We start from the raw sequence: 230,386 nt of genomic DNA on the forward strand, positions 1-230,386 counted from the left end.
CCGGCGTTGATACCGAGGCGGCTCTATCCTTCTCCACGGAGGCGCTGATCCAGACCGTGATTGTGTTTGCCGCCATCTACGTTCTAATTATGATCATGAATTATACATTCATCAAAAGACAGAGCATTCTGTCCCTCTTCCGAGCCGTATCCACGACCGAGAACCAAATTAAGAAAATGTCCTTCGCCGAAATGTTATTCGGACTGCTCGGCATCGGACTCATACTTTTTGGTTATTATGTCTCGACCAAGCTGTTCAGCGGAGATTTCACCAACATGAACGAGTTGTTCATGGCCATGATCCTGATCCTGGGATCGGTTATCATCGGGACTTATCTGTTCTATAAAGGGTCGGTCAGCTTCCTATTCAACGCGATCCGGAAGAGCAAGGGCGGTTACTTGTCCCTGAACGATGTGCTGTCCCTCTCCTCCATCATGTTCCGCATGAAATCGAATGCGCTGCTGCTGACCATCATTACGACCGTATCCGCACTCGCGATCGGACTATTGTCACTCAGCTATATCTCGTACTATTCTGCGGAGAAATCGGCCGAGCAGAGCGTGCCCAACCATTTTGCGGTTGCGGACCAGAAGGATCTTGCGGCTTTCATTCAAGCGCTTACCGATGAAGACATCGAATTTAAGCAGACAAACCGCGACGTGATTCAAGTGAATGCCGATCTATCCAAGATTATCGGCGCCAGCCTGGAGATCTCTGGTCAAGTGGATTCCAGCTCCATGATCATCCCGGTAATCAGTGATGCCAGCGTCGAAGGCAAGGATGTTTCCCCCGAGGAGACGTTGTTCACGGGATACAGTGACGCGATCCAGCAATTTATGGCCATTCAGACCACAGGGGAAATTGAACTCATAAGCTCCAAACAAAGCTTTAAGCAGAAGCTAATCGGCTTGGACAAGGAAGCCTACGTATCCCATTATTTTGTAAACGGCGGGCTGCCGACGGCGATTGTGGACCAGACCGTATTTGATAAGCTGGTTCAGGATCTGGATCCGAAGATCCAGAAGAAGACCAATGTCTATCACGGCATTGATATTGTGGATCCAAACGCTGTGGATCAGGCCAATCAAATCTTTAAGAGCGTAGGCATTAACGAGGGAACAGGGAACCTCTCTCAGACGGAACTGGTCTTCAACCAGAAGAGCAATATGGGTTTAATCATGTTCATTGTGGCATTCCTGGGACTTACCTTCCTGATTACTTCAGGATGTATCCTGTACTTTAAGCAGATGGATGAAGGTGAAGAGGAGAAGCCGAATTATACCATTCTCCGGAAGCTGGGCTTCACGCAAGGAAACCTGCTGAAGGGGATTCAGATCAAGCAGCTGTTCAACTTCGGCATTCCGCTGGTCGTCGGATTGTCCCACAGTTACTTCGCCGTTAAGTCCGGCTGGTTCTTCTTCGGAAACGAGCTCTGGCTGCCCATGGTCATGGTTATGCTGCTGTATACGGCACTGTATTCCATATTCGGGTTGTTATCGGTCATGTTCTATAAACGGGTAATTAAAGAAGCGTTATAAACGAGGTGCATGGGTGGGCCCAGGAAGATTCGGGTACCATCCATGCATTTTTCGTGTGCAGGGAGATGTCATTAGCAACCTGGGAGCAACGAAGCTGTACGAGATTTCAACCGTGGAACACCTTCAAGGGTGACAAAAACCGCGGATTACCATTCTAAGGGGGTACAGCTCTTCTGCAGCTTGCGAATATACGCAATCTGACCGATATGATAGGCATTGTGCGTAGCAGCATTGCCCACAATCTCCCACCACTTGGCCGGTTCCGGAAATCCATCCACTTCCTGCTCTAGCTTGGCCGCTGACAACAGCTCCTGCCATTGCAGCAAAACCTCAAGCAATCGGTCTCTTAGCTCGGCGAAGGTTGCGTTATCCGGAATGATAAAGCTTTTATGGTTGTCTCCAATAGAAGGAACGGCATCGACCCGCGATTCGCGGTACCGCGTCTGCCACGTTTCATTCCAATACAGCAGATGCTGTATGATCTCGACAATGCTGTGACTATCGTTGGCAGGTGTCCAGAACGCTTCATCCTCGGTCAGATGTTTCACGGATTGCTGGAACGGGATATGCCAGCTGGGATCATTTGCGTTCGCTAACAGTTGATTCATTAGAACATCATTTGCATGCGCCATGGGTCATTCACTCCTTCATAGCCTGATAATGAGCAGCATCACAAACCATGACTAATTTTACTATAGGTTGAAGTCCTGTGATTCGCAGAAAATGATTAAAATCATTCTTTCTCGACTAGCCTGTCAGCAGAGGCGTCTACCTCATCGTTGTTCGCTCGTTGATCGATAGAATTCGGTTTACCGTTAAACCTATAAAATTGCTTTTTTTATTTTTTTGGAATCTCATATAACATTTCAGTGTGCTAATCCATCTAATCTTATAGAGGGCCCTCAAAAGGAGATGAAATCGTGCAAGATATGGAACTGGAAGTCAAGAGAGCACAGCGGGGAGATCGTGAAGCTTTTATCCGGCTCTTCCGGAGGCTGGAACCCGAGCTGTACCGCTTGGCAAAGTCCATTGTAAGACGCGATGAAGATATTGCGGACGCATTTCAAGAAACGACGCTGAAAGCTTATAGATCTTTGGCAACATTGCAAAAACCACAGTATTTCAAAACTTGGGTGATCCGGATCTTGATCAATGAATGCAATCAGCTGCTTCGGAATCAGGAAAAAACCGTGACCATGGCTGAAGTGCCTGAAGCGACAAGGTCCGCTGATTATTACGAAGATAGTCACAAGCTCGATCTTCATGAAGCGGTGGAGAGCTTGGACGAATCGCTTCGCATCGTGATCCATTTGTTTTATTTTCAAGATTTGCCCATCAAACAGATCTCAAGCGTGTTGGATATTTCTGAGGGAGCGGTTAGAGCACGCCTTCACAGAGCGCGCGGGATCCTAGCGGATCGGGTAAAGCATACTCGGGAGGGGAAGCTGTCTTATGAACCCAATTGATCTGAATAAAGAGCTACGGGAGGCCGGAAAACAATGGAACACCACGGTTCCGGAAATCATCCGACGCCGGCAGGATGAGGTCTATGCTTCCTTGGCTGAACTTCCCATGCAGACCGAGACCGATCAGAAACGCCGCTCCAAAAAGGTGCGCAGAATTGTAGGAGCCGTAGCCGCGGCCGCCTTCATCGGGGTAATCAGCAGCGCTTATGTATCGCCGATCATGGCCGAGTCGCTCAAGAAAATACCGGTGATCGGCAGCATTTTCAAATTGACCGACGACCTGGGACTGCAAACGGCGGAAGAACGTGGCCTGGTAGCTATGACGGACGCCAAGGTCACCCATGAAGGAGTGACGCTTAGCATCCCTGAGGTCTCATATGACGGTATTCGTTTGTCCATGGCTGTCAAACGGGAAGGTGAAGGATTTGCTGGAGACATAGTGAATGCCGATAGCATAATGGATAACAAATCAGTCAGAGGCTCCATAAACGATGTTGAAGTGCTTATCAACGGCCAGTCTATTTATGACAAATCTTACCCCGGTAAGCTGGGTTTGAGCGGCAAACCGACATCAGATCCGAATGTGGTAATGTACGAACTGTTTGATTACTCCTACTTGACCGATGGAAAAGTTCCTATCCCCGATCAGTTTCAGTTAGAGGTCAGGATCTCGCTTGATGGTATTGAAGAACCATTTGCCATGAAGATTCCGGTCCACAAGAACAACGAGCAATTAGTAATCTCTTCAGGAGAGACAAGGGAATGGGGTAGTCTCAGATTAACCCTTGAGCAGGTTAACTTTACGCCGATTACAACGGTAGTTCGAATAAATGTCGAGCAGACAGACTCAGCAAAAAGCCTCCGTAACAATATCCTGCTATACGAGGTTTCGGATGATCAAGGCCGGGTGCTCGGTGCGATAGGCGCTATGGGAACTTTCAACGATAACAGTCTCAAGCATCAGCGAGATGAGCTGCTGTTTGAACGCTTTGCAGACGCTCCAGCTTATATCACGCTAAAGCCGTTTCTACCCGAATACCAGGATCCTTCGGCGAAAAGCGGTCCATTTAAAATCGATAAGCATGGTGAGATTGTCAAAACCTACTTAAAGGACCTGGAGATCACGGTGCCTGTGGATCAGACCATTCTGAAAAAACTGTACGGCCAGCAGTGACCGCTGGAGTACATCACAAGCAATAGTAGAAAAAAATAAAACAACAATTTAAACAAGGAGATCATTATTATGAAAAAAGCATATAAAGTTCTATCTACCGCTGCACTTGCAGCCACCATGTTAGGCGGGGCTGCCTGGGGTAACGCTGAAGCAGCCGCAACCAAAACAGCAGTCACCAAAACGGCAGTTCAAAAAACGGAAAACAGCAAACAAGCTGTGATTGCTAGCGCGACTCAAGGGGAAATTACACTTAGCGCAACTAAGGCCATTCACGACGGCAACCACATTCAAATTATAATTGAACGGAGCGGAAAAGAGCTTTCCGGTGAAATAACTGGGAAATATGATCCTGAACTCGAAGACGTGATTTATGCCGAAGGCGCCATCAATAACTTGGAGGTTCTAATTGACGGCAAGCCTCTCCATAGTCTTGGCAACGCCCTTGCGGACAGACCAGACTTGCGCTGGGGAACTGTGGGCAATGACGCCATCCAGATCTCGCTATCCGACGCTTCCTGGCTTGGAAAGAATATTAAGCCTCTGCCAGACAAGTTCAAGCTCACCGCTAACGTTTATCTGGAAGGAACCAAAAAACCTTTTAAATTGAACATTCCTATCCAAAAATCGGCGGAGAAACCAGTTGTGCTGCAGCCGAATGTAACCAAAACATCGGGTAAAATGACCATAACGCTCAAGAAGGCGGCACTTATGTCCACTTCTTCCCGAGTGCAGCTGATCTTAAAGGGATATGAGAAAAATCGCGAAGAGTATCAAAGCATCTCTTACGATTTTGTGGATGACCAAGGGAACAAGCTGGAGATGATAAGCGCAAGAGGCACGGACGAGAACAATAAGAATGACGACATGTATTACGACTTCATTCTGGAAAAATTGGATAAAGACGTAAAATCCATCACCTTGAAGCCTTACAAGCCTGAATTTATAGAAGGCAATTCCGGCCCATACAAACTAGACAGTGACGGCAATGTTATCAAACACTATATTGAAGATCTGGAGATGACGTTTTCCGTAAAGTAGTACCGTCATTTTAAGTTCTGCTGCTCATGCAAAAGAAGTACCCCGCAGGCTGACACAACCTGCGGGGTATTTTGATTAAGACTGTAGTCCAAAAAAGACCACAGAAGCTGAAAAAGTTTTAATTTAATGGTCTCACCTTGAGTGGTGTCAAAATCCTTGAGCTGCCTCTGCAGCCTGCCGCAGTCCCTGCTCAATAATCTCCTCACTCTTGTCGCGGAACTGATTATGCCCTTCAATCACAAGGGTTGTCATATTCGTAATGCCGAATACGTTCAGGTGATTCTTAACGAAGCTTACCGCCATCTCCGACGTGTCTCCTTCCGCATATACGCCGCCTCTGGCATTCAATAAGGCCGCCTTTTTATCGGATAAGAGCCCCACCAATCCTTGCTCCGTGTACTGGAAGGTTTTGCGCGGATGGTGCATGTAGTCCAGGTACGAATGCAAAACAGCCGGGACGGTCAGGTTCCATAGCGGGAACGCAAACACCACCTTGTCTGCGGCTATGAACTGCTCCAGATATTTGGTGACTATATCACTCATAGCCTTTTCTTCAGGTGTGAGTTCCATGCCCATAGCAGACTTAAAGTTCCCGTTAATCATCACTTCATCCAGATAAGGAATATGCTCCTTATACAGATCCACTTCAATTACGGTATCCTTCGGATGGGCCACCCGATAGCTCTCCAGAAACGCGTCATATAGTCTTCCCGTTACGGACCCTTGGCGGTTATTGGCTTTGATAAATAAGGTTGTTGTCATGTAAATCTCCTCCATAATGTATGATGATGTTGCATGAAATGCTTAATTTGGGTTTTCCAACATAATCCCCTTGGACTCTCTTTGACCGAACTGAACATAATAGAACAGCATGATGGCTATCAACAGCACAGCCAAAGCTAGATAGATATTGCTATAGAGGTTCCCCTCCGTGTAGAAGTGGACCGGATTCCAGTGGATGCCGGACTGGATATCCAGCATCTTGCCGTACACGCCCGAGGCCATGCCTGCCGATATAAAATTCAGCATCTGCATCAGTCCCATCCCGACTCCCGCTTGTTCCTTGTGCAGGCTGAGCGAAACCGAATTGGACAACGCAATCATGACAAACGTCTGCCCCACATGTCCGAGAATCAAGAAGACCGCGATCAGAACAGGCGTTATGGCAATGAAAGTAGACAGCAGCGCAAAGCATGAAAGCAATAATCCGACGGCCACTAGGAAGAGATACGTATTCCCCCTCCCATCCGCAAGCCTTCCCCCTGCTTTACCCAACAAGGCCGACGCGATTGCGGCCGGTACCATGACAAAACCAACCCACCCCGGCGAGAGCCCCTGGACCTCCGACAACAACATCGGACTTAGAAAATGCAGGGAGAACCCGATGCCGCTAACGATGAACATCACGATTAATCGGAGGGTATAGTTTTTGTTCCGGAATAATCCCGGATCTACGAACGGTACGGCAGCCGTACGAATACGTATGATAAGCAGCCCCATAGCCAGCAGCCCAAGAAGAGGCTGCCACCAGGATCCGTTCGTGACGCCGAGCAGGAGAAAGGTGACCGCAGCCGCTAACAGTCCGCCTCCCAACCAATCGAATTGGCCGGAGGACTGAAGTTCTTCTTCCTTCAAGTATTTTCGATATAACGGAATCGTGATTAAGATCAGCAGCGGAATACAGAATAACCAGCGCCAATCCGCAATACTGGCTACAAGTGAAGACACGATGGGACCCAGCGCACTGCCGATGGACAATCCCACGAATGCCGTGGCCATAGCCGATCCCCTTCGCTCGGGCGCAATGTAGCGTATCGGAATTAACATCGCCGTTGCCGGAATCGCCGCGGCTCCGACGGCCTGCAGACATCTGCTGACCAGCACCATCCAGAACACTTGCGAGAACAGGCCGACGAGCGATCCGACCGCGAACAGGAGCAGTCCGATCGTAATCAGATTTCGAAGTTGAATCCGTTCCGTGAGCTTCCCATACAGGACCGTTCCAACGCCATAGATCAAGGAATATGAAGAGCTGACCCAGCTGACTTGAGCCGTCGTCAGGCCGAATTCCTCCCGCATATCCGGCAGCACGAAGTTAAACATCAAGCCGCTCATCGCGGACAGACATAATGTGAACATCACAACGCGCATTAATCTCTGTGTTTCCATCTCCTGAACCACCTCTCATTGGCTTCTTTTATAAAATCGGTATACAACATTTATGACTGTCAGTACTTACTGACAATCCGTTTGAAAAAAATACTAGGGGGTTAATGCCCTAGCAAAAATCCGCACGCTTTCCTCGATAAAGGCATCAAGCGTCACGGAAGAGAAGAGTTCCTCCGAGTCCAATTCATTCATAAACGCTCCGAAGTTCATCATCATGAACGAAATGGCCCGCAGCTCCGGATCGCCTGCGATCACTTTGCCCTTCTCGGTCATCACGGTAAAATACTTCGTCAATACATCCATGTATTGCTTGGGATGTTTGCTGGTAATCTCCCGCAGGCCCGGCAAGTTATCGTTCTCCTTCACGCTGATCGTGATCAGCTTCCGATTCCGAATCATCAGCTCATGGTACGTCCGGCTGATAAGAAGCAGGTCTTCGCTTAAATCTCCTACCAGCTTCTCTTCAAACAGCTTTGTCATTTCTTGACCATAATGATACCGTTCAAAGGCTGTTTCCAAGAGGTTCTGCTTGCTCCCGAATTTACGAAACAAGGTTTTCTCGCTTAAGCCGGCAGCCGTAGCGATTTCCAGCGTGGTTACTCCGTTGTAGCCCTTCCGAGAGATGAGGTCGATCGCGGCAAGCAGCAGCTTATCATCCGTGCTCAGGTTGTCACTATGCTCCATGAAGACCCTCCCTCTCCCCTTAGGAATGTCAGTACTTACTGTCATTTGTTGAACCCATCATATTCCTCTTCGAATGCTCTGTCAAGCATTTAACAAAAAATAGGCCAATCCTATTTCCCGAAGTAGTTTACAGGACCTACAAACTTGCTGTAGCATATTGACGCCCGAGCGCCTGCAGCCGTTCCGCAATCGCATGCTCGATATCGCGATCCAGCGGAAGGTGTTCCGAGGAATACGGTGCCAGCAGCGGATGATCACCGATCATTACCGCGTGCAGCGCATGCTGGAACATCGTAATATCGTTGGCATCGTTGCCGAAGGCAACATACTCGCCCTCCTTCACACCCAGCTGCTGAAGCCCGCTCCATTTATGTATCCCCTTAGGGCTGATATCCAGCACATTTTCCCCTCCATGCACGTGAACAACGACATCCAGTTGTCTCAGCCTCTCCTCGACTTCCGCCATATGGTCCGAGGTCAGCATCAATATTTTCACAACCGAATTCAGCTCCTGGAGCGCCACGTTCTTGGCCAGCTTGTGCGGGTCTAAATTCAGCAGAATCGGATGATCTGCAGGACCCCTATAGGCATAGTCCCATTCTCCATCGATCAAATAGCTCACGTTATACGTTGTTAACAGCTGAAGAAGGCTCGGAAGCACCTCGCTGTCAAAGCCCGCCGTGGAGACCCGCTTTCCCCCTGCCGACACCATCGAACCGTTGCCTCCGATCATCGGGTAGTGATGAACGCGCTCATGAAGGACGGGAAGTAAGTCGCGAATCGGCCGGGCGGAAGCAAAAATAACCTCATGCCCTTGGGCCACCAGCTCCTCCAATGCCTTCAACAACTCGTCCGAAACCGGCTGCCCTTTAAAACAGATCGTTCCGTCCAGATCGAATACAAATTTCATGCCCATGCCCTCCTGTATCTTCTCATTGCTCTTATCATAGCAGTTGATCGTATAATGAGAAGGACATTTGTCCAGGAGAGAAAGGAGCAACCCCAAGACCCATGAAACTACTTCATGACGCACCATTGATGAAAGCCAAGCTGGAACAATTTCAATTCGAGAACATGCTGGACCTGAGCAGGCCTGTGCCTTTTACATTGCAGCAATACGAGCCCGACGAGATCATCCTGCATGAAGGCTTCGCCATGAATTCCCTTCTGTTCCTTGTGCAAGGGAAGATTAAAGTGACCTCCAGCATCGAAACCGGCAAATCGCTTCTTCTGCGCTTTGGCCATCCTTTTTCCATCATCGGGGATATTGAATTGATTCGAAGCGTTCCGGTCCAATCGCAGATTGAAGCCGTTAACGAATGCCTCTTTATCGGGCTGTCCTTTGACTATATTAAGCAACATGAAATGACAAACGCCCGCTTTACATCCACCTTGCTGGATCACCTGAGCTACAAACTCCAGACGTGCACGACCGCTTCCCGCGTCAATTTGTTGGCATCGGTCGAGAACCGGTTTGCCAGCTATCTTATGTCCACCATGTCGCCGGGATCCAGCCCTTCCTTCGGAATGGAGCTGAAGACCGACCATATCGGGGAGATCGCCAGCTTGCTTGGTACCACACACCGGCATTTGAACAGGGTCATGCATGCTTTTGTACAAAAAGGGATCCTGGAGCGAAACGGACAGACCATCCGCATTCTGGACTGGAACGCGATGGAGACGGCATCGAATGGGATCCGCTATGAGTAGATCGCCCGGCCTAAACTTTTTCCTCAAGTTCTTGTAACGAATCGGCCCTGACCCGGTCATATAGGCAAGGAGGTGAATATGTGACGGATTTGCGCCAGGTCTATCATCAGCACTTTCAAGACGTGTATCGGTTCCTGCTGTCGCTTAGCAGAGATGAGCATGTTGCGGAAGAGCTCACACAGGAGACGTTTTTCAAAGCGCTGAAGCATATCGATTCGTTTCAAGGTACGTGCAAACTAAGCGTTTGGCTCTGCCAAATCGCTAAACATACATACTTCTCCTATCTTGAAAAACAAAAGCGGTATGAGCCGGCTTCGCAGGTCGAGCACAGCAGCGGTCTGGATATCGAATGGCAAACCGTCGATAAAGCAGAGGCTTTCCGAATCCACCAGATTCTGCACTTGATGGACGAGCCGTATAAAGAGGTGTTCACGCTGCGGGTGTTCGGAGAGTTGTCTTTTGGCGAAATCAGCCAGCTGTTCGAAAAAAACGAGAGCTGGGCAAGAGTCACCTTCTTTCGAGCCAAGCAAAAAATTCAAAGCCTGTACAAGGAGGAGAATCGACCGTGAGCCGAGTTTCATGTGATATTATTCAGGATTTGCTGCCCTTGTACTATGATCATGTGTGCAGCGCAGACACCAAGGCCCTGGTAGAAGAGCATTTGGCCGATTGCCCGGATTGCCGGGAAGTGCTAAGCCACATAAGCTCCCCTATGCCGCTGCCAGCTCAAACGATTGATCAAAACCATGATGAGGGAGCCGGATTGCGGCAAGTTGCCGCCCAATGGTCGCGCACCAAGTGGATCGCGTTTACCAAAGGTTTGTTGCTCACTTGTCTAGCCGTTGGACTCCTGTTCCTGGTATATGTAGGCCTGTTCAAATGGAACATTACCAACGTACCTACCCGCGTTATGCAAGTATCCGATATTAGCCAGCTGAAGGATGGACGCATTGTCTATCATGTGAAGATGACCGACGGTTTCAACGTCAATCAGGCTAGCGGTCACTCCGATGCTAACGGAAATTTGTACATCACACCCAAGCGCCCCATTATCAAGTCCAAAAAGTTCGCGGATCTGGGACTTTCTAACATGTACTATTTCAACGATATTAAAGAGCGGAATGCCTATGAGAAGAGCTTTGGCGATGGTGTTCAAATCAAGGCCCTCTACCTGGGAACGCCCGATGACCGAATTCTGATCTGGGAACAAGGCATGGAGCTGCCTCCGGCAAGCGAGTCCGTCGAGTTGCAGTTTAAAAGTGATGAGAATGAAAACAAGAGACCGCCAGGGCAGCCATCTGGGCCCTGAAGCGGTCTCTTGACCTTTAAACCGTCGTAACGGATCTACGCAATAATCTCCACTCGATCCATGCGTAGACCAAGCCGAACGTACCGAACAGAATAACGGCGGTACTGACATGGAGTTCATATTCCTGTATGAATCGAGCATCATAGCATTCGTAGAACAGGAACCCCCCACCCCGGCCCACATCACGGCATACAGCAGAGCATACAGGAGAAGTGAAGCTCTAACCCATCGCATGCTGCCGATTAGCCACGATAACGGAAGCACGATCACCGGATATACGAGCGATGACAGTAAGATCGGGATGATCACCAACACGAACCCCAAATTACGAAGGCCGTAATATTCCGTCGTTGCAATCTTATATCCTTCGATATACTCCATGCCTACGATCGCACCGGTAAATAGCAATATAAATACGAACCACAGCACAAAATATCTGGCAACCCGCAAGGTGTACACCGCCTTGTCCGTTTATGTCATAAACGATGCGGGCCGAAAAAAGTTCCGTGTAATTCCATTCCATATGAATCAAAGTACTCCAGCTTACTCCGCAGGTTCACCCGCGGCTTCCCAGCGGTCGATTTCCTTGCGCACCCGAGGGGCGACTTCGGTTCCCAGCAGTTCAATGGCTCTCATGACTTCGTCGTGAGGCATTGTTCCCACGGGCACGTGAAGCATGAAGCGGGTAATGCCCACATGCTTGCGCAGTTGAATGATTTTTTGGGCGACCGTCTCCGGGTCTCCGACATAGAGCGCACCTTCGAAGCTTCGAGCCGCATCGAATCTTGCGCGGTCATAGAATCCCCAGCCCCGCTCCCGTCCCAATACATTCATGCTGGCTTGGGTGGATGGGAAGAACTTGTCCGCTGCCATCTCCGTATCTTCCGCAATAAATCCATGGGAATGCGAGCCGATCGGCAGCTTTGATACATCATGTCCCGCGTGAGCGGCCGCTTCTTTATACAGCTTAACCAGCGGCGCGAACTGCAGGGGACTTCCGCCGATAATCGCCAGTACCAGCGGCAGACCGAGCAGGCCAGCGCGCACAACCGATTCCGAATTGCCTCCGCTGCCAATCCATACCGGCAGCGGATTCTGAACCGGGCGCGGATAGACGCCTAAGTTATGAATCGCAGGGCGATGCCCGCCCTGCCAGGTTACTTTTTCCGACTCGCGGATTTTGAGCAGCAGCTCCAGCTTCTCCTCGAACAGCTCATCATAATGGCTCAGATCGTAGCCGAATAACGGGAATGATTCGATGAATGAACCTCTGCCCGCCATAATCTCGGCACGCCCGTTCGAGATGGCATCCAAGGTGGCAAAATCCTGAAACACCCGCACCGGATCAGCGGAGGACAGCACCGTAACCGCACTCGTCAGCCGAATCCACTTCGTCTGGGACGCAGCCGCGGCGAGCACAACCGCAGGCGATGATGCCGCATAATCCTTACGATGATGCTCACCTACCCCATATACATCCAAACCCACCTGATCAGCCAGGACGATTTCCTCAACAACCTCACGCAGCCGCTGAGCGTGGCTTATCACTTCGCCTGTCTTTACATCCGGCCAAGTCTCTACGAACGAGCTAACCCCAATCTCCATCATAATTTCCTCCTATTATGCTTTGCCGCGAGGCAGAACCGTGGCAAAAAAGGTTATCGTTGTTTCATGCCATCGGGCAGTCAACATCGTTATCTATCATTCAATTATCTTTATATTGAACTTTTAGCTCGGGTTTTTCAAGTTACAAGTTAACTGATAACTCGAATTCAACGGATTCCATGCATAAATAATACAAGAATGGCCGGGATCCACGCGGATTCCGGCCATTCATTCTACCTTGTAACATTGTAAGTGAGACTAACTTATTGTTTGGCTGCCAAGTATTCCTCTAGACGATCCCAGGTTTGCGTTACGCCCTCTTCCATCCCCATATCCAGCACGGTTTTAAGAGCCTCCGGAGAATCGTACACTGCCCGGTTGATCAGCTTGGTCTTCCCATCCTGCTCCACAAAGGTCATCGTAGAAATAGGAGCAGGCATTCCCTCTGCAATGGTACCTTCCGCATCGGAGAAATAATCGATAAGGACAATTTTCTCCGGCTCTTCGATCTCCTGGTACACCGATTTGCCCCAGGATTCCATTCCGTAGAAATCGCCCTGGTTCTTATCCAAACACTTCATGCAGTAATGCCACGAGCCGCCTGGACGGAAATCCATGTTGGATACGGTAACCTCCCATCCGCGAGGCCCCCACCATTGCTTCAGATGCTCTCCATCCGTAAATACCTTGTATACCAGTTCTCTTGGTGCATTAAATACACGTTCCAATACAAGTACTTGCCCTTCAACCCGCGTAATCATTTGGTTTGTCATTATAAATTCCTCCTCATATTAGGTGTTAATCCTGTTTCTTACCTGTTCCTTCCGATTGCAGTGTCTCCAAGTATTTATCCAAGTTGTCAAAGCGCTCGTTCCATATGCTCCGGTAATTATCAAGCCAATGGTCCAATTCCTGAAACGGCTCCGACCGCAGCTTGTAGCTCCGCCGGTTGGCCTCCGCCCTTACCTCTACCAAGCCGGCTTCCAGCAGCACCTTCAGATGCTTGGAGGCTTGTGGCTGCCGAATGTCAAGACGTTCAGCGATTTCTCCTACCGTTAAAGAACCCTTCAGCAGGAGACTCACAATACGAAAACGGTTCGGTTCGGCCAAAGCGTTAAATGTTGTTAGTTCCATCTTGTAGTGATGACGGGTACAGACCCGCTGCTATAGCGTGTACGGTGATTGTCAGTTCTCTCTGTCCACGTCACCATCATCACCTCTTTTTTGCTGATTTATTGGTGTGCCGTATTTCCTGATAACAATATACCACGATGAGAATATTCCTGTAAAGGAATATTTAAGTTATTTTTTGATTTTTTTCACAACACAAAAAAAAAGCAATAAACGCGGGTCTTTTACTCGACCACGTCTATTGCTTCTTGTCATTTATCCTTCGTATTCCTTACTTAAAGAACACCTTGTCTATATTATATTTGGCCTTAAATTCATTAATGATATAGGTCTCATAGATCTCTCTATGAACGGCGTCTTCAATGATGCAGACCTCGATTCTTGTAACCTCATCCCGATGCTCCTTGATCGGAGAGACGCTATCTTCGAAATGCTTCTTGATCCGCGGTCTGAGCTTTCTTGCTTTGCCAACGAACAGGAGCTCCTCCTTGCTGTTGTAGAACATGAAGATCCCGCCCCGATCTCTTGGAATCAGGTGAAAATCTGTAAATCCGTAAATGTGGCTCAACTCCGGAGCAGCCTGCTTGGTAATGGTAACGTCCACCTTGGGAATGGTTATATTGATCACGACTAACGCTCACTTCCTCAATCATTTATTGATCTAAATCGTATCACTAATCTGCTAATTTGCCCATGCGGGAAATTCAAAATCACCCTTCTCTGGGCATCCGCATAGGATGGAAACTAGGTATGACTAATAACGATGGGGGTCTTTTTTATATGAGCATTCAACATTCCGGACACCAGGAACAAACCTTATATCAAGCCGAACCCAACATGACGCACAACATCAAATCGGTTCGCGATCATATTCACCATCTATGCGGGCAGCATGCGAATCAGCTGGTTCGTGTCGAAACGCTCGACGGTGATGTTTTTGAAGGAACGATCATGCATTGCGAGAAGGGAGTTCTGTATTTGAGTCTGTCCGGGTACGAAAACCAGCGCGGCTTCGGTCCCGGTTACTATAATAATGTCATTCTCCCCTTAGTTCTCTTCGAATTGCTTGTCATTACGCTGCTGTATACCTAGAATTTGGGGACTGTATCCATGCTTGCCTTAGTTTGCAGCTTCAAGAGCAATTGCCAACCTATATAAACCCGATTAAGGAGTGAACCCAATATGGCATTTATGCCGCCGCAAGGACCTCAGGGACCACAGCAAGGGCCCTTATCCCCACCTCCAACCACGATCCCCCAACAACCTTTGGCCAGTGTCTTTGCTGTTGACCCGGGAGCGATCACAGGATGTTTGTTTCGCTTCACCTATATTTGGCCGAGATTTGGGCCTGGCTTCTGGTTTTTTCCGACCTTCGTCGGCCGCACCTCAGTCGCCGGTTTCCGATGGACGGGAAGAAGATGGGTCTTCTCGGGATTCGATTTAAGAAGGATCGAGTCGTTTACCTGTTACTAACCCTTATCATCATCAAGGGCTGAAGTCAGCAGGTACGATCAATAACCCCGGTGATCCACCTGCTCATCAAGAGAGTGCCCCTGCGGCGCTCTCGAGCTGCTCTTGCATCATGGACAAGCTTCCCTTAGCAGAGGCTTCCTCTTCAGGGTACCCATTTTCCCCAAAAAATAAAGTTCTTGATTATCCTCCGGCAACATTAAATAATATGTAACAGTCCCTCTTTAAATCCGATAATGAAGATTGGGATATACCATTAATAAACACAGCAGAAAGGTTGACTTGAACACCATGGAACTATCGCAGCACGCCACTGGGAAACAAAGCGCCAAAGAGCCCTTTCCCATCTCTATACTGTCTTTAACCGTTGGCGCTTTTGCTATTGGCATGACGGAATTTGTCATCATGGGAATACTCCCTAATGTCGCAGATGACCTGAATGTCAGCATCGCATCGGCCGGGCAGCTGATTACAATGTACGCCCTCGGGGTAGCCGTAGGAGCCCCTATTTTAACGGTTCTAACCCACCAAATACCGCAAAAAAAGCTGCTTCTGCTGCTCATGGGCCTATTTATTCTGGGTAACGGCATTTCGGTATTTGCTCCGAGCTATGCCGTTCTTATGGGTGCCCGAATGCTGACCGCGCTGACGCACGGCACTTTCTTCGGCGTGGGAGCTGTCATTGCTTCGAACCTCGTGCGACCGGACAAGCGTGCCGGGGCGGTATCCATCATGATGGCCGGATTAACGATAGCCAATATCATCGGGGTTCCGATCGGCACCTTCATCGGCCAGACGATGGGCTGGCGCGCTTCATTCGCCGCAATTGCCGTTATGGGGGTGTTGGCATTGATCGGCATCCTGATCTTCATTCCGAAGCTACGGCAGGAACAAGCGTCAAGCATCACGCAGCAAATTACAGCCCTTATCAGGCCACAACTCCTTCTCTTCCTGCTGATTGGGGCGCTTGGCAACGCCGGCCTGTTCGCCGTCTTCACTTATATCGCGCCGCTGCTGATTAAGATCACCGGCTTTGCCGAACCAAGCGTCACCTGGATTCTGATCCTGTTCGGTATCGGCGTAACCGTCGGTAATATCATCGGCGGCAGGCTGGCCGACTGGAAGCTGCTGCCCTCCATTCTGGGTGTTTATTTTGCGACAGCTGTCATTCTAACCATCCTCACCGTGACGATCCATAACCCGGTCACCGCCGTGCTGACCATCGTGTTGTGGGGAGCTGCCTCTTTCGCCGTTATGCCGGGAATGCAGGTGCGAGTCATGAGTCTGGCCCAGTCCGCTCCCGCTCTCGCCTCTACGGCAACCCACTCTGCAGGCAATCTCGGAAATGCAGCAGGGGCCTTTATCGGAGGGTTGGTCATTACCCATCTAAGCTTAACGGCCCTGCCTTGGGTGGGCGCTGGTTTGGTGGGACTCGCATTCATTCTGGGAGCAGCTTGTTATATGTATGAACGCAAGGCCGTAACGGTTAATGCTTAGTCTGTCCCGATAGATACAAAACTCTCGTTGCCACACGAGGCACGAACCATGTTGAAAAGGCGTAACCGGCCATTGCACCCCGGTTACGCCTTATATTTATATATTCGTTGATTCTTCTGCGATTACAGAGCTTTGATCTCCAGCAGCTCGTACTTAACGATACCCATCGGCGCATCCACGTTGACCTGATCGCCTACTGCTTTGCCCATCAGCGCTTTACCAAGTGGACTTTCATAGGAGACTTTATTGTTCAATACGTCGGCTTCTGCCGGTCCTACGACTTGATATTCAAGCTTCTCCGCAAACTCGATGTCGTTCAGAACGACATTCGAACCAACATTCACCGTTTTCGAGCTCACTTGATTGGCGTCGACAATCCGTGCGTTGTTGAGTGTTTTTTCCAGGATGATGATGCGCGTTTCCATAAACGCCTGGTCGTTCTTGGCCGAATGGTACTCGCTATTCTCCTTCAAGTCACCATAGCTGATCGCGAGCTTGATCCGTTCCGCTAACTCTTTGCGTTTCACATACTTGAGGTCATCAAGTTCTTCCTGGAGTTTATCATAGCCCTCCTGGGTCAAGATCAGTTCTTCTGCCATGTTCATCACATCCACTTTTTAATTTCTTACTTCTAGTGTACTCTTTATTTCGAAAATAAGCGAAAACTTTCTGAAAATCGATGGATGGAAAATTTGGTAGTTAAAACCACTGGCGGGCCGCTACCCGAATTGAACCACTTGGACAGTTATATATGATGGATTATTTTGAACAAATCAAGATCGTTATATACCCTAAAGAGAACCATAATAGCCCCTGATTTCTCCGCAAGGAGAACCAGGGGCTATGCAAGGTAGATGGAATGTCGTAGCCTATCGGCACATGCATCCGTCGGCTATGATATTCACCGCCAATACCTTACGAACCCGCTTCGATATCAGCCTTCAACGCATCATACTGCTCCATCAGCTCGCCCATGATCGGATGCTCACCGGCAATGCCGGTATATTGGGAAGCCGTGTCGCTTGCACCGATATCCCGGACGGATGCTTGCAGCTCCACACTCTCCGGATCTTCCGGAACATCGAACATCAGAGCCGCTGCCATGGATTTCGCCAAGCTCTTGTACGCAAGCCCGCTTTCGAAAGCCAGCATGGCTGGCGACACCAGGCGGTCGCCCGGAGACAGCTTCCGGATCGGGGAGCGACCGACGCGGGACACCTCGTCGGTCAGCGCCGGATTGCGGAACCGCTCCAGGATGGTATCGATATACGCTCCATGCTCGGAAGGATTGAAGCCGTGTTTATGCACGAGCGCAGCTCCCGTCTCCTCCAGTACCGCGCGGACATGACTCGCTACCTCTTCGTCCTTCATGGCGTCCTGGATCGTCTCGTAGCCCTTAAGAAAGCCCACGTACGCTGCTGAGCAGTGTCCGGTATTTACCGTGAACAGCTTCCGTTCAATATACGGCTCCAGGCGATCCACATAGTGAATGCCCTCCACAGGGATATAGTCCTTAAACATCTGCGAGCGGTCCACCGCCCACTCATAGAACGGCTCCACCACGACCTTCAGACGGTCCTCATGCTGCTGCAGCGGCACAATCCGGTCTACGGCCGCATCCGGAAAAGCAACCCGCTGATCAACCTTCTGCTTCGTCTCATCATCAAGCTTCCCATAGACGAGCTCTTTCAGCTGCGTGCTGCCGCCGATGGCATTCTCGCATGCAATAATATGAAGGGGGGCGGCCGACTCCGCTTGCAACCGGAGCTTCAGCCCCTCGGCAATGGTATCGGCGATGAACTTCAGAATGTTCACGCCTACCGCTGTTGTCACGAGATCCGCTTCCGCTACTGCACGTGCAGCAGCTTCCGGCTCCGAGGCGCTATGGAGTGCCGTGATGCCTTTAACGATCGTGGTCTCCTGTCCTTCGCTGGCCAAGGTTACGGGATACTCCCCGCGCGCTTTCAGCTCCGACACCAACTCTTCGTTCACGTCGATAAAACAAACCTCGTAACCGGCTTGTGACAGCAAGAGCCCTATAAAACCGCGTCCGATGTTCCCTGCTCCAAAATGGACTGCTTTCATGCGCCCATTCCTCCTTCGAAGATGGCCAGAATCTCCTCTTCGCTGGAAGCGTTCATCACCTTCTCAATGCTCTCGTCGTCCGTGAAGATCATGGCCACATTCGTCAGAATCTCCATGTGGTCACCACCGGCAGCCGCGATACCAATGACAATAAACGCCGGCTCATCTCCTCCGAAATCTACCCCTTCCGGGAAGCGAACGATGGACAGTCCCGTTGAGATTACCATGCCTTTAGCCTCTTTGGTGCCGTGGGGAATCGCGAGTCCTCCGCCCATATAAGTGGAGGCAATCTCTTCGCGTTCCAGCATTTTATCTACGTAATCTTCGGATACATGGCCTGCCTGCACTAGCAGATTCCCCGCCATGCGGATGGCTTCGCTCTTGCTATCAGCCTTTGCGTTCAGTACGACTTTATCTTTGGACAGTATGTTACTCATGTTGGTCTCCTTCTTTCTATGGTCTGTGATTGAAAAAATGCTGAAGCTCTTCCGCTAAATAGGATCGGATTTCTTCCTCGCTGCCCCGCTCCATCAGCACAATCAGCTCGGAGTGAAGCAGCATGGCGCTAATTTCACTGAGCACCTCCAAGCTCTCCTTCGGAAGCTGCTTCGGTGCCAGCATCAGCAGTATGACACCCGCCTCCGCCCCGTCCTCCATCGGCGCTCGATGCGTCAGCCGGAACAAGGTTAGCGACGGCCAGGTAATATGGCGGCTGCGCGTATGGAACAAGGCCAGCGTCGTATCCGGAATGAGCTGGGTGCCCATCCGTTCGCGCTCAAGCAAACGCTCCTTCACCTTCTCCGCATCACGAACAGCCCCGCGCTCAACCACCTTAGTCAAAGCTTCGCTCAAGGTGCCCTGCAAATCATCCTGCCGATTATCCAGGTGGTACACATGAAAGCCATCCAGTAGCGATACAATCTCGTTCATCAGGGCTGCCTGCATGCGCAGACGCTCGAATGATGCAACCTTACGCTCTTCCTCGATGCGCTTACTGGCAGCCATGCCCGCAGCCGGTTTCAGGGATGTGCTCTGAATAAATTGCAGCAGCGCCTCTTTATCATCCGCCGTGAGCAGCGGACTTAATCTCACATACCGATCCTTCGGCAGCGGAAGATCAATAGTCGAAATAATAAGGTCATATTGCTCCTTCGGTATCCGGGCCGCTTCATACCACGAGACGTTGCCGAGCACCTCAATCTGCGGCATCTCCTTATTCAGCCGGGTCCCGAGAAGCCTAGAGGAGCTAAGACCGCTGGAACATACCAGGATGGCCTTCAGATGATGTCCCAGCTGGTTCAGCCGTTCGCTGGAAGCACCGAAATGCATAACCAGAAACCCGATTTCTTCATCCGGGACCATCATGTCCAGCTTCATGTCATCAACTGAACGACGGACGATTCCGAACAGCTCCTCATAATCCTTCCGAATCGGGCTCAGCAAGGGATTCCGGATTCGGGTCCCTTCCCGAATCCGTTTCATGGCAGCCCCGATGTGCTCCACCAGACCTGCCCGCAGCGTGCGGTCTTCCTGGAACGGAATGCCTGTGCGCCCCTGAACCCGTTCGATAAGACGCTGAGCGATTTCCACCATCTCTACATCCGTGTGAGCCAGTTCGCTGATCTCGGACATGTCCTTCGCTGATTCGAATAAATGAGCAATATATTTCATTTCAGGATCGTGAATATCTATCTTCAAGATTTGGCCTAGACGACTCGCAAAATCCTGTGCCTCCTCCACCGACGAGGAGGATTTAACATATGCCGTAATATCCGTTGTCTCAATGCTCCGCCCCTGCTTGATCCTGTTTACGGAAACCGATAACGCTATGAGCATCGCGGTATATGCACCTTCGCTAAGCCCCTCCGTCCAATCCCAGTTCATATCCCATAAACATTTCTCTACATCCAGCAGCACTGGTTTATCAATCATGGAGAGCAGACGTGCGGTCACCGGCTCATTATGATCACGATATCCATCCCCGACAAGATCAGAATAATCCAAATATTCCTCGACAAGCCGACAAATCGCCGACCGCCTCACGCCTTCCGATCCTTCAATCTCGATACCATAGCCTCTCCGGCGAATTAGGGTTAGGTTAAACCGCTTCATCCATGGCTCCAGCTCATCCAGGTCATTACTGATGGTCGGCACGGTGACCTTTAAACTATGGGCCAAAGCAAACAGTTTGACGGGCTCATTCGCCTCAAGCAGGGCGCAGAGCATGAGGATTTTGCGCTCCTCCACGGAATAATCGGCCGGCTTCCCTGTAAGCAGGCGTTTCCGCAGCTGAGCCATGTCCTCAGGCGTCTCCCCTTCCAGCCGGATGCCCGTGCCCGACTTTTTATGAAGCAGAACGCCTGTGCCCTGCAATTCCTTCTCAATCTCCTCCATTTCCCGGTGAACCGTCCTGACGCTGACCCCGACCTCAGCGGCTATTTCTGCAGCCGTCATGCCCTCGTTCCTGCTCATCAGGAGCAGAAGGATTTGTCGTTGGCGGGCAGTGATGTGTCTCAGACGCATGGCCCCCTTCTTCATGAAATGAAAGACAACGCCGGCGTTGCTACGCCAGCGTGTCATATGGTTTTAGGCTTATGTTAGTCTTTGAGTCGTTCCACCAGCTCATCATATCTCGGACTCTTCAAGAAGTTGTCGATGGAGATATGCTCCGCGTTCGGATTCTTCGCGATGGCCCGCTCGGTGAGTGTCTTCTGGGTAATGACGATATCCGCGTCATCCGGTATTTCACTTACCGCCGAGTTCACAACCGTAATATCGACGCCCGCCTGCTGCAATTTCTTTCTTAATACCGAAGCGCCCATCGCACTGGAGCCCATGCCGGCATCGCAAGCAAACACGATTTTGTTCACATTCTCTTTGTCCAGATTAGCTACAGCCGCCGAAGCAGGAGCGACCTGATCATTCATGCCGCCGGTTTTCATTTCTCTCATCTTGGCGGAAGCTTCTTCAAGATTCGGCTCTTCGTCGGTCTTTTTGCCTGTTTTGAGCAGTAATGCCGCTACAGCAAAGGAGACAATCGTTGCAACAAGAACACCGGCCAGGACCGATATCAAGCCGCCTTTAGGCGCCATGGCGAAGTAAGCAATGATGCTGCCCGGCGACGCTGGGCCCACCAAACCGGCTCCAAGAATCTGGAAGGTGAATGTTCCGGCAACGCCACCCGCGATGGCAGCCAAGATCAGAACCGGCTTCATCAGAATATACGGGAAGTAGATCTCATGAATACCGCCCAGGAAGTGAATGACAACTGCCCCCGGTGCGGAAGACTTGGCAGAGCCGCGTCCGAAGAACCAATAGGCGAGAAGAATGCCCAGTCCCGGGCCTGGATTCGACTCCAGCATATACAGGACCGATTGACCGATCCGCGCCGACTCCTCTGTGGCGATCGGACTGAAGATCCCGTGGTTGATCGCATTGTTAAGGAACAATACTTTTGCAGGCTCAACGATAATGTTGACCAGCGGCAGCAGATTCGCATTGACCAATATGTCAACACCGGCTGACAACGCTTGGGTAATCCCTTGTACAAGCGGCCCGATTCCGGTGTATGCAACCAATGTCAGCGCGCCGCCAATGATCCCGAGCGAGAAGTTATTCACCAACATTTCGAAGCCGGATTTGATTTTGCCTTCAATCAGCTTGTCGAACTGCTTTAATACCCATGCAGCCAGCGGACCGACGATCATCGCGCCGAGGAACATCGGAATCTCCGCCCCGACGATAACGCCGACCGTGGTAACCGCACCGATCACCGCTCCGCGCTTGCCATGGATCATCTGCCCGCCCGTGTAACCGATCAAGAGCGGGAGCAGGTACTTGATCATCGGGTCAACCAGCGCTCCCAGATTCTCATTCGGGAACCAACCGGTCGGGATGAACAGAGCCGTAATCAGACCCCAAGCAATAAACGCACCGATATTCGGCATCACCATACCGCTAAGGAGACGGCCGAGCTGCTGTACCCTTACGCGAATGCCTTTGGAAGCGTTTGTATTTGTCTCGTTGGACATCGTATAGACCTCCTAGTCATATTTGAAAATAAAACGGAATGTAGTTGTGTGTCGCTTTCATCTGACATCTCTATGTTAAGTCAGCCCGGCAAAAGGCTCAACGAAAGGAAAAGCGGGTTTCGTCAAGAATATTGTTGACAACTTTTAAAAGGATCATGTCGTTTTTATGAAAATACCGCCGCACCGCGGTTTCATTCGTAGGGCAAGCCTGTCCATTGATCCTCAATATTCCAAACTTTCAAGCCGAAGCGTGGTAATTTCACGGGTCACGTACATCTCCGTCATAAGTTCACAACAATCCTTCGGTAAACTAAACCTCATAACGGATAACATTGTGAATCCGAACTTAAACGATGGAGGTTTTCCCACCAAATGAACACACAAGCAAGAAACCACATCGGACTATCGATGTTCACTATCATGCTGTTAGCTTTGCTCGGTGTACCCCGTGTCATTGCCCATGATTTACAATGGGTTGATCCCCACGGGTTCATCAATCGGCTGCTTGTCTTTATTCCCCCGATCGTCTGGATTCTTTATGTTCTTGGTAAGCGGCATAGCGTTAAACATCCTTTTGTTCCCTTAATGGTCATCGGCGTCGTCTATGGATTGCTCTTGGGCATTACCCATCAGCTCTTGTGGAATGTGACATTCGAAACGCCGCCGGCTCTGGGCGGCAATCTGGCGGATCTACCCGCAACAGCGGGCAGCTTTCTGACCAGAGCCTTCGCCTTCATCAGCAGCGTCGTGACGGGTACGGTGGTTGGCATCATCTCAGGCATTGTTGCCACGATGCTGCATCCGCTGGTGAAGGGGCGATCAAGACGCTAGCCATGAACGGCCGATACAAAAAAGAAACGTCGAGCATCTCTCGGCGCTTCTTTTGCTTCAGCATCCTTTATTCTTCTATACAAAATGAGATAACACGAACACAGCCGGCGAGTTCCAATAGATGGCCACCTCGTTGGTAGAATAGCTCTCCATCACATCGGCAAAAGATGCTGCGGGCGCCTTGCCTGCCAAGTGCTCACGCGCATAGTCATCGTGAAGCCCCTTGTTCGGTCCGCCGGAGACGAGGCCCGGCACCGGCTCCTCCACGCCATCGCCTTCGGAAGGACGATGATGGGGGTGCAGGATGGGCTTTGTTCCATACCCGGTCACATAACTCATCCCCGTGACGTTAGCCCCGAACACATAGTGGATATGCTCGTGAACATGCCGATCATAATCTTCGGAACCTGACAGTCTTCCCGCCACCAGCAGAAGCATCGCGTGATTCAATACCACCATATTGCTGCCCCAAATATATTGATCCGGCAGCAGCGAGATCCCATAACCGTCCCGATCACTGACAGCGGCAAGTTCATCCGCACGCTGAAGCAGACCCGCCATCAGTTCCCGTGCCAGTGCGGGCTCCTCTTCCCGCTCCGACATCAGATAGGCGAAGGTTCCATAGCCGCCCATGTCCGCCCAACCCAATTCGTATTTCCCGAATGAGTCCTGCCTGGCTAATGCTTGAAAAGCCTCATGGTACCGCGCCTCGCCCGTTGCGCGGTATAACTCTGCCGCGGCCCAGTACCGTTCATCCGCATCCTGACCGTCGCCGTATTCACCTGTAGCGATATCTGGCGGATTGCGGAATCCCGGCATGTTGGGATGCGCCTCCAGCCATGTCCAAGCACGTTCTGCTGCCTGCAGACAGCTTGCGGCGAAGGCTTCATCATAGGGGGAATAGATCCGCGATGACATCGCCATGACTCCGGCAAAACAACCGGTTGCCGTTGCAGAGATCGGTGACAGATACAGCGGAGCCGTATCGTCCTCCGGCATAACATCTCCCGCCGGAAACCGCAGGGTCGTGAGTTTATGGAACACACCTCCCGATTCCTCCTCCTGCAAACGCTGCATCCATTCCAGCTCATACCGGCATTCATGAAGCACATCCGGCATGCGGCCGTCGCTTTCCGGCAGTGGCAGCTGCTGCGAGAACGCCTCTGGATAAAACTCAAAAGCCAGCAGCAGGTCGGCTACCGCTTTGGCACCGGGAACGACATACTTGCCATAGTCACCGGCATCATGCCATCCTCCCCAGGCATCCACCTGCCGCGATTCGTCTCCATGGACGATGGCGGGCGTAAGATGACAGGCTCCGTGTTGCCAGGGTCCGGCATGCAGCTCATCCAGTTTCGTCCCGCAGCGGAAATAATAAAACGCTTTCAACAATGCGCGGTGCGCATCCTCGTATACCTCGTCAGCTATGACAAAAGGCATCGACGCTTGCCCATATTCCGTCTCAATTCGATACGTGCCGGGCACTGCCCATGCGGTGAAATCCCCCCGGCTTACCGTCTGCCCGCTGGCCACATCCTCGATGGCGGGTGATGTATGGCCCTGCCAAACCACCTCGCCATTCAACGCATGGACGATATGAAACCGTCCACCCTGACCGGCAATGACGGCAACCTTGGCATCCTGGCTGCGATAGCCTAGCTGGTTGACCGCAATGCTGTTATGCTGTCCATGCTCATTGTTCATGCTCCCCTGTTCATCCCTTTCCGATTGTCGTTTCGAAACTTCCACGCTTTACAACTTCGATAACGATTGCCAATCCCCTCTCATCCGCTCTATAAAATGCAATGCAAAATGAAGAAAGCCCTTCCTGCCCATGAGGAAGAGCTTGTCTGGTGTGTATTCATCTTTGTTTCATTTGAGCTCTCACAATCACGTTTAGCCATCGGCTTGCGTCTGCAAAATATAACCTTTTCCACGGATGCTCTCAATGTCCAGAACGTCTCTCGTCTTCTTACGGACCCGATAAATCAGTGCATTCAACTCCTCCGAGCTCACATCGGGCACTTCATCCGTTCCGTAGCTTCGCTCGGGCCAAACGTATGCCTTGAGCTGATCCTTGGACACAAACTGCCCTTGGTGGTTGATCAGCAGCTCCATGCATTTGTACTCTTTTTCCGAAAAAGCGTACACATCCTCGCCGTATACCAGCTCCTGCTTGAACGGATTCAACCTAAGCCCGCCTGAAGCCTCGACCGCAGCCAGCTGTTTGATAAGCGGTGTAATGTCCATCGTCTCATCCATGCTGAGGATGGAGAAGGACAACACGATCAGATCTCCAGCGAGTACAATGGTATCTCCATGCTGGAGGGGAATTTCGTCATGGGGAGCCAACCGTTCCTGATTGACGAAGGTACCATGCTTGCTGTTCAGATCCTTAATGCTGAACTTCCCGTTTCGATACAGCAGCGCTGCATGCCGCCGGGACACAAAGATATTATCAAACGCGATATCCGGATCAAAATGCTGGCCCTTGCGGCCAAGCACCGTTATGGGTTTGGTCAAAGCTATAACGTCCCCACGTTCGTAGGGATTCCCCCGCTCCACCATCAAAAAGGAGGATTTGTCCATCATGCTCCCTCCCGTTCTTATATGCTGCTCATTGTGTTTATCAGTTCGCTATTATGCAATTGTTATGATCCAGCTATTGAGTATGCGCCCAAAATCACTAAGATTTATGGAAGAAGGATTTAATATAGAGAACTTAGATAGAGATAAATATAAATCTACTACTGCATATTGTATACGATTTTGGGGGATTGGATCATGCGAAAACTAAAAAGATGGAAGAAAATCATACTGTTTTTTCTCGTGTTGTTTGGATTTCTGTTTGTAAATAATACATCCCTGTTCACCAAAGACCGTGACGCCGAGCCGCTGCTGCTGGCGCATCGGGGGCTTGGCCAAACCTTCTCGATGGAAGGCATTCAAGCTGACACTTGCACCGCCTCCCGCATCTATGTGCCGGAGCATGCTTACCTGGAGAACACCATCCCGTCCATGAAAGCCGCATTCGAAGCAGGCGCCGATATCGTCGAGTTGGATATCAAGCCAACCAAGGACGGACAGTTCGCCGTGTTCCACGACTGGACCCTGGAATGCCGCACCAACGTGGAGGGCTCGGTCAAGGATTATACCATGGAGCAGCTAAAAAACATAGACATCGGGTATGGTTACACCGCCGATCAGGGAGCCACATATCCTTTTCGGGGAAAAGGAATCGGGCTGATTCCGTCGTTAGACGAGGTATTAGAGGCATTTCCTGACGGTTCATTCCTGATCCATATCAAAAGCACCGACCCCGAAGAGGGAAAACTCCTGGCAGAGTATCTGTCCGGACTGCCGATGAAGCGTCTCAGCCAGCTGACCGTATATGGGGATGACGAACCGATCCAAGCATTAAAATCACAGCTCCCCTCCCTACGCGTCATGTCGATGGGCACGCTGAAGAGCTGTCTGGCATCCTACGCCGGAGCCGGCTGGAGCGGTTACCTCCCATCGGTCTGCCGCAACACCCAGCTGCATATCCCGGAGAAATACGCCCGTTACTTGTGGGGATGGCCGGATAAATTCCTGAACCGGATGGACAGCATCAATACACGGGTCATCCTCGTCGCCGGGGATGGCGGCTGGTCGGAAGGGTTCGACTCCGTGTCGGATTTGGAGCGACTGCCGGAAGACTACAGCGGCGGCATTTGGACGAATCGGGTCGACGTTATCGCCCCGGAGCTGACCATCAAGAAGAATGAATAATCGAAGGGAAAGCCCCTCCGCCCCGCTGCGGGGCTTTTTTTATTTTCACGTGGTGTAGGGCAAAGTTTTTGGGACGTTTTTACCGATTATTATTAATAGGGGTCTTTTAGCCTAATTTCATACTAGAATCATTGAATATATAGGAGTTGATATTTTGGCCAGGGAAACAGAGAAAAAAGGAATGGCGTGGTTTAAGAGTGCCCGCTCGAACCAGAACCAGCCCGAGAAGAACAGTACCGAACAAGAGGATATTGCTGCAACGGCAGAAGAAGAGGCGGCTTATTCCGCGGAGCCAGAACTGCCCGCTGCAGAAGGAAACAAACCTCAATTCTCCAAGGATAATCAGGACAAGATCGGCCTTGATGTCATTGTTTCGATCGAGAACATGCTGAAGGAACGGCAGCTGCTGGCCTATAAGAATAGAGGCCTGGAGGATCAGCTCTTTACCGCGAACGAGACGATCAACCGGTATAAGCATGAGCAGATCAAAAGAGATCAGCTGGTTCAGGAGAAGAACAAGGAAATCCGCGAACTCGAGAACGTGCTGACGAACAAACAGATGGCCTACGATCAGCTGCTGGAGGATTACAAGGAATACCAGTTAACGTCGAACCTGGCGTATGAGAAGCTCTCCAATCAGCTCGAAACCGAGACCGCCAAGTACAACAAGCTCTATGAGGAGTCTAACAACACCCAATATCAGAACATGCTCAATATCAACTCGCTTGAAGAGAAGGTCCGGGAGCTGGAGATTGCCAACCAGAAGTACGCGGAGCAATACCAGAATATCCTGGATGATAAAGCCAAGCTGATGCAGACCATCAATGATTTTACCGAGAAGATGTCCTTCTCCTTCTCACCGAAAACCACGGCTTCCAATACACCATCGGAATAATCTTACCCGCATGAACAGCTAGAGAAAGGGGGGCCATCATGTCAGGATCCTACGGCAGAATCATAGAGCTGCTGGCGATCGAGAGGGATACCGAAACATTCGGTCTACGAATCAAGCTATCCCTAATAGAATCGGCGGAGCCATTATGGTTAACCGATAACGAGACCATAGCGAATATAGCAGCCGTGACGGAGTTCGATGGGGTTCATAAACACCGAATATCCTTACATACCGCATGGGATGCAAACAAACAGCAATACATAGGTTCCATTACGCGTACATATCGTGATCATAGTGAACGGTTTTCATTTGCCTGCTCCGTTCCGTTCAGGAACGAATTAGAATCAATCAAGAAGATCCGGCATGCAGATGACTTGCATACGCTGCCTTTCCTCTCCACGCATCGATCCGAAGCGGATCAGCCCGAAAAGATGCCAGCCGCCGAAGGGGACCTGAAAACCAATCGTTTCGCAAGGAAACGGCGCCATCTTCCGCTTAAGCTGGTAAGCGCCATCATGATGAGCTTGATTTTTGTTGTATTATTAAGTTCATTTAATTACTCGTATCCCGGTGACATTAAGCCTTATTCTGCAGTAACGGCCACTGCGGAAGCAGAGACCGTTATCCAATTGCTTGCCGAGAACCGGAGCGCCATCATCGCGAAACCCGTGGCAGCCTCAAAGGAGGAAGCAGCGGAGAGCAGACCGAAGGAGAGTAAACCGAAGGATAACAAACCCTCTGCTTCCATTCCACAGCTGGAGCTGGAGGAGTTCATCTCGTTTAGCCTGCCCAAAGGGTATGTAGCCCTTACATTTGATGATGGGCCTTCCAAGCACTCTATCGATATTATGAATGTCTTAAAAAAACACGAGGTTGGCGGAACATTCTTCTTTGTTGGCACCAATGTAAAAAAACATCCCGACTATGTCAGGGCCATCCATGCGAACGGATACTCTGTCGGCAGCCATTCCATGACTCATAGCCAGCTGACAAGCCTTACCTATGAACAGCAGCAGGCAGAGTTGACCCGCGTGTCCGACCTCATCGAGCATATTACCGACGAGAAGCTGGTACTCTTCCGTCCGCCCTACGGTGCCTTTGACGATCGGACCGAGGCGTTAAGCCAACAGCAAGGCAGTAAGATGGTGCTCTGGAACCGGGATCCCGAGGATTGGCTGACCCGCGACGAGGATAAAATCCTCGAGTATGTCCAGCATATCGAAGCTTCCGGCTCCATCATCCTCCTGCATGAATCGCAGGCGGTTGTGGACGCCTTGCCGAAGATTATTAAGCACCTGCAGGATCAGGGACTCACGATCGTCAGTTTGCAATAGCCAACCTATCCTTTAAGAGAATGCCGTATCCGTTGTTCTGCAAACATCGGATACGGCATTTTTATGGATAAACGAACGATGGGGCCTCAGAAGCTAAATTTATTCGTTCGGTCTTCTTAAAGGCTTTAGGAACGCAAGCGTAGAATAGTATGTTCGAGGTGAACCTATGACAACCCGGATTTCCCGCAAGAAGGCCATTCTTGCGATCATCGCCCTTCTTGCTCTAATCGGCGTCGTCTTCATCGCCTACGCTATCATCCATAGCAAGGAGAACCCCGACGTGACAGCAGCGTTTATTGAAGAGCATATGACCAACGATAACGGTACCATTGCTACCTATCTCAAGCCCGCTTCTTCTCAGAACCCGGACATCGTTGCCGGTAGAGAAGCGTTATCCGAGTCGCTCGGACTTTGGATGCAGTATGCTGTCTTATCCGGCGATCGAGCCCGGTTCGATGATAGCGCCCAGCTTCTTGCAACCTACTTCCTCCATAAGGGTCAGGAAACTTATATCCGGTGGAAGCTCAGACCAGACGGTCAATCCGAGGTAACGACCAATGCCCTGGGCGATGATCTCCGAATCCTCGATGCCCTGCTGAAGGCGTACAAACTCTGGGACCGGGACGAATACCTTCAATTGGCGAAGGAGATCGGCTCATCATTGGAAGCACCTGCCCAAACCCAAGGATATTTCGTGGATTATCATGATTTTGAACGGAATGCATCGGCAGCCGTGTTAAGCCTGGTCTACGCTGACATATCGGCACTGCGCGAAATGCAGAATAACGGAATCCTGTCCCGTCAGGAGTATAAACAGTATCAGGACCTACTCTCCCACATGCCTTCTGACGGCATCTTCTATCCCAAAACCTATCAAATTCGCTCCGGTCAATATGAGTATGACGCATCGGTCAATCTAATCGACCAGCTGATCGTTGGCATCCATCTGGCGGAGATGGATCATCCGCCGAAGGAGCTCATACAATTCTTGAAGGGAGAATTCCAGAAGAATCAGAAGCTGGCAGGGCGCTACAACCGGAAGACAAGAAAGCCTGACGCGGCATACGAGTCACCTGCCGTCTACGGACTGGCTATTATCCTGGCGTCAAAAACGAATGAACTCCCTTGGGCCCGGGAGCTGCATGATCGAATGATCCAATTCCGAGGCCAAGATCCCGTTTATCCGGGAGGGTATGTGTTTGATGGGAATACGCATGCTTTTGATAACCTGTTTCCTCTACTCGCGGAGACGCTGCTAGAACCAACCGTGAAATAATCCGTCGTCGCTGCAATCTTTGGTCTCTTTACAGACTCTCGATGAGCATATACACACCCGTAAAGATCAAAATGATATAGGTGAATATCTGGAATACTCTCTGGTTAATGACAATGAATAGTCGCTGTCCGATCAACAGCCCGACGAACACCAGGGGAAGCGCAATTCCGCTCGATACCCAGACGGTCTTGCTCGTTCCCGCCACGATCACCTGAATGATCAAACTCAGGGAATAGATGAACAAATAGAAGGCGAGTGTCGTCCCTCTGAGCTTTGCCTTCTGCGTGTCGGTGCCCGAGAAATATAACAGCAGGGGCGGACCCGGCATTCCAATGCTGGTCGTTAGAGAGCCTGAGAGCCCCCCTACCGCCAGATCCCTGCCATGGCTCTGACGGATTCTGAATTTTAGCATCAGCATGACGGTTAATGCCAATATGATCAGACTAACGCCTAACTTCAGATAACGAATATCGATAAAGGAAAAAATAACGATGCCGAGAGGGAGTCCTGCCGCACTTCCGATCACCAATCGCTTGAGGATGCCGTAGTCGATGTCCTTGCGTATCCTCGCGATTAAGGCAGCCGAGATGACAAGAGAAAGAATTAAATTAATCTGAATAGCCTCGTTAGGCTGGAATAAGAGCAGCAGAAACGGCGTAGCCAGGATAGAGAACCCAAATCCGGTGCTGGTCTGAAGAATGGACGCCACGAAAATAATGACCGCAAACAGTATAATATCCACGCTGCACCTGCTTTCTTCACGTATTGCGGGAGACTCCTATTTGAGGCAACCCCATCCTACCATTGTAACATAATGGAATCATCGGCACGGGTAAGTCGGGGTACTTAATTTGTGCATGTTGTGCACCAAATGTAAGACGCGTGCCTTGGTTAGATGAGAACAACCCTCCAGGTTTGGAGGGTTGTTGTTACCATATATACACGATGATATTCGATATGCACATTATATCTTTTTAACAAATTCCGATTTCAATTTCATAGCTCCGAATCCGTCGATTTTGCAATCGATATCGTGATCGCCATCGACTAATCGTATATTTTTCACCTTTGTGCCGATTTTCAATACAGAGGAGCTGCCTTTTACTTTAAGATCTTTGATTACCGTTACAGAATCGCCGTCGGCCAACACATTGCCGTTCGCGTCTTTGATGACCTTCGTATCTGCATCATGCTCTCCTTCGGACTCCAAGGTCCATTCATGAGCGCATTCCGGGCAAACCAGGAGGTTCCCATCCTCATATGTATATTCAGAATTACATTTCGGGCAATTCGGCAAAGTAGACATCGTTTCGTATTCTCCATTCGTTTTATACTAACTATACCCTATATTAGAAACCTATGCTGGCCAATACCCATACTTCGGTTACCGAGGATTAAGCCTTTCCGCAGACACCGTAGAAAAACATATGAACCATTCCCTCCAGGAAGCCTTCCATATCATCACTTTGCTGGGCCATAGCCAGAATCGATTCAAGGGCACCCGGATCGGGTGCCCTCTCTTATATATTCCATTCGTCCTCTTCCAAAACCCACCTACCCCGTTATGATCGACTTCGCCTTCTCCAACGCCGAAACAACCTTGTCACACCACACATCAAACTCTTCATCTTCCCGTTGATGTTCTGGATGGGACAAGATATAGTTCACCGTTTGCCTGATTCCTTGATCCGCCCGGGTGGTTGCCACGAATTCAGGGACAAGCCGCTTGAGCTTGGCGTTATCAAACACAACGGTATTCGCTTTGTCCCCCAACAATGAACCTCTAAAGTCCTGCGTGCTGGTTGCATCCAAGAATTCCGAAGACACGTGCACCGCATTCAGCTGTACGCCCAGGGCATCCGCAATGATTTGGTAGATCTGATTCCAGGTGAGCGACTCGTCAGAGGTAATATGCACCGACTCCCCGATGGCATGAATGTTGCCCATCAGACCGATGAATCCTTTTGCAAAATCGCTGTTGTGCGTCAACGTCCACAGAGACGTCCCATCCCCGTGAATAATGACCGGTTTATTCTCCAGCATCCGCTTCACAACCTGCCAGCTTCCTTGGCTGCCGTGCACGCCGAGTGGAATGGACCGCTCATCATACGTATGGCTAGGCCTTACGATAGTTACCGGGAAGCCATGTTCCCGATACTGCTTCATCAGATAATCTTCGCAAGCGATTTTATTTCTGGAATAGGCCCAGTATGGATTGGATAAAGGCGTGCCTTCCGTAATGCGATAATCGGATAGTGGCGTCTGATAAGCGGAAGCGGAGCTGATGAATATAAACTGCTTGGTTTTTCCATTGAACAGACGATAATCTCTCTCCAGATGGGCCGGTTCGAAGGCTATAAAGTCGGCCACAATATCAAAATCGAGCGGCTCAATAAGTTTCGCCACTTGGTCTTCGTCATGAATATCGGCCTGCAAAATATGTGCGCCCTCGGGCAATGTGTCGTTTCGGTTCCCTCGGTTGAGCAGGTATAGCTCGCATCCCTGTTCCAGCAGCTGCTTCGTAATCGCCGAGCTGATCGTTCCGGTTCCTCCAATAAACAACGCTTTCATAAACTGCACCTCCGCTAGCAATAATGAGAAGACCTGCAACTTGACCTTCTAACCTTTACGATAGCATGGGGACGGTTGCCATTACAATTTCCAAAAAGGGTTGACCAGCAGCAAGTTAGTTATTTGCACACCGCCAATGCAGCCTCCAAACGACTCCTATGTATCGAGTAAGGTTTACGTGCCCCTTCTTTACGCAATACGCCATCAGATACCAGCTGATTGAGTATCGGCGTTACGGTTTCTCGTATGCTGCCTGTCATGGTTGCCAGCTCCTGATGGGTAAGCTCGATCTGTAGCGGGGCCCAATCCTCTGCAGCCTTCGAATCTGGTGAGAATTTGGCAGCCAGCTTGTTCAGCAAGAATAGCAGACGTTGTCGCACGCTCCCGTAAGCCATATACTCCAGTAGTTCTTCCATCTCTTTGAGCCTGCCAGTTATGAGTTCAATGTACTTGAATGCCAGATCCGGCTGTTCGCTGATCAACCTTCGGAATTGACGGCTCTCGATTTCACAAATGACGGAGTCTTCCATCGTGACGGCAAACATGGCAGATCCCGTATGAAAGGATGTCATTTCCCCAAACAGATGCCCCGCGCCCAAAATATCAAGCGTCAACTCCTTCCCTCCTGCCGTCAGCTTATAGAGCCGCACCTTTCCGGATTTTACGATGTACAGTACCTTCGGCTCCATATGAGGAGAGGCCACCACGGTTCCTTTGTTACGGATTTCAAGTGGTGTCACATGGTTCAATTGCAGCAGCTCCTCTTCGCTCAGTCCATGAAACAGATCCAGTCGTGACAGATATTTAATCATCTCCATGCCATGTTTCTCCCTTTCGCTATGTATTCTGGACTACATACTCTAATGTTTTGTGGCATGTAAACTAATCCTCGACAGGATGAGCCGCCAGAGAAAACAAAGGAGTGAGGATCACATGGAACCACTTTGGGTAATTTTATTTCAATGTGTATTGATTGGTATGTTTGCACTTTCCGCGTCGTTCAAATTTCTCCGCACCCGCTCGATGGTGCAGCACTGGAGCGAATACCGATACCCCCTCTGGGGGATGTTCGTTGTTGCCGGTCTGGAGTCAGCGGGGATTGTCTTTATGATATCAGCATTCTGGATTCCAGAGAACAAGCTCTACGCTGCTTCTCTATTTGCGGTTCTAATGGTGGGAGCCATTCATGCCCATCTGGTTCGAGCCAGGCATAAACCCTTCATGGCCCTGAATGCTCTGCTCATGCTTGTATTGTCGGTTACCCTTCTTCTTCAGTAGTCGCTCCGAATAAGAAACTAGTCGTATAAGGCTTTCTGTAATCTGCACCGTAAAAAGAGGCTGCACATGCTGTCTGCAAACAGACGTGTGCAAGCCTCTTCCTCTTTCCCTATATGGCGATTCATTCTTTTATTTCACCCATTTATGCAGCAGTGGCCCTTCCTCTCCAAAGACAGGATCCAGATCCGGTACAGGCACGCTTCGGATTTCGTTGATCGCCTGCGCCCGATCCGTCGGGTTCCGCTCCCTCATATTCGGCGTATTCCCTTCGGGATAGGCACCAATCACTTCAAAATCAGGGGTGCTGGTGAGTTTCATATGTGCAGTGCCTGCCGGCAAGACAATCACATCGCCTGTGGCAAGCTCCAGCCGTTCTCCCGCATCGCCGCCCACCAGGACGGTCGCGCTTCCGGACCGCACACCCAGGACTTCGTGCGTGTTGCTGTGATAATGATGGTAATCGTATACGCCGCCTGCCCAGCTCCCGCTCCAATGATGCCGGTTAAAGGCAGCCTCCAAGCCGCTCGGGTCATCCGCGAATACTCCATTGTACACAATGACCGGCAGATCGGGATTATTGGGAACCTCTCCATCGTCCTTCACGAAAAATGATCTGACATGTACCTCCACGGTCATCCGCTCCTTTCTACTCATTGATGCACTCGTAGTACCAGTACCCGGGGCGAGCCGTTTTCAAACCGAGTTGTTCAACATTGCCTCCGCAATCATCAGAAAATCCTCTCGTTTGATCTCGAAATGCCCATAACGAAAGGCATTCCCCCAATTTCACATGCGATTCCGATACTACTCCAATCTAATAACGGGTCCGCTCTTTTAATTGCTCCAACACATCCTGATAGTCCACGACCTGACGTTCCATCATACACGCTGCTGCTCCAAGGCTTGTTTCAACCGCTCTAGCTGCCGGACATGATGCCGATAATGCATCTCGATGAGCAAAAACCACTCTAGGGCATGCAATCCTCCGAAACTCGGATGGGGAACGGTATCCTGCAGGGATGCCTCTCCAAGCATTGGCTCGGTTTGTCTCATTCGTTGGACGACAGTATCCAAACCTCGAATCAACTGCTCTTTCGTTGCAGGCTGCTCCGGGGTATATTGGGGAGACGGCGGAACCTGAATACGGATGGGAGGGAAACTGCCCTGTTCGAATATCGCCATACCTACTTCCGTTTTTCCCGCTGAAGAGACTGCTGCATCCTCAATCGGGTTTAAACATAACTCAATATTTCGCAGATGCATGGATAACGCGGATTGAATCAAGTGCTGATACATTTGCCCGATCGACCACTCGTCCTCTGCTTGTCTGTACTTTAATTCCTCCATGCTGAAACCATCCAGCTCCTGTAGATACACCTGCACCGTCTCTTCAAACCGCTGCAATGCTTCCGTTGCATTCATATCAACCACTCCCTTACATCGTCTTTGTACCGAATATACAAAAACGCTACTGACAACGTCATGTCAGTAGCGTTTTAACATCTTTTCCGCTTCATCGCGGATCCGGTCACGGAAGGATTCCGGCTCAAGGACGACGACATTCGATCCCCAGCCAAGCACCCACTGCAGGATCTCCTCCAGCTGGCGAACGCGGAAGCTCACAAGCAATCCGTCCTCGCATTCTTCTAATGTCTCCATGTAATAGTTGTCGGATTCCTTAACTCGATCCGCAATATCGGGATTTGCCAGAACTTGCACCCGCAGGTTACGGTCATCCGAAGGTCGATAGTCTTCCAAGTCAAAATTCGGCGGCATCTCAAAACGCTCCTCAAGGACCTTCAATTCCTTCATGCGGGACAACCTAAAATGGCGGATTCCCTGCCGCAGGTCACACCATGCAATTAGTGTCCATGCGCCTTGGAGAAACGCTAGACCATAAGGAGCTGCCGAGCGAAAACTCTTCCTGTTGCCGTTAGAATCGGGCATTTTTTTCACATAATTGAATTCGACCTTACGCTCCTGCAGGATGGCTCGGCGAACGATTTCAACATAATCCTTCTCTTCTCCTAAACTTACCCTGTTGCCCGGTGAGAGCAGCCGCATGGTCTTCCGAACCCGCGAAGCATCTGCGCGGACAGGCTCCGGCAGAATGGACTCTATCTTCTTACTCGAAGTCCGAGCCTTCAGACCATATTCCGGGTCAAAGCGTTGTTCGACGAAATCCGTTCCAATGAGCAGAGTCACAGCCTCTTCCACCGTGAACATGACTGGCGGAAGGAAATATCCCTCCATTAATGAGTATCCTTGCCCGGGAGCTCCCATCACGGGTACGCCCGATTCGCTAAGGGCCTGAATATCCCGGTAGATGGTCCGGACACTCGTCTCGAATATAGATGCCAAATCTTCAGCCCGAACAACCTTTCGCTGCTGCAGCTCAAGCACGATAGCCAGCATCCGGTCTGTCTTGTTCATGCTGCTGTACCTCCCGTTCCATTATTAAAGCCGGTGCTCTATTATTCTGCAAACAGCGAAACCGAGCAAGAAGGACAGCTCACACCTCTCCCCAGTACACCTTCGTCTCATAATCAAAAAACACGCAGCCAGCCTGCTCATTCCGTTCAAATATCGTGCGCAGTTCGTTCATCATTGGATCGTAGTTCGGATGTCCCGGCAGCGGAGCGTAAGATGACGAGTGCAAGCGGCCGCACAATCCCTCGTAATCAAATGTCTGCCGATTGAAGAACTTCGCCTCCCTCATGTCCCCTCCCCGAAAAAAAGCAGCCAGCGTTTCACGCGAAATGTTCTTCTGATCCACTTCCTGATAATCGGTGCCATAGGTAAGGAGCAGCTGCTCATACGCTTCCAGGAACGGCGTTCCCTGCGTGAGCCTGGAATTCCATATCAGCGCAACCTTTCCGCCCGGTCTCAGGATCCGCCGGAACTCCGATTGGGCGGCATCACGGTCAAACCAATGAAAGGCCTGGGCGCTCACGATATGATCCACTGATTGATCAGGCAGTCCCGTCACTTCGGCTGAACCCGAGACCATTCGAAAGCCGGGTTCGCCTTCAAGGTCCGACTCGGCAGCTTCCCGCATCGCCTGATTCGGCTCCACAGCGGTCACGCAACTTCCCCGCTTCAGCAGCAGCTTCGAGAAAATCCCCGTCCCGGCGCCAATATCGGCAATCTCGCCGTCCATTCCTACCGTATCAAACAAATAATCCATGACCTCTTGCGGATAACTCGGGCGATACTTCGTATACGAATCGACGCGATTCGAAAACCGTTCCTTGCTGTTCATCCTAACCACGCTCCCATCCAAGATCTAAGTGAAATCCAGACAATGACATTATTGTTCCACTAGATGAAACCTTATTTCATTTTTAATTCCATTTTATAGCAACACTCGCTTATTAGCCAGCATTTATTGTCTAACAGCCTAACCAGATGGGCGAAACTCTCGTGCGAGCACTTGCAATACAGATAACCCCACATTCACCTGGGCAGGCAAACCGGGGTTCTCTGGGATTGCAGGACTGGTACGGACGTCTGTCAAGCTGAGTCGTAATTGTCGTTGCCGAACCTGCCGGCGCAGTTGTATCTAAGGCTCATACTCACTCAGTTTCCCTTCATAGATCAGTTGCAGGCGCTCGCTTTGACGGAAATCGTCCGGCGTCACCAAGGCCGGCAGCTTATCCCATAGCCTGACTCCGGACCGCTGCAGAATCTCCGCCACGAATTGCGAACAAAAGTAGGAGTTGCTGAATTCGATCGGTTCCTTTAGCGCGATGCCCAGGACGCCCAATATATTATAAAAATACTTTTTGTCCTTTCGGATAAAAGCCTGCAGAACCCGCTTCATCTTCGCGATGTCGCGTTCCGATACCTGAAGCTCATAGATGACACACGTCGTGTTGGGATATTTACTGAACGTTCCTGTCTTCAAATCCTCCTTCACGAACCCGCCGTTCAGAGGATTGTTCGGATTCTTTCTCCCGAAGCTATATAGCTCCGACAGCTCCCGATTAAAGGAGATCGAAGCATGGTTGTAAGGCGCCCTCGTGTAGCCCTGAATGACTTTTGTAAAGAGCGTTCCGGTATTGGTAAGCAATATAAAGACCGATTGATCCTCTACCATTTACGAAATTTCCCCTTATCCGTATTGAATTATTCCTTCATAATAACATATGATTCCTTTAGTAGAACAAGAATGATACCCGTGATAAGTTGGTGATGATAGGCATATGGACAGCTCGCTTTTAACCTTAATTCTAATATTCTCCGTCTTGTCGGTCATCCAGCTGCTCTATTATGTGATGAGCAAGACGCAGCCGAATATCGACTATACGGAAGTCGGATTTCGCATCAAAACCTGGTGGGGCATGCTGGTCATCTTCTGCTTGGCCACGCTTCTGAATCCTGTGGTTTCCCTGCTATCCCTTATGGTGTTAACCTTCTTTACGCTCAAAGAATATTTCTCGATGATCAAAACACGAAAAGCCGATCGTCGTTTGTTTCTATGGGCGTATTTAACCATACCCGTCCAATTCTATTGGATCTACATCGAATGGTACGGGATGTTTATCGTGTTTATTCCGATCTATGTATTCCTGGTGCTGCCGCTTCCGCGGTTGATTAACAAAGGCACCGTCGGCTTTATGCGCAGCGTCAGCTCCACCCAATGGGGTCTGATGCTCATGGTGTTCGGTCTCAGCCACCTGGCCTATTTCCAATTCGCCACGCCTCAGTATGGAGCAGGGCTGGTGCTGTTTCTCGTCGTCTTAACGCAGCTAAACGATGTGGTGCACACAATCGCTTCACTCTATTTTGGGAGAAGGAGAATCGTGCCCACCTCGAACCCGAATCTGACCTGGGAAGGCTTTGCCTGCGCGTTTATCGCAACCACCGCAAGCTCCTATCTCATCTATCCCTATCTGACGCCGCTTAGCCCGACGTTTGGCCTTCTGTCCGGTATGCTGATCAGCCTCGCCGGATTCTTCGGCAGCTTGACGGTTTCGGTGCTGAAGCGCGATTTGTTAATCGGGGATGACGGGCGGTTCGATGCCTTGAAGAAAAGCTATCTGAGCCGGGTCGACAGCCTGACCTATACCTCACCAATCTTTTTTCATTTCATCCGTTACTTTTACGACTTTATGTAGAAGTGCCAGACAACCCTCAGGTGCAGCACGGGGCGATACAACCTTTAGAAGCCATAACCATGCGAGCTAGGCTCAACTTGGTTATGGCTTTTTACAATGCATGAAATCCTATTAGTGCGAATCCCCCTGAATCCTTGTTCCAGAATCCATGGGCACCCCCTGCCAAATCGCTTTATCCGCCTAAAATATAGAAAGTGGAACCAAAACAGAGACTGCTCTCGAAAAGCATCTATGTATTCGTTTTCTTGCTCTATAGAGCGGTTTTACATTTAGGAGTCCATTACGATAGTTTATTACATAGAGCGTTATATGGGTTTATATGGAATGAAAGGTTTTAATTGGATTATATTATCCCTTAATACCTAGATTTTCCCCCTTGACATTGCCTGTTATAGAAAAAGCGCATACCTAATCTAAAGTCCAATAGAGTAGGCGCACCATACTGGTCTTCATCACAAAGAGAGACGAAGAAGAGAGGAGTGAGGAGTTTGCAGTACTTTTTTTATGGATTAGCCGGCGTATTTCTCGTGTTTCAAACCCTGTATACCTTCATCCCGCTGCTGTGCAGCAAGGTGAAGAAGCTAAATCCCGATCTCGCCGAAAAATCAATCTCTGTGCTCGTCCCCGCTTACAACGAGGAGCTGACGATTCGAAATTGCATCGATGCCATGGCGGGCTTGCGCTACAGCAACTATGAGATCATGATCATCAACGACGGCTCCAAGGACGGAACCTTATCCGCCCTAGACGAGCTTCTGGATTTGGAGCCGAGCACCAGATCGGCCGACAGCAAGCTGAACTACAAGCCGATAAAAGGATTCTATCGCTCGAATCTCTACCGCCATATTTACGTTATCGATAAGATGAATGGCGGAAAAGCGGATTCGCTGAATGCCGGAATCGATCATGCCGCCTCCGATATCGTCATCACCCTGGATGCGGACAGCATGCTGGAAGCCGACTCGCTCAAGTATGTGAATCAATATTTTCACGATAACGACATCATTGCGCTGGGCGGTACCGTCAAAATTGTACAGGGCGCCGCGCGGGACAAGAACGGGGCCATCGTTGAGAAGTTTCGCGGAAGAGGGCTCATCAAGAGCCAGATCATCAATTATACGCACGGCTTCTACGTCCGCAAACTCACGCAATCGTATTTTAATTCCATCGTGGTGATTTCAGGCGCGTTTGGCGCCTTCTATAAAGACGTTCTCGTTCATGTTGAGGGCTTCCGCAGCACGGTCGGGGAGGATATCGACATTACGCTGAAAATCCACGAGTACATCAAAGCCAATCAGTTGAAGAAAAAACTCGTCTACGCTCCCGAAGCGGTATGCTACACCGAATGTCCGGAGAATCTACCCAACTTCTATAAGCAGCGCATCCGCTGGCAAAAGGCCTTTATTGATTGCATCCTCATCTATTGGTCCAGGCTGTCCCGAAAATTCAGCGTCAGCGTGAGCCTGTTCTTTGCGATTGACGGATTTATGCTGGGGACACTCTCCGCGTTTACTACGATTTTTTATCTGGGGCAGACCCTGATCGTTGGCGGAAACCTCCTGCATGCCATCATCTTCCTGCTGATGAGCGTGCTGCTGAATGCGGCACAGATCATAATCGCCCTGTACTTATGCCGTAAATATGGCAGTACCTATACATTTTCCGATTATATGAAGATGTTCTTGTTCAGCCAAGCGGAGCTGTTAACCTACCGAAATTTGCTGCTGTACATTAACATTGCGGGGACATTCAAATATTTTGACAATGATGAAGGCTGGGGCTTCGTGGAGCGCAAAGGCGTGGCCGCCATCAGCCAGAACATCGCCACAGGATCGAATTAACTTATGGTGAAGGAGGCTGCCTGAAACAGCATGGTTCCCAATAAAAGAATTATCTATGTCGATATCCTAAGAATCCTATCCATTGTTGCCGTCATCATCCTGCACTACACAGCGGAGGTACTGACCAGCACGAATGATTTCCATTCCTCCTCCTGGTGGATCAGCAACGGGTTCAACTCCATATCCCGCTTCGCCGTGCCGGTCTTCTTCATGATCAGCGGGGCGATGATCCTGCGCACGAAGATTACCTCCTACCGGGAGTTCTATGCAAAGCGCGTCGTACCGCTGCTCATTCCCCTTCTGACCTGGTCGCTCATCTATGGCTTGTACAATCAATACTATTTAATGCGAAGCAAGCTGAATGCTTATGAGTTCGTTGCTGACTTCGGGTATCGGCTGCTGACCGACCGGAATTATGTGCATCTGTGGTTCCTGTACGCCATTATTGCCATCTACATGACGGTGCCGCTGATGAGCAAATTCATCAAATCCTGCAGCGAGAAGGATCTCCGGTATTATCTGCTCCTCTGGTTCATCGTCAGTATCGCCTATCGCTTCATCTCGGATGCCGTATTCCGTGCAACGGATCAATACATCAACATTCCGATCATGAACATCCCGTTCTTCATGGGCTTCCTCGGCTATTTTATCCTAGGGTACTATCTCTTCCACTTTGAGCTGCCGCTCAAAACCAAGAGCATTCTATACAATCTGGGCATCATCTCGTTTTTTATCACGCCGGTGGCCACCTATTTTGTCTCGCTGCGCAGCGGTGTCCTGGATGAGATGTTCTACGGCAACTATTCCGTCACCACCTTCTTCATGGCTGTCGGTTTGTTTATCTTCTTTAAGGAGAAGGAAGCCCGAATCAGCAATCAAGTGAACCATAAAATCCAGAAATTGATCAGCTCGGTCTCCCGGGCGAGCTTCAGCATCTATCTGATTCACCTGCTGGTCGAGATGATGTTATCCGGCCGAACCGAGGTCGAGGCCACGTTTCTGGAAGCCTCCCTCAGTCTGATCGTGAATATCTCCATCATCTTCGCCATCAGCTACATCACCGTCAAGGTGCTGAACCTAAGCAAGACGGCAACCTACATTCTATTCGGCGGGCGGGGTTAAAGGACGATGCGGATAACGATATATACGAAAATATTCATTGTGGTGCTGCTTGTCGGTATGGGTCTCTATTTCTATCAGATCTCCGCCGCGGAGGACCGGAAAATCACGGCAGTCTACGTGGAAGCCTGGCAGGATTACCGACACATCAAGTTATCGGAGAAAGGCGTGGACATCGCGTTTATCGCTTTTGCCAAGATTAAGGGAACGGATCTCTATTTCCATGAAGACAGCACAACCAACAACCAGATCAAAGAAAACATCAAACAGTTGAAAGCGGCGAATCCGAAGACCCAAATGGTCCTGGCTATAGGTGGTTACGGCGCAGACGGCTTCTCCGACGCTTCGCTGGACGGCAACCGGTACCTCTTCACCGAGAGCATCATCAATCTGGTCAAGGAGCTGGATCTGGACGGCGTGGATATCGACTGGGAGTATCCGGCGTTTCATGCCTGGAATACGCAGAAAGCGCGCCCGGAGGATACGAAGAATTTCACCAGTCTGATGAAGGAGCTGCGCGAGAAGCTGTACAGGCTGCCTCACAAGAACAAGAAATATCTGCTGACGTTTGCCTCCGGAACCCAGGACTGGTATTTCCAAAACGTCGAGGTCAAAAAAGTGGAGAAATACGTGGATTACATCAACGTCATGACCTACGACCTGACAGGCAAGTGGTCCGACACCACCGGCTTTAACTCCAATCTGTATGTGGACAGCCAGGGGAAATCCAAGCATTCCATTGATGGAATTATCTCGATGTACCTGGACCATGATATCGACAGCCAGAAGCTGCTGCTTGGCGTCCCTGCTTATTCGTACGGCTGGAAAAACGTGAAAGAAGCCAAGGGCACCAAAGACGGACTCTTCGCTCCCGGAACGCCCATCGACATCGACAAGGTGAACCTCAATTATAAGCAGATCGAGAAAGCCTACCTGAACAAAAACGGCTTCACGCGTTATTACGACAACAAAGCGAAGGCCGCCTACCTCTATGACGGCCATACCTTCATCAGTTACGAGGATCAAGAAGCCTTGAAGGAGAAGGTGGCCTACATCCAGAGTAAGAATCTCGGAGGAGCGATGGTCTGGCAGTACTCTCAGGACGCGGAGGATGGCATCGTGAAGTATCTGACGGAGCATTTGAATGAGAGACAGCAAGACGACGACAAGCGGTAACATTCAAAACCTTTTCTAAGCTATCCTGGACAGCATCCTTACTGGGGTATGCGCCTGGCGTCACCACACCCCTACCGCAAAAAGCCGATGATCATCGCAGTCGAATGCGGATCATCGGCTTTTTAATATTTTCTATCAGACTCCCTCGAGTGCCTAATACGGTCGTTTTAAGAGCTTGCCTGCCAATCATATTATCGTCTCTTCAGGATTCCCAGATACTCGATCCAAGGCCCCACGTCATTCCGGTAACGCTCGGCCAACACCCGCACAATTTGAGAGGTATGCGTTAAATCGTGCACCACCCACGTCGACAGCAGCTCTCTCAACTTCACCACACCGAATGCCGGGTGCAGGCCCGTCCGTTCGAGATTAGGCCCGGATTCCATTAGATCCTTTAGTTTAGCCAGGTTTTGAGCACGGATAACCTTAAATGCATGCAGCTTTTGATCGATAGATCCCCCTCCAGGTTCGTTTAAGTGAGCGTAACGGTCAAAGGGCGGAAACGGCTTGCCCTCCCCTTCCTGCAGCATAAACTCCAGCCGCGGTATCCAATTGGTCCGCTCACCTTCGATTAGGTGCTCAATCACTTCCATGGCATTCCAGGTGCCTTCCCCTTCATGGCTCCTAAGCCACCCATCCGATAAACCGGATAACATGTGCTCCAAGGTGACGGGGGTTCGCTCCAGAATCTCAACGGCTTCCTTGATATCAAAATTCATAACCCTCAGCTCCCATCCGTTCCGTATTCACCATGCCACTTCCTATAGAAACCGGAATCGTCTCGATTTAATAACGTAATCGACTTATTCTTAGTTCCACATGAATTCGTATCCTATTTTTACATTGATCACTTTTCACCCGTAATTCTAACAGCCTCTATGTGACTGTATCGATTAAAGTAAAGAGCTTTGTCCTTTTTGATCCATCTAATTACGATATGGCAGAAGATAAAGAACCATAACAGTCCTGTAAGGAAAGCCACTCCAATTGCAAAAAGGTTGGCTAGAAGATCTTCACCCATATGATTAGAAAATATCTCCGATAAAGCTGAACACAATAAAGGCAAATAGACAATGGCGTAACGTCGGCTCAAACTTCCTATCCAATTCCCCTTTTCCGGAAGTAATCTCATGCGAACGATCTTAGAACCCACCGTATTTCCTTTCCAAATCACAGGGATAACGACCATTAACACAAAGAAAACAATGGCAAAGATGATCTCGTCAACAAGTAATCCTGGACTCTTCAGCAACCCGAATATAATGCCGGTTATCACTCTGGCAATCATAATATTAAGAAGAACCTCCATGAGCTGGGCACCAAAGGTTGCTTTTCTCTGGTTGTGAAAGAAGTGGCTTTGCTCACTAAGCGTTTCCCGCGATGGTATTAACACCAAAAACATGGGGGCGAGTATAAAGCCAAGTAAAGTCCCAACCGTATTCGTCAACAAATCATCTACATCAAATATACGGTAGGGGCATTCATAAAAGCCAAACAAAGCGGTTCGTTGGGTTATTTCAAAGAAAAGCGAAACCCCAAAGCCAATAAGAGCAGCATGAAACCATTTCGCTTTCCCCTTAAAAAAATACCTCAGAAACACACCTAATGGAAACAAAAGCAAAACATTAAAAAACATTTGATAAAAGGCCCGCGTTGTTAACAAATGGATATAACTCGAAGGGGCCGTCCAATGAAATCCGCTTTCGCGTTTAATATCCCGTATAAATTGAAAAGGGCGATATTGAGTGAAAATCGTGCCGGGATCCATTGAAGCACAATTATTCCGAGCGCTGGGGAGTGGAAAAATCACTAAGAAGAAAGCACTTAATCCATAAAAGATAAAACTTAAGATAAGTAATGTTCTCCAAAAGCTAAAGTACCCATGTTTACGATACTGATAAACCGCCCAAGGGAGCGTCAGAAAGGATGCTAATACAAAACAAATGGATAAAGCAATGAAAACAGGCATTACATAGGCTTGCATTTCATTCTCCCTTTCTAGAAGCAGCTAGTCTTTAGTGATTATATAAGTATTTCCAAAAGATTGATCTGGCCATACTTTATAATCCAGTTCATCAAAGGGCACAGAGACGTAAATGATTTGATCTGTGAATAAAAATCGATATTGACTTGGTGTTAACACCAAGTTGTACGATAATAGGGCAAACCAAGCGCTGCTGCAGAAAGAGGTGCCAACATGGGAGACACATATTCCATCAAACAAGTATCTAAACGAACCGGCTTGACTGAGGATGCCATTCGCCATTACGAGAAGATCGGTCTCCTTCCTCCTCCCGCAAGGAAAGATAATGGCCATCGTGTATATCACATAGAGGATGCCGAAATGATGGAACTCATCACATGCCTGAAGAAGACAGGAATGTCACTGGAGGATATGAAAGCCTATGTGCATCTTCCCTTTAAGGAAAATATTCAATCCGTTCCGGAGCTGAACGCCATGCTCCAGAATTACCGTCAGAAAATTACCGAGCAAATTTCGGACCTGCAGCGCATTCTGCGGTTCATCGATGACAAGTTGATCCATAATCAGTCCCTGCTAAATCCCGATAGGGCGACCAGCGAAGAATCTTAAGTATAGGAGAATGACACATGACACATAAAAGAAATCATCGAGTCGCCTTGATCACGGGTGCAAGCTCCGGCATTGGCTTGGAGCTAACCAAGCGATTGTTATCCGAAGGCTGGCAAGTCCTCGCTTTGATCCGTTCTGCCTTTCCATCCGGTGATTCCCTTGTACAAGACTGCATTATGTCGCAGCAGCTGAGAATATACACGGCCGATTTGTCGGATTTCACGGATCTCCAAACCTCGCTGAATCAGATCAAGAAACACGAGGAGCATATCGACCTGCTGTTTAATAACGCAGGTGTTTCCTTTGGCCAATTATCCTACTCCAAACAAGGGCGCGAGATGCATTTTGAAGTAAACTCCGTGGTGCCTTATATCATCTTGATGGAAATGAAAGAGCTCCTAGCGAGAGGCAGCTTCAAAACGGTAATCAATACGTCCTCCAATGCGCTGCTGTATCTCAAACAGTTCGATTACAATACGTTGGCTTCCCCTACCGTGTTCAAAAAGCTGGTTGGGCCTTACGCTGCAAGTAAATTAGCGCTATCGTTGTGGACTCAGGAGATCGCCAATTCCATACAGAAGGATGGCATTATGATCCGGAGTGTCTGTCCGGGAGCAAATAAAACAACCATCACCAACAACGCCGGGATGCCAAAATTTATGATCCCGATCCGCCACCTGTTCTTCTCTCATCCCAGTGAGGGAGCTTCACGTCTGTATGAAGCAGCGCTAGGCAGTTCCCCACAATCGACGGGAGTCTTTCTCAACAAGAGGAAAGTAACGCCTTTGAAATTCTCGAGCCAGGGTATGGAGGTGCTTGGCATGGTAGAGCGGATCTATAGGCAGGAGTTTACCGCCCTTTCTTTACCCATGCAGCAGAGTTAATGGTGTTCAACCCATCTCATGAAGGCCCTGTTATCGGGTTTGCTGCCATTCCTCGATGAAACGGATCGTGTTGCGTGCGTGATAATCAGCCAAATTTGATGCAAATGCCTGATCCGGGAATCCACGGTGAAGCAGCTTCAAGCCGCCCGAGGTTAATGAGATATAGTGATGCAGACGGTAAAACAACATCCGATTCAAATCAAGCCCGGTTTGGTGGAAGTAAGGGTAATGCTTCCCGAATCGCAGCTCAAGAAACGTATGCTCATGCTCGATGTCAAAGTATTGCGCACCTTCAATATCAATGAGATAGGGCTCTAAACGGTCTGTAACCAGGATATGGTCAGGGCCCAACTCGCCGTGGATAAAGCCATAACGCCGACGGGAATCGATCCTGGATTCAAGCTCATGCAATATAGCGAGCAGCCTGTCGTGATTGTTCCGGATACTCTCGTTATGAAGGATGATGTAGGACAGCTGTTCCCTAGCATTTTCCAACTGCACAAGATGGCATCGCTCCCGTTGATTCCAGCTTTGATCAGGCTTACCATAGTTCTGTCTTTGGTTTGCATGCATCCGTGCGATCATGTTGCCCACCCGATCAAAGACCTCATCCCGAACCCGATGATCCGGATGCTGAAAGTAGGCTTCCGCCTTCTGTCCCTCCATATATTCAACTAATGCATAGTCAAACGGGTATCGCTCCCGTTCCGTGTGAAGATCATATAGAGCAGGCGTCGAAATACCATGCTCCTTTAACCATCTGTTATTGATTTCGAACGAATGCCCGCCAAAGGATCGTTCATGTACACTTTCGTTCCCTATTTCTTCCTGAAAATAATTCTTCGTCAAGTCCCACACATACAACACGCAGGAGAATCCGTTTTGACACTGGATCTTATAGACAACCTTTTGCGCCCCGCCATGCATCCTCGTGACATCCGCCACAACATAACCGGTACCCAAAACCTTTCCGACATACTCCTGTACATCTGTTTCATCGAGGTGACAAGTCCAACTCATGAGACCACGCTCCATTTCATTTGGTTTTGCCGGCTTCCCCACTCTATGGCATTTCCGGGCAAAAATATAGACTGTTTCTTTCGGCTCTGCTATGATGTTGAATAAGGTCTCGAATAAAATACCCATACGATGAATAGCCCTTGGACACCGGTCCAAGGGCTTTTTTGATGTATTTTATATAAAAAAAGGACCAAGCAAGGTAATTCTTGCTTGGCCTTTTTGCGGGATCTCGGATCACGTCCGATACGCGATAAATGCTCGCTATTGAAACGTTCCGCTATTCTTACGTGCCGCAGAAGGTTCGGTAAGGACGCGACAACTCCGGCACGATAGCATATTCCGCTTGTTCCGGCGAATGCGCATATGGATCGGACAGCGCATGAAGCAGCTGCTCCATCACGCTGTAGTCCCCCTCCTGCTCCGCTGCTTCCAGCGCTTCCTCCACCCGATGGTTCCGGGGAATGACCGCAGGATTGCTGCTGCGCATTAGTTGATGGGATTGTTCCTTCGATTCCTGCTGGCTGCCAAGTCTCGCCTGCCAGCGCTCATACCAGGAAGCCAATTCGGGTGTGCCGTTTAGAGGCGTATCCTCCAGCTTGTCAAACGTTAACGCACGGAAGGTATTGGTATAATCCGCCTGGTGATTTTTCATCATCTTGAGGAGATCTTCGATCAGGGATTCGTCATCCTCCTCTTCTTGGAAGATCCCCAGCTTGGCTCTCATGCCTGCAAGCCACTGCTCGTGATACAGATCGGTAAAACTCCCAATCGCACCCTCGGCCAGCTTGACGGCCTGTTCCTCTTCTTCATGCAGCAGTGGCAGCAGGGATTCGGCCAATCTTGCGAGATTCCAAGCCGCAATATACGGCTGGTTCACATAGGCATAGCGGCCTTGTGAATCGATGGAGCTGAATACCGTATTCGGGTCAAAGTTATCCATGAAGGCACAAGGGCCATAATCAATCGTTTCGCCGCTGAGGGTCATATTATCGGTGTTCATCACCCCATGGATAAATCCGACGAGCTGCCACTTGGCGATTAGAGCGGCCTGACGCTTGATGACCTCCTGAAGCAGGACGAGATAACGGTTGGCACCGTCACCAACGTCAGCCTCCGGGTAATGCCGCTGCAGGGTGTAGTCTGCCAGAATCCGCAGATCCTCGGTTGTACCCGCTCCCCTTACGTATTGAAAAGTCCCCACTCTCACATGACTCGAGGCCACGCGGGTCAGAATCGCACCCGGCAGCTCCCTCTCACGAGTGACAGGCTGGCCGGTGGACACCACCGCGAGGCTGCGGGTAGTCGGTATCCCCAGCGCATGCATGGCCTCGCTGATGATATATTCGCGCAGCATCGGACCCAGAGCCGCCCGACCATCTCCTCCACGGGAGTACGGGGTCCGGCCCGAGCCTTTAAGCTGAATATCCATACGCTCATCCTGCGGCGTGATTTGTTCACCCAACAGAATCGCACGGCCGTCGCCCAGCATCGTAAAATAACCGAATTGGTGCCCGGCATAAGCCTGTGCGAGCGGTGATGCCCCCTCGGGTATCTCGTTGCCTGCGAGCATCGCTGCACCCTCTGGGCTCTTCAGTCCCTCGGCGTTTAAACCCAGGGCTGCCGCCAACGGCTCATTAAGGATTACCAGCTTCGGTGAGCGCACAGGCGTGGGATCTTGTTTGGTAAAAAAGGACTCCGGCAGCTTGGCATAACTGTTCTCAAAGTTCCAACCTATATCGATCATGGCTTTCTTATTGGTCATGGGATCTCCTTCTTCAAGCAGTATGATGATGACAGTATCTACTTATTATTTAAACACAAGTCGCTCTTTGTAGGGTTTACTGAAGGAAATTTATTATTCGACTGTTTCAAAGGCCATATCCTTTCTGATATCTTAAAAAAATCGCTGTCGAGAATGCCCCGACAGCGATGTTGACCGTACCCATCCAGATATTAATCCCGATTCGCCAGCTTCGCCAGCAACCGGATAATTTCGATATACAACCACACGAGCGTAACCAACAAACCGAAAGAGCCGTACCATTCCATATATTTGGGTGCACCTTGCTGTGCTCCCTCTTCGATAAAGTTAAAATCGAGTATGAAATTCAGGGCTGCAATAATGATGATGACAACCGAAATTCCGATGCCGATCGGAGTGCTGTCGTGCAGGTAAGGCACCGCCACACCGAACATGCCCAGAACGAAGCTAAACAGGTATACAAGTGCAACGCCGATGGTTGCTGCAATAATACCCTTTTTGAAGCCTGCGGTTGCCCGGATCAGACCTGTTTTATAAGCGAGCAGCATACCGAGGAATATGCACATTGTCAGTAAAGCCGCTTGTAATGTAATTCCATAATACAGATATTCATAATGAGCCGATAATGCACCGAGGAAAAACCCCTCCACGATCGCATAGATCGGTGCCAAGTAAGGGGCTGCCTTCGGCACAAAGCTGATGATCAGCGCCAGAACAAAGCCGCCTATCGCTCCCCCGATCATGAACGGGAATACATCATACCCGTTAAAATACATAGCCCATGAAATGACCGCTGCCCCGATCAGCAGCGCGAGCAGCATGAACGATTTATTCACCGTTCCGCCAATCGTCATCGTTTCCTGACCGTTGTAATACCCACTCTTCTCAAATGTTTCTTCGTTTAGTGTCGGATTTCCACTGCGCCCTATCAATTAAATGCCTCCCTAACTTTCTTTTTTGTATCCATTTTAGCATAGGTTGGAATATTTTAGGATACAAAAAATATAGCATCACGGGTGAATTGGAATTGGGATCAATTCAATAACTCTATTGATGAAGCTGATAAAATCCATAGATCTGAAAATCATGAAGATCTTCTTCTGCAATCCACACCATTAGTCTTTTTTGTGCTACGCATCGAACTTCCTTTTTGTTCCCGCAAACATCCATGAATGCAAGGATGGCTTCGTCCACTAGGTAATTTACATTAACGATAAACAAATTGACGTGAAGGCTCCCGACGATGCTATTCATCAGACGATAAATCTCCTCACGAAGCCTTTGATTGATCTCCTCAGCTTCACGCTCAATAGCTGGAAGCAATACATAATCGATTACTAAGCGCTCCCCATAGAAGTATGCCTCATTCTTATCATCCAAAGATTCTAATAATACATTCAGATACTGCATTCTTTGTCCACCTGATCCTTTAGCTAAAGTTAAAGTTGGAGACACTTGGATTAATAAGGTTATTTTAGTGTATATAAGCACTATTCACAATAAAATATTGAATATTATATTCTGTTTGTTCCCATACTACTTCTTTAATCTGAAATAGAGGTGGTTAAAGATGCTCCTAAAAATGATAGGCGAACGAATCAAGCAGCTCAGAAAAAAACAGGGAATGACACAGGAGGAACTAGCAGAAAAGGCTGGGATAAACGCCTCTTACATAGGAACGGTAGAACGCGGGGAACGAAATATATCCATTGAAACACTGGAAAAGATCATCGAGGGATTAGGAGTATCGTCAGCAGCTATGTTCCAGTTCCACGAGACAGATAGTCTGGATACCGCAAGTGAGAAGGCAGAGGTCCTAGAATCCATCAGCTCGCTACTTTATTCTCGTACATTGTCTGAAAGCAAGCTGCTCTTTCGTGTACTTAAAGACATCGTGGATACACTGGATCATCGGGAGAACTAATCAACCCCCATCTTTACATATACAAAGAAAAAGCATCTCCCACGGTAGGAGATGCTTCATTCATTTTATGCTTATGTTATTGTTTCAAGCCGCCAACGAAAGCCTCGAAATTCGCAGCAAGGCGGGTTATTTTGTAATCATTAGCCTTGTCCACATGGATGACTTCAGGCTCCCCGTCATTTCCGGATGAACGGTAGTCTAGCATCACGACCTCGGACTGGGAAGGACAATCGCAAATGACCACACCAATCTCAGGATATCCGCCATGCTCTATCATATAGCGGCTGCCCAAGCTTCCGCACAATGATTTTTTCTTCTCTCGTCCAATGCCCAAAATACCTGTAATTTCAATATAATCCTGGGCTCCATCTCCGATAGGAAACTTCCGGTTGCGGGGAATCCCGCCATTATGTAATTTCATTGCTTGGATATAAGAGGCGGGAAGTTTGAAGACCAGTGCTTCCTCCACGGATTCAATCAATTCATCCGTAGGCGGAGCCGACACGTATTGGTCAACCTCAAGCGCGCCATCATCCCAGAAATTCAGCACATTGGGGTCCGTATAAGACACCGCATTGGGTTCCTTAGCAGGTTGCGGAGCGGTTTTGTTCCGAATCCACTCCAGAAACTCCAACGTATCCTCGTCGCCGGGATCCAGGTGATCGGCCACTTCAAATGCTTTGCGAGCATCTTCATACCGCTCCAAATAGTAATAAGCAAGGCCTATGCGGTAATGCCATAAGGGATCGTCCTTGCCCTCTTCTTGAATGGCCAGGAATTGCTCAACCGCCTCTTCATAACGTTCAAGATTATTCAACGCTCTGCCCAAGTGACTGATCAGCACATAATCGCGATCTTCCGCAGGAATCTCCGTAATCGCATCTACGATCTCTTCAAATTCATCCTCTTCATGCCACTCTTCCAGCTGCTCTATTAGCTCCTCACTCATCGTTTCACGCCTCCCACACTAATCATCCTTTCTGAGATTATACCATTCCGGCATGTCACTCTCCAGCATAGTGAAGCTAGCGGTGCATACTATGCCCTTGTACGTGACTATGCTCTATTTGGATCTGCTTTACGATCCCTTCTGGTTAGAATGTATAAATTTCAATATCAAAACCAGATTCACAGTATAATAAATGAGCATACTGTAGATGTACGGTGAGAGCCGGTATATATAGGTATTCGAATATAGCGTAGAAGAGGTTGAAGATGAGTAAGAAACACTTTACGGATTATCAATTAAGCGAATCGATTGTTAAAGCGCTGAATAGCTTGGGCTATGAGACACCGACGGAGGTACAACAGGAAGTCATTCCGGTTGCGCTTGAGAAAAGGGACCTGGTGGTCAAATCACAAACAGGTAGCGGCAAAACAGCTGCTTATGGGATCCCGCTCTGCGAGCTAGTGGATTGGAATGAGAATAAGCCGCAGGCATTAATCCTGACGCCAACCCGCGAACTGGCGTTACAGGTCAACGAAGATATCACGAATATTGGGCGTTTTAAGCGGATCAAAGCAACACCTCTTTTTGGGAAACATCCTTTTCACATACAAAAAGCCGAGTTAAAGCAAAGAACGCACATGGTTGTGGGTACGCCGGGACGTGTGCTGGACCATATGGAACGCGGATCGCTCTCACTGGAGCGGATTGCTTATCTCGTCATTGACGAAGCGGATGAGATGCTGAATATGGGCTTTATTGAGCAGGTTCAGTCGATTATTCAACGGCTGCCGCGTGACAGGGTCACCATGTTATTCTCCGCTACGTTTCCTGAGGATGTGGCCAATTTGGCCCACAAATATATGAACCATCCTGCCCACATTGAGATTCAAGCAAGCGGTATAACAACTGCCACGATAGAACACGAGCTTATTCAGGTGATGGAGACGAGGAAACTCGCCCTTCTTCAGGATCTGCTCATTGTTGAGAGTCCGGAGAGCTGTATCGTGTTCTGCCGTACGCAAGAGCATGTGGATAATCTATTCAGATCATTGGCTGATCTTGGCTACCCATGTGATCGTATTCACGGTGGAATGGAGCAGGAAGAGCGTTTCGAGGTCATGAATGCGTTCAGAAGAGGGCAATTCCGTTACTTGATAGCGACGGATGTAGCCGCCAGAGGTATCGATATCACGAATATCACTCATGTGATTAATTACGATATCCCGCTTGAGAAGGAAAGCTATGTTCATCGCACGGGACGTACGGGACGAGCAGGCAAAACCGGTAAAGCGATTACTTTCGTCACACCAAGGGACGATAGAAGATTAGCCGACATTGAAGAGTATATTGGGTTTCCCATACCAGTAGTGAAAGCTCCCTCCAAAGAAGAAGTCGATCACCAGCGAGAAGCTTTCGGGCACAAACTAAGAATCCAACCCGAGCTGAAAAAGGATAAGCGTGAGCAATTAAACAAACAAATTATGAAGCTTAACTTCAATGGCGGCAAGAAAAAGAAGCTTAGAGCCGTAGACTTTGTCGGAACGATTGCCAAGCTTGAAGGGGTAACCGCCGACGATATTGGGATTATTACGATCCACGATTTTGTGACGGATGTTGAGATTCTGAATGGCAAGGGACCTCTCGTGCTTGAAATGATGAAAAACACGACGGTAAAAGGCAAACTGTTAAAGGTGCGCCAAGGGAATAAATAAAACTTGTAGGAACACTGACATAACGCCGTCAGTCATCGCAGCTCATAATAGCTATAACAACCATCATAACGGGTTATAGGAGGAAATAAAAACTATGAGCACACATCCAACTTTACGAGGATTTGCGACCATCAGTTACTGGGCGGACGATATGGAAGCGGCAAAGGCTTGGTATTCGGATCTGCTGGGTATAACACCTTATTTCGAACGTTCGGGACCCGATGGTCAACTGGCCTATGCCGAATTTCGAGTTGGAGACTACCAGCACGAGCTGGGTCTCATTGATCGCCGTTTTGCCCCTGCACAACCAATGTCCGGCCCCGGCGGAGCGATCATGTACTGGCATGTCGATGATATAGAAGCCACCTTCAGCCAATTGAAATCCATGGGTGCTAAAGAGTACGAGCCGCTCGTACATCGGGGGGAAGGCTTCATCACGGCATCTGTTACAGATCCATTCGGCAACGTGCTCGGTATGATGTACAATGCTCACTATCTAGAGATGCTGAATTCACGAAGCCAGGGGTGACCCAAAAAACATGGAAATCGATAAGACGGTACACGTGCAGACTCGGCAGGATTGGCGGAAGTGGTTAAGCGATAATCACCGTGCTGAAGATTATTGTTGGTCGATCATTACCGATCCTTCCGTAAATTATCTGGATTTGGTTGAGGAAGCCTTATGTTTTGGCTGGATTGACAGCACACGTAAAAAAATGGATGCCACGCATACAGCACAACGATTCTCACCCAGGAAGAAAAACAGCAACTGGTCAGAGCTCAATAAAGAGCGTGTCCGACGGTTAGAGCGATTAGGCCTCATGACTGAAGCAGGAAAGAAAGTACTGCCTGATATGAGGACCGAAGCTTTTGTAATTCAAGAATCTATATTGATGGAGTTGCAGCAGGATGAAGGGCTGTATCACAACTTCAAAGCCCTGCCAGAGGTGTATGTTAGAGTCAGGATCGACAACATCCAGTCTGTGCAGAGCGACGCAGGTCTGTATCATACACGATTGGATAAATTTATAGAACATACTCGTATGAATAAAATGTATGGAAAATGGAATGATGATGGTCGTCTTTTAGGGAAGTAAACCTCTCAAAGCCGAAACTATGCTTCACCTTCTATGTTACTTCACGCTCCAGCCCCAAAAGGAGCAGCGTAAGCTGCTCCTTATTCATCATGACCTCCCATTGCATCCACTTTTACACCACATACTCCGCCATAATCTGCTCAATATCGAATGGAGTAACCCCATTTTCCACCGAAAAGATCGTTTCGGCCTGATCCGCTGTATCTACCGACTCTCCTCTTGCCTTGGCATGCAGTTTGAAAAGATCATACAGGTCAGGTTTCCGTAGGGTTGTCATGGCTTTGCCCATCAAGACCATCCCCTTCTGATTCCCTTCTACGTTGTTGTAGTAATGTGGATGTCTCGTCAGGGACAGATCGGTCCAGATAACCGTACGTTCCACCAAATCCAAGATAACAGGAATAGCGATCTGCGTATCTGCCGCGACATCGATTTTATTAGCCACCTTCGAGGGCTCGAATATTTCACCGGAACCGGGTTTCTTGCGCATCATCCAGCCCACAAAGCACTCCGGCAGGTTGCAGTACGGTTGATTCGTAAACGAATGAAGAGTCGCTACAATATAACGCCCCCGATATTGGACGATGGATGGAATATGCAAATCAATGAACTCGCATGCTCCTTGAGGAGCCGACACGATATCTCCGCTGTGCACAGCCTTGTAATTGGATGACCGCAGATTCGTATAAGAGATATGCTCGACGTACTGCCAATCTTGATCATACATGACGGCGGACAAGTCAATATCCACACGGCCCGTAGGCTCCCCGTCAACGTGTCCTTCCTTCCACCAGCTGAAGAAACGAATGGTATCCCCTTCCGTCATCGGCACGCGGCTTCCCCGAACCAACGTATGCAGGGCTTTGCTTGCCGATCTCTGGGAGAACGGCACGTGATAGTCCTTCAAGCGCTCGTCGACATAGGCCTTTCCTAAGGGCGGCAGTGCGGCAAACCGCTGGATCAACGCCTGCTCGCATACCTGCACGATGTTCCGGCATGCCGCTTCATCAATCTGCGGGAGCGTATGGGGTACGGCAAAGGCTTTCGCCACATTTCCTTTTGGAAAAAAGACGCGCAGCTCTTGAGGCTCACGGCGGCGGGCAAAATGCTCCTTCACTTGCAGCAATACCGGCGTCGATACTTGACTCGCGACTTCGCCAAAAGCCAGTGCAACATACTCCGTATGTTCGGTGGATCGCAATAACTGATCCAATCTGCGGGCAAATTCCCCCGGACGCTGCATCAACAGATCAATCAAATTCCAGACCTGGTTGTACTGAAAAGCAAGCTCCACACTCCCGTTATACGTGGTAAAGGGCTTACGATTGCGTAAAATATCAAAAGCTTCCTCGCAGCGTATATACCGATGCTTATATTCGGATGGATGCAGAATTTCACCCAAACGAATCCAACGGTCCTTAAATTTGAGCATATCCTCCGTTATCGGATGGCAGCGTTCCAGCAATCCGAGCAGCAGTCGTCTTTCACGCCGCTTAAATTTACGAAACCGCGTGGCTTCCGCCAGACTGGCATCTCCGTCTGACCACGCCACCGCCAGACGAAGGACATCGGTTGCGGTTTTGAAATAACGCCCGATCAGCTCGACATTCCCCTTGTCATGCTTCATTAATGAGGCTGCCACGAATCCCGCATTCTCCTTGAACGGAATCTCGGGAGGAAGAATGGCTTCCAGTTCATCGGGATTTGCATGCTCGATAACGGTCTCAATATCCTCTTTATCTGTCTGGGAGATGGAGCCTTTAGCCTGGATAAGCTGACGTATCATGGCATAGAAGTCCGCTTTGCTCCCCAGGTCAATAACCTTCAGTTTGACTTCGTCCTGCAGCGGAGGTCTCTCCTCAAGCTCATACTCAGGCAAATCCCATGTAAGATAATGATAGATGGCATTCAGATAGAGCTCCGCATCTTCCTCATCCATCACCTGCTTCGGGAAAGCAGGATACATCGGCTCATATTTCACATGCGCACCTACCAGCACCCTTAAATCGTCAATTAGTGGTTGATAAAGCGCTTCAAACTGCTCCTCGGATAAGGTACGGATCGCGTGTAATAGTGGATATGAGAACGCAAATCCAAGGTGTTCGATGTTTTTTATGGCCGTCGCCAAATAAGCTTTCGAGAGCCGACCCGGCCCTTGGCCTTCGCTTACAATCAATTTGTTCGCTCTCCGCAAATAAATGGTATTCATCATCATAAAAGAGTCCAGGAGAGCCATATCCCTAATGTCATTAAAGGAATAATAGAAGGAAGGAATATGATAGCCTGGACGCCTCCTCTCTTGAATAAAACTCCTTCAGGAAAGCTGCGACCCTAGGTTCGCCAATTGAAATAGAAGGAAGGATCGCAATAGCCTGAAGGCCAAAGATTCAAAGTCCATGACCTCAAATCTTTGATGAACCCATCATCCCATACCCGATAGCCGGCCAACAGGGCGAAAGTATTACGACTTTGGAAAATGAGGAATGATTTCACTCTCATTCGTGATAAAAAAAAGCGACGGCCGCAGGTCCCGGCAATCGCTTTTTGGGTAAATTGTTATTTATATTTATGAGAACTGCCAGAAGCCCGCTATCAGGTCCTGAACGTCATTCGTGGTGATTTTGGCGTAAATATACAGAGCTCCAAAACCAAAAGGATAACTGCTGTCCTCTCGGAGCAGCGTCTCGGGATACCCTTCCTCGTCTACCTGCAACAAAAAGGAGAACCCTTCCTCCCTCAGCCTCTCCGAATAATAATCTTCATCTTGAACCAGTCTCGGACTCCCGCCGAATTTGACCAGGAAAGACTGATCGATCGACTGGAAGTCGCTGCATGACTCTGGATGCGAAATAAGATGTTTGATTAGGCCCGGGTGCGCAACATGATCGTTCAAGCTCTCGTCGGTCATCGGATGCTCCATCACCTTGATTGAGCAATCGGGGTATTGATTGTGCTCCACGTATTCCTCATAGTCATTAGGGATGAAAATGGAGATCATAGATGCTGGCTTGAACGGATGAACGAGACTTAAATAAAAGTAATAGTTCTGGTCGCCATCATGGATCGTATCCGCTTTGTCGTCGAAATAGGCCGGGGCATTGCCGCCGATCCAGCCCGCGGCATGTTCGGATGAACATGGGCTTGCGGAATAAAGTATACTTTCTGTTCTCTCTTCTAAAATGTTCCTGAAATGATTCATAGCCATTTTCCTGAATCCCTGACGTTTACGGATTCATCCCCTTTCTAAGTATTGCTGGATCTAAGCGTCACGAAACTAAATGGCAGGCTATCCACACAGTGGTAAGAACCGTCATCCCGATCGTAAATATCCCCGCCTTTCAAAAAGGCAACTTTATCGAAGTAAAGCATATGACGATAGACAATGAGTTTAAATTTGAGGTTGCAGGTGCCTCCGACTTTTCTCTCGATTATATCCGTCAGTGCAAAGAAGTCGATATACCCGATTTCATATTCATTCTGCGATAGCTCAAGCCGCAACTGGTCTCCTGTCAGAAAGCGAACGAGTTCATCGGTCAATTTATATTTTTTCAGCGCATACTTCTTGTTCTCTAAACTATGATATTCAGCCGGCTCCAGCGATTTCAATAGTACGCCAAGGCGGTATCTTTATTACTCACAGCAATCGTATAAGGTCGTTCCCCGTCTTTTTCCGCTATCGTCACGTCCGCGCCTCGCTCAATTAAATGCTTAACCATGGCAAGATTCCCCATCCGCGCAGCAATCGTTAACGGAGTCGCTCGATAAGGATAGACCATATCGGGCTGATTATAATTGATGTCCGCCCCATAATCGAGTAGATAATCGAGGGTCTTATAACCATGGTCCGACACGGCTTGGCGCAGTACAACGCTGCCATGCAGCTTGATATCCAACCCCAGCTCATGAATGAACGGATCTTATCCACTTCGGCGCCACGACAGCTGCCTTGGTGCCGATACGATGTACATGATCACTCCTCCTGTTTTCTTCTATTATTCCACAATTTTCAAATCATGACGAGAACCCCTTCTCACACCACCCTTTCCCAACATTTATGACACGTGTCATACGGATCTCTTTACAGGTGTGAATGTTGCGCCGGTCGGATCGTTCCTACAATAGTGACAAGAGAACTTAGAAGAAAGAAGGAATGGGAGATGGAACAACGAAAGGACAGAATCCGCCTGCTGGATATTTTGCGGGGCTTCGCGATCCTGGGAACGCTCGGGACGAATATTTGGATTTTTGCGCATGCGGGGGACCTCAGCTACATTACCACCTTTGATCATTCCGGTTGGTGGGGAGCGAATGACTTACTTCGCATGATTGTCTTATTCCTTGTGAACGGGAAACTGCTCGGACTGCTGACCATCATGTTCGGCGTCGGTCTGGAAATGAAGTATCGGCAGGCCAAGCGCAAGGGAAAGCCGTGGCCTGGCGTTTATTTGTGGACCGTCCTGTTTCTGGTCTTCGAAGGCCTGCTGCATTTTATATTGGTCATGGAGTATGACATCTTAATGAGCTATGGAGTAACCGCCATCATTGCAGCCTTCATCGTAAAGGGCGGCGACCGGCTCATCGCACGTACGATGAACGTAATCGGCAGCGTCTTCGCTATTGCGATTCTGGCCCTCGCGGGACTAATGCTGGCGAGCGGCGCAAGCGTATCGTTGGGCAGTTTTGACGATGTTGTTGCCCTTTATCAGGAAGGCACCTGGATGGAGCAAGTCCAATATCGGCTGGCGAACTTCCTTCCGCTGCGAATGGAAGCCATCCTGGTGATACCGACTAACGTGTTTCTGTTCCTGCTCGGGATTCGCTTCATGCGCTCAGGCGTATTCTCCCCGGACGAGAACGGCAAAAGCCTGCGGAAAAGGCTATTTAGGCTGGGGATATATGTGGGCGTACCGCTCAACCTGCTTATTTTTGTGCCTGGCGGCGCTTTCGATCTGCCGGTGCGCTATTTATTCGCCCCGCTGATGTCCATGGGGTATATAGCAATTTTGGCGAGAATGATACAATATACGAAGTTGGAATGGCTGTGGCGCCTTCTGGAGAACGCCGGGAAAATGTCGCTGAGCTGCTACGTGCTCCAGAACATCATGGCATCCGCGGTATTCTACGGCTGGGGCTTGGGCCTTGCCGGCGAGCTGAATTCGGCCGCCATTATCGCCGTCTGGCTGGTAATATCCGCGTTTCAGCTGGGCATGGCATCCCTGTGGCTTCGCGGCTTCAAGCTGGGACCCATGGAAACCGTCCGTAAACAGGCGGTAGGTTTCTTCGAATCAAGATAGCCGGATTGGAGGCTAGATATGTTCTATAAGCTGTATCCGAGGGATCAGATTAAAAGTTATTTGCTCATCGATGTCGTACTGACCGTATTCTTATGCTACCAGGTGTTTCGTTTGGATACGGCGCTGGGACTGTGGGGCAGCCTCTTGCTGCTCCTGCTGTTCCTTGTTTCGTTCTATATCGCCCTGTGGCGCCGGGACGGCTGGCTGCTCGCTGCCGTGCTGACAGGCCTGTTCGCCATTGGCGTACTCGCGGTATATACGGGGCCGACCACCCTGATGTTCGGGATTATTTTTGCCGACTTGCTGGGCCGGTCCAAGTCCAAGGTGCATATCGCCATCGGCAGCGGGGCCATTGCCCTATCATTCCTGCTCGTGTTCGTTTTCCGAAAGGATCCCCTGCTCGAAACGTCCAATGCCATTTACCTTCCGATCATGATCATTCAATCGGTATATCCGATCGTCATCTACATTAAGGAGAAAGCGAAAAGCCTGCAGGGGGAGCTGGATGAAGCCAACGAGCAGATTGCAAAGTATATCCAGCAGGAGGAGCGGCAGCGTATCGCCAGGGATCTCCACGATACCTTGGGACAGACCCTCATGATGATCAAAATGAAGAGCGAGCTGGCAACGAAATGGGTGGATAAGGATGCTGCCCAAGCCAAGCGAGAGCTAAGCGAGATTCTCGATACCACCCGAACGGCCCTGAAGCAAGTAAGGGAGCTGGTATCCGATATGAAGTTCATCTCGCTGGCAAGCGAGCTGGAGCATTCGGCCAAACTGCTGCATACAGCAGGAATTTCGCTGAGCATCGAGAATCCGGAGAAACTCCCGCTGTTATCCAGCGTGGAGGAAACGATGCTTGCGCTGTGCGTCCGGGAAGCCATGACCAATATCATCAAGCATAGCCGTGCCAAGCGGTGCACGATCAGACTGGAAACGAAGGACCATGCCTTCGGAATCCATATTGCGGATGACGGCGTAGGGCTGGCGGGGAACGGCGACGGAAACGGCATCCCGTCGATCATGGAGCGGATGAAGACGCTTGGCGGCTCTTTCGCCATCGCCCCATCGCCTGAGGGAGGCACCAGGGTATCCTTGAATCTCCCGCTTCGCCGCCATGAAAAGGAGGACGCTTCATGATTCGAATCGTTATTGCGGAAGATCAGAAAATGCTTCGCGGTGCATTCGCCTCATTGCTTCATTTCGAAGATGACATCGAGGTCGTTGCCGAGGTGCCCGACGGGCAGCGAGCCTGGGACGCGATCCGGCAGCATCAGCCTGACGTGTGCCTGCTCGACATCGAGATGCCTCATATCAACGGCCTGGAATTGGCCGAATCCATACGACAAGCAGGTCTGCCCTGCAAAATCATGATCGTTACAACCTTTGCGCGCCCGGGTTATTTGCAAAAAGCTATGGATGCTCAAGTAGAGGGATATCTGTTAAAGGATGAGCCGATCGATTTCCTGATCGAATCCATTCGGCGGGTCATGAAGGGCGAGCGGATTGTGAGCACCGATCTGGCGGCCGCGCTCTTCATGAAGGAGGAGAATCCGCTCAGCGAAAGGGAAATCGAAATGCTTCGCTTAACCAAGGAAGGCATGACCACCGGCGACATCAGCAAAGCCCTGTTCCTGACGAGAGGCACCGTTCGCAACTACCTCTCCTCCGCCATACAGAAGCTGGAGGCGGATTCCCGGCAGCAGGCCGTGGCGATCGCCGAGGAGAAAGGGTGGCTGTAAACATCCTCGGACACAGCTCAAATGGTACCGATAAGCATGCTCCCGCTATTGCAGCGCTGCTGTTTTTGCTTGAACCCCGTACCGGTTAGTAGCGTTATGTAAGTCAGCGAAAAGCTCGAAAGGTAATAAAGTATACATTCTTTAGATAAAAAAACAACGCAGCCTCATTAGCTGCGTTGTTTTTTATTGAGTACACACTTACAAAAGCAATGCGAGTCTGTGTCCCAATCTATCCATCTTCCCCGACTGGGTAAGCATAGAAAATATAACGCTCCGGCGCATTTCCTACAAAGCGAAACGGATAGCAGGTCGAAATGACCAGCACCTCGGTTCCCATAGAACGAATCACCGATGTATCGTCTTTATCTACAATATCCGTACTTTTAATCTCATATTCAAAGGTACCGTAAGGTAGCTTTACGATAAAATGATCCCCTACCGACAACTTGTCGAAATCCCGAAAAACGGTGTCCCGGTGCCCAGACAGCAAAATCTGCTCGTTATCCATTGGAAAAGCGGTACCGCTGTAATGCCCGACGCCTCTCTCGAGCATCTCTTCATCCGTACCTTCGATGATCGGAAGTTCTGCTTCCAGCTTTGGGATTTGAAGCATTCCGATCACATCGTTCGGTTTTGGATCGAACTTGGATTTGTCGATCACTTGATCACGATAGGATATAGGATCCGCACGCCGTTCTTTCGAAGCATCTATTGTATTTGACTGGCGAATCAGTTCGTTTGCTTCCGCCATAGCTTCCTTCAAGTTTGCCTGGTGTTCGACATACTGAATGACAGCGAAAGTCACGATCCCCATACCTGCGAGCAGCAACAGCATACCTACTATTCTTCGCATGTTCTCTCCTTCCAGTCTGCATTAATATATCAATTGATGACTGCCGGATAGCCAATAAGAGTTTGATTATCCTCTATATTTTTACAATGTTATCTTACTGTTTCTTATCTATAAAATCCAGCTGAAGGCCATACTTCTGCTGCACAATAAGCCAAAAGTAATATGTCCCCCCTGCAGGATTTCCCCCTCTCTGTACTAAGGATTTGCTCCACCTGAATCTATATTAGGTTGGGGCTTCGTCCAATTGCTAACCTCCCACTGGAAACGCAATTCCAGCGTTATCTATTGAAGTCATACGGTGACCAACAGCCTAAACAAACTGCCTATTTAAGCACGGCAACATTGTAGTTTTTTGTCGAATCATGGTATGGGCCAAACGTCCATTTTTTGCTGGTTATATATGGTACCACGGGAATATTGTCGATAAATGGTTGCTAGCTTATACTTGACGGGAAATTGTATAAATTTGGAGGTGAAAAGGAGTGGTGCCGGAAACAGGAGATGAGCATATCGCACTAAAGCTCCGGTGATCCGAAAACATAACGATTGGAGGGAGACAAAATTGCATTCTACCCGCTCGGCAGGAAAAACCGTATTGAAACGGATTTTCATTCAATTTTCCATCTTATTAGTTATTCTTGGCGGGTTACAGCCTGTAATGACAGTACCTGTGGAGGCTGCAGGAGGAATAACCATTAATGGCACCGATTCCTATGCAACGGTTAGGGCTGCCGATGGCACCTCATGGTTGTACCAATTTGACGGCCAGTCGCTATCGGGAACCCCGATCGGGACAGTACCTCTGAACTCCGTTTTCGATGGGATTGGTTTAGATCGAAATCAAGGTGTTTTTTATGGACTTAGGTACAGTACCGGAGAGATCCATAAAATTACGCCGGATGGAACCAGTACCCTGGCGGCAACGAACTCCGGGTGGACGGTAGTCGGTGCCGGAGGGGTTAGCCCAGACGGTTCAACGTTCACCTATAATGTTCAAAGGGACGTCTCAGGGACCATTGAGCGCGAGATTCGGAATCTCGATTTGAGCTCTGGACAGATAACCACGCTTACAAGTTTAGATACGGATATACGGGATCTCGTATACGATCAGGAAGGAAATATCTATTATATTCAGACTGGTGACGAATCCTTTGTCAGACTTAATCCGAAAACACTGGATAAGCACGCGCTCGGTGAGTTTAGGCTTTCGGACGGAACGAATCCGATCACTTGGGGCAGCGGCATCAGTATTTTACCGGATGGGAAATTGCTGATTTCGGATGCATCAGGGGCCATGTATATTGGAAATCCTGAAAATAACCTTTTGACATTAATTGGGCAGGTTCCGGATATTAATTTGCTCTGGGATCTTACGTCAGGAGCTTATCCTACATATGCACCGAAACTGACCGTTGAAAAATGGATTAACGGTACTGAAAAGAGCAATGAGATTTCACCCGGGCAAGAATATTCATACTCGCTGAGAGTAATAAACAGCGGAAATGTATCGGCGAGCGGAGCCGTTCTAAAAGATCAGCTGCCAGACGATACGGAATATGTAGCGGACAGCACGACTTTGAATGGCAAAGCAGTCGCTGATCTTAACGGAACAAGTCCTCTATTTGCAAATGAAGGCATGTTGGTTAAGTCGCCTAATCCGTCTGCCATGAACGGTTCCCTATTGGTTGGGGAAGACGGGGCTGCCGTTGTTACATTCCGCGTGAAAGCCAAGGACAATACAGCGGTTGGCACCAAGATCACAAATACAGCCACCGTGTCTTCAAATGAATCGGGAACCATTCAATCCGATGAAGTCGTTTCGACGGTTACGACCGGAACAACTCCTCCAGCCACGTGCCCAGCGCCGGTAGCGTTGATCAATGGCAGCTTTGAGGAGCCGGTGTATGCGGCTAACGATCCCAGATTCCCGGCCGGCCCAGGCTATTTTTCGGTCCAAGGTCAATACGTACCCGGCTGGAAGACAACCGATTCTACGGGATCCTTCGAAATATTTAACAAAGGTTTAATGGATCAAATCCAGCCTGGTTCTCCTAACGATCAACAAGGCCTTAAGAATGCTGTTCCCCATGGGAAGCAAATGGCGGAATTGAATAGCAAAGAGCCTGCACAGCTATATCAGGATGTGAAGACGACTCCCGGGCAAACGATCTATTGGAGGATAGCGCATAAAGGAAGACTCGGCGTGGATACCATGGCTGTCAAAATAGGTTCGGCCAATGTGGATCCGAAGGTTCTTCCGATTGTCGACCAACTAACGACGGGTAAGGACGCTTGGAAATATTATACCGGTACCTACGTCGTTCCGACCGGCCAAACGATGACACGCTTTGGGTTCGAAGCCGTCTCATCCACGGGCGGCAACCCGGCAGCAGGTAACTTCATCGATGATATTTTCCTCGGAACAGAACCTTGCGTCATTGCAGATAAAACAGTATCTCCACAGGGAGAGGCATCTGCCGGTCAAGAATTAACGTATGAAGTGACGGTTAAGAACAACGGCGGCGACGCCGCAGCAAATGTAATTTTTGAAGACAGCATTCCTGTTGGAACTGAATTTGTTCAAGGCTCTATTGTGGTGGATGGCCAACCGGTTAACGACTCCCACTATGATAGCAGCAGCGACATGATCGTGATCGATTTGGGTGAGGTGCCGAATGCCGCCCAATTGCCTCAAGGAAAAACCATTCAATTTAAGGTGAAGGTGTTGTCCGGGTATGAGGGCATCGTCACGACAAACAAGGCCATTATCAAATATGAAAACCTTTTGACAAACAAATCAGAAGAGGTAGCTACAAATGAAGTGAGTACGTCAATAACCGGCGAAGCCAATGTGTGCCCGGCTCCGGTAGCGATGATTAACGGCAGTTTTGAGCAAGGCGCTGTCAAAGGATCTGCTGTTAATACGTCCGGGCTTTACTATTATGAATCCGAAGTACCTGGATGGAAGACCACGGACGATGCTAACGGTTATCCAGTCATTGAGCTATGGGACTGGGCACGAAATAATCCTTCGGTTGTAAAGAACTGGCCGGCTCCCCCTGATGGCGGGAAATGGGCAGAACTCAATGCTTTCGAAAACGGGATGCTGTATCAGGATGTGAAGACAACCCCTGGGCAAACCATATATTGGCGCCTATCCCATATGGGGCGGAATGGGGTTGACACGATGCAGCTTCGTATTGGGGCAGCAACGGCTAACCCTTACGATGCCGAAGTCCAACGACAAATGACGGATGATAAAACCGCGTGGGGTACCTATACGGGTACTTATAAAGTCCCTGCTGGGCAAAAGGTCACTCGCTTCGGCTTTGAGGCGGTGAGCACAGCAAGCGCGAGCATAGGTGCAGGCAACTTCATCGATGACATCTTCCTTGGCACGGCACCGTGTGTAACGGCCAACAAGACCGCATCTCCACAAGAAGTGAGTGCCGGCGATGAAGTAACCTACGCGATTCAGATCAAGAACGAAGGCGGAGACATCGCAGCCGATGCAAGTGTGACGGATCTGATTCCTGCAGGAACGGAATACGTCCCTGGTTCCATGAAATTGATCCAAGGCTCGACCACCAAGGACCTGACGGATGCGGACGATGCCGACGAAGGTCGCCTTGAAGGCAGCCAGGTCAGCATTAAGTTAGGCGATTTAGCGAATACGAGCCAATTGGCAGATGGCGTTACCGTGCAATTTAAAGTCAAGGTCTTAGCGAACGCTGCCAATCAGCAAATTAAAAACAAAGCGCTAATCAGCTACGACAACTTATTAACAGGCGACACGGAAGAGAAGGAAACGAACGAAACCACAACACCGGTCCGTCTCAATCCTCCTGTTCTGGAGTCCGACAAATCGGCAGTCCTTCAAACCAAGGCCGCTGGAAACACGGACCCTGACCATCCTGAACCAGGCGATACGCTGCGGTACACGATTCAGGCACGGAATACGGTCCTTAACAGCTTCGTCAGCAGTTTGGTCATCTCCGACGATCTGCCGGCTGGACTGCAATATGTACCGGGCAGCCTGAAGGTAGACGGCGTCTCCGTCACGGATGACGAGAGCGATCAAGACGGTGGTCTGTATAATGGCGACCAGGTAGTCGGCCTTTTCGGGGATATCACGGATACCGAGTGGCACACGCTTGAATTCGAAGCGGTCATTGCGACGGGCCAAGCCGGCAAGAATATTCGCAATACCGCCGTCGCCGGCGGCGAGAATGTAAGCACGCCGAGCAATGCCGAGGAAGTTGTTCAGGTCTATCCGCGCCATCCGGTTGTGGAATCGGAGAAGATCGCCGAAAACCTGGATACGGGTAAAACCCATTTTGAAGTCGGGGATACGGTGGTCTACACCATTCGGGCAAGAACGGTGACGGAAGATTCGTATATCTCGAATTTGAAGATTACGGATACGCTGCCGGAAGGACTGGAATACGTGCCGAACACCCTAACCGTGGACGGCAAAACCGCCACCGATGAGGAAGGCGACGATAACGGTCATTATGTCACCGGGGATGTATACGGTGTAACCGGCGCGGTGTATGGCGGATTCGGCGACATCTGGGATAAGGAGTGGCATGTGCTTCAATTCCATGCGACGATCCAAACCGGACAAGCCGGCAAGGATATTCGAAATATTGCCGACGTCAGCGGCGACAATTTCGACGAGCCAAGTAGGCCGGAAGAAGAAGTCAAGGTCTATCCGCGAGAGCCGATTGTCGTATCCGAGAAGTCCGCAACAAATCTTGAAGCGGGCAAGGATACGTTTGAAGTCGGAGATACGGTTACCTATGTGATCCGGACAAGAACGGTAATAGAGGACACGTACATGGCCAATCTGGCCATCACCGATACGCTGCCGGCTGGTCTGGAATATATTCCGGGCAGTTTGAAGGTCGACGGCGTTTCGGTAACCGATGACAAGGATAGCGACCAAGGCCACTATGCCTCAGGTCGGGTAGTCGGTAACGTCGGGGATGTATGGGATACGAAATGGCATACGCTCGAGTTCCGGGCGAAAATCGTAGCAAACGCAGGGGAATCGATCCGAAATACCGGAGAGATTACCGGAGACAACATCGATCAGCCAAGCCGTCCAACGGATGAGATTGTGGTTGAGGAAGGCGATACGCCGCCGGTGGACCCACCGGTTGATCCGCCAGTCGACCCACCAGTCAATCCGCCGGTAGATCCGGATCCACCAGTTACACCGCCTGTAACACCACCGACTCCGCCTTCCCCAGTCATCGAGTCACGGAAGACATCGCGGGATCTAAGTGGTGGCATCATCGGGGTTGGCGATAAGATGGAGTATACAATCTCCGCACGCAATACCGTTGCCGGCAGCTATGTATCGAACCTTGTGATTGCCGATATCCTGCCGGAAGGACTGGCATATGTAGCAGGCAGCCTGAAGGTGGACGGTATTTCCGTAACCGATAACTCTGATGGCGACAAAGGTCAATATGTTAACGGCAAAGTGAGCGGTAACTTTGGACGGATTGCTGATACCGAATGGCATACGATTACGTTCCAGGCAACCATCAAGGCGGGACAAGCCGGCAAATCGATCGTAAACATCGGTGAAGTCACAGGGGATAATGTGACCAGTCCGGAGAAGCCATCGAATGTCATTGAAGTGACAGACAACGAGAACAATGGTGGAAATACTACGAACCCGGGTGGAACGGGAGATTCCGATGGAGACTCGAATGAAGATCCTAACGGAAATCCGAACGAAGATTCGGATGGCGATTCCAACGGGAACCCGAATGAGGACTCGAATGGAGACTCCAACGGGGATTCGAATACCGGGGCACAAACACCGGAAGATCATGACGATTCAACATTAGGCGTATCGGATTCGACTCCACGAGATCCGGCTGAGTCCGGAGATCCGGCAACGAACGAGCCTAACGGAAATAAATTACCGAATACGGCTACGAATATGTACAGCTACATGTTAGCCGGAGCTATTATGCTTCTTGCAGGATTGCTTTTGTTAAGAAAAAGAAAAGTATAAACAACCAACAGCTGCCCCCCAAGTGAACACGACTTGGGGGGCAGCTGTTATTTTGAGGCGATTTTCCTTAAATGAGCTGAAACGCCCATCCTCTACGAATACGACTCTCCCATATTTAAACCATTTTTAAACGGAACTGCCCGTTCGTTTTAACCTTGATCCGTTACGATTAGAAGAAACTGGAGCAATAAGGGAGAGAACGTATGCGAGTATTGGAAATGTTGTTGATAACATCCAGCGTTTTGGTGCTGATGGTCTTACTATTTCGTAACACAATCAACCGGATGACAGGGGCTATAGCCGGCGTCGCTTGTGGCTCACTGTTAGCAGCGCAACTGCTGTTTGAGGGCTATAGGTGGCAGATGATTCCGGCCTATATCGTCGCTGCTTTGCTCCTCACCTTCGTCTTATTTAGACGCAAAAAGGTAGGAAAACCGCTTCGTTACACGATTTTGGCTCTATCCGTTGTTTTGCTGGGCGTATCGGTTGCCTTATCGGTATTGCTGCCGGTCTTTCATTTACCCAAGCCTTCAGGCGAGTTCAGTGTGGGAACGGAAACATTCCATTTTATCGATGCCGACCGGGAAGAAACGTTTACCGAGCAGAAGGGCGACAAGCGAGAGATGGTCGTTCAGGTATGGTACCCTGCTGCGGAATCTGGACGGAGCGCCGAGAAAAATTCAGTGTTCCCTAAGGACAGAGGGCTCTTCCATGCCTATATGCAAGCTTATTCCGGATATCTGGGCCTTCCCGCTCCCGCCCTCGACTACTGGAAATACAGCAAGGCCAATACATCTATCCATACCGATTTGCATCCCGCGGACAATCCGTATCCAGTGGTACTGCTGTCACACGGCATGGGGGTCGGCAGAATTTTGCATACGTCGCAGGCTGAACATCTTGCCAGCCACGGCTATATCGTATTCGCAGTCGATCATACTTATAGTACCGTTATGACCGCATTTCCGGACGGACGCATGACCGGATTCCTTACGGAGCAGTCTCAAGAGCGATTATTTGAAGACAGCCGCGCCATTTTAGATGTGTGGAACAAGGATGCAGCATTTATTGTGGATCAGCTAGAGAAGCTGCACTCAGGGGCCGTCGCCAGCAAATTCGAAGGAATGCTGGATATGGACAACATCGGGATGCTGGGTCATTCCTTCGGTGGAGCAGCAGCTTTTGAAGCCGTTTATTCCAACCCGCGAATCAAGGCCGGCGTGAATATGGATGGCACGTTGTTCATAACGAAGAACCGTGACGACATGAAGAAACCGTTTATGTTCATGGAATCCGAAGATTTTAAGAATGTCAACGAGCAGCAGGCGAAGTACCGCAAAACACCCGCCACGGTTGCTGAGCTCAAGGAGCTCCGGTTAACGAGAGAACAATTTGACACCATACTGGCGAATCGGGAAGCGGAACTGAAGCTGATGGACCGTTTATCGCAGCAAGGGTATGGACGAACCATTTATATTGAAGGAGCCGGACATTATAACTTCACCGATCTCCAGCTGTACTCTCCGCTTATCGGACTGACTGGCATGACCGGAAGCTTGAATGGAGCAAGGGGCGCAGAAATCGTCAATCGCTATCTTTTGGAGTTTTTCAACCAGCATTTACGCGGAATCGAGAGTAAGCTTCTAGCCGGTCCCACGGAGGAGTATCCGGAAGTGAAATATCCGAATTCGGTTTTTCAAGGTGATTAAATCCATAAGTATGAGTCGATGACCCGCATAAGGCACTTTGGAAAAAGTGATCCCTTGCGGGTCATTTTTGTTCAAAAATCAGACATCCTCCCGCTCTATGTCCAGTTTTTGTCTATTTGCCTCATATATAATGAGAATCGATTTTTAATTATTAGGAGGTAGATTATGAACGCGTCATTCAAAAAGTACGCTGCCGAGTTCATTGGAACTTTGGTGCTTGTTCTGTTCGGCTGCGGCAGTGCCGCTACGGCGGGAGGAGAGCTCGGCCATTTGGGGATTGCATTGGCATTCGGGCTGTCTATCGTAGCGATGGCCTACGTCATCGGTCCGATTTCGGGATGTCATATCAATCCGGCGGTTTCACTTGCCATGCTTATTAAACGTAAGCTAACCGGTACCGACTTCATCGGGTACGTTGTTTCGCAAATCGCCGGTGCCATTGCGGGCGCCGCTATTCTGTACGCCATCATCGTCTCCGCGGGTATGCCCACAACGGGGCTCGGTCAGAATGGTTTCGGCCCTGGGTATGGGATCGGGATTTCAACCACTATGGCATTCGTTGTCGAAATCATTTTAACCTTCGTATTTATTTATACGATCCTGGGCGTAACTTCTACGGAGAGCAACGGAAACGTAACCGGCCTTGTGATCGGACTGACACTCGCTTTCGTACATATTTTAGGAATAGCCTTAACGGGAACATCCGTTAACCCTGCAAGAAGCCTGGGACCCGCACTTCTGCTTGGCGGGCAGGCCTTATCCCAAGTGTGGGTGTTTCTTATCGCCCCGCTTGCCGGCTCAGCGCTGGCCGTTGCCGTATACCAGCTGCTGAATAGCAAACCTAAGGGGAAACAGTCGTGACTTGTAAACTATAAGGGACGCCTGCATGCGTTCCCAATTCCATGAATAGACGGCAATACGAAAAGAAGCCGACATGCGCCCATAAATGGTGCGATGTCGGCTTTAAATTTAGCGTCCAAACTCCTTATCGAATATCTTATCGTGAGCCTCCGCGACTTTCGGAGCTACCGAGTTGATGGCTGTCACTAGAATGTGCTTCCCGCCAACAGGTCCGAAGGCTCTCGTCTCGAATCCGTAAGTGCCGCCGGCATGCCCCCAATAGGATTGCCCGTCCGATGTTTTCCCTTCATAAATCCCTAGTCCTACTTTACCTATAGGTGAATCTACAGCTGTGAGCATCTGGTCCATCATCTCTTGATTCAGAAGCTCTCCGCCCAACAGCGCACTGAAGAAGGTGGTCAAATCTTTGACTGTTGAAACCATGCCACCGGCAGCATTTGCCCAAGATTGATTCATTTCGGTCAAATCATACATATGGCCTGTTCTGTCCATGTTGTATCCTCTGGCATGTTTACCCGGAATATAGGAACTGTTTTCCATGACGAATGTCTCCGTTAGCCCGAGCGGCTCGATAAACCGTTTCCTGATCTGCTCCGCATACGTATCCCCGGTGACCTTCTTAATAATCTGACCGGCTAGCAATGTATTGGTGTTGGAGTAATTCCAGCCTTTCCCTGGCGCATATGCAGGCGGCTTTGCAAGGGCCAAGCGGATGAGTTCGTCTACGGCATAATAACGGAACGGATTGTTAGGCAGGGTCATATCTCGCATATCATGATCTGTATAGCTTGCAAGCCCGCTTGTGTGGTTCAATAACTGACGAATCGTAATTTGGTTGCCGTCATACCCGTTACCCTGTACAACCCCCGGCAGCCATTGTTCGACCGAATCATCCAGGCTTAATTGTTTCTCCTCAGCCAACTGCAATACAACGGCAGCAGTAAACGTCTTCGTAATGCTCCCAATCCGGAATGAAAAGTCCGGCTCAACGGGGCCTGGCACCTCGTAGCTGGCTGTACCGGTGGCATAAGACCAACGTTTCCCGTCTTTTAACCCGCCTCCCACGACACTCGGGACTTGTTTATTGGTTACCACCTGATCCATGACCTGTTTGACTTCTTCCCTTCGCTTGCTTTTCTTTTCCTCCTCCGTGAGTTCTTTTTTGGTTTCTACTGCGAATTCCGACGCTAAAATATCATTAATATATTTATCCGCATCGCCCAGTACATTGATATTGATCGAAATGGTATGCTGACCGCCTTCGGTTCCGCCTGCAAAGTTGGTAAATCCGGGAATGCCGCCGCCATGTCCCCATACAATGGTCCCATCCGGCAGCTTTGTTTGGTGTATGCCCAGTCCATACTTTCCAAGAAAGGAGTCGGCTGTGCTGGTCAACATCTCCTTCAGCATCTCCGGTGTCAGCAGCTTGCCGCCCAACAAGGCTCGGAAAAACGTGGTCATATCTTCCCCGGTCGAGATCATTTCTCCGGCGGCATTCGTAAACGATGGGTTCAGCGTCGTAATATCCACTAATTGATCCCCTGTGTTCAGGTAGCCACGAGCATTTTTTTTCGGAATATCCACCGAGCTGCCAGGGAGAAACGTTTCTTTTAGTTGAAGCGGTTCAATAATTCTTTTCTTAATCTGCTCATTATACGTTTCCCCGGTCACTTTCTGAATAATGAGCCCCATAATAACGGTATTCGTGTTTGAATATGACCAGCCTGTTACGGGCTTTTCCTTCAAGGCCAGGTCGATTAACTGTTTGGCTGTATAATTATCACCTGGATTTGCGAGTAATTGAGTCCTGAGATCGGGAGTTAAATAATCTGGAAGTCCACTTGTATGATTCAACAATTGGCGAATCTTAATCTTACTTCCGTCATACCCATTGCCGCGCACAAGCCCCGGAAGCCATTTCTCCACCGTATCATCGAGGCTTAGCTTCTTTTCGCCGGCAAGCTGCAAGGCAACCGTAGCAACAAATGTCTTCGTTGTACTTCCGATCCGGAAAGCGGAGTCGGCGTCTGCTTTATGGTTCCTTTCGATATTCGCTTCACCTGAGGCATATGACCAGCTCGCCGTTCCTTTCTTCACAGTAACAATAACGCCCGGAATATGGTCGGCATTGGCAGCCTTATCGATTGCTTGTTGGGTTGGCGTCTTAACTGCCGCATGTACAGCTCCATATGCCGGGAATACCAGGGAACCCGCCAATATAGCTGTTAATGTAAGCACAGCTCCTTTGTGTGTGGTGAATGATTTCATCATGCATCGCTCCTATTATTTTGGAATGTTGTGTTGCTTCACTCCTTCACCCTACCCCCTAAGCTGTTAAATCGGACAGTGATAAAACCGCCAAGCTTGGGTATGACATCGTGTTTGGATCTGTCACATATTCTGTATGACAAAGTGTCAACTGTTCATGTGACGTGCTGGCTGCAGCCAAGTTCCAACAACCTCCTCCATTGCTTGACGGATCGAGAAGTTATGGTGCATGATAGGTCTGAATTATCTGGAAATTGGTTTGCAAATACATACAAGCAGGTGTGCATAATCCGTGTTCTCCATAATGAAAAAATGGTTCTGGTATGATGGGTTACTTGTGGCCCTACGAACGCTGTGGCTGGTTATTATCGTAAGCACTGCTTTTGTCAATCCGTCATTGATCGATGCGCCGGTTGGGGTTGTACTTTCGCTTGCTTTGACCGTTTACCTCATTCCGCTAACGGTACGCTACAAAAAAGAAGAACGATATCTTGCAGTCGAAGTCGCAACAGCGGGCTTGTTCCATCTCTATTTAGCCTACGCTGCGCCGGAACTGTTATGGTCTTTCATTCTATTCGTGATGATTATCAGCTTAATCAGCAGTCGAAAAAGCTATGTGTGGACCGGAATCCTCTGTGGAATCATATTCCCGATCTTGAACGGTTGGATTGCGGATCGCCTTCCGTACGAGTTTATCGTTAACTGCAGCCTTGGATTTGCCATCGGCTTCGCGTTTAATATATTAATTCAGTCCCATAAGCAATCCCGAATTATTCAAGAGCAGAAGGTGCTGCTGGAGCAGCATATTAAGCGGATCGAGGAGCTTACGCTGATGGAGGAGCGCAGCCGCCTGTCACACGAGCTGCATGACACGATTGGTCATTCGCTTACCTCGCTCATCGTCGGCGTTGAATCACTGCGATCGTCCGTGCCGGATTCGCAAACCGAGAGGATCGATTCGCTCGTCGATATCGCACAGCACAGTCTGGATGATATTCGAAAGCATCTGCACAAGCTCTCTCATACCACGTTAAGCCATACGTTAAGCGAATCGCTGTGGCAGTTAAGCGAAGAGTTTATGAAATCGACAGGTATAACCGTCCATTTCCGTGTGATCGGCAGTGAGACGCTCGTTATGCAAAAAATAAACTTTAGTCTATATCGATGCCTTCAGGAGTCTCTGACCAATGCCGTTCGGCACGGCCAAGCGAGCGTGATAACCGTTCAGCTGCATTTCGATAGTCAGCAGCTTCGGTTACAGATCGAAGATAACGGGATTGGAATGGAAAACATCCAATTCGGATTTGGGCTCCAAGGGATGAAGGAACGCCTTGAGCTATTTAACGGCACGCTGTCCGTCCATTCCGGTGCCGGGCAAGGCACTATCGTCATATGTAATATTCCGCTGCAGACTGCGCCAGTCCATGACACGATCCGCCTGCTGATCGTTGATGATCAGGCGATCATCACGGACAGCTTAAAGCATAATTTGGAACAGCATGCTGAGTTTATCGTCGTGGGTAAGGCTGGGGACGGGCGCGAAGCATTGGAGCATTGCGAGCGGTCCCAACCGGATATCGTGCTCATGGATGTTCGTATGCAGGGAATGGGCGGGCTTGAAGCTTTAAATGAAATGAAACATCGATGGCCTGAGATGAAGGTTGTGCTTATGACGACGTTCGAGGATTCCTTGCAGGCAGCAACTGCATTGGAGCGCGGGGCGGATGGCTACATGCTGAAGTCGATTCATCCGCGGGAAATGAAGGAAGCCTTGAAACTTATTTATAATGGGGGAACCTGGATCGACCAATCGGTTGCAACGCAAGTCTTCGAAGAGATGAAGCGTCAACGTGAGCAGCTGGAAAGAATTGGTTCAAATCAAGAAAACTACCCGTACGGCCTTACGAAACGCGAGATGGAGATTCTGGAGAATCTATCGAGCGGACTGCGTTACAAGTCGATCGCCGCCAAGCTATTTTTATCGGAGGGAACGATCCGCAATTACTGCTCGATTCTCTACTCCAAGCTTGGCGTTAACAATCGCGAAGAAGCCATACAAATGGCGCGATCCGAGAATATCGTATAGGCGCTATTTGCGGGTTATGTTCACCAGTGCAGAAATCCCGGCAACAAAGAAAGCCGGAGCTTCAATGCTCCGGCTTTCTTTGTATCGTATAAAATTACAATTACCTCGTTTCGCTGCGCACGTAAAAAGTTACCTCGGTTCCTTTACCCAACGTGCTTTTGATATGAAGTCCTGTGCCGAAGTGCCGCTTCAAGCGCTGATGCGTATTGATCAGGCCGACTCCTGAGCTGCGGTCTGTATTTCTTTCCAATACCCGTTGCAATTGAACTTCGTCCATGCCGATCCCATTGTCCTGAACCGTTATCTCTGTAAGCATGTCATGGACAGAAATTCGAATATGTATTTCCCCTCCGCGAGTGCGCTTCATAATGCCATGTCTTATTGCATTTTCAACCAAAGGCTGGATCGAAAGGAAAGGAATTTGTAACTCTTCGCAATCATCTACCTCCCAAACGACCTGCAGCCGCTCTTCAAACCGGACCTTTTCGATATATAAGTATGAACGCACTAGACTTAATTCCTCTTTAATCGAAACAAGTCCATCCGTATCTTGGAACCTAAATTTATACCTCAAAAAATTGCTGAACTCATCAAGCAAATGGCGCATCTTATCCAAATTAATGTCACTCAAAGCGGTTACCGCGCTTAAAGCATTGAATAAGAAATGAGGTTGGATTTGCGCTTGCAGCCATGCCGCCTCCAATCGCAATTGTTCCCGAACCGTTTGTTTAATCGTCGTTAGCGCTTCAATCCGCGATCTGATTTCTAATGCTTCCACCGGCTTTGTCACATAATCGTTTGCTCCTACTAAAAAACCGCTCTGGATATCCTTCGGCTGGCTTCTTGCGGTAAGGAGCAGCACCGGGAGCTCGGTAAGCGTGTACCGCTCTCGAATTCTTCGTGTCAGCTCATAGCCCGACATCTGCGGCATCATAATATCGGAGATGACCAGATCCCATTCCCTCGTGTCCAGTATAGCCAATGCTTCTTTACCGCTCGTTGCCATCGTGACATCATAATCATCAGGCGGTAGTATGGTTTCGAGCACTTGCAGATTAACAGGATCGTCATCCACAATTAATAAGAGCGGACGATCACAATTCATTGCAATAGAGGTTGTTGGTTTTGCCGCTGGCGGGATATCCTCTTTATCCAAGATGATGGGGGCAGTTTCCTGAGTCGGCGCTGGTTGTATTGTAAATGGTTTGAATGGGTTAGAAACAAGTTCCTCATCTTCCACATTCAATTCCGCAAGCTTTAACGAAAATGTAAATTTCGAGCCTACTCCTAAAACAGAAGATACCTCTAACGTACCTCGATGAAGATCAATCAGTTGCTTGCTTATACTTAAGCCTAAGCCAAAGCCGCCTTCAATCATAGTTTCGCTGGCGCTGGCTTGCTCATACGGAAGGAATAAACGCTTTAGCATGTCCTCATCCATGCCGATCCCGGTATCAGCAATAACAATATACGCTCTTCCGTCTTCTGCCAAAGCTTGAATCGTAATGACCCCTTCATTCGTATACTTCACGGCATTATGAAGCAAATTGAAAACAATTTGAATCAACCGATTCTCATCCGCAATAACAGGTGGAAAATCCTCAGGAATCTGATTTGCGATGTTGACGGACTTCGCCTCTGCGTTAAATTGCAGCATATCAATGACTCCCGTTATGATCGGCTGAATCAATATGGCTTTTTCCTGTAAACGAGGATTGCCCTCCCGCAGACTCATCACATCAATCAAATCATTTAATATAAGTGTTAGCCGATGTCCTACAGATAGTACCGTTTCGAGCTCCTTGACACTTCGATCCTGTAACAAATGCCCTTCTCTGTTCAGCACGGACTGTGACATGTTAAGGATGCTATGAAGCGGATTTTTAAATTCATGAGACGTGTTCGCCAGGAATTGATCTTTATGGTCATTCACTCTTTGCAAGGTTGCGGCAATCTCCTTGGTGTTAGCATGCATGATGAAATAAGCCTTAAACCATACAGAGGCCAAACACCCCATCGATATAATCAGGTCAAACGGATAATGGACAATGCTCAAACCGCTCTCCCGCCAGAATAACGACCAAAGGAAATGGTGAACCAGCGCAAGCATAGAAAAGAGCAGTAACAGATGGCTTTTTATATCCTGGATTACTTTTTTTATAATGGCTATGATCGTGATTAAGGCTGCGATGCATCCCAATAGGTAATAAACCGGGAAGAGCATGATCACCTGATGCGGAGCTAAAAATAACGTAACCGCGGCAGTCCCCAGAGCCATTACGGTATAAACCGGATATACCCTGCGCCAGTAAGGGAGCTCACGATGATCCGTACATTCCAGCAACGCATAGCATCCGATCATAAAAGCGGCATTGGATAGCCGAAAATCCCAATCACTGCCGATGTAAAATAATTGATGAAACAGCTTTTCATCGTTACTAAACAGGCTGGAAATGGTTACGCATAGTGTTAACAGGGAAAAATAGAGCAGCTTCTTCTCTTTATTTCCTAGTAAAAATAAAATAAGTGCATACACGGAATGCATAAGAAATATAATGGCTCCCAGCGTCTGCATGGAAACGGAGAATTTCATTTCCTGTGCGACGGCTTCTTCCGAACCGAATTTAATGGACCTGGCAATGCCGCCGCCTCGACTATCCACATAATTTGCCGCCTGAATCACTACATCGATGACGCCGTTTTTGTCTGCTGTAAAGCTTGTAGAGTAAGGCAGGTTCTTCGCCGTATATTCTTCCTTTGTTTTTGCCACCTGCCCGGATTTAGCAAGCAGTCGTCCATTTACATATAATTCGGATGACGTGCGTACGCTGGGTACACGAATACTATAATTAACGTTCTGTTTCGGGTTTACCTTAATACGCAGGCGGTAGGACGCATAACCATATGGAGTCGGCTCTTCACTATGCAAAGCTTCGTTCCATCCTCCCGGAACCGAAATCAGCTTTGGCTCGATCTCGGCTGACACACGCTGCCGACGACTACCATCCAGCAACCATAGTGAAGGATAAAACTCCCATTCCCCATCAAGTAAGAGCACGCCGCCATCATCTGCATTCCAATGACACAAATCCAGCTGCCCGTTCGTAATGGACACCTGCTCTTGATGAGGCAACAATACCATCCACACCATGCGCAGGCTCGATAGAATGACTAACAATAACCCTATTAACAAGATCATATGACTCTTTTTCATTTGGTATATGGGTGAGTCGTTTGCCAAGAAGTATTCTCTCCTAATCCATTCTAATGTAGGCACTGCTCCATGCAAGAACAACCATTGACGACTTCCATGCCATCAATGGTTGTTTTAAGTTGCTTCATTATTTATTGCTCAATTTATCAATTTCAGCAGCTATGCAATTAATACTCTTACCGCTGCACGCGTCAATTGTTCAATATCCAAAAATTGTCCTACATTAGATTAACAACCCTATCTATACAAAATCTATACAGGGTGGCCTAGGGCATTGACAGCGATTCTATGACGGGACACAAACTATATAGACAACAAAAAAAGAGCGTCCCCCTTATGGGAAACGCCCTTTCTAGTTCTCCGAATTATTTCAAGCCCAGTACTTCAAAATCATAAATCCGCGTAGCCGTGTCCCCGCCTTGCGTCGCCTTCTCTATTTGAAGACGCACGTACTGTGCGGAGGTGAGTTCGATGGCATGGCTGCTGACCGCTTTCGTATTGTCTTTGACCGATACCGCGTCCTTCCATTCCTTGCCATCCGAGCTTACCTGAATGGTAAATGCCCGCGTATTGAACGCGGCCGGCTCGCCCCCGGCTTCCGCATGCTTGATCACGAATTCGCTGAGCTTATGCTCGGCTCCCAGGTCCACCGTCAGCCAGTGAGGCCCGTCTCCAACAGCACACCACTTGGTGGCGGCGTTACCGTCCACCGCAAATGCAGGTGCTTCCTTCTCATTCACGAAGCTGGATGCTGATGTTTCCTTGCCAAGAGCAAGGTTGCCCACGCCATTCTTCGCTTCCCGTGTAACCGTGATGAGTTTCTTCCGAACCAAGTCCTCGCCAACGCTATTTGTAGCGGTTAGCGTCACTTCGTACGTTCCTTCCTCCGGATAGGTCACTTTAGGATTCTGCTCCGTGCTGGATGCTGGCTGTCCGCCCGGGAAGCTCCAGCTCCAGGACTCCGTCACTTCCGAGGAAAGATCTGTGAATTGTACCGTTTCTCCCGGTGCGATCAGTGTTTTATCCGCTTTGAAGGCTGCAACCGGCTTCGGATATTCCGGCCAGTCAAAGCTTACCGACGATGCTTTTCCTTGTTCGTAATGTCGGTTTACCGGAATCACGGCCATCTTAGTTGCCTGCTCTTTCAGCATCCGCTTCATTTCCGGCACGTAATATACCGTATTCCCCGTCATGCCCATCAACTCGTACTTGCCGTCCGGATGAACCCGGTACACCTGGTAGTACATCACGTCCTCAGCCTGTTTCGGTGCCTTCCAAGACAATCGCGCATCTCCATATATTCCGTCGCGGAAATCATTATCGATGACCTGAAGATCGGTCACCTGGTGCGGTTTCTTCGCCTTATCGTTCACCTGAGTAACAGCCAGTTTTCCAATATTCGCCCGATAATCCGCTATATCCGCGGCTGATTCGAATTGCAGCGAGATTCCCACAATCGTGCGGCCTTTATACTTGTTCAGCTTAACGCTGCCCTGCTTCCAATCCTGATCGGCACCCGTGGCGGTCCACTTGCCAGGCTCGAAAAATTCATACCGATCCGGCGCATCGGAGAATGCCAACCCAATCTTCACCTTGGCGTCCTTCGCATTGTCCGCATAGACGAGCGATACTTCCGTCGTCGGTTCTACCGGGATATTCGCCTTATACAGCTTGACATGAGTAGAGGAGCCTTTGCTTACGGCACCCGCCACCTGAAGCGAGCTGCCTCCGTAGTAAGATTTGCTGAAGTCAAATCCAGGCTTGAGGGCTTCACCCTTGCCATTAGTTTCCGTGATCCAGCGCCAGGTCGGCAAAATATCCTGCAGGCTCCGATTGCTCCAGTCCCTGCTCCGCATCACTTTACCGTCCACCGCAAACATATGGCCGTTCCCGGTATTGAAATGGGTGACAAATTCGGAATCGGTGAGCACGGTTTTGGCAACCACATCATTCGCAATCCCTCTCCAGGCGAGCGGATCGGTCCCTTCAGGCTGCGAGGTATTAGCCGGATTCATGCCAGGTCCCGCCCAGAAGATCTGCTCCTTTTTCATATACTCCTCATGGGTTTCGGAGCTGTTGAACGCCCAATCGGGACGATAAATGCCAAGTGAAGTCGTGGCTTTCTTCCCATCCGGGAACACAACCGGCCAATTGAACTTGCCTTCGTAGCCCTTCGCCTCCACGTCGATGCCGGCATATAAATCATACGGACTGCGGCCAAGCTCCGCCGCTTTGGCCGGAGAGTTCAAGAACGGAGTAATGTAATCGTATTGGCCGTTCTTCTCGTCTTTGAACTGCCAGCGGAAATCGATGAACATATTGTCGGAAACCCGCTGATTTCCCTCCTGGAAGAACATCTCGTTCTTGTCCGTCAAAGCCCCTTGCCACTTCACCGGTCCTTCCTTGATCATGGAATCGTACCAGATCACTTCCATGCCCGGCGCTTTTTTCTGCTGAAGATACGTTAAAAACTCAGCCATCTTGGCGGCATCCTCAGGCGTTCCGCCCTGAGTCTCCTGATTGATGAACCAGCCATCAAATCCGTAATACTTAGCAACCTCAATCAGTTTGTCTGCAACCGGGAAGGATCCATCCTCCCGCTGCTTTAACAGATCATGCATCCACTGGATTTTGCCTCCATGCTCGGTTTGCGGCAAGAAAACGGTTCCAAAAACAGGTACGCCATTCTTGTGAGCCGCATCGATCACGTCAGCGCTTGGCGGAACGATCAATCCTTCGCCTGCCGAACCGCCCCACATCACCAGCTTGTCGATATACTGCCAATTGCTGAACGTATAGGTATGGAACTTCTCCGAGCCTTGGGAAGGAGCTCCGCTTGTGCTTGGATACATGGAAGCGATCGATAAAACCTTCACTTCCTCCTTGGCATTGCTGTTTATCTTATGACCCTGGATACGCTGATCCTCCAGCTTAACCGTTCCCCGATTAAATAGAGCATCCTTATCCGTGGACGGCGACCATTCCAGCAGCGTGTTCGGATACCAATATGACGAGTGAGGCTGTGCTGCTTCGGCTTCTCCAGCAAAACCCGCCAGGGACGCGGCCAGCACTGCCGTGCTCATCCATACCGTCATTCTGCGTTTCCACTGGGCTTTCGTTAAATAATCCGGTTTGATTCGTTTCATGGGAAAACCTCCTGTTTATTTCATGATTTCGTGGTAAACAATGAATACGTTTTCCATCTAAAAGAAGGAATGACAGAGAGAAACGGCCGCTTTAGATCAGCCGTTTCTACCCCTCATACACTTTTATAGATTACTTGTTTTGTGCCTTCCACTCATCAAACTGCTTTTGAGCTTCAGCGATAACTTTGTCAATTCCAGCATCCTGGAATTTTTGTTTTGCTTTTGGCAAGTATTCTTCAGGATCGATGGAGCCGGTGTACAGTGCAGGAATGAATTCTTTCGCTACGTTGGTGATGGCCGCAACCTCCGTTTTTACCGGAGCCGTGTCGAAGTTAAAGCCGAACGTAGGAGCTACCACAGCGGAGCTGTTAAATTTCTCGAATGCTTCCCATTTGTCTTCAGGCTCGCCTTCATGAAGATACGTCAGGAACATATTGCCGAGCGCAAATCCAGGCATGGCATAGCTTTCCTGCATAGCAGGCATATCTTCGATGTATGGTCCTTCAAGCTTCTTGTAATGCGTGCCTTCCAAACCGTATTGAATCATATTGCGCAGCTTCTCATCCGTGTTCAGCAGGTTCAAGAACATCATCGCCCGCTCCGGATTTTTGGAGTACGAAGAAATCGCCATCATCGAGCCCGCAGCCGAGCTGGTGTAAATGACTGGATCGTGCATCGGTCTTGTCACAATGTCATATCCCGCGTTTCTGGACCAGCCGAGCTCCGCGTATGGCTGTGTAATCTCGCGGTCCACGAGCCATTTGCCGGTTTTGATGTTATCAATGCCGTCGAGCGTCGCTACGTCCTCGCGCACATAACCCGCTTTATAATATTTGCGCATCGTGGTCAGAGCCGATTTCAGTTCAGGTGAATCCAGCAGATTCTCAAATTTAAAGTCTTTGGTGTCAAGGTACATACCGATTGGAATTTCATCGCCAAGCGGGAAGTCGACCGGTAAGTACGGCTTAAAGCCTTTCGGTACGGCAAGCGGTGTAATATCCGCAGGCTCGTTCTCTTTAATCGTTTTCAGAAGCGGCTCCAGATCCTCAAGTGTTGTCACCTTGGAAATGTCCAGGTTGTACTTATCCAGATACTTCTTATTGAAACGCCATACAAACTGCTGTGCCAATTCCTTGTTGGCCGGGATGCCATAGTTCACGCCGTTGACCTTCGTTCCTTCCAAGAAACGAGGATCCAGCGCTTCCTTAATGCCTTTTCCATATTGATCAAGCAGATCATTCAGCGGCTTAAATGCGCCCTTCGCTGCATTTGGAAGATAATCGAACGCCCATGAGCTAGTGAAGGCGATGTCGTAATTCTCGCCGGAGCTTGTAATAACCTGCATCCGCTGGCTGTAATCGCCCCAGTCGATCATACTGATCTCGAGCGTTGCATTGATTTTTTCCGTCAAATATTTATTGATTTCCTCTTGAACCACGGGAAGATCCTTCTGGTTAGGCCCGATCATATACATTTTCAGTTTGACCGGATCCAGCTTGGAAACATCGACCGTGCCGTCGCTCTGAACGGCTGCCTCTTCCTTCGCAGGCTCGCCGGACTTAGCGCCTTCCTTGCTGCCGCAAGCCGACAATACAACCGTCAGCAGAAGCACAAGAGCAAGGGACAGTATAGAAACCTTTTTCTTAAACATGTGTTTTCCCCCTGTATCACTTAATGGTTAATGCTATATTGACACCGCTTACACACCTGAAACATCAAAGCCGGATTTCTCCGGCAGTGTGCGATGCGGGTACAACCATATGAAATTAGCCTTTGACCGAGCCTACCGTCAGGCCCTGGACAAAATATCGCTGGAAGAACGGATACGCCATAACAATCGGCAGTGTCGCCAATACGACCATCGCCATCCTTACCGTCTCTGTCGGCAGGCCGGCTGCTGCATCGAATGAACCGATATTCTGCGCATTCTGCGTCAGGAAGTCCATGTTCTTCTCGATCTTCATCAGCATGAACTGCAGCGGTGGCGTTGCCTGTGGATTGTTATAATACAGCAAGGCATTAAACCAGTCGTTCCAGTAACCCAAGGAGCTGAACAAACCAATCGTTGCAATCCCCGGCAGCGAGACCGGCAGCACGATTCGGATAAAGGTCAGAAACTCGCCGGCGCCGTCGATTTTGGCGGACTCGATAATTTCATCCGGAATCGTCGTTTGGAAAAAGGTCCTCATGACGATGATGGAGAACGCGCTCAAGGATAAAGGAAATATCAACGCCCAGATCGTGTTTTGCAGATGCAGGAACTGGGTCATCACGATATAACCAGGTACCATACCGCCCGAGAACAGCATGGTAAAGAATGCAAGGAAGCTGAAAAAGCCTCGAAATTCAAAGTTTCGGCGAGACAATGCATAGGCATAAGTCGTAACCAATGCCAGACTCACCAGCGTCCCCAGTACCGTAACCAGGAGCGTTAAGCTGAATGAGGACAGCAGCTCGCCTCCCGTTTCAAAAATATATTCGTACGCCGCCGTACTGAACTGACTCGGCAGCAGCCTGAAGCCTTCCAAGACCAGCGTCTGTTCGTCGGTCAAGGAAATAATAATAACAAATAGAAACGGAAAGATACAGGAGAACGAGAAGATGCCGATCACGATATTAAAAATCGTATTCCACAATGGGGAGATGGCGTTGTAGTCTCTCTTCTTTGAACGCTTTGCCGGCTGATTCGCGGTTTGCGTGGATAGCTGCGTCATGAACGGTACACCTCCCTCGGATTAGAAGATCGCATGATCTTTTTCAATTCGTCGAACGATATAGTTGGCGACTAGAATCAGAACCAGCCCTACAAGCGATTGATACAAGCCCGCTGCCGTACTCATTCCGATGTCCCCCATATTGATCAGTCCGCGGTAGACGAAGGTATCGATAACATTCGTTACCGGGTAGAGCGCGCCCGAGTCCTTCGGAAGCTGATAGAACAATCCGAAATCGGAACGGAAGATGCCCCCGATGGCCAATATGGTCAGTATGATCATAAGCGGCTTCAAGAGCGGAATCGTAATGTACCGCGTTTGCTTCCACTTGTTGGCTCCATCGATAACAGCCGCTTCATAATAAGACTTGTCGATCCCTGTAATAGCTGCCAGGTAAATAACGCTGTTGTAGCCCACGCCTTTCCAGATGCCGACAAAAACGAGAATGAAGGGCCAATATTTAGCTTCGGCGTACCAGCTGATCGGCTCTCCCCCGAAATAAGTGATGATTTGATTCAACGTCCCTTTATCTACGCTCAAGAAGGTGAACGCAAAATAACTGATAATAACCCACGACAAAAAATGCGGCAGAAACATGCCGGTCTGATATACCTTGGCCGTCCGCTTGTTGACCAGCTCGCTTAGCATGATCGCAAAGCCCACCGCAATGATCAGGCCCAGGATAATAAAAGCAAGGTTGTACAGAATCGTATTCCTCGTAATGATATAGGCATCATTGGTTGTAAACAGATATTCGAAGTTTTTGAACCCTACCCATTCGCTGTTGAACACGCTGGCAAAAAATCCGTCCGGGCTTATACGGAAGTCCTTAAACGCGAGAACGGTGCCGAACATGGGCAAGTAAGCAAAGATAAGAAACCAGATGGTTCCGGGCAGTATCATCAGCAGCATAAACCGGTTGCGTATAACCTTTTTGATGAACCCCGACATGAGCACTCCTCCTCTTCCCCGTTAAATACAAGTGATGCGACTGTTCTAGAAGATCCCCCATGATCTATGTCAATGCGGCTATTCTATCACTCACCCTTAACTACTATCATTGTGCCAAGTAAGCGCTATCGCGCTCAAGTTGAAAAATACTAGAACGGGATGGATAAATTAAAGAATCCCCAGAAAACAACAAAAAACAGGCCAAAGCTTATCAGCCCTGAGCCTGCCACTAGACGGTTTACGGTTTATTTAGATCCGATACATGGACCTCATTTCAGTTGGAGACACGCCCGTATACTTTTTGAACTGCCTGTAAAAGTACGAGCTGTCCGTATAACCTACGCTGAACGCAATATCCGCCGTCTTTTGATCGGTATGTAACAGGAGCTGCGTGGCTTTCTCGATGCGGTACTGGTTCAAATAATCCGAGAAGCTTGCTCCGACCTCCTGCTGAAAAAGCTGCCCCAAATAATTCGGATGCATCTGCAGCCGCTGGCTCAGCGTCTTCAGGGAAAGCTCTTCCGGATAATGGTGCTGGACCTGCTCTACAAGGAACGAGACATGCAGGCTATAGCCCTGATCCGCTTCTTCCAGGCGCGCAAGGCTGCGCTCGACGATACGCCACACATGATTTCGGAGTCCCTGGAGCGTATTAATCCGGTGCATTGGCGTAAACACCTCGCTGTAATCGGGGTTCTTCTCCATATCCTTCGCCGCGATCATCAGCTGGACTGCCGCATTCAAGCAGCTTCCCCGGGGTACCGTCTGCTCTCCGCTGTCACCGCCGAGAACGGACTCGATATAAGCCTGCAAGGACGGAACGTCTCCCTCGATCAGCAGCTTCGCAAACGTGTCGGGGCGAGCGGACGGCGAAGAAGCCTGAACGGTCTCCGGTTCCGCAGGCGGACTGTACAGCGTCATGTCATCTCCGGCAATCAGACAGGCGTTGAAGTGGCTCTTCGCCTTCCTGTAGCTCTCCTGAATGTCTTTGAAATCATTGAATCCCGCATTTCCTTCGGAGCACCACATGCGCAAGCCAGTCAGCTCCCTCAGCTTGACCATGGCATTTCTCATACCCTCCCGTGCGGCATCCCTCCGCTCAGTCATCGCGACCGACATCACCACGATGTCGTCATCCGCATCGGGGAAGCAGATCACCTCATGATCTCCCCCAAGCTCTTCCGAGAAAGCCCGGCAATATTCATCGGCTAGGCTGGTCAAGCGATAGAGCTGGGATACCGGGCGTTCGTCAGATATGAGCCGCAATACGTAAACCTGGTAAGACACATAATTCAGCGGAATTCCGAGAAGTTCGGCTCTTTGTTTTAATTCCGAGCTTTTGATGTCACCGTTGACCCATCGCTGCAAAATATTGCTGCGGAGAATCTTCCAATCCTCCTCGGAGCGAAACCGTTTCAATTCCTCGCGTTCCCAATCGCCTCGGATATGCTTAATGGTGGCTTCCAGCTCCTCAATGTTGATCGGCTTCAAAATGTAATTCTGAATGCCGAGCGTGATCCCCACCTTCACATATTCAAATTCTTCGTACCCGCTCAGCACTATGAATTTGGTGCGGGGATGCATTTCCTTTACCTTCTTGATCAGCTCGAGCCCGTTCATTCTGGGCATCATAATGTCCGTGATCAGCAGATCCACGGGCTCTTCCTTCAACCTCTCAAGCGCCTGTAACCCATCGTTGGCCGAACCAGACACATGCAGGTCGTAGTCCTGCCAATCCACAATGGTGGCTAAGCCCTGAGCGATCAAAGGCTCGTCATCAACAAAAAATACCTTCCTCATGTCGTCTCCCCCTTGCGAAGCATCGGTATTTCCATGCGGACCTCGGTTCCCTGTCCTTCCGTACTGTTTATAGTCACTCCGTAATCATTCCCGTAGTTCAGCACGATTCGTTCATGCACGTTCATCAGCCCGATCGAACGATGGCCCTTTTCGGGAGGCTGGAGAACCTTGTTCAGCGTGCCGCGAATTTGGGTCAGCTTTTCCTCCGGAATGCCCGTTCCATTGTCCGATACGATGATCACGACCCGGTCCCCTGCCCCATGAGCTCGGACTGAAATTTTATTGTTGTCTTCCAGCGGGCGAAATCCGTGAACGATATAGTTTTCCACGATCGGCTGGACTAGCAGCTTGATAATGCTGGCACTTTGGATTTCCGGATCCACCTCGATCTCCGTCTCCAGCCGACCGTCATAGCGAATGCGGAACAAGTCGAGATAAACGGAACACATGTCCATTTCCTCTTCAACGGTAACCACCGTGCTTTTCTTTACCATGTTCTTGAACATGACCGACAAGCTGTATATCATTTGCCCCACTTCCTTTGCCCCCACGAAGTACGCCTTCATGCGAATGGATTCAAGCGTATTGTATAGAAAATGGGGGTTGATCTGGGATTGCAGGGCAACCAGCTCCGCGTTTTTTTGCTTGATCTCCGAGGTATACATTTTATCGATATATTGCTCCAAACGGTCGCCCATGTCGTTAAACCGGCGAGAAATCTGCTGAAGCTCGTCTTCGCCGGACATTTGAATGCGCGTCGACAGGTCCCCTTCGCCGATCCGGTTCATCGAGCGGATGATCCGCTGCACTTTTTTGGAGAACTTGCGAACGATCGTAAACGTAATCGCAAAACTGGCCGCCATAAACACCAGGGTGACCAGAATCAGTCCGGTTCTGAGACTCTCCGTGCTCTCTTTAATCAAAGATTGCGACACAATGCCCACCACCGACAGGCCCGCATTGCCGACATTCAATATGTTCACTTTGGAGGGTTCATCCAGCTGAATCCAGTCCCCGGCTTTCTCCTGCTCCAGGTGGTATGGATAGGTTTGACCGTAGTACTCGTCCTCCGAATCGTAAATCACGGTTTCCTGTGCGTTCAACACCAGGATCCGGCCTTTGACCGAAACGCGGCTCTCCAGCCAGGATGAAATTTGCCGGGCGTCGAACTCCACATTCATCATCCCCACCCGATTCAGGGTCCACGGGTCCTTCAGCTCTCTCGAATAAGAATACGATCTTGGACTGGAGCCTCCCGGTGAATGCGAAGACTCGTTCTGCGGCATGGTATCCCAGCTGTGCTGCTCCCGGCGGGCGAACCAGGTCTCCCACTTGTTCTTGGAGCCCGCTTCATTATTCAGCTGCTGGTTGGTCCGGCTGATATGCATGTAGAAATTGTTCGGATAGCTGTAGATCGACACGCTTCTGGCGCTTGATTCCTGCTCCAGGTAATTTTTCAGCAAGGTATTGAAAGAGCGCAAACGCTGTTCTCCCGTCCTGGTGTACAAATCCAGGCGGTATTTCAGGTAACTCTCATATTCGTGGTTCAAAAAATAGATCAGCTCATCGCTCAGCGTGGCATCTCCATATATCTGCTGAAATATATTCTGTATGCCCTCATACTGCCGGCTTAAATAAATATTCAGAACATGCGCGGATTTAAGATTCGCATCGGTCTGCTCGCGGAGTATGCGCTGCGTCTGGTATTGATAAACCAGGGTTGCCGCAATCGCAAATAGCACGATCATGACGGTCGAATACAGCACAACGATTTTGTTGAACATTTTTCGCTTCAGATGATTTAAATAGAATTGGCGCAGTCTGAAAATATGAAACACACCCTGTTATATAATGGTCACTTCGGCACCCAGTGTACACCCTTTCCGTAAACCCGGCAATTGAAATTTGCATCTTTATGAAGTTCAATGAAATAAATCACGCGCTTTCCGCGGCCCACGAATGCGGCACTCCGCTTCATGCCACCGAACGAGGTATAAACGTATTCTAGTATGGAATTGATGAATTGCGAAGGCAGCAAGGAATGGCATCCCGTTCGTTCTGACCGAACGCGAAATGGAAATGCTAATCGTTGCTAGTCTTTTGAAATATTAATTTTGCGGGCAACAGGGGGGGCTTTTTCCTCCTCAATCGTGTCGATGACACTGTCGATCACGGATCGCGATGCAAGCAGCCATTCCTTGACCGCGTTTTTTACATGCTCCTTGGTTTGATGTCGCTCCAGATTTTCCAACAAACGCTCCACTCGAAGCAGATTTTCCATCATTCGTTCCCTCCTAAGCTCTGCGCTTCTCATTGATCTTCAACCTTTCCTTGTGCAGTCAATTCCCGTTTGCCGAAACGGATGATAAGACGGTCCTTCGCATACCTTGCGCCTATAACTTCGCGGCCCATCAGCGTTCTTGGTAGGATGACCTTACGTTTGTAGGCGCCTGCGTCTACCGTCAATTCGTCGCCTGTCTGCGTTAAATCAAGATCCGCCTTTTCGACAAAGGGAATGGAAAGCTCCAGCAGCATATCTCCGTCCTCCTCCCGGATCGTCTCCGTTCTGCCACGATACAGCATGGAAGAAGGAACCTGCTCTCCATAAACGATATCCGCTAATTCCTCAAGAATAGGGAGTCCGATAACTTCCTTTTGCATCATAGGCGCCTTCAGAATCGGAAGCGGCTGAAAGTTCAATACGATTTCTTCCTCGTATTTCTTTTGAATGTCCCGCCAATGCGCGAAGAATCCTTTCCCTGCCTCATCCGGCAGCACCCGATTAACGATAATGGCATCCGTATTGAACCCGAACAGATTCAAATAGGTAAAGGAGCGCTTCGCTTCGGCAAGCACCATCTTCTCAGGATTCAGCACGATCCTGACCGACGTGATCTCCGGATCCAGAACGAGCCGCTGCATTTCCTCCAAGCCGCGTGCTAACCGCTCGATGCTGTCCAGCACGTCATCCGAAGGAAGATCGATATCCTTTACAATTTTGGCCACAGGCCGCACGATCTTGATCAATTTGCGTTCGGTCGGGAATATCTTCTCCAGCCACCAATTCAATACGTTTGGATAGCTAAGCAGCCGCAGCGTCTCTCCGGTCGGGGCGCAATCCACCACCAGTACGTCATATTGCCCGCTTTCAGCATGTTCCTTGATTTTCAGCAAACTGAAAAGCTCCTCCATGCCTGGGAACACAAGCATTTCTTCTGTAGTGACATCTTTAAGCTGCGCTTTGTCAAGTAATTTCGTGATCCAGCCCTGGACGGTTCCCCAATTGCGCTCCGTCTCGCGGATCGCATTCACTTCCTGCCCCCACAAGTTGTCGCTGATTTGGACGGGATCCGGTCCGATCGATACCGCCAGCGAATCTGCTAAGCTATGTGCCGCATCTGTGCTGAGAATAAGGGTCCGTTTGCCTTGTTTGGCCATTTTCACTGCCGTCGCCGCCGCAATACTCGTCTTGCCGACGCCACCTTTGCCTGTGTAGATGATGATCCTCATATCCATCCGCTCCTTTTAGTACGATTTCGTAGTAAATAGCCGGAGGAATCCGGTTTGAACCGGTTATTCCTCAATCTGAATCTTTACAGAGTGACGCTTCTTTTCTTGAAGCGTTACAGGTCCCCCATCCTGGAAGACTCTGGCTGCCTTGAACAGTAGTGTCGTGAATTGCTCCATTTCCTCAGGCGTAAATGCCGTCTCCAACCTGCTCAGCATCGCCATCATGATTTGCTCCCATTCCTTTGCCAGCTGCAGACCTTCCTGCGTCAGCGTGACGAGCTTAACCCGTTGATCTTGTGCAGACGTAGCCCGTGCAATCAAGCCTTTACGTTCAAGCCGTTTAGCTATGCTTGTCATCGAACTTAAAGGTGCCCCCATCTCGGAGGCCAGCTGCGACATCGTCAAATCTCCGCGGAGGAGCAAAATAAGCAGCGTTGACATATCGGAGCGAGTCACTTTTTGTTCAAGCTGAAGCGTATCGGTCATAAAAGCAAACGGACGCAGACCGGTCTTGAGGAAAAGGTCATATAGGTGTTGGATACCGGTCACTCCTTTTCGTACGATTTCGTAATATTACGTCTGCGCCTATTTTAATACGATTTCGTAATAATATCAATCACCTGCCGAATTTTTATACGATGTTTTTATTAGCAGGTAAAACCTACGATTGACAGCACTTCATGCTCAGTGTTACATTGATTTCCAGTCATTACTACGAAATCGTATTAATATGTTACTGGAGGTGCATGGATATGGATTGGAGTAGTATGGTTTTGGCAACGGCCGGTGTCATCGGCGGCGGCACGGCAGTGGCACACGGCATTCTCATGAAACGGGTGATCATTAAGCCGATGGAGACGGTTTTTGAAGCGGATGGGCGAATATCTGCGCCGCTGCGAAGGCTTGGGACGCTGCTTTTACATTTCAGCACATTCAACTGGTTACTCAGCGGGCTCTTTTTGATTGCAGCCGCGATCTGGTTCGGGCAGGAGGCAAGGCTCGTGACGGGCCTGCTAGCCGGCAGTTCTTTTCTGTACGGTGCAATCATCTCTTTTTGGGTAATGCGTCGCCTTCATCCCAGCTGGATCTTGATGACCGTTGCGCTCATTCTGACCGTCTTGGGACTAACGCTGCCATAGGCTCTAGTATATAGCCAGTATTATATATAAACCCGAAATTATGGGACCCAACCAAAAAAATGGTACCTATCCTTCTGATTATGAAATTCGATAGAATAAAGATATTCCTTCGGTGTAAGCGTTTTCCATTACGCGCATAGTCTGGGAGAATCCATATTTTTTTAAGGGAGGGTATTTATGAAGCGATCTCAAATTTCGGAAAGGCGGTATAGGCAAAAGGTATTGAGTTTGTTCTTGGCGGTCATGATACTGGCTGGCATCGGCTTATTGCCGACTTCGAAGGTTCAGGCAGCTGACGCTGCTGGAACCACCATCACCTCGATGTCTTATTTTTCAGCTGCGGACGGACCTGTCATCACAAAATCAGGAGTCGGGCAGGCCAGCTACGGTTTTGTCATGCCGATATTCAACGGAGGCTCTGCCACCTGGAATGATGTTGCCCAGGACCTGGGAGTAAAGGTGAAAGTAAATGGCAGCTGGGTCGATATCGACAGTGTCGGCAGCTTTGTCTATAACCAGAACTGGGGCCACTGGAACGACGGCGGCTTTACCGGCTATTGGTTCACGCTCTCCGCAACAACGGAGATTCAGCTGTACTCCAAAGCCAATGGGGTCACGCTTGAATATTCACTCGTCTTTGAAAACATCAACAAAACTACTATCACGGCGATGACTCCGACTCAAGGACCTCAAATTACGGCAGGTTTTACGGGCGGTGCCGGCTTTACCTATCCGATATTCAATCAGGATCCGGCCATAACCTATGCGGCCGTAGCGGATGATTTGAAAGTGTATGTAAAGCCCGTAAACAGCAGCCAATGGATCGATATTGACAACAACGCAGCCAGCGGCTGGATCTATGATCAGAACTTTGGTCAATTTACCGATGGAGGCGGCGGCTACTGGTTTAACGTAACGGAATCGATTAACGTCAAATTAGAATCGAAGACCTCTTCGGCTAACATCGTGTATACTATCACCTTTAATGAGCCCGTAAGAAACTCTTATGTCCTTACGCCTTATGAAGGAACGACCTTTACAGCTGATGCAAGCGGCGCTATCGGCATCCCGCTGCCTAAGATTGATGGAGGCGCCCCAATCGGTACAGAGCTTGGCAATTTCGTATACCAGATTAACATCAACGGGCAATGGGTGGATCTGGACAATTCAAGCCAGAGCGGATTTGTATACTCGGCAAACGGCTACAATAACATGTCCGATGCCAACCAGTGGGGATATTGGGCCGACCATATCTATGGCCTATGGTTCCAGCCGATCCAGGAGGATATGCAGATCCGTATCGGCTATCCGCTAAATGGGCAGGCAGGTGGAAGTGTGGGCAGCAATTTTGTCAACTATACCTTGATTGGCAACCCGGATGCTCCGCGCCCGGATGTAACCGACCAGGAGGATATTCCGATCGGAACGCCAAGCGACTCTGCCATCGAGGGCATGAATCTCATCTGGCAGGATGAGTTTAACGGGACGACGCTCGATAACAGCAAATGGAATTATGAAACAGGGTATTATCTCAATGATGATCCGAATACCTGGGGTTGGGGCAACTCGGAGCTGCAGCACTATACCAATAGTGCGCAAAATATTTTTGTACAGGATGGAAAGCTTAATATCAAGGCCTTGAATGAGCCAAAATCCTTCCCGCAGGATCCAAATCGGTATGCACAATACTCCTCTGGCAAAATTAACACCAAAGATCATTTCTCCCTCACATACGGCCGCGTGGATTTCCGTGCCAAGCTGCCTACCGGTAACGGCATCTGGCCTGCGCTCTGGATGCTTCCGCAGGATCATGTGTACGGAACATGGGCAGCCTCCGGCGAAATCGATGTGATGGAAGCAAGAGGACGCTTGCCAGGTGCGACGAGCGGCGCCGTACACTTTGGGGGCCAATGGCCGACGAACCGGCATCTTTCCGGTGAGTATCACTTCCCTGAAGGCCAAACCTTTGCCAATGACTATCATGTCTATTCGGTCGTCTGGGAAGAGGACAATATTAAATGGTACGTGGATGGCAAGTTCTTCTTTAAGGTAACCCGCGATCAATGGTATTCCGCAGCCGCGCCGAACAATCCGAACGCCCCATTCGATCAGCCGTTCTATCTCATTATGAACCTGGCGATCGGCGGTACCTTTGACGGCGGCCGGACCCCGGATCCGTCCGATATCCCTGCAACGATGCAGGTGGACTATGTCCGTGTTTATAAAGAAGGGCAAGGCGGTGGCCAGAATCCAGGAAACGTGTCCGTTACCGGCGTAACGGTGAATCCGACCACGGCACAGGTGGAAGTCGGGCAAAGTGTTCAACTAAACGCCAGCGTGGCGCCGTCCAATGCAACGAATAAGCAGGTCACGTGGTCGGTTGCGAGCAGCGGCATCGCATCCGTGAGTGCAAGCGGTCTCGTGACCGGGCTCGCTCCGGGCACGACAACCGTCACGGCGACAACCGCTGACGGTAATAAAACAGCCAGCGCCTCGATTATCGTTGTACCGGCACCGTCCACCGTGATCGTCATCGGTGATGAGGCGAAGGGTCTGAAGAAGATCGGCGATGACCTGCTATTCTATGTCAATGGCGCGACCTTTGCCGATTTACATTATAAGATCAATAATGGCGGGCAATTAAACGTAGCCATGGCCCCAACGGGGAACGGCAACTATACCTACCCTGTCAACAACCTGAAGCATGGTGATACCGTCGAATACTTCTTTACCTATAACCCGGGGCAAGGAGCACTGGACACCCCTTGGCTGACGTATGTTCATGGGGTAACGCAAGGAACACCGGAGTAAACCGGGTAAGTCTTGACAGACATATCGCTGCAGGTAAACAAGGTGCCCGCTCCGGGTTGCAATCGCGCAATGTCAAATTAATCTGGGCAAACAGAAGGCCGTCGACATCATCGACGGCCTTTCTTCAGTTGATCAGCTATGGTTGGTTAGCTGATTCACTTGTCTTCATATTTTTTGCATATAGCTCAATATTACGAATGTACACTCTCTTTACTCACCTGTCTGGAATGCAAGACTTTCATGACGTATCTTGCTTTAGGCTGTGCGACCAACATTTCGCTGATCATTAGGTCATCAAGCGTTTTACACCCACATGCGTTAAGTTTTTGATATACCGATTGATTAAAACCTCAAAGCCTATTACGATTACTTATAAGAATACTTGCCCGAGGCATAGCTATCCTCCAAATAGAAAAAGCACATGGACTGTAAGCCGCGTGAAACGGGATGCCTTCTGAACGTTTTGCACGGCTGTTTATAAATCCGTACATTACGTCCCATACTTAGGTCTATCAACAGGTAAGACGAATGTCTCTAACCGACTCGTTAGTAAGGGGGAACGCAGACACATGGAAAAGGAATTCATACTGACACACAAGCTGTTGACCCTGCTCGATTCCGAATATCGCTGGTTCACCCTTGCCGAGATTGAAGAGCAGATTGGCGTATCGGACAAAACCATCCGTAAAATTATCGATGAAGCCAAGCAGGAGCTTCCTCCTTCCATTCATTTCGAGATTTCGCGGGGAAAAGGCGTCATTCTCCATTATGATAAACGAAATGTCGCGATTGGCGAAGTCATCTCTTCCATGTACAGACAGAGAACCTTCTACCAGCTGCTCGCTGTGCTTTTTGCCGAGGGAGGGCGTTACTCGCTGGAAGAGCTGGCAGACAAGCTGTATATGAGCTCTTCTTCGCTGAAAAAGCTGATCATCCGGCTGAACAACCATGAATTGAAGCCATACCATTTGCGCATTGCGTATTCCATGCCAGAGGTCAAAGGCAGTGAAATCAGTATTCGTTATTTTTACTGGAAAATGTTTTACGATGCCTTTGAATTCTCCGGCTGGCCATTTACCGACATCGACCAAGCCCAGATCCATGAGTACATTACAGCGATCGAGTCGGAGAATGACATCGTGTATTTCCTTAACGCTAAGCGGAGCTTGTCGTTTCTGGCGGCAATCATGATTACCCGAGTGCTGCAGGGCAAATACGCGGATGTTCAGAGCGGGTCATATGACTGGGAGAATCGCATGCTTCACGCCTCTGTTGCCACACTGGCCAGAGCGCTGGAACAGCGGTACGCCATTCATTTGCCGCTGGACGAAATCCGGTTTCTGCAGGCCATGTTCAGCTTGGGCCAATACAATTATTATGATGAAGCGAAAGTCAGCGCGATGTTATCGAGGGAGAAAGCGAATCTGATGCAAATCGAGGAGGAAAAATATCAAATCATCAATGATTTCCTCATGCTGGCGCTTGCCGCGTTCCCTGCGATCGATATGAACGACCGGTTCATCTGGGAAATCGGGGATTTCTTCGAGAAGCTCCGGCTGGAAAATGCGCTTCCCGATCTAATCGCCATCTCGGCAAGCAGCCTGACGGAATATGTCCAAAGGGATTGCCGCCCCATGTATCAAAGCGTAAAGAGCTGCATGCAGGAATGGAGCCAGCGTTACCCCGGCATGCGGTATAACGACTATCATCTGACGAAGCTGACGCTGTTGATCAGCTCCAGCCTGCGCTATAACAGCAAAAAAGCTTTCCTGCTGATCGGCGAGGAATTCTCCATCCGCCATTACGTCGCCAAGCTCATCAAGAATGAAATCGGCGACGAGCTGATCATCAACACCTCCATTATGGAGGGGCTTACCGATGAAATGATTCAGAAGCACGGCATCGATTTCGTGATCAGCACGTTTCCAGTTAAGCTGAATACAGTACCCGTGGTCATTATTTCAACGATACCGACCAAACGGGATTTGGAAAATATCCGCAAGGAATTAATGCAACCATGAGACCTCATGGTTGCATTTTTCCGTTAAGCTCCGTAACTTTCTGGTCTTGGTTATCCCTCCGATTCTGACTATGATGAAGGCAGATCAAAGAATAAAGCGCTTTCTTAAAAGGGAGGCCAGTAAGCAGGAGGAGCAAGATGAGCATACATTTGGGAGCACAACAGGGAGATATCGCAGAACGCGTGCTGCTGCCCGGCGATCCGCTGCGGGCGAAGTTTGTGGCTGAGCACTTTTTGGAGGAGGTATATTGTTACAACGAAGTGAGAGGCATGTACGGGTACACCGGCCTTTATAAAGGCGTTCCCGTTTCTGTCCAAGGTACGGGAATGGGCAACCCGACCATGAGCATATATGCGACGGAGCTGATTCAGGATTACGGGGTCAAAAAGCTGATCCGCATCGGTACTTGCGGCGCCATGCAAAAAGAGCTTCAGGTCCGCGACATCGTTCTGGCCCAAGCCGTATCCTCGGACAGCAATCTGATGGAAAAAATATTTCATGGCTGCAATTACGCGCCAACCGCCGATTACCCCATGCTAAGCAAAGCGCATCAGCTGGCTCAGGAGAAACAGGTCAATGTCTTTGTCGGCAACATCTATAATTCCGATGAATTCTATAGGGAAACGTTGGACCGTCTTCATAAATTCATGGAGTTCGGCGTGCTCGCGGTCGAGATGGAAAGCGCCGCCCTGTACACGCTGGCTGCTAAGTACGGCGTCAGGGCCCTGTCCATATTGACGGTAGGCAGTCATCTGCTGACCAATGAGCGCTCGTCCCATCAAGACAGCGAGAAGTCCTTCCACGACATGGTCGAGGTCGCGCTCCATACCATTTTAGCGGACGAATAGGGATTGCTTGAAAACAAACTTTGCTCTAGGGGGAAAAATCAATGGGAATCAAACGCGGATTTAAATATGATTTTTCGTTGTTGGCCATTTTGTTGATCCCGATCGGGATCGCCATCAATTTTGTCGGGGCGCAAATCATTCTGCTGCTCAAGCTGCCGATTTACCTGAACACCATCGGGACGATTCTGACGGCCATGATCGCCGGTCCTTGGGTCGGTATGATTACGGGGGCCAGCACCAATCTTGTTGTCGGCATAACGAACCCGGTCTCGTTCGCATTTACGCCTGTACAAATGGCCGTCGGTCTGGTGGTCGGCCTGCTCTCGATGAGAGGCATGTATACGAAGCTGTGGAAAGTGATCTTGTCTTCATTCGCAGTCGTACTGACCGTTCTGATCGTGGCTTCTCCGATCCAGGTGCTGATGTTCGGCGGAGCGACCGGCAACTCTTCGGATGCCGTGGTTGCTACATTCCTGGCCTCCGGTCAACAGATTTGGACAGCGGTATTCTCAACCAAAATCCTGGTGGAAAGCGTCGACAAAATCATCAGCAACGTCATTGCCTTTGTCATCGTGATGAAGATGTCCCCAAGATACTTGTCCAAGCTCAATTACGGTGCAGCTTTTATCAAAAAGAAATGACGTATAGTCCGTAATGGATACGCTTTCATAAGGGAGGGGTTTTTGTGAATAACGAACGGTCCCTGTTAAGCCGTCTTTATCCAACAACCAAGTTTATGATTACCATCGCTTTATGTATGGCCGCATTTATCGTGCCCGGCTACGGGTTCAGCTACGCGATTCTGCCGATTTGTATGGTCCTCGCCTACTTTGCCGGCAGCTTTAAGGAGTTTTCCAATCTGGCGATCAAGGCACTGCTGATGATTGTTGTGTTCATCTTTATCCTGCAGAGCTTCTTCTACCCTGGCAACGACATTCTTTGGAGCTGGAGCATCTTCTCCATCAAGCGGGAGGGACTGGAGTTCGCCCTGTTCCTGACATCCAAAATCGTGGCGGTGGCCTCGGCCTTCATTCTGTTCTTCCGCATCACCAAGGTCAAGGATTTAGTCCATTCCCTGGAACAGATCGGCCTGCCGTCCAAAGTAACCTATGTCATCTTGTCCACCTTGCAGCTCATTCCGGAGATGAAAAAGCTGACCCACGTCATTATGGATGCCCAAAAAACACGAGGCGTTGAAACCGAAGGCAAGCTGCTTGTCCGCATGAAGGCCTTCCTGCCCACCCTTAGTCCACTCATCCTCGGATCCGTGGCCAGCACGGAGGAACGGGTACTGACGCTGGAGTCGAGAGCCTTCTCGGCCAATGTCAAAAAGAGCAGCATCTACAAACTGGAGAAAACAAAGCATGACCGGCTGGTTCGAATGCTGCTGGTCGTACTGCTTGCTATCTTAATCGTCTGGAGAGTTGCGCTATGAGTATCATTACGATCAAGAATCTATCCTACCAATATCCGATCAGCGAGTCCGATGCGCTCAAGAACGTGAATGTAACGATCGAAAGAGGCAAGCTGTATGCGCTGATCGGGGCCAACGGAGGCGGAAAAACGACCCTGTGCAACGTCATCCGCGGGTTTATCCCCCACTTCTATATGGGAGATCTGCGCGGCGAGGTGCTGATCGAAGGCAAGGATATCCGCGAATGGGAAATGGGCGAGCTCTCCCAAAAAATCGGCTATGTGTTCCAGAATCCTTTTACACAGATCAGCGGCGTGAAGGATAACGTCTTTGAAGAGATTGCCTTCGGATTGGAAAATTTAGGCATGGATCCCGCACTGATCCGGGAGAAGGTGGATCAGGTCATCAAGATGCTGGAGATCGATTATTTGCGGGAGAAAAACCCGTTCGAGCTCTCCGGCGGCCAGAAGCAGCGGGTTGCGCTCGCTTCCATCATCGTCATGGAGCCAGATGTGCTCGTGATTGACGAGCCGACCTCGCAGCTTGATCCGAAGGGAACGGAAGAAGTGTTCAAGATTATCGAGCTGATGAAGAAGAAGGGGAAAACCATTATTCTCGTCGAGCACAAAATCGAGCTGATTGCCGAATATGCCGACGATGTCATCCTGCTGAATGGGGGTGAAGTGGCCATGCAAGGCAGCTCGCAGGAGATTCTCACCGATGAGCGCGCACTAGCATTCGGAGCTGCACTTCCCCAATATTCACTGTTCGGCCTGGACATGCGCCAACGGGGAATGGATCTTGGCAGCATCCCGTTAACTGAAAAAGAAGCCATGGATGCCGTCAAGACATGGATGAAGAAGGGGGTTAACGCATGAGCTTTCTGACTTTGACGAATGTTTCCTTTGCCTACCCAAACGGCTACAAAGCGGTGGACGGCGTCAATATGTCCTTCCGAAAGGGCGAATCCGTTGCCATCGTCGGCCAGAACGGGGCGGGTAAAACGACCACCGTCAAGATGATGAACGGGCTGCTCAAGCCCTCCGAGGGGGATGTCGTCATCGACGGCTGGAATACACGGGATTATACCACCGCCCAAATATCAAGAAAGGTCGGCTATGTGTTCCAGAACCCGGACGACCAAATTTTTCATAACGACGTGTACAGCGAGATTGAATTCGGTCCCCGCAAGCTGGGCCTATCGGAAGAACAGGTCAAAGCAAACGTCATGAAAGCGGCGGAGCTGGCAGGCGTCGTCCCGTTTCTTAAGGACAATCCGTACAACCTGCCCTACTCCATGCGTAAATTCGTAACGATTGCCTCCGTCATAGCGATGGATTCCAGCGTCATCATTCTGGATGAGCCGACGGCAGGCCAGGATCTTCCGGCTATGGCGCGTCTCGCCCATCTGATCGAGGCTTTAAACCAGGAAGGAAAAACCATCATCACCATCACACATGATATGGAATTTGTCGTGAACAACTTCCAGCGGGTCATCGTCATGGCGAACCGTCAGGTCATTGCGGATGACGACAAGCGGGCCATCTTCTGGAATCTGGATGTGCTGGAGCAGGCGATGCTGAAGCAGCCGCATATCAGCAGGCTCAGCCACTCCCTGGATATCGGCCATAACATCCTGGCAATACCAGAGCTTGCGGACGAGCTTGCCAAGCATAAGTGAGGGAATAGGGGAGTGACAACGATGGAGCAGGTTAAACACATCCTCTTGGATGTGGATACCGGCGTGGATGATGCCCTGGCGCTCATCTTTGCCGTCAAGTCCAATAAGCTGCATATAGAAGGCATTACAACGGTATTCGGCAACGTAGATGTGAAGCAGGCGACGGAGAATACGCTCCGAGTGCTGCAATTGGCGCAGCCCGGCTACGAAATTCCCGTTGCCATGGGAGCGGATGCCCCTTTATTTCGCCCTCGCCGGGAGAACGTCACCGCCATCCATGGAGCCAACGGCCTGGCCGGATATGTACTGCCAAAGGCACGCCAATCGCCGGTGAACGAGAGGGCATCCGATTTCATCGTGCGGAAGGTGCGGGAACAGGCGCATGACATTACGCTTGTCTTCACCGGCAGGTTAACCAATTTAGCGGTGGCGCTCGCCAAGGACCCGTCGATCGCGCAGAAAGCCAAGCTGGTACTGATGGGAGGCGCCATCAAGATGCCGGGCAATATAACACCCGTGTCCGAGGCCAACATCCACGGCGACCCCGAAGCGGCGCATCGGGTGTTCGAGTCCGGAATTCCGATTACGATGGTAGGCCTGGACGTGACCGGAAAGGCGAAGTTCGGCGAGGCTCATTATCAACAACTCATGAGCGGCTTCACGGAGGAACAGGCGGAGTTAAAAGCTTTCATGCATCACATCTTCACCTTCAGCTTTGAGGCAAGCGACCGCTTGAACGAAGGCAGATACCGGCTGATGCATGATCCGCTGGCGCTGGCTGTCGTCGAAGATGCCTCCCTCGTGGAGACGGAGGATTATTACGTCTATATCGAGACAAAAGGACAGATTTCCTCCGGTGCGACGCTGGTAGACTTCAGACGTCCGCAGTCACGGACCAATGCCTCTGTCTGCATGCAGGTTCGTGAAGAAGCATTCATGCAGCATTATATTCGAACGGTGCTGTCATAACCGTCAGAGGAAGGAGCATGATTGATGCATCGAATCGTATTGGATGTGGATACGGGCGTTGACGACGCGTTGGCGATTGCTTACGCTGTCCGATCCTCGGCACTCGATATCCTTGGAATAACGACTTGTTTCGGTAACGTACCGGTGGAGCATGCGACACGAAATACGCTCCATGTGTTGGAGCGGCTTGGCGCAGCCGGGATTCCGGTTGCCATGGGGGAAGCCGCCCCCTTGTTCCATGCCTCGATGAAGTCGCATCCCGTCCAGTTTCATGGCGAGAACGGACTCGGCAACTTGGCATTCCCCGATCCGGCAGCTAAGCCGGTCACAACGTCGGCCGCTGCCTTTATAGTGGATCAAATCCGGCGGTATCCGAAGCAGGTAACGCTGATCTGCGTCGGCCCGTTGACCAATCTGGCCGCAGCCATTCTGCAGGCGCCGGAGATATCATCGCTGGTACGTCAGGTTATCGTGATGGGCGGAGCCGTGGGCGTCGCGGGCAACCGCCGGATGCATGCGGAAGCGAATGTATACTCCGATCCGGAAGCGGCCCAGCTCGTCTTCCAATCGGGAGCTCCGATTACGCTGGTCGGGCTGGACGTGACCATGCAGACCGAGCTCAGTCTGAAGGATATTCAGCGTTGGAGAGACCTGGATTCGGATCTGACCCGCTTCTTGGCCGACATGACTTCCTACTATATTGAAGGCTACCGGGAAGCCTATGGCGATCGGACCGGCTGTGCCCTGCATGATCCACTCGCGGTAGCCGTGGCGATCGACCCGAGCCTGATCGAGGTTCAACCGATGGTACTCCAGGTCGATCTGGAAGGCATCCACTCCTATGGCAGAACCGTTGCCGACCTGCGTCCGCGTTGTACCGACCAGCCGAATGTTAATGTATGTATCGGTGTCGACGCCAAGCGGTTTCAGGAGCATTTTATGGCGACCTTGATGAAATAAGCTGAGCATAAGGAGTGAACGCCGGGTGCGTTCGCTCCTCTTTAGGTTTCCCTCCCTGCTCTCTCCTCCCACTTCTCCCTCAACCCTTTCAAGTCCTCGACAAAGAACCTTAGCAAGTTGGGCCTTCTTCTTACGGCCAGCGGGTGATAGGTAAAGCTAATGGGGATGCCCTGGAACTCATGCCAGCTCCCCCGTAGCTCCTTGACGGTGGCGTTCTCCATCTCGGGGAATAATCCTTCGACTACGACATTCCCGAAGCCGAATAGTACGAGCGGCTGCTTCTGAAGGAGCTGCGCCTGCAGATGCGGCAGGCATGCCGCTCGGGTTGCAGGCTTATCGTAAGCACGGGTTGGCCGGCGTTTCAGCAAATAGGTGACGTAAACCGAGTTTATATCCATGCCTGCTTCCCTCATGCCGAGTTGGAGGGTTTCCCGGGTCCCGCACAAGAACGGATTTCCTTCCCGGTCCTCCCTGGCTCCCGGGTTATCCAGGATCATCATCAGCGTGCCTTGCGGATTACCTTCCCCCCAAATGACGCGATTCCGCTGTTTGCACAATTCGCAGCGTTCACAATGCTGCATATCTTCGGGCGCTTGCTCTTCTGGCAAGATGACGCAGGGATGATTCATTTCCGTAGACATGTAATTCATTCCTTTCTGTCGCACACAATGATTCCATTATGCCCACCTGTCACCTAATGTAAAAAATCCCCTCGCGTATATCCGATCAACCGTATTGTGTTAGTGCCACATTCCCCCATCTCACTTATTCCCTATCCGATGAATGGCCCTGTTATGACCCCTGTTCGCCCTCGTACGGGCATGCCCGCGTCCATTCTTTACACTTTCTTTATACTTTTCTGGTCCAAATATTTATACCTGCTGCTTATCCTAAACTCATCAACATCGAAAGGATGATCACGGATGTCGGATACCATTCTGAAAGCAGCAAACATATCCAAAATATACGGCAAACACAAAGCCCTTGATAAAGTATCAATCGAGATTAAGCGCGGGATGATCTACGGCTTGATCGGGGAGAATGGTGCGGGAAAATCAACGTTTATGCGCATCATCATGGGACTCATCACCATTAACGAGGGCAGCATCGAACTGTTTGGAGCAACAGGCAATCAGGGATTGCAGCGTGCACGAAGAAAAATGGGGCAATCCATTGAAACGCCGGCACTTTATCCGGAATTAACGGCTCGGGAGAATCTGCAAGTCCAAGCGGCAAACGGCGGCGTAAGCGAACGCGAAATCGACGATTTGCTTCGCTTGATGAACCTGGGGAATACCGGCAAGAAGAGAGCCAAGAACTTCTCCTTAGGCATGCGCCAACGGCTGGCGATTGCTTCCACCCTGATTACGAACCCCGAGTTCTTGATCCTGGACGAGCCGACGAACGGTCTCGATCCGTCAGGAATGGTTGAAATGCGCGAAATCATTCAGCGGCTGGTGACCGAACGCGGGATGACCGTCTTGCTATCCAGTCATTTGCTGGATGAGCTTTCACAGGTGGCTACGCATTACGGGATTTTGCATGACGGAAAACTTATCCGTGAATTTTCACGAGAGGAGCTGGCAAACGAAACTCGCCAATACATTGAACTGGAGACAACGGAAGTCCATTCCGCCGTCGTGGTGTTGGACGATCTAGGGATCCGGGACTATGAAGTCATCAACGGAACCGAAATTAATATCTACGAACGCCTCGATGACGTTGCCGCCATCAACCGCTCGCTGGTTTTGGCTGACGTGAACGTTTTGCGAATCGGTACAACCCGACAAAAACTCGAGGATTATTTCTTGCAATTAACAGGAGGTGCCCCCCATGCTTAATCTGCTAACCGCCGAAAAAATCAAATTGCGCCGAAGCAAAAAACTATGGATCGTCCTGGGCATTTTATCTTTGCTTCCGATCTTCCAGGTCGCAAATAGCCTGACGGCCGTGCATTATGGCAACGAGCTCGTCCAGCCCGTTGATACCGTCATTAATGGAGCGACAGGCATTCTGATGATCGAGAAGAATGGATTAACGATTTTACTCGTCATTGGCGCTTTTATCAGTTTCTTGATTGGGGAAGAATTTCAGAATGGGACGATTCGAAATGCGCTTTCTTTAGGACGCAGCCGCACGCATTATTATTTGTCAAAATTGGTGGTAGCCGCGCTCCTCTCGCTCGTTGGTGTCATCATATTGACCGCGCTTGGCATGGTCAGCTTTTCCATCGCGTTTGGTTTCGGCGAAGTTGCCGGGATTAACCATTACTTCAGCTATGCGATCCAAGCGTTTCTCACGCTGTACGTATTAATTCTGTCTAACGTATCGATCTATATGATGATTAGCTTCTTAACCAAAAATAGCGGCATCTCGCTGATTTGGACTTTTATTTATACGATTGCGACTGGCTTTGGCGCACCCATCTTCCTGCAAACCGAGCATTTCAAGCAGCTCACCTACTGGTTTTCGTTATCCTTCTTGTTCTATTCCGATTTCGCCAAATCGGCGGATATCGGCAAGTTCCCTGAGATGATATTGGTCAGTCTCATCACGATCGTGTTATCATCAGCTATAGGAATTCTTCGGTTTACACGAACTGACATAAAGTAGGTCGATATGTATGCCAGCGATATTAATCATTGAAGACGATACAGCCATTCATTCACTCATCAAGGAAGCCTTGGAGCTGCATGGTTTTCAAACGCAAAGCGCCTATTCCGGAACAGAAGGGAAGCTGCTGTTTGAGCACCATCAGGTTGATCTGGTTCTCCTGGATTTGATGCTGCCGGGGATGGATGGAGATGAACTTCTGGAGCACATTCGGCAAAATTCAAACACGCCCGTAATTGTGATCTCCGCAAAAAATGATCAGCATTCGAAATTGGAGCTTTTGACGCACGGGGCCGATGATTACATCACGAAGCCTTTTGATGTGAAGGAACTGCTTGCACGAATTCACATCCAATTGCGCCATGCAGCCAAAGCTTCAGCCGGCCCTATGGATGAAATCCGTTACAAGAATATCAGCGTAAACCTAGACACGCGTGAAGTGACAATCAATGAACAGGCGGTTCATCTTACTGGACGGGAGTACGCCATACTTCTGTTATTCTTAGAGCACCCGCAAAAAGTATTCAGCCGCGCCAATATCTACGAAAGTGTGTGGAACGAGCCATTTTGGGGCAGCGATAAAACGATTAACATGCATATCAGCAATTTAAGGAACAAGCTGAACCTGGATGACACGAATTACATTAAGACCGTATGGGGTATCGGCTTCAAATTCGATTCAGAGGAAGGGACGTGAATGGGATGTGGGGATGGATCTTTGTCTTCCTGGCCTTTGCGTTTCTTCTTTATATTTATTTCTTAAAGCGGGAACTGGGGAAATTAAAACATGCGGTCCAAGAGATTCCAACGAACGCCAGCTATGGCTCCAGACTTTATGTAGATTTTCGCCAAAAGGCAATCATGGAGCTGGTCGATGAATTGAATCAGATGATCGATGCATTTGAAGAAAAAAATCGTGAGGCTAAGCGGATGGAAGAGAATGTGAAGCTATCCATCGCAGGGCTCTCTCATGATTTACGGACGCCCCTCACATCCATCCACGGCTATGTTCAGCTTTTCCATGCAGCCACAGATGAGACAAAGAAGGCGCAATATCTTAAGATTATCGAACATTCTGTACGGCGTCTGATAGAAATGACCGACCACTTTTACGACCTGGCACGCATTGAAATGAATCAAAAGGAACTGGCATGGTCTTCCCTATCTCTCTCCAACCTGGCTGAAGAAATCTTCTTGTCCTTCTATGAACAATTTGAGGAAAAGCAGATTGATCTCCAATTTCCCGAACCAACCCATGACCGTCATATCATTGCAGACCCGTTATTGATGACGCGTGTCATCCAAAATATCGTTCAAAATATCCTTCGTTATGCCAACAGTCAAGCTGTGATCCGTTACCGGGATGAGGGCAACGATCTAATACTTAGCGTTAAAAACGATATCAAACCCGACAGCAAAGTTGCCATTGAGAAGGTATTTACGCGTTTCTATACCGAGGTCGCCAGCAGAACGAACACGGAATCCAGCGGGATCGGCCTTTATCTGTCTAAACAGTTAGTTGAGAAGATGAACGGGAAAATGGATGCCGCGCTGCAGGACGGCTGGTTTATCCTTAACATCCGTCTTCCCATCCATCGAAGTTAAATTTGATCTAAACCTTATTCATTGTATGGTCCAAGGGATGATTGTCCGAGAACAAATCCGGATTGTCCTTAAGCATGTCCGTAATGACATCCGCCACCGCGGCCGCATCGCATACCCGGACAACGGCATCGCCAAGATGCCCCTTATGCATCGCGCCCCGACTTTCCAGAACCTCATCGACCTTCCAGAAATGTTCCGACCACGATAACCCGCAATGTCTGCGGGAAGGCACCGGGATTTCCGTTCCATCCGGTAAAACCGTGTACAGCTTCTCATGATCATCCGTTAACCTGCCCGGAATGTCCACCCACTCTTCGACTCCATGAATAAAAGTGTTGCGCTTTAAATCGACCCCAACTAACAAGATGGTCGCCCTTCGGTCGAGCAGCTTCCCCCAGGCAGAACCTCTAGCGCATGGCGTGTCGAAACGATGATCGTCGTTTGTGAACGCTTTGGCATCCTGACCCAATGCCGCCACGGAATGAGTAGGGTGCAGCGAACGCACCACACCAGGCCGTTTGCGGAAAAGCTCGGGTAAGATCCCGACACAAGAAGGTGACTGATCCACGTAAAATTTCGGATTATCCGCATTGATATAAGACCACGTGTGGGTGGGCAGCACCAGCAGCCCTTCTTTCATATACGCTGTGAGTGCATCGAGAACCGTGTCCGCGCCACCCTCGACCGGCCCCATACTCTTCATCGAAGAGTGGACCAACAACGTCCCTTTGCCGTCAATGCCCAGCTGCTCTAATTGCTTCATTAAGCTTTCCCATGTATACATGTTCTTCTCCTTCCACGCCAGGATATCAAAATCTGGCTGCCACTATTATTTTTCGATGATTTCCCAGTGCAGCTCGGCGGATGTATCGGTTAATAATTGCTGAAGCGATGCATGAGCATGCTCGACCGTGTGCGCCGCAGCTCCTTGCCGCTGTTCCTCATAAATGGTGATCACCCATCAACTCTCCATTGGATAGGCTTTTTACTTAAGATACGTCCATGATATAGAGGGGTGGGGATATTTTCAATGTTTCTATGAATATTGGTTCCAAAGTTGCCAGCTTCGCCTCTTTACGCCTAATCGGTTACAAATACTTTCTTCTATACATCAGGGTAATTTGATCCGCTATATATTCTGCGCTATGCTCGGTACCATCCTTAATCCACCACATAATAATCCCGAGAAGTGATGATGCCACAATATCAACGGAGGCAACTCGACTTGTGGAATGGATGTTTCTTGCGTCTCTGCGTTGTTTGATCGTATTTTTCAACAGGTTCGACAAGTGGGTTTTGAAGCCCGTATGCTCAACCAATACAGCGAAAATTTTCCGGTATTCATAAAAATAATTTAAAAATGCAATCAGCTTCTCCCGTTCGTTTCGGCTCTTCACTTGTAATAGCGGCTCGACTTTCATGGACAGGTCGTCAAAGATCTCATGCACGATCTGACGCAGCAAATCGTTAATATCCTCATAATGCAAATAAAACGTGGCACGATTTAGCTCTGCGCGAGTTGCAATTTTTCGGACGGTCAATTGAGAGATTTCCAGATTGTCGGCCAGTAATGAAAAAACGGCCTGCTTCAGCAGCTTTTTGGAGCGAATGGCTCGTGGATCCATCCTTTTATGTTCAGGCATGTCATCCCTCGATTATCGTTTATTTGTCACTTCATCGACCGATCTTCCCGTTCTGTCGTTTAGTCGACAATTTCAGCAGAATTGCAAATAGGAATCACTCTTCGATGCTGATAAGATATATTTTATTGACACTATGTCGAAAAAGCAATGAAGAGAGGACAGCACCATGCAAGAAGACATAAAGAAAATAAATAAAGGGATATTACTAACCATCTTGATCCTTGGTTGTTTCTTATCCACGCTCAATCAGACGCTGTTAAATGTAGCCTTGAGCAATCTAATGGGTGTATTTGATGTCACGGCAGCCACCGTACAATGGATTTCAACGGGGTTTATGCTGGTTAACGGGATATTGATCCCGATTACGGCCTATTTAATGAAACGCTTTACTACGCGTCAATTATTTATAAGCGCCATGTTGTTTTTATTAATCGGTTCAATCATCTGCGCGGCGGCACCAAGCTTTGTTGTGCTCATGTTAGGACGGATGATTCAAGCTGCCGGTGCGGGAATTGTCATGCCGCTCATGATGAGTGTTGTGCTCGCCATCTTTCCCGTGGAAAAACGCGGCAGCGCTATGGGACTGCTGGGACTGGCCATGATTTTCGCTCCGGCCATCGGCCCGACGCTCTCGGGATTTATTGTCGAATACCACTCTTGGCGGTGGTTATTTATCGGTCTCATCCCGCTTGTCATCATGGTCATCGCATTGGCATTCAAGTATTTGGTCAATGTCTCCGAAGCGGCCAAGTCGAAGCTTGATGTAGGCAGCGTTCTTCTATCAACCGTTGGATTCGGCTTTATTTTATACGGCTTCAGCAGTGCAGGCAGTAAAGGCTGGGACGATGCCATGGTCATCCTGTCCTTAGCCATCGGGATCGTGGTCACGGCCATATTCTGTATGCGGCAAGTCAGGTCCGATGATCCCCTGTTGAACCTGTCTGTCTTCAAAAACAAAATCTTTACGTTAACGTCTCTTATTAACGTATTAGTCACGATGTTGATGTACGCGGACATGATCTTACTGCCTATTTATCTGCAGGATGGTCGCGGTTTTACGGCATTCGATGCAGGACTGCTCTTATTGCCGGGTGCGGTTGTCAATGCGCTGATGTCACCGGTCACCGGCAGGTTATATGACCGTTTCGGTGCGAGGCCGCTGTTCATCATTGGTTTGCTGTTTATTATTCCATCGATGTGGGCGGTAACAGATTTATCTGAGTCAACCACGTATATGTATTTGATGATTCGTACCATTTGCTTGCGAATCGGATTAAGCTTCATCACCATGCCACTCAATACGGCCGGACTCAATGCACTGCCCAAACACCTCGGTACGCACGGTACCGCGGTGAATAATACCGTTCGCCAAATTGCCGGCGCCATTGGTACTGCCGTCGTGATTACGATTTATACCGTGCAGGCAACAAGCCATGCAGCTGATGTGATGCAGAACAATCCTACAACGACTGCTGAGCTCCTTAAATCCCTTACATCCATCATAGGGGCAAGCGACGCCTATTCCTTCATGATGATTCTGGCCGTCATCGCATTTGTTATCACATTTTTTATGCCTATGAAAAACAAAACCAAGATCGAACAAAAGCAATCGTAGTTAGCAACAAGGTCCTTTGACGAACTATCCGTGCAGCAGGATATGAACAAAAAAAGCCATTCCTTAATAGGAGTGGCTTTTCCTATGATTTGACGCTAGGTTTAACCATGACATTTGAAATAGTGTAAATCCGAAATCGCTCGCCTTTTCAACCCTACGTTCGCCGATCCTCTTCCGAACCGGGATCGTTTCCCCTATCCAAATCGCTGCGTTTTGTACCACTTGGCTTTTCTCCCTGTTACTTTGTCTACAACAAACGAATAGAGCGCGCGCAGGGAAATGAGCAGAAATAGCTGAGCATACGTGAAATACGATAGGCAGGACAGAATGAAATTCTGGGTTGTGCTTTGCCCGACATCGGTTGCCAGCGCCAGATTAATCTGCAGCACAAATAGGTAATACATCAATCCCCAAGCCACCATCAGGTAGACGTATACATCATCGGCAAACTGGAACGGTGACACCACATCCGGATTGAACAGCGCAATCACCCAGTAGGCCAAGTTGACAACGATGATGATATCCGACACGATAATGGATAATAAAAACCAGAAATAACTCGCCGCGTAGTACAGCACTTGCAGCTTGATCCGCCAGCTTGACCGATTAAACAAATGATGGATGTTCTCGATCACGACCGAAAAATTCCCCTTGGCCCATCGTTCCCGCTGCTTCAAATACACGCTGAGCTGCTCCGGCTCCTGCTGATAAGCTTCCGCCTGAGGTGCCAGGGCGATCAGTTGTCCCCTTGTCATAATCTCGAACGAGATGGCCGTATCCTCTGTAATGGCCTCCGTATCCCAGCCGCCGATCTCGCGCATCAGCTCCGTTTTCACAATAAAATTCGTTCCCGGAATCGTCCCCAGCTTAAACAGCTCCCACAATCCGGTATGATAGATTCGCTGCGCGGTCACAAGCTCGAGATTAATGCATTTGGAGAGGAAATTCTGCCCGCGGTTTCTGGCCTTGTTCCGTCCAAATACCGCTCCGTAGGTTTCAGGGTCTTCCATTGCTTTTTCGATTAAGAAGTACAAGGCGTTCCGCTCCGGTGCCGCATCCGCGTCAAAGATACAAATCCACTCGTTCTTCGCATACTCCAGCGCATCATTAAGCGCTCCGGACTTGCCGCCCGTTCCTGTACGTTCAAAGATCATAAAATCCCGATCTCGATACGCTTCCTTGCTTCTCAAAGCCTTCAATTTACCGGCAGTATCATCACTGCAGTTATCGGCAATGACAATGAGCTGCACCTTATCCTTCGGGTAATTAAGCCGCAAAATATTTTCCGCCGTTGCCGCGATCACCAATTCTTCATTGTGCGCAGGCACCATGACGGTTACCTTAGGGAAATGCTCCATCTCATCCACATCAGGAATGGTCCACTCCCTACGGCTCTGCCTGAAAATAAACCGGACCGCTCCCCCCATAATCAGGATCGACTCCAACACGGCAGCCCAAATGCTAACAATACAAAACATTAATAATAAGTCAGCCACGAATCTTCCTCCGGTCGTATTTTCGATGTACGCGAACTCGAAGGGCCATCGTTGCAATGAACAGCCCCAGTACCGCAAGGGTAAACATCAGGCTGATGATTTTGCAAAGCGGAATAAACCATTCGCTGTAAGACATTTCTTCCTCCTCCTGCCGCTTAACTAAATATATTGGCCATGATTTATATATACTCTCCGATCAAATCGGTCTCCGTATTGCGTTCGAGTGCGGCAATGACAGCATCCGCATCTTCATATTTACTGAACTGCTCCTTAGCAAACACCAGCGCTCCCGTACGGATTACCAGCTTCAGCTCCCCGCCTTTCCGGTCCTGGAACGGCATGTCCATCAGCGCGTGCTTGATCCGGTCCGTCAATGCCTTTAGATACTCCTGGTTCGTCATGGGGAGCAGCACGACAAATCGCCCCTCATCAAGGCCAAACTTGTAATCCTCGTAACGAATATGATTCCGTATCCCTTCTGATAAGGAAGCGAGCAGCTGAGCGTAGCCTTGAGAACCGAGGGATTCCCGCACCATCGGCAGAAATTCGATTTTAAACATGGCCAGGCAGAAGTTATACGTATCCGAATAACGATTGGCCAAGTTGGACTGCTTGATCAGCGTTTCTTTAAAGGCTCCCTTATTGCCCAGCGAGGTTGCCAAGTCCACTTCCGGGTTCCTTCGCTGCAGCTCCTCAAGCCGCTCCATCAGCCGTTTATTGCGAATCAGCCCGGATTTGATAAATGTGGCCGCGGCCACGTTGGCCGGCAGCAGCCATAGCCAGGAGATGGACAGCACATCGACCTCGGCATACGTCGTAAGCCATACAAAATAAGCAACGATATAAACAAAAATACTAACGACAGAGACCCCGGGAGGAACCAAGAAACCGAGCAGCAGAGCCGCAAGGCATCCGACACTGAATCCCAGTTCAAGCAGCGTAAAAGACGAGTCTCTAAAGACATTAATATAGAGCAGCAGCTCCTGCAGGAGCGCTAAACCAATCAGCAGTACGTATCCCCAGACCATGCGCTGGATCAATTTTTTATTTTCCATGTCCACCTCGTTGAAAAGCATATTCGCCTAATAAAGGAAGCAAGTTATCAAAAATATGCGTATTTTTTCCGAATACATATCCTCCGGGATAACGTGCGTCCTTTCCCTTGAAGGTTTGCATCCGTTTGTACAGTTTTGCTGCAAATGGCCTGTCTCCCCTTTGAAGCGCAAAGTTGATCGCAAGGCCATACACCGACGGAGACTCGTAATTTACCGCAGCCTTTCGGTCGGCCCGTGTATACTGTCCCGCCAATTTCCCCGCCTGCCCGAACTCCTTCTTCAGAAATTGGTGCAGCGGCGCTTGGTCCCTTCCCGTTTCCCCGGCATACATCGCAATCAGCAGCTGATCGATTAAATTCACCTTAGCTTCATAGGTATACTCCCTGGTCACTACATTAAAGGACTTGGGATAGAACACACCGTCATCCGGCATGTTCCGAAGCAGGGAATGATATCGAATGTACGTTTCCTCTTCCAGTAGTCCTTCTTGCAGGAGCCCTTGTAGTGCCGGGAGATCCACATAGGGCAGACTCAGCGTATCGGGCATTTCCTGCCTGGAGAAATCGTAGAAATCCACCAGATACCCGTTATTTTGGGACCTGTTTAGCAAGGTTTCAGAAAGCTCCCCGGCTGTCTCCTTCCATTCGGAATGGCCCTTCCATATCCGGGCACCTTCCAGCAGAGCCCCGATAATCCGCAAATCGTCGCCAAGCGCGTTCGTGCTGACTTGGGCCTTTCCTTCGGGATTGAGTTTCCACGCAATATAATGGCGATCCGCTATAAAATAGCGGGTTAATATGTCATAACTCTTCTCAAACTCGGCAAGATCGCGGCTTTCCAGCGCTGCCTGCATCCAAAACCCAAGAGATTCGGAGAGCGCCTCTCGCCCTGCTGCCAATTCAGGATTGACCGACTGAGCTTCCTGTAAATAGGTAGCCAGCGTGCCATTCGGGTTGGTCATGTTCATCGTAATAAAACGTTTCGTTGAAATATCCCCCTTGGCTTGGATCAAGTATCCCCCGATTCCCAAGGCGGCGCTTAACAATATAGCAAGCCCTATCCATAAGACTTTGTGTCCACTTCGCATGTTCAAACCGCATAACCTCCATTCACTCAGGAGTAAACCCATATGCCAAAAAGAGCATCTGCACCTAGAGTTCTAACCCCCTCGCGAATTGTATCATTCCATTCTGTACAAAAACTGTACAGGTTAGGAGCTTGTAGGAAAGCATTAAAAAGACCGAGCCTGGAGGCTCGGTCTTTTTAGCCATTTTCAGTTATTGAACATTGTCTTTGGGTACTGATACGAACAGATGAGTTAAGCAACAGGTATTTGAGGACCGGTAAAAGAAGCATCTCGACCAAGAAATCTAACTTAATGTGTTGATTGGAAATAATAAGGAAGGAGCATGCCTCGGCAGCTCCTTCCTTACTCATAACAGTCTATTTTCAACTAAGCCAAATTTCGGCGGTCTAATGATTTCCCGCTTAATTCAACTGATCGTCCAACATTGCGTCGATGACTTTCAATATCTTTTTTTGCTCATTTTCGCTTCTGCTTCGGAGCTTGTTCACAATTTCTGCAAGTGTAGACTTGCTCGCCTCTTCGCTAACAGGCTGGATATAATTAAAAAACTCCACCATCGAAAGATCGAGCGCATTCGCAATTTTATTCAGTACCACAATGGAACAAACTTTTTCGGAACGCTCCAGCTTACCAATATAAGTTTCGTGTACCTCAGCCTTACTTGCAAGCTCCTCCTGGCTTAGTCCACGTAGTTTTCGGAAGTGCCGAATGCCTTCCCCTACCATCTTCATCAAATCACTCACAGCGATCACCCTAAGCAAACCATAGACCAGCCATATCATTACTCCAAGATACTATAGTGTTTAATTTTTAAAAAAATACCCTATAGGGATTTTAAATTGTTATAATAAGATTGCCCTTTTTCCAAAAAAATATAACTCAATGGCCCGAAATAAGGCTACATGGAGCTTTAAGAAAGGAATGAGTCCCATTAGAGTGCTATGTATATTCCCTGACAACTCAACGACGGATATTTACGTATCCGAAGTTGGAGAATTTCTTCGTATCACAAAATTAGTAAACGGAATAACGATGGAAGGTACCCATTACAGTGTGGCGCATACAGAACTTATTGTTGAAAAAGAAACTTTCTATATTTCAGTGCTATTAATGCATAGCCATGTGAAATAAGCCGTGATTCATAAAACCTTAGAGATATTATCGAGTTTTCAAAAAAATCCGCTCTATCAACCAAAAAAGTTCTTCGAAGCCCGCTTTTATGCGAGAATCGAAGAACTTTTTTTAGCGGCTTCTCAGGACATGCTCGATTCGCTTATCCGGCATGAACCAGATCACGGCAACGAGCACGAAAAAGAAACCGGATATCCAAACACTCACGTATGCGGTCAAGGCAGCAGTCAAGTAGAGTAAAGGAGATAGTTTCCCCTTCCAATCTTTACCCATCGCTGCGACGAATGAGGAATCACCGGAGTGCTGGTTCATAATCATATGCTGAAGCAGCCAGTATGATAACGCCGCTAGTAGTAGAATAATACCGTACAGCGCTGTCGGAGTAGGTGCAAAATGGCTTTCCCCCATCCAAGCCGTCGTGAACGGCACAAGGGATAGCCAGAAGAGAAGCAGCAAGTTAAGCCACATCAACCGCCCGTTCATTGTTCGAACCATATGCAACAGATGATGATGATTGTTCCAGTAGATGCCGATATACACGAAACTGAAGATATAGCTGACAACTTTCGGGCCAAGCTCGATTAGCGCGTGCCAGTCATGGCCTTCCGGCACTTTGAATTCCAGCACCATGATCGTAATAATAATGGCCAGCACGCCATCGCTGAATGCTTCCATCCGGTTTGCTTTCAATGCGTCTCACCTATTCCCCTCGCTTCATGTTGTCCCAGTCCCCAGGGTTGCCTCCCACCTGGTTCGATGAGATCTATAATGTCCATTATAGAGATCGTTTGTCCTGAGTCTAGCTACTTTTCACCTGAATTTGGGGAAATGACCTTTGCACGGGTAAAAATGTGAACTTCTAGCCCTCACCTATGGTTGCGCAGGGTTATCTTGAAGGGTTTTCTGGATAAGGTGAGATTGTTATTCCCTTCATCTTCCTCGCCCGGTAATATAACCTGAAACGGCATACCATAACCGTTACATTCACAAGCGATAATACAACCAGCCATATGATCAGCGATGACATGGCAGTCCATAGTCCATACCAAGGCAATACTCGCCCGGCGCCAATAAATGTAGCTAACGGCGACAGAAACAGAAGAATCAAGATAGGCAGCAGTCCTCCGGCTAATGAAACAATCCATTTCCCGGTTGTCATGGCCTTTTTGCTTCGATGGATCCGATAGAGCCTATATATCCCCCAAGCAATCGTCGCAAGCACCAGCAGAATCATAACCGCCTCCATGTTTTTGCTGTTGACAATCGTCGATTCGGTCTTTTCTCCCTTCATAATCTTTGCGATTCCGTCGACAAACGCCGAATAATCGACAAAGGCGTTTAAACCGGAGTCAAACATCATCGCAATGCCCAGCCGCTGATCCAAATAGATCGTCTCTTCCGCCTTATACGTCCATAAAATTCCGCTATGGGAAATCGTCCGGCCCCCTTGCTCATCTTCTTCCGCAAGCCACCCCATTCCATACGGGCCGTTCTGTCCGGCCGTATGGTACTGCTCCATCAGCTCTGGCGTAAGAAGCCTGCCATTATATTGGGCGAGCATCCACTTGGCCATATCTTCGGCTGTCGAAATCATACCGGCGGGCCCGTCAACGAACCAAGAAGGTTCAGACTGGCTTACAGGATGGCCGAGCAATATATAATGTCCCCGCGGAATGGCGGAGTTCTCATTGATCTGCCGTGTGTTGTTTACATTAAGGGTATCTCTCATCCCCAGAGGCTCAAAGATATGATCCTTCAAGTAATCGGAGAAGTTCTGTCCGCTCGTTGTTTCGACCAACAAAGCCAAATATTGATAGTTCGGGTTGTGGTAGCTATAGGCTGCTCCAGGATCATTGGCTAGCTGAACCGTGTTCAACGACTCGTTAACCTGTCGGAGCGATTGATATGGGGACGAACGGGTCATGTCGGGATTCACCTTGTCATTCAGACCGCTTGTCTGGTTGAGCAAATCCCGAACGGTAATATCCCGAATGCGCTCGTCCTTAGGTGCAAGGTCGGGGAAATAAGATGCGTACGGCGCATCAAGCTCGATTAGTCCATTGTCCACCAGTTGAAGGACAGCCAGTGCTGTAAAAGATTTGCTTAACGAAGCAATAGGAAAGGGGGTGCGGTCGTTTATATCACGGCCCTCTGGCATAGCGCCGTATCCTTGCGTATAGAACACCTCTTCGTTATGAACGATGGCAAGGGCCGCACCCTGAATATGATTGGCGCTCATCGTTTTTTTGACGTACTGATCGATTTCCTGCTGGACTTCGGCTTTGCTTCGGACTTCAACGGCGGAAGCGGGTCTGGCCAGGATGCCCATCATTAGCAGGAAACAACTTAAGACTAGCCACATTTTTTTCTCTACGGTTCTCATACTAGCACTCCTTAATTCATGTTAAGGAAAATGCTAATCGATCTTTTTCAACTATTTATCAACTCCGTACAAAAAACTTGCCGTTACGTTCCCACCGCCATGGAGGCCGTTGGCTACCTGCAGACTACCCTCATGCTTTTCGCAAAGAACTTTGCAAATGTAAAGCCCTAGTCCGTGATGTTCATTCGCATCCCATACCTCTCCGCGATAAAAAGGAAGTACAGCCTTGCGGAGCGCCACTTCGGAAAAACCTGCGCCGTCATCCGCGACGGTTATAGAAAAGAGGTCCTTGCCGGCGTTATAATGAACGCTTACGTGACTAGAGGCATAACGCGCTGCATTTACGATCAAATTCTCAAAAACCTGCATCACCAAATGGACATCGACAGTTATTTCGTTCGCTTCCGCGGCAATGGATGAACCGAAAGTCTTACCATTCCGTCCGGTAACTTGGCCCGCGCTGTCATTCAGCAAGGAGATGAGTTCATCCGTTTCAATCATACGGCTCTGTACCGGCATATCCTCCAGCTTCTGAATAGAATTCATCGCCTCCGTGTAGCTTTCAAGACGGACGATATGCGCCTGCATCGTTTGTATCGTGTCCAAGAGTTTCTCCTCGGATATTTTGCGCTCCGGCAAGTAAGCGATCAGAAACTCGGAGTATCCTTTCAGAACGGATAGGGGCGTTCTCAGATCGTGAGCAAAAATAGCGTTAAGTTGTTTCCGTTCCTCGACCGATCGCCAGAGCGTTTGGTGGTTCTTCTCCAACTGACCGCGCATGTTCTCAAATACACGGCATAATTCCCCCATCTCATCCCGGCTGTCGTAAGAAATATGAAACCCCAAATCGTTCGCCGAAATTTTCTCTGATGCCAGCATCAAGATTTCAAGCGGTTTTTTCAGTTTCCACCGATAAAACAAGCTGCCCATCAGGACGATGCCAACGGCAACCGTTAACAGGACAACCGCAACGAGGGAAGGCAGCAACCAATCGTTCACGGAAGAATAGCCGGCAAACCGCAACCGTATACTTTCCGCCCATCTAAACTCCAATGTGATGACGACTAGAACGGCGATGAGCGTAAGGCAGCATAATAGGATGAACGATTGCAGCAAGGTTAACCGCTTCAGGCTCAGCCAGTTTATCATTTTCGCCATTTGTAACCCACTCCCCATACAGTTTCAATCCTGTCGCCGCAGCCATGCTCTTTTAATTTGATACGAATTCGCCTGATATGCTCCGCTATTACGGCGCTGTCGCCTTCGCCGTCCAGTCCCCACACTTTTTCAAAAATGCGCTCTTTGTCAAACACCATTCCGGGATGCATGGACAATAGCTCTATAATGTCGAACTCTTTTTTGGCCAAGGGAATTTGTACATCGTGGATGTAAAGCGCGCGAGCCGAATAATCTATGACCAAATCTTCGCTAAACCTTACGGACGTTTTCGTTTGGCTTCGCATCTCCCTGCGCAAATGTGCCTCTACCCTCGCACCCAGCTCATGAAGACTGAAAGGTTTGGCTATATAGTCGTCCCCTCCGGCCTGAAATCCCGATATTTTATCCGCATCCTCGCCGCGGGCGGTTAGAAACAGGATCGGACAGGACACAAAATGCCGGATTTTCCTGCATAATTCCAGACCGTCAAGCTCCGGCATATTGATATCCAGCAGCACAAGATCCGGTTGATCTTCAATTTGCCGAAGCGCTTCATTACTGTTCTTCGCAGTCATCACAAAATAGCCGTTTATTTCAAAGTAATCCGTGAGCAGTTTGCGCAGATCGGCTTCATCATCTACGATCAGTATCTTTTTCATAAGCCCTCTCCGCCTCCCAATTCAACTTCTCTAGATCCAGCATAACAAAAATCGCCGTCCGATTCCCGGCAGGGATCGTGAACGGCGACAATTTTAGAGTCATTACATAAGTAGCAGTCTTTTTGGATAAATGCAGATATCATCTTACAAAGCTATCGGCCAATTCCGCCAGCACCTTGCCAAGCCGGTCAAGCTGCTGTTCATTAGCTTCTATGCAGATGGGCTTAGCCTTTTCAAACTCCTCTTTTTTCTTGAAACGTTGCCGGAAGGTGACCCTGGTCCTGCCATCGATGTCCTCGAAGGTAGCCGTTACCCGAAATTCGTGAACGTTCAGATGATCAATCACGACCCGCTCCGTCGGCACGAGCTCAACAAAGACATTATGATTAGGATAATCCACGCCTTCTGGTCCGTGCATGGTGAACTTCCACGTACCTCCCGTCCTCATATCGCACTCGTGAAACGTATTCTTGAAGCCTTTCGGTCCCCACCACTTTGCTAATAAATCTGGGGTTGTCCATGCCCGAAACACAAGCTCCTGTGGGACATCGTACTCGCGCGAAGCAATAAGTTCATTTTCACCCATTATCATGTTCTTAACCTCCCCTTCTACTACTTGCCCAGTGTGTCCAACATGATGTTTGTACCGCGCTCTCGTATTTCCGGCGTATTATGTTCGTCAAAGAATGCACCTTGGCCTGTGGCCGGATTCCGTTTGTCCCGACGGAGTGAACCCCCGATTTGATCATAAAACCGCAAGGTTCGTACGGTAAGCCTCGTCAGCTTGGCAAGGCGCCCGACCTTCCAATGTCGCTTCTGAACCATCTCCACTCTTTGGCGCTAGCAATGTACCGGTAGCTCTATTGTAAAACGTTACGTTACGTAAGGTTCAAGTGAAATCGGGGCGCTCTGCCAGAATTTTTTTGCGCTCTAATTTTTGAACACAAGCTATTGGTCCAAGCTTATGACAGCGACATGAAACGCTACTACAAGCTCGTGCGATCGTCATTCCCTTATTTGGACTCGATGCGCCCCAGCGGGATACCACTCTCTTCTAGAGCCGCGCGAGCGGCTGGCCAGCTGGAATCGTCGAGGTCGAGCTCATTTCGAAGATAGGCCAATGTGATCTGCTGGATCAAGGCGACTCGTTCGGGGCTCTCGTCCGTCGTCTCCGCAGCGCTGTAACCGGGGATCCCGCCAAGCGAGTGCTCGGCTCCGAAGAGGGTGAGCAGGCTCTTGCTGCCCGGGCTCAGGAAGTACGGGTCGGTGAACCAGTCCGGTCCCCGAGTGGACAGTTGGGACTGGTCATGATCTCCCGCTACCACGAGGGTCGGCGTGCTCATCTCGGCGAAGCTTGGGTTCATGAAGGGGAAGTGCTCTGCCGCGAACGGGCTCAAGTCAGCACCACCCTTGCCAGTCGTGGCAAGCAGCACGCCCGCCTTGATTCGTGAGTCGGACATATCCTCTCCCGGCTCGCCGTGGGTATCGAGAACTCGCGCGCCGAGCAGCATGCTCACCGTCTGGCCCCCCCAGGAGTGTCCGGCTGCCGCAATACGGCTTCGATCGAGGCGTCCACTGAGACCGGGAACGGAAGCTTCAAGTTGATCAAGCTGGTCGAGGATGCGCTTCATGTCCTCGACTCGGAAACGCCAGATCCGTGGCGTACGGGGATCTTCAGGAGGAAGGTTCAGCGTCCTCGAATCGAGATGGGTAGGTTGAATGACCACGAAGCCGTGAGCAGCCCAGTAGTCGGCCAACGGGCCGTAGCCATCCAACGACCAGCCAAAGCCGTGCGAGAAAACGATAATAGGCAATTCACTCCCAGTCGCGGGCGCAGACACTCGCACTTGCAGATTCTCGCCACGGTCCGGCGCTGATAGGACTACCGGCTTCACCGAAACGACTGGAGTAGGCACACTAACTTTAATTTTCATAATAAATGTTCCTTTCTTGAAAAAAGATTAGCCAAACCGTTACGGGGAGAAAGCGGTCAAGCTGGTTCCTGAAATAAACCGGCAGTTCCAGTTGACATGTCAACCTTCGTCAACTGTAGCATATTGTAGTTGACACGTCAACCATGCTATGATGTTCCTATGAACAAGAACGAGCTAAACCAAGAGGAAATGCGAATATGGCATATGTGGAAGGGCTCCTTTCAGAGCATCTTCGGTCGCGTAATAAAAGAGATGTCCGAGCAGACAGGACTGTCAGAGGGTGATTATGGGGTGTTGGATCGGTTAGTCCTTTTGGGGAACGGCAACCTTCGCCAACAGGAATTAGCCGACTCGATGGACTGGGGCAAGAGTCGACTGTCACACCATTTGACGCGGATGGAAAAACGCGGACTTGTGATGAGGAAGCCGTTAGACACGGATCGCGGTGTTCAAGTCATCATCACTTCTATTGGAGAAGCGGCATTGGATGATGCCCGTCCCATAGTTTCCAAGGCAATACGCAAATATTTCCTTGATCATTTAACCGATCAAGACATTGAGTCGATTACCAGGCTTGCGGAGAGTACCAAAACGGGGTCTTCCGCGTCTGGTAAACCACCTACGCCGTGACCCCGTTTTTTGATGCCATTCCTTATAGTGGATAAGTCAATCGTACTCAATACACAGAACTCTCCAGACTCGGGGGGTTCTTTCCTTTTTTATTCACAAACTTCGCCTTGGCGACAGTTCATCCATTATTCCCCATTATTTTTGCCGCACCTTCATCAACCACATCGGGAGTCTATATATAGTAAAATAATATCGTAATTCTAAAGCGATTATTTGTTATCAAATGAAGCTCAATACCAAACATTCAGGTGGTGATTGATCTATGACTGTTACTAACAGCAAAGCAAAGGCAATGGGAGCGTTTCTCAAATCACGCAGAGAACGACTTTCGCCGAAGGATGCGGGCCTGGAATTCGCCAACGGGCAACGGAAGACGCCCGGACTGCGGCGCGAGGAAGTCTCCTTACTAGCGGGCGTGAGCGTCACCTACTATACGTGGCTGGAGCAAGGTCGGGATTTAACCCCGTCCAAAGATGTGATCGACAGCATCGCCCAAGCACTCCGATTATCTCCAGCCGAGAAGAGTCATTTATACCAGCTCTGGAACCCGCATGCATTCGAGACGCCTTTTGCGGGCCCAGCCGTCGTAGATCCGCATATGCAGAAGATTATAGATCAATTGACGTACCCTTCTCACATCACCAATGAGAGAAGCGAAGTGCTCGCTTGGAACAAGGCAGCTCAGGAGACGTTCACCGACTTTGCTTCCATTCCTGTCCAAGAACGTTATTTCATGCGTTTGTTGTTCGAAGATACGGAAATGCGCAATCGCATCGTGAATATAGAAGAATTCTCGAGTTATTCGGTGGGCGTGTTCCGAACTTATTACGATAAACACCGGGATGACCCTTGGTTTGAGACGGCAGTAGAGCAGCTTACTCAGAACAGCCCTGAATTCGATCGAATGTGGGGACAATACGATGTTCAACTCAAAAAGGTCAACCGGATTGTTTTGCAGTCCCCCGTTACCCATCAACCTGTTGCTTATGATATCCATTCCTTGGTGAATTTGTCTGACCGCCCGGATATCCACATCTGCATTTACACACCGGCTACTGAGGATCCGGGTTCTGACCGTTAATATTTTTACTAGTAAAAACGTTGTGTGGTTGCCTTGGTAAGGATCGATTAGAATGGGCTCATATTCGAATAATCCTAATGCCAGAAATGAGGGTACCTATGCTGCAGCAAAGAAAACTAGGAAAAGAAGGGCTTGAAGTGTCGGCCATCAGCCTCGGAACCATGATGATGCCTGACAACGACGAATCCGTGCGTACGATTCAGGGAGCATTGGATATGGGCGTGACGATGTTTGATACAGCCGATCTTTATGGGACGGAATACATGCTCGGGCGGTTCGGGGGAAATGAGAAGCTTGTCGGACGTGCACTTAAAGGTCGACGCGAGGAGGCCGTTATCGCCACCAAATTCGGAATTACACACGGTCAAGGTCCGAAAGGGGATCCCGCTTACATCAAAAAATCCGTTGATGCCAGCCTTTATAGCCTGGGACTGGATTACATTGATCTCTATTACCAGCATCGCCCCGACCCCAATACCCCTATTGAGGAAACAGTCGGCACGATGTCTGACCTCGTAAAGCAAGGGAAGATTCGATACATCGGATTGTCGGAGGCGCCAGTCGATATTATTCGACGGGCTCATGCGGTACATCCCTTAACCGCAGTCGAAACCGAATTTTCCCTATGGAGTAGGGAAGTAGAGGACGAAGTTCTCCCGGTTCTTAGGGAGCTGCGTATCGGTCTAGTCCCTTACAGCCCGCTTGGCCGCGGCTTTCTGACCGGCCAAATCAAGAAATTTGATGATTTGCCGGAAGACGACTATCGGCGCTATTACCCGCGATTCCAAGGCGAGAACTTCGCCAAGAACGTTGAAGTCGTCTCCCTGATCGAGAAAATGGCCTCTCAAAAAGGCTGCACCCCCGCCCAATTGAGTCTAGCCTGGCTCCTGGCACAGGGCGAGCAAATCGTGCCGATTCCGGGAACGAAACGATTGGACCGCGTGCAAGAGAACCTTGGAGCGCTGCAAGTGACACTGTCAGCTGACGATCTGGCGGAGATTGAACGTATATCCCCCAAGGGCGTGGCCGCAGGCGGCCGATTCGGCGCCTTCTGACAAGTATCCGCCCTTTCTGCGACCTTCTAAGGCAAGATTTAAGGCCATCCTATACGGGATGGCCTTTTTGGACCTTGCGTGACTCCGTGAGCTAAACGCCAGCAGCTCTGCCAGATCCAACTACCGACGTCCACCAGAACACGCAAGCAACGAGCTCCTCACCTTCGCAAGGAAGTGCGAGCCGATCACCGCCGTTTGAAAAAGAACCTGCGGTAGATGAGGTTCAGCTTAACGGATCCATCGCCGAAAAATAAGAGTACCTAAACGGATGCCCCAAACTGGATCAAATAAAGCCTAAAAAAATTGCGTCCTCCAAAGGAGAACGCGATATAGAACAGCTTCACTCTGTATTTCAACATCGTCATGAACGCTTTCGGGCGACCACCGCTAACCGGCCGTTTTCGGTCGAGTACTCGCAGGTGGACAGTACAATAAGTTTATCGCCATACCGGGCTGTTACGCCTGTGTCATAAAGAGCGAGTTTTTTGATGTTCTGAACATACGAATCGAACTCGGCCGGCGTACTTACATTCTCAATCTGGTAGTATTTAAAAACATCGTCCGATTTGCGATAAACTTTTGACAGAATAACGGCTACAATCTCATACTCTTCCTTTTCGTAAAGCGTACTGAACTGGAACGTTGCATGCTCTCTATAAAAGCTTTCGTTCTTGTACTTCATTAAATCTTTAAACATCCAGCCGCTTTTCATGTGATGCCCATGAATCAGCACAATGTCCGAACCGTTGGTCCGGCTATGCGCGTCCAAAAAAGGGAGGCCGCCTTTGTTTTCCTTTTTATCGAAATCATGATTGAGATAGTACTCCGCATCCTGTGGATTCTGCATGACCGGGTACTCAATTCGGGTGCCGTCCATCTTCAGCCAGCCAACGATGTCCGAGTTCCTCTCGTAAAGCTCTCGAAATTCGGGAAGCATGACCGGCTCATTCGCCTTATTGAACAAAACGGAGGGGGATGCAGCCCCTCCGCCTTTGTTCGATCCTTCCTCCCAAGCTGTTGCCAGCTCTTCGATTTTCTGTTTCTCAGCATAATCCCGTAAGGAAATTCTCGCAATATTGACGAGAGAAAATACCAACACAAGGAAGGAAACGGCGATAAGAATTTTTTTGATTTTGCTCATTTTCTTCTTACCGCCTTTCCGATCATTGGATGTGCTTTTTCTTCTTGTTACCGAGTAGACAGAACCCGATCGTCATCAAGGACATCAGCGCCAAAGCCATATAGAAGATTGGCGATACGCTGTTGTCTCCGGTTTCCGGAGCATCGTCCAGTTCGTTATTTCCATTTCCCGCACCCTTATCGGCTAAGTCGCTGACATCAGGCACGTTGTCGATGTTGTTATTCTCATTGTTGACGTTGCCAGGCTCGGAACCAGGTTGATCAGGAACAGGGCCTGGGTTCTCCGGCTCTGGAGCTGGGTTGACAGGACCTGGATTCTCCGGCTCTGGAGCTGGGCTGACAGGAGCTGGGTTCTCCGGCTCTGGAGTAGGGTTAACAGGGCCTGGATTCTCCGGCTCTGGAGCTGGGTTGACAGGGCCTGGGTTCTCCGGCTCTGGAGTAGGGTTAACAGGGCCTGGATTCTCCGGTTCTGGAGTTGGATTAACAGGGCCTGGATTCTCCGGCTCTGGAGCTGGGTTGACAGGGCCTGGTCCGCCGCCGGTGTTGATCGGCTTCATCGGCACATCGTATTTCACAATGTCAAAATCGACAGAAATCGTATCACTTCTGTGCGTCTCGTATCCGTCCTTCGTTACGATCAGATAATAATCCGCTTCAGGAAACACCATGTACGCATAGAAGCCATTTGCGTCGCTATCTTGCTCTGGGCTCTTGTTGTCGTGCGGCGCAAAATTCGGAACCGGAGGAAGCGTTACCTTCGTATCCGGAGTACGGCCTTTATCTCTGTTCCGCTGCGTATCCGCATAATACAATGTCACCGTTGCTCCTTCAATTTTCTTGCCAGTGATGGCATCTCCTGTCGTTTCATCATAAACCGTACCGTAAGGGTCGACCAATTCCTCGGAGATATTCAGCTCTCCGTTAGCTTTCACGTCCAGCTGCGTCACTTTGAGGAGCAGTTCCTCGCCCGTCTCGGCTTTATAGCGAACTTCCATGGTGTACTTCTGCTCGCTTAGCCCTTCCACGGAGAAAGTGCCATTGGAAGCCATTGGGAACGCCTTAGGACGACCGTTCTCCTGAATATAATTACCGTCCTTGTCTTTCAAATAAATATGCATCTGGCTGGTAAACGAATTGTTGAATAGTGCTGTTGTTCCATCCAGCTGCTTGAACAGAACGATCCCTACCGCCGTAATGTCCGCCGGAACGGTCTCGTCCGTCACGCTGCCGTCCACATTTGCTTTTTGCGTGAATTCGATAGGCACATCTTTTCCGCCTACCGTGTACACCTTCGTATACGTGATCGTATAGTCGGTATCCGCCTCGGCAGGGACGGAATATTCACCCTTCTCATTCGTCTGAATCTTCTGCTGTTCATTGGTCTTCTTGTTCGTCACGATGATTTCCGCGTTCGGAATGACTTCTCCTGTGTTGTTGTCACGCAGCACGCCTTCCAGATACGGGCGGGTATTGACAAAGTGCGCTTCAGCCACCTTTTTCTCCGGAATGGTACCTGTGCGAACGAGACTTTCAGGATCCGTCACATAGCCGTCTTTCGTATAATCATTCTGGGTCACCTCATACTTGAGATACGTCGGAAGTCCTTCAATAACGAGCGTCTGGCCATCTGTAAGCTCGAAGGTGTCTCCGCTCGTGATCGTTCCCTTGCTGCCATCCGACTTCTCATAGGAGTAGGATTTGTTATCTCCCTTGCCTGTGAAGGTGACCGTGTACTTGAACAGCTTTTTCTTATCGTCGTCTTTACCTTTAACCGTGTTGCTGATTAGCAGGCCGCCCTTTATAACTCGCACGTTCGTGAAATGGGCGTTTTCGTCTGTGCCTTCCATGACTCCAGTATAGTACCGTTCCTTAGGGGTGGTCACGTATTCGTCCGTTGTGTAGTCCTTCTGAGTCACCGTGTATTTCAGATCCTTAGGCAGTCCTACAATTTCCAGCGTCTCTCCATCCGTAAGTATGAAGGATTCGCCAGACTTGATCGTGCCCGTGCTGCCGTCCGATTTCTCGTAAGCGTAGCTTCCACCCTTGCCTGTATCCTCAAAGAGGACGGTATACTCGAACGCCTTCGTCTTGTCGCCGCCATTGCCCATGACCGTATTGCCGACGGTCAGCTTGCTGACGGTCCGTTCATTAACGAAATCTGCCTTGCGATCGGCGCCCGCCATGACACCCTCATCAGACAGTGTAGGGGTAGTCGCGTAGCCATCGTTCTTATAATCGTTCTGGGTGATATCATACTTCAAATTGTCGGGAAGATCCTTAATTTTAAAGGTCTCACCATGCTTGAGCTCGAAGGTATCGCCGGATTTGATCGTGCCGGTTGTGCCGTCTGAATGCTCGTAATTGTAAGATTGACCCTTTCCTGTACCGTCAAAGGTCACCGTGTACTTGAACGGCTTGTCCAGTTCTGCGCCGTCCCCCGTTACGGTATTGCTGACGGTCAGATCGTTAACGTATCTCTTGTTGACAAAATCTGCTTTGTGGTCGCCTTTATTGACGATTGTGCCAGACAGCTCTCTTGTCTCCGGCTCAGTTGTGTAACCGTCAACGGTCGTATAATCGGCCTCGGTTATGGTATAGGCCAGATCCGCAGGCAATGCCGGCAGCGTCACAGATTCCCCGTGCTTGAGGATAATCTTGTCTCCGCTCTTGAGCGTGCCAAACATATTATCCGGCATCTTATACGTATACTCTCCGTCCTCACCCTTGCCGGTGAAGGTCACGGTGTATTCAAAAGCTTTAGAAGCATCGCTGCCATTGCCTTCCACCTTATTGCTGATGGTCAGCTTACCTTGGGCCGGTGTGGGCACGACAAGCGGATTAGTGCTATCTACCAGATTTCCGTCCACCCAGATAGGGTTAAATGGCGTACTAGACACACGCACGTTATAAACTCGCTCGGTAGGCAGATAGGTCGTCTCGTCGATCCAGGTTTCCTTCAGATCGTAAAGTCCTACCTCGACGTTAAAAATTAGCTCGCCTTTGCTGTCGGTAACTCCCTTGATCGGAGCGCCCTTCTTATCAAGAGCTACCGTACCGTCCTTGTTATACAGCGTAAACTCTACGCCCTGCAGCGGCTTGCCGTCCGGATCAACCTTTTTTAGCTTCAGAATAGGCTGCCATCCGGCACCGCCGCTAATGTCTGCACTTTCTACCGTGTATTCCGCATGGCTTCCGACATCCTTGGCGGCATCGTCGCCCATCATCTGCACATTGTTGCCGGCTTTGTCGCCGACACCCAGTACAGTGCCGTCGATTTCAGTCTGGTAGACGAACAAATACAGCTTGTTCGGGTTCGCCATCTTGAAGGTCAGAGTCGTTGTCCCGTCTGTCTCCTTGTTCGCCTCCACCTTGACCTCGCTGTCTAGAGCGTACAGATCAAGAGCCTCACCATCCTTCGCCAAAGCTCCGCCAGCCGTTAGCTTGGCAGGATAGACCGCCATATCGGGAGCCCGGAGTGAGAGTCGGTCAAATTCATCATTGCGCAGTTTAAGTCCTTTGCCTAACGTATCCTGCAAGTAGGCGGTATCCTTCACGGTAAATGGCGTGGCATATTCCACGGTCCACTCCAGCACGCCAGGCGCTGCTTTTTTCACAGTTTTGTTTATGGACTTTGACGGAGGAACGATAACTTTACGCTGAATGGGCGTCTTGTTATCCCGCTCGACGTCGACTACCGTATTCTCGTCTCCCCATTTGATGCGCAGCTCTGCCTTGTTATATACCGTCTGTTCTGTCTGGCCGGCATCGGCATATTGCTTGAGGGTTGCCGCCGTTGGCCCAGCCTTCACCAAAATCACGTAGGGCTGATCCAACTTCGTAAAGCTAAACGTCCCTACGTTGCCTGCGGCAGAAAAGCTTACCAGATTTTCGGGAGCAGCAATAGGTACAGCAGCAGTAGCGTCGACCCTTAACCCATAATCGGCTCTTGCCCCTTTATAAATCTCAAATGCTTTTCCTTCGGAATATGGCTTAAACTCCCAGCCGTCGGGGAGGATGTCGACCACCTGAATATTTTGTGCGACATGCGTGCCTCCATGGAGGGCCATTTCCTCGGTATTGATTCCGTTGGCATTGACCGACAGACGGAAGGTTACCGTGTTGGTCGACCGGTCATAGGCCGCTCTTGTCCAATAATCCTTCTCATTTCCGGAGTAGATAAAACTGTTGACCTGATTTGGCGCAACATTATCTTCCACGCCGGTTGTCGGATTCACCGGTTTTGACGCAAAGAGCATCCCCTTGGATAGCATTCCGCTGTTGAAGGCGTTAGCGTTCGAGCCTGCACCCATTACATAAATTCCAGAATCGAACAGAGATACCTGATTATAGAAATTACTCCCTAAATTGTGTGCAAAGTGCTTCCAGTTCGTCAAGAAAGTATTAAAGGTATACGTATGTACCTTTTCTCCGGTTGTAAGGCCGGTGACGGCCAGAATATCGGCGATTGCCTTGCCATCTTGGGTAATGGTATAGACTTTTTCGGTTAACCCATCGGCAGAGCTAAAGGAATCTGGCTTATACCGCTGCCAGTACCTTGGATTTGCCGTACTTTTGGTTCGTATTGCTGTCAAGAGTTCCGAATCGATGGTCGGACTGACCTGAACGTTATTCCAGTCTATGTCGCTTCCATCTCCGTACACGAGCAGGTCATAAATGTTCCCGTCCGGCATCGAGTCCAGCGGCTTAACGGTCACCTTCCATCCTAAAGTACCTGATGTCAAATCACCACCGTTGGCCGTCTTGCTCAGGCTATTGGTCGCTTTGTTGACCGTTGCCTGGTCTGTTACCCCGATATCGTTGTTTTGCCCGTTCCCGTCTGTCTGATCCAGATTCCACTTGGCGGTAGCCTTGTTAGTAAAGCTAGTTTGAGTGCCGGTAATGTCGGTGACAATGACCAGCCTCACCGGGCCTTCCACTTGTCCGAAGGAATAGACATCGTCTGCGGGCTTTGTCGTAATCGTATTGATATCCGACCATACATTTGCTTCAGACTTCTGAAACGTTGCCGACTTGAAGGAAAGCCCGGGAGGGATGATATCCGTTATTGCCAAGTCTTGCAGAGGCTTCCTGTTGTATTTGCCATTATGGTTGACCGTAATGGTCCATGTGATGGTGTTATCCTTGTAGTTCTGCACGCCGTCCTTCTGAATCCAGACGGGCTTGAGCGCAACAGTCCACAGATTACTTGTTGCCAGCTCCGTATTGTCCGCTTTCAACAGTTTTACTGCACTTGTTGCCGTACCAGTTGTCACACCATTGCTTACTTGTTGTGTTGAGCTGAAGTCCCAGCTACTATCATTATATCGATATTGCTTGTAATATTTTTCCTTCGGGATCCAGGTTTCGAAGTTGATGGTTGCCGTATCGCCGATATTGTCAGGGAAGGTGTAGGTCAACTCGCTCCCATTATAGGTCGGCGCTTCTCCTATCACTACATTGTTGGCGGTATCCTTTACCTCGAAGGAACCTGTCACGTAATTGCCTACATTAGTCAAATCATTGGAAAAAATCGTTCCGTCCAGCGGCAGCTTGATGTTCACGTCGTCCATGTCAGTCGCGGTGACGATCGCTTGCCATTTAACTTTGCCGGCTTGAAAATCGGTGCTGGATATCTCAACCCTGCCTCGCTGCTGCGTATAGCTCACAAAACTGTCCGTGTTACTGTTGGAGCGTAAGCTGATGCTATACTTTGCTGTAACTTCCGGGTTTTCCAGCATGTAGCCGCTCCCGAATAAGGCGAGGGGCTTGGTCGTGCCGTAGTCCATTCCCGCCACATCGGCGTTTGCGGTTGTGTCAAAGCGGAAGTTAACGTTCGTCCCCTGGAGGAATAAGCTGTCATCGCCGTCAAAAACGACCTTAATGCTGGTCTCGGTGAAATAAGCGGTGCCCAGCTTGTAGTTTTGCCCGAACAGGGTGACGTCCAGATCTTTTGTAGCTTTCGTCAAGGTTACGCCCTGAAAATAATCCGCTTTCTTTAACTCAATGAAGTCGCCCTTCTGGATGTAAGTGTCCGAGTTCTTTTCATCCGTGTCACTATCGCTCCGCATCGGCACACGGAGACTTTCCGACGTGATTGTAAAAGTCTGCCTGCCGTTGATCTTGTCAACGTTCGGGTCGTAGCCAGGGGCTGTAGTAGACTTTATCTCACTCGAAGGAGTCCCTTGGGAAACCGTCAGCGGAAAAGGGTCATTTTTACCCATAAATAAACTCGTCTTATCCGTTGGCCCAGCCGCTAAGGCCATCGGGGCGGAAGCCGGCTCATCATACACTGCTTCCGTTACTGACGGCGGTTCCTCCGCGCTCGACGAATCGGCTTCGGTGACGGCCGCCGCCCCGGAATCGCTTGGCGCGCTATCTGCATAAGCAGTGAAAGAGAACGCCACTGTCTGCAAGACAAGCAGAATTGCCAGGCAGAAAGCCATTACAGATTTTCCTACACTATGTTGTCGTTTCAATACAAAATTCTCCTCCACTACCTAAATTTATGGCGACATCGAGATCATCCACCCTCAAGCGAATAGACATATTTCATCGCTTGATCCCAGCGGCCTGCACATCATAAATTCTCGAGGAATTCCAGATAAACGAGTAGGTTGCCGTGGGAGTGCAGGGTATTGATCAAACTTAGTAACTTTCCTCCTTCCGTACGACATTTTTCGCCATTAATTAATGAAAAATTATATAATACGCCAACTTTCTACAGCGCACTCTACATTATACTAGAGCTACCTATACAAATTCTCGACAACCATTCGGCAAAGAAGCAAGTTTATGAATGGAAGCACTTCTGTAAATAAGCCAAAAACACGCCGAGTAAATGAAGCACCAGCACCTTGATTTGCAAACCGAAAGTATCCATAATCGCCTTTTCGAGAATTTGCGCTATATCATTCTTGGAGCGGCCGCTGGTTGAAAAAATGATATTGCCCGAATTGATATAGGTAACGACGTTTTTCATACCAGCCTGCTCGAATGATTTTTTAAGTGTTTTCATATCTACTTTGTTGTTTCCGCCGACATTGATCCCGCGAAGCAGCGCCGTTTAAACCATACAACTTAGCCCTTGTCTTCAATGACTGCGATTCCATCTATTTCAAGAAGGCAAGATGGACGCGATGCAAATTCCGAAACGAATAACACGGTGACGGATTATCTAATGAACCAGCCATCTCTTGGAGCGCTTTGTAACCAATAAGCGGGTCGCTTCCGTTAACTAAATAGATATTGAGTTTGACCAGATCGGCGAAACTCGCATTTTCAGCAGCTAAAATGGTCTTGATATTATGAAGCGCCTGTTTGGTCTGCAACTCCAAATCATCATTTCCAATCAGCTCACCTTTGGAATTAATCGCATTTTGCCCGCCAATATAAATTGTTTTTGCTCTTCCTGATACGGTAATCGCTTGGCTAAATGCTTCTGATCCCTTCCGGGTTTATATGCTCCATAGTAAAAGTAGACATTGATTTGGTGCCTTCTTCACGATTTGATTTGTGTTCTATATGTTAATAATAAACAACTTCACTGACAGGTACCGTCAGTGAAGTTCAATTGTTTCCGATATCGTAATGCTGTGCGATTGCCGATGCCATCTCCTAATCCGGCGCTTCAGCGCTAACGGCTCACGAATGCGAATGGCTGTGCCAAACGTTAGTAGATACCTCGGAAGATGCTTATTCATCGTCGGGACGTCGAGCAGAAACTGCGCCTCCCGGTCGGTCCGTTGCATCAAATAGTGGCGCATATGCCAATGGCCGCAGATTGCATTCAGCGTATCGGGCTCTCCTTCGATGGGAATGACCGTCGGCGGCCCGTCGGCGGCCCGTTCCCGTTCGGACTGGTCTTGGAAATAGTCCGACGCGGAGAAACGCTCCGGCTTTTCGAACCACGCTTCGATCTGCTCCAGCCTCGCGATACGATCCACGCGGAAGGTCCGCACCGCCTGCGACCGATGACAGTACGCGACGGTGTACCATTCGTTCCGATCGTAAGCGAGCCCGTAGGGATCAACTTCACGTTCATCTGCCTGCTCTGCATTCGCTTTGCGATAAACGATGCGCACCGTTCGCCCATCATTAACCGCCTGCTCCAGGTCCCGCAACAACGGAACAACGGAAGGCGAACTCTCCGGAGAAATGACATCCAAACCTCCCGTCTGGCGAGACAGATCATCGCACTGCTCATCGTGCAGCCCGTTCTCCACCTTCTTCAACGCGCTTTCCAGTTCCTCCGTATAAGGATAGCCCGCGCCCTGCGCAAACTTATAAGTGTCCATAAGCACCTTCAGCTCAACAGATTTGAAGAATAACGGCGTCTCTTCGAAGCTTTCCAGAATACGAATGCCGCCGTCATGGCCCGATTCCGCGACGACCGGCACACCGCTTGCGCATAATGCGTCGATATACCGGTACACGGTGCGGACGCTGATCTCCAAACTGTCCGCGATCTGAGCGGCGGTAAGCTTCCTTCCGGATCGCAGCATCCAAAGCATGGACAGCATGTTATCCCATTTCGCCATCTGGATCACCTTCTTTCCTCACGAATATGAGCTTCCCCCAAAATGGATTGGCAACTTACTAAGACAGGTAAGCGCTTTTAGAGTAATTTCGTCTTACTGCCATACGGTTCAGCTTAACTCATCGGTTGCTGCAACCTCGCTGTCCATTTCATTTTATCATTTCTCTAAGATCATTGAGGAAACCAGTTACTAAAATTGTGAAGCTGGAAAAAATCGCCTGCACACCCGACCACTATTATCACTTGCGGACATATAAAGAAAATGAGCCCGGCATAATTACCGGACTCATTTCATTAAACTGCCCAATACCTATGATATCTAACCATTTAGGGTCACTTCACAGGTGGAGCAGCCTCTATTTCATTATGTCTTCGACACGGATACGAGAAGCTCGTTATCGCTTGAAACGACCGCCCCTTCAGGGCGTCCAGGAGGGTGCGGCATCCGGTTCGCAATCCACCACTCCCCCATTCCAACTAAGGCCGAAGAAGTGGACTGATACGTTACTTCCTCATCCATGCCTTGGTTGACCCCCTCCATATCGCTTTGCTTCTGAGTCAAGGTTAGCTCATAGAATGAAGTCAAGCCCTCATACTCTGCCTTGATGAGTACGGTTCCTTCCGATTTCGCCGTTACTACACCGCTAGCGCTGATCTCCGCCATAGTTGGATCACTGCTTGTATAGATGAGTTTGCCTCCACCTTTTCACGGCTTCCATCGCTGTACACTGCGGTAGTCACCGTATGATCACTCTCGCCAACGACCAGTGTAGACATTCCCTCGAGCTCAAGCTCAATCAGGCTAACCGGCTCTTCTTCATTACCTGCTGATACCGATTGTAATACAGGTCGTTTAGCCATACCGTCCCATCTCCAAATCGTGTTAAAGTCCCACCCTAATCTGTCTGTATAGGTAGATGGAGTCTTTATTTCAGTTTCAGATAGGCCTAATCCTTTAAGGGTTGTTAATGCTCCTTCAGCGACACCTTCTTTATTCACTATCATGCCGTCAAATGCATAATTATTTTCGAGCGTAGCGGTGTGTCCCGCAAGAACTCGTCCCATCACCCGGTTTGCCATCGTTGGCGCCGTAACCGAAGGGCCCAGGGCAATGACATTTCTGACGACTGTATCATTGTATCCGTATCCAGTCACTCCGCCCGCATTGCTCGTCATCGCTCGAACGGTTCCAGACGCATACACGTTTTCTGTTAGGCTGCCCGAGTTCGTAATTCCGATTAGGCCGCCGGCCTGACTTACCTGAGCGGTCACATCCGCGGTAGAATAGCTGTTTCTTACGATACCATTAGAATAGCCTACTAGACCACCGACTGTGCTGGAGCCTGTAATGGAGCCTGTTGAGAGGCTATTCTCTACCTCGCCATTGTTCGTGTTGACGAGTATGCCTATTCTGCTTCCGCCAGTGACGCTGGCATCGATCATGGCTATATTTTTAATCACTCCGCCATTGAGATGGAATAAGCCGCCGCTCGAAGAATGAAAATTAACTATCTTCTTCCCGTCGCCATCCAAAACACCGGTGAACGAAACCACTTTAAAAAGCGACTCAGCCGGTTGTCCAGCGTAATCCAAATCATGGTCCAACATATACTTTTCCGCCGGGAAGTTTTCCATAACGTTCAAATCAGCAATGGATTTGATTCTGTAATAACCAGCTTCATTTCTTTCTAAAGGCACGACAGGCTCGCTTGCCTCTTCGGGATTACTGTTCAATACCGGACGCTTTAAAGCATCATTCCACATCCAAATCGACTCAAAATCCCACTTTAATATATGGATATACGTATTGGAATCTTCAACCTGTTCCTGGGATAGCCCTAAACCTTTTCTGTTGTCAGCAGCGGCAATACTTTCGCCTTCTACATCCACCATCATGCCATCAAACGCATAATTATTCTTAAGGGTTGCGGTATGCCCCGCAAGCACTCGTCCCACCACACGGTTCGCCATCGTCGGCGTTACGACTGAAGGATTGAGAGCAATAACGTTTCTAACAACCGTATCATTATAGCCGTAGCCAGTCACTCCGCCTGCATTACTTCTAAGCGCCCGAACGGCTCCAGATGCATACACGTTTTCCGTTAAACTGCCTGCGTTTGTAATGCCGATCAAGCCGCCAGCCTGGTTCAACTGGGCCGTTACATCTGCTGTAGAATAGCTGTTTCGCACGATGCCATTGGAATAGCCCGCCAGACCGCCCACGGTGCTGGAGCCTTCGATTGAGCCCGTTACATAACTATTCTCTACCGTTCCGTTGTTCGTGTTAACGAGTATACCGATATTACTTCCGCCAGTAACGCGTGCATTAACCATGGCTATGTTTTTAATCGTTCCGCCATTGAGATGAAATAAGCCGCCATTTTCTGATTTGAAATTGGTTAAGGATTTATTATTTCCATTAAATATGCCAAGGAAAGGCGTCCCCTTAAATAAAGGATCAAAAAGCTGCCCTTCAAAATCAAGATCGTTTTCCAATATATAATTTTCATTTGGAAATTCTGAAATGGTCTTTAATTCACTAACCGAACGGATGATGTAGTACCCATCTTCGTTTTGATCAAGCTTCGGCTTTGGAATATGGTTTTCGTTAATTTGTTCCAAATTACTTTGCAGTAATGGACGCTTGGCATCTTCATTCCAGATCCAGATCGAATCAAAGTCCCAACCAAGGGTCTCCATGAAAAAAGCTGGCTTCGTGAATGCATCTGCACCCACCCCCTGTCCTTTTTCATTGTTTGGATCAGGAACCGTAACGTTCTCACTGCTAACAAACATATTTTCATCGGCGTAATTGTTGACTAGAGTTGCCTTCTCCCCAGCTAACACTCTGCCGACAATTCGATTCGATGCCGTACCTGTAACAATCGATGGATTTAATGCCATACTATTTTGAATGACCGTATTGTTATAACCGTATCCGCTGATGCCGCCAGCATTGGATTCTTCTGCTATGACGGCTCCCATGGCATAGACCTGTTCAGTTATACTCCCCCGATTCGTAATCCCAATCAGGCCGCCGGCTTGCTTGCCCCGTGCACTAACTCGAGCTGTTGAATAACTGTTTCTAACGATACCGTTCGAGTAGCCCACAAGACCGCCAACTGTAGAATTGCCTCGAATAGATCCGGTACTGTAGGCATATTCCACGATCCCATCATTCTGATCCACCAGGATTCCAACATTGCTCCGGCGAACATCAATGTCTGCATTAATGATTCCTACATTTCGAATAATTCCTTCATTAATGGCAAAGAGACCTGCGCCGCCTGAGGAGATCATAACGTCTTTAATCGTATGCCCTTGCCCATCAAACGTACCCGTAAATGGAGTGCCATTCGCGCCAATGGCCTCGATAAACACGCCATTCCCATCAATGTCCCGATCTAAAATAAAATGTTTGTCCGGGAATTCATGCATTTTATAAAGTCCGCTGGCACTTTTGATTTGATAGGGGTTGCCTTCCGAACCATCGCCCAGCATTCCTTCTTTCGCTATGAACGGGTCCGTTAACGGCTCTTGATCGATTGGATTATTAACCAATCTTACGACGATCGTATGTTCATCGCCAAATGGAAGAGGGTTATCAAATAAGATGATTTGTTCTCGTCCGAGATGTTCCAGCGTTGCTTCTTGAATAACCGTTTCCAACAGCTGTTCACCTGTATGATCCCGCTTTTCCCCGATCACGGTGACACGTTCAAGCGAGCTCGGGTAATTCAAGACCCCAACGCCCTTCAAGACGTTATTTTCCACAATTGCGCTCGTTAATTCCAAATAATTGGCCGGTTGTTTCATCGTAAATGAATCAATCTCAACACCGTCGCTGTTGTAAGCTTTCAAGGTGAGCGATTGATCGTTTGATTCTAAAATAACACCCGTCTGCTTATTTTCATCATAAACGATATGATCCCAGTCAAATGATTTGTTATCAAAGAACATTGGACCTGATGAACCAACGGTCACAAAAGTTGTTCCTAAATTCATCGCTTCTTCCGATATATCCTTTACACCATCTCGTATGGTTGTCCGTTTATACACATGATCATGACCACCAATATACAAACTAACGCCAAGGCGTTCAAATGCTTGAGACAATTTCACTCTCATCATGTCCATACCGGTCTCATCGCCGGATTGACCGCCATAATAAGGATAATGCCCCATAACGATTTTCCACTTCTTGTCGGTTGCTCGCAAATCTTTTTCCAGCCATGACAGCTGCTTGTCAAAATCCAGCACAGAATTCAGAACAGCAATGTGCATATCGCCATAATCAAACGAATAATTCGTTTCCCGGTAACTGCCTTCACCGTTCTTCGGCAGGTTGAAAAACCCGGAGAACGGCACGAGCTTCCGCTCTGTCGCACGTTCACGGTCCCCGACAATGTGAGCAGAAACTAGCCCCATATCATGGTTGTAAATATGGTTAAACACATCATCCCAAGCATACATATTGCCGCCGTTCTCGACCAAGTCTCCGACTTGGATCACCGTCTGTCCGTTTGAATTTTTCTTCTGCAAAACGTCCAGCATATTTTTAAAGAGCTGGAAGCTTTCCGGATTTCGATCCGGAACTCCAAGATCCCCCATCACATACATAACGGCTTCCTCTGAAGCTGGCGCGGTCTTAAAGCTATAACTGCCGCTCCAAGGTCCAGTCGGTGACATTCCATACCGATAGTCATACTTAGTCCCTAAGTCGAGATCTGTTATATTCGCTTCATGAGCTGCAAGCACGCGATAGTTACTCTTGTCATACGTATCACCATAGGCGGCTTGAAAATAAGAGACTTCCGCTTGTACCACTTCAGCATCGTCCCATGTTGCCACTGACTCCGGTTTATACTGAACATACGACGTTTCTAACGCCTTATCCGTTACTAGATTTACTCCTACTTCACGTTCATTCTCACCAACATTAACAATGGGTTGGAATTCATTTAAAATGTTATCAGCGTCCAGATTTTGTTGATCAACAAGCAATCGAATAAGTTCAACACGCGTATTTCCTTGAGCGTCGGTCGCTACATACTTAATGAAATAGTCTCCATACATATCGACCTTGAAATGCTGATTTAGAGCGGCTACTTCTCCTTTATCATTTAAAACGATGGCTTCCACCGATAAAGATTGACCGCGATGATCCGTCGCCGAAGCGCCCAGCACTTCTATTTGATCTCCAAGCTTAATGGTGTCCGGATATTGCCCATGTACCGTAATTTCAGGCGCGTGCACCGTGCCCCTCGTTTCATCACCAATCCAAATTGGGGCACTTATCGCTTCTTCACCGTCTGCCTGAAAAGCTCTAACGATGAAATAATCCCCATCTTTGGTTGCTAAGGTTACTTCCTTTTCAAATTTATTACTGGCAATGCTGCGGTACTCCTTGAGAACTTCTCCGCTGTTTTTGTAAATAACGACTTTATCCAAAACATCGTTAGCATCAGGGTCATTCATGCGTACGAAAAGATTGATTTCTTTTGTATCGGCCGGAAGGATCGCCCCCATCATCTGACCTTTTGCGGAAACTGCCATTTCTAGGTTCCGATCAAATGATACATAGGTGCGATGGTTTCGCATCGCCTCGTAAAGACCTTCTCTTGTAAGGTTATCTCCCCACATACCGGTCACATGGGGCTGAACCATCCCCCAATTTCCTTTGTGCTCGTCTCCGCCAAACACAGGAGAAACATGCCAGCCTTGATCTAATGCCTTGGTATAGACTGCAAAATCATTGGAGGATTTGTATTCGATCATATTAAGGTTTCTGTCAACGTCTCGGTTATAATGTTTAAATTCATTGAAACTCCAATTGCCTGACAAGCGTGGATGATTAAACTGAGCAATCGCATGAGGATCTTGGGCAAGTCTTGCGTAAAAGGTTGGCAAATCATATTTGATGTCGCTCCAGCCCCAAGTGCCATCCGCGCCTACTCCATGTGTTCTTGCAAACCATGGGGCATTAAATAGGTTGATATGACCCGATTCATCATACCAGGTCACCTCCGTACCAGGCAGCGTAATAAATTCGTTATCACGATTGTGAGCATCGGATTGCTCATGCAGCAGCTTGTATTCTTTTGAATAAGAGTCTTGAACATTCGTAATAAAATCACTGCCCGTACTGATGTCATAAGTCACGTCGTGTTCAGTCACTGCAAAAAAATCAAAGTCTGTATTAGCCTTCACAAAATCGTAAGCATCATTGGGCAACAATATCCCATCACTGAGAGATGTATGAGAATGCATGTGACCTTTGAAGAGTGAAGCTCCTGAGTACTTAGCCCTCTCTTTTTGAGAAACACCTTCTTCTTTATCTGAAGACGCGGATACATTAATGCCGTAACAAAGACTAATAACCCCCGCTATAAAACAAGCCATCACAATAAAAGGCAGACTTCTTCTTTGGGACTTCAATCAAAATCCTCTCCTTTTTCGGCTTAATGGTAATACAGGTGTCTGACTGATAGACAAACAGCCCCTAACCAAAAAATGCAGTCTGAAGGCTGTTCATAACATCTATCTTGTTCATCACAGTCGCAGCAATGGCTTAATGATAGGTGCAAGCGACTGTGCCATGCGCAAAAATCCGAGGTCCGTTGGATGTGTTCCATCTACCGTACAATCATTGACGAAGTCATCGCCCAGCAGCTTCAAGCCGTCAACGAAATGAATATTACGGTCTCCTTCTGTCCGTCTCTGTTCCACATTTTCAATTTGGATCAGCCTGCGGCGATCATTAAGCTCCCTCCTCTCCATATAGAACTGGTCCTCGGCAGTGCTAATCCTTGAGACTACTAGTATAGGAACTTGGGGATGCCGATCTCTTAAAATTTGGATGAAGGCAGGCAGCGTTCGTGCGATGTTTCCAGCCTCGCCCGTATTCCCTTCATAATCAAGAATGAATAACGCCGGATCATCGATTTCCGACATGATCTGCGCGAGCTCCGGCTCGCCCTTTCCACTCCCGGAAAAGCCTAGATTTACGAACTCCACCGGAATCATACGGCTAAGAATATTAGAATAAGCCATACCCGGCCGGGAGGCGCATCCTCCTTGCGTAATCGAAGTTCCATATATAATGACGGGTTTACTGCTTGCATAGGCAGGTGCATCGCTTATGACAGCATCCTTATCTACACCGATCCATACCTCTTCTACCCCTTGGTAGAGCGGCAAGTTTAAGGTGACGGCCACCTCTTTTTTTGTATCCCACTGATAAAGCTGGGATTCATATTCACTTTCCGTTGGTTTGAATCTAGCCGTGGTGATAAAGCTCTGCTCTCCCGGCTCTCCAAGATAGCAGTCAACCCCGCACTGCCCTGTAGGCGGCATATGATACATATTGGCCGGTCCGGCAAGACGCACCCTTATGACCAGCCTTGAAGAATTGGTGCGAAAGCGAATTTGCCCACCTGCCGTACAATAAGCAAGCGTATCAACCGGAGGCGGCAAGACAGCCCCTGAAGCCAAGGGCAGGCGTCTGTATATCCCATCCTGCGCAAGCCAAGGGAAGCCCGCGATGTGAAAGGGCGCTTCAAGCGGAGAATGCCATCTCAACTGCTCGCCATTGGTTGTCTTTGGGTATATCGTTCCGCCCAGTTGATCTAAGTTTATCTCTTTCGATTGAACGGTCATCTATTTCTACTCCCTCACATTTGGAATACATATTTCCGAATCGCCTGAGCAACGCCGTCCTCGTTGTTGGTAGCCGTCATAACGTCCGCTATCGATTTGATATGCTCTTCACCGTTGGCCATCGCCACACCGAGACCTGCCGCCTTCAGCAGCTTCGCGTCATTATCACTGTCTCCCATCGCAATGACATCGGACATCGAGAAGCCCAGCATCTGGCAAACCTCACGCACTCCACTTTCCTTGGTAGTTCCTTTAACTGATATCTCCATATTCGTAGGGGCCGAACGGGTAACTTCAAGCGTCCCCCATCGGAGCAGCTCCTCCTTAATTTCCGCGAGCTTCTGTTGATCATGGCTGCCGATCCCGAATTTCATCCAATCCCTCTCGAACATCTCAGGCGTCCAATCCTTGTCGCCCGTCAAGCTCTCCACGCTGTAGCCCCAGTACCATTCGGCCCGTTCGGCAGCAATGGCGTGCATATGGCGGACCGTATCCCGGGGGAGGAAGACTCGCTTCTTAAGCCTGCCCGGCCCCTCCCAAATTTCCGCGCCATTGAGCAGCACCATCGGGGAATCAAGCCCCAGCTCGTCCCAGAAGACCTGTGCAGTTTGCAAGCCTCTTCCGGTGGAGAACATCACTTTAACGCCCTGACCTACGGCATATTGAAGCCACTTTTTGGTCTCTTCCGTAATGCACTTTTCATCCGTCAGAAGAGTCCCATCCAGATCCAAGGCAATCAGCTTATATTTCGCCTTCACTTGCTGCACCGTATTCATCCCTTCACCGCTCCCATGGTCGCGCCTTCCATCAGAAGCTTTTGGAATAAGATATAAATAATAATAGACGGTACCATCGCAATGGTTACACCGGCAAACAAAGTTACCCAATCCGCAGTAAACTCCATTTGCTTATTCGCAGAATACATTTGCACCGCAATGGGATACTTCTTGGGATCGCTCAAATAGATAAACGGCGCTAAGAAATTGTTATAGAACCCTAGGAACTTGAATACGCCAACGGTTACAATTCCCGGTGTAGACAAAGGAACAATAACACGCCAAAACTTTTGGAATAATGTAGCGCCATCCATCGTTGCGCTCTCCTCAAGCTCCATCGGCAAAGAGCTCATAAACCCTCCGAGCAGCATAAGGTAGAACACGCTTTCCCCCAGACTGGACAGGAGAATTAATCCGGTCAAACTATTGGTTAAATTCAGTTCCCTCATCACTACATACTGGGGTACAAGCGCATTGATGCCAGGCAGGAACAGGGACAACATAATCAAGCCCCAAATCAATTTTCTACCTTTGAACTGCATTCGAGTAAGCGCATAGGCGTTAATTGTCGTAAAGAAAAGCCCAAGCACCAGACTTCCGCCGACATAATAAAGGGTATTTAAGAGTGATTGCCCAAAACCGTATTGATTCCAAGCCTTCGAATAATTCTGCCATCTTGGTTCCGAAGGCAGCGCCCATATATCTTTAAAAAACTCAGGATTGCTTTTTAACGATTCATAGATAACCCAGACTAAAGGAAATAATATGGTCAACGACCAAGCATAAAGCAGCACACGCCACACAACGTCCATAAACGTTCGTTTTTCCTTCAAACTTTATCCCTCCGAACTTCATATGGAAACTAATACTCGTAGCCTTTGTTCGGCACAAATTTATCGATTAACAGCTTTGCCGTTACTAATATGACGAACAGGATCATACCGACTGCGGAAGCGTAGCCGTAATTCCGATACTCTACGCCAAAAGCCAAGTTAAACATGTAGAGGCCGATGACATCCGTCGACCCGAATGGGCCCCCATTTGTCATAATGAGGATGATTTCAAAGCCCTTCATCGTGCCAACGATCAGGAACAAAGCGCTGACCCGAATAATTGGCGTAACAAGCGGCATTGTAATTTTAAACAAGCGCGACATATGTCCGGCCCCTTCAAGAATCGCCGCCTCGTACAATGACTTTGGAATCGCCAGCATCGCATTGGCAAAGATAATGACGTACAAGCCGACGCCGCCCCATACCCATGCCGGGATAATCGCTGCAAGCGCCGTGTTTTCATTGCCCAGCCAATAGAAATTACCGGTATCAATGCCAATGAACTTTAGAAGCCCATTCAGCAAACCGTACGATCCGTCATAAATAAAAGCCCAGAGGAGCGCGACTACGACCGTAGATAACACATTCGGAAAGAAAAACAATATCTTCAAAAACTTATTTTCTTTATACGATTTATTTGTAATTAAATAGGCAAGTATCAAAGAGATGATAATAACAAAGAAGGGCACCGTTATCATTAAAATCAAGTTGTGGGTAAGCGCGCGCCACACGTATTTATCTTGAAATGCGGTGACGAAATTGGACAGCCCGACAAACGTTGCATCCGTGAACCCGTCCCAATTGAGCAGCGCATAATAAACGGATAAAATGTTCGGAAACAACGTAAAAAGCAAATATCCGCCAAAGGGAGGCACGATGGCTATGAACAGAAATATCCACTTCTGCGTATTCGCTTTATCTAGACCCATACGCTTGCGCATAGGGGCTTTTGGTGTCGTCACAACGGTTGAATCAGACACGTGAGGTCAACTCCTATCTTACTAGACGTTTATAAGAGGTTGTTCAAAAAATCGCCTTTTGATCACGAAGTGAGTCAAGAAGTAACTCGGCATCGAATCTTGAATTCAGCCGGGCCTTCCGGTGCTCACGTACCCAAAACGTACGCTCCGCTCCTCAGTCCCTAGCTTCATCCAACCTTCTCGGTGCTGAAAATCCGACTTTTTGAACTTACACTATTAGACATTTTCAGCGTGTAGCCTATAGGTCGCAGAAGTTAAAACGGAAGAGCGGAGATGAATCCTCCCCGCTCCATCACGTCTTATTTTTTCTTTTCAGCCTCTACTGCTTTCTTCAGCAGCTCTTCAGCTTGCTCCAGAATCGGTTTCGGATCCTGCATACCCATAGCAAATTTAACAATATTCTCATTTAATAATTTTTCCGCTTGAGCAAGATTCGGATCCGAAATACTGATAGACCGGCTTGCTTTATAAGTTTGAGCATTATTATCCGCAATGTATTTCAGAACAGATTGGGCGGAGCTGGAAAGATTAGCTGTTCTGGCAGGGTCTTCCGTCAAATCCTTGCGCATTGGCAAAGCGCCTGCTTTTTCAGCAGCGAATTGTTGATTTTCAAGCGTAACCATCCATGTGATCAATTCTTTGGCCCACTTTTTGTTAAGCTCCGGCTTTGCTGCCCAGATATAGTTGAAGTTTGAAGTTCCGCTTCGAATCCAAAGCGTTTGATTGGTGTCATCTCTGAAAGGAACAGCCATGAAGCCCCAATCGAAATCCTCAGGTGTTGCTTCCTTCATCTCATTCTCGACATGAGTCCCTGTCGATACCATCGCCGCTTGCCCCTGAATAACCTGCATTTGCGATTGCGTATGGTTCAATGCCGGAAGTCCTTCTGCAAAATATCCTTGTTGGCCAAGCTCGTAGATGCGCGTCCAGGTTTCAACCGTCTCCGGATTTGTGTATTGCGGCAGACCATAGGTTCTATAATTTTCGATAAATTCGTCGACATGGCCATTGATATCAGCCAGCTCAAAATTTTTGGCTGTTCCGAAAGCCCAGTTATGGTAGCTTGGATGAATACCCGGGAACGTTATGGGAGCAATGCCGTCCGCTTTAATATCTGCTAGAAGCGCTTTAAATTCATCCCATGTGTTCGGGTTTTGGTTCCAGCCATGCTCTTCGAATAGCTTTTTGTTAAAAAACAACCCGCCAAAGCTGCTCGCCGTCGTGAATTCATACCTTTTTCCATTGATCAGCTGCGTTGACTCGTACATACCCGGCATCATAAGATCCTTGACCTTTTTGTCCGGCACGTCTGGAAGAGGGTATTCCCAAATGTCATCCATTGGTTCAAGCTTGCCGGCTTCAGCAAGCCCCACGATACCTCCCGCTGGATCCGTATTAAATAGATCAAACATGTCATTATCATTGCCTGCAGAGATTTTTGTAGAAAGAATCGTCTTCATATCGGCTGAAGCCGTGATGTCTATTTTGACATTTGGATACTTGGCTGTGAACGATTCAACTGCATAATCGAACCACTCCCGGCCATATCCTCCTACAAAGAAGCCTACCTTTAGCGTTACTTCCTCATTCTTCGGCAATCCATTCTCGTAAGTCTCTACCTCTGCAGATACACCTGGCTTATCCGCCCCAGCAGGAGTTGTACTTGGGCTAGCCTCGTTCTTCCCGCTGTTTCCACCGCAACCAGCCAGCATAGCTAAAGATAATGCCGCTGCAACACCCGTGCTCATGAATCGTTTCATTTTTCCATTAAACATTATTTCGCCCCCGTTAATTAATAAATAAATTGGATTAACTATTTAAGCATAACTATGTTTTGTTAATTACCAATCAAGTCCGGGTAAATAATTTGTAAACAACTTTTGGCTTATAGCCACTTAAGCCTCACCTCCCATATATTCTGTAAACGCTTACATTCTAATCACTTGTCGACCAGTTGTCAACCACTTTGTCAATTGTTTTGATCATTGATTTCCCGCCTGATAATGGGGAGCGTTAATCGAAACGCCCGAATTTCTGAAAATGTTAATTTGAGCTGGAATCCCACAATGCTTCTAAGGCTTCGATTAGCGCTGAAACCGCCATTCATGCCAAGACGATGCATAATATACTTCGTGCGGCGGACATGAAATAAATTGGTTATGATCATAAAAGATTTTAGCTGGTACTGCTCCATCAATTGCTTGCTAAAGATTAAATTCTGAACGGTGTTGTGTGACTTGTCTTCTTTTAATACTCTTTTCGCCGGAACGCCCTTCTCAACCAGATACTTCTTCATGAGCTCTGCCTCCGAGCGACGTGAACCAACGGCTCCCCCCGATACAATGATGTATTTGTGCCCATACTGCTGAAAAAGTTTGTAAGCCTCATCCAGTCTTTCCTTAAGCAAAGGGTGTATTCGGCCGTCTTTAGATACATAGCCAAGTACAATAATCGCATCTGCTTTACCAGGTTGTAATATAACTGCATGCAGCCAGCATATGTAAGCCAGCACCGTCATCGCTGCGATTGCAATTATCCATCCGATCCATACCATTACTTACTCCTCTAGGCGTCATTTTCTGTATTTAATCAAATCAGTTTACAAATATAATATCTTTTTTTATAACAATGTCAATGCAATCTGTTTCGTTTTTTAAGTATTTTTGGAATATAACTTCTCGCATTGATTGTATTCTGCTGCATAATACCGCCATCTATCGTCGTTTTTATGAAAATTTAAATGATATGCTCGTTGAATTAAACGAACTTGCAACTTTTATTCGCCTCGTATTAATGCTACACTTGAAGCAAAGTATGTTTCTAATTTGTCAAATGTTTTGAATCTATATTATATAAAACGTTGTTGGAAAGAGGATGCATATTGTGAGTGATTCGGTTAAACAAACCAGCCATATGTTATTAAAATCAATTAATCAGCAGAAGGTTCTTTTTCTCATTTATTCAGAGGGGCCGATCTCTCGCGTAGAGCTTGCGGAAAAGACTGGACTAAGCAGACAAACGGTAACCAATATCGTGAATCGCCTGTTGAAGGAAAAAATAATCGTGACAGGGGAGCTTATCGACTTGGAGGCAGGCAGCGGAAGGAAAAGAGTCGGCCTTCATATCAACAGCGGCCATTTTTATGCCATCGGGCTTGAGCTCGCCGGCAAATACATTCGCGGAAAAGTGTTCAACCTGCGTCAAGAAGCTGTCGCATCCGCAGAACGCACGAGCAACAAATATGGTTCTATCGATGTGCTGATGCAGCTGTTGCATGAAGTTATCGACGAGCTGCTCACCCAGGTACCCAACTCCTCCAAAGTAAAAGGGATCGGAATCAGTATGCAGGGCCTGGTAGATTCTCAGCATGGCATCGTTCTGAGAACACCCGGCATAGGCGTTCATCGCCTGCCGCTCAAGCAGCTGCTTGAAGACCAATATAACATCCCCGTGTATATTGAGAACGATGTCAATCTTCTCTCTGTCAACGAGAATATGAACGGCTGCTTGAAGGATTCTAATAACAATATCACCATCAAGTTTGATTACGGTACAGGCGGCGCGATCGTCCATGATAAACAAATTATAGCGGGATCAAGCTTTGTTGCAGGTGAATTCGGGCATTATAAAGGCTTCTATGGAGAAGATGCCTATCCATGCCATTGCGGCAGATCCGGATGCTTAACGACGCTGGCTTCCAGCAGCGGACTTAGTGTTTCCATCAAATGCACACTAGAGGAGTTCGCAGAAGGCATAAGAACAGGAGATCCTAAGTTCCTTAGCTTATACGAAAAAATTGTCGATGGCATCGCGATCGCCGTTACCAATATCATTACATTTATAAATCCAGACAGTCTGCTTATAACGGGCCGAGTCATTCATACCATCAGCCCCGAAATGTTCAACGAGATTAGAGCCAGGGTGATGCACCAGTTGCCTGTGACAGTTAATAACGTACAATTGATCTACCTTCATAACAAACCGGATGAAACCAAGCTTGCTGCCGGGTTAGTTATTAAACGCGCATTTGAAATACCGCTGGATACTTTATCTCTTTAATTGACCCCGTTTTTGGATGTCATTCCCAAAATGGATAAATCGATGTACGCAATAAACAGAACTCTCCATACTCGGAGAGTTCTTTCTTTGTAATCCATATCCTTCGCCCATATCGTCAGTACGCTGGTATACCCCTAGTAGACGCTATTGTGCGCTAGTGCGTCGATTCCGTTTGCGTATCAACTCGGCAAGTTAGATTAGCCAGTCGCCGTATCTCATCGCTTAACCTTCGATTGACCGGATACACTTCTTCTATGAAATTTAAAATGCGAAGTGCCGATTCGGGAACATGATCGTAACCCTGTATCATCTCTCCTATGATTTCCGCAAAACGGGGGTATCTCCGCTCTAAACGCCTCTCATTGCCGAATGGGTCGGGATAGTAGTCCACCTCTTGCTCCAGCAGATGGAGCACGGATAGAATCCTGTCGACTGCGTATCCTTGAACAAACCTCGTCGCGGATAGACGCTCTCCCCTAGCATAGCGACCAAGCCCCACGTACAGATTGGTTAAGGCTTCATTCAAAGGAAAGTCCAAGGAATCCACTTTTAGGCTGGGGATCGGGTTGGAAGGTTTAGCGATTGCCGTATTGGCATACATAGGGTCCTTCCAAATGACCCGACCTTCCGTATAGGTGGCGTTCGCCAGCTCCCATTCCTCGAATACAGCATATTCCCCGAAAATACCGTCCTCGAACAGGACTTTGTAACCAACACCCGAATTCTTAAATGAATAGGCAAGAGGGTGTACGTCCTCGAGCCAATCCAACCGGTCTATATATCTGTTTTTCTCCCCGGGCTTTACAATGACAAAGAAATCTAAATCCGAATATTCATCCAACCGGTCTGTCTCGACCCCAACGGAACCAACTCCCAATAATAAAAGAGCTCCCCCCTTGCGTTCGAGCGACTTGCCGATCTCGCCCAGCCGCTGTAACAGCGATTCTGATCTCAACATTACGAATCCTCCCTTGTTTTGGAATGCAAAAAGGGTCCAACCCACTTCTCAGCGAGGTTGAACCCGAAGGTTACATTGCCTTTATTATCCTACCGTGAAATTATCACGTATTCTTGTTGCTGTCAATCGAAAAACTTGCCGTCACTTATGATAAGATTCAGCTTAACGGGTCTATCGACGGAATATAAGAAGGAGCTTGTTGCGGCGCATACGATTACGCTGAAGTAGTACGATCCCTAACTCTGTGATCCTGCCAAAAAACTATCTCTGCTGCAGCTCGTCCCGCGCTTCGGTCAGCGCGAACCCCAGCAGGTTCTGGCCCCGCCATTTCACGGGATTCTCCGCATCCGGATTGGACTGGCCCATGCCGATCCCCCATATGCGGTCCCGCGGGCTGGCTTCGACGAGGATGCGGTTCTTCGTTGACTTGAGATAATCGCCGAGCTCCGGATTCTGCGAAAACTTGGCCAAGCTGGCTCTTTTCACAATGCCGTAGCATTCCTTGTCCCAAGTATCCTTGTCAAAGTTCCGGACCGCGCGCCCATAAGCCTTCATCTCCTTAGGATGCTTAGCTGTAAGGATCGACTCCAGCATTTCATGGTCGCCGAACAGTCTTGCCTTCTCGGCCATCATAAACTGCTCGGCACAGGAATACTCCGTCCCTTCTACCGTGAACGGGCACATCCACCACTGGCTGAAGCAGCTTTTGTCGACGCTCCCGTCCTTAGGCGGCGTATGGCCCCAAAAGAATACAAACTTGAACGTTCTCCCTTCGTTATATGCTTTTCTTAGCTCATCGAGATTGTAAATCATCGTTAGTCCTCCAGTTTTCTCCGATACAAGCGGGATGGCCTGTGTCCCGCATTTTCGGTGTAATGATCAGTCTCCGCCACGAGATCGGCCACCTTCCGCCGGAAGGCCGCCTTCAATAGCTCTTTATCCATAATGACCTCATAAACCTGCTGCAGCTCCGTCAATGTAAAAAGCTCTGGCATTAAGTGCAGCGCAATATCGGTATAGTTCACTTTTCCCCGCAGCCGCTCGATCGCGCACGCTATAATCTTCGCGTGGTCGAAGGCCAAACCGTTATTCGATACGATCTTATATTCCGTGCTGGTGGATGTCGTCTTCACGGTCAACGTCCTGGCCACGATCGCCGAAAGCTCCTCTTCACCACTTAGCTTGAGTTCATACTCCAGCGTCTTGACGTATCCGTCCTCCATCAGCTCTTTCTGCTCCCGCAGCAGCCGATAGGAGACCTTAAACCAAGCGGCGTCGGCCGCATCGTCTCCCGCCTGAAGCTCCAATTTATCGCTGTTGATCAGAGCCATGTAGCTGCAGCTCATCACCCAGGTTCGGGGATCTCGCCCGATATCACTGAACGTATACAACTGCTCCAAATAAACGTCGTCCACGCCGGTTTCCTCGCGCAGTTCCCTTGCCGCAGCCTGCTCAGTCGTCTCGCTCGGCTGGACAAAGCCGCCAGGCAGCGCCCATTTACCCAGGAAGGGGTGACCTCCCCGGCGAATGAGCAGGATGCGGAGCTCTTTTTCGGGTAACTTCCGATAGCTGTCAGCCGCCTCGTCCGTAACCGTGAAGATCACCATATCGGTTGCCACCGAAGGCCGCTCATAATCTCCTGCCCGGTACTTCTCCAAAAATTCGCGTTCCGTAAGTCCGTCCCGATCCAACAAGTCCAATGGGGGCGCCTCCTTGTTTTTTGATTCTAAATGGGTTGTGGTTATGGGTTCATTTTACTCCCTGTCTGCATCTAATTCTAACCGTTTTAGCTCCCCGAAATAGTTTCGATAGGGCTCGAACTTCGCCAGCACCTCGTCTACCTTGCGCATGCGCTCTTCCAAGCTTCCCCGAAGCATAATGTAGGGAATGCGCCGCTCCTTCAAATCCGCGATGATCTGTTTATGAAAAACATGCCGCTTCTGATTCCCGCTTCGATCCCACGTATCATCGTAAGGAATATCGTCGTCGCACAAGAAGAACAGATCGTAGCGCTGCGCGTTCTCCAGGGCAATCCGTGTTAATCGTTCTGGCGCCCGGCCATGGTAATCCATGGCGAACATATACGTCGTAATCGCATTGGTATCGACGAAGAGAAATCGGTTCGCCGCGAGCAAAGCCTGCTCTTCGCGCTCGATATGACCCACAGCGATTTCATCAAACGCCTCCAGGCCGATTCTGCGGTCCACCTGATGCTCGGTCCAATAATCGCGTCCGTATTCACTCGCGTAGGTCGTGTTATACCGCCGTGCCAGCGCTTCAGTGATGGTCGACTTGCCCGTCGACATCGCCCCAACAAATACCACCTTCGTGATTAAGTCCCGGTACACGATATCACTTATGAACTCCCTGTACTTATATGAGTCGGAACGGATCATCGTTGCAGAGATCGGAACCCGCTCGCGGGCTTCATCGACCCGCTGGTCGACCGAGCCCAAAGCAAGACTCATATGCCTGCCGTAAAACTCACTCGAGTAAAAATGCGTTACTTGCTCGCCGTTCAGTAAACGGAGGATATACTGTTCTTCCCGAATCTCGTGCTCTCTGTCATCCGAATACCCGTCAGGACCGTCCCAAGCTTCGATGACCCGGACTGCCGGGTACAGCCGTCGAATCCAATTCGCCCGGATATGAAGCGGGATCGGCGTGACCGTCGTCTCGTAAATGACCACGATTAACTCATCGACCTCCTGCAGCGCCGTTTCGATCATGAACTGATGCCCTTTATGCAGCGGGGCAAACTTCCCCAGCGTTAATCCGAGCGTTTTCATGCCGCCACCTCCTTGGCCCCTTTGTTCCAATTGTAATAGCCGTATACCGCATTAACCAAATACGCGCTCCACATGACGATCATCAGCATGCCTTCGCTGCTGCCCTCCAGCAATCGAATCGCCCACAGCAGCACCGTAAACAAATTCAACACAATATAGACCAGCCATTGTTCCTTGAATCTGCGGACCATTAAAAAGGTGGCCACAACGGACAGCACCGTCGTAGTAGCGTCGATGTAAGGCGAGTTCTGTCCCGGGATGAACGAAAGCCCAAATCCCAGCAGCAAACAGCCTAAAATGCAGACTGTCCCAACGAGAAGCAGACCTTTAAGTTCCATTTGGCGCATGATCAGCTTGCCGTCTTGGCGGTGATTTTTCCACATGTAGAAGCCAATGACGTTCATCGGAACGAAGAATAACAGATTTAGCATGACCTCTCCAAACAACCCGTTAATATAGGCCAGATAAGCGTAACCGACTGTATTGTACATGCCGAAAACATAGCTCATTAGATTGCCCTTCGCCGCAAGCACCACGCATAGCACCCCAGTAATAAAAACGGTAAAACCGAATAAAGAGTCCTTAGAAATCACCGTAAACCCCACAGCAATCGAGGTGAACAGCACCAACCACGCGATTTCGAACAGGTTCCAGCCACTCGCAACCTTTTTCACAATTCATCCCCTCAGCTTTCTCCACTGATTTATAGAAGGAAAACACCCAACACACTTAGTATTGTTTTGTTAATAACACTTTGTTACTATCAAAAATAACAGAAAGTCCTGCGTAGGGCAAGTGAAATCTCCCCATTTGTCGCAGGCTTGATCTTTTACCTTCTGTTGTCCCTTCAACAATTAGCGAAAATCATAGGAGAGGACGAACACCACTTGTTACAACGCGGAATATACAAATGAATAGGCACTTATCCCAATCATGCTTATTCTGTAAACTTTGCGAATCGGAATAGGCACAAAGGAGGGTTTAGGTTGGTACTAACATCATCTCACTATTTTGCCCACGGCAACACTGCGCGCGGGGCTCATTTCTTGTATACATCCGCATTTGATGGGTTGAACAAGATATTTGTCCTTACGGGGCCCCAAGGCACGGGGAAATCGACGGTCATGCAAAGCTTGGTGGATCGCCTGCTGGATAAAGGCTTCCATGTGCAATGTTTCCACTCCCCTCTCCGTCCCGACGAACTGGATGGCATTATTTTTACGGAATTGAAGGTTGGTATTGTCGACGGGCGAGTCAGTAAGGGGATTTCGGATAGCGGGGCCGGTGACATCGTCTTTATCGATTTTGGGGAAGCGTTCGATAACAGCCTTATTTCACCGGGAGACTTCATCACGATAGAAGATCTTAGCGGCAAGCTTGAGAACGCCTATTCAAATGTGTATGAAACATTCGCAACGGCCCTACGGATTCATGACGAGTGGGAAAAATTTTATATCGATAACATGGATTTTGCGAAGGCCGACCAGATTGCGCTGGAATTGGTTCAAGAATTATACGCCGGTCATGAAAGCGATACGCCAACTGCTTCGCGTCACTTATTTTTCGGGGCTGCGACTCCAAGGGGAGCATTCGATTTTATTCAAAGCTTGACCGCTCAGCTGGAAAGACGGATTTTCATCAAAGGAAGGGCGGGATCCGGCAAATCGACGCTGCTGAAAAAGCTTGCCTCCGCTGCCGAACAGAAAGGAATCGACGTTCAAGTGTTTCATTGCGGCTTTGACCCGAACAGTCTGGATATGCTGATATTCCCGGAGCTTCAAACAGCGATCTTCGACAGTACCGCTCCGCATGAATACTTCCCCGATCGGGACGGGGATGAGATCCTAGATATGTACACACGGACGATAGCCCCTGGTACCGATGAAGCCTATGCTGACGAAATAGCCGGTATCAAGGCGCGCTATTCGGCAAAAATGAAAGAGGCTACCTCCCATCTGGCGGAAGCCGAAGCCATCGATTCTCAGATTAAGGCCTACTATGTTGCGGCCACCGATTTTTCGATCGTAGAGAAACTCCATTTGCAATTACAGTCCGAATTGAATGCACTGATGAGCTCCATTCAGCCTTCAAAATAAGATAACACCCAAAGGCGTTATATTTCAGGCGGGGCCCAGCAGTCTAATGCAAGCTGAGCTCCGTTTGAGATTGAATCTGCTTCCGCAAGTTATATAGGAGATTTCCACATTTAGAATCAGTTGATTAATATTTTTGGCTCCTCATTTGCAGGCCCTACGATTGTGTTTCCGCCGAAACTGAGATGCTGACCATACTTCTCTACGATAAAGCTGTTAAACGATCCATCTGCATCCACTGTAGCAGTGACTGTAGGAGCCCCTTTTTTGGTGAACGTCATTTGATCCTTATCCCATGCATTTGTTCCTCTTGCTCCCTTATATCCCTTCAAATCAAAATTTATCATCGCTTTCGCATCTTTCACTGCGTTCTTCGTTAATGCATCCAACGTCAGCTTCTTGAGCTTTGCATCTTTTGCTTTTTCTTTCTTCTGGAATTCTTTGTAATTGTCTACACCTTTACCATTGCTTTGGACACTTGCTTGGAGCAGTTCCAGCGTTTGATCCTCAATTGCAAAGCTCACATCGATCGTTTTTGATTTATACTTATATTGGTACACATTCGGTTTGCCATCAAGGACAAACACACGATCCAACTTTTCTCCTTTCTTGACCTTACCATTGGTAAGCTTGGATAATACCTGAGCAGCCTGCTTCTGCACGCTTGCCGGGGCATCGTCAGGTGCATAATTTACGCCATGTATACTTCCATTATCTTCCGTATAAACTTGTTTATTTTGTTTGGCATTCGATGAGATTGTACCCACACGGTAGATAGACTCGGAGATACTCACGTATTTTGGTTCTTCCCCTGGGAATAACGTTTCCCATGTTTCCTTCAGTTTGCTTTGATATTTCCCACCGTTTAAATCTTCATAATTGATGTTGATACCGATATCATTTAGCTTTCCATTCTTTTTATAAGAAATAGTATCATATTTGAAGTTCTCTCTTTTAAAATTCACAAAGTCTTTCATGGCAGTTCCCTGAATTAACTTATATGTATTTCCTGTTAGCTCTTTCAGTTTATCCTGAGCCTGCTGCATAAGCTTCTGATCCGCTTTAACATTCTGTGAAGCATTGATATTTACTTTGTTGGGCGAATCTGCCCGAACAGGAGTTTGGCATCCCAGCAAATTTCCTAATAATAAAGCTACCCCGAGTATAGGGAAAATCTTCTTTTTGTTCATGTCAATGAATTCCTTTCTTTTGCTACCTCATGGTTATATTGAAATATAAGTGCATCTCCAAGCTGCTTTTCAATACATATCAGTCAATTAACAATTTGAGTTCTTCATTTGGGGGACCTGCGATGGTCATTCCGGAAAAATCGATTGTCTGATTATACTTATCAATGGTAAAGCTGCTAAACGATCCGTCTTTATTAAATCTGGCAGTAACTGAAGGCGCCCCTTCTTTGGTGAACGTCATATGATCCTCATCCCATGCATTTGTACCTCTTGCTCCCTTATATCCTTTCAAATCCAGATCCAGCATATTTTTTGCGTCTTTCATTGCGTTCTTCATTAAAGTGTCTAACGTTAACTTCTTCATCTTTGCACTTTTTTCTTTTTCTCGTTTCTGGAATTCTTCATAATTATCTACACCTTTACCATCCTTATGATATACATCAGCTTGGAGCAGCTCCAGCGTCTGTTCTTCAATGGAAAAGATTACATCCATCGTTATTGATTTATACTTATATTGATACACATTCGGTTTACCATCGCGGACATACATCCGATCCAACTCAGCACCTTGCTTGACTTTTCCATCAGTAAGCTTGGAGAATACCTGAGCAGCCTTCTTCTGTACGCTTGCCGGGGCTTCGTCAGGAGCATAATTCACGCCATAGATATTTCCATTCTCCTGCATATACATTTGTTTATTTTGCATAGCATTCGATGAGATTGTACCCTCATAGTAGATTGACTCTGAGATATTCACATATTTCGGTTCTTCCCCCGGGAATAAAGCTTTCCACGTTTCTTTCAGTTTGGTTTGATATTTGCCACCATTTAGATCTTCATAATTGATTTTAATACTGATCGTTTCGAGCTTTCCATTCGCGTTATAAGCAATAATATCGTCCTTGATTTTCTCTCTTTTAAAATGGATAGTATCTTTCGTAGTGGTTCCTTGAATTAACGTATACGCATTTCCTGTCAATTCTTTAAGCTTATCCTGAGCCTTTTGCATAGGGGTTTGCTCTGATTTAGCACCTTGTTCAATGTTTGAATTTACGTTGTTATACGCATTGGATTGATTCGGTGTATCAAATCCAAGCAAACTCCCTGATAATAAGGCTGCTCCGACGATAGGAAAAATTATTTTTTTGTTCATACGAATAAGCTCCTTTATTTTTTATTTACTTACCTACAGTTTGTAATGGAATGCTTCAGCCACGTTGAAATAAATCTATGAAATCAGCAGCCATCACCCCCTCTCATTGCATTGATTAGTCCATTCCTTTCTCAGATAACTGCTTTAGCTCAATTTTAATAGAATAGATCGTTCCTTTAGAGGTGAACAGCGCAGTCACGTCTGGAGAACCCGCTTTGGTGAACGTTAATGTATCGAACCGGTATTCAAGTTTGGATACGTTATAATCAGCCAAGTCCAGATTCATCCAAACTTTAGCTTGTTTCACGGCTTCCTCACGAATCTTGTGCAGCTCAATTGCTTTTGTTTTCTCAACCAAGTCACGATATTTATTTTTATCATCCACTTTATTGAGTTGATCCGACAACGGAAAGGCTACAACCCTTGTGATCTGATTCGTATTTTTTTGTACATCAATGAGGATAGAACCCTTGTCTGTGTTGTACACGAACTTATATACGGGGTTTTGATTGGGTCTTAGGATCATTCGACTCACTGACCGTTTACTTTGTTTAAAATCCCCAACTTTATTAAAAATTTGATCCGCTGCATCTTTTGCAGCATCTGGAACCTGATTCTCTCCAATCGGTTGTGTCGCATAATACCAGTTACCTTCGTCAAATTCGATGGATCTGTTTTCGTTTCGCGCCTCTATGTGAAATGTGTTTGGTTTATATTCGTACATAATTACTTCATTAATTGCTTCTCCCTGAGGGAAAATCTCATTCCAAACCTTTTGCAGCTGGCTTTTAAACTCTTGGTCCTCAATGTCATCAAAGCGAATCATCCCCGAATGAAATTTCTTATCCCCATCCGAGCCTTGTACATAAAGTGTATCCGCCGTCTCATTTGGATTTACTTTCATTTCTTTGGCAAACGGATTAATATATTCAAGTAATGATAGCCGCTCTATGGCTTGAGCCATGACAGGAGTTAGAGACACACAAAGAGCAACCGATGCCGCTGCGATGACTCCCACTCTTCTTGTAAAGAATGGCTTTTGTCTTGACACGCTTTTGGATTCAAGCTTTTCTACAATCTGTTGACTCATGCTGTGCTCTGGCGTCTCCGTGTCCCGAATCATTTGCTCCACTTGGTGAATATTTACGGTTTTAGATGGATTAGGTGATCGACGCATTCACTGTCCCTCCTTCATTAACTTCCTTCGTCTGCAGTTTTTTGCGAAGGCGTTCATACTTTTTGCGCACGGTTGCTGGCTTCATATTCATGATTTCACTAATCTCGTTAAAGTTGTATCGCTGAATCGCACGGAGAACTAATATGTGTCTCTCTTCGGCAGTCAGTAAATTTAGAAAATCCTTCAGTGTAGCTTGACTGTCTATTTGCTGAGTTGAGGTTTCAGGCTGATCATATTTATAACGATCTATAAAACGAAACCACCTTTTTTTGCTCCTGATTTGATTCAGACTGTAATTGTAGGCAATTTTGTACAGCCATGCCGAGAAAATCATATTTGGACGATACTTATGTATCTGTTCATACACTTTGATAAATATTTCTTGTAGAGCATCCTCGGCTTCTTCCTTGTTTTTGAGCATATGATAACAATAGATATACATTGGTTTTTCAAAGTTTCTTATAATGGAAGCAAAAGCTTCCTTATCACCAAGCTTAGTCCTTTCAACCAGCATCTCGATTTCTTCCGAGTTTGATTTAGACTCTCCGTAATGTCTGTCCAAAAATCTTACCCCCTCCTGCCTACACTCTTAAAACACCAATGCAGCTCATTTTGTGACAGTTGCATCAAAAACAATTTGGAAATCATCGACCTTGAAATGATATAAAAGAAAAAGTATTTACTGGTATAAGGTATCTCTTAGGAATTATTTTTAAGTGAATTTAAACTACTGGCGATACGGTTCAGCTTACCGTCTTTATCGGCGAAAAATGCGAAAGGAGCATGCCGCAACATGCCCCTTTGTATTTTTTGATCATTTTATTTACTGAGGTTTCCCCCTTAGTTTTAAATTGAAGGAACCAAACAAAGCGGATTAGGGGAACCCTTGAAAGGTTGTCTCTAATATTCCCATAATTTCATCCTGTATCTCTTAGTGTAGTTCCATATCTACCTCCGTCTGGGGGTTTCAGGAAAGCTATTGAAGTCGCCCTTGCAGTGGATTCAATGTCTACCTCTAAACCGTTTAATCGCATCCTCGGTCACCGGCTCGAAGAGGTTAAGAAGGTTGCCATCGGGATCGCGGAATAGCATAGAACGGTTCCCCCACGGCATCATGGTCGGTTCCTTTACCCAATGATCGACAAATGGCTTCAAGCGCACATATTCGGCTTCGACATCGTCGACGCGGAACTCAATAATGACCGTGCGATTATTGGCGCCCACTACGGAACCGACGCCGAATAGCTGCGCCGTCTGGGAGTGGCCGATTGCAAGGGTGCATGATGGCACAACAAGTTCGGCAAATACGGGCGCGGGTCGTTCCGCCGAAACCCCCATGACTTTCTCATAGAACTCGACGAGACGATCCACGTCGTCAGTAATAATGCGTACAGAAGCGAAATTCACAAGATACCATCCTTCCTAATAACAGGTTTGGCTGTGTCCCACAGCCGTTGTAAACATACATTTTCCTTATCTATCTCCTTTACATTTACCTGTCCAATTATAAAAAAACGCTACTGACAACCTTATGTCAGTAGCGTTTTAGAATTTTTGGGGTTTCCTCACGAATTTGATTTCGGAATCCATCTTGATGCTCTTTCATATCCTCTACGTAATGATAGTTCGATTCCTTCACCTTATCTGCGATGTCATGGTTAAATCGAAGGCATACTCGCAAGTGGCGACTATCTATAGCTGTATACTCCCTTAAGTCAAAATGCTCGGGGAGTTGCAGCTCCAGCATGATGGCCAACTAACGATCTGTTTTGTTCATTGAATGCTCCCTTGATACGTAATACGGTACAACAGAAACTTGCCGTTACTTTTAATCTTTCAAAGCGGCGATGTCGAGCCCGCTCAGGCGCACCTGATCGGCTGTCATGCCGATCTCAGTGATCTTGCCATCCACAACCGTGAATTCGAGAATGAATATCGGTTGTTCCAATTGTCCTGCGATGACACCTACCGATTCGTTCACAAGCACCAGCTCCATACTACGGGCACGAGTGGCGAATTGATTAGCCTGCTTGGCCACGGCATCTGAACCGCGAACAATCGGCACATTGGCGACTGGCGCGAACGCGGAGTCGTTTCGAAGTACGACATTCGGGTCCAATATCGAGAGCAGTTTCTCAAAGTCTCCGTTACGCGACGCTGCGAGGAATGCATCGACTAGCTCCCTTTTTCCCTGAAGCTCCGCAGTTTCCGAAGTCGATTCGGTCCCCTGGACTCGGCGACGTGCACGGCTCGCAAGCTGTCTTGCTGCGGGCTCGTTACACCCGATAATGAAAGCGATCTCCGAGAAAGACACCGCGAATATATCGTGAAGTACGAACGCAATGCGTTCAGCGGGATTCAATTTCTCGAGGACAACGAGCATCGCAAGACCGACGGAATCAGCAATTACCGCTTCGTGCTCGGGATTGCTTCCGTCTTGATGACCTGTAACCGGTTCAGGTGCACCAGCCATCGCAAGCTCTTCCCGCCGCGACTTACGTGATCGAAGCATATCAAGACACACCCTCGAAATGATGGTTGTCAGCCATCCCCCCATATTCTCGACTTTGCTCGTATTTGAGCGGATAAGACGGATCCATGACTCCTGCACTGCGTCATCCGCTTCGCTCCGAGATCCGAGCATCCGGTAAGCCACCGCCTGCAAATGATTCCGATGCGCCTCAAATTGTTCGACAAGCCAGTTGTGGTCTTTCATGCGCCACAATCCCACCCTTCACTTCTTATTTACTTATTTGTCGATAGAAGCTCTGTAAATGTGACGGAGATGTGAGGAAAAAATTTCGATCAATCGGTCACGTTTTTTCGCACGCTTACGACATAGTTAGTGACAAGGGAAACCGGTCGTCAGGTGATGTGTTCATCGGTGCCCCGAGAAATCAAATTCTTAATTGGAGGAGTTAAAATGAAAACTGTAAACCCATTAGTAATCGTAGACCATTGTGAAGATGCATTAAAGTTCTATCATGAAGTATTGAAAGGTGAAGTAAAGGTTCTCAACAAGAATGATGGTAAAGCGACATTCGCCCATTTTCTGTTAGATCATTCTATCATCCAAATTTCTGACTCCGCGGCAGTAGGTTATCCGGTAACCCCTGGCGGGAATCATCGAATCTACCTGCAGTTCGATAATGAAGAGGAAATCAAGACGGTATACGAAGCATTCAAGACAGGCGGAAAAGTTGATTCTGAATTGCAAAAGACCTTTTTTGGCGCACTTCTTGCCGTATTGACTGATAAGTTCGGAGTTAATTGGAACCTGGTTTACTTTTTTGCAAAGTAGAAGTTCGGAGTGATTACTGACTGCTGGTTGAAGAATTATTTCATTTTTTTTATTTTGTCATACTCGCAAAGTAAAATGAATGGGCGTCCAACTGGACGCCTTTTGTTCTTCTAGTTCTACTTTTCGCTTCGCTGTTTCTTAGTACGGTTCTCCTTATCATCTAAAGGGTGAAATCGAAGGGCGCTTAATAGTTGTCAACGGGTTCTGGCTGGAATGCGAGGTTCCAAGTTTATAGATTTCCTGTATGATGATGTTATGAATAGAATATTATCTTTTATGGATTGGGGTATATTCGCTCTTCGTTTATACCATTACATTTTGCTGTTGTCCCAGGCTCTGACGGTAAGTGAGTTTTCGATCCGAACGTTATTAGACGTGATCTGGCTGAGCATAGCCCTTGTCGTCCCTTTGCTGTTCTGGTTTCCTGGGCGCCGGACGACGAACAAATTCTGGTTTTGTATACTAGAGCTGTTACTAGGCGGTTCTTATTATGTGCATTCTGTGATTGATCCGGATCTGACTTCAAAAGCTGACTATTTGCTGCCGAGTCTTACAATGGGGTACTTATTGACTAAGCAAACCCTTTGGATCATCCCCGTCATTATTTTTATTCCATTTTTCTTTCAATCTTACCTCAGATTATCTTGGGAGCAAGCCCTAAGTATCGGAACAGACAATCTGCTATTCTGCTTCATTGGCATGTGGGCAAGCTTCGTCGCCAAGGCGTATAATCAGAAGAATACACTGGTGGCCGAAGTGGAACGTCAAAATAAACTGTTAACTCACTACTCGGCCGAGATCGAGAAAATGACTCTGCTTGAAGAGCGCAACCGCATGTCGAAGGAGCTTCATGATACACTGGGACATTCCTTTATCTCACTCATTCTGAGCCTTGATGCCTCTATTGCCCTTATGGATAGCAAGCCTGCCGAGGCCAAAGATCGATTAACTCGCTTAAGAACATTGGCTGAGAATAATTTGGACGAGATGAGAAACATCGTTCACGAGATGGGAGAAGAAGAGGAATCCAGTCTGATTCGACAGGTTGAATCCCTTGTGGCCCGTTTCCGGGAACACACGGGTACGGTCCTGACTTTGAGTCTGCCGGAGACAGAACGCTCCATACGTTTTGAAGTCCGGCAAGCGGTCCTTCGGGTCATCCAGGAATCCCTTACCAACGCATTAAAGCATGGAAAGGCATCTCAGCTTCATCTGGAGCTTACATTTTCCGAGAGCGATCTGCAATTGTCCGTTCGAAATAACGGGAACCCGATCGACAAGCTCAATTACGGCTTCGGCTTGACCACGATGAAACAGCGGGTTGAGCGGTTGGGTGGTCGCCTTCAGCTATTTTCTGTGAAGGGAACTCCAGCAATGACCGAAGTCCGATGTGAAATCCCGCTGAAAGGAATGATGCCGCATGGAGAAAATTAAGGTGCTGATTGCTGATGATCAAGAATTGATTCTCGAGAGTTTACATATCGTGTTGTCCATGGAAGAAGATTTGGAAATTGTCGGTTTGGCCAAGAATGGCGAAGAGGCACTGAAAGGCTGCGAGCAGTTTATGCCGGATATTGTGTTGATGGATATCAATATGCCAGTCATGGACGGCGTCGCCGCAACGACCCTGATTAAAGAACGAATACCTGCAACCAAAATCATCATGCTGACCTCCTATAAGGAAGTTGAATATGTATTAGCGGCGTTAAGCTGTGGAGCAGAAGGTTATCTGCTCAAAGCCCTTCATCCCAAAGAACTAGCTGCAGGCATACGGGTGGTTCAGGCGGGAGGGACTTTAATCTCGCAGGAAATGGCAAGTAAAATGATCAAGAGCATCAACAATACCAACCCTGCGAGAAATAATGAATTCGGGCTCACTGCCCGTGAAATCGAAGTGCTGCATAAGCTGGCTTCTGGCCTTCGTAATCAAGACATTGCCGAGGCGCTGTATCTTAGTGAAGGAACGGTCAAAAATTATATCTCCACGATTTATTCGAAGCTGAATGTAAAAGGAAGGCGGGAGGCCGCCCGTAAAGCCCGAGATTCGGGAATGCTGGATCATTCATAAGCCGATCCCCAAAAAGCTGGTGACTCATTAGAGTTACCGGCTTTTTTCGCATATAGCCATAGATTAAATGATGACAAAAGCGCACTGTCTCCTATGACTTTTTCAGCCTATACTCATAGCATCAACCAACCGAGGAGGCAATGTAAGACATGAAGAAAAAAGTGTCCGCAAATAAAGAGAGCCTGCAGAATGGCGGGAAATTAAGCGCTTGGAGTACATTTTGGCGTTTTCCAATCGTCTGGATGCTTGCGGGGGCTGTCGGTATTGTTGTCATAGATACGTTATTCCGGCAGCTGACAGAGCGAGTGGACGGGGTGATTTCCCTTGTCCTTACACTAGTGATGGGGTTGCTGGCCATCTTGGTTTATAAGCTTACGCTGACATACCTGGCCCGGCGTGCCACTCCGGAGATAGCTGGTCAGCGCGCAGGGATCGAAACCTTGCTGGGCGTGCTAACCGGGACAATCTTTATCGCAGGGTCCGTCTTTATCATTATGGCGCTGGGAGGATACTCCTTTCAGTGGGCAAGTTCTGCGAATGCGGGTTCTGTTCTACTATCCACCATTGGAGCAGCTTTAGGAGCAGCCATTGTCGAGGAGCTTATCTTTCGCGGACTTATGTTACAAGCCATTGATAAACTGGGGGGAACACCGCTCGCGCTCGCTATAACCTCTCTATTCTTTGGAGTTGCCCATCTTGGCAATGCAGGGGCAACATTATGGAGCGCGTTCGCCATAGCCCTGGAAGCAGGCGTTCTGCTCGGAGCCGCCTTCCTGTGGCGTCGGAGCTTGTGGTTTGCCATGGGACTGCATTTTGCTTGGAATACTATCGAGGGTTTGCTTGGCATTCCTGTTTCCGGACACTCATCTGCCGGTCTATTTACGGTAGAGGTGAACGGTGCCTCGCTTCTCACAGGTGGCGATTTTGGACTTGAAGGTTCCATTGTTCCGGTTGTGGGCAGTCTTCTGTTGTCTATTCCTATGCTCATTGGGGCTGCGCGGTATCGAAGGGTTGACGCCCGGAACCTTCCTGTATCGAAGTAAACGGCAGACAAGTTTCTTCGAAGGCTATTCTATGCGGGATCCCTTGTCATGAAAAAGAAAATCATAATGCTTCCATTTACCTTGTACTCGACCTTACGTCAACGAGTATACTCAATGTAATATGCCCTGCCGAGCGATTTGTCCAAAGCAGGTGCCCCGCGCCAACTAGCCCAAACCATGGGCGATCTCGGCCTCGCGGTCGATATTCTCATCAACAACGTAGGCTTCGGCACATACTGCCGCTTTGAGGATATGGATCCGGAGCGAGAGCAGGAAGAGATTATGTTGAACACCGCTGCGCTTGTCGACCTGACGCATCACTTTCTGCCCGGCATGTTGGAGGGCAAGGATGGAATCGTCGTAAACGTGGCTTCAATGGCCGCGTTTGCGCCTATTCAGCTGTTTACGGCGCTTCCAAAGCATTCGTGTTATCTTTCACCGAAGCGCTATGGGCGGAAACCCGCGGACGCGGTGTCCGTGTACTTGCCCTGTGCCCGGGTGCGACGGATACAGGTTTTTTCGAGGCTGTCGGCAGCCGGGACATGGCGGCGGGCAGCGCGATGTCCACCCCGGAGAACGTTGTTCAAGCCGGATTTCGTGGAATCGATAGAGGCAGCAGTTATATCATCGACGGGCGCAACAATTATATGGCGGCACAGCTGGGTCGTTTTCTTCCCCGACGCAGAGTAGCTTTGATCATGGAACGCATGTTCAGCTTAACGGGCCTATCGGCGAAAAATACTAAAGGGGTTCCCTTCCGCTGTTCTTTATAAAAGATCATCAGCGGTTCGTACGGATGTACCTCCAATTCCGTTCCGTCAAAAAGTAGGCGGAGTAGCAACCGCTATTAGCAGCGTTTCGCCTTCCCAGATATTCTTATAACTATGGGGGATTCTGGCATCATAATAGATACTGTCCCCTTCTTCGAGCGTGTAACGTTCATTGCCCAGCATAAACTCCAAACGCCCGGAGTGGACAAATAGAAATTCCTCTCCATCGCTATGGCCGACGCCAATGTCGCCGTAAGCCGCTCCTTCTTCCAACACTCCCCATATCGGTCCCATTCGGTTGCTGCTTCCTTGACTGAGCGCGTACCAGGTAATACGGGAACCTTCGGAATGCACCAAAGGTTTGCGCTCGTTTTTCCTAACGACAATGCTTCGTTTCTCCTCGCCAAACAAATCGGTAAAATTCACGTTTAATGCATTCGCTATGCGCTTCAGAACACTGATGGACGGATTCGCCTTATCGCGTTCAATTTCACTAAGAAAAGATAAGGATACAGAGGCTGCTTGAGCTACCTTCTTGAGCGTTAATTTATGTTTTTTTCGCGTGCTTCGAATGGCTTCGCCGATCGAATTCATATGCAAGCCTCCTAAATTTTCGATGCGATTTCGCTGTCGGCGAAATTTATAACTTTATAATAGGCGTAAACATGAGCAATATCAAGCCCTTTCACTAGTGCGAAATTACGGTGTAAAAACGTTGATTCGGCGCCATTATTGGACTAACATTTAATCAAGGTTGGTGAACGAATCTTACCCGGGTATCTGAGCATCGTTCATTCCAACAGAATCATTTTCATTTACAGCGAAATTCTCATGAATAATAAGAAACGAATCACATTGATGCAACGGCTTCCTTGTTATTCGGTTCAAAGAGATATGCCCGAAGGACGAAAGGAGTTAAAAGAATGACCGCTAAAATTCCCAAGGTCTATCGAGTCGGTGATGTTACCGTGACGCGTGTCACGGAGATGATGCTTGACGGTATTCCGCCAGAAGTATATTTTCCGGGATCGTGGAACCCCCTGTTCCTGGAGGAGAATCGGAACTCTCTTCCAGCTGGCCTGATCGATGGCAATTCTCAGCTTATCGTCAGCATTGGAACGTGGGTGGTGAAAACCCCGAAGCATACGATCCTTATCGATACGGCTACAGGAAACGATAAAAACTTGCCTTTAAATCCCGATCTAGCCAATCTCCAGCTCCCCTATCTCGAGCGGCTGAAGCAGGCTGGGGTTACACCGGAGGAAGTGGACTACGTTCTGCTGACGCATCTGCATGTGGACCATGTTGGCTGGAATACAAAGCTTGTGGATGGAAAATGGGTACCGACCTTCCCCAATGCCAAATACGTATTTCCCCTCGCAGAGCAGCAATATTACTCCAGCGAGGCCAGCCACAACGAGGCAAACGAAGCAAACTTTAACGTTTACGAAGAAAGCGTATTGCCTGTTGTTGAAGCCGGCTTAACGCAGACCATTGGCCCTGAGGGCGGGGAATTCCTTGATCTATTCACATTCATTCCGACACCCGGCCACAGCATCGGCCAAATGTCTATCCGTCTTAAATCCGGCGAAGAAGAAGCTTTATTCGGCGCCGATGTGATGCATCATCCGTTTCAGGTCTATAATCCGGAATGGAATTCAATGTACTGCGAATTTTCCGATCAAGCGCGTGTTTCACGGCTCCGGGTGCTGGAGCTCATCGCGGATCGCCCGGTCATTTATTTCAGTACGCATTTCCCCGGAAGTGCGGCGGGGTACGTGACTCGCAGCGGGGGCAAGTATAAGTGGAACTTTATTTAATACAGCCTGATAACAAAATCCAATACGGAAGGCGCTGAGCTTATGACAACCCATGATTTTCTTAAAAATAACCCTATCGTGACCGAAGACCTGCATATCCCGAGCGATACGCCGGGAATCGAGCTTTATGTACGAAATAAACGTCCCGCTTCCATGAATACCTTCTCTAACGAAAAAACAATCGTAATGGTTCATGGCGCTACCTATTCAATTGGCAGTCTGTACGATGTGGAGCTGGACGGCTTCACTTTTCTGGACTACCTTGCCAGCCATGGCTATGACGTATACGCCGTGGACGTTCGCGGCTACGGCGGCTCGACAAGACCGCCTGAGATGGAGCAGCCTGCCGACCTTAATCCGCCGCTTGTCCGCACGGAGACAGGTGTTCGGGATTTTGGTACAGCCGTGGACTACGTTCTGAAACGCCGGAATTTGACGAAGGTCAACATACTGGGAATGTCTTGGGGGGGAACCGTTGCGGGAGCTTATACCAGCCAAAACAACGAGAAAGTAAACAAGCTTACGCTTGTTGCACCGCAATGGCTAAGCTCCAAACCGGTTCCGATCGATACCGGAGGCCCGCTCGGTTCGTATCGCCTTGTTGCTGCCGGCAACACGAAGGAACGCTGGCTTAGCGCGGCGCCAGAGCATAAACGCGGTGATCTGATTCCGGACGGCTGGTTTGAACAATGGGTCGAAGCCACTCTTGCTTCGGATCCAGGGAGCTTAACCGATCATCCCGAGTATATCCGGGCGACCAACGGCCCTATCCTGGATATCCGCGAATATTGGACGGTTGGCAAAGCTTTCTATGATCCTAAGGATATCACGGTTCCCGTCCTTCTTGTCCATGCCGAGTGGGATATCGATGTCCCTCTTGAATTGGCGCAGAGTTTCTTCACTTCCCTGACAGGAGCCGCCTACCGCCGCTGGGTGGAAATCGGTGAAGGGACGCACATGGTATTGCTGGAGAAAAACAGACTTCAGGCTTTTCAAGCCATTCGCGGTTTCTTGGATGAAGCATACGCGCCGGCGAAGTAAAGCTGCCGCTGCACAGTCGGACTCTAAGATTATATTGCTTGCCTAATGAGGGGCCCGGGCTGTCGCCTCGGGCCTTTTTCTACCCATTTATCAAAGAGACGGAGAGGAATTAAATACGATGAGCCATATCGCTATTACAACAACACAAGCACCCGCAGCTATCGGCCCTTATTCGCAGGCCATCGCTTTAGGAAATGCCGTCTATACGTCGGGCATGCTTCCGATTGATGCCGAAGGAAATCTGAAAGAAGGCATCGTTGACCAAACCCATCAAATAGTAAAGAACCTGCAAGCCGTTTTAGCTGAAGCTGGATTATCTTTAGCAGACGTTGTAAAAACATCCGTTTTCATGACGGATTTAGAGCATTTTCAGCAGATGAATGAAGTGTACAGCCAATATTTCAGCGATCATCACCCTGCCAGAACAACCGTAGAAGTGTCTAAACTTCCAAGAGACGCCAAGATTGAAATAGAGCTTATCGCAGTCAAACGCAATTAAATCCGCTCCATTATCCTTTATTTCTGTGAAAGAAGGCGCATCTGCTTGCGAACTTATTTGCTTCTCTTGTTTTGCGCAGCCCTTTACGGGAGCAACTTCGTCTTAGGCTCGCTGCTGCTGGAAGCATTCCCCGCCTTGCATCTGTCGGCATACCGGCTTCTGGTTTCATCGGCGTTCCTGCTTATTTATTTGGTTGCAACTCGTGGCTTGGCGAAGATTACGTTCCGCGACTTCGTTTATTTGGTCCCCTTCGTTCTAATCGGGATGCTGCTTCACCAAGTTTCTTTCTTTACAGGTCTCCGGACAACGGACGCAACCACAGCTTCGCTCATCTTATCGTTAGCTCCAATTTTTACGGCGCTATTTGCCCGCTTATTTTTGAAAGAGCCGTTAACGAAACGCATGGTTGCAGGCTCGATTGTCGCCCTCACCGGTGTCTTCTTCGTGGTTGGAACTGGCGGAAGGATGAGCACAGCCATTACCGAAGGCGTCTGGATCATGTTTATCTGTATGTTGGCATTGTCGGGATCTATGATCCTCATGAAAAAGCTGACGGAACGTATGGATGCGTTTGTCGCAACGGTGTATACCACCGTACTCGGCTGCATCTCGGTATACCCGGTGGCGGTCTGGAGCGAGCCTAACGTACAATTACAGCCTCACTTTTGGTGGTGGGTTCTCTTGGTCGGTTCGGCGCTGCTTATTCAGGGCTTATGCGCCGTAATCTGGAATGCGCAGATTCGCAAGGTAGGGGCGGCTAAAGCCTCCCTGTTTCTGAATTTACAACCGTTTGTCGCCATGATTTTAGGTTATATCACGCTCGGCACCCCGATTTCCTTAACGCAAGTGGCAGGATCTGTTCTCATTATTTCCGGCGTGGTTCTAGCCACTATGCAGGGACAGAGAACAAGGAAAACAGAAGGCGATACATTGAAAATATCCTCTGCCAAGAGGTAAAAAGCCTGCGCTGTAATCGAGGCTCACTAGAAAAAGATGGAGGTCTTACGACAAGCCAAAGGGAGCGCTTTATATCATGGCTCCCTTTGGCTTTAGGTTTAGGGCCATCCTTTTGCGGGATGGCCCTTTCTTTGATTCGCTTGATCACGCCTTTTAGGTTCTTACTTAGATTCGATGCGACCTAATGGATTGGCACCCTCCTCCAGATCTTTCCGGGCTGCCAACCAGCTTGAATCGTCGAGATTGAGCGCATCGCGAAGGTAAGACCACGTGAGCTGCTGGAGCAAAGCATCTCGTTCGGGGTTCTCCTCCGTCGTCTCCGTGACGTTGTACCCGGAGATTCCGCCAAGTATATGTTCTGCACCGAAGAGGGTGAGCAGGCTTTTACTGCCCGGGCTCAGGAAGTAGGGGTCTGTGAACCAGTCCGGCCCCTTCCACCAAATAACGGAGGGGGATTTGCTTCAGCAAGCAACAGTCCCCTCTAGGTACCCCATCGTTCTGTACTCCAAAAGCAAGCAGCTGCCCGTTTATACCGACTTTTCTCCGAGTAAGATTCATCCCAAACTCATGCCTGGAAAAGTGCCCTTCCAAGAACTCGGGTATCTCCGATAAACTTGCCCTTATTTATGATACGGTTCCCCCCGGTTGATCTTCACCGCCCGGTAAATCTGCTCCACCAGCACCAGCCGCATCAGTTGGTGCGGCAAGGTCATCCGCCCGAAGCTGAGCTTCGTCTGGGCGCGCATCAGGACGTCCGCGGAGAGGCCGTTAGAGCCGCCGATGACAAAAGCCACGTTGCTGGTCCCGTACGTGCCCAGCTTGTCCATATGGGCCGCCAGGTCCTCGCTGGACCACAGCTGGCCGCCGATCGCGAGGGCGATGACATGGGTGTCTGGCTTGATATGGCTGAGAATGCCCACGCCCTCCTTCTCCTGCACTTGGCGCATTTCCGCTTCGCTCATGTTCTCTGGCGCTTTCTCATCCGGCACCTCGTGCACGGACAGGCGCACGTAAGGCGCAAGACGCTTACTGTATTCGGCAATGCCCTGCACCAGATACTTCTCCTTCAACTTGCCTACGCATACCATCTGTATATTCATGGCGTATTTTCGCTCCTTAAACTCTGCTGTTATGTCGTTCATTCTAACATTGTACCGCCACCAATTAAAGGACATACACAGACCCCGACCCGCCTTCCTACAGCAAGCTCCCACATTTCCTTTTCAATACAAAATCAATCCAGCAGAGCATTAGAGTTTTGAGAATCGCCAACTCATTTACTTCTAAGCTTGCTCGACCGAGTTTGACCAACTTACATCGATTATTGAAAAAAGCCACTCTCCCTAAGAGTGGCTCTTCTCTTCCTATCTATTTTAAAATGATCGGCAGCTCTTTCAGCGCGAACATCATCGTGCTATCCATCCGTGCCAGTTCTACCGAGCGATCACGACGAAATTCGGGATAACGGTCCAGCAAAGTCTGAAGGGCAATCCGGGACTCCATACGGGCCAGCTGGGAGCCCATGCAGTAATGAATGCCGCTTCCCAAGCCCAGATGCGGGTTCGGGTTGCGGTGGATGTTGAATACATCCGGCTGATCGAACACATCCTCGTCATGGTTGGCCGAGGCCATCCAGATATAAACGTACTGCCCTTGCTTCAGCTCCTGCCCCCGCAGCACCGTGTCCTGCTTCACGCTGCGGAACATCACTTGAACAGGCGAGAAGTAACGGAAAACTTCTTCGATTGCCCCTGGAAGCAGTGCTGAGTCTCCAAGCACCTCTGCACGGACCTCAGGCAGACTGTCGAAGGCTAGCGCGGCCGATGAGATCAGATTGGTTGTCGTTTCATTACCCGCTACGAGGAGGAGAATACAGAACCCGATAATCTCCAGTTCGGTGAGGTGTTCATTGTCGATACGCGCCTCCACCAGCTTCGTGATTAGATCCTCCTGCGGATGGCGACGGCGGTCCTCGGCGATCTCCGAGAAGTATTCGCTCATCTCCCGCTGACACTGATAATAAGCCTCCCCATTGTCACCCACCAACGCGTCCGACCAGGCCTTGAACCGTTCCCGATCTTCCATCGATACGCCGAGCATCTCCGCGATCACCGTGATCGGCAGCGGGCTTGCGAGATCGGCCACGATATCCATCTTCCCCTTCTTCTCCGCTTCGTCCAGCAGGGATGTCGTAATCTCCTGGATCTTAGGGGCAAGCGATTCGATCATGCGAGGCGTAAAAGCATGGGATACCAGCTTACGCAGCTGACGGTGCTTCGGAGGGTCCTGCCGAAGAACACTGGATTCAATGGGATCATCGGAAGAAGAGCCCCCTTGGGAAGAGAACACTTCGTAATTCGTAAAGACGGCTTTGACATCCTCGTATTTAAAAACATTCCAGGCCCCATGACCATCCATTGTCGTTACCGGAGATTCCGTTCTCATCTGGCGGAACCATTCCAGCGGGAGTAAACCGTTCTTATTCCATTCCATGCTTAACACCTTCGCTTTCCATCGCAAAATTTGAACTGACTGGTCAGTTATAAATAATTAAAAAAGAAGGCCTTGCTTATTCAAGCGATATAAACAGGCCTTGGGTAATCATCGTAAAGGCAAACCGCTCCAGATCCTCTCGCGAATACCGATCTTGATGATTCAGGTAATAATTGCAGGTACTCTCCAGCGTACCGACAATGCTGGCAGCGGCCAAGTTGGGATCAACGGCACGGCACAAGTTCTCCTCACACTGACCTTCCTCAATCATCCTTGCGAGAAAGTTTAAATAATTCCTTTTTAGCTCCTTTAACTCATCCAGGACATCCTGCTCGATGCCGTTCGAGATCTCATTAAACACGATGTGCGAGAAATGGCGGGATTCGAGAAACAGATCCAGATGATGGCGAATGGTGCGTTCCATCTTCTCCTTCATCGGCAGGGAGGAATTCAGATCTGCCTCCGTCCGCTGCATGATATCTTCGAAGCCCTGCTTCACCACCGTCTTGAAGAGCTGGGATTTACCCGGGAAGTTATAGTACAGAGTCCCTTTCGCGACCTGTGCGCGGGCGGCAATCTCATCCATGCTTGCGCGGTGATATCCGTTCTCGGAGAATACTTCAATGGCTGCTTGAATAATTTTATCTTTGCTCACAATTGGATCGGCCCTTTCACATCTATATTTCAGTTCATCGTACTTGTTCTGACTGGTCAGTTCAAAAATAAGATACCACGCTGGGAATAATTAGTCAACCGAGGGACATGCCTATACCATTACCGGAATTCTTGCTCATATATTTCGATTCTTATGCTGATTTCCGTGGTATCCTATACATATGGCCCAATACAGTGTATATTTCAACAGTGCTGGTAAACAATCAGCATATAGGGACAAGAATATACCGTAACGGAGTGATTGATTGAGTAAATCCAAGGGCAAGGGCGGAACAGGCAGAGGCACGGGCAAGAAGGGCTGGAGCCGCTGGGATGCAAGTGCGAGAAGAGCGAAGAGTAAACCCAAACCTTATACCAGTAAAGGGGCCAAGCAGGCAGACGGTACATCGGAAGCCGAGAATCATAAAGGTACCCCATAATGAACATATGGTACAGATCGACCTGATACATCATATTAAAGGAGATGAACGGATTGGACAATCAAGAATTGATAACGGATATGCCCGAGAATTATGAGGAGCTCAAAAGCTCCGCCAACCGGAACGCCAATTGGAGAGAACGTTTAAATGCGGTGGAAGCGTTAGGAAATTGGAAAAATCAGAAATCCATTGATATTTTGCTGCATAGACTGAATACGGATGCGGTTTATCAGGTGCGAGAGGCAGCCTATCGTAAACTCCTGGCCTTTGGTGAGGACGTGCAGATGCCGGAAAGACCCAAAGGCGAGCTGATGAAGGACGTTTCAAAGGTGCTGCTGCGCATCAAAAAAAGCCTTCCTCGTGACCACACGTATGAAGACTTCAAAGAGAAATTAAAAAAGATGAGGGTCGACATCTACGATACGTACGAAGGTGACAAAGGCGCTGACTTTGATCACTGGCTGGAACAAACCTGGTCTTCATTATTAAGACGATAACAGCGCGTCAAGCCTTCCGGAGCTGACTATGTATATGAGAAATCCGGTTATGTTATACTGAACACAAATATTAGTTATAGGAGTGGTACTCTGAGAAAGCAAAAGCCCATGTCGTTTGATGATCTGTTGAAGGAATTACAAGGCCAAAAATCGGTACAGGAGGATCCGGATAACATCTCTCTGGAAAAGCTGTTCAATGAATCGTTTATGCGTAAACATTCATCCCACAGCAGTTTTGGGGATTTTGTCGTAAAAGGTAACTTCCAAGTGGAAACGCACGAAGATATCGATAACATTCCGGATGAACTGTTTGACCGTCATGTTTCAAGAGAAACCGATTTCCCGGATTGGAAATCGATGCTGGAGCAGGCAAAAGCCGATTACGCGGCTGCCATTAAGTAAATCATGATAAAGTCGCTGCAATAACGCAGCTATGATCAGGGGCCCCAAGGCCCCTTTTTCTATTCCATCCGCCATCCGTGCTGGCATATGACATGATTCCCCACGCTCACTCGGACTTGGATTCCGATTCCGTCTCCGCCTTATCCCTAAACTTCTTATAGAGCTTCGTAATATTCGCCGTATTGATCTCGATGTTGTGCTCGTAAGCGTATTTCACTGCATATCCCAGCGCCAGGGTGGTGGCACCCGCTACCGTCGCTCCGGCGACCGATCCCGCTCCAGGGAACACCTTCACGATCTGCCGGAAAATGCTCTTGCCGATATTGCCGAATATCGTAGCGATGACCAGTTCCTTTGCCGTCTCCTTGCTGATCGGCCTATTGTACAACACCGCAAGTCTGGTAAGCAGGCTCACCTGAATGCCGGTAATCGGAATAATATCCGATCCCGGAATAGGTGATGCGCCTACCGCTCCTGCCGAGATCGAGGCTCCGATAATCCATCCATTGGCAGTCGCCGACTTTTCCTTGATGCTTTTGGCAAAGAGAATGTCTTTAGACTTTTTTTTAAGCATCTCCAGAATGCTGCTCCGCAGCTGGTCGATATTCTCACCCGTCCGCGAGGATACCGGCGCAACCTCATAGCGCCCCCCGGTCTCCTTCTTGATCCGCGCCACCAGACGGTCGATTTCATCTGCGGCATCAATTTTATTCAGCACGATCAAGATGTTCGTGTTCACGGCCTGAATCATCTCGAAGGACTTCTTCTCCGCCTCGGAGAAGACAGTGCCCGCAGCGTTCAGGAAGAATAGAACGATATCCGCTTGTTTATAGTATTTCAAGGTTATCTCCGAGTTCGCGGTGTTCACATCATTCAACCCGGGTGTATCCATGAAGTAAATATGCTCCTTGTACTTATGCGGTTTAATTTCCGTCGTTTCTCCAGGCTCTGCCCCGACGCCAGCAACCTCTTCACCCACGATCCGGTTCATGGTGGAGGACTTGCCTGTGTTCACATCACCAATCAGAGCGATGAGAATTTCCTGCTTCAGCTGACGGTTGATTTCATCCATTTCCTTCTCATAGGCCGCATCAGCTGCCCGGCTGATCTCGTCTTCCCATGATCTACTGTAGTCACCCATTACTGATCGTCTCCATTCACGATAGGTTATCGCGCCTCGTTGTAATCTATACATCCATCATACACTATGAAGGTCTGTACAACGAAGCCGGTTGCTCATTCCAGAGACAATGATCGGAATGTTTGCCGTACTTATTATTTACCTCTTCGCCCATTCCATGAAAAGGCTGTTGATGAACGAAGCCGCGACTCAAGAAAGTCTAAACAAAAAAAGCGTGAAATCATCACGCTTTCTCATTCGCATTATTTATTTAATTAACATGTTCACGTTACACAACTAAAAACTCAGCATGCTTCTCGCACTCCGCGCACTTCACCGGTGGGTCCCAGTCCGAAAACTCGGTCTCCTTCAGATCAACAATATCCGGGGCATCCTCATATTCATCCACGAAATTTTCGATCGCTAGTTCCACATGTTCCTTGCATACGACGTACATTCTATGCATCCTTTCTATCTTTCGCCTCATGTTGTGTTTATCTTCAAACCAGTATAGCCACTCTTCTGTTCTACCACACTCTACGAGAAAAAGAAATGTTTTTAACCCATTTGCTCACCCCGGCCGGTTTTCTATCCATAAAAGCTTCCTGTCTATCCATGGATTTCACATCAAAAGTCCTTATGACCCACCATCATTTCTATACGGACAGCAAAAAAAGAGCGTAGTCCACGCTCTTCTTCGCGGCCGTTTCACGGCTCTTATCTAACCTTTTTCAAATCTCTCTATATTGGATACTATTCAACGCTAACCATTATATATACCCATGAAATGCTGCACGAAACAATGGACAAGCACGTTCACTCTAAAAAATCCGCAGTGATTCAGCCAACCACGTCAGCCGATCCAGCCTGCCTTATTCTCCAGGCTTTTCTTCCAGCTTCACCTTCAGCGACTGCAGCTTGCCGTCACGATAGAAGGTCACGTCCATGTCTTTGCCTACCTTCGTGTTATAGTAAAGGTGCTTGCGCAGCTCCAGCGTCGTCGTAATCGGCTTGCCATCCAGCTTGACAATCACGTCATTCAGCTGCAGACCCGCATCCAGTGCAGGTCCAAGCGCATCCAGCACGACCACGCCTTCAGTTACCGTCTTCGGCAGCTTGAGGTCCTCTTTCTCTTTCTTGCTCAGCGGAGCATACGGATTACCTAAGTCTACGGTATATACGCCGAGATAAGGGCGTGCAATATGCCCCTTCAGCATCAGCTCGGTTACAATCTCCGTAATTTCATTGACCGGAATCGCAAACCCAAGCCCTTCTACGCCGGTGTCCGCGATTTTCATCGTGTTGATGCCGATAACTTTACCGTTCAAATCCACTAGAGCGCCCCCGCTATTCCCCTCGTTAATGGCGGCGTCGGTCTGAATGACCTCCTGCTCCCAATCATAGATGCCATCCTGGTTCAGGGATACCGGTATTACGCGGTTCGTGTAGCTGACAATCCCGGATGTGAGCGTGTCGCCCAAGCCCAGCGGGTTGCCGATGGCGATGACGGTTTCGCCGAGGCGAAGCTTGGAGGAATCCCCAAACTCTGCAACCTCTCCGATGCCCTTACTATCAATCGACAGAACGGCAATATCACTAACTTTGTCTGTGCCGACCAAGGTCGCCTTCTTCTTCTCGCCGCCTACCAGCACAACCTCCAGGGAAACGGCACCATCAACGACATGGTTATTCGTAATCACAAAGGCTTTGCCCTCGAGTTTCTTAAAGATAACGCCAGAGCCCAAGGTGTCTTCCTGTGAGCCGCCGAAATCATTTCCAAAATCAAAATCCTCACCGAAGTCGAATCCCTCCGGAAGCTCAAAATCCCCTTCTTCCTCTGGCAGGGTACCGAAATCCTCTTCCAACCCTTCTCCCTCAAGGCCTTCCTCTTCTGGCATCGCGGTCTCTTTATGTGTCAGCACACTGACAACAACCGGTCGCACCTTCTGAGCAACGCTAACAATCCGTTCATAGGGATCCCCATCGGACTTGGACAGCTGATGGCTGCCATTAATCAAGGTAACCGGTGAAGAGGTCGCAGGATGGCCTGTTATGAAGCTAAACAGCATCACCGCAATCAGAGCACTGCACACAGAACTGATCGCGGAAATCTGGAATGTGGATAAACCCTTTTTACGGCGGGTCGTCCGCCACTTCGTTCGCTCAGGTCGGTCCTCGCTGGTATTTTTGCTCCGTCTGGAAATTTTAGTTGAATAGAAATCATCGTCAAATAATCCCATTGCGATCCCTCTCTCCCCTTGGTTGCTACGCGTCAAGATACTTTAAGCTTCAGACCCTCCGCCATTACCGACTGACCTATGAAATCATCTTGTCGTCATAACAACCTGCCCTGTACCCAGTGTATCTAGCTTCCTATGAAATCGGCAGCGTGCCACCTGTTATATATCTCTCTACTGTAAAGACTATTCAGCGGCCCAAAAAGTTGCATTTTTGAGCATTCTAATTAAACTTTTATCGAAAATTCGCTCTACCACGAATATTTCAATCCATTGCCTGAAATTTGGTCCCATAAAAGGTATGTATTCCCACCCGACAGTTCAAAAAAAACCCTGTATTCTTCTATTACCACAAACAGGGCGACTTAAGCGCGAAACATCTGTTTTTTCTAAAAAAAGATGGGAAAACTTGGGCCATCCGTATTTTAAAATACAAAATGCCTAGTGCCTTGTTCGATGCAAGTGCTTAACAGAAGCATTCAGACCTTCTAATGTCCCTATTGTACCACACGAACAGAGGTTCACGTCAGCTTTATTTGATAAAAACAAATGCCAAATTGAAGGCCATTTTAAGGGTCGGTACAATGACAGATTCTTCAATCCATAACAACGAATAACCCGGATGAACATATTAACCTTGTATACGTAACAGACGACCAAACGGTTCCATTATGAAGGGATTTTCTTCAATGGTCCAACCTCTTCTCTTCCGGCATATCTGCTATCCCTAACCGCCTGCTACCCTCGTTCGCGCATTCCCCCTTAACATACTACCGGACAATTGTGTAAAGAAAACGGCAAAGCCGTCGGTCTTTCATGACGAAGTCGATCCCGTTTGAACCGCAACGTTTAAGGGATCTCCGGCAACCCACACATCATTCCTATTTGGATTCCCCGCAACTTATTCTTCCTACACCATCCATTGAAAAAATACTTCCAGCCTCCTTGCGATTCGCTCCTACAGACAAGATCGGCCTATCCCGTCTCGACTACTCGAATGCCTCGGTTCCATTCTCTTCAACTCTCCCTCATATTGAACTGGTTAGGTTATCCATTCATCTGTCGGTGCCCCGCAGGGAATGTTACGAAGGGGAAACCATTGCAAGGAGGGTTATGGGATGGCAAGAAGATCAAGACGGCGCCGGAGTCCCGAAATGCAGCAGTTCATGACCGACGTCATGCGCAGCGAAGGCTATCAAGTGGACCCGCAGAGACAGCAGGACGTCAAATATGAGGTGGCCAAGTCACTCGGCGTCCCCCTTAAACCGGGCGACAACAGAGACCTGACCACCGAGCAGGCCGGTAAAGTCGGCGGTGCGATTGGCGGTTCCATGGTTCGGGAGATGGTGCGCATGGCACAAGAGAGTCTCAGCAAGCGTTAGAACGAGCCTCGTCTCTCGGAACTCAGTATCCCTTAAACAGCAAAACAGCCTCACGTCATAGTTCCCTATGATCGTGGGGCTGTTTTAGTTATTCCTATATATTGATAACTAATATAAAATTGCTCAAGAAGGAATGCTTCATTGGTAAAAATGTCGTTATCTAAACTCCCTGTGCGTACGGTGTATGTCCGGGGCATGCCTTGGATGGCTGTCGACCCTATGTCTATTCGCCGACCTTATCCCAAGGGGTCGGGCGGTCATAATACGTATCACACAATTTAAACTCGCTATCCTTGAAGAAGCAGCCGCGGTCCTCCATCGTATCGCGGACGGTCATTCTCGCCAGCTCCATCATGTTGTGATCCAGGCTGAGATGTGCCAGATACGTTCGTTTGGTATCCCCCGTCAGCAGCTCGCTTAAGGCATCGCCTGCCGAATTATTCGACAAATGTCCCATATCGCCGAGAATCCGGCGTTTGGTATTCCACGGATAGCGTCCCATCCGAAGCATCTCGATATCGTGATTGGCTTCCAGCACCAGGACATCCGATCCATCCAGCGCTTTCTTCACCTTATCGCTGACATAACCGAGGTCCGTCGCGACACCCAGCTTCTCGTCGCCGTCATAGAAGCAATAACCGACCGGTGCCGCAGCGTCATGGGATATTTCAAAAGGCTCCACCCGCAGTGTGCCAAAATCCTTGACCTCATGACTCTCCAGCACAATCCGGTTCTCTTCCGCAATCTTGCCCAGCGACTTGCTCATCGCTTCCCATGTTTTCTCATTCGCGTAGATCGGCAGATTGTATTTGCGCGCCACCGCGCCAAGCCCCCGGATATGATCCGAATGCTCATGCGTGACCAGGATCCCGTCGATTTCTTCCCCCATCATTTCGCGTTCCTTCAACAACTCATCGATGCGCCGTGCACTTAAGCCCGCATCAATCAACAGTGTCGTATCCTCATTGCGGACAATGGTCGCATTGCCCGTTGAGCCGCTCGACAGCACGGAAAATGAAATCCCCATAGTCTTGTTACTCCTTTGTCGTATCGCTTTTTGGCGTCAGCACGTCCCCGCTGATGCCTTGTACATAGATCATCTCGCCATGATCCAATGTAAACCGCCAGGTTGGCGCTGCTAGCTGATCCTCCGTATTAAACAACTGTCCATAATAGCCCAGCTGAATGTCCCTTACCGCCGAATCAGGCGGGATGAAGTTACGTTCAATGAGCGTTTCCAAAGCCTTGGATGCGGGCAGAACCTTTTGTTCCTCCATATCGTCGGTTGGCATAATCTCAAACACCGGCTCCCGGTACGCATGGATCTTCTGGGATTCGTAAATGAACTCCAGCTCCACATTGAACAGCGGCCATTCCTTCTGCACTAGCGGCCGGAAGACGATGATATTCTCTTTATCCGACTGCGGATCGTGGCGATAATTCCCGAGATCCTTGATCTTGCCCTCCAGCGCATTCCGCAATTCCTTCTCATCGGCATAAATCAGCTCCGTGTCAATGGGCTGCTCCAGCCCTACCGGCCCTCCCTGCGCTTCCGCGCTGTAGATATAATTAATCTTGGGAAGCTGCGGCGTTTCCGTCGGAATCGGACTCAGCAATTGAATCCTATTCTCCTCAATCACCTGCTGCGTGCTCTCGGAAAGCGAGGTGAAATCCAGATTGGAGCCGACCTGCTCGCGGTAATCCATCCAGAGCTGATAGCCCAGCACCAGATTCAGCAGCAAAAACGCGTAAATCAATACATTTTTGGCACGGCCCCAATCCATGATGTTCCCTCCTTATGATTCAATAACGATCTCTATCATTATTCGAGTGTGATAACTGACCCGTTCTGGAGCTCCAAGGCCCATACTGGCTTTAGCAGCAGTCCTTCTCCCGTTAGGACCGGTAAATAGGCGGGATCCAGACCTATAACCATATTCTTTCCCTCCATATAAGGCTTCAGCTTCGCTTCCAGGGCCTCGCCTCCTGTCAGTTTCACCATCTGTTTCTTCAAGGCAGCAGACTCAAGATATAACAGCGAGCGCTCATACGAGGTTACCGTTCCCTGCTGTAGATCCAATTCCATGACGCCATACTGGAAGCCCGGTGTATCCAGGATCGGGAATCCGCCATAGTACTGCTGGAATTTCACCAGCGTACGATCCTCGGATTCCCCCGCCTTAGCCAGCCTGTACGTGCCATTCCAGCCCCCGTGCTGATTCACGAAATCGATGGCCGACAGCACATCCTTACCGGGGCTGCTCTCACCGGATGGCGGCGCAGCCGGATCGGTATAACTGATCCATTTTTGCCCCTGATCCACCTGCAGGCTCCGCTTACTGTCCGTATAAATCTCGGAGCCATCTTTTTCCCGGATATTGCGCGTGATGCTAGGGTCAAAGAACAGGCTGCGCTGCATCTGATCTACCGTATATTCGCCAATGGGCAGTTCAATGCTGACCATATTCAGTTCCTTCGCCGGGGTATAATACCGGCCATCCACCATCTTATACGGCGTCCAGCTCAGCCCGAAGTCCACCAGCTGATCCACATCCTGGACGGTCAAATCCGCCTGGGCGGCTTCATAGACCACATCGCCCTCCATGCTGAAAAACATGACATGGATCTTCGCTTCGCCTTCCACGCTGTACAGCCATATTTTATTGATGCTTTCCCCTTCAAACAGGGTGTCCGGGACGATCTGCATCACTCTTTGGAGCAGCGTAACCGGAATGCCCGAATCAAAGCTCAGCTCAATGCCCCGATTCTCCGAGCGAACCTTGGCCCAGTCGATGTTGCTGACCATCCGCCGCTGGAAATTATCAAAGGTCCGTCCTTTAAGCCTGTTATATACGAGATTGTAGAATGTATCGTTCGGATAGAACACCGTATGTTGGTCTTCGCCCAGATGAATGATCATCTTGTCGGGGAAGAGCAGATTCTCGGCCTTTTCCTCCGGGCCCATTTCCTCGGTTCGGATATAGGCGTTCTTGGATTGCACAACCGAATCACTGCCCGGAAAGCGGAAAATCAAAACGTAACTCTGCAGCAAACTGCCCACGACCAGCACAACCAACAGAATGGTCTTTAATCGCTCCTTCACGTTAATGCCCTCCCCTCGTTATCCAGGGGCAAGGTGAAGGTCACCGTGGTGCCTTTCTCCAGCTCGGATTGAAGCGTAATAAAGCCTCCATGTGCCCTGACAATTTCCCGGGCAATGGATAATCCGAGGCCTGTCCCGCCTAAATTGCGCGTTCGGGCCTTATCCACCCGGTAGAAGCGCTCGAAGATCCGATCCAGATCCTTCTTCGGAATGCCGATCCCGGTATCCTTTACCGATAAGGACAGCATGCCATCCTCCGTTATGCTTGCATCCATGGTGATAGTGCCTCCGTCTGGCGTATATTTAAGGGCATTGGATATCAGGTTATCGAGAACCTGATCAATGCCATCCCGGTCCAGCATAGCTGTCGATACGCCCGGTTTCACCTCAATAATGGTACGGATACGCTTTTGCTTCATTTGAAAAGAGAACCGATCCTCAACGTCCTCCAGCATCTCCACAATGTCCGTTGGTTCCTTATGCAGGGCAGCCTCCTTGGAATCAAGCCGTGACAGATGCAGCAGGTCCGTTACCAGCCGGATCATCCGGCCGGTCTCATTCTGGATGACGCCGACAAATCGCGGCCCCATCTGTTTATCCTCCAACGCCCCATCTTCCAGCGCTTCGGTATAACTCTTGATGGTGGTCAGCGGCGTGCGCAGCTCATGGGATACATTCGCCACGAACTCTCGCCGTGATGCTTCCAGCTTTTCCTGCTCGGTAACGTCTTGCAGCACTGCAATCGTACCAGTGATGCCGATTTCCCGCCGATGAATCGGAGTAAAGGTCACACGCATCATGAACGGTTCGCTGCCCTCGCGCGGCACAATCTCCAGCAGCTTGGAATCATGCCCTTCGCTGCGCGCCAGCGCCTCCGATTCGGACTCCTCAAGACCCAGCAGGGAAACGATATCGTGTCCTGCCAGCTCTTCTCCCTCCACGCCCAGCATTTCCCCGGCGCGCCGATTCATCAGAATGACGCGTCCCGCTTCATCGGTTGCGATAACGCCGTCACTCATATTGGTTAGAATCGATGCCAGCTTCTCTTTCTCTTCTTCGTTCTGCGAGAGGGCTTCGCGCAAACGGCTGGTCATATAGTTGAACGCCTGGCTGAGCTGGCCGATCTCATCGCTGCCGAACACCGGCGTTTTCTCGGTAAACCGGCCGTCCGCGACGGCCCGGGCATGCTTGGTCAGCTCCTTGATCGGGTTGGTGATCGTATGCGACAGGATGACGCCAAGCACCGCCGTCAAGCCAAGGGCCAAGAGAATGCCCGATATAAAAATATTGTTGATCCGCTGCATCGTGCTGTACAGCTCACTCATGCTGGCTACGATATAAATGGCGCCGACGATTTTCTCGTTGTACATGACGGGCTTGGCCACCACTTTTTTGCGGATGTTATCATCATCGATAATATACTCTTCATTATCCTGTATACCCTGCAATGCCCGGCTGACAACCGTCTGCGTGTTCTTCGTGTTCACGTAATCGGCATGGGAGGGCAGCGAGGTTGTCAGTACCCGTCCGGTGGAATCCAGTACCTGAATCTCGGCTCCGTTCAGATTGAACAGATTGTTCACCATGACGCGCAAGCTCTCATACGGGTCCTCCTCCGTAACATTCTCGCCGCCAAGGGTCTTGGCCGCCAGAACCGACATCAGCTCTGCGCGTTCCTGCAAGTCCTTCGTGAAATTGCTGGTCAGCGAGTTCTTCATCGCACTGACAAAATACACCCCGATCAGCTGCATCGCGATCAGTATGAGAAGGACATATATAATGATGACCTTCGCCTGAATGGTGCGGAAGAAGGACAGCCACTTCATTACAGGCCTCCGTTTTTAGCGCTGCGCATCAGGTAGCCCAGTCCGCGCCGAGTCAGGATATATTCCGGCTTGCTCGGATTCTCTTCAATCTTCTCGCGAAGTCGGCGAATGGTAACATCCACGGTCCGCACATCGCCAAAGTATTCAAAACCCCATACCGCCTGCAGCAAATGTTCACGAGTCATCACTTTACCGGCATTACGGGCCAAATAATACACCAATTCGTATTCGCGGTGCGTCAGATCGAGCGCTTCCCCGCTTTTATATACCATGTACATATCGGTATCAATGAACAGCTCAAACAGCCGCAGGCCTTGTCCGCCTGCACTTGTGCCGCCTGTGTTATCCGCTGAGTTGTCCGGCTTTTGCTGACGGCGCAAATGCGCCTTCACGCGTGCCAATATTTCTCTGGTGCTGAACGGCTTCGTCACGTAATCATCCGCGCCAAGCTCAAGTCCAAGCACCTTGTCAATCTCCCCGTCCTTTGCCGTCAGCATGATGATCGGGATCTGCAGGTTCGCGGCACGTACCTCGCGGCACACATCCATTCCGTCTTTTCCGGGCAGCATCAAATCAAGCAGCATTAAATCCGGCCGCTTCGTAAGCGCAATCTCCACCGCGCTAATGCCATCAAAAGCGCAGATGACCTCATAGCCCTCTTTTTCCAAGTTAAACTTTAAAATATCGGCGATGGGTTGTTCGTCATCCACCACCAGAATGGTTCCCTGCATTGTCCTGTTCACCTCATACCTTCACATAAAGAGGATGTTCAAAAAGTCCCCCTTCGAACTCACACTTAAACGGTCTTCTTCCCATTTTACCACACCTGCCGCCGCTACACACCCATCGCTCCCGTTCTGTCCCACCCACTCCGCCCCCCAACGGCCGCCCCGATTTAGGGGGCGGCCACCCGCTTCCGCAGCGGAAGGCACGGGGATGGATTCGACAGATAAGGGAAAACCTTCGACAGCAGCGAGCGGTGTCATTCGGAGAGCGGCAGCGATCGCCTTTGGATTCGGAAAATCTCAGCTTACGCAACATTCTTATTTTCCGAATTCAACAGCGACGGAGAAGGATACCGCTTGCGCCCCCACTGCAGCTAATTCCCGTTCTGTCCCACATCCCCATTGCATCCACCTGTTTTAGACGCAAAGATGGCCGCCCCCGTTAAGGAGCGGCCATCTTCACTATTATGATATATGAACCAATAATGGCTTATGTCGCATTGGTTTATCAAGTATAACACAGAACTACAGATAATTCATCGGATTTTGAGCAACTCCATTTTTTTGCACTTCGAAATGGAGATGAGTTCCAGTAGAACGGCCCGTATTGCCCATGACGCCCAGCTTGGAGCCTTGTCCAACGGATTGTCCGTTGCTTATGGAAATTCTGCTCATATGTCCATACAGGGTGCGGTATCCATTGCCGTGATCGACAATGACGACATTGCCGTAACCGCTCTGCTGACCGGCGAAGACCACTCTGCCCGAAGCGGCTGCCATAATCGTGCTCCCGCCAACCATATCGACACCTTCGTGGCTTCTTCCCCAACGATGACCGTAGGAGCTCGTAATACGCGCCCCGCTGACCGGCCATGCGAACATGCTGCCGCTGGATTTCTGGGTCACCGTTGCCGCTTTTTTCTTCGGCGCCACCTTGGTGCCTTTATACACAACTTCCGGCAGGGATTCCTGAACCACCTGTTGGCCTGTCCATTGCTTAGAAATGACCTTGCCGTTCTCTTTGGTTACGATGTAGTCCACGGTTTTGACGCCATCCCGCCCGGGACGAACGACCTTTCGTTTCCCCAGTGGAAGCTCGCTGCTCTTGCGGACAATCGTTTCCGGCTTGCTTGGCTGCTTCTCCGACACCGCCTCCACCGTTCTTACCGTCAGCGGTGCTTCCGGTTTCGTTACCTGCAGCTCGGCCCCGATCTGCACGTATTTCTCCTCCAGCCCGGGATTCAGCGCCATGACGTCAGCAGACTTCATGCCAAAATGCTGCGCAATTGAGGAGATCGTATCTCCCTCTTTCACCGTGTATACCACCGGCTTGTCCTTCGTGCCCGTAAGCACTTTAACCGCTTCTTCTACGTCTAGCACCTTGTTCGGGTCAGCCTTTGTGTTGGCAAGCGAGATCTTCTCCTTAATATCCACGGACTGGAGCCCGCTTCCGTCATCGCTCTTCTTGCTCGATGCCGATGCCGACGTCTTCGTGAAAGCGACCCTCTGGGACTTCTCCTCCTGGGCAGCTGCCGGAGCGAACTTCAGCTTGGCCGCTTCGACGGCAGCTTTGGCCGCCTGCTGATCCTTCACGATGGCAACTGTCTTGCCGTTCACCTTCAGCTCCACGCCGCGGGCATATGCCTTCAGCATGTTATCCAGCTTTTGGAGAGTCTCCTCGCTGTTCACCTCTGGTTTAAAGGAACGATCGGCCTTCGTTGTAATGCCGTCGGTGTGAAGCACCATAAGTACGTCAGGGTGCTCCTGCTGATACTCCTTTTGCTTCTCTTTGAGCAGCTGGTCAAGCTGGGCATCATCTTGAATGGTACCGATGGCTTTTCCATCTACGTACACATGATAGAACGGAACCGTATTCGCGTTCACATACGCTTTTCCGCCCGTATATATCGATCCTGCTATGAGCAATGCCCCTGCCGATATCCAAATCCACCTGCGCGGTGAAGTCCATCCCCGTTTTTGTGGATTCGACGGCTCCGAGGGCTCTCGATTCGAGTTGTTGTTGTGGGCAGAATGATCGGCTGCTTGCTTGCGCAAGAGGCTGTCCATCCACCGTTTCCCCTTAGAACCTTTCATGTCTCTCTCCTTTAAGCCTTGTTCATATGTAAGAATCTGTTCATTTGAACTCGCTGACTTAGTATTGATTATGACACAACCTGTCAAAAGGTATCAAAATTTTAACCTTTTCGATCTTCGTATACTTTAACATAGCCATTACAATCATTTCAAGTTTACGAAAACAGCGAAAAACCCGCGCTGGGCGCGGGTTTCCTGTTTTTCCCTAATATATAACCACCGCAAGTCAGTGACAAAACAGTGACAGAACGGGCCTGATAACCGTTATACCGTTATTCTTTAAGCATGGTGATCAGTTTATCGAATTCCTCGGCATTCAAATATTTGGATATGCCCTGCTCGATGTCCGCAAGTTCCGCTGCAGTCAGTCCGTCCTCCATCGCCGCAGAAATCTTCTGCATTTCCGATTGGGGTAGTTTATTCATCAGCAGGGTAAAAATCTCTTCCTTCTCTTCTGTTGGCAAACTGTCCTTCCGATCCACAATTTCCCCCGGCGTCATCACAATCTCCTGATCTTCCAGCGAGGAATCGTCAGGCTGCCCTGTCGTGTTCGTACCCATTACTGGCAAGGAATTATCAGGTGCCTCTTCATCAGCTGGCGGCTCACCCGTCGTTCCCGCCGGGTTCGAATTCGCCTCGTCATCCTCTTGTGCCTCTCCATTACGATCCAAGCCGCTCCCTGGCGTTGGTTCATCGGACGTAGCATTCTTATCTTCTGCCCTATTGTTATCCTCCGCGGGGTTGGCACTGCCGACATCCGGCTTGGTGCCGGAGCCCATACCGAGCATCGACTTCATGATACCTCCAATCCCCATCGGCTCCGTCTCCAACTGAATGTTAAAACTGGACAACACCGATTGAATATAGGCATTGACCACGATGCCTGTTGTCACAATCGTGAGCGTGCTCACCAGGATGGCGGTCAAGCTAACTTTCAGCAGCCATTTCGTCCACTTCATCCGTATTCCTCCTTCCTCCTACATGCTCTGAAATGACATGGCGATGATTGCTTTCTTTTTCCAGTATTGACGGCTCGGAATCGCTTCAATCCTCTTTCCCTCATTTTTTCTACCTCCATTTGATATATTTCATGATTCCGTTAGTTTTAGGCCCATTCCAAAATGAAAAAACCGGAACCATCCCTAGCAACCTAGTAGATGAATCCGGTTTTTATTATGCTGGATCGTGTGCCTTGTCCAGCTCTCAAGAAGGCCACACGCCTCATTGACTTCGTATGGCTTCTGTCCCCCCTACATTGATTTGACTGCATATACCCGCTGCCTTTAGCCCCAATTCCAAATTATCAGCGTGCTGTCCTCTATGTCTCTCTCCATTATAGGGTGGATGGACAACTGGCTAAGGGATAATATTCTTCAAATGAAGGGACAAATTCCTCCACATTAGGCATCAATGTTATCGCAGAATGCGTTCTGGTTTCCACCTTCTTTGCCAAAAAGAAAAACCCGCCGATACTATCATCGGCAGGTTTATAGACCTATCTTAATCGTTGAAGTTGAACTTCTAGTCTCTCTACTCTTGGTCCAACGCTAGATTATTTCTCGTAAATCGGAAGCACTTGATTCGTCTGCTCCCGGTTGCGGCCTACAGAGAAGATGGCAATCGGAATGCCGGTCAGTTCGGATACGCGCTCTACGTAGCGGCGGGTGTTCTCCGGCAGATCCTCCAGCGTTTTGGCGCCGGTAATGTCTTCACTCCAGCCTGGCAGCTCTTCATAGATCGCTTCGCACTCGGCAAGCATTTTCAGGCTTGCTGGGTAATGCGTAATCTCTTCGCCGCGGAATTTATATGCGGTACAGATCTTAACGGTCTCAAGACCGCTCAGCACATCCAGCGAGTTCAGGGACAAGCCGGTAATTCCGCTCACGCGGCGGGCATGGCGCACAACTACGCTATCGAACCAGCCTACGCGGCGAGCGCGTCCGGTTACCGTGCCGTATTCATGTCCTTTTTCCCGAATATACGCCCCAATTTCATTGTCCAGCTCCGTTGGGAAAGGTCCATCCCCTACACGGGTCGTATAGGATTTAGCCACACCGATCACCTGCTGAATCTTCGATGGTCCCACACCGGAGCCGATACATACACCGCCTGCAGAAGGATTCGAAGACGTAACGAACGGGTACGTGCCTTGGTCGATGTCCAGCATGACGCCCTGCGCGCCTTCGAACAATACTTTTTGATTCTCATCGATCGCATCATTCAGGATGACGGAAGTGTCACGCACATATTTACGAATGATTTCGGCGTATTCCAGGTATTGCGTTAAAATTTCTTCAACATCGAGTGCTTCCCCGCCATACACCTGGGTAATGACTTGATTCTTCTCCTTCACCAGATGGCGAAGCCTCAGTTCGAACTCTTCAGCATCCATCAGATCTGCGATCCGGATGCCGTTACGTGCAGCTTTATCCATATAGCAAGGGCCGATCCCCTTGCGGGTTGTACCGATTTTGTTCGGACCTTTGCGGTCCTCTTCCAGAGCATCCAATACCATATGATAAGGCATGATAACATGAGCACGATCACTGATTACCAGATTATCCGTGCTGAACCCGTTATCATGAATATAATTAATCTCTTCAATAAGTGCAGCCGGGTTAACGACCATACCGTTTCCGATCACACAGGTTTTATCTTTATAGAATACTCCGGATGGAATCAAGCTAAGCTTGAATTTTTTACCGTCAATCAGAATGGTGTGGCCGGCATTGTTGCCGCCTTGGTAACGGGCTACCACGTCAGCGCTTTCAGCTAAATAATCCGTGATTTTCCCTTTCCCTTCATCTCCCCATTGTGTTCCCACAACGACTACCGTTGACATATTCATTCCTCCGCTCGGGCTGTTACACCCTTAATATTTCGCGAAACACTGTGAAATAACCTTTACAAACTGATTAAATTTCAACCTCACTGCACTAAAGCAGCAATACCAGTGTAACAGTCCCCATTTTTAAAGTCAAATACAAAAACGAACAATCGCACATCAGTGTGTACGATTGTTCGGAATTAGGACAAGATTATCGAATGATTGCAGCATTATTCGGGGAACCGCCATAAGAAAAACGACCGTCGACGTACTTTCTCAGAAGACAGACCGCGGTTAGAGGAAGCTTTTCTTGCGATATCAGGAAGGCCCAAGCTTCGAAGATTATACTTGATATCTTAAGAAATGCCCTTTACTTACAACCAGCGGCAGATGTCTGCCTATAGGGTTAACCTGTAACGCGTCATCCGGCAGCAAAGGCATCGGCATGCGTTCGTTCGTAATTGACGAATTTATTAAAGTTCTTCAGGAAGACCAGTTCCACCGTACCTACAGGACCGTTACGCTGTTTAGCAATGATGATCTCGATGATGTTCTTCTTCTCGGTTTCCTGATTGTAATAATCATCCCGGTACAAGAACGCAACGATATCGGCATCCTGCTCGATCGAACCGGATTCCCGAAGGTCACTCATCATCGGACGCTTGTCCTGACGCTGCTCCACGCCCCGGCTGAGCTGTGACAGCGCGATAACCGGCACTTCAAGCTCACGGGCAATTTGTTTAAGCGTACGCGAGATCTCGGATACCTCCTGCTGCCGGTTCTCCCCGGCCTTGCCGCGTCCATGAATGAGCTGGAGGTAATCGATCAGGATCATGCCAAGACCCTTCTCTTTCTTCAGACGACGGCACTTCGCACGAATATCGGCAACCGTAACACCCGGTGTATCATCAATGTAAATCTCGGCTTCCGACAGGGCTGCGATGCCCATCGTAAGCTTGGACCAATCCTCATCACCTTTGAAATCACCGTTACGCATGACCCCTGCATCCAGGTTAGCCTCCGCACAGATCATACGCTGTACGAGCTGCGGCGCTGACATCTCCAGACTGAAGATCGCCACGGTTTCTTTGGCACGAATGGCCACGTTCTGAGCAATATTCAATGCAAACGCGGTTTTACCTACGGAAGGACGGGCAGCTACGATGATCAAGTCGTTGCGCTGGAATCCACTTGTCATTTTGTCCAAGTCCACAAAACCGGATGGAATTCCCGTTGTATTCCCCCGGTTCTGATGGAGAACCTCCACCTTCTCGAATACTTCCATCAGCACGTCGCGGATCGCAATAAATCCGCTGCCCGTGCGTCGATTGGAAATTTCGAGAATGCGCCGCTCCGCCTCGCTGAGCATACCGGATACATCTTCTCCTCCGGTATATCCTTCACTGACAATCTGTGTTGCGGTGCGAATCAACCGCCGCAGCATCGATTTCTCTTCGATGATCTGGGCGTAATAATCCACGTTCGCAGCCGTCGGAACCGCATGGGCCAGCTTTGCTAAATAGCTGACACCACCGACCTCTTCCAGCTGCCCTTTATCTTGCAGGAGAGATGTAAGGGTCACCAGATCGATCGGTTGATTGCCTTCCCCGAGCTGCACCATAACTTCATAAATCATCTGATGCGTTTTGTCGTAGAAGTCCTCGGCCTGCACCCGCTCCATCGCTGTAATCAGCGCTTCACTTTGCAGCAGAATGGCACCCAGCACCGCCTGCTCTGCCTCAAGGTTCTGCGGGGGGACCCGATCGAAATAGAGTTCTCCTCCCATATTACTCCTCCGTAATTTGAACCTTGAGCGTCGCCTTGACGTCAGGGTGCAGCTTCACCGGAATCTGGGTAACACCCAGACTGCGGATCGGATCGCTAAGTTCAATTTTGCGTTTGTCGATTTTGATCTTCTGTCCTGCCAGCGCTTCAGCAATTTGTTTGCTGGTAATGGCGCCGAACAGACGGCCGCCTTCTCCAGCCTTAGCTTTCAGGACAACCGTCATCTCTTCCAGCTTTTTGCCGAGCGCCTGTGCTTCTTCCTTCTCCTGAGCCTTGCGCTTCTCCTCGGAAGCCTGCTGCTGCTCCAGTGTTTTCATGTTGCCGTCGGTTGCCGGACGAGCGACCCCACGCGGAATCAGGAAGTTTATTGCATATCCTTCCGAAACTTCCTTCACTTCACCTTTCTTGCCTTGACCCTTCATATCTTTTATGAAAATGACTTTCATTCAAATAACCCCTCTTTCGCTTCGATGTCCTTCAGTACTTCCATCAACTTCTCCTCGGCTTTCTCAGGCGTCGTATCCAGTTGTACTGCGGCGTTCGTTAAATGTCCGCCTCCCCCGAGACGTTCCATAATCATCTGAACATTCATCTTGCCCATGGAGCGGGCGCTAATGCCAATCTTGCCGTCTGTGCGTTCGCTTATGACAAACGATGCCTGCACATCCGTCATATTCAGCAGCATATCCGCCACTTGAGCGATCAATAGCTGCGGCATGGGCTCCCCGCTCTTCGAAACCGCAATGGCGATATGGTCATATACCATTCTAGCATGTTTCACGATTTCTGCCTTCGCTATAAATTCTGTCAGATCTTCCTTGAGTACCCGCTGAATCATCATTGTATCGGCTCCGTGACGACGCAGGAAACCGGCAGCCTCGAACGTTCTCGATCCCGTGTGGAGGGCAAAATGCTTCGTATCCACCGTGATCCCCGCCAATAAGGCCGTTGCCTCAACCGGCGTAAGGGATACCCGTTCGTGAATATACTGCAGCACCTCCGTAACCAGCTCGCAGGTTGATGAGGCATACGGTTCAAGATAGATCAGCACCGCATCATTAATAAACTCTTCTCCGCGCCGGTGATGATCCATTACAACGACCCGGCTTGCGCGATGAACCAGCCGCGGCTCCATCGTCATGGAGGCTTTATGCGTATCAACCACAACGAGCAATGTGTGCTCTGTCATGATCTGCATCGCTTGTTCGGTGGAGATGAATCGGTTCATCAAGGCTTCGTCCTTCCGGACCTCTTCCATCAGCCTCGATATGGACGGATTCATGCCCTCCATCACGATATAAGCCTCCACTTTATACATCTGAGCTGCTTTCAACACGCCGATTGCAGCGCCGACCACGTCCATATCCGGCAGCTTATGACCCATGATGATCACTTTGTCGCTCTCCTGCATCAAATCGCGCAGCGCATGGGAGATAACGCGTGCTCTTACGCGCGTCCGTTTCTCCACTGCATTGGATTTACCGCCATAGAAGGAGAGCCTCTGGCCCGCTTTGACAGCTGCCTGATCTCCGCCGCGGCCCAGTGCCATATCCAAACTGGATTGTGCCAACTGCCCAAGCTCCGTGATGTCGTCTGAACCGAAAGCAAGACCAACGCTTAGCGTCAGCGGTACCTTCAGATCGGCGGTCATCTCCCGGACTTCATCCAAGATGAGAAAGCGGCTGTTCTCCAGCGCATCAAGCGACCTGTGGTTGAGCATCATCAAATAACGGTCCGAGGAAAGTCTCCGCAAATAGACGTTAAATTCACGCGCCCAATCGGTAATCTCGCTGGTTACCTTCGCAATCAGTGCCGTCCGCTGTTGATCATCCATCCCTTGCGAGGCTTCATCGATGTTATCCATCATGATAATGCCCAAGGCCAATCGCTCATCCTCATACCGCTGCCTTAGCACGGCCAGCTCGGTAATCTCATCCAGATAGATTAATTGCTCATCCGGAATGACCGTTGCTCCATAGAACTTATCCTCGTGGGAGATCTCCAGACGAATTTCTTTCGGCAGCTTCTCCTTGTTATCCTTCTTCTCTTGAGCTTCCTTTATCGCGACAACCAGCTGGGGAAACAGGTCCTCTAAGGATGCGCCGACCAACGACTGCTGCGGAAACATATTGACCACGAATTGGTTATGCCACTCCACGGTCTTGTCCTCGCTGTACAGGACAATGCCAAATGGCAGCACGCTGACCGCTTCGCCTTCGACCCGCTGAATCCGAAATGACAGATCCCCAATATAATCGACCAGCTCGCGGCGGAATTTCATCTCCGTCTTTAGCATGGCATAGCCGCCTGCCACCGCAAGCAGCAGACCGACCAGCCCCAGAATGGTATTGTAGAACGACAGAAATATAACAAGCAGAAGCACCAGCGCAAACGCCCAGACGGTATGATAGCCGTGCCAGCGCTTCTGCAGAAATTTAGGCATGACTCATCACCCTATCTTTTGGTTTTACTAAACGCCTGACGAAGTGGAAATGCCAGGTCCAGGATTCCGATGATCATAGCCGGCGGGAACAGCACAATCGGTATAGCCGTCAAAAGCGGTACAATCGGATGCCACTTCCGTTCGTGAGTGAGATAGTAGAAGAACCCCAGCGCTTGAATCATGAAGCAGATCTGCAGCAAAGGCGTAGCGTTTGCCACGATCATCTTCATGAAGGTATTGTCCGAATTAACGGTTGCTATGTTGATGAAGAAGATGAGCAAGTAGTACCAGATCAGGGAACGCGGCAGCATCCATTCTCTAGCCGGCTTCAGGCGCGGCACGGTCAAGCCCATACTGCCCAGTGTAGGACGAGCCAAAGCATGGGTTACCACCGTCATGAGGAATGAGCTGATAATCATCGCAAATGGAACCAAGCGCATCGTTTGATCTTTTATTAACTGTGTATCGAGTTCGGTACCAAGGAACTGTCCTCCCAGGCCTCCTTCTACACCCATCTCCGTGAGCGGAGCCGTCGTCATCTTCACAATCTCATCCACATACTCCGACAGATTTAATTGGAAGAAGGCGGTACTGATCATGAGCAGAAGAAGCATTTCCACCAGCATGACAGCCATGCCATACTTCAATACCTGCATAGCTGCCTTCCGCTTCCGGTACAAATACCCCATGACAATCCCCGGAACGGCAAAATAGATCGCAAATAACACATAAATAGGGTGAATCAGAAGCGCGATCAGCCACACTGGCACCACATGCATGATAAATGATTTTGTATTCAAGGCCGTAAACAGAATCGCAACCGGTAGAACTAACAAGAAAGCCGTTACGATCGAAAAGGGTGTGAGTAATGATAGCAGCAGAAGCAAATAAATAACGCTCCATACCGCCGTAGTCCAGCGCAGTTTCAATATGTTCACCTCTTACGCAAATGTTCTTCGAGCGCGGAAATATCCTGGTACCAATCTTCCAGCTGATGTCCTTCCTGCTTATGCTTTTTCAATTTCTCTAACAAGAGATCGTCCAAATCCCGATAGGTCAAGCCGAGCCTTCGGCCCAGTATGTATGAGCTCATCATCAGGCTTACCAAACTGTCTCCAACCTTTGTAGTGCTGCCTTCCCATAGAGCTTTGAATAAGCGGGATACATTGTCAATTACTTCGGTTTTGAGCCATTCAATCACTTTGGCACGTTTAGCTACATCCAAGTCCTTCGGCATATTTGGCATATCCATCTCTCCCTGAAAACAGCTTTATTCTCCATTATAGCATAAAAAAAAGCCGCCCACACAAAGGCCCATGCCCCCCGTCCATCCTTAGTCCCAGTTCGCACTCGGTAACCCACCTTCTCTTTGTGCTCCAATCGGACCCCGGTTATTCCTCCCCGCTTTTTCGCTGCAGCTCGTTTCGATAAAAATAGGGCGTGTTACCCAGATTGTCATCGTGGTTCCACGCCCTTGTTTATTTTCAAGCCTGCTTGATTATGATGCCCCGTGGGACTCCATCGTCTCCTTGGAGACAATTCGTTCACAGTACTCTATGATGAGGCTTCTGCGTACAATTCCGATAAAGCGGTTCATATCATCCACGACAGGTACAAAGTTCTGCACCTTGGCCAGATTAATCAGATCCTCCATCCGGGCGTCAATCGACACCGGCTTGATATCCATACGAAAAGGAACATCCTTCAACAAAAATTTCGAAGCGTTCTCAAAAGTGATTTTGCCTTCCGAATTCTTCATATGCCATAACAGGTCACCTTCCGTTACAGTCCCTGCGTACTGACCGTTCTTATCCAGTACGGGCACGGCTGTATATCGGTGAAACTCCATCCGTTCCAGCGTCTGCCTGAGCGTAGAATCCAGTGTTAAACAGATCACTTCCTGCTTCGGTAACAGAAAAAAAGCGATATTCATAATGCATTATCCTCCTTATGACTCCAACCTCTGAAGTCATGTTAAGTAACCTTCCTGATTTAAAGCCTTGGTATGCAGGTTACTCCTTCCCCTATCCATACTCATACATACGTTAACTTCGCCATTCTGATTCCTTATATAGGGCACAAAATCAGCAGCCATCCGACTGCTGATTGAGATGAAGCAACGTACTATGACATCATCCGGGTGTACCGGTGTTTATTTATTTCAACTTTTGCTTCTCAGCATCTTTGGGCTGCAGCAGTTGATCAGCCGGCGTATCGGGGTTCATCCAGTTGTCAATTAGATCCCGGGCTTCCTGTACGTCTTCCATGTCGGGCTCGTTATAATAGACGCCGCCAATTTTCATGCCTTCCCCCATGATCGTATAGCTGGTCATATCCACTTTGCCACCGGTCAGCATCTGTTTCGCCAGGTCAATAATGAACTTAGGCTGCATATCGGTCTGGAAATTATCACCCATGATCTCAATCAATTCAGGCACCTTGCCGATCTGATCAAGCTTCATCACCCGCTTGGCCGCTACGTCCAAAAACACTTGCTGTCTCTTCGCACGATTAAAGTCGCTATCTTCCCGATAACGGACATAATTCAAAGCTTCTTCACCGTTATAAATCGGTTTGTTGGCTTCAATCGTGAATTTCTCATGGTCTCTGCCTTTATTGACGATATCCTTGCCGATCGGCAGCTCCACGCCCCCAATGGCATCAACAACATCCTTCAAGCCCTGAAAATTAATGGAAGCATAATAATCAAGTTCTTCTTCGAAAAATGCCTCCATCGTATCTTTGGCCATTTGATGACCGCCAAATGCAAACGCGTGGTTAATCTTATCTTTCTTGTCCTTACCGATAATATCGACATACGTGTCCCTTGGAACCGAAATTAAGAGCACTTTGGACTCCATGGGACGCACAACCGCATAGATCAACGTGTCCGAACGCGCAGGTTCATCCTCACGCTGGTCACTCCCGAGCAGCATAACCGAGAACGGCTCGCTCTGAAGTACGACAGGTTCAGGTGTCTTGTCGCTCTGGAGCGGTTTATACGATTTTTGTAATGATTCCTCTACATCCTTTGCCATAAACAGATCAAATGCAACAACCGCTAGCTGCGTTCTGAACAAAAATGCGGTTGAGCCAAGCAGTATGACCAAAGCAAGAGTAATATATATTGATTTCCTCTTCATGAGTTCAATTCCTTCTTTATTATAAAATAAATGAATAGATAAGTCAGATCGTTAAAGGTCCTTGCTTGCACCCCAAGCTACTTGGCTCCCCCTCCTCTCCTTATTAAACGGGAACTCCTCCCGTTGACTCACTTCATATCAGTAGGCCAGTTTCACACATCATCTATTGTAAACCAGATTATTGTCAAATGTGAACCCTTCACGGGCAGTTCTATAAATCTACCAAATCTTCAGCGATCTGCTAAACAGGTCTCTTATCATGCGTAAGAGCGGCTGAGATCCCCGAATATTGAAACCAGTCATCCAGCCGCTCTCTCCATGTTAACGTTTTGGCGAATCCGTAGTCAAATAGCTTTCGCGTCTCTTCAAATCTTGCTTCTTTGGACTCGGTACCCATGACAACGGCAACAAGCCGACTGCCTTGTTTCTCCGCAGTACCCGTGAAGCAGTATCCTGCGTTCGCTGTATACCCTGTCTTTAATCCGTCAGTGCCTTCATAGGAATAAGGACCTCCTACCGATGGCAGCATCCAATTGGTATTGCTTAAATATAAATTCCGTCCGCTGATCTTGGTTTGGGTCTTGCTGGAGGTGCTAAGAATATCCGGGTGGCTTCGAATCAAATGTGCTGCCAGCTTGGCCGTATCCTCTGCGGTCATCGCCGTTTCTCCATCCGATGACCAGGCTTGATCGTTGTCTGTGTTTCGCTCGACTCCCGACGCATTCACGAATCGTGTCGCGCTGGATAAGCCAATCTCTTTTGCCTTGGCATTCATTTTTCGGACAAACGCTTCCTCGGAGCCTGCAAAATGCTCGGCAAGCGCTACGGCCGCATCATTGGCCGAATAAACCGTTATGCTCTGGAACAATTCGCGTACCGTCACGATTTCGCCGGATTTCAAGGCGATTTTAACGCCGCTTACGTCACTAGCGGTATCGCTTATCTTGACTTCATCGTCCCAGGATCGGTTCCCGGTTTTAATATCATCCAGAATAACCAACTCGGTCATCAGCTTGGACATGCTTGCAGGCGGTAAGGGTATATCGCCATTTTCGCTGAGCAAAATACGCCCGGTGTTTAAATCCATCAAGACAACCGCTCGCGCGTCCACCTTCGGTTTAAATCCCGCTCGTTCTATATTTCCTATGACAACCGCCCCAATCGGGACGATTATTAACAATATCATGACCAGCCAAAGCCACCGTTTTTTCATAGAATTAGCCCTCCATAATAATAGACGGATAAAAAGGGCTTTTGGTCTGCTTTTTTTCGAAAATTTTATTTAGGAATTTTTGTAAAATGGTCCGTTGGTCTTCTGAAATGAAAAAGACCCCCACCCGTCCGCAGACGGAGGAAGTCCCCCTAGAAATTTTTATCTAATAATCGCTCTGGTTGTTGTCAGAAACTTTAGATATGAAGAGTCATATTAAGCGTAGTGGCAAGCAACGAAGTGATTGTTACCCATATCGCGATACTCTGGAATCTCCTGCTTGCACAGGTCTGAAGCCAGCGGACAGCGAGTATGGAACTTGCAGCCGGAAGGCGGGTTCGCCGGGCTTGGGATGTCTCCCTGCAGTACGATCCGATCGCGCTTCAGCGTTGGATCCGGTACTGGCACAGCCGATAGCAAGGCTTTTGTATAGGGATGCAGCGGGTTGCGGAACAATTCTTCCTTGCTGGCCATTTCCACCATCGATCCCAGATACATTACCCCAATTCGGTTGCACAAATGCTCTACAACACTGAGATCATGTGAAATGAACAAGTAAGTCAACTGTTTATCGCGCTGCAAATCACTAAGCAAGTTGATGATTTGCGCTTGAATCGATACATCCAGCGCGGAAACCGGCTCATCCGCTACAATAAAGTCTGGATTCAGAATCAATGCGCGGGCAATCCCGATCCGTTGACGCTGTCCACCGGAGAATTCATGCGGGTAACGATCATAATGATAGGCAGCAAGGCCGCAAATCTCAAGTGTTTCAATCACGCGATCCTTAAGATCCCTACGGTTAACTAAGCCATGGTCAATGAGTGCTTCGCCGATCGCTTCGCCAACCTTGATTCTTGGGTTCAGGGAGCTGAAAGGATCTTGGAACACGATCTGCATCTTCGGACGCAGTGCACGCATTTTCTCTTTGGACAAGGTATGGATATCCTGACCATTAAAGATAACCTTACCTTCCGTTTTCTCCAGCAGACGGAGAATGGTTCGGCCAATGGTGCTCTTGCCGCAGCCGGATTCACCTACAAGCCCGAAGGATTCACCTTTGTTAATGGAAAAGCTGACTCCGTCAACTGCTCTTACATTACCCACCGTCCGCTGCAATATGCCGCCGGTGATGGGAAAGTATTTCTTCAAACCATCGATTTCGATCAGTGCTTGACTCATTACGCTTTCCCCTCCTCTTCATACAACCAGCAAGCGACCTTATGGCCGTTAGGATCCGTACCGAGCGGAGGCGTCTTCTCTCTACAAATCTGCATGCATGATTCACAGCGATCATGGAAATGACAGTTGTCTCCAAGATCTACCGGATTGGGTACCTGACCCGGAATCGAATACAGACGTTCCTGGGTCTGATTAATGATGGGCTTAGCTTTCAAAAGCCCCTTGGTATATGGATGCTTCGGCTGCTTGAAGAGCTCAATGACCGGGGCTTCCTCAATAACTTTTCCTGCATACATAACAACAACATAGTCCGCCATCTCCGCTACGACACCCAGGTCATGCGTTATCAGCATAATGGATGTATTCAACTTCCCCTTGATGTCGCGCATCAGATCCAAAATCTGGGCCTGAATCGTAACATCAAGCGCTGTTGTTGGCTCGTCAGCAATCAGAAGCTTGGGATTACAGCTAAGCGCAATCGCGATCATAATCCGTTGGCGCATACCGCCGCTGAGCTCATGCGGATAGGAGTCGAAAATCTTCTCCGCACGCGGTATTCCTACCAGATTGATGAGGTCGATGGCACGTTGCTTAGCTTCTTTGCGGTTTACGAGCTGATGCAACAGAATCGGCTCTACAATCTGTTCCCCGATCGTTAATACCGGGTTCAGTGAGGTCATCGGTTCCTGGAAGATCATGGCGATATCGTTGCCGCGAATCAAACTCATTTCGCGCTTGCTCATCTTCAACAGGTCCTTGCCTTCATATAGAATCTCTCCTCCTACTGGAGGTGTATCAATTAAACGCATAAGAGACATGGCTGTTACGCTTTTACCACAGCCCGACTCACCAACCACGCACAGTGTTTCACCCTCACGGATTTTGAAGCTTACATCGTCGACGGCTTTCACGGTGCCTGCGGAGGTTTGAAAATGCGTTTTTAAATTGCGGAATTCAACTAATTCTTTTGCCATATTCGCATCTCCTACTTCTTCATTTTCGGGTCAAGTGCGTCGCGAAGCCCGTCACCGATCAAGTTGATTGCAACTACGGTAACCAGAATACACATACCTGGCGGAATCCATAGCCATGGTCTCTTCCGGAAATCAATCAAATTGTTTGCCGCAGAAATCATATTTCCCCAGGATGGTGTTGGTGGAACAACCCCAATCCCTAGGAAACTCAGCGCAGATTCATACAGAATAGCCCCTGCTACCCCTAAGGTTGCTGATACGATAATAATCGGAATCGTGTTAGGAAGCAGGTGACGGAAGATTTTGCGGCGATCCTTGAGCCCTAAAGCTTCGGTCGCTTGCATAAACTCCTGCTCGCGGAGCCCCAAAATTTGACCGCGAACGAGACGGGAGATACTGCTCCAGCCGAGTACCCCGATAATTAACATCAGGAAATAGATACGATCTGACGGTTCTACCTTCAAGTCTGACAAAATAGCGCCCAAGATAATGAGGATTGGGAGCGTAGGCAATGCCATAAAGATGTCGGCCATACGCATAATCAGCGTATCTACCCATCTACGATAAAATCCTGCCAAAGCGCCAAGGGTAGCACCGATAATAATGGAAATACCTGTGGCTACAAGTCCAACAGTAAGGGAAATTCTACCTGCGAGCATCATGCGCAGGAGAATGTCACGCCCCAGTTTATCGGTTCCTAACCAGTACTTCGAGCTTGGAGGCAAATTCTTGTCAAGTACACTGTAATCATATAAGGAATAAGGTGAAAAGAAAGGGCCAAAAAAGCACAGCAAAAACATAAATACAATTATGAAAAGTCCGATGACAGCGAGACGGTTTCTGGAAAAACGACGAATAGCAATTCGCCACGGGGAATCCGGCCGCTTCTTCGTAACTGGTAGATTCGTTTTTAATGGTGCAGTCTCTGCGGACAAATGAATCTCCTCCTACTTTAAGCGAATTCTTGGATCTGCAGCTCCATATAGAACGTCAGACAACAGGTTGCCCAGAAGTGTCAGTACCGATATGAATACTGTGAACCCAAGCATGAACGGATAGTCCCGCATACTGATCGATTCCAAATAAACTTGACCGACCCCGGGCCAGATGAAGATTTTCTCCATGATGATGGCTCCACCAAACAAGGATGGAAGCTCAAAACCCATGAGAGTAATAGCAGGAAGCATCGCATTGCGCAGCGCATGCTTAAATATTACCGTGCGCTCCTTCAATCCCTTTGCACGGGCTGTGCGGATGTAATCCTGACGGATAACCTCCAGCATGCTTGTACGGAAATACCGCGTCAAACTACCTGTGCTCAGCATCGTAAGTACGGTAACTGGTAAAAACATATGCCATGCAATATCGATGAGTTGATCCCATGTGCTTCCGTTCAGTCCTGAAGTCTTCATTCCGCCAACAGGAAACCACCCTAAATCCAAGGCAAACAACTTGATAAGTAAGAGTCCGATAAAGAAAGACGGCAGTGACATACACAAGAAGACTAATAAAGTTACGATCTTGTCAAACAATGAATACTGAAATTTCGCTGAGAACACGCCAGCAAAAGCAGCTATAATCCAACTCAATATTAAACTGAAAATCGCAACAAAAAAGGAATTCCATACGTAATTATTCATTACGGTTGTGACAGGTTGTTTGTGCACAAGGGAATCTCCGAGATTACCCTTTAACATATTGCCGACCCATGTAAGATAACGCTCAACAGGCGGCTTATCCAAACCATAAATTTCCCGAAGCTGAGCTGCTTTCTCAGCAGTCATCGTCGGGTTGTTCACTGCAGTGATATAATCACCTGGTACCAAAGATGATATAGCAAATATGAGAATCGAAATCCCGATCATGGTCGGGATGATCTGCAGCAGCCTCCGGATAATGTACTGCTTCATAATATTCCTCCCGGCTTATAAGTGCATATGCCCAGCTCTTGCGAGCTGAGCATATGTTTCTTGATGCTATTGTTGAATTTCTGCTTTGTACAGGTCAACTACGAAGTTTTTGTAAGGTGTGATGTCAATGCCGTTCAATCTGGAGTTGATTGCCCACATATCACGTCTTTGGTAGATCGGAAGATCTGGAACGTCCTTGTTCAGAATTTGGTATGCTTCCGCATAAGCCGCTTTACGCTCTTCCAAATCAAAGGCATTCAGACCTTTCTTCATAGCTGCATCATAGTCAGGATTGGAATATCCGAGGTCATTTTGCTGTCCATCTGTGATATACACCGTGGAGTCTGGGTCTGGAGTCAAGCCCCAAGCAGCAAAGAACATATCGAACTCGCCTTTATCCTTCTTATCCATGATTGCATTAAAGTCCAAAGTTTCAGCTGTCAACTTGATGCCCAGCTCTTGGTAGTTCGTTGTCATAATCGGAATCAAAGCATCAATTACCGGGTTGTCAGCAGTTGCCGAGAAATGAATTTCGAATTTCTCGCCGTCTTTCTCGCGGATTCCGTCAGCACCTGGAGCCCAGCCTGCTTCATCAAGAAGCTGCTTCGCTTTCTCCATATCAAACTCGTACGGCTCAATACCTTCATTCGTGTAAGCCCATGATTCGCTGGATTGTGGAATATTAATTACGTTCGCATATTTACCATAGATGATTTCAACAGCTTCAGCACGATTCAAACCGTACATCAAAGCCTGACGAACTTTAGGATCTTGGAATTTAGGATTTTTATGGTTCAGTGCAACATAGCCGTAACCATTGTATGGGAACATGTTATAGTCCAAGAAGCCCATTTCTTTAACAGCTTCTACGTTATCTTCGCTCACCGAAATCATATCCATATCGATTTCACCGGATTGGAACATAGCCAATTTGGTTTCGTCGGTTGTAGTCTTGTAGATGACGTTCTTAATTTTTGGTGCGCCCAAGAAATAGTTAGGATTAGCTTCCAATACTACTTCTTGTCCAGGAGAGAAACTTTTCAGTACATATTGACCACTGCCGACTGGTTTGGCATGCAGGTCTTTCATGTACTCCAGGTTTCCTTGCTTGTAATCTTTGCCATAAACGGATTCTGGAACAAAATATACAGTACCCAGATTATCCTTGGTCATGGCATTTGCTTCTGTAACTTCGATTTCAACGGTATTGTCATCGATGATTTTAATACCGGAAATCTCGTCAGCTTTACCATCGTAATAATCTTTTCCGCCTTTAATGTTAACAGACAGAATGTCGGATTGTCCGTCATAGCTTTTGTCATGTAAAACTTTCATGGCGAAAGCATAGTCTTTTACAGTAACCGGATCGCCATTGGAGTATGTCACACCCGGCTTCAATTTGAACGTGTATTTTAATTTGTCTTCCGACACTTCAACGCTCTCAGCCAGGCGATTACTGTAAGTTCCATCCCCATTCAGAGCGAAAAAAGAATCGAAAATTGCGTCTACAACATAACGGTCGTACGCTGTTTGCCAGTAGAATGGGCTAAATACCCCTTTAGGTGCTGTCATACCAACAACGAGTGTGTCTTTACGTGCCAACGCAGTCGCGGGATTAGCAGATGGATCTGTTGCCTCGAAATAACCCTGGCTGTCGTCTCCAGTTTCATCCGGCGGTTCTGTAGTATCTTTGTCGCCTTCAGCTGGTGGTGTTTGCTCTGTTTGCTCCCCTTGACTTGGCTGTTCTGCTGTTCCTCCGCTCGAACATGCTGCCAGTACCGTGATGGCCAAAAGCATGATTGCAAGCAGGAGTGACATTCTTTTCTTCATGCGAATCCTCCTCTTAAAAAATGATGTTGCATTATAAATTATCAGGACGAATATTGAAATCATCCTTAAATAATTTCGGTATAGAAGTTCTCCAGGATGTCATTGCATGATGTGAAAAAGATTGAAAGTTTTACAGAAAATATACCATTGGTCAATTAGTGCCAAAGTCTCTAGCAAAATCTTCTTGCCTATAAAATTAATGTTATGATACGTGTAAATTTAGGTAACGTCAATTACTTTTTTTCATATTTCTCAAAAACCATGTTTTTATCGTCGTTTTTGAGGTTAATAATTAAGTTTATCTCCGTTGTATATCCTTAGTTTACTGAAAATGTATGTAATATCAAGATTTATTTACAATTTATAACTATAATCACTTGTGGTTTAATAGTTTACATGTGATATTTTATTACGCAAACTATAAAATTACAACATCACCTACTCTGATCGAGCTTATCGCGTTAGGTACAAGTTAAATTATTTAACGTATATAGAGGTCGTCTTCCTTGATTACAACTAGAAACTATTTTTATGTTATATATTGTCCTTACGATATGCTTCAATTCGGTATTAGATGACGTGTATTTATGCTTCTGCTTTCTCATAGTTTAGCCTCCTACAGCGTTAACGCTTAAAAAAAGCAATCCAGGACTGTGGTCCGGATTGCTTTTATGTTGAATTCCATGTCAGATAAATCAACCTTGCTCTTTCATACTTGCGAACTACAGATTCTTCACCCAAGCGAGCTTTAAATCCATCTCTTCAATGCACTGCTGGTGATCATGCGTATCGTCAGCCACTAAAGGCGTCACCGGATACATTCGCATCTGCCCGCGATACGTATGAAGCAGCGGATGCACCGCATGTCTCCCTTGGATCTCCGGATCCAGCCACTTTTCCATGTTTTCCTCTGACAGAATCGCCGGCATTCGTGTTTCGAACTCTCGAATCGCTTCATTGGCCTCTGTCATTAGAACCGTGCATGTTCTCATTTCATTTCCCCTGGCATCGCGCCATGTCTCGTATAAACCAGCCATACCGAATATTTCATGATCCCCGATTACGGTCCGTACCGCATAACTCCGTTTACCAACCGTTCGCCAGTAATATAAACCGTTACAAGGGATCACACAGCGTCTTGTGTCAATCGCTTTACGGTAAGTGGGATTTTGATCAACGGTTGTAATATCAGCATTGACTGCGTCTTTACCCCAATAGGGCACTAACCCCCATCGATACTCATCAAGCACTCGTTCTCCCTGTTCTTGTATAATGACCGGCATGGTTTGGGTAGGGCTAATGTTGTACCGGCTCTTGTAGTAATACATTACCCGATTAATGCCAAAACGTTGATTCACTTCATCGATCCCTGCGGACAGCGAGAATCGTCTACACATATAACTACCTCCTTTTTCCTTTATCGTTTGGATAATGGAGGCGGAATATGCATAATAAGACTAACAACATGGAGCTTCCACTGCTTGTACGCTTGTATCCCTGGAGTGGACATCATAAAATTGAAAGGTTTCTGCAACTTTTATGTAATCACAATATTAAATTTTCTGTGCCACTCTGTCGTGGCAATGTTCTTCTATCATGTTTGTATACGATAGACATCATTCTCAATTATGTAAGCATGGGGTCTACTTAAATCGTTCTCTTTTTTTAGGCATCTTTTCGAGGGTATATTACTTTCAAAGTGGAGATCGTCCCAGCGCTCATTTGATGAGCTGATACATACCTATATATAATAGAAGGAATTTTTTCAGGTTGCTTCTTTTTCACCTTCATAACCGGTTTTTTATTTCTTACATGGAGTACTCCGTTATGTATAAAAATGTATTGCTTACAATAGACACTGTCCGTTTAAAGAAGACATCATTTCAGGGCTTTAAAACTGGAAAGCTTTACACCAGGCTTGTATTTGTCGGCAGCTATTTTTCTTCTTTAGTGTACACTCTGAGGAGACACGATTCTTCCGTGGAGACATTGTGCGTCCCAACATTTGGATAACTCCTTTTAACGCCGAAATGAATATTGCTTCAAAGCCCTGAGCTTTCATACTTGTGAGGTACGCTTGGTTTTACTTATATGGCCCTCATCTCTAACAATTCTCATCACATCTCTCATTAAGCCAACCCTGGGCTCTTCCATAATAAAAAAGCGAACCAGCCTATGATTAGGCTGGTCCGCTTTGACACAAATGATTACTCAGTTGTGTATGGAAGCAATGCGATTTGACGGGAGCGTTTGATCGCAATCGTCAGAGCACGCTGATATTTAGCGCTAGTACCTGTTACACGACGAGGCAAGATTTTTCCGCGCTCGCTGATGAATTTCTTGAGCAGGTCTGTATCTTTATAGTCAATGTGAGTAATTTTGTTCACAGTGAAGAAACATACTTTACGACGCTTGTTGCGGCCGCCGCGGCGTGCCGGTCTTTTGTCGTTGTCTCCGCCTTCTCTTTGTTTAAAAGCCATGTGTTGTCAGTCCTTTCCGTATTAAAATGGCAAATCATCATCCGAAATATCGATCGGTTTTCCTTCATCGGAAAAAGGATCCTGATTGTTGTTTCGCGAGTAGTTATTGTTCCCGCGGTTTCCGCCACTGCTATTGCTGTTGCTTCCTCCGCTAAACGATGATTCCTCACGATTTCCTCCGCCACCGCTTGTTTCACGGTTTGACTCCAAGAAGCGAACATTATCGGCAATGACTTCGGTGACGTATACACGCTTACCTTCGTTATTCTCGTAATTCCGCACTTGAATGCGCCCTTCTACAGCCGTCAGACGGCCTTTACGCAGATAGTTTGCACAAGTCTCCGCAAGCTGTCTCCAGGTCACGACCGGAATGAAATCCGCTTCGCGCTCCCCGCCTTGTCCGGTAAACGGACGATCGACAGCAAGTGTAAATTGCGTTACAGCAACACCTGAAGGAGTATATCGCAGCTCGGGATCCTTAGTCAGTCGGCCAATCAAAATGACACGGTTCAACAATCCAATCCCCTCCTTAGAACGAAATCAATTACAAAGTTTATTTACGTATTAAGCAACGTCGTTCGTGATGAGATAACGAATAACTTCGTCAGAAATCTTCATGAGACGCTCAAGCTCAGCTACAACTTCAGGTGTTGCGTTGAAGTTTACCAGAACGTAGACGCCATCACGGAATTTCTTGATCTCATACGCAAGACGGCGTTTACCCATTACGTCATGCTTTGTAATTTCTCCGCCGTTGGAGATGATGCCTTGGAATTTATCGACTGCAGCTTGAACAGCTTCTTGTTCAATGTCAGGACGAATAATGTACATCACTTCATATTTGCGCATATGTTTCACCTCCTTATGGACTTCGGCCCTCAATCTCTGTTGAGAGCAAGGAGCGAGTCTAACTCGCACCATAATACTATATCAGAACGGGTGATCGGATGCAAGTTTCTTTTCGGTGCTGAATCTGTGCCCTTCCCTTTATTCCCGCGCCTTTCTCACTTTCCCTGCAATGATTTAGGGTCCAATGGCGCATGATAATACATGCAGTCCATCCATCATAATGAGGAGGAATTCCACAATGGGAGAACAGTCCGAATTTCGTGCGGGTGATAAAGCTCCAAACAACGGTATTTATATGGAAGTGGGTGTCAGAGACCACATCATGGGGATCGAAAACCCTCGTCAAATTAAAATGAGCAAAGGCGATACCTTTCCCGAAACCCAAAATGATGATCGTGTATGGTTAAACAAGCGCCGAGTGCAGCCTAAGTAATCAAATCGCCTGAATGGATCAACAGCCTAGAAGAGCTTTGCACATGTGCCTACAGCATCTTGTGTACAGGGAGATGTCAGAACATTGCTTGAAAACTGTCAGCTAATCCATGAAAACTAAACATTTAATGTTGGGATTTTCATCCAGTGAAATTCGCATGTATACAAACCGACCTTTATGCGCACATTATAATCAGGCGGTGCATGAGAGAGGTGTGGTTCCGTTGAACGTTGCAGCAGAACGACGCATGAGGTTTCTGATCGTCACACGGATTGCAAGCTGAGGAAATGAGCCGAATGCTTGACCGCTTGGACAAGTGAAGCTATTGACAAGGTTCGCAGAAGTGCTGATAAAATGATTCCAATTCACAAGCACCGCCTACCCAGAAAGAAGGGCCCAATCGGGCCCTTCTTTTTTCGTTCAAAGCTCGGGACCTTTGCTCATGCTTGTAGCAACGAAAAACACCCCCACAGATCGTCTGCATGAGGGTGTTTTATTCAAGGGCGCTTTACAGCTTAACGCCTAACTTATGTATCAAACATCGTTTATATCCATAACAGCGGAACTTTCAACGATTGGTGGCGGAAAGGGTGGGATTCGAACCCACGCACGCCTTGCGACGCCTAGCTGATTTCGAGTCAGCCCCCTTGGGCCTCTTGGGTACCTTTCCACAGCAGAATTGATTATATCATGGAAACGTTATCTGGTCAATAGCTTGTCGATCTCACTGTTCCTTGGATTTCAATGACCGCTTGGAACGCTTAGGAGAGGAGATATTACGGTGTATCTCCCGCCCCTTCCGTCTCCTGAGCCGAACGCAAAACCTTCTTCATATTCTTCTCAAACTTTACACGGGGAATCAACACGCTATGCTGACACTTGGTACATTTGATCCGAATATCCATCCCCATGCGAATAATCTCCATCTCATTATTTCCACAGGGATGAGGCTTCTTCATCTGAACGATATCCCCTAACTGAAATACCTTGCGCTCCATGGCTATCGCTCCCTTTTACTTCTCTATTACTTCTTCTATCTATTATATATCATTGGATAACCGGTTAGATCAAGCCTGAACGCGTTCTTGTCCCATATCCCGTGCTTCAATAGCCTGTTTGATATCCGTAAATATCTGGCGCTCCACATACTCTCTTGCATTGGGATTGCATTCCGCCACTATACGAACAACATATTCAGAAGTATTCAATGACTGGATTCCTAATACATCCGGTGTACGCTGGACCTCTGGGCGTCGGTCCATGATTCCCGTAAGAGCCGACTGAATTAGCGTAATCGTATCCTTCACCTGCTGGTCGTTCTTTACGGGCAAATCTACAATGGCTAATGAATTGGAAAGGGAGTAATTCGTGACGCTGGTAATCATTCCGTTCGGAATAATATAGGTCTCTCCATTCAATCCTTTAACTCGCGATGTGCGAAGTCCGATCATTTCAACAGTTCCCCGGTACTCACCACTCTTGATTACGTCGCCTACTGCAAACTGATCCTCGAATATAATGAAGAATCCGGTAATAACATCCTTCACTAAACTCTGTGCACCAAAACCTATGGCAAGGCCAAGTACCCCGGCACCGGCTAACAGTGGCCCTAACTCGAAGTTGAACTCTGAGAGAATGATCAAAATCATAACAAAGTTGCACACAACAGAGGTTACATTTTTTAGCAACTCCCCTACCGTGACAAACCGTCTTGAGTTCACTTGAATTCGGCTCTTCTCCTGCCTAAGGATAAACTGATCAATCATCTTATACACAACTCGTATCACGAGACGCGTCAGAATAAAAATGATAATGACCCGAATGCCGGATGACAGGATATTCATCCACATCTCTTCATTCGTTAACCATCTCCATATCTGATCCTTCAAACCCTCAGCCTCCTCAGCCAATGTCTCTAAATTCACATCCCCAGATAAGTAACTAAAGCCCCTCATCCCTGATGTCCTCCCCTTACTCTTCGATGTTGATATACTTCTCGTTGTTATCCAACGCAAAGATACCCCGGATCTCCACATGCTCCTGTCGGATGATCGCTTGAACATCATTTAACGCATCAGGCGGGAATTGAATCGATAATGCACAGCCAGCCGTAATCTCTTTTGGTGTAGGAAAAAGATCAATTTCGATATCCGCGTACTCCAGCAGCATTTCTGCACGCAGCGCCTGCTGGGTGGAATCAAATGCGATCAACATCGCGCCTTCCACTGCCCCGTCCCCCTCCATCATAGCTATCATTTTCTCTAATTTCTTCTCATCATCATTCCCAATGATTAAGAGTTTTATATAAACCTTTTCATAGATCAAGTATATTCATATACCTCATTCTGCCCAGGCACATTCCTTATCCTGAGAACATTCTTCTGTCCGAGTTGAATTTAAATCACATTTTAAGCGAATCCCAAAGTATAAAAACAGTCTTTCATCCATATACTGATACTACCAAATGCAGACGAAAGGAAGATTCTATGAACCGTCTATCTAAAATCACGTCTCGCCCGGAGGCTTCCAGCTTAAAAATACCACACACGGACCCTAATATCCATTCTGCTATTATACATCGCTTGCTCTTCCATCTATCTGACGCCCGTATTCAGCATCGTCCGCTTGTCATTGTCTGCATCGGTACCGACCGTTCTACCGGCGATTGTCTGGGACCCCTTGTCGGCACCTCGCTTGCACGCTACAACAGTCCCCTGTTTCATCTCTATGGCACGCTGGACGAGCCTGTCCACGCCATGAATCTGAAGGATACACTAACGGCGATATATGAAAAATTCGACAACCCTTTTGTGATCGGCATTGATGCGTGTCTGGGGCAATCATCAAGTGTAGGCTCTATTCAGATATCCGATGGCCCTCTAAAGCCCGGAGCTGGCGTACATAAAGAATTACCGCCGGTCGGCGATATCCACGTAACGGGCATCGTCAATGTCGGCGGCTTTATGGAATACTTCGTATTGCAGAACACTCGCTTAAGCTTGGTCATGCGGTTGTCCGATATTATTGCAACCTGCCTATTTGCAGGCATTAAAGAGTGGAACCGTTCTACCCTTCTTGCAGCGCAAGAGTGACGGCCTCTTTTTCTTCCGGAGACAATGGATATTTGGACTGCCCATCCTTCAGTGGTTTAGCGTACACATAGGAGCTCTCCCGGTTATGCAGACCGGTCAGCACGATCCCTTCCTCTTGTTCACTGAGAATAGCCAGGGAGAAGCTCATTTCGTTCCCCCGCTCGCCAAACGCATTGTATCGTACGATACCAACCTTGGACTTCATTCCTTTCAAACTGCCGCTGATCGTATCCAGCATTTTTTGATGATGGGCATGGCCCTCTTCAATCTCATCCATTTGGATTTTCAGTTGGACCAACAGCGATTCGATATCTTCTACCCCACTGCCTGCCATCATCGCATCATAACGACGCTTCATTTTACGCAGTTTTGTCCCTTGAACAATTAAAGTTATCCATAAGATCAAGATGATCATGACCATTCCGACGACAAACCAATGAAGCTGCTCCATGATCAATTCATTTAATTCAGACATGCTTTCTTCCTTCCTCTTCTCCATCTTGATCTATTTGATTATCTATGAATTTCCACAATCGCCTTTCGCATGAGCTCTACTTCGTCACGGCTAGTAGATATCCCCACACTCGCTCTGACTGCACCTGTCTGTTCCGTGCCTGATGCCATATGAGCAAGCGGTGTGCAATGAAAACCAGCACGCACGGCAATCCCATATTCCCGGTCCAGTCGAAAAGCTAACTCGGACGCGCTGTATCGCTCTGACACAAAAGCTACGATACCTGTCCTCGCTTGACCAAGTGCAGGACCTAATATTCGAAGGCCTCCTACCTCTTGCAGACCCTCAATCATATATTGGGTTAGCTCCCATTCGTGTTGGTAAATATGCTGCGGTGTCCATTCAAGCACCTTCTTCACACCCGCTTGCAGTCCCGCATGTCCAATCGTGTTAGGCGTCCCTGCCTCATATCGATCCGGACGTACCGTCGGCTGTTCAATAGCCTCTGATTGACTCCCTGTGCCTCCGTGCAGTAATGGTTCCAGATCAATATCAGGCGAGATATACAACCCGCCTGTTCCTTGCGGCCCCAGAAGCCCTTTATGCCCCGGAAAAGCCAACATGCCTACATGCATCGCCTCCACATGAAGATCCAGCATACCGGCACTCTGGGCAGCATCTACGAGCAGTACAGCCCCTTTTCTCTTCACCAGTTCACCGATTTCAACGAGAGGAATGATGGAACCAAGAAGGTTGGAGCTGTGACTACACACAACAAGCCTAGTATTAGAACGAAAAGCCCCCTCTATTAGTTGCAGGTCAAGCTGACCTTCCTCATCGACAGGAATATAGTCTACTTGTACCCCTCGGGTGCGTTTCAAATACTCTAACGGTCTGCGCACTGAATTATGTTCAATCATGGTCGCAATCACATGATCGCCCTCACGCAAATACCCTTTGATCGCTAAGTTCAACGCTTCAGTTGTATTCGATGTCAGCGCAATATCATTAGGATTCTTCACCCCAAACAAGTCTGCGAGCGTCCTCCTTGTTCCATAGAGCACACGGGAAGCTTTCACCGCCATCCGGTGACTCCCACGTCCCGGGTTTGCAGCCGCCTCTTCCATCGCCTTTCTCATCGCCTCAAATACTTCGGGCGGCTTTGGCCACGAAGTGGCTGCATGATCCAGATAAACGATCGGGTCCATGATATTTCACCTTCATCTTTGCCGTATTGGTGTCTCTTAACAGAATATATCCAAATATCTTCAAGTTCGGAGTATCAAGGCCGTGGCTTCATGTTTAGTTAAATAAAGACATATCTCATTCCCCTTACAGGAACGTCGACATGTCTTTGGTTTTTAATCGCACTCATTTGCTGTTCAACCATTTGTGACTCAACCCATTACGCATGATAGTTTCTTCTTCAACAGCACCACGGCTCTTTATTGAAGAAGTTCCAACAATCGCTCCAGGTCCTGTTTACTATAGTAATTAAGCTCAATCTTCCCTTTATCCTTATTGTGCTTAATTTTTACCGTAGTTTTAAAACGTTCTCTTAGATCCTCTTCCAGATGATCGATATAAGGATCTCTATTCTTAACCTTAGGCTTTGCTTTATCCGTTGGTTTGCGATCCAGATTCTTAACCGCTTCCTCTAATTCACGGACACTCCACTCTTGCTCCACACACTGTTTTGCCAACTGTTTAACAAGAATGGGATCCTTAATTCCAACGATCGCCCGGGCATGTCCCATAGATAATGTTCCACGTGAAACATTGTCCTTCACTTCTTCAGGTAGAGAAAGCAATCGCAAAAAGTTAGCGATGTGTGAACGAGACTTCCCCACCTTCAATGACAGCTCTTCTTGCGTTAAGGAAAATTGTTCCATCAAGCCTTGGTAAGCTACAGCAATCTCCATGGCGTTCAGGTTCTCCCGCTGCAGGTTCTCGATCAGCGCAATTTCCATGACTTGTTGATCGCTAAATGATCGAACCACTGCCGGTATCGTTGCTTTGCCGCAATATTGGGACGCCCGGAATCTGCGCTCCCCGGCAATAATCTCATACCCTTTCAGCACACTGCGGACGATAATCGGTTGGATAACTCCATGCTGGCGGATCGATTCCGCCAATTCCTGGATAGCCTCATCGTTAAATGTCTTGCGCGGCTGATACGGATTCGCTCGCAATTGACTAAGCGGAATTTCCACTACCTTGTCATCATCATGAATAGACAAAGATGGAATAAGCGCATCCAGCCCTTTTCCCAATCGTTTACTCATACGAGATCACTTCCTTTGCCAGCTCCAAGTATACTTCCGCTCCCTTAGATCGAGGATCATAAGTAATGATCGACTGTCCATGAGATGGTGCTTCACTCAAACGAATATTTCTAGGAATAATCGTTCTGTACACTTTTTCCTGAAAATACTTTTTCACTTCTTCAATCACCTGAATGCCCAAGTTCGTGCGCGCATCCAGCATCGTCAACAATACACCTTCAATCTTAAGCGATGTATTCAGATGTTTCTGAACAAGGCGAACCGTATTCAGCAGCTGACTCAGACCCTCGAGTGCGTAGTATTCACATTGAATCGGGATGATCACGGAATCGGCTGCGGTCAATGAATTAATCGTTAAAATGCCAAGCGATGGAGGACAATCAATCAAAATATAATCATACTGGGGTTTGACTAATTGAAGTGATTTCTTCAATCGTACTTCACGAGATATCGTAGGAACAAGCTCAATCTCAGCACCAGCCAATTGAATGGTTGCCGGAATGATGTCCAGGCCTTCGATGTTAGTCCCACAGATGGCGTCCTTCGGGTGTACTTCATTGATGATAATATCGTAAATGCAATTTGCAACATCGGCTTTATTAATGCCAACCCCACTCGTCGTGTTACCTTGGGGGTCAATATCCACCAAAAGCACCCGTTTGCCAAGCGAAGCCAATCCAGCTCCCAGATTGACGGAAGTCGTCGTTTTGCCGACACCGCCCTTTTGATTTGCTATGGCAATTATCTTTGACACTCATTTCACCTCAATGTAGGAAGACTCTTCTAAGTAGTCGCAATAGATGATATACAGCATAGGCTGTATATGTAATAAGCGAGCGATCCCGATGATCTCGGGATGCCCAGGATATAGCGGCGATGAAAATGAGTAATAATAAATTACATGTTTCTCATCTGCAACATCAAACCAAAACCTTTCGTTAAGCAACATAGACCGCTGCAGAGCATTATCTCTTGGTCAACAGAAAAAGCGGTACGATGCATACCGCTTCACACCATATCTTAACGTTTAGGTATTTTTATAACGATTTCATAGTGATCTTCATGATCATTCTCTGTTGTTTTAATAGCCATCCCAGAGCCTGAGACCATATCGATCGATTGGCGGATCGTGTTCAGAGCCAGGCGAACATCCTTGCTGTACGATATACGCTTCGCCTTCTTCATTGTTGTTACTTCTTTATAAAAGGCAATTCGTGCCTCTGTCTGCTTCACATTCAGTTCCTTGGTAATGATCTCGTCCAGCACTTTAAGCTGGGTTTCTTCATTATCCAATGAGAGCAGCGCACGCGCATGGCGTTCCGTCACCTTGCGTTCCATCAATGCCAACTTGACTGCTTCCGGCAGCTGCAGCAAACGAATCTTGTTTGCAATTGTGGACTGGCTTTTGCCTAGCCGCTGTGCCAAGCTCTCTTGTGTCAATTGATGAAGATCAATCAACTTCTGATAAGCCACTGCCTCTTCAATCGAAGTAAGGCCTTCACGCTGCAGATTCTCGATTAACGCAATGGAGGCAGCTTGTGAATCGTTGAACTCCCGAACAATGGCCGGAATCGTGTCCAGACCCAGCTTCTTAACCGCACGCCAGCGGCGTTCCCCTGCAATGATCTCATACATGCCATTTCGGACACGAACGACAATAGGTTGAATGACTCCATGGGTTTTAATTGTCTGAAGTAATTCATCAATCTTCTCGTCATCAAAAATCGTCCGTGGCTGGTATGGGCTGCTGACAACCTCGTTTACCGGGATTTGTTTCACTTCATCCCCTTGGTTCCGCTCTGCCGCTAAGCCAAACAATCTCGAAAATTGTTCTTTCATTCCGTATATTACCACCTAATTTCATGATAGCACGGATAAGCCTCCGAATATCCCGGAATCGGTTATACGATTGGATAACCACAACATGGAGTCATACACGGATAGTCCAACCATCCATTGGCGCTAGAATCCACTGTGGTGCCAGGCATTTCCCTGCAAAAACAGATTTCATGCTGATCGGAGAAAGACGCCTATGGTGATCATTGCCGTATTTCTCTGATCAAACCGCTGCATGAAGCGGTTGCTTCTTGAGAGATATAACAGGAGGTTTTATCATGATGCTTACGATCGATCGATATCTCACAAGTGGTATATATGTTTTTCTATTTCGCTTAAGGCCATGATCCCATGGGATGGCATGGTACCTTCCAAAAAACAGCAGCCACAACGATCAAAGTTGTTGACTGCACGAAGCAAGGATGGAAAAGTGACCAAACCAGGATTTATACTCTTTCATCCTATTAAAGAACGGGCAAACCGGCCCTTCTGTCCAAATGGATACTACGATTCTATTCTACCACTTTTTGTCCTATAACTCTATTCTCCAATATCACCTTTTTTCCTTCATTTCTCGTTTGCTTTATACATGATTTGTGCACAGTTCCAAAGTTTTGGCGTCGAAATCATGTTATTGAGCCACATCATCTACCCAGCAGCCTTTCTTGTGATTCTAGATTCAGAATAATTGTAGGATTTGCCAATAGATTAAATCTGTTGAACAACCATTATCATCAAAGTCTAAGTAGAACGAATCTATATTAGTAGTAGATTCACTCGATTGATGCACATCATGGTTCACTGCTCCCTGCAAGTTCCCCTGTCCAGTGCATGAATACGATGGATAGTTGCTGACAAACTTTTTTTGAGATTTCCATCTTCATTATTCAAATTAAATAACATAGTTGATGTTGAAATTAATTTGTCAAAGAGTTTAATGCTTCCATATAGATGCCTAGCTTATAACTCACAGCAAACTTTGAATGTTTCACGTGAAACATTCAAAGTTTATGAGATACATTCACAGTGTGGATGTCCATCCTTATTTAAAAGCTCAGCTTTAATCACCCTGCTCCCTTTAGAGGTAACCTCCGTTCCACTTGATAAAAAAACGTAAAAGTGAGCGTGCCATTGAGTCGTAAAAAACTTCTTATGAGATCCTTAAGGGCTTCCTCTCAGTCGGTTATCTGTGATGTATGTTTTCTTGTTTCACCTCTCTAATTATAATGACAACCGATAAGAGTAGGGCTTAATCAACGAAAATACAACAAATCAATTTCTATATACTTCATATGTAAATAAAACTAATATTAACGACCTCCCTTCCCTCTCAAGGCAAATCTACAAAGTCAATAAAAAAGAGAAGGACTCCATAGAGTCCTTCTCTCGAATGGTTTGCATGTCTTCTAGCAAAGGTTGCCTCTGCAAGGGAGACCCGCGTGATTGACAGTATCTAGATCGATGGCAAAATGCTTACACGATCGGCGTTTTACTGGCCGTACCCACCTTACGGGGGTACTTGGAAGGCGTGGCTCCCTTTTTATCGATCACCACGATATGCCGACCTGATTGCTCTACGGGTAAGGAGAATGAGTGAACCTTGTTCAAAGCCCCTCTCAGCTCTTTCAAGCTGCGAGCAGCCTCCTTCACCTCTTCCGTAGGGTCACTGCCCTTCATCGCTGCGAATCGCCCCCCTACCTTCGTAAAAGGTAGGCAGAACTCGTTCAACACAGCCATGCGAGCTACCGCTCTCGCTGTGACCAGATCGAACCCATCACGGTATCCCTGCTTGCGAGCAACCTCTTCCGCACGCCCGTGGATCAGTTCAACCCCCGTCAGGCCAATCGTATCCACGACATGCTTCAGAAAGTTAATCCGTTTGTTAAGTGAATCCACAATCGTCAGATGCACATGCGGGAAACATATTTTCAGAGGAATACCCGGGAAGCCAGCACCTGATCCGATATCCGCCAGATTGCCGATTTGGGTCATATCCACATAAAAGGCGAGCGTAATCGAGTCGTAAAAATGCTTCGTATAGACTTGCTCCCGTTCCGTAATTCCAGTTAAATTCATTCTCTCGTTCCACTCCACCAGTATTTCGTAATACATCTCGAACTGCTGGAGCTGTTTCTCATCAATCGTGATCCCGTGCTCTCCGAGCCGGTCAACAAAAGCCTTCTGAATGTCGTCCATTCCTTATCCTTTCGCTGCGGTTACCCGGTTATAATGCTCCAGGTAAACGAGAAGTATCGAAATATCCGCCGGTGTTACGCCGGCAATGCGCGATGCCTGGCCAATGGAGATCGGACGGATCTTGTTCAGCTTCTGCCGAGCTTCCATGGCCAGTCCGTTGATCTCGTCATAAACGATATCCTCCGGAATGCGTTTCTTCTCCATCTTCTGCAGCTTTTCCACATGTCCCAGCTGTTTCTCAATATAACCCGCATATTTGATTTGAATTTCGACTTGCTCTTTCATTTCCTCATCCAGCTCGTATGGAGACGGGGAGAGCGACTCAATCATCGCATACGTAATTTCCGGACGGCGCAGAATCGTCAGCATATTGCTTCCGTCCACGATTGGTGCTGATCCGGCTGCTTCCAGCATCGCATTTACGTCAACCGGCTTCACCTTCGTTTGGCGAAGACGCTCGATCTCCTGCTCAACGAGCTGCTTCTTCAGCACGAATTTGGCATAACGCTCTTCCGAGATCAGTCCGATATCATGGCCGATTTCGGTAAGACGCAGATCGGCATTATCATGGCGAAGCAGCAGACGGTATTCTGCACGGGAGGTGAGCAAACGATAAGGCTCATTTGTCCCTTTGGTCACCAGGTCATCAATCAGCACTCCAATATAACCCTGGGAGCGATCCAATATAACAGGCTCTTTGCCCTGCACTTTACGTGCCGCATTGATACCCGCCATAATGCCTTGACCTGCTGCCTCTTCATATCCCGAGGTTCCATTGATCTGTCCAGCCGTGAACAGACCCGGCAGTTTTTTCGTTTCCAGAGACGGCCACAGCTGCGTTGGCACCATCGCATCATACTCGATAGCATACCCGTTACGCATCATTTCTACCTTCTCCATTCCGGGAATGGAGCGAAGAACCGCAAGCTGAACATCCTCAGGCATGCTGGTGGATAGCCCTTGCACGTAGTATTCTTTCGTATTTTTACCTTCAGGCTCAAGGAAAATCTGATGCTTCGGCTTGTCGGCAAAACGAACGATTTTGTCTTCGATAGACGGGCAGTAACGTGGTCCAGTACCTTCAATAACACCAGAGAACATCGGTGCGCGGTGAAGGTTGTCATTGATAATCTGGTGCGTATCCACCGACGTATACGTCAACCAGCAAGGAAGCTGCTCATTGTCGGAGGATTTTGTTTCATAAGAGAAGAACTTAGGCTTCTCATCCCCAGGCTGAATTTCGGTCTTGGAGAAATCAATCGTATCCTTATGCACCCGCGGTGGTGTACCTGTCTTGAATCGAACAAGGTCGAAGCCAAGCTCGCGCAGGTTATGCGCAAGTTTTACGGACGGCTGTTGATTGTTCGGACCGCTCTCATACATCAATTCACCCATAATGACTTTACCGCGCAAATACGTACCGGTTGTCAGCACAACCGCTTTCGCACGATATTCCGTACCCGTCTGCGTCACGATCCCAACGCATACGCCATCTTCTACGATGAGCTGATCCACCATACCCTGACGAAGGGTAAGCTTCTCTTCCTTCTCCATCGTCTCTTTCATGGTATGCTGATAAGAAAACTTATCCGCTTGAGCACGCAGTGCGTGGACAGCCGGACCTTTACCTGTATTCAACATTCTCATTTGAATGAAGGTTTTATCGATATTGCGTCCCATTTCTCCGCCCAGTGCGTCGATTTCGCGAACGACATGGCCTTTTGCAGGTCCTCCAATGGACGGGTTACATGGCATAAAAGCAACCATATCCAGGTTAATTGTAACCATCAACGTTTCAGCACCCATTCGTGCAGATGCAAGTGCAGCCTCACAGCCGGCATGTCCTGCACCGACTACAATCACGTCATAAGTGCCACCCATATAACTCATAGCTCACCCTCCTGTTCTAATTGTGTTATATACGTAATCAAAGGGATTCCACCTCGGATTTCCCTGAAAATGTTGAGCTGTTCCTACTATATATAGTAAGGCTTGAAGCTTATTTACCCAAGCAAAACTGTGAAAAAATCTGATCAATGAGCGAATCGCCAACCGCTTCACCCAATATCTCACTTAACTGCTCCCAGGCCATTCTCACATCGATTTGGATCATATCGATCGGAATGAGCTGTTCAGCCGCATCATAAGCATCCTGCAGCGACTGCTTGGATTTCTTCAGCAAAGCAATATGTCGCACATTGCTCACATACGTCAGATCTCCGCCTTCAATCTGGCCGCTGAAGAACAAGTTGGATATGGCCTCTTCCAGACGGTCAATACCCTCTTGCGCCTTCACCGACATCGGAACAATCAATTCATCGGGATAGTATCGATGGAGAATGTCCAGATCGAGATTAGACGGTAAGTCCATTTTATTCATAATGATAATACATTGTCTACCGCGTATTTGTTCCATCAATTCCAATTCGTCCTGATGCAGCGGTTCATTGGCATTCAGCACGAGCAGAATGAGATCCGCTTCGTTAACCGCATGCTTGGATCGTTCAACGCCGATCTGCTCGACCACATCCATCGTTTCTCGGATACCCGCGGTATCAAGCAGCTTCAACGGAATGTTGTTAATGGTGACAAATTCCTCAATCACATCGCGAGTCGTACCGGGTATATCCGTGACAATCGCGCGATTATCCTGGGCCAGCGTGTTCAGAAGCGAAGATTTGCCCACATTGGGGCGACCGATAATAGCTGTCGTAATCCCTTCACGCAGGATTTTCCCTTCTTGCGCGGTCTTCAGCAGCTTATCAATTTCACCCATGACAAGCTGGCTTTTCTCTTTAATGAACTCTGAAGTAAGCGACTCCACATCATGCTCAGGGTAATCGATATTCACTTCGATATGGGCCAGCGTTTCGACCAGGGTATGCCGCAGCTCGTTGATCTTACGGGATAACGTTCCTTCGACCTGCTTGAGCGCAACGGAGAAGGCGCGATCGGATTTCGAACGAATCAGGTCCATAACGGCTTCCGCCTGGGACAGATCGATCCGGCCGTTTAAGAAAGCCCGCTTCGTAAATTCACCGGGTTCCGCCAAACGGATGTTTAATTGAAGCAACAGATCCATGACGCGTTTTACGGAGATGACCCCGCCATGCGCGCTGATCTCGACGACATCCTCGGTCGTGAATGATCGTGGAGCACGCATCACAGTTACAAGGACCTCTTCGAGGTTTTCTCCCGTTTTTGGATCCACAATATGACCGTAATGAACGGTATGGGAATCCACTTGTGTTAACTTGTTTTTACTTTTGAATATACGCTCCACTTCCGGAACGGAGTCCGGACCGCTGACGCGAATAATCGCAATGCCGCCTTCACCGACAGCTGTTGAAATAGCTGCGATCGTATCACTAAACATCGCTTCCTTCACCTCTTTCTTTGTAAAAAACATCGGAATTACAGCCATACCATGTACAATCCGGCTTCTTCATCTATCAACTTGAAAGGAAAACCTCCAACGGGATCTTCCTCTATAGGTCTCTTTAAAAAACAATGACTCCCTCTTGAAGCTTAAGGAGTCATTGTTTATATATACTCTTCAACTCATTTAGGACGACTTGGGTGTAATGACAACCCGCCGGTTCGGCTCTTCGCCCTTGCTGTACGTCTTCACGGCTCCATGCGACTGGAGTTTAGCGTGAATCACCTTCCGTTCAGCAGCAGGCATAGGCTCAAGCACAATCTCTTTACGGGTCTTCAGTACCCGTCCCGCTAACCGATCCGCCAGATCCTCCAGCGTCTTCTTGCGACGGTCTCGGAAGTTCTCCGCATCCAGTACGATGCGAAGATAGCTGTTGGAATAACGGTTAGCTACGATATTTGCCAGATACTGAAGGGCATCCAGAGTCTGACCTCTACGCCCGATCATCAATCCGAGTCCGGCGCCAGAAATTTGAAGCGTGGTAAAGTCTTTCCCCTTCTCAATCTCAACCGAAATATCTAGCCCCATGGCTTGTCCGGTATCCATAAGAAAGGTGATGGCTTCCTGATAAGGATCCTTGCCTTCAAACGAAGCTGTGGCAGGGTTCTCTATATCACTGCTGACAGCAGGAGGTTCCTGCGTCATAACAGAGGTATTGGAGACCTGAACCACTTTGGCCGGAACGGCTTGCGCGTTTGTAGGAGGTACTTCCTTCACAGATGAATCGCCGCCGGCACCGTCAGGCAGGAGCGTTAGTTCGACTTTCGCTTCCTTGACCCCAAACAGGCCCAGGAATCCTCTTGATGGCTGACTCAATACTTGAACCGATACACGGTCTTGACTTACACCCCATCGGGCCAGCCCTTGTGCGACAGCATCTTCAATGGTTTTTCCTGTTGCGACGATTTTAGTCATCTCGACTTCTTGGCTCCCTTCGAACCTTTTTTCCCGCCTTTGCTGCCACTCTTTTTCCCGCCCTTGTTACCGCTCTTACTCTTCTGACCGTCGGTTGCGCTGGCAACACTTGCCACGACAGCAGCCTTGTCATTGTTGCGGTACAAGAAGTAATTCTGCACGATGGTGTAGAGGTTACTGTAGAACCAGTACAACGGAAGTGCTGAAGGGAACTGGAAGGACATTACAAAGATCAGAATCGGATAAACGAACAGCATGAACTGCATCATCCCCATTTGTGGAGACGGGTTCATCTTCATCATCATTTTCGTTTGGAAATAAGTCGTTGCAGCGGCAAGCACCGGCAAAATAAACAGCTTGTCCGGTTGACCTAATTGCAGCCACAGGAATTCGTGATCACGAAGGAGATTGTTATAGTAAATCGAATGATAGAGTGCGATAAATATCGGCATTTGTACGATCAGCGGCAAACATCCCGCCATCGGATTAACCTTATTCTCCTGGAAGAGCTTCATCGTTTCCATTTGAACTTTTTCAGGTTGATCTTTATATTTCTCGCGAATTTTCTGAATTTCAGGCTGAATGGCCTGCATTGCCTTCGAGCTTCTGACCTGTTTCAGAGTCAGCGGTAAAATCAAGGTACGGACGATAAGCACCATCACGAGTACGGACAATCCGTATTCACCGTTAAACCATGTAGCAAACGTATCAAGTGCCCATGTAAAGTAATAAACAACGTTGCTCTGCCAAAAGCCTCCATTTTTCAAGTCTTCAATGGTACGCGTTTGGTCAGCTCCAGGCGCACAACCTGATATAACGGCCACTGCAAGTATTACAGCGGTGAGGAGGAACCATTTTCCTCGTCTTGTCTTCATGAACGACACTTCAAAACCCCTCTCTTCGCCATTCCATTCCACGGTAAATCATAACATATTTATATGGACAAATAAACACATGGTTCAGCCCCTCTTCGCTTTCAGAAGGGACGATTTCCTCAATACATGAAGCACGCTTTTCTCCAGCTCCTGATAAGACTTATCGAGGGCTCCCTTTCGAACGATAAAAATCAGGTCGATATGCTCGATAATCTGATGCTGATGGTGCCTGACAATCTCTTTAACCAGCCGTCTCATCCGGTTGCGGACAACCGCATTGCCGATCTTTTTGCTGCATGAAACGCCAACGCGAAACTGCTCTACCTCTTTTTTGCGTGACCAGTATACAACAAATTGATGATTGGCGAAGGACTTTCCGTGTCGATATACCCGGCTGAAATCAGCGCGGTTCCGTAAACGAAGTTTTCTATGCACAAGTTTCTCCCGCCCTGCCGTTAATCAAGTTCAATAATCTTAAGCCTCTTTGGCATCTCTTCTATTATAATAGTATAGTCATGCCAAAACCGCGATAAACACTCCAATTGGAATACTTTAAGCCTACTTTAGCTTATATTCTGCCGGTTTCATAAGGAAACTCCTCACACTGCAGGAGATATTACGAAAAAAAGACCACCTCGGTGGTCTTCGTGGCACAATATTACGCGCTCAGTACTTTTCTGCCTTTTTGACGGCGGTTAGCCAATACTTTGCGTCCGTTCTTCGTGCTCATTCTTTTACGGAAGCCATGTACCTTTTTACGTTTGCTTACATTCGGTTTGAAAGTCGGTCTCATGAATTAATGCACCCCCTTACAGGAATATGTCTTACCCATATTTTAAGATCATAACGTCAATCGACGCACTTTCACGGAAGAATAGACCGCGATTTGTTGAACCGACGTCTATGGACGTATCTCTTGTAAACAGACCGCTAAATGGTAGCGGATAATGTTCTCATCTTCACAGAAAATGCCTTTATACATTTAATCACGTTCAGGCCCAAAAGTCAAACCTTACTTGACCTCGGCAAGCACTTAAGTTTTCCACAAGTAGTCATTATTACTAGTTTTGAATTATCCACATGGGGATAACCTATTTTAAAACATTGTGGATGTCATTTTTCGATCCATATAAGTCCTTTCATCGCTCGCATGCCCCCTTATTTACACAAGAGGTATAAAGGAGTAGTATAAATAATTGAATTTAAGTTGTATACAAGTATACACCTAAGAAGGAGCTGCATTGTTTTATGAAAATAGGCATGATCGGTCTGGGGAAAATGGGCCTCAATCTGGTTCAGAATCTGATTCATCATCAGCATCAGGTCGTAGCTTACGACTTAAATACGGAATTGGTCGATCAAGCTGCCCAATGTGGTGCCGAAGCCGCAGCATCAACTGAATTGCTCGTTGCGAAACTGGATAAACCCCGCATCGTATGGATGATGGTGCCTGCCGGAAATATTGTGGATTCCGTCATTGATTCTCTCACTCCGCTCCTCGAGTCCGGTGATATTCTGATTGACGGCGGCAACTCGCATTATAAAGATTCCAAATCCCGTGCAGCACGTCTAGCAGACCAAGGCATACATTATTTTGATGCCGGCACTTCCGGAGGCATGGAAGGCGCACATCATGGTGGCTGCTTTATGATTGGGGGCAATCGCGACATATTCACCAGCATTGAGCCCCTGTTTAAGGATATGGCTGTCGAGAACGGTTACTTGTATGCCGGTGAAAGCGGCAGCGGCCATTTTCTGAAGATGGTCCATAACGGAATCGAATACGGTATGATGCAATCCATTGCGGAAGGCTTTGAAGTATTGGAAAAAAGCGCATTCGACTTCAACTATGAGGATGTCGCCCGGGTATGGTCCAATGGATCCGTCATTCGCAGCTGGCTCATGGAGCTGACGCAAAACGCATTTTCCAAGGATCCGAAGCTGGATGGCATCAAAGGCGTGATGAAATCGTCCGGCGAAGGAAAGTGGACCGTAGAAACGGCGCTTGAGGTACAAGCCAGCGCACCGGTTATCGCCATGTCGCTGTTTATGCGCTATCGTTCCCTTGACCAAGATACGTTCCACGGCAAAGTCGTTGCAGCGCTGCGTAATGAATTCGGCGGCCATGCAGTTGAGAAGTCGGAATAACGTTGATTCTCTTCTATAACCTGCTGCTTCTTAAGGGCATCATGTCATAGCCTCATCATGGTCCCTTCTCCTTTCGATGTGGTATCATTACCACTAGAGAAAATTAGAATCAGTACGGATTGGAGAATTATGCTATGAAATTTCCCTCAACATGGCTTCAGGGGGCCTCTCTAGGAGAGGCCATCGCCAGTGAACTGAGATTGCAGATTATTAGCGGCATCATCAAGCGCGGAGAAATCCTGTCGGAGAATCGGATTGCAGGTGAATTCGGCACCAGCCGATCTCCTGTGCGGGAAGCAATGAAAACGCTGTCCAGCGAAGGATTGATCCAATTGGAGCGCATGGGCGCCGTTGTCATGGGCTTATCGCTTAAAGAAGTAGAGGAATTATACGATGTTCGTTTCCTTATCGAGAGCTTTGTTCAAGGCCAGGTGTTTGCGAATCCCCAGCCGGAATTAATCCAGCATTTAAAACAAATCGTCGATCGGATGGAGCTTGCAGCCAAACATCAGGACCCGGTTGAATTCTCCTATCAGGATTTGGCTTTTCATGAACGGATCATTACGGAAGCGAACCATAAACGGATTCTTCATCTGTGGAAGAGCATTCGCCCTATCGTAATCACAGTCATGTTAATTACGACCCGTCAGGTGTTTGGTGGCGGAGGCACCAAGATTCGGTATGTCATGGACAAGCACCTTCAGCTAATTGCAGAGATGGAATCCCTGGATCCGGCACGGATCCAAACGGCGGTTCAGCATTACTTCGATGATTCCCGTCAGACGCTTCATCTTAGTTTTCCGGAGGGTTAGCCTTAATCCTCCCTTCCTCCGTCTTACGAAACACTGTGCACGCTCTAAGTTGTCGACAAGTATACAATAGAATTCGCCTATGTTTTGGGTATACTACCGCAGAACAGCTCGATATTAACCATTTCCCAATTCAAAATGGGTAATCTATAGGAGGAAGCAAGATATGAATTCACTATTCGGTCTCAGTCATAATGCTACCTTAATGATCTGGACACTGCTGACGATCGTCTTCCTGATCGTGCTGATTTCCAAATATAAATGGAATCCTTTCGTAACTTTATTGATCTCCGCACTGATCCTTGGTCTATTGACGGGCATGCAGCCTGCGGATGTGATTACTTCGATAACCGGCGGTCTTGGCGGAACGCTTGGAACGATTGCAATCGTTATCGCCCTAGGGACCATGCTTGGAAAAATGATGGCCGAATCCGGCGGCGCTGAACAAATCGCCACCACCCTCGTGGACCGCTTCGGCGAGAAGCGCGTACACTGGGCCATGATGATTGTCGGCTTTATTGTCGGCATTCCCGTATTTTTCGAGGTTGGGGTCATCCTGTTGATTCCCATTGTCTTCACAGTTGCACGCAAAACGAAAATGTCCCTGCTGCACATCGGCATTCCGATTTTGGCCGGATTGTCCACCGTTCACGGTTTGGTACCACCGCATCCTGCTCCAATGATTGCTATTGAAGCATATGATGCCGACCTTGGCATGACGATTCTCTACTCGTTCCTGGTCGGGATCCCGGCAGCGATTCTGGCTGGCCCGGTGTTCGGCAAATTCATCGGCAAACGGATCCGTACTGAACCACCCGAGGAGCTTGCTGAGCAGTTTTCAAGCAAAGCGGAGCGCGGTTTGCCCGGCTTTGGTATCACGTTGTTTACCATTTTGCTGCCGGTCATTCTGATGCTTATCGGTTCCGCAGCTGATATTATCGATCCGGAATCTACCAGCTTCATTTCCGTGTTCTGCAAATTTATCGGCCATGAAATCATTGCGCTGCTCATTGCTGCGGTCTTCTCCTTCTTCTCGCTTGGATTCGCCCGCGGCTTTAACAAACACGATCTGTCCCGTTTCACCAGCGAATGTCTCGCTCCAATTGCTACGATCATTCTGATCATCGGCGCAGGCGGCGCTTTCAAGCAGGTTCTGATCAACAGCGGCGTCGGCAATGCCATCGCCGAAATTGCAACCGGTGCAAATATCAACGTGATCCTGTTTGCATGGCTTGTCGCGGCACTCATTCGGATCGCAACAGGTTCTGCAACCGTAGCCATGACAACCGCCGCAGGAATCGTTGCTCCTGTGCTCGCGATGACCCCCGGGGCCAACGTTGAGCTAGTGGTGCTCGCTACCGGAGCAGGCTCCATCGTACTGTCCCACGTGAACGATGCCGGCTTCTGGATGGTAAAAGAATTCTTTAACATGACGGTAGCCCAGACGCTGAAGTCCTGGACCGTGATGGAGACGATCCTGTCCCTGACCGGACTCGTGTTGGCTCTCGTTCTCAATGTAATTGTATAATGTAGCAATAAGACACATGGGGGCTCCTTGGAATGCTGATATGTTAAGCAGCGAACCGGGTGCCCTTACGTAGAAAGAAGGTATGTCTCATGAGTACTCAGAACTATATGATCGGTGTCGATATCGGAACAACCAGCACCAAGGCCGTCCTTTTCAAAGAGAATGGTGAGGTTGTAGCCAAAGCCGGCGGTGAATATCCGCTGCTCACCCCTACTCCGTCTACGGCGGAGCAAGATCCGGAGCAAATTTTTCAGACCGTCATTTCCTCTGTTCAAGGGATCATGACACAGAGCGGGATAGATCCTGCTCAAGTTCTATTCGTTTCTTTCAGCGCGGCCATGCACAGCGTCATCGCCGTAGATAGCCAAGGCACTCCGTTGACTCGCTGCATTACATGGGCAGACAACCGCAGTGCAGCCTGGTCCGCGAAGCTCAAAAAGGAACTCGGCGGCATGGAGCTGTACCTTAGAACCGGAACTCCGATCCATCCGATGTCACCTGTGACCAAGCTGATGTGGATGCGCCATGAGCTGCCCTCCCTCTTTAACCAAGCAGCCAAATTCATTTCGATTAAAGAATATGTTTATTTCAAACTATTCGGCCAATATATTGTAGACCACTCCATTGCCTCCAGTACCGGGATGATGAACCTCGAGGAACTGGCATGGGATCAGCAGGCGCTGGAGCTCGCTGGCATCACGGAGGACCATTTATCTACGATAGTACCAACTACGCATATCATGGAAGGCCTGAAAAGCGAGTATGCCGCAGCCATGGGGCTCTCCACTTCCACACCCTTCGTGCTTGGAGCTGCCGACGGTGTCCTGTCGAATCTCGGCGTGAATGCCATCAAGCCGGGAGTCGTTGCCGCTACCATTGGTACGAGCGGTGCGATCCGTACGGTTGTCGACAAGCCGATGACTGATCCGAAAGGTCGTATTTTCTGCTACGCATTGACGGAGAAGCACTGGGTAATCGGCGGCGCGGTTAACAACGGCGGCATGATTTTCCGCTGGGTTCGCGATGAATTTGCCGCCTCCGAGGTCGAAACCGCCAAGCGGCTCGGCATCAATTCTTATGATGTACTAACCAAAATCGCGGACCGTATTCCGCCAGGCTCGAACGGACTGCTATTCCACCCGTACCTAACCGGAGAACGCGCACCGTTATGGGATCCGAATGCCCGTGGATCGTTCTTTGGCTTAACCCTGAATCATAAAAAAGAGCATATGATCCGCTCCGTGCTGGAGGGCGTGATCTTTAATATGTATACCGTTCTGCTGGCGATGGAGGAACAAATCGGCCGACCGGCCAAAATTCACGCCACCGGCGGTTTCGCCCGTTCACCGATCTGGCGGCAGATGATGGCGGATATTTTTGACCAGCAGGTGATCGTGCCGGAGAGCTACGAGAGCTCTTGTCTTGGCGCCGTAGTCCTCGGTCTGTACGCTACAGGAAGAGCGGATTCACTCGACATTGTAGAGACGATGGTCGGCGGTACGCATGAACACCAGCCTGTGAAGGAAAGTTCTGATGTTTATAAGGCTCTGCTGCCGATCTTTATCCGCATTTCGCGGAAGCTGGAAGAAGATTATGAAGCCATTACCGAGTTTCAGCGCCGATTCGAGCAGTCGTAAAATTACTATAGAAGGAAAACCTCGATTCGACGAATATTCTTAGAAGAAGACAGACCTCGTGAAGATATTGTTATTCTTGCGATATCAGCTAGGTCATGCTTCAAGGTTGATACTTTCTAAAATCTATTAAAAAAGCCCGTTTTCGATGGAGCCGATCCATGGCGAAAACGGGCTTTTTTTGTCATAATTCCTGAGAAAAAATATCCACAGTGAGAATCCATACCGAAAATTCCCGCTGCCTTACACATAAAAAAGTAGAAATCGCTGGGCTCCGGATTATCAATCATCAGGTTCGAGGGAGACATATGAAACATAAAGCGTTGAAAAGCCTCATAACGGAAACCGCACCAGGCATAGATCAGCATCACGAGCGCCAATACGAAGAAACCTATTTTAGTCCCTCCATATGAAACACTTTCTTCGAATAATAGCCCTGGGCCCACACGATAATAAGAACCAATGTGGCGGTCAGAGCGAGTAGTACCCCTATTCTTCTCCAATTCATCGACTTCCCTTCCGTCCGCATCCGTGGCCCCCCCGTTCCGAAAAAAAGTCCTCAATTGGGAATCTATCGATTCCAATTGAAGACTATCCACAGCCATTTTTCACCTTTGGTTGATTTATTGGCTGCTAGAACATTCAACCATAAGTTATGAACAGATGGTGGGAGAAGAAAATTCTGCTTGCGAATCGGACAACCTGTGAATAATTTTTTGCGCTTTGAGGCCAATGATGTCGAAGGCTAAACAAATTATAAACAATATATAGTGGTGTGAATAAAAATTATGCACAACGTATTGAATTTGTGGATAAATTAGCGACATACATTGAAAACAAGGCCTTCTTTTGCTATGATGATATTACTTTTGGTTGTGAATATGTGAATGAAGCTATAATATTATCAACAGGCTGTGGATAAAGTTGTGAACAATTTCAATTTATCCATATTTTTTTGTTTCCACAGGAGTTAGTTCTGGGGATAATTAGACATCATTCATTTTCTTTCGACAATTCCACACATGGCTCTAGCCACATTTGGAAGATTTAAAGGAGTGACAGTT

204 protein-coding genes, 1 tRNA gene and 4 pseudogenes (1 of these 209 cut by a window edge) are annotated in these 230,386 nt (G+C 48.7%); 72 read left to right on the forward strand and 137 right to left on the reverse strand.

The features are described 5' to 3' along the window. Nucleotides 1–1,538 carry the 3' portion of an ABC transporter permease gene (locus MKY82_RS32880; protein ID WP_339295144.1) on the forward strand. Its footprint begins 412 nt before the window's first position, so the window shows 1,538 of its 1,950 coding nt (coding positions 413–1,950); the start codon falls outside the window, past its left edge; its stop codon occupies nt 1,536–1,538. Between the two features lie 146 nt (nt 1,539–1,684). Here the strand turns inward: MKY82_RS32880 and MKY82_RS32885 are convergent, their stop codons facing one another. Continuing rightward, nucleotides 1,685–2,170 carry a DinB family protein gene (locus MKY82_RS32885; RefSeq protein ID WP_220687158.1) on the reverse strand — a complete coding sequence of 162 codons (486 nt, stop codon included), beginning with the start codon at nt 2,168–2,170 and terminating at the stop codon, nt 1,685–1,687. Between the two features lie 297 nt (nt 2,171–2,467). On the opposite strand from MKY82_RS32885, the gene MKY82_RS32890 reads away from it, so the two are divergent. From MKY82_RS32890 to MKY82_RS32900, 3 genes are all read left to right on the forward strand, one after another. Beyond that, nucleotides 2,468–3,004 carry a sigma-70 family RNA polymerase sigma factor gene (locus tag MKY82_RS32890; protein WP_233355148.1) on the forward strand — a complete coding sequence of 179 codons (537 nt, stop codon included), beginning with the start codon at nt 2,468–2,470 and terminating at the stop codon, nt 3,002–3,004. Beyond that, complete coding sequence (locus tag MKY82_RS32895; RefSeq protein ID WP_339295145.1) at nt 2,991–4,178, forward strand: DUF4179 domain-containing protein; 1,188 nt, start codon at nt 2,991–2,993, stop codon at nt 4,176–4,178. The genes MKY82_RS32890 and MKY82_RS32895 overlap by 14 nt, the downstream gene beginning before the upstream one ends. A gap of 69 nt (nt 4,179–4,247) precedes the next feature. After that, the gene (locus tag MKY82_RS32900; RefSeq protein ID WP_339295146.1) at nt 4,248–5,216 is read left to right on the forward strand and encodes a DUF5643 domain-containing protein; all 969 of its coding nucleotides are present in this window, start codon (nt 4,248–4,250) and stop codon (nt 5,214–5,216) included. A 147-nt stretch (nt 5,217–5,363) separates the two neighbouring features. On the opposite strand, the gene MKY82_RS32905 is transcribed toward MKY82_RS32900, so the two are convergent. The 4 genes from MKY82_RS32905 to MKY82_RS32920 all read right to left on the reverse strand — a co-directional run bounded on the left by MKY82_RS32905 (nt 5,364) and on the right by MKY82_RS32920 (nt 8,979). Continuing rightward, the gene (locus MKY82_RS32905) at nt 5,364–5,978 is read right to left on the reverse strand and encodes an FMN-dependent NADH-azoreductase (protein WP_339295147.1); all 615 of its coding nucleotides are present in this window, start codon (nt 5,976–5,978) and stop codon (nt 5,364–5,366) included. Nucleotides 5,979–6,020: 42 nt separating this feature from the next. After that, nucleotides 6,021–7,385, reverse strand: coding sequence for an MFS transporter (locus MKY82_RS32910; RefSeq protein WP_339295148.1), 1,365 nt, complete (start codon nt 7,383–7,385; stop codon nt 6,021–6,023). A gap of 93 nt (nt 7,386–7,478) precedes the next feature. Next, nucleotides 7,479–8,069: a TetR/AcrR family transcriptional regulator gene (locus MKY82_RS32915; protein ID WP_220687154.1), complete on the reverse strand. Its 591-nt coding sequence runs from the start codon at nt 8,067–8,069 to the stop codon at nt 7,479–7,481. A 136-nt stretch (nt 8,070–8,205) separates the two neighbouring features. After that, nucleotides 8,206–8,979: an HAD family hydrolase gene (locus MKY82_RS32920; protein WP_339295149.1), complete on the reverse strand. Its 774-nt coding sequence runs from the start codon at nt 8,977–8,979 to the stop codon at nt 8,206–8,208. A 101-nt stretch (nt 8,980–9,080) separates the two neighbouring features. Between MKY82_RS32920 and MKY82_RS32925 the strand changes: the two genes are divergently transcribed. The 4 genes from MKY82_RS32925 (at nt 9,081) to MKY82_RS32940 (ending at nt 11,428) form a co-directional block, all read left to right on the forward strand. Continuing rightward, nucleotides 9,081–9,779 (forward strand): cyclic nucleotide-binding domain-containing protein, encoded by a 699-nt coding sequence (locus MKY82_RS32925; protein ID WP_220687152.1) that lies wholly within the window; start codon nt 9,081–9,083, stop codon nt 9,777–9,779. An 80-nt stretch (nt 9,780–9,859) separates the two neighbouring features. Beyond that, the gene (locus MKY82_RS32930; RefSeq protein WP_194540137.1) at nt 9,860–10,348 is read left to right on the forward strand and encodes an RNA polymerase sigma factor; all 489 of its coding nucleotides are present in this window, start codon (nt 9,860–9,862) and stop codon (nt 10,346–10,348) included. Then, a complete protein-coding gene (locus MKY82_RS32935) occupies nt 10,345–11,088 on the forward strand; it encodes a zf-HC2 domain-containing protein (protein WP_220687151.1) in 744 nt (247 codons plus the stop codon). Before MKY82_RS32930 ends, MKY82_RS32935 begins: the two co-directional genes overlap by 4 nt. A 109-nt stretch (nt 11,089–11,197) precedes the next feature. Further along, on the forward strand, nt 11,198–11,428 hold the full coding sequence (locus MKY82_RS32940) for a hypothetical protein (protein WP_220687150.1): 231 nt from the start codon (nt 11,198–11,200) through the stop codon (nt 11,426–11,428). Between the two features lie 203 nt (nt 11,429–11,631). Here MKY82_RS32940 and MKY82_RS32945 read toward each other — a convergent pair whose 3' ends face one another. The 4 genes from MKY82_RS32945 to MKY82_RS32960 all read right to left on the reverse strand — a co-directional run bounded on the left by MKY82_RS32945 (nt 11,632) and on the right by MKY82_RS32960 (nt 14,452). Continuing rightward, nucleotides 11,632–12,693, reverse strand: a complete 1,062-nt coding sequence (locus MKY82_RS32945) for an LLM class flavin-dependent oxidoreductase (RefSeq protein WP_339296739.1) — start codon at nt 12,691–12,693, stop codon at nt 11,632–11,634. Between the two features lie 263 nt (nt 12,694–12,956). Further along, a complete protein-coding gene (locus tag MKY82_RS32950; protein ID WP_194540139.1) occupies nt 12,957–13,466 on the reverse strand; it encodes an SRPBCC domain-containing protein in 510 nt (169 codons plus the stop codon). A gap of 25 nt (nt 13,467–13,491) precedes the next feature. Beyond that, complete coding sequence (locus tag MKY82_RS32955; RefSeq protein ID WP_194540140.1) at nt 13,492–13,827, reverse strand: metalloregulator ArsR/SmtB family transcription factor; 336 nt, start codon at nt 13,825–13,827, stop codon at nt 13,492–13,494. Nucleotides 13,828–14,095: 268 nt separating this feature from the next. Continuing rightward, nucleotides 14,096–14,452 (reverse strand): nucleotide excision repair endonuclease, encoded by a 357-nt coding sequence (locus tag MKY82_RS32960; RefSeq protein ID WP_098749461.1) that lies wholly within the window; start codon nt 14,450–14,452, stop codon nt 14,096–14,098. A gap of 152 nt (nt 14,453–14,604) precedes the next feature. On the opposite strand from MKY82_RS32960, the gene MKY82_RS32965 reads away from it, so the two are divergent. Further along, on the forward strand, nt 14,605–14,916 hold the full coding sequence (locus MKY82_RS32965) for a hypothetical protein (RefSeq protein ID WP_194540142.1): 312 nt from the start codon (nt 14,605–14,607) through the stop codon (nt 14,914–14,916). Nucleotides 14,917–15,585: 669 nt separating this feature from the next. Beyond that, nucleotides 15,586–16,791 carry an MFS transporter gene (locus MKY82_RS32970; RefSeq protein ID WP_220687560.1) on the forward strand — a complete coding sequence of 402 codons (1,206 nt, stop codon included), beginning with the start codon at nt 15,586–15,588 and terminating at the stop codon, nt 16,789–16,791. Between the two features lie 122 nt (nt 16,792–16,913). On the opposite strand, the gene greA is transcribed toward MKY82_RS32970, so the two are convergent. The 5 genes from greA to MKY82_RS32995 all read right to left on the reverse strand — a co-directional run bounded on the left by greA (nt 16,914) and on the right by MKY82_RS32995 (nt 22,907). Then, the gene (gene greA, locus MKY82_RS32975) at nt 16,914–17,390 is read right to left on the reverse strand and encodes a transcription elongation factor GreA (protein ID WP_071220557.1); all 477 of its coding nucleotides are present in this window, start codon (nt 17,388–17,390) and stop codon (nt 16,914–16,916) included. Nucleotides 17,391–17,706: 316 nt separating this feature from the next. Continuing rightward, entirely contained in the window at nt 17,707–18,876 is a 1,170-nt protein-coding gene (locus MKY82_RS32980) for a mannitol-1-phosphate 5-dehydrogenase (protein WP_339220593.1), read from the reverse strand. Next, on the reverse strand, nt 18,873–19,313 hold the full coding sequence (locus MKY82_RS32985; protein WP_071220559.1) for a PTS sugar transporter subunit IIA: 441 nt from the start codon (nt 19,311–19,313) through the stop codon (nt 18,873–18,875). The genes MKY82_RS32980 and MKY82_RS32985 overlap by 4 nt, the downstream gene beginning before the upstream one ends. 16 nt (nt 19,314–19,329) lie before the next feature. After that, nucleotides 19,330–21,399 (reverse strand): BglG family transcription antiterminator, encoded by a 2,070-nt coding sequence (locus MKY82_RS32990; protein WP_339295150.1) that lies wholly within the window; start codon nt 21,397–21,399, stop codon nt 19,330–19,332. Nucleotides 21,400–21,473: 74 nt separating this feature from the next. After that, on the reverse strand, nt 21,474–22,907 hold the full coding sequence (locus MKY82_RS32995; RefSeq protein WP_339295151.1) for a PTS mannitol transporter subunit IICB: 1,434 nt from the start codon (nt 22,905–22,907) through the stop codon (nt 21,474–21,476). A 372-nt stretch (nt 22,908–23,279) separates the two neighbouring features. Between MKY82_RS32995 and MKY82_RS33000 the strand changes: the two genes are divergently transcribed. Further along, nucleotides 23,280–23,738 (forward strand): hypothetical protein, encoded by a 459-nt coding sequence (locus tag MKY82_RS33000; protein ID WP_339295152.1) that lies wholly within the window; start codon nt 23,280–23,282, stop codon nt 23,736–23,738. Nucleotides 23,739–23,813: 75 nt separating this feature from the next. Here MKY82_RS33000 and MKY82_RS33005 read toward each other — a convergent pair whose 3' ends face one another. After that, nucleotides 23,814–25,442, reverse strand: coding sequence for a glycoside hydrolase family 9 protein (locus MKY82_RS33005; protein ID WP_339295153.1), 1,629 nt, complete (start codon nt 25,440–25,442; stop codon nt 23,814–23,816). Nucleotides 25,443–25,634: 192 nt separating this feature from the next. After that, entirely contained in the window at nt 25,635–26,330 is a 696-nt protein-coding gene (locus MKY82_RS33010) for an FHA domain-containing protein (protein ID WP_233354691.1), read from the reverse strand. Nucleotides 26,331–26,522: 192 nt separating this feature from the next. Here MKY82_RS33010 and MKY82_RS33015 point away from each other — a divergent pair, with 192 nt between their 5' ends. The 4 genes from MKY82_RS33015 to MKY82_RS33030 all read left to right on the forward strand — a co-directional run bounded on the left by MKY82_RS33015 (nt 26,523) and on the right by MKY82_RS33030 (nt 31,014). Next, nucleotides 26,523–27,509, forward strand: coding sequence for a glycerophosphodiester phosphodiesterase family protein (locus MKY82_RS33015; protein ID WP_339295154.1), 987 nt, complete (start codon nt 26,523–26,525; stop codon nt 27,507–27,509). Nucleotides 27,510–27,663: 154 nt separating this feature from the next. Beyond that, nucleotides 27,664–28,404: a hypothetical protein gene (locus MKY82_RS33020; RefSeq protein ID WP_339295155.1), complete on the forward strand. Its 741-nt coding sequence runs from the start codon at nt 27,664–27,666 to the stop codon at nt 28,402–28,404. 38 nt (nt 28,405–28,442) lie between these two features. Next, nucleotides 28,443–29,738, forward strand: a complete 1,296-nt coding sequence (locus MKY82_RS33025) for a polysaccharide deacetylase family protein (protein ID WP_339295156.1) — start codon at nt 28,443–28,445, stop codon at nt 29,736–29,738. Nucleotides 29,739–29,904: 166 nt separating this feature from the next. Next, on the forward strand, nt 29,905–31,014 hold the full coding sequence (locus tag MKY82_RS33030; RefSeq protein WP_339295157.1) for a glycosyl hydrolase family 8: 1,110 nt from the start codon (nt 29,905–29,907) through the stop codon (nt 31,012–31,014). 28 nt (nt 31,015–31,042) lie between these two features. On the opposite strand, the gene MKY82_RS33035 is transcribed toward MKY82_RS33030, so the two are convergent. The 4 genes from MKY82_RS33035 to MKY82_RS33050 form a co-directional block, all read right to left on the reverse strand. Beyond that, nucleotides 31,043–31,756, reverse strand: coding sequence for a sulfite exporter TauE/SafE family protein (locus MKY82_RS33035; RefSeq protein WP_194540150.1), 714 nt, complete (start codon nt 31,754–31,756; stop codon nt 31,043–31,045). A gap of 222 nt (nt 31,757–31,978) precedes the next feature. Next, the gene (locus MKY82_RS33040) at nt 31,979–32,320 is read right to left on the reverse strand and encodes a zinc ribbon domain-containing protein YjdM (protein WP_216533668.1); all 342 of its coding nucleotides are present in this window, start codon (nt 32,318–32,320) and stop codon (nt 31,979–31,981) included. 248 nt (nt 32,321–32,568) lie between these two features. Next, entirely contained in the window at nt 32,569–33,585 is a 1,017-nt protein-coding gene (locus tag MKY82_RS33045) for an SDR family oxidoreductase (RefSeq protein WP_194540154.1), read from the reverse strand. Nucleotides 33,586–33,704: 119 nt separating this feature from the next. After that, on the reverse strand, nt 33,705–34,403 hold the full coding sequence (locus tag MKY82_RS33050) for a Crp/Fnr family transcriptional regulator (protein ID WP_339295158.1): 699 nt from the start codon (nt 34,401–34,403) through the stop codon (nt 33,705–33,707). 115 nt (nt 34,404–34,518) lie between these two features. Between MKY82_RS33050 and MKY82_RS33055 the strand changes: the two genes are divergently transcribed. Further along, nucleotides 34,519–34,863 carry a DoxX family protein gene (locus tag MKY82_RS33055; protein WP_339295159.1) on the forward strand — a complete coding sequence of 115 codons (345 nt, stop codon included), beginning with the start codon at nt 34,519–34,521 and terminating at the stop codon, nt 34,861–34,863. Nucleotides 34,864–34,992: 129 nt separating this feature from the next. On the opposite strand, the gene MKY82_RS33060 is transcribed toward MKY82_RS33055, so the two are convergent. From MKY82_RS33060 to MKY82_RS33080, 5 genes are all read right to left on the reverse strand, one after another. Beyond that, entirely contained in the window at nt 34,993–35,493 is a 501-nt protein-coding gene (locus MKY82_RS33060; protein WP_194540157.1) for a cupin domain-containing protein, read from the reverse strand. 249 nt (nt 35,494–35,742) lie between these two features. Continuing rightward, a complete protein-coding gene (locus MKY82_RS33065; RefSeq protein ID WP_339295160.1) occupies nt 35,743–36,285 on the reverse strand; it encodes a DinB family protein in 543 nt (180 codons plus the stop codon). A gap of 63 nt (nt 36,286–36,348) precedes the next feature. After that, nucleotides 36,349–37,296, reverse strand: coding sequence for a YafY family protein (locus tag MKY82_RS33070; protein WP_339295162.1), 948 nt, complete (start codon nt 37,294–37,296; stop codon nt 36,349–36,351). 79 nt (nt 37,297–37,375) lie between these two features. Next, nucleotides 37,376–38,125 carry a class I SAM-dependent methyltransferase gene (locus MKY82_RS33075; RefSeq protein ID WP_339295163.1) on the reverse strand — a complete coding sequence of 250 codons (750 nt, stop codon included), beginning with the start codon at nt 38,123–38,125 and terminating at the stop codon, nt 37,376–37,378. 300 nt (nt 38,126–38,425) lie between these two features. Beyond that, complete coding sequence (locus MKY82_RS33080; RefSeq protein WP_071220582.1) at nt 38,426–38,962, reverse strand: hypothetical protein; 537 nt, start codon at nt 38,960–38,962, stop codon at nt 38,426–38,428. Nucleotides 38,963–39,068: 106 nt separating this feature from the next. On the opposite strand from MKY82_RS33080, the gene MKY82_RS33085 reads away from it, so the two are divergent. The 4 genes from MKY82_RS33085 (at nt 39,069) to MKY82_RS33100 (ending at nt 44,119) form a co-directional block, all read left to right on the forward strand. Then, the gene (locus MKY82_RS33085) at nt 39,069–39,983 is read left to right on the forward strand and encodes a phosphatidate cytidylyltransferase (RefSeq protein ID WP_194540161.1); all 915 of its coding nucleotides are present in this window, start codon (nt 39,069–39,071) and stop codon (nt 39,981–39,983) included. 488 nt (nt 39,984–40,471) lie between these two features. Beyond that, nucleotides 40,472–41,824, forward strand: coding sequence for a glycosyltransferase (locus MKY82_RS33090; protein WP_339295164.1), 1,353 nt, complete (start codon nt 40,472–40,474; stop codon nt 41,822–41,824). 30 nt (nt 41,825–41,854) lie between these two features. After that, on the forward strand, nt 41,855–42,946 hold the full coding sequence (locus MKY82_RS33095) for an acyltransferase family protein (protein WP_339295165.1): 1,092 nt from the start codon (nt 41,855–41,857) through the stop codon (nt 42,944–42,946). 6 nt (nt 42,947–42,952) lie between these two features. Continuing rightward, nucleotides 42,953–44,119, forward strand: a complete 1,167-nt coding sequence (locus MKY82_RS33100; RefSeq protein WP_339295166.1) for a glycosyl hydrolase family 18 protein — start codon at nt 42,953–42,955, stop codon at nt 44,117–44,119. Nucleotides 44,120–44,310: 191 nt separating this feature from the next. Here MKY82_RS33100 and MKY82_RS33105 read toward each other — a convergent pair whose 3' ends face one another. Both MKY82_RS33105 and MKY82_RS33110 read right to left on the reverse strand, forming a co-directional pair. After that, on the reverse strand, nt 44,311–44,838 hold the full coding sequence (locus MKY82_RS33105) for a DinB family protein (protein ID WP_339295167.1): 528 nt from the start codon (nt 44,836–44,838) through the stop codon (nt 44,311–44,313). Between the two features lie 128 nt (nt 44,839–44,966). Then, nucleotides 44,967–46,103, reverse strand: coding sequence for a VanZ family protein (locus MKY82_RS33110; protein ID WP_339295168.1), 1,137 nt, complete (start codon nt 46,101–46,103; stop codon nt 44,967–44,969). Nucleotides 46,104–46,316: 213 nt separating this feature from the next. Between MKY82_RS33110 and MKY82_RS33115 the strand changes: the two genes are divergently transcribed. Then, on the forward strand, nt 46,317–46,712 hold the full coding sequence (locus MKY82_RS33115) for a MerR family transcriptional regulator (RefSeq protein WP_220687133.1): 396 nt from the start codon (nt 46,317–46,319) through the stop codon (nt 46,710–46,712). A gap of 17 nt (nt 46,713–46,729) precedes the next feature. Beyond that, on the forward strand, nt 46,730–47,596 hold the full coding sequence (locus MKY82_RS33120) for an SDR family NAD(P)-dependent oxidoreductase (protein WP_339295169.1): 867 nt from the start codon (nt 46,730–46,732) through the stop codon (nt 47,594–47,596). Nucleotides 47,597–47,626: 30 nt separating this feature from the next. On the opposite strand, the gene MKY82_RS33125 is transcribed toward MKY82_RS33120, so the two are convergent. From MKY82_RS33125 to MKY82_RS33140, 4 genes are all read right to left on the reverse strand, one after another. Beyond that, nucleotides 47,627–48,616 carry an aminoglycoside phosphotransferase family protein gene (locus MKY82_RS33125; protein ID WP_339295170.1) on the reverse strand — a complete coding sequence of 330 codons (990 nt, stop codon included), beginning with the start codon at nt 48,614–48,616 and terminating at the stop codon, nt 47,627–47,629. Nucleotides 48,617–48,899: 283 nt separating this feature from the next. Then, nucleotides 48,900–50,378: a YdiU family protein gene (locus MKY82_RS33130; RefSeq protein WP_220687131.1), complete on the reverse strand. Its 1,479-nt coding sequence runs from the start codon at nt 50,376–50,378 to the stop codon at nt 48,900–48,902. A gap of 191 nt (nt 50,379–50,569) precedes the next feature. Beyond that, nucleotides 50,570–51,310, reverse strand: coding sequence for a Bax inhibitor-1/YccA family protein (locus MKY82_RS33135; protein WP_194540171.1), 741 nt, complete (start codon nt 51,308–51,310; stop codon nt 50,570–50,572). A gap of 115 nt (nt 51,311–51,425) precedes the next feature. Next, on the reverse strand, nt 51,426–51,788 hold the full coding sequence (locus MKY82_RS33140; protein WP_339295171.1) for a hypothetical protein: 363 nt from the start codon (nt 51,786–51,788) through the stop codon (nt 51,426–51,428). A 160-nt stretch (nt 51,789–51,948) separates the two neighbouring features. Here MKY82_RS33140 and MKY82_RS33145 point away from each other — a divergent pair, with 160 nt between their 5' ends. Beyond that, complete coding sequence (locus MKY82_RS33145) at nt 51,949–52,302, forward strand: helix-turn-helix transcriptional regulator (RefSeq protein WP_220687130.1); 354 nt, start codon at nt 51,949–51,951, stop codon at nt 52,300–52,302. A gap of 76 nt (nt 52,303–52,378) precedes the next feature. Here the strand turns inward: MKY82_RS33145 and MKY82_RS33150 are convergent, their stop codons facing one another. Continuing rightward, the gene (locus tag MKY82_RS33150) at nt 52,379–53,251 is read right to left on the reverse strand and encodes an SMI1/KNR4 family protein (protein WP_339295172.1); all 873 of its coding nucleotides are present in this window, start codon (nt 53,249–53,251) and stop codon (nt 52,379–52,381) included. Nucleotides 53,252–53,517: 266 nt separating this feature from the next. On the opposite strand from MKY82_RS33150, the gene MKY82_RS33155 reads away from it, so the two are divergent. The 3 genes from MKY82_RS33155 to MKY82_RS33165 all read left to right on the forward strand — a co-directional run bounded on the left by MKY82_RS33155 (nt 53,518) and on the right by MKY82_RS33165 (nt 56,060). Beyond that, nucleotides 53,518–54,963, forward strand: coding sequence for a DEAD/DEAH box helicase (locus MKY82_RS33155; RefSeq protein WP_339295173.1), 1,446 nt, complete (start codon nt 53,518–53,520; stop codon nt 54,961–54,963). 94 nt (nt 54,964–55,057) lie between these two features. Next, nucleotides 55,058–55,492, forward strand: coding sequence for a VOC family protein (locus MKY82_RS33160; protein WP_339295174.1), 435 nt, complete (start codon nt 55,058–55,060; stop codon nt 55,490–55,492). Between the two features lie 10 nt (nt 55,493–55,502). Beyond that, the gene (locus MKY82_RS33165; protein ID WP_339295175.1) at nt 55,503–56,060 is read left to right on the forward strand and encodes a thymidylate synthase; all 558 of its coding nucleotides are present in this window, start codon (nt 55,503–55,505) and stop codon (nt 56,058–56,060) included. Between the two features lie 112 nt (nt 56,061–56,172). Here MKY82_RS33165 and MKY82_RS33170 read toward each other — a convergent pair whose 3' ends face one another. The 3 genes and pseudogenes from MKY82_RS33170 to MKY82_RS33180 form a co-directional block, all read right to left on the reverse strand. Beyond that, the gene (locus MKY82_RS33170; RefSeq protein ID WP_339295176.1) at nt 56,173–58,275 is read right to left on the reverse strand and encodes a TerD family protein; all 2,103 of its coding nucleotides are present in this window, start codon (nt 58,273–58,275) and stop codon (nt 56,173–56,175) included. A gap of 351 nt (nt 58,276–58,626) precedes the next feature. Further along, entirely contained in the window at nt 58,627–59,259 is a 633-nt protein-coding gene (locus tag MKY82_RS33175) for a hypothetical protein (RefSeq protein WP_339295177.1), read from the reverse strand. A 212-nt stretch (nt 59,260–59,471) separates the two neighbouring features. Beyond that, nucleotides 59,472–59,974: pseudogene (locus MKY82_RS33180) on the reverse strand (ankyrin repeat domain-containing protein); the annotation flags it as partial. 243 nt (nt 59,975–60,217) lie between these two features. Between MKY82_RS33180 and MKY82_RS33185 the strand changes: the two are divergent. From MKY82_RS33185 to MKY82_RS33195, 3 genes are read left to right on the forward strand one after another with little or no spacing between them, the layout of a single operon-like run. Then, the gene (locus MKY82_RS33185; protein ID WP_220687125.1) at nt 60,218–61,354 is read left to right on the forward strand and encodes a DUF418 domain-containing protein; all 1,137 of its coding nucleotides are present in this window, start codon (nt 60,218–60,220) and stop codon (nt 61,352–61,354) included. Nucleotides 61,355–61,372: 18 nt separating this feature from the next. After that, nucleotides 61,373–62,494: a sensor histidine kinase gene (locus tag MKY82_RS33190; protein WP_220687124.1), complete on the forward strand. Its 1,122-nt coding sequence runs from the start codon at nt 61,373–61,375 to the stop codon at nt 62,492–62,494. Continuing rightward, a complete protein-coding gene (locus tag MKY82_RS33195) occupies nt 62,491–63,096 on the forward strand; it encodes a response regulator transcription factor (protein WP_339295178.1) in 606 nt (201 codons plus the stop codon). The genes MKY82_RS33190 and MKY82_RS33195 overlap by 4 nt, the downstream gene beginning before the upstream one ends. A gap of 229 nt (nt 63,097–63,325) precedes the next feature. Here the strand turns inward: MKY82_RS33195 and MKY82_RS33200 are convergent, their stop codons facing one another. Next, nucleotides 63,326–63,949 carry a class D sortase gene (locus MKY82_RS33200; protein WP_220687122.1) on the reverse strand — a complete coding sequence of 208 codons (624 nt, stop codon included), beginning with the start codon at nt 63,947–63,949 and terminating at the stop codon, nt 63,326–63,328. A gap of 562 nt (nt 63,950–64,511) precedes the next feature. Here MKY82_RS33200 and MKY82_RS33205 point away from each other — a divergent pair. The 3 genes from MKY82_RS33205 to MKY82_RS33215 all read left to right on the forward strand — a co-directional run bounded on the left by MKY82_RS33205 (nt 64,512) and on the right by MKY82_RS33215 (nt 72,553). Next, nucleotides 64,512–69,983 carry an isopeptide-forming domain-containing fimbrial protein gene (locus MKY82_RS33205; protein ID WP_339295179.1) on the forward strand — a complete coding sequence of 1,824 codons (5,472 nt, stop codon included), beginning with the start codon at nt 64,512–64,514 and terminating at the stop codon, nt 69,981–69,983. Between the two features lie 203 nt (nt 69,984–70,186). Beyond that, entirely contained in the window at nt 70,187–71,692 is a 1,506-nt protein-coding gene (locus MKY82_RS33210; protein WP_339295180.1) for a dienelactone hydrolase family protein, read from the forward strand. 165 nt (nt 71,693–71,857) lie between these two features. Continuing rightward, complete coding sequence (locus MKY82_RS33215; protein WP_339220648.1) at nt 71,858–72,553, forward strand: MIP family channel protein; 696 nt, start codon at nt 71,858–71,860, stop codon at nt 72,551–72,553. Nucleotides 72,554–72,661: 108 nt separating this feature from the next. Here MKY82_RS33215 and MKY82_RS33220 read toward each other — a convergent pair whose 3' ends face one another. Beyond that, entirely contained in the window at nt 72,662–74,821 is a 2,160-nt protein-coding gene (locus MKY82_RS33220) for a serine hydrolase domain-containing protein (protein WP_339296740.1), read from the reverse strand. Between the two features lie 292 nt (nt 74,822–75,113). Between MKY82_RS33220 and MKY82_RS33225 the strand changes: the two genes are divergently transcribed. Next, a complete protein-coding gene (locus MKY82_RS33225; protein ID WP_339295181.1) occupies nt 75,114–76,907 on the forward strand; it encodes a hybrid sensor histidine kinase/response regulator transcription factor in 1,794 nt (597 codons plus the stop codon). A 100-nt stretch (nt 76,908–77,007) separates the two neighbouring features. Here MKY82_RS33225 and MKY82_RS33230 read toward each other — a convergent pair whose 3' ends face one another. From MKY82_RS33230 to MKY82_RS33275, 10 genes are all read right to left on the reverse strand, one after another. After that, nucleotides 77,008–80,148, reverse strand: coding sequence for an ATP-binding protein (locus MKY82_RS33230; RefSeq protein WP_339295182.1), 3,141 nt, complete (start codon nt 80,146–80,148; stop codon nt 77,008–77,010). A gap of 338 nt (nt 80,149–80,486) precedes the next feature. Further along, nucleotides 80,487–83,267 (reverse strand): discoidin domain-containing protein, encoded by a 2,781-nt coding sequence (locus MKY82_RS33235; RefSeq protein WP_339295183.1) that lies wholly within the window; start codon nt 83,265–83,267, stop codon nt 80,487–80,489. Nucleotides 83,268–83,397: 130 nt separating this feature from the next. Beyond that, nucleotides 83,398–84,918 (reverse strand): ABC transporter substrate-binding protein, encoded by a 1,521-nt coding sequence (locus MKY82_RS33240; protein ID WP_194540186.1) that lies wholly within the window; start codon nt 84,916–84,918, stop codon nt 83,398–83,400. A 115-nt stretch (nt 84,919–85,033) separates the two neighbouring features. Next, nucleotides 85,034–85,981 carry a carbohydrate ABC transporter permease gene (locus tag MKY82_RS33245; RefSeq protein ID WP_194540187.1) on the reverse strand — a complete coding sequence of 316 codons (948 nt, stop codon included), beginning with the start codon at nt 85,979–85,981 and terminating at the stop codon, nt 85,034–85,036. A 21-nt stretch (nt 85,982–86,002) separates the two neighbouring features. Beyond that, complete coding sequence (locus MKY82_RS33250; RefSeq protein ID WP_071219420.1) at nt 86,003–86,932, reverse strand: sugar ABC transporter permease; 930 nt, start codon at nt 86,930–86,932, stop codon at nt 86,003–86,005. A 249-nt stretch (nt 86,933–87,181) separates the two neighbouring features. Then, nucleotides 87,182–88,732, reverse strand: coding sequence for a response regulator transcription factor (locus MKY82_RS33255; RefSeq protein ID WP_194540188.1), 1,551 nt, complete (start codon nt 88,730–88,732; stop codon nt 87,182–87,184). Further along, nucleotides 88,729–90,516: a sensor histidine kinase gene (locus tag MKY82_RS33260; RefSeq protein ID WP_339295184.1), complete on the reverse strand. Its 1,788-nt coding sequence runs from the start codon at nt 90,514–90,516 to the stop codon at nt 88,729–88,731. The genes MKY82_RS33255 and MKY82_RS33260 overlap by 4 nt, the downstream gene beginning before the upstream one ends. 308 nt (nt 90,517–90,824) lie before the next feature. Further along, nucleotides 90,825–91,016 (reverse strand): hypothetical protein, encoded by a 192-nt coding sequence (locus tag MKY82_RS33265; protein ID WP_339295185.1) that lies wholly within the window; start codon nt 91,014–91,016, stop codon nt 90,825–90,827. Between the two features lie 26 nt (nt 91,017–91,042). Then, nucleotides 91,043–92,242, reverse strand: coding sequence for an ArsA family ATPase (locus tag MKY82_RS33270; protein ID WP_339295186.1), 1,200 nt, complete (start codon nt 92,240–92,242; stop codon nt 91,043–91,045). Between the two features lie 63 nt (nt 92,243–92,305). Beyond that, complete coding sequence (locus tag MKY82_RS33275; RefSeq protein WP_233354695.1) at nt 92,306–92,791, reverse strand: MarR family transcriptional regulator; 486 nt, start codon at nt 92,789–92,791, stop codon at nt 92,306–92,308. A 203-nt stretch (nt 92,792–92,994) separates the two neighbouring features. Between MKY82_RS33275 and MKY82_RS33280 the strand changes: the two genes are divergently transcribed. From MKY82_RS33280 to MKY82_RS33325, 10 genes are all read left to right on the forward strand, one after another. Continuing rightward, complete coding sequence (locus tag MKY82_RS33280) at nt 92,995–93,381, forward strand: hypothetical protein (protein ID WP_339220664.1); 387 nt, start codon at nt 92,995–92,997, stop codon at nt 93,379–93,381. Nucleotides 93,382–93,558: 177 nt separating this feature from the next. Further along, nucleotides 93,559–96,192 carry a family 16 glycosylhydrolase gene (locus tag MKY82_RS33285; RefSeq protein ID WP_339295187.1) on the forward strand — a complete coding sequence of 878 codons (2,634 nt, stop codon included), beginning with the start codon at nt 93,559–93,561 and terminating at the stop codon, nt 96,190–96,192. Nucleotides 96,193–96,761: 569 nt separating this feature from the next. Then, nucleotides 96,762–98,213 carry a helix-turn-helix domain-containing protein gene (locus MKY82_RS33290; RefSeq protein WP_339295188.1) on the forward strand — a complete coding sequence of 484 codons (1,452 nt, stop codon included), beginning with the start codon at nt 96,762–96,764 and terminating at the stop codon, nt 98,211–98,213. 137 nt (nt 98,214–98,350) lie between these two features. Next, nucleotides 98,351–99,061 carry a purine-nucleoside phosphorylase gene (deoD, locus tag MKY82_RS33295; protein ID WP_194540194.1) on the forward strand — a complete coding sequence of 237 codons (711 nt, stop codon included), beginning with the start codon at nt 98,351–98,353 and terminating at the stop codon, nt 99,059–99,061. Nucleotides 99,062–99,102: 41 nt separating this feature from the next. After that, nucleotides 99,103–99,702: an ECF transporter S component gene (locus MKY82_RS33300; RefSeq protein WP_015738050.1), complete on the forward strand. Its 600-nt coding sequence runs from the start codon at nt 99,103–99,105 to the stop codon at nt 99,700–99,702. A 44-nt stretch (nt 99,703–99,746) separates the two neighbouring features. Beyond that, complete coding sequence (locus MKY82_RS33305; protein WP_339220671.1) at nt 99,747–100,496, forward strand: energy-coupling factor transporter transmembrane component T; 750 nt, start codon at nt 99,747–99,749, stop codon at nt 100,494–100,496. Beyond that, nucleotides 100,493–101,353: an ABC transporter ATP-binding protein gene (locus MKY82_RS33310; RefSeq protein ID WP_339295189.1), complete on the forward strand. Its 861-nt coding sequence runs from the start codon at nt 100,493–100,495 to the stop codon at nt 101,351–101,353. Before MKY82_RS33305 ends, MKY82_RS33310 begins: the two co-directional genes overlap by 4 nt. Continuing rightward, nucleotides 101,350–102,156, forward strand: coding sequence for an ABC transporter ATP-binding protein (locus MKY82_RS33315; RefSeq protein WP_194540197.1), 807 nt, complete (start codon nt 101,350–101,352; stop codon nt 102,154–102,156). The genes MKY82_RS33310 and MKY82_RS33315 overlap by 4 nt, the downstream gene beginning before the upstream one ends. A gap of 21 nt (nt 102,157–102,177) precedes the next feature. After that, nucleotides 102,178–103,125 carry a nucleoside hydrolase gene (locus tag MKY82_RS33320; protein ID WP_194540198.1) on the forward strand — a complete coding sequence of 316 codons (948 nt, stop codon included), beginning with the start codon at nt 102,178–102,180 and terminating at the stop codon, nt 103,123–103,125. 24 nt (nt 103,126–103,149) lie between these two features. Then, on the forward strand, nt 103,150–104,085 hold the full coding sequence (locus MKY82_RS33325; RefSeq protein WP_339295190.1) for a nucleoside hydrolase: 936 nt from the start codon (nt 103,150–103,152) through the stop codon (nt 104,083–104,085). 41 nt (nt 104,086–104,126) lie between these two features. Here the strand turns inward: MKY82_RS33325 and MKY82_RS33330 are convergent, their stop codons facing one another. Beyond that, the gene (locus tag MKY82_RS33330; protein ID WP_339295191.1) at nt 104,127–104,726 is read right to left on the reverse strand and encodes a uracil-DNA glycosylase; all 600 of its coding nucleotides are present in this window, start codon (nt 104,724–104,726) and stop codon (nt 104,127–104,129) included. A gap of 282 nt (nt 104,727–105,008) precedes the next feature. Between MKY82_RS33330 and MKY82_RS33335 the strand changes: the two genes are divergently transcribed. From MKY82_RS33335 to MKY82_RS33350, 4 genes are read left to right on the forward strand one after another with little or no spacing between them, the layout of a single operon-like run. After that, a complete protein-coding gene (locus MKY82_RS33335) occupies nt 105,009–105,926 on the forward strand; it encodes an ATP-binding cassette domain-containing protein (RefSeq protein ID WP_113057970.1) in 918 nt (305 codons plus the stop codon). After that, nucleotides 105,919–106,698 (forward strand): ABC transporter permease, encoded by a 780-nt coding sequence (locus tag MKY82_RS33340; RefSeq protein WP_194540201.1) that lies wholly within the window; start codon nt 105,919–105,921, stop codon nt 106,696–106,698. The genes MKY82_RS33335 and MKY82_RS33340 overlap by 8 nt, the downstream gene beginning before the upstream one ends. Before the next feature lie 10 nt (nt 106,699–106,708). After that, the gene (locus MKY82_RS33345; RefSeq protein ID WP_194540202.1) at nt 106,709–107,395 is read left to right on the forward strand and encodes a response regulator transcription factor; all 687 of its coding nucleotides are present in this window, start codon (nt 106,709–106,711) and stop codon (nt 107,393–107,395) included. A gap of 5 nt (nt 107,396–107,400) precedes the next feature. Beyond that, nucleotides 107,401–108,303: a HAMP domain-containing sensor histidine kinase gene (locus MKY82_RS33350; RefSeq protein WP_194540203.1), complete on the forward strand. Its 903-nt coding sequence runs from the start codon at nt 107,401–107,403 to the stop codon at nt 108,301–108,303. 7 nt (nt 108,304–108,310) lie between these two features. On the opposite strand, the gene MKY82_RS33355 is transcribed toward MKY82_RS33350, so the two are convergent. From MKY82_RS33355 to MKY82_RS33365, 3 genes are all read right to left on the reverse strand, one after another. Then, nucleotides 108,311–109,087: an AAC(3) family N-acetyltransferase gene (locus MKY82_RS33355; protein ID WP_339295192.1), complete on the reverse strand. Its 777-nt coding sequence runs from the start codon at nt 109,085–109,087 to the stop codon at nt 108,311–108,313. 45 nt (nt 109,088–109,132) lie between these two features. Beyond that, nucleotides 109,133–109,261, reverse strand: coding sequence for a hypothetical protein (locus MKY82_RS33360; protein ID WP_267907808.1), 129 nt, complete (start codon nt 109,259–109,261; stop codon nt 109,133–109,135). 130 nt (nt 109,262–109,391) lie between these two features. Further along, nucleotides 109,392–109,946 (reverse strand): TetR-like C-terminal domain-containing protein, encoded by a 555-nt coding sequence (locus tag MKY82_RS33365; protein WP_220687101.1) that lies wholly within the window; start codon nt 109,944–109,946, stop codon nt 109,392–109,394. A 166-nt stretch (nt 109,947–110,112) separates the two neighbouring features. On the opposite strand from MKY82_RS33365, the gene MKY82_RS33370 reads away from it, so the two are divergent. Continuing rightward, nucleotides 110,113–111,561 carry a DHA2 family efflux MFS transporter permease subunit gene (locus tag MKY82_RS33370; RefSeq protein ID WP_220687100.1) on the forward strand — a complete coding sequence of 483 codons (1,449 nt, stop codon included), beginning with the start codon at nt 110,113–110,115 and terminating at the stop codon, nt 111,559–111,561. Between the two features lie 194 nt (nt 111,562–111,755). On the opposite strand, the gene MKY82_RS33375 is transcribed toward MKY82_RS33370, so the two are convergent. The 13 genes and pseudogenes from MKY82_RS33375 to MKY82_RS33435 all read right to left on the reverse strand — a co-directional run bounded on the left by MKY82_RS33375 (nt 111,756) and on the right by MKY82_RS33435 (nt 122,464). Beyond that, entirely contained in the window at nt 111,756–113,057 is a 1,302-nt protein-coding gene (locus MKY82_RS33375) for a glycosyltransferase family 2 protein (RefSeq protein WP_220687099.1), read from the reverse strand. Further along, nucleotides 113,050–113,193 carry a hypothetical protein gene (locus tag MKY82_RS33380; protein ID WP_220687098.1) on the reverse strand — a complete coding sequence of 48 codons (144 nt, stop codon included), beginning with the start codon at nt 113,191–113,193 and terminating at the stop codon, nt 113,050–113,052. Before MKY82_RS33380 ends, MKY82_RS33375 begins: the two co-directional genes overlap by 8 nt. A gap of 43 nt (nt 113,194–113,236) precedes the next feature. After that, nucleotides 113,237–114,112 (reverse strand): diguanylate cyclase, encoded by an 876-nt coding sequence (locus MKY82_RS33385; RefSeq protein WP_339220689.1) that lies wholly within the window; start codon nt 114,110–114,112, stop codon nt 113,237–113,239. Beyond that, on the reverse strand, nt 114,102–115,199 hold the full coding sequence (locus MKY82_RS33390) for a glycosyl hydrolase (RefSeq protein WP_339296741.1): 1,098 nt from the start codon (nt 115,197–115,199) through the stop codon (nt 114,102–114,104). The genes MKY82_RS33385 and MKY82_RS33390 overlap by 11 nt, the downstream gene beginning before the upstream one ends. Nucleotides 115,200–115,600: 401 nt before the next feature. Beyond that, nucleotides 115,601–115,942: a helix-turn-helix transcriptional regulator gene (locus MKY82_RS33395; RefSeq protein WP_194540210.1), complete on the reverse strand. Its 342-nt coding sequence runs from the start codon at nt 115,940–115,942 to the stop codon at nt 115,601–115,603. Between the two features lie 499 nt (nt 115,943–116,441). Further along, on the reverse strand, nt 116,442–117,020 hold the full coding sequence (locus tag MKY82_RS33400; RefSeq protein ID WP_339295193.1) for a TMEM175 family protein: 579 nt from the start codon (nt 117,018–117,020) through the stop codon (nt 116,442–116,444). 196 nt (nt 117,021–117,216) lie between these two features. Beyond that, nucleotides 117,217–118,713 carry a serine hydrolase domain-containing protein gene (locus tag MKY82_RS33405; protein ID WP_339295194.1) on the reverse strand — a complete coding sequence of 499 codons (1,497 nt, stop codon included), beginning with the start codon at nt 118,711–118,713 and terminating at the stop codon, nt 117,217–117,219. Nucleotides 118,714–118,764: 51 nt separating this feature from the next. After that, a complete protein-coding gene (locus MKY82_RS33410) occupies nt 118,765–119,871 on the reverse strand; it encodes an ATP-binding protein (RefSeq protein WP_339295195.1) in 1,107 nt (368 codons plus the stop codon). Next, on the reverse strand, nt 119,859–120,530 hold the full coding sequence (locus MKY82_RS33415) for a response regulator transcription factor (RefSeq protein WP_339295196.1): 672 nt from the start codon (nt 120,528–120,530) through the stop codon (nt 119,859–119,861). The genes MKY82_RS33410 and MKY82_RS33415 overlap by 13 nt, the downstream gene beginning before the upstream one ends. Before the next feature lie 139 nt (nt 120,531–120,669). Then, on the reverse strand, nt 120,670–121,122 hold the full coding sequence (locus MKY82_RS33420) for an SRPBCC family protein (RefSeq protein ID WP_339295197.1): 453 nt from the start codon (nt 121,120–121,122) through the stop codon (nt 120,670–120,672). A gap of 20 nt (nt 121,123–121,142) precedes the next feature. Beyond that, nucleotides 121,143–121,232, reverse strand: a pseudogene (locus tag MKY82_RS33425) (polyketide cyclase); the annotation flags it as partial. A 24-nt stretch (nt 121,233–121,256) separates the two neighbouring features. Then, nucleotides 121,257–121,355, reverse strand: a pseudogene (locus MKY82_RS33430) (MerR family DNA-binding transcriptional regulator); the annotation flags it as partial. A gap of 188 nt (nt 121,356–121,543) precedes the next feature. Then, nucleotides 121,544–122,464, reverse strand: coding sequence for an alpha/beta fold hydrolase (locus MKY82_RS33435; protein WP_339295198.1), 921 nt, complete (start codon nt 122,462–122,464; stop codon nt 121,544–121,546). A gap of 159 nt (nt 122,465–122,623) precedes the next feature. Between MKY82_RS33435 and MKY82_RS33440 the strand changes: the two genes are divergently transcribed. From MKY82_RS33440 to MKY82_RS33450, 3 genes are all read left to right on the forward strand, one after another. Beyond that, on the forward strand, nt 122,624–123,094 hold the full coding sequence (locus tag MKY82_RS33440; RefSeq protein ID WP_339295199.1) for a MarR family transcriptional regulator: 471 nt from the start codon (nt 122,624–122,626) through the stop codon (nt 123,092–123,094). 262 nt (nt 123,095–123,356) lie between these two features. Continuing rightward, nucleotides 123,357–124,175 (forward strand): helix-turn-helix transcriptional regulator, encoded by an 819-nt coding sequence (locus MKY82_RS33445; RefSeq protein ID WP_194540217.1) that lies wholly within the window; start codon nt 123,357–123,359, stop codon nt 124,173–124,175. 101 nt (nt 124,176–124,276) lie between these two features. Further along, the gene (locus MKY82_RS33450; protein WP_339296742.1) at nt 124,277–125,230 is read left to right on the forward strand and encodes an aldo/keto reductase; all 954 of its coding nucleotides are present in this window, start codon (nt 124,277–124,279) and stop codon (nt 125,228–125,230) included. 361 nt (nt 125,231–125,591) lie between these two features. Here MKY82_RS33450 and srtB read toward each other — a convergent pair whose 3' ends face one another. From srtB to MKY82_RS33515, 13 genes are all read right to left on the reverse strand, one after another. After that, nucleotides 125,592–126,371, reverse strand: coding sequence for a class B sortase (gene srtB, locus MKY82_RS33455; protein WP_113057989.1), 780 nt, complete (start codon nt 126,369–126,371; stop codon nt 125,592–125,594). A 22-nt stretch (nt 126,372–126,393) separates the two neighbouring features. Then, nucleotides 126,394–132,846, reverse strand: a complete 6,453-nt coding sequence (locus MKY82_RS33460) for a DUF5979 domain-containing protein (RefSeq protein WP_339295200.1) — start codon at nt 132,844–132,846, stop codon at nt 126,394–126,396. Nucleotides 132,847–133,160: 314 nt separating this feature from the next. Continuing rightward, a complete protein-coding gene (locus MKY82_RS33465; RefSeq protein WP_339295201.1) occupies nt 133,161–133,385 on the reverse strand; it encodes a DUF1697 domain-containing protein in 225 nt (74 codons plus the stop codon). Nucleotides 133,386–133,479: 94 nt separating this feature from the next. Continuing rightward, nucleotides 133,480–133,791 (reverse strand): RidA family protein, encoded by a 312-nt coding sequence (locus MKY82_RS33470; protein WP_339296743.1) that lies wholly within the window; start codon nt 133,789–133,791, stop codon nt 133,480–133,482. A gap of 135 nt (nt 133,792–133,926) precedes the next feature. Continuing rightward, the gene (locus tag MKY82_RS33475) at nt 133,927–134,907 is read right to left on the reverse strand and encodes a YafY family protein (RefSeq protein WP_339295202.1); all 981 of its coding nucleotides are present in this window, start codon (nt 134,905–134,907) and stop codon (nt 133,927–133,929) included. A 363-nt stretch (nt 134,908–135,270) separates the two neighbouring features. Beyond that, nucleotides 135,271–135,570 carry a hypothetical protein gene (locus tag MKY82_RS33480; protein ID WP_339295203.1) on the reverse strand — a complete coding sequence of 100 codons (300 nt, stop codon included), beginning with the start codon at nt 135,568–135,570 and terminating at the stop codon, nt 135,271–135,273. Continuing rightward, nucleotides 135,543–141,344: a CehA/McbA family metallohydrolase gene (locus MKY82_RS33485; RefSeq protein WP_339295204.1), complete on the reverse strand. Its 5,802-nt coding sequence runs from the start codon at nt 141,342–141,344 to the stop codon at nt 135,543–135,545. Before MKY82_RS33485 ends, MKY82_RS33480 begins: the two co-directional genes overlap by 28 nt. Before the next feature lie 114 nt (nt 141,345–141,458). Continuing rightward, entirely contained in the window at nt 141,459–142,565 is a 1,107-nt protein-coding gene (locus MKY82_RS33490; protein WP_194540227.1) for an SGNH/GDSL hydrolase family protein, read from the reverse strand. 14 nt (nt 142,566–142,579) lie between these two features. Then, the gene (locus tag MKY82_RS33495) at nt 142,580–143,341 is read right to left on the reverse strand and encodes a Cof-type HAD-IIB family hydrolase (RefSeq protein WP_194540228.1); all 762 of its coding nucleotides are present in this window, start codon (nt 143,339–143,341) and stop codon (nt 142,580–142,582) included. Beyond that, nucleotides 143,338–144,174: a carbohydrate ABC transporter permease gene (locus tag MKY82_RS33500; protein WP_071219381.1), complete on the reverse strand. Its 837-nt coding sequence runs from the start codon at nt 144,172–144,174 to the stop codon at nt 143,338–143,340. Before MKY82_RS33500 ends, MKY82_RS33495 begins: the two co-directional genes overlap by 4 nt. Before the next feature lie 29 nt (nt 144,175–144,203). Next, nucleotides 144,204–145,154, reverse strand: coding sequence for a sugar ABC transporter permease (locus MKY82_RS33505; protein WP_071219380.1), 951 nt, complete (start codon nt 145,152–145,154; stop codon nt 144,204–144,206). A 299-nt stretch (nt 145,155–145,453) separates the two neighbouring features. Then, the gene (locus tag MKY82_RS33510; RefSeq protein WP_220687086.1) at nt 145,454–146,929 is read right to left on the reverse strand and encodes an extracellular solute-binding protein; all 1,476 of its coding nucleotides are present in this window, start codon (nt 146,927–146,929) and stop codon (nt 145,454–145,456) included. A 194-nt stretch (nt 146,930–147,123) separates the two neighbouring features. After that, nucleotides 147,124–147,708, reverse strand: coding sequence for a YdcF family protein (locus MKY82_RS33515; protein WP_339295205.1), 585 nt, complete (start codon nt 147,706–147,708; stop codon nt 147,124–147,126). Between the two features lie 320 nt (nt 147,709–148,028). On the opposite strand from MKY82_RS33515, the gene MKY82_RS33520 reads away from it, so the two are divergent. Then, nucleotides 148,029–149,213, forward strand: a complete 1,185-nt coding sequence (locus MKY82_RS33520) for an ROK family transcriptional regulator (RefSeq protein ID WP_339295206.1) — start codon at nt 148,029–148,031, stop codon at nt 149,211–149,213. A gap of 154 nt (nt 149,214–149,367) precedes the next feature. Here MKY82_RS33520 and MKY82_RS33525 read toward each other — a convergent pair whose 3' ends face one another. The 5 genes from MKY82_RS33525 to pnuC form a co-directional block, all read right to left on the reverse strand. Next, nucleotides 149,368–150,171, reverse strand: coding sequence for a hypothetical protein (locus MKY82_RS33525; RefSeq protein WP_339220720.1), 804 nt, complete (start codon nt 150,169–150,171; stop codon nt 149,368–149,370). 261 nt (nt 150,172–150,432) lie between these two features. Beyond that, the gene (locus MKY82_RS33530) at nt 150,433–150,984 is read right to left on the reverse strand and encodes an NADAR family protein (RefSeq protein WP_339220722.1); all 552 of its coding nucleotides are present in this window, start codon (nt 150,982–150,984) and stop codon (nt 150,433–150,435) included. A 2-nt stretch (nt 150,985–150,986) separates the two neighbouring features. Then, complete coding sequence (locus tag MKY82_RS33535) at nt 150,987–151,871, reverse strand: NUDIX domain-containing protein (RefSeq protein WP_339220724.1); 885 nt, start codon at nt 151,869–151,871, stop codon at nt 150,987–150,989. A gap of 54 nt (nt 151,872–151,925) precedes the next feature. Then, nucleotides 151,926–152,960, reverse strand: a complete 1,035-nt coding sequence (locus tag MKY82_RS33540) for an AAA family ATPase (protein ID WP_339295207.1) — start codon at nt 152,958–152,960, stop codon at nt 151,926–151,928. Then, complete coding sequence (gene pnuC / locus MKY82_RS33545; protein ID WP_220687082.1) at nt 152,957–153,634, reverse strand: nicotinamide riboside transporter PnuC; 678 nt, start codon at nt 153,632–153,634, stop codon at nt 152,957–152,959. The genes MKY82_RS33540 and pnuC overlap by 4 nt, the downstream gene beginning before the upstream one ends. A gap of 312 nt (nt 153,635–153,946) precedes the next feature. Between pnuC and MKY82_RS33550 the strand changes: the two genes are divergently transcribed. Next, the gene (locus MKY82_RS33550; protein WP_339220730.1) at nt 153,947–155,056 is read left to right on the forward strand and encodes a PRK06851 family protein; all 1,110 of its coding nucleotides are present in this window, start codon (nt 153,947–153,949) and stop codon (nt 155,054–155,056) included. Between the two features lie 116 nt (nt 155,057–155,172). On the opposite strand, the gene MKY82_RS33555 is transcribed toward MKY82_RS33550, so the two are convergent. The 6 genes from MKY82_RS33555 to MKY82_RS33580 all read right to left on the reverse strand — a co-directional run bounded on the left by MKY82_RS33555 (nt 155,173) and on the right by MKY82_RS33580 (nt 161,289). Further along, a complete protein-coding gene (locus tag MKY82_RS33555) occupies nt 155,173–156,243 on the reverse strand; it encodes a hypothetical protein (RefSeq protein WP_339295208.1) in 1,071 nt (356 codons plus the stop codon). Nucleotides 156,244–156,322: 79 nt separating this feature from the next. Next, the gene (locus MKY82_RS33560) at nt 156,323–157,396 is read right to left on the reverse strand and encodes a hypothetical protein (RefSeq protein WP_220687079.1); all 1,074 of its coding nucleotides are present in this window, start codon (nt 157,394–157,396) and stop codon (nt 156,323–156,325) included. 115 nt (nt 157,397–157,511) lie between these two features. Beyond that, nucleotides 157,512–158,573 carry a hypothetical protein gene (locus MKY82_RS33565; protein ID WP_220687078.1) on the reverse strand — a complete coding sequence of 354 codons (1,062 nt, stop codon included), beginning with the start codon at nt 158,571–158,573 and terminating at the stop codon, nt 157,512–157,514. Beyond that, the gene (locus MKY82_RS33570) at nt 158,557–159,135 is read right to left on the reverse strand and encodes a sigma-70 family RNA polymerase sigma factor (protein ID WP_194540243.1); all 579 of its coding nucleotides are present in this window, start codon (nt 159,133–159,135) and stop codon (nt 158,557–158,559) included. Before MKY82_RS33570 ends, MKY82_RS33565 begins: the two co-directional genes overlap by 17 nt. 440 nt (nt 159,136–159,575) lie before the next feature. Then, nucleotides 159,576–159,980 carry a VOC family protein gene (locus MKY82_RS33575; RefSeq protein ID WP_220687077.1) on the reverse strand — a complete coding sequence of 135 codons (405 nt, stop codon included), beginning with the start codon at nt 159,978–159,980 and terminating at the stop codon, nt 159,576–159,578. A gap of 421 nt (nt 159,981–160,401) precedes the next feature. Continuing rightward, nucleotides 160,402–161,289 carry a sigma-70 family RNA polymerase sigma factor gene (locus MKY82_RS33580; RefSeq protein ID WP_339295209.1) on the reverse strand — a complete coding sequence of 296 codons (888 nt, stop codon included), beginning with the start codon at nt 161,287–161,289 and terminating at the stop codon, nt 160,402–160,404. Between the two features lie 207 nt (nt 161,290–161,496). Between MKY82_RS33580 and MKY82_RS33585 the strand changes: the two genes are divergently transcribed. The 5 genes and pseudogenes from MKY82_RS33585 to MKY82_RS33605 all read left to right on the forward strand — a co-directional run bounded on the left by MKY82_RS33585 (nt 161,497) and on the right by MKY82_RS33605 (nt 165,758). Then, the gene (locus MKY82_RS33585; RefSeq protein WP_339295210.1) at nt 161,497–161,874 is read left to right on the forward strand and encodes a VOC family protein; all 378 of its coding nucleotides are present in this window, start codon (nt 161,497–161,499) and stop codon (nt 161,872–161,874) included. Nucleotides 161,875–162,129: 255 nt separating this feature from the next. Beyond that, on the forward strand, nt 162,130–163,308 hold the full coding sequence (locus MKY82_RS33590) for a sensor histidine kinase (RefSeq protein WP_194540247.1): 1,179 nt from the start codon (nt 162,130–162,132) through the stop codon (nt 163,306–163,308). Continuing rightward, nucleotides 163,295–163,942 carry a response regulator transcription factor gene (locus tag MKY82_RS33595; RefSeq protein ID WP_194540248.1) on the forward strand — a complete coding sequence of 216 codons (648 nt, stop codon included), beginning with the start codon at nt 163,295–163,297 and terminating at the stop codon, nt 163,940–163,942. The genes MKY82_RS33590 and MKY82_RS33595 overlap by 14 nt, the downstream gene beginning before the upstream one ends. A gap of 149 nt (nt 163,943–164,091) precedes the next feature. Then, a complete protein-coding gene (locus tag MKY82_RS33600; protein ID WP_339295211.1) occupies nt 164,092–164,985 on the forward strand; it encodes a type II CAAX endopeptidase family protein in 894 nt (297 codons plus the stop codon). 177 nt (nt 164,986–165,162) lie between these two features. Further along, nucleotides 165,163–165,758, forward strand: a pseudogene (locus tag MKY82_RS33605) (SDR family NAD(P)-dependent oxidoreductase). A gap of 45 nt (nt 165,759–165,803) precedes the next feature. Here MKY82_RS33605 and MKY82_RS33610 read toward each other — a convergent pair. Further along, nucleotides 165,804–166,349, reverse strand: a complete 546-nt coding sequence (locus MKY82_RS33610) for an XRE family transcriptional regulator (protein WP_194540250.1) — start codon at nt 166,347–166,349, stop codon at nt 165,804–165,806. A 329-nt stretch (nt 166,350–166,678) separates the two neighbouring features. Between MKY82_RS33610 and MKY82_RS33615 the strand changes: the two genes are divergently transcribed. The 4 genes from MKY82_RS33615 to MKY82_RS33630 all read left to right on the forward strand — a co-directional run bounded on the left by MKY82_RS33615 (nt 166,679) and on the right by MKY82_RS33630 (nt 170,072). Next, nucleotides 166,679–167,575 (forward strand): MBL fold metallo-hydrolase, encoded by an 897-nt coding sequence (locus tag MKY82_RS33615; protein ID WP_194540251.1) that lies wholly within the window; start codon nt 166,679–166,681, stop codon nt 167,573–167,575. A gap of 42 nt (nt 167,576–167,617) precedes the next feature. Beyond that, entirely contained in the window at nt 167,618–168,616 is a 999-nt protein-coding gene (locus tag MKY82_RS33620) for an alpha/beta hydrolase (RefSeq protein WP_339295212.1), read from the forward strand. Nucleotides 168,617–168,734: 118 nt separating this feature from the next. After that, entirely contained in the window at nt 168,735–169,115 is a 381-nt protein-coding gene (locus tag MKY82_RS33625; RefSeq protein WP_036618341.1) for a RidA family protein, read from the forward strand. A 45-nt stretch (nt 169,116–169,160) separates the two neighbouring features. Continuing rightward, nucleotides 169,161–170,072, forward strand: coding sequence for a DMT family transporter (locus MKY82_RS33630; protein WP_194540253.1), 912 nt, complete (start codon nt 169,161–169,163; stop codon nt 170,070–170,072). Nucleotides 170,073–170,692: 620 nt separating this feature from the next. On the opposite strand, the gene rlmH is transcribed toward MKY82_RS33630, so the two are convergent. The 3 genes from rlmH to MKY82_RS33645 all read right to left on the reverse strand — a co-directional run bounded on the left by rlmH (nt 170,693) and on the right by MKY82_RS33645 (nt 173,220). After that, the gene (rlmH, locus tag MKY82_RS33635) at nt 170,693–171,172 is read right to left on the reverse strand and encodes a 23S rRNA (pseudouridine(1915)-N(3))-methyltransferase RlmH (RefSeq protein ID WP_339296744.1); all 480 of its coding nucleotides are present in this window, start codon (nt 171,170–171,172) and stop codon (nt 170,693–170,695) included. Between the two features lie 268 nt (nt 171,173–171,440). Continuing rightward, nucleotides 171,441–172,565, reverse strand: a complete 1,125-nt coding sequence (locus MKY82_RS33640) for a cytochrome P450 (RefSeq protein ID WP_339295213.1) — start codon at nt 172,563–172,565, stop codon at nt 171,441–171,443. Between the two features lie 76 nt (nt 172,566–172,641). Then, a complete protein-coding gene (locus MKY82_RS33645) occupies nt 172,642–173,220 on the reverse strand; it encodes a TetR/AcrR family transcriptional regulator (protein ID WP_339295214.1) in 579 nt (192 codons plus the stop codon). A 265-nt stretch (nt 173,221–173,485) separates the two neighbouring features. Between MKY82_RS33645 and MKY82_RS33650 the strand changes: the two genes are divergently transcribed. The 3 genes from MKY82_RS33650 (at nt 173,486) to MKY82_RS33660 (ending at nt 174,558) form a co-directional block, all read left to right on the forward strand. Continuing rightward, on the forward strand, nt 173,486–173,659 hold the full coding sequence (locus MKY82_RS33650; protein ID WP_098749563.1) for a DUF3934 family protein: 174 nt from the start codon (nt 173,486–173,488) through the stop codon (nt 173,657–173,659). A gap of 44 nt (nt 173,660–173,703) precedes the next feature. After that, complete coding sequence (locus tag MKY82_RS33655) at nt 173,704–174,156, forward strand: HEAT repeat domain-containing protein (RefSeq protein ID WP_339295215.1); 453 nt, start codon at nt 173,704–173,706, stop codon at nt 174,154–174,156. A gap of 108 nt (nt 174,157–174,264) precedes the next feature. Then, complete coding sequence (locus MKY82_RS33660) at nt 174,265–174,558, forward strand: hypothetical protein (protein WP_071219362.1); 294 nt, start codon at nt 174,265–174,267, stop codon at nt 174,556–174,558. A gap of 106 nt (nt 174,559–174,664) precedes the next feature. Here MKY82_RS33660 and MKY82_RS33665 read toward each other — a convergent pair whose 3' ends face one another. The 3 genes from MKY82_RS33665 to MKY82_RS33675 form a co-directional block, all read right to left on the reverse strand. Then, on the reverse strand, nt 174,665–175,699 hold the full coding sequence (locus tag MKY82_RS33665) for a GTPase (RefSeq protein ID WP_339295216.1): 1,035 nt from the start codon (nt 175,697–175,699) through the stop codon (nt 174,665–174,667). A gap of 268 nt (nt 175,700–175,967) precedes the next feature. After that, the gene (locus tag MKY82_RS33670) at nt 175,968–176,135 is read right to left on the reverse strand and encodes a CxxH/CxxC protein (protein ID WP_006207301.1); all 168 of its coding nucleotides are present in this window, start codon (nt 176,133–176,135) and stop codon (nt 175,968–175,970) included. Nucleotides 176,136–176,550: 415 nt separating this feature from the next. Further along, on the reverse strand, nt 176,551–177,918 hold the full coding sequence (locus MKY82_RS33675; RefSeq protein ID WP_220687063.1) for a trypsin-like peptidase domain-containing protein: 1,368 nt from the start codon (nt 177,916–177,918) through the stop codon (nt 176,551–176,553). Nucleotides 177,919–179,033: 1,115 nt separating this feature from the next. Between MKY82_RS33675 and MKY82_RS33680 the strand changes: the two genes are divergently transcribed. After that, nucleotides 179,034–179,297: an alpha/beta-type small acid-soluble spore protein gene (locus MKY82_RS33680; RefSeq protein WP_220687062.1), complete on the forward strand. Its 264-nt coding sequence runs from the start codon at nt 179,034–179,036 to the stop codon at nt 179,295–179,297. A gap of 223 nt (nt 179,298–179,520) precedes the next feature. On the opposite strand, the gene MKY82_RS33685 is transcribed toward MKY82_RS33680, so the two are convergent. From MKY82_RS33685 to rpsF, 25 genes are all read right to left on the reverse strand, one after another. Further along, a complete protein-coding gene (locus MKY82_RS33685) occupies nt 179,521–180,324 on the reverse strand; it encodes an MBL fold metallo-hydrolase (protein ID WP_071219359.1) in 804 nt (267 codons plus the stop codon). Between the two features lie 7 nt (nt 180,325–180,331). Next, entirely contained in the window at nt 180,332–181,081 is a 750-nt protein-coding gene (gene yycI / locus MKY82_RS33690; RefSeq protein WP_071219358.1) for a two-component system regulatory protein YycI, read from the reverse strand. Nucleotides 181,082–181,119: 38 nt separating this feature from the next. Beyond that, nucleotides 181,120–182,400, reverse strand: a complete 1,281-nt coding sequence (gene yycH, locus MKY82_RS33695) for a two-component system activity regulator YycH (protein WP_220687061.1) — start codon at nt 182,398–182,400, stop codon at nt 181,120–181,122. Continuing rightward, nucleotides 182,397–184,226, reverse strand: coding sequence for a cell wall metabolism sensor histidine kinase WalK (gene walK / locus MKY82_RS33700; RefSeq protein ID WP_194540259.1), 1,830 nt, complete (start codon nt 184,224–184,226; stop codon nt 182,397–182,399). Before walK ends, yycH begins: the two co-directional genes overlap by 4 nt. Further along, nucleotides 184,226–184,957 (reverse strand): response regulator YycF, encoded by a 732-nt coding sequence (yycF, locus tag MKY82_RS33705; RefSeq protein ID WP_071219355.1) that lies wholly within the window; start codon nt 184,955–184,957, stop codon nt 184,226–184,228. The genes walK and yycF overlap by 1 nt, the downstream gene beginning before the upstream one ends. A 519-nt stretch (nt 184,958–185,476) precedes the next feature. Then, on the reverse strand, nt 185,477–187,045 hold the full coding sequence (locus MKY82_RS33710; RefSeq protein WP_339295217.1) for a M23 family metallopeptidase: 1,569 nt from the start codon (nt 187,043–187,045) through the stop codon (nt 185,477–185,479). A 272-nt stretch (nt 187,046–187,317) separates the two neighbouring features. Beyond that, the gene (locus tag MKY82_RS33715; protein ID WP_339295218.1) at nt 187,318–188,004 is read right to left on the reverse strand and encodes a hypothetical protein; all 687 of its coding nucleotides are present in this window, start codon (nt 188,002–188,004) and stop codon (nt 187,318–187,320) included. Nucleotides 188,005–188,597: 593 nt separating this feature from the next. Beyond that, nucleotides 188,598–189,887, reverse strand: a complete 1,290-nt coding sequence (locus MKY82_RS33720) for an adenylosuccinate synthase (RefSeq protein ID WP_260064478.1) — start codon at nt 189,885–189,887, stop codon at nt 188,598–188,600. Nucleotides 189,888–190,293: 406 nt separating this feature from the next. Then, a complete protein-coding gene (dnaB, locus tag MKY82_RS33725; protein ID WP_071219350.1) occupies nt 190,294–191,658 on the reverse strand; it encodes a replicative DNA helicase in 1,365 nt (454 codons plus the stop codon). A gap of 1 nt (nt 191,659) precedes the next feature. Beyond that, entirely contained in the window at nt 191,660–192,103 is a 444-nt protein-coding gene (gene rplI, locus MKY82_RS33730; protein ID WP_339220770.1) for a 50S ribosomal protein L9, read from the reverse strand. Then, nucleotides 192,100–194,100 carry a DHH family phosphoesterase gene (locus MKY82_RS33735; RefSeq protein ID WP_339220772.1) on the reverse strand — a complete coding sequence of 667 codons (2,001 nt, stop codon included), beginning with the start codon at nt 194,098–194,100 and terminating at the stop codon, nt 192,100–192,102. The genes rplI and MKY82_RS33735 overlap by 4 nt, the downstream gene beginning before the upstream one ends. Nucleotides 194,101–194,111: 11 nt before the next feature. Beyond that, nucleotides 194,112–195,029, reverse strand: a complete 918-nt coding sequence (locus tag MKY82_RS33740; protein ID WP_194540264.1) for a DUF2232 domain-containing protein — start codon at nt 195,027–195,029, stop codon at nt 194,112–194,114. Nucleotides 195,030–195,034: 5 nt separating this feature from the next. Continuing rightward, complete coding sequence (locus MKY82_RS33745) at nt 195,035–195,337, reverse strand: MazG-like family protein (protein ID WP_174819218.1); 303 nt, start codon at nt 195,335–195,337, stop codon at nt 195,035–195,037. Nucleotides 195,338–195,598: 261 nt separating this feature from the next. Then, nucleotides 195,599–196,033, reverse strand: coding sequence for a CBS domain-containing protein (locus tag MKY82_RS33750; protein ID WP_071219346.1), 435 nt, complete (start codon nt 196,031–196,033; stop codon nt 195,599–195,601). A 223-nt stretch (nt 196,034–196,256) separates the two neighbouring features. Beyond that, complete coding sequence (locus MKY82_RS33755) at nt 196,257–197,243, reverse strand: LCP family protein (protein WP_071219345.1); 987 nt, start codon at nt 197,241–197,243, stop codon at nt 196,257–196,259. Nucleotides 197,244–197,484: 241 nt separating this feature from the next. Next, on the reverse strand, nt 197,485–198,456 hold the full coding sequence (locus MKY82_RS33760) for a D-alanyl-D-alanine carboxypeptidase family protein (protein WP_220687055.1): 972 nt from the start codon (nt 198,454–198,456) through the stop codon (nt 197,485–197,487). A 213-nt stretch (nt 198,457–198,669) separates the two neighbouring features. Next, on the reverse strand, nt 198,670–199,635 hold the full coding sequence (locus tag MKY82_RS33765; RefSeq protein ID WP_220687054.1) for a dipeptide ABC transporter ATP-binding protein: 966 nt from the start codon (nt 199,633–199,635) through the stop codon (nt 198,670–198,672). Beyond that, a complete protein-coding gene (locus tag MKY82_RS33770) occupies nt 199,635–200,609 on the reverse strand; it encodes an ABC transporter ATP-binding protein (protein WP_071219342.1) in 975 nt (324 codons plus the stop codon). The genes MKY82_RS33765 and MKY82_RS33770 overlap by 1 nt, the downstream gene beginning before the upstream one ends. A gap of 11 nt (nt 200,610–200,620) precedes the next feature. Beyond that, entirely contained in the window at nt 200,621–201,544 is a 924-nt protein-coding gene (gene opp4C, locus MKY82_RS33775; RefSeq protein ID WP_220687053.1) for an oligopeptide ABC transporter permease, read from the reverse strand. A gap of 12 nt (nt 201,545–201,556) precedes the next feature. Then, nucleotides 201,557–202,519 (reverse strand): ABC transporter permease, encoded by a 963-nt coding sequence (locus MKY82_RS33780; RefSeq protein WP_220687052.1) that lies wholly within the window; start codon nt 202,517–202,519, stop codon nt 201,557–201,559. 66 nt (nt 202,520–202,585) lie between these two features. Continuing rightward, entirely contained in the window at nt 202,586–204,349 is a 1,764-nt protein-coding gene (locus MKY82_RS33785) for an ABC transporter substrate-binding protein (protein ID WP_220687051.1), read from the reverse strand. Between the two features lie 722 nt (nt 204,350–205,071). Next, nucleotides 205,072–205,746 carry an SOS response-associated peptidase gene (locus tag MKY82_RS33790; protein WP_216534859.1) on the reverse strand — a complete coding sequence of 225 codons (675 nt, stop codon included), beginning with the start codon at nt 205,744–205,746 and terminating at the stop codon, nt 205,072–205,074. 810 nt (nt 205,747–206,556) lie between these two features. Next, nucleotides 206,557–206,829: a 30S ribosomal protein S18 gene (gene rpsR / locus MKY82_RS33795; RefSeq protein WP_006207333.1), complete on the reverse strand. Its 273-nt coding sequence runs from the start codon at nt 206,827–206,829 to the stop codon at nt 206,557–206,559. A gap of 21 nt (nt 206,830–206,850) precedes the next feature. Further along, nucleotides 206,851–207,345 carry a single-stranded DNA-binding protein gene (gene ssb, locus MKY82_RS33800; protein ID WP_071219337.1) on the reverse strand — a complete coding sequence of 165 codons (495 nt, stop codon included), beginning with the start codon at nt 207,343–207,345 and terminating at the stop codon, nt 206,851–206,853. A 48-nt stretch (nt 207,346–207,393) separates the two neighbouring features. Continuing rightward, nucleotides 207,394–207,678, reverse strand: coding sequence for a 30S ribosomal protein S6 (rpsF, locus tag MKY82_RS33805; RefSeq protein ID WP_009591503.1), 285 nt, complete (start codon nt 207,676–207,678; stop codon nt 207,394–207,396). A gap of 238 nt (nt 207,679–207,916) precedes the next feature. Between rpsF and MKY82_RS33810 the strand changes: the two genes are divergently transcribed. Further along, nucleotides 207,917–208,111, forward strand: coding sequence for a YjzC family protein (locus MKY82_RS33810; RefSeq protein WP_071219336.1), 195 nt, complete (start codon nt 207,917–207,919; stop codon nt 208,109–208,111). A gap of 579 nt (nt 208,112–208,690) precedes the next feature. On the opposite strand, the gene MKY82_RS33815 is transcribed toward MKY82_RS33810, so the two are convergent. The 4 genes from MKY82_RS33815 to MKY82_RS33830 form a co-directional block, all read right to left on the reverse strand. Next, a tRNA-Ser gene (locus MKY82_RS33815) sits at nt 208,691–208,781 on the reverse strand. A 106-nt stretch (nt 208,782–208,887) separates the two neighbouring features. Then, nucleotides 208,888–209,109, reverse strand: a complete 222-nt coding sequence (locus tag MKY82_RS33820) for a DUF951 domain-containing protein (protein WP_071219319.1) — start codon at nt 209,107–209,109, stop codon at nt 208,888–208,890. A gap of 69 nt (nt 209,110–209,178) precedes the next feature. Beyond that, nucleotides 209,179–210,066, reverse strand: a complete 888-nt coding sequence (locus MKY82_RS33825) for a mechanosensitive ion channel domain-containing protein (protein ID WP_220687050.1) — start codon at nt 210,064–210,066, stop codon at nt 209,179–209,181. Between the two features lie 16 nt (nt 210,067–210,082). Beyond that, nucleotides 210,083–210,337: a DUF3343 domain-containing protein gene (locus tag MKY82_RS33830; RefSeq protein WP_194545000.1), complete on the reverse strand. Its 255-nt coding sequence runs from the start codon at nt 210,335–210,337 to the stop codon at nt 210,083–210,085. A 260-nt stretch (nt 210,338–210,597) separates the two neighbouring features. On the opposite strand from MKY82_RS33830, the gene yyaC reads away from it, so the two are divergent. Continuing rightward, entirely contained in the window at nt 210,598–211,203 is a 606-nt protein-coding gene (yyaC, locus tag MKY82_RS33835; RefSeq protein WP_194540271.1) for a spore protease YyaC, read from the forward strand. On the opposite strand, the gene MKY82_RS33840 is transcribed toward yyaC, so the two are convergent. From MKY82_RS33840 to rpmH, 12 genes are all read right to left on the reverse strand, one after another. Next, entirely contained in the window at nt 211,178–211,678 is a 501-nt protein-coding gene (locus MKY82_RS33840) for a DUF4446 family protein (protein ID WP_194540272.1), read from the reverse strand. The genes yyaC and MKY82_RS33840 overlap by 26 nt on opposite strands. 38 nt (nt 211,679–211,716) lie before the next feature. Further along, complete coding sequence (locus tag MKY82_RS33845) at nt 211,717–212,865, reverse strand: aminotransferase class V-fold PLP-dependent enzyme (RefSeq protein WP_339295219.1); 1,149 nt, start codon at nt 212,863–212,865, stop codon at nt 211,717–211,719. 237 nt (nt 212,866–213,102) lie between these two features. Beyond that, complete coding sequence (locus MKY82_RS33850; protein ID WP_113058531.1) at nt 213,103–213,942, reverse strand: ParB/RepB/Spo0J family partition protein; 840 nt, start codon at nt 213,940–213,942, stop codon at nt 213,103–213,105. Then, on the reverse strand, nt 213,935–214,696 hold the full coding sequence (locus MKY82_RS33855; protein WP_071219313.1) for an AAA family ATPase: 762 nt from the start codon (nt 214,694–214,696) through the stop codon (nt 213,935–213,937). The genes MKY82_RS33850 and MKY82_RS33855 overlap by 8 nt, the downstream gene beginning before the upstream one ends. A gap of 266 nt (nt 214,697–214,962) precedes the next feature. Next, nucleotides 214,963–215,781, reverse strand: coding sequence for a nucleoid occlusion protein (gene noc / locus MKY82_RS33860; RefSeq protein ID WP_194540273.1), 819 nt, complete (start codon nt 215,779–215,781; stop codon nt 214,963–214,965). A gap of 1,470 nt (nt 215,782–217,251) precedes the next feature. Next, on the reverse strand, nt 217,252–217,974 hold the full coding sequence (rsmG, locus tag MKY82_RS33865) for a 16S rRNA (guanine(527)-N(7))-methyltransferase RsmG (RefSeq protein WP_339220785.1): 723 nt from the start codon (nt 217,972–217,974) through the stop codon (nt 217,252–217,254). 3 nt (nt 217,975–217,977) lie between these two features. Continuing rightward, entirely contained in the window at nt 217,978–219,864 is a 1,887-nt protein-coding gene (gene mnmG / locus MKY82_RS33870) for a tRNA uridine-5-carboxymethylaminomethyl(34) synthesis enzyme MnmG (protein WP_339220787.1), read from the reverse strand. A 109-nt stretch (nt 219,865–219,973) separates the two neighbouring features. After that, nucleotides 219,974–221,350, reverse strand: coding sequence for a tRNA uridine-5-carboxymethylaminomethyl(34) synthesis GTPase MnmE (gene mnmE / locus MKY82_RS33875; RefSeq protein ID WP_220687551.1), 1,377 nt, complete (start codon nt 221,348–221,350; stop codon nt 219,974–219,976). A gap of 189 nt (nt 221,351–221,539) precedes the next feature. Continuing rightward, nucleotides 221,540–222,328 (reverse strand): RNA-binding cell elongation regulator Jag/EloR, encoded by a 789-nt coding sequence (jag, locus tag MKY82_RS33880; protein ID WP_339295220.1) that lies wholly within the window; start codon nt 222,326–222,328, stop codon nt 221,540–221,542. Next, nucleotides 222,325–223,212: a YidC/Oxa1 family membrane protein insertase gene (locus tag MKY82_RS33885; protein WP_071219308.1), complete on the reverse strand. Its 888-nt coding sequence runs from the start codon at nt 223,210–223,212 to the stop codon at nt 222,325–222,327. The genes jag and MKY82_RS33885 overlap by 4 nt, the downstream gene beginning before the upstream one ends. Nucleotides 223,213–223,287: 75 nt before the next feature. Then, nucleotides 223,288–223,638 carry a ribonuclease P protein component gene (gene rnpA / locus MKY82_RS33890; protein ID WP_009591465.1) on the reverse strand — a complete coding sequence of 117 codons (351 nt, stop codon included), beginning with the start codon at nt 223,636–223,638 and terminating at the stop codon, nt 223,288–223,290. Between the two features lie 223 nt (nt 223,639–223,861). Continuing rightward, entirely contained in the window at nt 223,862–223,996 is a 135-nt protein-coding gene (rpmH, locus tag MKY82_RS33895) for a 50S ribosomal protein L34 (RefSeq protein ID WP_006207379.1), read from the reverse strand. Between the two features lie 455 nt (nt 223,997–224,451). On the opposite strand from rpmH, the gene gnd reads away from it, so the two are divergent. From gnd to gntK, 4 genes are all read left to right on the forward strand, one after another. Continuing rightward, nucleotides 224,452–225,351 (forward strand): phosphogluconate dehydrogenase (NAD(+)-dependent, decarboxylating), encoded by a 900-nt coding sequence (gene gnd / locus MKY82_RS33900; RefSeq protein ID WP_194540277.1) that lies wholly within the window; start codon nt 224,452–224,454, stop codon nt 225,349–225,351. 134 nt (nt 225,352–225,485) lie between these two features. Next, nucleotides 225,486–226,163: a GntR family transcriptional regulator gene (locus MKY82_RS33905; protein WP_194540278.1), complete on the forward strand. Its 678-nt coding sequence runs from the start codon at nt 225,486–225,488 to the stop codon at nt 226,161–226,163. 163 nt (nt 226,164–226,326) lie between these two features. Beyond that, a complete protein-coding gene (locus MKY82_RS33910) occupies nt 226,327–227,688 on the forward strand; it encodes a GntP family permease (RefSeq protein ID WP_071219305.1) in 1,362 nt (453 codons plus the stop codon). An 89-nt stretch (nt 227,689–227,777) separates the two neighbouring features. Next, nucleotides 227,778–229,325, forward strand: coding sequence for a gluconokinase (gene gntK, locus MKY82_RS33915; RefSeq protein ID WP_194540279.1), 1,548 nt, complete (start codon nt 227,778–227,780; stop codon nt 229,323–229,325). 116 nt (nt 229,326–229,441) lie between these two features. Here gntK and MKY82_RS33920 read toward each other — a convergent pair whose 3' ends face one another. Further along, the gene (locus MKY82_RS33920) at nt 229,442–229,825 is read right to left on the reverse strand and encodes a hypothetical protein (RefSeq protein ID WP_339295221.1); all 384 of its coding nucleotides are present in this window, start codon (nt 229,823–229,825) and stop codon (nt 229,442–229,444) included. Nucleotides 229,826–230,386: the final 561 nt, after the last annotated feature.

Origin of the sequence: Paenibacillus sp. FSL W7-1279 (genome assembly GCF_037969845.1) — a bacterium.
Classification (GTDB): domain Bacteria; phylum Bacillota; class Bacilli; order Paenibacillales; family Paenibacillaceae; genus Paenibacillus_AQ.

Excerpts from the sequence above, each read along its gene's own strand:
- MKY82_RS33010 (WP_233354691.1), bottom strand. The coding sequence starts at position 26,330 with ATGATGGACAAATCCTCCTTTTTGATGGTGGAGCGGGGGAATCCCTAC.
- MKY82_RS33175 (WP_339295177.1), bottom strand. The coding sequence starts at position 59,259 with ATGAATCATTTCAGGAACATTTTAGAAGAGAGAACAGAAAGTATACTT.
- yycI (WP_071219358.1), bottom strand. The coding sequence starts at position 181,081 with ATGGATTGGGGCCGTGCCAAAAATGTATTGATTTACGCGTTTTTGCTG.
- srtB (WP_113057989.1), bottom strand. The coding sequence starts at position 126,371 with ATGAGCAAAATCAAAAAAATTCTTATCGCCGTTTCCTTCCTTGTGTTG.
- MKY82_RS33005 (WP_339295153.1), bottom strand. The coding sequence starts at position 25,442 with ATGAACAATGAGCATGGACAGCATAACAGCATTGCGGTCAACCAGCTA.
- MKY82_RS33300 (WP_015738050.1), top strand. The coding sequence starts at position 99,103 with ATGGGAATCAAACGCGGATTTAAATATGATTTTTCGTTGTTGGCCATT.
- MKY82_RS32920 (WP_339295149.1), bottom strand. The coding sequence starts at position 8,979 with ATGAAATTTGTATTCGATCTGGACGGAACGATCTGTTTTAAAGGGCAG.
- MKY82_RS33820 (WP_071219319.1), bottom strand. The coding sequence starts at position 209,109 with ATGGAGCGCAAGGTATTTCAGTTAGGGGATATCGTTCAGATGAAGAAG.
- MKY82_RS33590 (WP_194540247.1), top strand. The coding sequence starts at position 162,130 with ATGAATAGAATATTATCTTTTATGGATTGGGGTATATTCGCTCTTCGT.
- deoD (WP_194540194.1), top strand. The coding sequence starts at position 98,351 with ATGAGCATACATTTGGGAGCACAACAGGGAGATATCGCAGAACGCGTG.
- MKY82_RS33130 (WP_220687131.1), bottom strand. The coding sequence starts at position 50,378 with ATGACCAATAAGAAAGCCATGATCGATATAGGTTGGAACTTTGAGAAC.
- MKY82_RS33235 (WP_339295183.1), bottom strand. The coding sequence starts at position 83,267 with ATGAAACGAATCAAACCGGATTATTTAACGAAAGCCCAGTGGAAACGC.
- MKY82_RS33065 (WP_339295160.1), bottom strand. The coding sequence starts at position 36,285 with ATGAATGCAACGGAAGCATTGCAGCGGTTTGAAGAGACGGTGCAGGTG.
- MKY82_RS32885 (WP_220687158.1), bottom strand. The coding sequence starts at position 2,170 with ATGGCGCATGCAAATGATGTTCTAATGAATCAACTGTTAGCGAACGCA.
- MKY82_RS33910 (WP_071219305.1), top strand. The coding sequence starts at position 226,327 with ATGAATTCACTATTCGGTCTCAGTCATAATGCTACCTTAATGATCTGG.
- MKY82_RS33735 (WP_339220772.1), bottom strand. The coding sequence starts at position 194,100 with ATGCCTAAATTTCTGCAGAAGCGCTGGCACGGCTATCATACCGTCTGG.
- walK (WP_194540259.1), bottom strand. The coding sequence starts at position 184,226 with ATGAAGTGGCTGTCCTTCTTCCGCACCATTCAGGCGAAGGTCATCATT.
- yyaC (WP_194540271.1), top strand. The coding sequence starts at position 210,598 with ATGAACCGTCTATCTAAAATCACGTCTCGCCCGGAGGCTTCCAGCTTA.
- MKY82_RS33055 (WP_339295159.1), top strand. The coding sequence starts at position 34,519 with ATGGAACCACTTTGGGTAATTTTATTTCAATGTGTATTGATTGGTATG.
- MKY82_RS33105 (WP_339295167.1), bottom strand. The coding sequence starts at position 44,838 with ATGAATTTTGATATCAAGGAAGCCGTTGAGATTCTGGAGCGAACCCCC.
- MKY82_RS33220 (WP_339296740.1), bottom strand. The coding sequence starts at position 74,821 with ATGAAATCATTCACCACACACAAAGGAGCTGTGCTTACATTAACAGCT.
- MKY82_RS33565 (WP_220687078.1), bottom strand. The coding sequence starts at position 158,573 with ATGCGTCGATCACCTAATCCATCTAAAACCGTAAATATTCACCAAGTG.
- MKY82_RS33560 (WP_220687079.1), bottom strand. The coding sequence starts at position 157,396 with ATGAACAAAAAAATAATTTTTCCTATCGTCGGAGCAGCCTTATTATCA.
- MKY82_RS33190 (WP_220687124.1), top strand. The coding sequence starts at position 61,373 with ATGTTCTATAAGCTGTATCCGAGGGATCAGATTAAAAGTTATTTGCTC.
- MKY82_RS33675 (WP_220687063.1), bottom strand. The coding sequence starts at position 177,918 with ATGGGATTATTTGACGATGATTTCTATTCAACTAAAATTTCCAGACGG.
- MKY82_RS32985 (WP_071220559.1), bottom strand. The coding sequence starts at position 19,313 with ATGAGTAACATACTGTCCAAAGATAAAGTCGTACTGAACGCAAAGGCT.
- MKY82_RS33670 (WP_006207301.1), bottom strand. The coding sequence starts at position 176,135 with ATGTACGTCGTATGCAAGGAACATGTGGAACTAGCGATCGAAAATTTC.
- MKY82_RS33215 (WP_339220648.1), top strand. The coding sequence starts at position 71,858 with ATGAACGCGTCATTCAAAAAGTACGCTGCCGAGTTCATTGGAACTTTG.
- MKY82_RS33760 (WP_220687055.1), bottom strand. The coding sequence starts at position 198,456 with ATGAAAAAACGGTGGCTTTGGCTGGTCATGATATTGTTAATAATCGTC.
- MKY82_RS33745 (WP_174819218.1), bottom strand. The coding sequence starts at position 195,337 with ATGCCGAAGGACTTGGATGTAGCTAAACGTGCCAAAGTGATTGAATGG.
- MKY82_RS33025 (WP_339295156.1), top strand. The coding sequence starts at position 28,443 with ATGTCAGGATCCTACGGCAGAATCATAGAGCTGCTGGCGATCGAGAGG.
- MKY82_RS32905 (WP_339295147.1), bottom strand. The coding sequence starts at position 5,978 with ATGACAACAACCTTATTTATCAAAGCCAATAACCGCCAAGGGTCCGTA.
- rsmG (WP_339220785.1), bottom strand. The coding sequence starts at position 217,974 with ATGGACGACATTCAGAAGGCTTTTGTTGACCGGCTCGGAGAGCACGGG.
- MKY82_RS33260 (WP_339295184.1), bottom strand. The coding sequence starts at position 90,516 with ATGTTCAACAAAATCGTTGTGCTGTATTCGACCGTCATGATCGTGCTA.
- MKY82_RS33810 (WP_071219336.1), top strand. The coding sequence starts at position 207,917 with ATGGGAGAACAGTCCGAATTTCGTGCGGGTGATAAAGCTCCAAACAAC.
- MKY82_RS33465 (WP_339295201.1), bottom strand. The coding sequence starts at position 133,385 with ATGAAAACACTTAAAAAATCATTCGAGCAGGCTGGTATGAAAAACGTC.
- MKY82_RS33555 (WP_339295208.1), bottom strand. The coding sequence starts at position 156,243 with ATGAACAAAAAGAAGATTTTCCCTATACTCGGGGTAGCTTTATTATTA.
- MKY82_RS33320 (WP_194540198.1), top strand. The coding sequence starts at position 102,178 with ATGGAGCAGGTTAAACACATCCTCTTGGATGTGGATACCGGCGTGGAT.
- MKY82_RS33265 (WP_339295185.1), bottom strand. The coding sequence starts at position 91,016 with ATGATGGAAAATCTGCTTCGAGTGGAGCGTTTGTTGGAAAATCTGGAG.
- MKY82_RS33595 (WP_194540248.1), top strand. The coding sequence starts at position 163,295 with ATGGAGAAAATTAAGGTGCTGATTGCTGATGATCAAGAATTGATTCTC.
- MKY82_RS32965 (WP_194540142.1), top strand. The coding sequence starts at position 14,605 with ATGAGCATTCAACATTCCGGACACCAGGAACAAACCTTATATCAAGCC.
- MKY82_RS33715 (WP_339295218.1), bottom strand. The coding sequence starts at position 188,004 with ATGAAGTGGACGAAATGGCTGCTGAAAGTTAGCTTGACCGCCATCCTG.
- MKY82_RS33120 (WP_339295169.1), top strand. The coding sequence starts at position 46,730 with ATGACACATAAAAGAAATCATCGAGTCGCCTTGATCACGGGTGCAAGC.
- MKY82_RS33115 (WP_220687133.1), top strand. The coding sequence starts at position 46,317 with ATGGGAGACACATATTCCATCAAACAAGTATCTAAACGAACCGGCTTG.
- MKY82_RS33125 (WP_339295170.1), bottom strand. The coding sequence starts at position 48,616 with ATGAGTTGGACTTGTCACCTCGATGAAACAGATGTACAGGAGTATGTC.
- MKY82_RS33085 (WP_194540161.1), top strand. The coding sequence starts at position 39,069 with ATGGACAGCTCGCTTTTAACCTTAATTCTAATATTCTCCGTCTTGTCG.
- MKY82_RS33150 (WP_339295172.1), bottom strand. The coding sequence starts at position 53,251 with ATGAGTGAGGAGCTAATAGAGCAGCTGGAAGAGTGGCATGAAGAGGAT.
- MKY82_RS33335 (WP_113057970.1), top strand. The coding sequence starts at position 105,009 with ATGTCGGATACCATTCTGAAAGCAGCAAACATATCCAAAATATACGGC.
- MKY82_RS33685 (WP_071219359.1), bottom strand. The coding sequence starts at position 180,324 with ATGGGGATTTCATTTTCCGTGCTGTCGAGCGGCTCAACGGGCAATGCG.
- MKY82_RS33095 (WP_339295165.1), top strand. The coding sequence starts at position 41,855 with ATGGTTCCCAATAAAAGAATTATCTATGTCGATATCCTAAGAATCCTA.
- MKY82_RS33270 (WP_339295186.1), bottom strand. The coding sequence starts at position 92,242 with ATGAGGATCATCATCTACACAGGCAAAGGTGGCGTCGGCAAGACGAGT.
- MKY82_RS33000 (WP_339295152.1), top strand. The coding sequence starts at position 23,280 with ATGAACACACAAGCAAGAAACCACATCGGACTATCGATGTTCACTATC.
- MKY82_RS33280 (WP_339220664.1), top strand. The coding sequence starts at position 92,995 with ATGGATTGGAGTAGTATGGTTTTGGCAACGGCCGGTGTCATCGGCGGC.
- MKY82_RS32890 (WP_233355148.1), top strand. The coding sequence starts at position 2,468 with ATGGAACTGGAAGTCAAGAGAGCACAGCGGGGAGATCGTGAAGCTTTT.
- MKY82_RS33170 (WP_339295176.1), bottom strand. The coding sequence starts at position 58,275 with ATGATGATGAATACCATTTATTTGCGGAGAGCGAACAAATTGATTGTA.
- MKY82_RS33720 (WP_260064478.1), bottom strand. The coding sequence starts at position 189,887 with ATGTCAACGGTAGTCGTTGTGGGAACACAATGGGGAGATGAAGGGAAA.
- MKY82_RS33315 (WP_194540197.1), top strand. The coding sequence starts at position 101,350 with ATGAGCTTTCTGACTTTGACGAATGTTTCCTTTGCCTACCCAAACGGC.
- MKY82_RS33585 (WP_339295210.1), top strand. The coding sequence starts at position 161,497 with ATGAAAACTGTAAACCCATTAGTAATCGTAGACCATTGTGAAGATGCA.
- MKY82_RS33185 (WP_220687125.1), top strand. The coding sequence starts at position 60,218 with ATGGAACAACGAAAGGACAGAATCCGCCTGCTGGATATTTTGCGGGGC.
- MKY82_RS33285 (WP_339295187.1), top strand. The coding sequence starts at position 93,559 with ATGAAGCGATCTCAAATTTCGGAAAGGCGGTATAGGCAAAAGGTATTG.
- MKY82_RS33765 (WP_220687054.1), bottom strand. The coding sequence starts at position 199,635 with ATGAGTCAAGCACTGATCGAAATCGATGGTTTGAAGAAATACTTTCCC.
- MKY82_RS33165 (WP_339295175.1), top strand. The coding sequence starts at position 55,503 with ATGGAAATCGATAAGACGGTACACGTGCAGACTCGGCAGGATTGGCGG.
- MKY82_RS33850 (WP_113058531.1), bottom strand. The coding sequence starts at position 213,942 with ATGAGTAAACGATTGGGAAAAGGGCTGGATGCGCTTATTCCATCTTTG.
- MKY82_RS33510 (WP_220687086.1), bottom strand. The coding sequence starts at position 146,929 with ATGTTTAATGGAAAAATGAAACGATTCATGAGCACGGGTGTTGCAGCG.
- MKY82_RS33340 (WP_194540201.1), top strand. The coding sequence starts at position 105,919 with ATGCTTAATCTGCTAACCGCCGAAAAAATCAAATTGCGCCGAAGCAAA.
- MKY82_RS33385 (WP_339220689.1), bottom strand. The coding sequence starts at position 114,112 with ATGGAAAATAAAAAATTGATCCAGCGCATGGTCTGGGGATACGTACTG.
- MKY82_RS33380 (WP_220687098.1), bottom strand. The coding sequence starts at position 113,193 with ATGTCTTACAGCGAATGGTTTATTCCGCTTTGCAAAATCATCAGCCTG.
- MKY82_RS33785 (WP_220687051.1), bottom strand. The coding sequence starts at position 204,349 with ATGAAGAAAAGAATGTCACTCCTGCTTGCAATCATGCTTTTGGCCATC.
- MKY82_RS33600 (WP_339295211.1), top strand. The coding sequence starts at position 164,092 with ATGAAGAAAAAAGTGTCCGCAAATAAAGAGAGCCTGCAGAATGGCGGG.
- MKY82_RS32950 (WP_194540139.1), bottom strand. The coding sequence starts at position 13,466 with ATGACAAACCAAATGATTACGCGGGTTGAAGGGCAAGTACTTGTATTG.
- MKY82_RS33780 (WP_220687052.1), bottom strand. The coding sequence starts at position 202,519 with ATGAAGCAGTACATTATCCGGAGGCTGCTGCAGATCATCCCGACCATG.
- MKY82_RS33050 (WP_339295158.1), bottom strand. The coding sequence starts at position 34,403 with ATGGAGATGATTAAATATCTGTCACGACTGGATCTGTTTCATGGACTG.
- MKY82_RS33905 (WP_194540278.1), top strand. The coding sequence starts at position 225,486 with ATGAAATTTCCCTCAACATGGCTTCAGGGGGCCTCTCTAGGAGAGGCC.
- MKY82_RS33515 (WP_339295205.1), bottom strand. The coding sequence starts at position 147,708 with ATGGTATGGATCGGATGGATAATTGCAATCGCAGCGATGACGGTGCTG.
- MKY82_RS33435 (WP_339295198.1), bottom strand. The coding sequence starts at position 122,464 with ATGAAAATTAAAGTTAGTGTGCCTACTCCAGTCGTTTCGGTGAAGCCG.
- MKY82_RS33770 (WP_071219342.1), bottom strand. The coding sequence starts at position 200,609 with ATGGCAAAAGAATTAGTTGAATTCCGCAATTTAAAAACGCATTTTCAA.
- MKY82_RS33080 (WP_071220582.1), bottom strand. The coding sequence starts at position 38,962 with ATGGTAGAGGATCAATCGGTCTTTATATTGCTTACCAATACCGGAACG.
- MKY82_RS33530 (WP_339220722.1), bottom strand. The coding sequence starts at position 150,984 with ATGATTTACAATCTCGATGAGCTAAGAAAAGCATATAACGAAGGGAGA.
- rpsF (WP_009591503.1), bottom strand. The coding sequence starts at position 207,678 with ATGCGCAAATATGAAGTGATGTACATTATTCGTCCTGACATTGAACAA.
- MKY82_RS33620 (WP_339295212.1), top strand. The coding sequence starts at position 167,618 with ATGACAACCCATGATTTTCTTAAAAATAACCCTATCGTGACCGAAGAC.
- rpmH (WP_006207379.1), bottom strand. The coding sequence starts at position 223,996 with ATGAGACCGACTTTCAAACCGAATGTAAGCAAACGTAAAAAGGTACAT.
- yycF (WP_071219355.1), bottom strand. The coding sequence starts at position 184,957 with ATGCAGGGAACCATTCTGGTGGTGGATGACGAACAACCCATCGCCGAT.
- MKY82_RS33490 (WP_194540227.1), bottom strand. The coding sequence starts at position 142,565 with ATGACCGTTCAATCGAAAGAGATAAACTTAGATCAACTGGGCGGAACG.
- MKY82_RS33200 (WP_220687122.1), bottom strand. The coding sequence starts at position 63,949 with ATGCGAAGAATAGTAGGTATGCTGTTGCTGCTCGCAGGTATGGGGATC.
- MKY82_RS33240 (WP_194540186.1), bottom strand. The coding sequence starts at position 84,918 with ATGTTTAAGAAAAAGGTTTCTATACTGTCCCTTGCTCTTGTGCTTCTG.
- MKY82_RS32955 (WP_194540140.1), bottom strand. The coding sequence starts at position 13,827 with ATGGAACTAACAACATTTAACGCTTTGGCCGAACCGAACCGTTTTCGT.
- gnd (WP_194540277.1), top strand. The coding sequence starts at position 224,452 with ATGAAAATAGGCATGATCGGTCTGGGGAAAATGGGCCTCAATCTGGTT.
- MKY82_RS32980 (WP_339220593.1), bottom strand. The coding sequence starts at position 18,876 with ATGAAAGCAGTCCATTTTGGAGCAGGGAACATCGGACGCGGTTTTATA.
- MKY82_RS33045 (WP_194540154.1), bottom strand. The coding sequence starts at position 33,585 with ATGAAAGCGTTGTTTATTGGAGGAACCGGAACGATCAGCTCGGCGATT.
- MKY82_RS33350 (WP_194540203.1), top strand. The coding sequence starts at position 107,401 with ATGTGGGGATGGATCTTTGTCTTCCTGGCCTTTGCGTTTCTTCTTTAT.
- MKY82_RS33325 (WP_339295190.1), top strand. The coding sequence starts at position 103,150 with ATGCATCGAATCGTATTGGATGTGGATACGGGCGTTGACGACGCGTTG.
- MKY82_RS33615 (WP_194540251.1), top strand. The coding sequence starts at position 166,679 with ATGACCGCTAAAATTCCCAAGGTCTATCGAGTCGGTGATGTTACCGTG.
- MKY82_RS33475 (WP_339295202.1), bottom strand. The coding sequence starts at position 134,907 with ATGGCGAAATGGGATAACATGCTGTCCATGCTTTGGATGCTGCGATCC.
- MKY82_RS33210 (WP_339295180.1), top strand. The coding sequence starts at position 70,187 with ATGCGAGTATTGGAAATGTTGTTGATAACATCCAGCGTTTTGGTGCTG.
- MKY82_RS33750 (WP_071219346.1), bottom strand. The coding sequence starts at position 196,033 with ATGAATATCGCTTTTTTTCTGTTACCGAAGCAGGAAGTGATCTGTTTA.
- MKY82_RS33660 (WP_071219362.1), top strand. The coding sequence starts at position 174,265 with ATGTCGTTTGATGATCTGTTGAAGGAATTACAAGGCCAAAAATCGGTA.
- MKY82_RS33665 (WP_339295216.1), bottom strand. The coding sequence starts at position 175,699 with ATGGGTGACTACAGTAGATCATGGGAAGACGAGATCAGCCGGGCAGCT.
- MKY82_RS33415 (WP_339295196.1), bottom strand. The coding sequence starts at position 120,530 with ATGAAAAAGATACTGATCGTAGATGATGAAGCCGATCTGCGCAAACTG.
- MKY82_RS33100 (WP_339295166.1), top strand. The coding sequence starts at position 42,953 with ATGCGGATAACGATATATACGAAAATATTCATTGTGGTGCTGCTTGTC.
- MKY82_RS33480 (WP_339295203.1), bottom strand. The coding sequence starts at position 135,570 with ATGGCGGAGATCAGCGCTAGCGGTGTAGTAACGGCGAAATCGGAAGGA.
- MKY82_RS33355 (WP_339295192.1), bottom strand. The coding sequence starts at position 109,087 with ATGTATACATGGGAAAGCTTAATGAAGCAATTAGAGCAGCTGGGCATT.
- rplI (WP_339220770.1), bottom strand. The coding sequence starts at position 192,103 with ATGAAAGTCATTTTCATAAAAGATATGAAGGGTCAAGGCAAGAAAGGT.
- MKY82_RS33680 (WP_220687062.1), top strand. The coding sequence starts at position 179,034 with ATGGCAAGAAGATCAAGACGGCGCCGGAGTCCCGAAATGCAGCAGTTC.
- MKY82_RS33580 (WP_339295209.1), bottom strand. The coding sequence starts at position 161,289 with ATGAAAGACCACAACTGGCTTGTCGAACAATTTGAGGCGCATCGGAAT.
- MKY82_RS33755 (WP_071219345.1), bottom strand. The coding sequence starts at position 197,243 with ATGAAGAGGAAATCAATATATATTACTCTTGCTTTGGTCATACTGCTT.
- MKY82_RS33365 (WP_220687101.1), bottom strand. The coding sequence starts at position 109,946 with ATGCCTGAACATAAAAGGATGGATCCACGAGCCATTCGCTCCAAAAAG.
- MKY82_RS33640 (WP_339295213.1), bottom strand. The coding sequence starts at position 172,565 with ATGGAATGGAATAAGAACGGTTTACTCCCGCTGGAATGGTTCCGCCAG.
- MKY82_RS33255 (WP_194540188.1), bottom strand. The coding sequence starts at position 88,732 with ATGAGGAAGGTATTTTTTGTTGATGACGAGCCTTTGATCGCTCAGGGC.
- jag (WP_339295220.1), bottom strand. The coding sequence starts at position 222,328 with ATGACTAAAATCGTCGCAACAGGAAAAACCATTGAAGATGCTGTCGCA.
- MKY82_RS33310 (WP_339295189.1), top strand. The coding sequence starts at position 100,493 with ATGAGTATCATTACGATCAAGAATCTATCCTACCAATATCCGATCAGC.
- MKY82_RS33245 (WP_194540187.1), bottom strand. The coding sequence starts at position 85,981 with ATGACGCAGCTATCCACGCAAACCGCGAATCAGCCGGCAAAGCGTTCA.
- MKY82_RS33290 (WP_339295188.1), top strand. The coding sequence starts at position 96,762 with ATGGAAAAGGAATTCATACTGACACACAAGCTGTTGACCCTGCTCGAT.
- MKY82_RS32910 (WP_339295148.1), bottom strand. The coding sequence starts at position 7,385 with ATGGAAACACAGAGATTAATGCGCGTTGTGATGTTCACATTATGTCTG.
- MKY82_RS33710 (WP_339295217.1), bottom strand. The coding sequence starts at position 187,045 with ATGAAAGGTTCTAAGGGGAAACGGTGGATGGACAGCCTCTTGCGCAAG.
- MKY82_RS33195 (WP_339295178.1), top strand. The coding sequence starts at position 62,491 with ATGATTCGAATCGTTATTGCGGAAGATCAGAAAATGCTTCGCGGTGCA.
- MKY82_RS32925 (WP_220687152.1), top strand. The coding sequence starts at position 9,081 with ATGAAACTACTTCATGACGCACCATTGATGAAAGCCAAGCTGGAACAA.
- MKY82_RS32900 (WP_339295146.1), top strand. The coding sequence starts at position 4,248 with ATGAAAAAAGCATATAAAGTTCTATCTACCGCTGCACTTGCAGCCACC.
- MKY82_RS33410 (WP_339295195.1), bottom strand. The coding sequence starts at position 119,871 with ATGGCGAAAATGATAAACTGGCTGAGCCTGAAGCGGTTAACCTTGCTG.
- MKY82_RS33540 (WP_339295207.1), bottom strand. The coding sequence starts at position 152,960 with ATGAAAACGCTCGGATTAACGCTGGGGAAGTTTGCCCCGCTGCATAAA.
- dnaB (WP_071219350.1), bottom strand. The coding sequence starts at position 191,658 with ATGGGAGGAGAACTCTATTTCGATCGGGTCCCCCCGCAGAACCTTGAG.
- mnmE (WP_220687551.1), bottom strand. The coding sequence starts at position 221,350 with ATGTTTAGTGATACGATCGCAGCTATTTCAACAGCTGTCGGTGAAGGC.
- MKY82_RS32990 (WP_339295150.1), bottom strand. The coding sequence starts at position 21,399 with ATGCGTCTGAGACACATCACTGCCCGCCAACGACAAATCCTTCTGCTC.
- MKY82_RS33420 (WP_339295197.1), bottom strand. The coding sequence starts at position 121,122 with ATGATAATGGGTGAAAATGAACTTATTGCTTCGCGCGAGTACGATGTC.
- MKY82_RS33520 (WP_339295206.1), top strand. The coding sequence starts at position 148,029 with ATGCATATTGTGAGTGATTCGGTTAAACAAACCAGCCATATGTTATTA.
- MKY82_RS33405 (WP_339295194.1), bottom strand. The coding sequence starts at position 118,713 with ATGAGAACCGTAGAGAAAAAAATGTGGCTAGTCTTAAGTTGTTTCCTG.
- greA (WP_071220557.1), bottom strand. The coding sequence starts at position 17,390 with ATGGCAGAAGAACTGATCTTGACCCAGGAGGGCTATGATAAACTCCAG.
- gntK (WP_194540279.1), top strand. The coding sequence starts at position 227,778 with ATGAGTACTCAGAACTATATGATCGGTGTCGATATCGGAACAACCAGC.
- MKY82_RS33330 (WP_339295191.1), bottom strand. The coding sequence starts at position 104,726 with ATGTCTACGGAAATGAATCATCCCTGCGTCATCTTGCCAGAAGAGCAA.
- MKY82_RS33155 (WP_339295173.1), top strand. The coding sequence starts at position 53,518 with ATGAGTAAGAAACACTTTACGGATTATCAATTAAGCGAATCGATTGTT.
- MKY82_RS32970 (WP_220687560.1), top strand. The coding sequence starts at position 15,586 with ATGGAACTATCGCAGCACGCCACTGGGAAACAAAGCGCCAAAGAGCCC.
- MKY82_RS32995 (WP_339295151.1), bottom strand. The coding sequence starts at position 22,907 with ATGTCCAACGAGACAAATACAAACGCTTCCAAAGGCATTCGCGTAAGG.
- MKY82_RS32915 (WP_220687154.1), bottom strand. The coding sequence starts at position 8,069 with ATGGAGCATAGTGACAACCTGAGCACGGATGATAAGCTGCTGCTTGCC.
- MKY82_RS32895 (WP_339295145.1), top strand. The coding sequence starts at position 2,991 with ATGAACCCAATTGATCTGAATAAAGAGCTACGGGAGGCCGGAAAACAA.
- MKY82_RS33610 (WP_194540250.1), bottom strand. The coding sequence starts at position 166,349 with ATGAATTCGATCGGCGAAGCCATTCGAAGCACGCGAAAAAAACATAAA.
- MKY82_RS33015 (WP_339295154.1), top strand. The coding sequence starts at position 26,523 with ATGCGAAAACTAAAAAGATGGAAGAAAATCATACTGTTTTTTCTCGTG.
- MKY82_RS33370 (WP_220687100.1), top strand. The coding sequence starts at position 110,113 with ATGCAAGAAGACATAAAGAAAATAAATAAAGGGATATTACTAACCATC.
- MKY82_RS33160 (WP_339295174.1), top strand. The coding sequence starts at position 55,058 with ATGAGCACACATCCAACTTTACGAGGATTTGCGACCATCAGTTACTGG.
- MKY82_RS33145 (WP_220687130.1), top strand. The coding sequence starts at position 51,949 with ATGCTCCTAAAAATGATAGGCGAACGAATCAAGCAGCTCAGAAAAAAA.
- MKY82_RS33140 (WP_339295171.1), bottom strand. The coding sequence starts at position 51,788 with ATGCAGTATCTGAATGTATTATTAGAATCTTTGGATGATAAGAATGAG.
- MKY82_RS33440 (WP_339295199.1), top strand. The coding sequence starts at position 122,624 with ATGAACAAGAACGAGCTAAACCAAGAGGAAATGCGAATATGGCATATG.
- MKY82_RS33390 (WP_339296741.1), bottom strand. The coding sequence starts at position 115,199 with ATGCGAAGTGGACACAAAGTCTTATGGATAGGGCTTGCTATATTGTTA.
- MKY82_RS33840 (WP_194540272.1), bottom strand. The coding sequence starts at position 211,678 with ATGTCTGAATTAAATGAATTGATCATGGAGCAGCTTCATTGGTTTGTC.
- MKY82_RS33110 (WP_339295168.1), bottom strand. The coding sequence starts at position 46,103 with ATGCAAGCCTATGTAATGCCTGTTTTCATTGCTTTATCCATTTGTTTT.
- rpsR (WP_006207333.1), bottom strand. The coding sequence starts at position 206,829 with ATGGCTTTTAAACAAAGAGAAGGCGGAGACAACGACAAAAGACCGGCA.
- MKY82_RS33525 (WP_339220720.1), bottom strand. The coding sequence starts at position 150,171 with ATGTTGAGATCAGAATCGCTGTTACAGCGGCTGGGCGAGATCGGCAAG.
- MKY82_RS33790 (WP_216534859.1), bottom strand. The coding sequence starts at position 205,746 with ATGTGTAGACGATTCTCGCTGTCCGCAGGGATCGATGAAGTGAATCAA.
- MKY82_RS33345 (WP_194540202.1), top strand. The coding sequence starts at position 106,709 with ATGCCAGCGATATTAATCATTGAAGACGATACAGCCATTCATTCACTC.
- MKY82_RS33070 (WP_339295162.1), bottom strand. The coding sequence starts at position 37,296 with ATGAACAAGACAGACCGGATGCTGGCTATCGTGCTTGAGCTGCAGCAG.
- noc (WP_194540273.1), bottom strand. The coding sequence starts at position 215,781 with ATGAAAGAACAATTTTCGAGATTGTTTGGCTTAGCGGCAGAGCGGAAC.
- MKY82_RS33845 (WP_339295219.1), bottom strand. The coding sequence starts at position 212,865 with ATGGACCCGATCGTTTATCTGGATCATGCAGCCACTTCGTGGCCAAAG.
- rlmH (WP_339296744.1), bottom strand. The coding sequence starts at position 171,172 with ATGAATATACAGATGGTATGCGTAGGCAAGTTGAAGGAGAAGTATCTG.
- MKY82_RS33825 (WP_220687050.1), bottom strand. The coding sequence starts at position 210,066 with ATGAGGGGCTTTAGTTACTTATCTGGGGATGTGAATTTAGAGACATTG.
- MKY82_RS32940 (WP_220687150.1), top strand. The coding sequence starts at position 11,198 with ATGGAGTTCATATTCCTGTATGAATCGAGCATCATAGCATTCGTAGAA.
- MKY82_RS33250 (WP_071219420.1), bottom strand. The coding sequence starts at position 86,932 with ATGTCGGGGTTCATCAAAAAGGTTATACGCAACCGGTTTATGCTGCTG.
- MKY82_RS33040 (WP_216533668.1), bottom strand. The coding sequence starts at position 32,320 with ATGTCTACTTTGCCGAATTGCCCGAAATGTAATTCTGAATATACATAT.
- MKY82_RS33625 (WP_036618341.1), top strand. The coding sequence starts at position 168,735 with ATGAGCCATATCGCTATTACAACAACACAAGCACCCGCAGCTATCGGC.
- MKY82_RS33655 (WP_339295215.1), top strand. The coding sequence starts at position 173,704 with ATGAACGGATTGGACAATCAAGAATTGATAACGGATATGCCCGAGAAT.
- MKY82_RS33030 (WP_339295157.1), top strand. The coding sequence starts at position 29,905 with ATGACAACCCGGATTTCCCGCAAGAAGGCCATTCTTGCGATCATCGCC.
- MKY82_RS33445 (WP_194540217.1), top strand. The coding sequence starts at position 123,357 with ATGACTGTTACTAACAGCAAAGCAAAGGCAATGGGAGCGTTTCTCAAA.
- MKY82_RS33075 (WP_339295163.1), bottom strand. The coding sequence starts at position 38,125 with ATGAACAGCAAGGAACGGTTTTCGAATCGCGTCGATTCGTATACGAAG.
- MKY82_RS33495 (WP_194540228.1), bottom strand. The coding sequence starts at position 143,341 with ATGAATACGGTGCAGCAAGTGAAGGCGAAATATAAGCTGATTGCCTTG.
- MKY82_RS32945 (WP_339296739.1), bottom strand. The coding sequence starts at position 12,693 with ATGGAGATTGGGGTTAGCTCGTTCGTAGAGACTTGGCCGGATGTAAAG.
- mnmG (WP_339220787.1), bottom strand. The coding sequence starts at position 219,864 with ATGAGTTATATGGGTGGCACTTATGACGTGATTGTAGTCGGTGCAGGA.